At 45.7% G+C, this 230686-nt stretch carries 206 protein-coding genes and 1 riboswitch (2 of these 207 only partly in view); of the genes, 59 read left to right on the forward strand and 147 right to left on the reverse strand.

Annotated elements, in window-relative coordinates:
- The 16 genes from MHH56_RS31130 to spoIIR form a co-directional block, all read right to left on the reverse strand.
- Nucleotides 1–165, reverse strand: partial view of an AtpZ/AtpI family protein gene (locus tag MHH56_RS31130; RefSeq protein ID WP_076266259.1) — the 5' portion only. Its footprint begins 69 nt before the window's first position; the window shows 165 of its 234 coding nt (coding positions 1–165); its start codon is at nt 163–165; its stop codon lies off the left edge, out of view.
- 190 nt (nt 166–355) lie between these two features.
- Nucleotides 356–1504 carry a UDP-N-acetylglucosamine 2-epimerase (non-hydrolyzing) gene (gene wecB / locus MHH56_RS31135; RefSeq protein WP_054025466.1) on the reverse strand — a complete coding sequence of 383 codons (1149 nt, stop codon included), beginning with the start codon at nt 1502–1504 and terminating at the stop codon, nt 356–358.
- A 38-nt stretch (nt 1505–1542) separates the two neighbouring features.
- Complete coding sequence (gene upp / locus MHH56_RS31140; RefSeq protein ID WP_076266260.1) at nt 1543–2172, reverse strand: uracil phosphoribosyltransferase; 630 nt, start codon at nt 2170–2172, stop codon at nt 1543–1545.
- 168 nt (nt 2173–2340) lie between these two features.
- A complete protein-coding gene (locus MHH56_RS31145) occupies nt 2341–3438 on the reverse strand; it encodes a hypothetical protein (protein ID WP_339205412.1) in 1098 nt (365 codons plus the stop codon).
- A gap of 516 nt (nt 3439–3954) precedes the next feature.
- Nucleotides 3955–4917 carry a dipeptide ABC transporter ATP-binding protein gene (locus MHH56_RS31150; protein ID WP_339205413.1) on the reverse strand — a complete coding sequence of 321 codons (963 nt, stop codon included), beginning with the start codon at nt 4915–4917 and terminating at the stop codon, nt 3955–3957.
- Entirely contained in the window at nt 4914–5912 is a 999-nt protein-coding gene (locus MHH56_RS31155; protein WP_339209780.1) for an ABC transporter ATP-binding protein, read from the reverse strand. The genes MHH56_RS31150 and MHH56_RS31155 overlap by 4 nt, the downstream gene beginning before the upstream one ends.
- Nucleotides 5913–5925: 13 nt before the next feature.
- The gene (locus MHH56_RS31160; RefSeq protein WP_339205414.1) at nt 5926–6849 is read right to left on the reverse strand and encodes an ABC transporter permease; all 924 of its coding nucleotides are present in this window, start codon (nt 6847–6849) and stop codon (nt 5926–5928) included.
- Entirely contained in the window at nt 6846–7781 is a 936-nt protein-coding gene (locus tag MHH56_RS31165) for an ABC transporter permease (RefSeq protein WP_076266265.1), read from the reverse strand. The genes MHH56_RS31160 and MHH56_RS31165 overlap by 4 nt, the downstream gene beginning before the upstream one ends.
- Before the next feature lie 134 nt (nt 7782–7915).
- Nucleotides 7916–9598 (reverse strand): peptide ABC transporter substrate-binding protein, encoded by a 1683-nt coding sequence (locus tag MHH56_RS31170; protein ID WP_076266266.1) that lies wholly within the window; start codon nt 9596–9598, stop codon nt 7916–7918.
- Nucleotides 9599–10319: 721 nt separating this feature from the next.
- Nucleotides 10320–11567 carry a serine hydroxymethyltransferase gene (gene glyA / locus MHH56_RS31175; RefSeq protein WP_339205415.1) on the reverse strand — a complete coding sequence of 416 codons (1248 nt, stop codon included), beginning with the start codon at nt 11565–11567 and terminating at the stop codon, nt 10320–10322.
- A gap of 98 nt (nt 11568–11665) precedes the next feature.
- Nucleotides 11666–12271, reverse strand: coding sequence for a TIGR01440 family protein (locus MHH56_RS31180; protein ID WP_339205416.1), 606 nt, complete (start codon nt 12269–12271; stop codon nt 11666–11668).
- A gap of 16 nt (nt 12272–12287) precedes the next feature.
- The gene (rpiB, locus tag MHH56_RS31185; RefSeq protein ID WP_076266268.1) at nt 12288–12746 is read right to left on the reverse strand and encodes a ribose 5-phosphate isomerase B; all 459 of its coding nucleotides are present in this window, start codon (nt 12744–12746) and stop codon (nt 12288–12290) included.
- Nucleotides 12747–12844: 98 nt separating this feature from the next.
- Nucleotides 12845–12925: riboswitch (ZMP/ZTP riboswitch) on the reverse strand.
- 83 nt (nt 12926–13008) lie between these two features.
- Nucleotides 13009–13587: a low molecular weight protein arginine phosphatase gene (locus MHH56_RS31190; protein ID WP_076266269.1), complete on the reverse strand. Its 579-nt coding sequence runs from the start codon at nt 13585–13587 to the stop codon at nt 13009–13011.
- A 142-nt stretch (nt 13588–13729) separates the two neighbouring features.
- Complete coding sequence (locus MHH56_RS31195) at nt 13730–14290, reverse strand: manganese efflux pump (protein WP_339205417.1); 561 nt, start codon at nt 14288–14290, stop codon at nt 13730–13732.
- A 123-nt stretch (nt 14291–14413) separates the two neighbouring features.
- Nucleotides 14414–15475, reverse strand: a complete 1062-nt coding sequence (locus MHH56_RS31200) for an L-threonylcarbamoyladenylate synthase (RefSeq protein WP_339205418.1) — start codon at nt 15473–15475, stop codon at nt 14414–14416.
- Nucleotides 15476–15599: 124 nt separating this feature from the next.
- The gene (gene spoIIR / locus MHH56_RS31205) at nt 15600–16367 is read right to left on the reverse strand and encodes a stage II sporulation protein R (protein WP_339205419.1); all 768 of its coding nucleotides are present in this window, start codon (nt 16365–16367) and stop codon (nt 15600–15602) included.
- 184 nt (nt 16368–16551) lie between these two features.
- On the opposite strand from spoIIR, the gene MHH56_RS31210 reads away from it, so the two are divergent.
- Nucleotides 16552–17424, forward strand: a complete 873-nt coding sequence (locus MHH56_RS31210; protein ID WP_339205420.1) for an RNA polymerase sigma-70 factor — start codon at nt 16552–16554, stop codon at nt 17422–17424.
- 167 nt (nt 17425–17591) lie between these two features.
- Nucleotides 17592–18029 carry a carboxymuconolactone decarboxylase family protein gene (locus MHH56_RS31215; RefSeq protein WP_339205421.1) on the forward strand — a complete coding sequence of 146 codons (438 nt, stop codon included), beginning with the start codon at nt 17592–17594 and terminating at the stop codon, nt 18027–18029.
- A gap of 753 nt (nt 18030–18782) precedes the next feature.
- Here MHH56_RS31215 and prmC read toward each other — a convergent pair.
- From prmC to ychF, 3 genes are all read right to left on the reverse strand, one after another.
- Nucleotides 18783–19733: a peptide chain release factor N(5)-glutamine methyltransferase gene (prmC, locus tag MHH56_RS31220; RefSeq protein ID WP_339205422.1), complete on the reverse strand. Its 951-nt coding sequence runs from the start codon at nt 19731–19733 to the stop codon at nt 18783–18785.
- A gap of 237 nt (nt 19734–19970) precedes the next feature.
- Nucleotides 19971–21041: a peptide chain release factor 1 gene (gene prfA, locus MHH56_RS31225; protein WP_076266276.1), complete on the reverse strand. Its 1071-nt coding sequence runs from the start codon at nt 21039–21041 to the stop codon at nt 19971–19973.
- Nucleotides 21042–21280: 239 nt separating this feature from the next.
- Nucleotides 21281–22381, reverse strand: a complete 1101-nt coding sequence (gene ychF / locus MHH56_RS31230; RefSeq protein WP_076266277.1) for a redox-regulated ATPase YchF — start codon at nt 22379–22381, stop codon at nt 21281–21283.
- Nucleotides 22382–22732: 351 nt separating this feature from the next.
- Here ychF and MHH56_RS31235 point away from each other — a divergent pair, with 351 nt between their 5' ends.
- Nucleotides 22733–22876, forward strand: coding sequence for a hypothetical protein (locus MHH56_RS31235; RefSeq protein ID WP_179089742.1), 144 nt, complete (start codon nt 22733–22735; stop codon nt 22874–22876).
- 93 nt (nt 22877–22969) lie between these two features.
- Here MHH56_RS31235 and MHH56_RS31240 read toward each other — a convergent pair whose 3' ends face one another.
- The 7 genes from MHH56_RS31240 to MHH56_RS31270 form a co-directional block, all read right to left on the reverse strand.
- Nucleotides 22970–25354, reverse strand: coding sequence for a YcdB/YcdC domain-containing protein (locus tag MHH56_RS31240; RefSeq protein WP_339205423.1), 2385 nt, complete (start codon nt 25352–25354; stop codon nt 22970–22972).
- A gap of 139 nt (nt 25355–25493) precedes the next feature.
- Nucleotides 25494–26756, reverse strand: a complete 1263-nt coding sequence (locus tag MHH56_RS31245; protein WP_339205424.1) for a phospholipid carrier-dependent glycosyltransferase — start codon at nt 26754–26756, stop codon at nt 25494–25496.
- Between the two features lie 32 nt (nt 26757–26788).
- Nucleotides 26789–27133 (reverse strand): EamA family transporter, encoded by a 345-nt coding sequence (locus tag MHH56_RS31250; RefSeq protein ID WP_339205425.1) that lies wholly within the window; start codon nt 27131–27133, stop codon nt 26789–26791.
- Entirely contained in the window at nt 27133–27477 is a 345-nt protein-coding gene (locus MHH56_RS31255; RefSeq protein WP_054025487.1) for a DUF2304 domain-containing protein, read from the reverse strand. The genes MHH56_RS31250 and MHH56_RS31255 overlap by 1 nt, the downstream gene beginning before the upstream one ends.
- Before the next feature lie 51 nt (nt 27478–27528).
- On the reverse strand, nt 27529–28311 hold the full coding sequence (locus MHH56_RS31260) for a glycosyltransferase family 2 protein (protein ID WP_339205426.1): 783 nt from the start codon (nt 28309–28311) through the stop codon (nt 27529–27531).
- A 284-nt stretch (nt 28312–28595) separates the two neighbouring features.
- Nucleotides 28596–28907, reverse strand: coding sequence for a thioredoxin (trxA, locus tag MHH56_RS31265; protein ID WP_054025488.1), 312 nt, complete (start codon nt 28905–28907; stop codon nt 28596–28598).
- 73 nt (nt 28908–28980) lie between these two features.
- Nucleotides 28981–29400: an Rrf2 family transcriptional regulator gene (locus tag MHH56_RS31270; RefSeq protein ID WP_076266281.1), complete on the reverse strand. Its 420-nt coding sequence runs from the start codon at nt 29398–29400 to the stop codon at nt 28981–28983.
- A gap of 303 nt (nt 29401–29703) precedes the next feature.
- Between MHH56_RS31270 and MHH56_RS31275 the strand changes: the two genes are divergently transcribed.
- Nucleotides 29704–29913, forward strand: a complete 210-nt coding sequence (locus tag MHH56_RS31275; RefSeq protein WP_076266282.1) for a hypothetical protein — start codon at nt 29704–29706, stop codon at nt 29911–29913.
- A gap of 66 nt (nt 29914–29979) precedes the next feature.
- Here the strand turns inward: MHH56_RS31275 and MHH56_RS31280 are convergent, their stop codons facing one another.
- The 15 genes from MHH56_RS31280 to MHH56_RS31350 form a co-directional block, all read right to left on the reverse strand.
- Nucleotides 29980–30657 carry a protein kinase family protein gene (locus MHH56_RS31280; protein ID WP_076266283.1) on the reverse strand — a complete coding sequence of 226 codons (678 nt, stop codon included), beginning with the start codon at nt 30655–30657 and terminating at the stop codon, nt 29980–29982.
- Between the two features lie 129 nt (nt 30658–30786).
- On the reverse strand, nt 30787–31110 hold the full coding sequence (locus tag MHH56_RS31285; RefSeq protein ID WP_076266284.1) for a multidrug efflux SMR transporter: 324 nt from the start codon (nt 31108–31110) through the stop codon (nt 30787–30789).
- Nucleotide 31111: 1 nt separating this feature from the next.
- Entirely contained in the window at nt 31112–31549 is a 438-nt protein-coding gene (locus tag MHH56_RS31290; protein ID WP_339205427.1) for a multidrug efflux SMR transporter, read from the reverse strand.
- A complete protein-coding gene (locus MHH56_RS31295; RefSeq protein WP_339205428.1) occupies nt 31501–32106 on the reverse strand; it encodes a TetR/AcrR family transcriptional regulator in 606 nt (201 codons plus the stop codon). Before MHH56_RS31295 ends, MHH56_RS31290 begins: the two co-directional genes overlap by 49 nt.
- Before the next feature lie 156 nt (nt 32107–32262).
- Complete coding sequence (locus tag MHH56_RS31300) at nt 32263–32658, reverse strand: hypothetical protein (protein ID WP_339205429.1); 396 nt, start codon at nt 32656–32658, stop codon at nt 32263–32265.
- A gap of 41 nt (nt 32659–32699) precedes the next feature.
- A complete protein-coding gene (hisC, locus tag MHH56_RS31305) occupies nt 32700–33761 on the reverse strand; it encodes a histidinol-phosphate transaminase (RefSeq protein ID WP_339205430.1) in 1062 nt (353 codons plus the stop codon).
- Nucleotides 33762–33835: 74 nt separating this feature from the next.
- Nucleotides 33836–34288 (reverse strand): VanZ family protein, encoded by a 453-nt coding sequence (locus tag MHH56_RS31310; protein WP_339205431.1) that lies wholly within the window; start codon nt 34286–34288, stop codon nt 33836–33838.
- A 3-nt stretch (nt 34289–34291) separates the two neighbouring features.
- Complete coding sequence (locus tag MHH56_RS31315; RefSeq protein WP_339205432.1) at nt 34292–35005, reverse strand: metallophosphoesterase family protein; 714 nt, start codon at nt 35003–35005, stop codon at nt 34292–34294.
- On the reverse strand, nt 35002–35508 hold the full coding sequence (locus MHH56_RS31320; protein ID WP_076266291.1) for a GNAT family N-acetyltransferase: 507 nt from the start codon (nt 35506–35508) through the stop codon (nt 35002–35004). The genes MHH56_RS31315 and MHH56_RS31320 overlap by 4 nt, the downstream gene beginning before the upstream one ends.
- Nucleotides 35509–35660: 152 nt before the next feature.
- Nucleotides 35661–36263, reverse strand: coding sequence for a molybdenum cofactor guanylyltransferase (locus MHH56_RS31325; protein ID WP_339205433.1), 603 nt, complete (start codon nt 36261–36263; stop codon nt 35661–35663).
- Between the two features lie 77 nt (nt 36264–36340).
- Complete coding sequence (locus MHH56_RS31330) at nt 36341–38014, reverse strand: glutamine--tRNA ligase/YqeY domain fusion protein (RefSeq protein ID WP_339205434.1); 1674 nt, start codon at nt 38012–38014, stop codon at nt 36341–36343.
- 126 nt (nt 38015–38140) lie between these two features.
- Nucleotides 38141–39505, reverse strand: coding sequence for a sodium-dependent transporter (locus tag MHH56_RS31335; RefSeq protein WP_339205436.1), 1365 nt, complete (start codon nt 39503–39505; stop codon nt 38141–38143).
- A 1071-nt stretch (nt 39506–40576) separates the two neighbouring features.
- Nucleotides 40577–41122, reverse strand: a complete 546-nt coding sequence (locus MHH56_RS31340; protein WP_339205437.1) for a glutathione peroxidase — start codon at nt 41120–41122, stop codon at nt 40577–40579.
- A 263-nt stretch (nt 41123–41385) separates the two neighbouring features.
- On the reverse strand, nt 41386–42732 hold the full coding sequence (locus MHH56_RS31345; protein WP_339205438.1) for a DUF2252 family protein: 1347 nt from the start codon (nt 42730–42732) through the stop codon (nt 41386–41388).
- A gap of 19 nt (nt 42733–42751) precedes the next feature.
- Entirely contained in the window at nt 42752–43234 is a 483-nt protein-coding gene (locus MHH56_RS31350) for a cytochrome c biogenesis protein CcdC (RefSeq protein WP_339205439.1), read from the reverse strand.
- On the opposite strand from MHH56_RS31350, the gene MHH56_RS31355 reads away from it, so the two are divergent.
- Complete coding sequence (locus tag MHH56_RS31355; RefSeq protein ID WP_339205440.1) at nt 43222–43497, forward strand: hypothetical protein; 276 nt, start codon at nt 43222–43224, stop codon at nt 43495–43497. The two genes, MHH56_RS31350 and MHH56_RS31355, sit on opposite strands and share 13 nt — an antisense overlap.
- Nucleotides 43498–43501: 4 nt before the next feature.
- On the opposite strand, the gene MHH56_RS31360 is transcribed toward MHH56_RS31355, so the two are convergent.
- The 5 genes from MHH56_RS31360 to cls all read right to left on the reverse strand — a co-directional run bounded on the left by MHH56_RS31360 (nt 43502) and on the right by cls (nt 50627).
- Nucleotides 43502–44173 carry a DUF559 domain-containing protein gene (locus MHH56_RS31360; RefSeq protein WP_339205441.1) on the reverse strand — a complete coding sequence of 224 codons (672 nt, stop codon included), beginning with the start codon at nt 44171–44173 and terminating at the stop codon, nt 43502–43504.
- 1049 nt (nt 44174–45222) lie between these two features.
- Nucleotides 45223–46677: a catalase gene (locus MHH56_RS31365; RefSeq protein ID WP_339205442.1), complete on the reverse strand. Its 1455-nt coding sequence runs from the start codon at nt 46675–46677 to the stop codon at nt 45223–45225.
- Between the two features lie 169 nt (nt 46678–46846).
- Complete coding sequence (locus MHH56_RS31370) at nt 46847–47674, reverse strand: response regulator transcription factor (RefSeq protein ID WP_339205443.1); 828 nt, start codon at nt 47672–47674, stop codon at nt 46847–46849.
- On the reverse strand, nt 47650–48045 hold the full coding sequence (locus tag MHH56_RS31375; protein ID WP_076266298.1) for a transcriptional repressor: 396 nt from the start codon (nt 48043–48045) through the stop codon (nt 47650–47652). Before MHH56_RS31375 ends, MHH56_RS31370 begins: the two co-directional genes overlap by 25 nt.
- Nucleotides 48046–49178: 1133 nt before the next feature.
- A complete protein-coding gene (cls, locus tag MHH56_RS31380) occupies nt 49179–50627 on the reverse strand; it encodes a cardiolipin synthase (protein WP_339205444.1) in 1449 nt (482 codons plus the stop codon).
- A gap of 205 nt (nt 50628–50832) precedes the next feature.
- Between cls and dgt the strand changes: the two genes are divergently transcribed.
- Entirely contained in the window at nt 50833–52149 is a 1317-nt protein-coding gene (gene dgt, locus MHH56_RS31385; RefSeq protein ID WP_339205445.1) for a dGTP triphosphohydrolase, read from the forward strand.
- A 157-nt stretch (nt 52150–52306) separates the two neighbouring features.
- On the opposite strand, the gene MHH56_RS31390 is transcribed toward dgt, so the two are convergent.
- Nucleotides 52307–53278 carry a nucleoside hydrolase gene (locus MHH56_RS31390; RefSeq protein WP_339205446.1) on the reverse strand — a complete coding sequence of 324 codons (972 nt, stop codon included), beginning with the start codon at nt 53276–53278 and terminating at the stop codon, nt 52307–52309.
- A 73-nt stretch (nt 53279–53351) separates the two neighbouring features.
- On the opposite strand from MHH56_RS31390, the gene MHH56_RS31395 reads away from it, so the two are divergent.
- Nucleotides 53352–53507, forward strand: a complete 156-nt coding sequence (locus MHH56_RS31395) for a DUF1540 domain-containing protein (RefSeq protein WP_076266302.1) — start codon at nt 53352–53354, stop codon at nt 53505–53507.
- 93 nt (nt 53508–53600) lie between these two features.
- On the opposite strand, the gene MHH56_RS31400 is transcribed toward MHH56_RS31395, so the two are convergent.
- Entirely contained in the window at nt 53601–54497 is an 897-nt protein-coding gene (locus MHH56_RS31400) for a M15 family metallopeptidase (protein ID WP_339205447.1), read from the reverse strand.
- 340 nt (nt 54498–54837) lie between these two features.
- Here MHH56_RS31400 and MHH56_RS31405 point away from each other — a divergent pair, with 340 nt between their 5' ends.
- Nucleotides 54838–56700: an LTA synthase family protein gene (locus MHH56_RS31405; protein ID WP_339205448.1), complete on the forward strand. Its 1863-nt coding sequence runs from the start codon at nt 54838–54840 to the stop codon at nt 56698–56700.
- A gap of 75 nt (nt 56701–56775) precedes the next feature.
- Here MHH56_RS31405 and bcp read toward each other — a convergent pair whose 3' ends face one another.
- From bcp to MHH56_RS31430, 5 genes are all read right to left on the reverse strand, one after another.
- Entirely contained in the window at nt 56776–57246 is a 471-nt protein-coding gene (gene bcp / locus MHH56_RS31410; RefSeq protein ID WP_339205449.1) for a thioredoxin-dependent thiol peroxidase, read from the reverse strand.
- A gap of 14 nt (nt 57247–57260) precedes the next feature.
- Nucleotides 57261–57941: a VOC family protein gene (locus MHH56_RS31415; RefSeq protein WP_339205450.1), complete on the reverse strand. Its 681-nt coding sequence runs from the start codon at nt 57939–57941 to the stop codon at nt 57261–57263.
- A gap of 1 nt (nt 57942) precedes the next feature.
- The gene (locus MHH56_RS31420) at nt 57943–59001 is read right to left on the reverse strand and encodes an asparaginase domain-containing protein (protein ID WP_339205451.1); all 1059 of its coding nucleotides are present in this window, start codon (nt 58999–59001) and stop codon (nt 57943–57945) included.
- Between the two features lie 222 nt (nt 59002–59223).
- Complete coding sequence (locus tag MHH56_RS31425; protein WP_339205452.1) at nt 59224–60555, reverse strand: sugar ABC transporter substrate-binding protein; 1332 nt, start codon at nt 60553–60555, stop codon at nt 59224–59226.
- A gap of 135 nt (nt 60556–60690) precedes the next feature.
- Complete coding sequence (locus tag MHH56_RS31430; RefSeq protein ID WP_339205453.1) at nt 60691–62241, reverse strand: AraC family transcriptional regulator; 1551 nt, start codon at nt 62239–62241, stop codon at nt 60691–60693.
- 196 nt (nt 62242–62437) lie between these two features.
- Between MHH56_RS31430 and MHH56_RS31435 the strand changes: the two genes are divergently transcribed.
- Entirely contained in the window at nt 62438–63049 is a 612-nt protein-coding gene (locus MHH56_RS31435) for a PadR family transcriptional regulator (RefSeq protein WP_339205454.1), read from the forward strand.
- Nucleotides 63050–63120: 71 nt separating this feature from the next.
- Here MHH56_RS31435 and MHH56_RS31440 read toward each other — a convergent pair whose 3' ends face one another.
- Together MHH56_RS31440 and MHH56_RS31445 are read right to left on the reverse strand one after the other, a co-directional pair.
- Nucleotides 63121–66336: an MMPL family transporter gene (locus tag MHH56_RS31440; protein ID WP_339205455.1), complete on the reverse strand. Its 3216-nt coding sequence runs from the start codon at nt 66334–66336 to the stop codon at nt 63121–63123.
- Between the two features lie 27 nt (nt 66337–66363).
- Nucleotides 66364–66804 (reverse strand): MarR family transcriptional regulator, encoded by a 441-nt coding sequence (locus MHH56_RS31445; protein ID WP_076266311.1) that lies wholly within the window; start codon nt 66802–66804, stop codon nt 66364–66366.
- A 227-nt stretch (nt 66805–67031) separates the two neighbouring features.
- Here MHH56_RS31445 and MHH56_RS31450 point away from each other — a divergent pair, with 227 nt between their 5' ends.
- Both MHH56_RS31450 and MHH56_RS31455 read left to right on the forward strand, forming a co-directional pair.
- Entirely contained in the window at nt 67032–67595 is a 564-nt protein-coding gene (locus MHH56_RS31450) for an FAD-dependent oxidoreductase (RefSeq protein WP_339205456.1), read from the forward strand.
- 156 nt (nt 67596–67751) lie between these two features.
- Nucleotides 67752–70388 carry an EAL domain-containing protein gene (locus MHH56_RS31455; protein ID WP_339205457.1) on the forward strand — a complete coding sequence of 879 codons (2637 nt, stop codon included), beginning with the start codon at nt 67752–67754 and terminating at the stop codon, nt 70386–70388.
- Between the two features lie 109 nt (nt 70389–70497).
- Here the strand turns inward: MHH56_RS31455 and MHH56_RS31460 are convergent, their stop codons facing one another.
- Nucleotides 70498–71415 carry a hypothetical protein gene (locus tag MHH56_RS31460; RefSeq protein WP_339205458.1) on the reverse strand — a complete coding sequence of 306 codons (918 nt, stop codon included), beginning with the start codon at nt 71413–71415 and terminating at the stop codon, nt 70498–70500.
- A 285-nt stretch (nt 71416–71700) separates the two neighbouring features.
- On the opposite strand from MHH56_RS31460, the gene MHH56_RS31465 reads away from it, so the two are divergent.
- A complete protein-coding gene (locus MHH56_RS31465) occupies nt 71701–73446 on the forward strand; it encodes a methyl-accepting chemotaxis protein (protein WP_339205459.1) in 1746 nt (581 codons plus the stop codon).
- Nucleotides 73447–73526: 80 nt separating this feature from the next.
- Here the strand turns inward: MHH56_RS31465 and MHH56_RS31470 are convergent, their stop codons facing one another.
- The gene (locus tag MHH56_RS31470; protein WP_339205460.1) at nt 73527–75548 is read right to left on the reverse strand and encodes an ABC transporter ATP-binding protein; all 2022 of its coding nucleotides are present in this window, start codon (nt 75546–75548) and stop codon (nt 73527–73529) included.
- Nucleotides 75549–75570: 22 nt separating this feature from the next.
- Nucleotides 75571–77316, reverse strand: a complete 1746-nt coding sequence (locus tag MHH56_RS31475; RefSeq protein WP_076266316.1) for an ABC transporter transmembrane domain-containing protein — start codon at nt 77314–77316, stop codon at nt 75571–75573.
- A 528-nt stretch (nt 77317–77844) separates the two neighbouring features.
- Between MHH56_RS31475 and hmpA the strand changes: the two genes are divergently transcribed.
- Nucleotides 77845–79077 carry an NO-inducible flavohemoprotein gene (gene hmpA, locus MHH56_RS31480; RefSeq protein WP_339205461.1) on the forward strand — a complete coding sequence of 411 codons (1233 nt, stop codon included), beginning with the start codon at nt 77845–77847 and terminating at the stop codon, nt 79075–79077.
- 6 nt (nt 79078–79083) lie between these two features.
- Here the strand turns inward: hmpA and MHH56_RS31485 are convergent, their stop codons facing one another.
- Nucleotides 79084–79584, reverse strand: coding sequence for a Crp/Fnr family transcriptional regulator (locus tag MHH56_RS31485; protein WP_339205462.1), 501 nt, complete (start codon nt 79582–79584; stop codon nt 79084–79086).
- 196 nt (nt 79585–79780) lie between these two features.
- Between MHH56_RS31485 and MHH56_RS31490 the strand changes: the two genes are divergently transcribed.
- Complete coding sequence (locus tag MHH56_RS31490) at nt 79781–80263, forward strand: HPP family protein (protein WP_339205463.1); 483 nt, start codon at nt 79781–79783, stop codon at nt 80261–80263.
- Here MHH56_RS31490 and MHH56_RS31495 read toward each other — a convergent pair whose 3' ends face one another.
- The 4 genes from MHH56_RS31495 to MHH56_RS31510 form a co-directional block, all read right to left on the reverse strand.
- The gene (locus MHH56_RS31495; protein ID WP_339209781.1) at nt 80264–82561 is read right to left on the reverse strand and encodes a helicase C-terminal domain-containing protein; all 2298 of its coding nucleotides are present in this window, start codon (nt 82559–82561) and stop codon (nt 80264–80266) included.
- A gap of 219 nt (nt 82562–82780) precedes the next feature.
- Nucleotides 82781–83155 (reverse strand): hypothetical protein, encoded by a 375-nt coding sequence (locus MHH56_RS31500; protein ID WP_339205464.1) that lies wholly within the window; start codon nt 83153–83155, stop codon nt 82781–82783.
- Between the two features lie 69 nt (nt 83156–83224).
- Nucleotides 83225–84391, reverse strand: a complete 1167-nt coding sequence (locus tag MHH56_RS31505) for a protein phosphatase 2C domain-containing protein (protein ID WP_339205465.1) — start codon at nt 84389–84391, stop codon at nt 83225–83227.
- 1302 nt (nt 84392–85693) lie between these two features.
- Nucleotides 85694–88816, reverse strand: a complete 3123-nt coding sequence (locus MHH56_RS31510) for a beta-galactosidase (RefSeq protein ID WP_339205466.1) — start codon at nt 88814–88816, stop codon at nt 85694–85696.
- 133 nt (nt 88817–88949) lie between these two features.
- Between MHH56_RS31510 and MHH56_RS31515 the strand changes: the two genes are divergently transcribed.
- Nucleotides 88950–91283 (forward strand): helix-turn-helix domain-containing protein, encoded by a 2334-nt coding sequence (locus MHH56_RS31515; RefSeq protein ID WP_339205467.1) that lies wholly within the window; start codon nt 88950–88952, stop codon nt 91281–91283.
- Nucleotides 91284–91368: 85 nt separating this feature from the next.
- Here the strand turns inward: MHH56_RS31515 and MHH56_RS31520 are convergent, their stop codons facing one another.
- From MHH56_RS31520 to MHH56_RS31530, 3 genes are all read right to left on the reverse strand, one after another.
- Nucleotides 91369–92982 carry an extracellular solute-binding protein gene (locus MHH56_RS31520; protein WP_339205468.1) on the reverse strand — a complete coding sequence of 538 codons (1614 nt, stop codon included), beginning with the start codon at nt 92980–92982 and terminating at the stop codon, nt 91369–91371.
- Nucleotides 92983–93102: 120 nt separating this feature from the next.
- Complete coding sequence (locus tag MHH56_RS31525; protein ID WP_076266323.1) at nt 93103–94014, reverse strand: carbohydrate ABC transporter permease; 912 nt, start codon at nt 94012–94014, stop codon at nt 93103–93105.
- A 19-nt stretch (nt 94015–94033) separates the two neighbouring features.
- The gene (locus MHH56_RS31530) at nt 94034–94990 is read right to left on the reverse strand and encodes an ABC transporter permease subunit (RefSeq protein ID WP_076266324.1); all 957 of its coding nucleotides are present in this window, start codon (nt 94988–94990) and stop codon (nt 94034–94036) included.
- A 387-nt stretch (nt 94991–95377) separates the two neighbouring features.
- On the opposite strand from MHH56_RS31530, the gene MHH56_RS31535 reads away from it, so the two are divergent.
- Entirely contained in the window at nt 95378–98125 is a 2748-nt protein-coding gene (locus MHH56_RS31535) for an alpha-mannosidase (RefSeq protein ID WP_339205470.1), read from the forward strand.
- A 16-nt stretch (nt 98126–98141) separates the two neighbouring features.
- The gene (locus MHH56_RS31540; RefSeq protein WP_339205471.1) at nt 98142–99422 is read left to right on the forward strand and encodes a glycoside hydrolase family 125 protein; all 1281 of its coding nucleotides are present in this window, start codon (nt 98142–98144) and stop codon (nt 99420–99422) included.
- A gap of 122 nt (nt 99423–99544) precedes the next feature.
- On the opposite strand, the gene MHH56_RS31545 is transcribed toward MHH56_RS31540, so the two are convergent.
- From MHH56_RS31545 to MHH56_RS31555, 3 genes are all read right to left on the reverse strand, one after another.
- Entirely contained in the window at nt 99545–100864 is a 1320-nt protein-coding gene (locus tag MHH56_RS31545; protein ID WP_339205472.1) for an ABC transporter substrate-binding protein, read from the reverse strand.
- A gap of 146 nt (nt 100865–101010) precedes the next feature.
- The gene (locus tag MHH56_RS31550) at nt 101011–101844 is read right to left on the reverse strand and encodes a carbohydrate ABC transporter permease (protein ID WP_076266327.1); all 834 of its coding nucleotides are present in this window, start codon (nt 101842–101844) and stop codon (nt 101011–101013) included.
- Nucleotides 101844–102731 (reverse strand): sugar ABC transporter permease, encoded by an 888-nt coding sequence (locus MHH56_RS31555; RefSeq protein WP_076266328.1) that lies wholly within the window; start codon nt 102729–102731, stop codon nt 101844–101846. Before MHH56_RS31555 ends, MHH56_RS31550 begins: the two co-directional genes overlap by 1 nt.
- A gap of 187 nt (nt 102732–102918) precedes the next feature.
- Here MHH56_RS31555 and MHH56_RS31560 point away from each other — a divergent pair, with 187 nt between their 5' ends.
- Nucleotides 102919–104775, forward strand: coding sequence for a sensor histidine kinase (locus MHH56_RS31560; RefSeq protein ID WP_339205473.1), 1857 nt, complete (start codon nt 102919–102921; stop codon nt 104773–104775).
- Nucleotides 104772–106394 carry a response regulator gene (locus MHH56_RS31565; protein ID WP_339205474.1) on the forward strand — a complete coding sequence of 541 codons (1623 nt, stop codon included), beginning with the start codon at nt 104772–104774 and terminating at the stop codon, nt 106392–106394. Before MHH56_RS31560 ends, MHH56_RS31565 begins: the two co-directional genes overlap by 4 nt.
- Nucleotides 106395–106526: 132 nt before the next feature.
- Here MHH56_RS31565 and MHH56_RS31570 read toward each other — a convergent pair whose 3' ends face one another.
- On the reverse strand, nt 106527–106757 hold the full coding sequence (locus tag MHH56_RS31570; protein WP_053373644.1) for a cold-shock protein: 231 nt from the start codon (nt 106755–106757) through the stop codon (nt 106527–106529).
- Nucleotides 106758–106922: 165 nt separating this feature from the next.
- Nucleotides 106923–107585, reverse strand: coding sequence for a hypothetical protein (locus MHH56_RS31575; RefSeq protein ID WP_339205475.1), 663 nt, complete (start codon nt 107583–107585; stop codon nt 106923–106925).
- A gap of 241 nt (nt 107586–107826) precedes the next feature.
- Between MHH56_RS31575 and MHH56_RS31580 the strand changes: the two genes are divergently transcribed.
- On the forward strand, nt 107827–107958 hold the full coding sequence (locus MHH56_RS31580) for a DUF4023 domain-containing protein (RefSeq protein ID WP_076266332.1): 132 nt from the start codon (nt 107827–107829) through the stop codon (nt 107956–107958).
- Between the two features lie 204 nt (nt 107959–108162).
- Here the strand turns inward: MHH56_RS31580 and MHH56_RS31585 are convergent, their stop codons facing one another.
- From MHH56_RS31585 to ggt, 5 genes are all read right to left on the reverse strand, one after another.
- A complete protein-coding gene (locus MHH56_RS31585; protein ID WP_339205476.1) occupies nt 108163–108489 on the reverse strand; it encodes a hypothetical protein in 327 nt (108 codons plus the stop codon).
- 46 nt (nt 108490–108535) lie between these two features.
- Nucleotides 108536–109234 carry a pirin family protein gene (locus MHH56_RS31590; RefSeq protein ID WP_339205478.1) on the reverse strand — a complete coding sequence of 233 codons (699 nt, stop codon included), beginning with the start codon at nt 109232–109234 and terminating at the stop codon, nt 108536–108538.
- A gap of 68 nt (nt 109235–109302) precedes the next feature.
- A complete protein-coding gene (locus tag MHH56_RS31595; protein ID WP_339205479.1) occupies nt 109303–110163 on the reverse strand; it encodes a fumarylacetoacetate hydrolase family protein in 861 nt (286 codons plus the stop codon).
- A gap of 19 nt (nt 110164–110182) precedes the next feature.
- Nucleotides 110183–111373: an amidase gene (locus MHH56_RS31600; RefSeq protein ID WP_339209782.1), complete on the reverse strand. Its 1191-nt coding sequence runs from the start codon at nt 111371–111373 to the stop codon at nt 110183–110185.
- A gap of 19 nt (nt 111374–111392) precedes the next feature.
- Nucleotides 111393–112973, reverse strand: coding sequence for a gamma-glutamyltransferase (gene ggt / locus MHH56_RS31605; protein ID WP_339205480.1), 1581 nt, complete (start codon nt 112971–112973; stop codon nt 111393–111395).
- A gap of 288 nt (nt 112974–113261) precedes the next feature.
- On the opposite strand from ggt, the gene MHH56_RS31610 reads away from it, so the two are divergent.
- Genes MHH56_RS31610 through MHH56_RS31620 form a run of 3 tightly spaced genes read left to right on the forward strand, consistent with a single transcriptional unit; the run spans nt 113262 to nt 114882 of the window.
- A complete protein-coding gene (locus tag MHH56_RS31610; protein WP_339209783.1) occupies nt 113262–113711 on the forward strand; it encodes an Lrp/AsnC family transcriptional regulator in 450 nt (149 codons plus the stop codon).
- A gap of 18 nt (nt 113712–113729) precedes the next feature.
- Nucleotides 113730–114350, forward strand: coding sequence for a chromate transporter (locus MHH56_RS31615; protein ID WP_339205481.1), 621 nt, complete (start codon nt 113730–113732; stop codon nt 114348–114350).
- On the forward strand, nt 114337–114882 hold the full coding sequence (locus MHH56_RS31620; protein WP_339205482.1) for a chromate transporter: 546 nt from the start codon (nt 114337–114339) through the stop codon (nt 114880–114882). The genes MHH56_RS31615 and MHH56_RS31620 overlap by 14 nt, the downstream gene beginning before the upstream one ends.
- Before the next feature lie 323 nt (nt 114883–115205).
- Here MHH56_RS31620 and MHH56_RS31625 read toward each other — a convergent pair whose 3' ends face one another.
- The 5 genes from MHH56_RS31625 to MHH56_RS31645 form a co-directional block, all read right to left on the reverse strand.
- Nucleotides 115206–116930, reverse strand: coding sequence for an ABC transporter ATP-binding protein (locus tag MHH56_RS31625; RefSeq protein WP_339205483.1), 1725 nt, complete (start codon nt 116928–116930; stop codon nt 115206–115208).
- Nucleotides 116927–117229 (reverse strand): hypothetical protein, encoded by a 303-nt coding sequence (locus MHH56_RS31630; RefSeq protein WP_339205484.1) that lies wholly within the window; start codon nt 117227–117229, stop codon nt 116927–116929. Before MHH56_RS31630 ends, MHH56_RS31625 begins: the two co-directional genes overlap by 4 nt.
- Before the next feature lie 91 nt (nt 117230–117320).
- On the reverse strand, nt 117321–118334 hold the full coding sequence (locus tag MHH56_RS31635; protein ID WP_339205486.1) for an iron ABC transporter permease: 1014 nt from the start codon (nt 118332–118334) through the stop codon (nt 117321–117323).
- Nucleotides 118331–119302 (reverse strand): iron ABC transporter permease, encoded by a 972-nt coding sequence (locus MHH56_RS31640; RefSeq protein WP_339205487.1) that lies wholly within the window; start codon nt 119300–119302, stop codon nt 118331–118333. Before MHH56_RS31640 ends, MHH56_RS31635 begins: the two co-directional genes overlap by 4 nt.
- A gap of 117 nt (nt 119303–119419) precedes the next feature.
- On the reverse strand, nt 119420–121390 hold the full coding sequence (locus MHH56_RS31645; protein ID WP_339205488.1) for an AraC family transcriptional regulator: 1971 nt from the start codon (nt 121388–121390) through the stop codon (nt 119420–119422).
- 301 nt (nt 121391–121691) lie between these two features.
- Here MHH56_RS31645 and MHH56_RS31650 point away from each other — a divergent pair, with 301 nt between their 5' ends.
- Nucleotides 121692–121862: a hypothetical protein gene (locus MHH56_RS31650; protein WP_339205489.1), complete on the forward strand. Its 171-nt coding sequence runs from the start codon at nt 121692–121694 to the stop codon at nt 121860–121862.
- A 63-nt stretch (nt 121863–121925) separates the two neighbouring features.
- On the opposite strand, the gene MHH56_RS31655 is transcribed toward MHH56_RS31650, so the two are convergent.
- The 5 genes from MHH56_RS31655 to MHH56_RS31675 all read right to left on the reverse strand — a co-directional run bounded on the left by MHH56_RS31655 (nt 121926) and on the right by MHH56_RS31675 (nt 126241).
- Nucleotides 121926–122747 carry an alpha/beta hydrolase-fold protein gene (locus tag MHH56_RS31655; protein WP_339205490.1) on the reverse strand — a complete coding sequence of 274 codons (822 nt, stop codon included), beginning with the start codon at nt 122745–122747 and terminating at the stop codon, nt 121926–121928.
- Nucleotides 122744–123760 carry an ABC transporter substrate-binding protein gene (locus MHH56_RS31660; protein WP_339205491.1) on the reverse strand — a complete coding sequence of 339 codons (1017 nt, stop codon included), beginning with the start codon at nt 123758–123760 and terminating at the stop codon, nt 122744–122746. The genes MHH56_RS31655 and MHH56_RS31660 overlap by 4 nt, the downstream gene beginning before the upstream one ends.
- Before the next feature lie 43 nt (nt 123761–123803).
- Nucleotides 123804–125009, reverse strand: coding sequence for an AraC family transcriptional regulator (locus MHH56_RS31665; RefSeq protein ID WP_339205492.1), 1206 nt, complete (start codon nt 125007–125009; stop codon nt 123804–123806).
- 191 nt (nt 125010–125200) lie between these two features.
- The gene (locus MHH56_RS31670) at nt 125201–126028 is read right to left on the reverse strand and encodes a VanW family protein (protein WP_339205493.1); all 828 of its coding nucleotides are present in this window, start codon (nt 126026–126028) and stop codon (nt 125201–125203) included.
- Nucleotides 126029–126058: 30 nt separating this feature from the next.
- Nucleotides 126059–126241 (reverse strand): hypothetical protein, encoded by a 183-nt coding sequence (locus MHH56_RS31675; protein WP_339205494.1) that lies wholly within the window; start codon nt 126239–126241, stop codon nt 126059–126061.
- Between the two features lie 293 nt (nt 126242–126534).
- Between MHH56_RS31675 and MHH56_RS31680 the strand changes: the two genes are divergently transcribed.
- Nucleotides 126535–127077: a DUF5673 domain-containing protein gene (locus MHH56_RS31680; RefSeq protein WP_339205495.1), complete on the forward strand. Its 543-nt coding sequence runs from the start codon at nt 126535–126537 to the stop codon at nt 127075–127077.
- A gap of 90 nt (nt 127078–127167) precedes the next feature.
- Here the strand turns inward: MHH56_RS31680 and MHH56_RS31685 are convergent, their stop codons facing one another.
- Genes MHH56_RS31685 through MHH56_RS31695 form a run of 3 tightly spaced genes read right to left on the reverse strand, consistent with a single transcriptional unit; the run spans nt 127168 to nt 129129 of the window.
- Entirely contained in the window at nt 127168–127992 is an 825-nt protein-coding gene (locus MHH56_RS31685) for a sugar phosphate isomerase/epimerase (RefSeq protein WP_339205496.1), read from the reverse strand.
- Nucleotides 127993–128011: 19 nt separating this feature from the next.
- Nucleotides 128012–128836, reverse strand: coding sequence for a membrane protein insertase YidC (gene yidC, locus MHH56_RS31690; protein ID WP_076266344.1), 825 nt, complete (start codon nt 128834–128836; stop codon nt 128012–128014).
- Nucleotides 128806–129129: a hypothetical protein gene (locus MHH56_RS31695; RefSeq protein ID WP_076266345.1), complete on the reverse strand. Its 324-nt coding sequence runs from the start codon at nt 129127–129129 to the stop codon at nt 128806–128808. The genes yidC and MHH56_RS31695 overlap by 31 nt, the downstream gene beginning before the upstream one ends.
- Before the next feature lie 364 nt (nt 129130–129493).
- Between MHH56_RS31695 and MHH56_RS31700 the strand changes: the two genes are divergently transcribed.
- Both MHH56_RS31700 and MHH56_RS31705 read left to right on the forward strand, forming a co-directional pair.
- Nucleotides 129494–130999, forward strand: a complete 1506-nt coding sequence (locus MHH56_RS31700) for an ABC transporter substrate-binding protein/permease (protein WP_339205497.1) — start codon at nt 129494–129496, stop codon at nt 130997–130999.
- Nucleotides 130992–131714 carry an amino acid ABC transporter ATP-binding protein gene (locus MHH56_RS31705; RefSeq protein ID WP_339205498.1) on the forward strand — a complete coding sequence of 241 codons (723 nt, stop codon included), beginning with the start codon at nt 130992–130994 and terminating at the stop codon, nt 131712–131714. The genes MHH56_RS31700 and MHH56_RS31705 overlap by 8 nt, the downstream gene beginning before the upstream one ends.
- 88 nt (nt 131715–131802) lie before the next feature.
- Here MHH56_RS31705 and MHH56_RS31710 read toward each other — a convergent pair whose 3' ends face one another.
- From MHH56_RS31710 to MHH56_RS31735, 6 genes are all read right to left on the reverse strand, one after another.
- Nucleotides 131803–132906, reverse strand: coding sequence for a glycoside hydrolase family 88 protein (locus MHH56_RS31710; protein ID WP_339205499.1), 1104 nt, complete (start codon nt 132904–132906; stop codon nt 131803–131805).
- A 53-nt stretch (nt 132907–132959) separates the two neighbouring features.
- Entirely contained in the window at nt 132960–133835 is an 876-nt protein-coding gene (locus MHH56_RS31715) for a carbohydrate ABC transporter permease (protein ID WP_076266349.1), read from the reverse strand.
- A gap of 63 nt (nt 133836–133898) precedes the next feature.
- Entirely contained in the window at nt 133899–134861 is a 963-nt protein-coding gene (locus tag MHH56_RS31720) for a sugar ABC transporter permease (RefSeq protein WP_339205500.1), read from the reverse strand.
- A 71-nt stretch (nt 134862–134932) separates the two neighbouring features.
- Nucleotides 134933–136492, reverse strand: coding sequence for an extracellular solute-binding protein (locus tag MHH56_RS31725; RefSeq protein ID WP_339205501.1), 1560 nt, complete (start codon nt 136490–136492; stop codon nt 134933–134935).
- A 240-nt stretch (nt 136493–136732) separates the two neighbouring features.
- Nucleotides 136733–136918: a hypothetical protein gene (locus tag MHH56_RS31730; protein WP_076266352.1), complete on the reverse strand. Its 186-nt coding sequence runs from the start codon at nt 136916–136918 to the stop codon at nt 136733–136735.
- A 299-nt stretch (nt 136919–137217) separates the two neighbouring features.
- Nucleotides 137218–138738: an extracellular solute-binding protein gene (locus tag MHH56_RS31735; protein ID WP_339205502.1), complete on the reverse strand. Its 1521-nt coding sequence runs from the start codon at nt 138736–138738 to the stop codon at nt 137218–137220.
- A gap of 145 nt (nt 138739–138883) precedes the next feature.
- Here MHH56_RS31735 and MHH56_RS31740 point away from each other — a divergent pair, with 145 nt between their 5' ends.
- The 5 genes from MHH56_RS31740 to MHH56_RS31760 all read left to right on the forward strand — a co-directional run bounded on the left by MHH56_RS31740 (nt 138884) and on the right by MHH56_RS31760 (nt 145824).
- Complete coding sequence (locus MHH56_RS31740) at nt 138884–141187, forward strand: AraC family transcriptional regulator (RefSeq protein WP_339205503.1); 2304 nt, start codon at nt 138884–138886, stop codon at nt 141185–141187.
- Nucleotides 141188–141252: 65 nt separating this feature from the next.
- The gene (locus MHH56_RS31745; RefSeq protein WP_339205504.1) at nt 141253–141771 is read left to right on the forward strand and encodes a DinB family protein; all 519 of its coding nucleotides are present in this window, start codon (nt 141253–141255) and stop codon (nt 141769–141771) included.
- A 121-nt stretch (nt 141772–141892) separates the two neighbouring features.
- Complete coding sequence (locus tag MHH56_RS31750) at nt 141893–142315, forward strand: DUF1284 domain-containing protein (RefSeq protein WP_339205505.1); 423 nt, start codon at nt 141893–141895, stop codon at nt 142313–142315.
- Between the two features lie 205 nt (nt 142316–142520).
- A complete protein-coding gene (locus MHH56_RS31755) occupies nt 142521–144233 on the forward strand; it encodes a sensor histidine kinase (RefSeq protein WP_339205506.1) in 1713 nt (570 codons plus the stop codon).
- On the forward strand, nt 144211–145824 hold the full coding sequence (locus tag MHH56_RS31760; RefSeq protein ID WP_339205507.1) for a response regulator: 1614 nt from the start codon (nt 144211–144213) through the stop codon (nt 145822–145824). Before MHH56_RS31755 ends, MHH56_RS31760 begins: the two co-directional genes overlap by 23 nt.
- 59 nt (nt 145825–145883) lie before the next feature.
- Here the strand turns inward: MHH56_RS31760 and MHH56_RS31765 are convergent, their stop codons facing one another.
- The 6 genes from MHH56_RS31765 to serS all read right to left on the reverse strand — a co-directional run bounded on the left by MHH56_RS31765 (nt 145884) and on the right by serS (nt 155881).
- Nucleotides 145884–147581, reverse strand: a complete 1698-nt coding sequence (locus MHH56_RS31765) for an extracellular solute-binding protein (protein WP_339205508.1) — start codon at nt 147579–147581, stop codon at nt 145884–145886.
- A gap of 106 nt (nt 147582–147687) precedes the next feature.
- A complete protein-coding gene (locus MHH56_RS31770; protein ID WP_339205509.1) occupies nt 147688–148566 on the reverse strand; it encodes a carbohydrate ABC transporter permease in 879 nt (292 codons plus the stop codon).
- An 18-nt stretch (nt 148567–148584) separates the two neighbouring features.
- The gene (locus MHH56_RS31775; protein WP_339209784.1) at nt 148585–149442 is read right to left on the reverse strand and encodes an ABC transporter permease subunit; all 858 of its coding nucleotides are present in this window, start codon (nt 149440–149442) and stop codon (nt 148585–148587) included.
- Between the two features lie 314 nt (nt 149443–149756).
- The gene (locus tag MHH56_RS31780; RefSeq protein WP_339205510.1) at nt 149757–154052 is read right to left on the reverse strand and encodes an endo-1,4-beta-xylanase; all 4296 of its coding nucleotides are present in this window, start codon (nt 154050–154052) and stop codon (nt 149757–149759) included.
- Between the two features lie 69 nt (nt 154053–154121).
- On the reverse strand, nt 154122–154460 hold the full coding sequence (locus MHH56_RS31785) for a hypothetical protein (protein WP_339205511.1): 339 nt from the start codon (nt 154458–154460) through the stop codon (nt 154122–154124).
- 137 nt (nt 154461–154597) lie between these two features.
- Nucleotides 154598–155881 (reverse strand): serine--tRNA ligase, encoded by a 1284-nt coding sequence (gene serS, locus MHH56_RS31790; RefSeq protein WP_339205512.1) that lies wholly within the window; start codon nt 155879–155881, stop codon nt 154598–154600.
- 381 nt (nt 155882–156262) lie between these two features.
- On the opposite strand from serS, the gene MHH56_RS31795 reads away from it, so the two are divergent.
- The 3 genes from MHH56_RS31795 (at nt 156263) to MHH56_RS31805 (ending at nt 157985) form a co-directional block, all read left to right on the forward strand.
- Entirely contained in the window at nt 156263–156721 is a 459-nt protein-coding gene (locus tag MHH56_RS31795; protein WP_339205513.1) for a hypothetical protein, read from the forward strand.
- 33 nt (nt 156722–156754) lie between these two features.
- Nucleotides 156755–157303 (forward strand): hypothetical protein, encoded by a 549-nt coding sequence (locus MHH56_RS31800; RefSeq protein WP_339205514.1) that lies wholly within the window; start codon nt 156755–156757, stop codon nt 157301–157303.
- A 109-nt stretch (nt 157304–157412) separates the two neighbouring features.
- Nucleotides 157413–157985, forward strand: coding sequence for a hypothetical protein (locus MHH56_RS31805; RefSeq protein ID WP_339205515.1), 573 nt, complete (start codon nt 157413–157415; stop codon nt 157983–157985).
- A gap of 77 nt (nt 157986–158062) precedes the next feature.
- Here MHH56_RS31805 and MHH56_RS31810 read toward each other — a convergent pair whose 3' ends face one another.
- Nucleotides 158063–158503 carry a hypothetical protein gene (locus MHH56_RS31810; protein WP_339205516.1) on the reverse strand — a complete coding sequence of 147 codons (441 nt, stop codon included), beginning with the start codon at nt 158501–158503 and terminating at the stop codon, nt 158063–158065.
- A gap of 401 nt (nt 158504–158904) precedes the next feature.
- Here MHH56_RS31810 and MHH56_RS31815 point away from each other — a divergent pair, with 401 nt between their 5' ends.
- Nucleotides 158905–159225: a heavy metal-binding domain-containing protein gene (locus MHH56_RS31815; RefSeq protein WP_339205517.1), complete on the forward strand. Its 321-nt coding sequence runs from the start codon at nt 158905–158907 to the stop codon at nt 159223–159225.
- 14 nt (nt 159226–159239) lie between these two features.
- The gene (locus MHH56_RS31820) at nt 159240–159467 is read left to right on the forward strand and encodes a hypothetical protein (RefSeq protein ID WP_339205518.1); all 228 of its coding nucleotides are present in this window, start codon (nt 159240–159242) and stop codon (nt 159465–159467) included.
- Nucleotides 159468–159553: 86 nt separating this feature from the next.
- Here the strand turns inward: MHH56_RS31820 and MHH56_RS31825 are convergent, their stop codons facing one another.
- From MHH56_RS31825 to MHH56_RS31900, 16 genes are all read right to left on the reverse strand, one after another.
- On the reverse strand, nt 159554–161794 hold the full coding sequence (locus tag MHH56_RS31825; protein WP_339205519.1) for an FAD-dependent oxidoreductase: 2241 nt from the start codon (nt 161792–161794) through the stop codon (nt 159554–159556).
- 29 nt (nt 161795–161823) lie between these two features.
- Nucleotides 161824–162651 (reverse strand): carbohydrate ABC transporter permease, encoded by an 828-nt coding sequence (locus MHH56_RS31830; protein WP_076266365.1) that lies wholly within the window; start codon nt 162649–162651, stop codon nt 161824–161826.
- 15 nt (nt 162652–162666) lie between these two features.
- The gene (locus MHH56_RS31835; RefSeq protein ID WP_339205520.1) at nt 162667–163551 is read right to left on the reverse strand and encodes a sugar ABC transporter permease; all 885 of its coding nucleotides are present in this window, start codon (nt 163549–163551) and stop codon (nt 162667–162669) included.
- 79 nt (nt 163552–163630) lie between these two features.
- Nucleotides 163631–164947, reverse strand: a complete 1317-nt coding sequence (locus MHH56_RS31840) for an extracellular solute-binding protein (RefSeq protein ID WP_339205521.1) — start codon at nt 164945–164947, stop codon at nt 163631–163633.
- A gap of 105 nt (nt 164948–165052) precedes the next feature.
- Nucleotides 165053–165814: a response regulator gene (locus MHH56_RS31845; protein ID WP_076266368.1), complete on the reverse strand. Its 762-nt coding sequence runs from the start codon at nt 165812–165814 to the stop codon at nt 165053–165055.
- A complete protein-coding gene (locus MHH56_RS31850) occupies nt 165792–167597 on the reverse strand; it encodes a histidine kinase (RefSeq protein ID WP_339205522.1) in 1806 nt (601 codons plus the stop codon). The genes MHH56_RS31845 and MHH56_RS31850 overlap by 23 nt, the downstream gene beginning before the upstream one ends.
- 284 nt (nt 167598–167881) lie before the next feature.
- Nucleotides 167882–168286, reverse strand: coding sequence for a GNAT family N-acetyltransferase (locus MHH56_RS31855; protein ID WP_339205523.1), 405 nt, complete (start codon nt 168284–168286; stop codon nt 167882–167884).
- 18 nt (nt 168287–168304) lie between these two features.
- Entirely contained in the window at nt 168305–168961 is a 657-nt protein-coding gene (locus MHH56_RS31860) for a hypothetical protein (protein ID WP_339205524.1), read from the reverse strand.
- The gene (locus MHH56_RS31865) at nt 168958–169635 is read right to left on the reverse strand and encodes a hypothetical protein (RefSeq protein WP_339205525.1); all 678 of its coding nucleotides are present in this window, start codon (nt 169633–169635) and stop codon (nt 168958–168960) included. The genes MHH56_RS31860 and MHH56_RS31865 overlap by 4 nt, the downstream gene beginning before the upstream one ends.
- Nucleotides 169636–169662: 27 nt before the next feature.
- On the reverse strand, nt 169663–169836 hold the full coding sequence (locus tag MHH56_RS31870) for a hypothetical protein (RefSeq protein ID WP_339205526.1): 174 nt from the start codon (nt 169834–169836) through the stop codon (nt 169663–169665).
- Nucleotides 169837–169863: 27 nt separating this feature from the next.
- On the reverse strand, nt 169864–170322 hold the full coding sequence (locus MHH56_RS31875; protein ID WP_339205527.1) for a hypothetical protein: 459 nt from the start codon (nt 170320–170322) through the stop codon (nt 169864–169866).
- A 345-nt stretch (nt 170323–170667) separates the two neighbouring features.
- Nucleotides 170668–171111 (reverse strand): NUDIX domain-containing protein, encoded by a 444-nt coding sequence (locus MHH56_RS31880; protein ID WP_339205528.1) that lies wholly within the window; start codon nt 171109–171111, stop codon nt 170668–170670.
- A 27-nt stretch (nt 171112–171138) separates the two neighbouring features.
- Complete coding sequence (locus tag MHH56_RS31885) at nt 171139–173142, reverse strand: translation factor GTPase family protein (RefSeq protein ID WP_339205529.1); 2004 nt, start codon at nt 173140–173142, stop codon at nt 171139–171141.
- Between the two features lie 130 nt (nt 173143–173272).
- The gene (locus MHH56_RS31890; RefSeq protein WP_339205530.1) at nt 173273–173806 is read right to left on the reverse strand and encodes a YceI family protein; all 534 of its coding nucleotides are present in this window, start codon (nt 173804–173806) and stop codon (nt 173273–173275) included.
- A 197-nt stretch (nt 173807–174003) separates the two neighbouring features.
- Nucleotides 174004–175407 carry an MATE family efflux transporter gene (locus tag MHH56_RS31895; RefSeq protein ID WP_339205531.1) on the reverse strand — a complete coding sequence of 468 codons (1404 nt, stop codon included), beginning with the start codon at nt 175405–175407 and terminating at the stop codon, nt 174004–174006.
- A 454-nt stretch (nt 175408–175861) separates the two neighbouring features.
- On the reverse strand, nt 175862–176080 hold the full coding sequence (locus MHH56_RS31900; protein ID WP_339205532.1) for a hypothetical protein: 219 nt from the start codon (nt 176078–176080) through the stop codon (nt 175862–175864).
- 284 nt (nt 176081–176364) lie between these two features.
- Between MHH56_RS31900 and MHH56_RS31905 the strand changes: the two genes are divergently transcribed.
- The 8 genes from MHH56_RS31905 to MHH56_RS31940 all read left to right on the forward strand — a co-directional run bounded on the left by MHH56_RS31905 (nt 176365) and on the right by MHH56_RS31940 (nt 185671).
- Entirely contained in the window at nt 176365–177126 is a 762-nt protein-coding gene (locus MHH56_RS31905) for a hypothetical protein (protein ID WP_339205533.1), read from the forward strand.
- Nucleotides 177127–177264: 138 nt separating this feature from the next.
- On the forward strand, nt 177265–177768 hold the full coding sequence (locus MHH56_RS31910; protein WP_339205534.1) for a hypothetical protein: 504 nt from the start codon (nt 177265–177267) through the stop codon (nt 177766–177768).
- A gap of 210 nt (nt 177769–177978) precedes the next feature.
- Nucleotides 177979–178464 (forward strand): hypothetical protein, encoded by a 486-nt coding sequence (locus MHH56_RS31915; protein WP_339205535.1) that lies wholly within the window; start codon nt 177979–177981, stop codon nt 178462–178464.
- A gap of 167 nt (nt 178465–178631) precedes the next feature.
- Complete coding sequence (locus MHH56_RS31920; protein WP_339205536.1) at nt 178632–180899, forward strand: PAS domain S-box protein; 2268 nt, start codon at nt 178632–178634, stop codon at nt 180897–180899.
- Nucleotides 180900–181044: 145 nt separating this feature from the next.
- Nucleotides 181045–182640, forward strand: coding sequence for a histidine kinase N-terminal 7TM domain-containing protein (locus MHH56_RS31925; protein ID WP_339205537.1), 1596 nt, complete (start codon nt 181045–181047; stop codon nt 182638–182640).
- A gap of 36 nt (nt 182641–182676) precedes the next feature.
- Nucleotides 182677–184044 (forward strand): TrkH family potassium uptake protein, encoded by a 1368-nt coding sequence (locus tag MHH56_RS31930; protein WP_339205538.1) that lies wholly within the window; start codon nt 182677–182679, stop codon nt 184042–184044.
- 87 nt (nt 184045–184131) lie between these two features.
- Nucleotides 184132–184839 carry a futalosine hydrolase gene (locus MHH56_RS31935; protein ID WP_339205539.1) on the forward strand — a complete coding sequence of 236 codons (708 nt, stop codon included), beginning with the start codon at nt 184132–184134 and terminating at the stop codon, nt 184837–184839.
- Between the two features lies 1 nt (nt 184840).
- A complete protein-coding gene (locus tag MHH56_RS31940) occupies nt 184841–185671 on the forward strand; it encodes a 1,4-dihydroxy-6-naphthoate synthase (RefSeq protein ID WP_339205540.1) in 831 nt (276 codons plus the stop codon).
- A gap of 332 nt (nt 185672–186003) precedes the next feature.
- Here the strand turns inward: MHH56_RS31940 and MHH56_RS31945 are convergent, their stop codons facing one another.
- The 4 genes from MHH56_RS31945 to MHH56_RS31960 form a co-directional block, all read right to left on the reverse strand.
- Complete coding sequence (locus tag MHH56_RS31945; RefSeq protein WP_339205541.1) at nt 186004–186384, reverse strand: metalloregulator ArsR/SmtB family transcription factor; 381 nt, start codon at nt 186382–186384, stop codon at nt 186004–186006.
- Between the two features lies 1 nt (nt 186385).
- The gene (locus MHH56_RS31950; RefSeq protein ID WP_339205542.1) at nt 186386–186814 is read right to left on the reverse strand and encodes an SRPBCC domain-containing protein; all 429 of its coding nucleotides are present in this window, start codon (nt 186812–186814) and stop codon (nt 186386–186388) included.
- 355 nt (nt 186815–187169) lie between these two features.
- A complete protein-coding gene (locus tag MHH56_RS31955) occupies nt 187170–188351 on the reverse strand; it encodes an amidohydrolase family protein (protein ID WP_339205543.1) in 1182 nt (393 codons plus the stop codon).
- A 98-nt stretch (nt 188352–188449) separates the two neighbouring features.
- Nucleotides 188450–189697 carry an amidohydrolase family protein gene (locus MHH56_RS31960; protein ID WP_339205544.1) on the reverse strand — a complete coding sequence of 416 codons (1248 nt, stop codon included), beginning with the start codon at nt 189695–189697 and terminating at the stop codon, nt 188450–188452.
- 244 nt (nt 189698–189941) lie between these two features.
- On the opposite strand from MHH56_RS31960, the gene MHH56_RS31965 reads away from it, so the two are divergent.
- Entirely contained in the window at nt 189942–191612 is a 1671-nt protein-coding gene (locus MHH56_RS31965) for a PucR family transcriptional regulator ligand-binding domain-containing protein (RefSeq protein ID WP_339205545.1), read from the forward strand.
- 64 nt (nt 191613–191676) lie between these two features.
- Here the strand turns inward: MHH56_RS31965 and hxlB are convergent, their stop codons facing one another.
- The 3 genes from hxlB to MHH56_RS31980 form a co-directional block, all read right to left on the reverse strand.
- A complete protein-coding gene (gene hxlB / locus MHH56_RS31970; RefSeq protein ID WP_339205546.1) occupies nt 191677–192234 on the reverse strand; it encodes a 6-phospho-3-hexuloisomerase in 558 nt (185 codons plus the stop codon).
- 8 nt (nt 192235–192242) lie between these two features.
- The gene (gene hxlA, locus MHH56_RS31975; RefSeq protein WP_076266387.1) at nt 192243–192875 is read right to left on the reverse strand and encodes a 3-hexulose-6-phosphate synthase; all 633 of its coding nucleotides are present in this window, start codon (nt 192873–192875) and stop codon (nt 192243–192245) included.
- A 131-nt stretch (nt 192876–193006) separates the two neighbouring features.
- Nucleotides 193007–193342, reverse strand: coding sequence for a helix-turn-helix domain-containing protein (locus tag MHH56_RS31980; RefSeq protein ID WP_339205547.1), 336 nt, complete (start codon nt 193340–193342; stop codon nt 193007–193009).
- 276 nt (nt 193343–193618) lie between these two features.
- Between MHH56_RS31980 and MHH56_RS31985 the strand changes: the two genes are divergently transcribed.
- The 4 genes from MHH56_RS31985 (at nt 193619) to MHH56_RS32000 (ending at nt 198414) form a co-directional block, all read left to right on the forward strand.
- Nucleotides 193619–194338 (forward strand): 3-ketoacyl-ACP reductase, encoded by a 720-nt coding sequence (locus MHH56_RS31985; protein ID WP_339205548.1) that lies wholly within the window; start codon nt 193619–193621, stop codon nt 194336–194338.
- 101 nt (nt 194339–194439) lie between these two features.
- Nucleotides 194440–195447, forward strand: coding sequence for an LLM class flavin-dependent oxidoreductase (locus MHH56_RS31990; RefSeq protein ID WP_339205549.1), 1008 nt, complete (start codon nt 194440–194442; stop codon nt 195445–195447).
- A gap of 165 nt (nt 195448–195612) precedes the next feature.
- Nucleotides 195613–197766: a YhgE/Pip domain-containing protein gene (locus MHH56_RS31995; protein WP_339205550.1), complete on the forward strand. Its 2154-nt coding sequence runs from the start codon at nt 195613–195615 to the stop codon at nt 197764–197766.
- Between the two features lie 81 nt (nt 197767–197847).
- Nucleotides 197848–198414 carry a carbonic anhydrase gene (locus MHH56_RS32000; protein WP_339205551.1) on the forward strand — a complete coding sequence of 189 codons (567 nt, stop codon included), beginning with the start codon at nt 197848–197850 and terminating at the stop codon, nt 198412–198414.
- A gap of 70 nt (nt 198415–198484) precedes the next feature.
- Here the strand turns inward: MHH56_RS32000 and MHH56_RS32005 are convergent, their stop codons facing one another.
- The 4 genes from MHH56_RS32005 to MHH56_RS32020 all read right to left on the reverse strand — a co-directional run bounded on the left by MHH56_RS32005 (nt 198485) and on the right by MHH56_RS32020 (nt 201910).
- Nucleotides 198485–198967 (reverse strand): GyrI-like domain-containing protein, encoded by a 483-nt coding sequence (locus tag MHH56_RS32005; protein ID WP_339205552.1) that lies wholly within the window; start codon nt 198965–198967, stop codon nt 198485–198487.
- A 66-nt stretch (nt 198968–199033) separates the two neighbouring features.
- Nucleotides 199034–199972 carry a YafY family protein gene (locus MHH56_RS32010; RefSeq protein WP_339205553.1) on the reverse strand — a complete coding sequence of 313 codons (939 nt, stop codon included), beginning with the start codon at nt 199970–199972 and terminating at the stop codon, nt 199034–199036.
- Nucleotides 199973–200001: 29 nt separating this feature from the next.
- Entirely contained in the window at nt 200002–200811 is an 810-nt protein-coding gene (locus tag MHH56_RS32015) for a GNAT family N-acetyltransferase (protein WP_339205555.1), read from the reverse strand.
- A 193-nt stretch (nt 200812–201004) separates the two neighbouring features.
- Nucleotides 201005–201910 carry an NAD(P)/FAD-dependent oxidoreductase gene (locus MHH56_RS32020; protein WP_339205557.1) on the reverse strand — a complete coding sequence of 302 codons (906 nt, stop codon included), beginning with the start codon at nt 201908–201910 and terminating at the stop codon, nt 201005–201007.
- Nucleotides 201911–202136: 226 nt separating this feature from the next.
- On the opposite strand from MHH56_RS32020, the gene MHH56_RS32025 reads away from it, so the two are divergent.
- A complete protein-coding gene (locus MHH56_RS32025) occupies nt 202137–203105 on the forward strand; it encodes an MraY family glycosyltransferase (protein ID WP_339209785.1) in 969 nt (322 codons plus the stop codon).
- 202 nt (nt 203106–203307) lie between these two features.
- Nucleotides 203308–203823, forward strand: a complete 516-nt coding sequence (locus MHH56_RS32030; protein WP_339205559.1) for a DUF4309 domain-containing protein — start codon at nt 203308–203310, stop codon at nt 203821–203823.
- A 90-nt stretch (nt 203824–203913) separates the two neighbouring features.
- Here MHH56_RS32030 and MHH56_RS32035 read toward each other — a convergent pair whose 3' ends face one another.
- From MHH56_RS32035 to MHH56_RS32045, 3 genes are all read right to left on the reverse strand, one after another.
- Complete coding sequence (locus MHH56_RS32035) at nt 203914–204294, reverse strand: VOC family protein (protein ID WP_076266632.1); 381 nt, start codon at nt 204292–204294, stop codon at nt 203914–203916.
- 151 nt (nt 204295–204445) lie between these two features.
- Nucleotides 204446–205687 carry a hypothetical protein gene (locus MHH56_RS32040; RefSeq protein ID WP_339205561.1) on the reverse strand — a complete coding sequence of 414 codons (1242 nt, stop codon included), beginning with the start codon at nt 205685–205687 and terminating at the stop codon, nt 204446–204448.
- Between the two features lie 133 nt (nt 205688–205820).
- Entirely contained in the window at nt 205821–205973 is a 153-nt protein-coding gene (locus MHH56_RS32045) for a hypothetical protein (protein ID WP_339205563.1), read from the reverse strand.
- A gap of 16 nt (nt 205974–205989) precedes the next feature.
- Between MHH56_RS32045 and MHH56_RS32050 the strand changes: the two genes are divergently transcribed.
- Nucleotides 205990–208017 (forward strand): acyltransferase family protein, encoded by a 2028-nt coding sequence (locus tag MHH56_RS32050; protein ID WP_339205565.1) that lies wholly within the window; start codon nt 205990–205992, stop codon nt 208015–208017.
- A gap of 58 nt (nt 208018–208075) precedes the next feature.
- Here MHH56_RS32050 and MHH56_RS32055 read toward each other — a convergent pair whose 3' ends face one another.
- The 4 genes from MHH56_RS32055 to MHH56_RS32070 form a co-directional block, all read right to left on the reverse strand.
- Nucleotides 208076–209959, reverse strand: coding sequence for an ABC transporter permease (locus MHH56_RS32055; protein ID WP_339205566.1), 1884 nt, complete (start codon nt 209957–209959; stop codon nt 208076–208078).
- Entirely contained in the window at nt 209931–210698 is a 768-nt protein-coding gene (locus MHH56_RS32060) for an ABC transporter ATP-binding protein (protein WP_339205567.1), read from the reverse strand. The genes MHH56_RS32055 and MHH56_RS32060 overlap by 29 nt, the downstream gene beginning before the upstream one ends.
- Before the next feature lie 93 nt (nt 210699–210791).
- Entirely contained in the window at nt 210792–211802 is a 1011-nt protein-coding gene (locus tag MHH56_RS32065) for a sensor histidine kinase (protein WP_339205568.1), read from the reverse strand.
- Complete coding sequence (locus MHH56_RS32070) at nt 211799–212506, reverse strand: response regulator transcription factor (RefSeq protein ID WP_339205570.1); 708 nt, start codon at nt 212504–212506, stop codon at nt 211799–211801. The genes MHH56_RS32065 and MHH56_RS32070 overlap by 4 nt, the downstream gene beginning before the upstream one ends.
- Nucleotides 212507–212692: 186 nt before the next feature.
- On the opposite strand from MHH56_RS32070, the gene MHH56_RS32075 reads away from it, so the two are divergent.
- The 3 genes from MHH56_RS32075 (at nt 212693) to MHH56_RS32085 (ending at nt 215259) form a co-directional block, all read left to right on the forward strand.
- Complete coding sequence (locus MHH56_RS32075) at nt 212693–213232, forward strand: sigma-70 family RNA polymerase sigma factor (RefSeq protein WP_339205572.1); 540 nt, start codon at nt 212693–212695, stop codon at nt 213230–213232.
- Nucleotides 213233–213243: 11 nt separating this feature from the next.
- On the forward strand, nt 213244–214254 hold the full coding sequence (locus MHH56_RS32080) for a DUF4179 domain-containing protein (protein WP_339205574.1): 1011 nt from the start codon (nt 213244–213246) through the stop codon (nt 214252–214254).
- Nucleotides 214255–214500: 246 nt separating this feature from the next.
- Entirely contained in the window at nt 214501–215259 is a 759-nt protein-coding gene (locus MHH56_RS32085) for an alpha/beta hydrolase (protein ID WP_339205575.1), read from the forward strand.
- Between the two features lie 29 nt (nt 215260–215288).
- On the opposite strand, the gene MHH56_RS32090 is transcribed toward MHH56_RS32085, so the two are convergent.
- The 9 genes from MHH56_RS32090 to bglX all read right to left on the reverse strand — a co-directional run bounded on the left by MHH56_RS32090 (nt 215289) and on the right by bglX (nt 225548).
- Entirely contained in the window at nt 215289–215414 is a 126-nt protein-coding gene (locus MHH56_RS32090; RefSeq protein ID WP_339205577.1) for a hypothetical protein, read from the reverse strand.
- Between the two features lie 5 nt (nt 215415–215419).
- The gene (locus MHH56_RS32095; protein WP_339205579.1) at nt 215420–216034 is read right to left on the reverse strand and encodes a flavin reductase family protein; all 615 of its coding nucleotides are present in this window, start codon (nt 216032–216034) and stop codon (nt 215420–215422) included.
- Nucleotides 216035–216072: 38 nt separating this feature from the next.
- The gene (locus MHH56_RS32100; protein ID WP_339209786.1) at nt 216073–216684 is read right to left on the reverse strand and encodes an alpha/beta hydrolase; all 612 of its coding nucleotides are present in this window, start codon (nt 216682–216684) and stop codon (nt 216073–216075) included.
- Nucleotides 216684–217631, reverse strand: coding sequence for a ring-cleaving dioxygenase (locus tag MHH56_RS32105; RefSeq protein WP_339205581.1), 948 nt, complete (start codon nt 217629–217631; stop codon nt 216684–216686). Before MHH56_RS32105 ends, MHH56_RS32100 begins: the two co-directional genes overlap by 1 nt.
- Nucleotides 217632–217692: 61 nt before the next feature.
- The gene (locus MHH56_RS32110) at nt 217693–218109 is read right to left on the reverse strand and encodes a DoxX family protein (protein ID WP_076266412.1); all 417 of its coding nucleotides are present in this window, start codon (nt 218107–218109) and stop codon (nt 217693–217695) included.
- 178 nt (nt 218110–218287) lie between these two features.
- Nucleotides 218288–218734, reverse strand: coding sequence for a MarR family transcriptional regulator (locus MHH56_RS32115; RefSeq protein ID WP_339205582.1), 447 nt, complete (start codon nt 218732–218734; stop codon nt 218288–218290).
- A gap of 187 nt (nt 218735–218921) precedes the next feature.
- A complete protein-coding gene (locus MHH56_RS32120; RefSeq protein ID WP_339205584.1) occupies nt 218922–219905 on the reverse strand; it encodes a LacI family DNA-binding transcriptional regulator in 984 nt (327 codons plus the stop codon).
- A 78-nt stretch (nt 219906–219983) separates the two neighbouring features.
- On the reverse strand, nt 219984–223343 hold the full coding sequence (locus MHH56_RS32125) for a cellobiose phosphorylase (protein WP_339205585.1): 3360 nt from the start codon (nt 223341–223343) through the stop codon (nt 219984–219986).
- Nucleotides 223344–223391: 48 nt separating this feature from the next.
- The gene (bglX, locus tag MHH56_RS32130) at nt 223392–225548 is read right to left on the reverse strand and encodes a beta-glucosidase BglX (RefSeq protein WP_339205586.1); all 2157 of its coding nucleotides are present in this window, start codon (nt 225546–225548) and stop codon (nt 223392–223394) included.
- A 543-nt stretch (nt 225549–226091) separates the two neighbouring features.
- On the opposite strand from bglX, the gene MHH56_RS32135 reads away from it, so the two are divergent.
- From MHH56_RS32135 to MHH56_RS32145, 3 genes are all read left to right on the forward strand, one after another.
- Nucleotides 226092–227339 (forward strand): sugar ABC transporter substrate-binding protein, encoded by a 1248-nt coding sequence (locus MHH56_RS32135; RefSeq protein ID WP_076266417.1) that lies wholly within the window; start codon nt 226092–226094, stop codon nt 227337–227339.
- A gap of 97 nt (nt 227340–227436) precedes the next feature.
- A complete protein-coding gene (locus MHH56_RS32140) occupies nt 227437–228324 on the forward strand; it encodes a sugar ABC transporter permease (protein WP_339205588.1) in 888 nt (295 codons plus the stop codon).
- Nucleotides 228325–228344: 20 nt separating this feature from the next.
- Nucleotides 228345–229193, forward strand: coding sequence for a carbohydrate ABC transporter permease (locus MHH56_RS32145; protein WP_076266419.1), 849 nt, complete (start codon nt 228345–228347; stop codon nt 229191–229193).
- A gap of 92 nt (nt 229194–229285) precedes the next feature.
- Here the strand turns inward: MHH56_RS32145 and MHH56_RS32150 are convergent, their stop codons facing one another.
- Both MHH56_RS32150 and MHH56_RS32155 read right to left on the reverse strand, forming a co-directional pair.
- Nucleotides 229286–230380, reverse strand: coding sequence for an MBL fold metallo-hydrolase (locus tag MHH56_RS32150; RefSeq protein ID WP_339205590.1), 1095 nt, complete (start codon nt 230378–230380; stop codon nt 229286–229288).
- Between the two features lie 111 nt (nt 230381–230491).
- Nucleotides 230492–230686: the 3' portion of a GlsB/YeaQ/YmgE family stress response membrane protein gene (locus tag MHH56_RS32155; protein WP_076266420.1), read on the reverse strand. Its footprint extends 57 nt past the window's final position; only the last 195 of its 252 coding nucleotides appear in the window; its start codon lies beyond the right edge, outside the window; it ends in the stop codon at nt 230492–230494.

Consider the following 230686-nt stretch of genomic DNA (forward strand, 5'->3'; position numbering starts at 1 on the left):
GACCAGTATGCCACCGAGCGTCCATCCCTTCGCGTCCCCAAAACGGTTCCCGAGAGAAGAGCCGATCCAATAGCCTAAAAAGATACATACAGCGACTTGCAATCCGAGTGCGCCGACTAGTCCGGCTGCGAGCAGTGGATTGTCCCTTCTGTCCTTTTTATTCATGGTTCATACCCCTGTCAATCCTCATTTATTTTATCCAAGCCACAACACGTTTGTCAATTGAAATCACTGCAAACTTTTGGTGAATTGATCGACCAAAACCCTTGATACATAAGGTGTTGTGCGTCCCGGAAACCGTACAGTACTACTGTATGCTGTACATTCGCCTCTCAGCTCATCACTCCTGTGTAATCTATGAACGTTCTGTGAACGAAACAGGACGATCCTTTAGTCTGCCAAAATGATGCAAGATCGCATCTACAATACGCTCGGAAGCGGTGCCATCCCCATAAGGGTTAGCAGCTTGACTCATGCGAGAATAAAGCTGAGAATCGGTTAGCAGTGCATGAGCTCTGCTGTACACCAGCTCCTCATTTGTACCTACCAACTCTAGCGTTCCTGCTTCGATGCCCTCTGGACGCTCTGTCGTATCGCGAAGCACGAGAGTCGGCACGCCAAACGATGGAGCCTCTTCTTGCAAACCGCCGGAATCCGTCATGATCATAAAGGCATGCGGATAGAAGTTATGGAACTCGAATACATCCAGCGGATCAATCAAGCGAATACGCGGATGATCGCCCAAAATTTCATTCGCAGGCTCTCTGACCGCAGGATTCGGGTGGACCGCATACACGACTACCACATCTTCGTGCTCGTCGGCGATTCGTTTCACCGCTCTGAAAATATTGCGATGCGGTTCTCCTAACGCTTCACGACGATGTGCTGTCATGAGAATCATCCGTTTCCCTTTAGCCCAGTCGATGACCGGATGCGAGAAAGACTCATCCACCGTATATTGGAATACATCAGTAGCGGTGTTCCCAGTCACATAAATGGCAGCATCCGACTTGTTCTCTTTGCGTAAATTGTTGGCCGACCATTCTGTCGGAGCAAAATGCACATCTGAGAGCACGCCGGCAAGCTGCCGATTCATTTCTTCCGGATACGGAGAAAGCTTATTCCAAGTACGAAGCCCCGCCTCAACGTGGCCAACTTTTATTTGCTTAAGAAACGCTGCATAACTTGCAAGAAACGTTGTCTGTGTATCGCCATGAACAAGCACGATATCAGGCTTCGCTTGCGTTAGAACAGGATCAAGCCCTTCTAGCACGCGAACAGTCGTCTCCGTTAACGTTTGACGATCCTTCATCACATTCAAATCGTAATTTGGATGAATTTCAAAAAAATCGAGTACCTGATCAAGCATCTGGCGATGCTGCGCAGTTACACAAACGATCGATTCGATTTCATCCTCTCGCTTCTGGAGCTCGAGTACGAGCGGCGCCATCTTGACTGCCTCCGGACGTGTTCCAAAAATAGTCATTACCTTCAGTTTAGACAAAAGATTCCACTCCTATTATCATTTCATACGACACTGTGCTAATTTGTTCCGAACATGCGGTCTCCAGCATCGCCTAGACCAGGGATGATGTAGCCTCTTTCATCCAGACGCTCATCGAGTGCGGCGATATAAATATCGACATCAGGATGCGCTTCTTGAACAGCCTTCACGCCCTCCGGAGCAGCAATAAGACACATTAATTTAATTTGATCGCAATTATGATTTTTCAGTGAATTGATCGCTGCGATAGCAGAGCCGCCCGTAGCAAGCATCGGATCGATAACAATAAGCAGACGATTCGGTGCATCTGTAGGCAAATTAATGTAATACTCTTTAGGCTGGAGCGTTTCATGATCTCTCGCTAGACCGATATGCCCTACCTTTGCCGATGGAATCAGCTTCAATATACCGTCAACCATCCCAAGACCAGCGCGCAAAATAGGCACAAGCCCAAGCATTCTTCCGGATACAACCTTCGAATCCGTCTCGGCTACAGGCGTCTGCACCTTAATCGTATCAAGCGGTATTTCTCTCGTAATTTCGTAAGACATCAATGTTGCAACTTCATCAACCAATTCCCGAAAATCTTTTGTATTCGTTTCTTTATTCCGAATAAAAGTCAGCTTATGCTGAATTAACGGATGGTCGCAAATAATTACTTTGCTCATGGAGCGGTATTCCTCCCGTTTGTTGTTGTTATTGTATAGTAGTCTTCACACAATCCCGTATATTATAGCATTGTAAACAAGCCCTTGCATCTTGAGTTTTGTGTTTTCGCAAATAAAGGCCAGTGATTCTAAAATTAGGAGTCACAGGCCGCTGTAAGTATATTCCTTTTAACTGCTGCAGCCTCCGCCGCCGCAGGATGATCCACCGCCGTCTCCACCGCTTCCGCAGGAGGAATCCCCGCCTGATCCGCTATCACCGCCGTCACTTCCACACGAATGGTCATCTCTTCCATCGTCGGATGAGCCGCTGCAAGCATAAGTGGTATCGCCGCTTCCATTCGCTTTACGTTCCTCTTCATTTTGAGCTTGATCCATCTGCTGGGCAAAATCATTCGGGTGCGATATTGAATTATAAATGAGAAGGCCTGATAATAGGCCGGTTGCTCCTAAAACAGGATCATACCCATAGCTGCTCGCGGAGCTAGGCTCTTTCCCGTAAGGCGCTTTGCCCTTTCCAGCAGCCAAAAGCTGAGATTTGGCTCTGTCTATCATGTAGTTAGCTGTCGCTTTCAAATCAGAGTGTCTCTCTGTCGTACTCACGTTAAACCATTGCTTGCGCAGCTCTTCTGTACTCCAGCTATCAAGCTCCTCCAGCCTCTGTTCCGACATTTGCGTTCGGTAAAAGGCTCCCCATATTCTGCCGCTAACCGGCGCCTGTCCAAACAGCTCGCCATAAGCCCAGTCGAACATCGCTCTTTCTCCCGGGAGCGGCTGCGCACCCGGCGCATGAGGCGCATGATGAATCATTGCACCGGAGAATTTCATGCAAAACTGTTCATACTCCCTCGTGAACATAAGCATTTCATGCCATACCGCATCAACCTGCTTGCTATACATAGGAACACTGCGCATGATGCCGCACATAAGAAAATATCGCTTCAGCTCAAACCAGGTCCAATTCCATTCTTTATCTGATATTTTTGGGAATTCCTTTAATACCCTGTCCTTCACTCGGCTCTCAAAATCGATACCTAGCGCGGACTCCAAGCGTTCCGCCGCAGTTCTCGCAGGGTGCCCATACGGCACGCCAAGTGCAGTCGGCAGCTCGGCATTTGGCCAAGGTGTAAACGCATTGGTACGGCCAGCATATTCTCTGCCTCTGCCGCCTGATTTAGCCTTGCTGTTTGAACTATTCGATTTTGATAGTGCACTTAATACAACAATAACCAAAACTACAATAATCAATATCGTTACCACTTGATCCATCCTAACCCTCCACGTCGGTTCGTCTTACCCATATATTAACACATCTCCTAATCGCACGGGTCATCAGGATAATGAAGGTCACACATAAAATCGAGGCTCTCTTCTGAATAGAAGCCTTTAAACAGCGCTGTACTGCCCTGTATGCCTACTTCATGATACGGAAGGGTTTCCCTCAGTTAACCCCCCAATGTCCAGTACAACCGCTCTACGATCCTGCATCTTGCACTTACACACGGCGAAGCCGCTCTCCTCAAACTTATATAGTGGGCCTTGAAGTCATTTTGTAAACTTCTATCCACAATCAGTATAAAAATAATAAATTATTTATTGAAAAAACGTTTAAATGATAAACTATCCACATTTTTGATATGAGTTATCCACATTTGTCCACATGTTATCAACATTTTTGTGCACAACCTACTAAAAGCAAAAAAAGATGAAGCAGGAATCATCCTTGCTCCATCTTTTTTCAAAAACTTATTCACAACTAGCTTTATGCTAGATAATTGATAATGATTAAACTGACGCATAGTGACAAGCAGCAAAATGCCCTTTTCTCACTTCAAGTAGAGCTGGCTCATCCACCTTGCATTTGTTTGTCGCAATCGGACAACGCGTATGGAACTGGCAGCCTGTAGGCGGATTGATTGGGCTTGGCAAATCACCAGTCAGTACAATACGCTCACGGGTAGCTTCAATCTCCGGGTCTGGAATCGGAATAGCCGAAAGCAAAGCCCTTGTGTAAGGGTGAGCAGGATTCGCGTACAGCTCGCTGCTCTCTGCGAGCTCAACGATTTTACCAAGATACATAACCGCTACACGATCGCTTATATGCTTAACCATGGATAAATCATGCGCGATAAACAAGTAAGTCAAACCCATCTTGCGCTGTAGATCCATCATCAAGTTAACAACTTGCGCTTGGATAGATACGTCGAGCGCTGAGATCGGCTCATCTGCAATGATGAAGCGCGGATCAACAGCAAGCGCGCGTGCAATACCAATACGCTGTCTTTGACCGCCAGAAAATTCATGCGGATACCTTGTAGCATGGTCTGGATTAAGACCTACGACATCCAGCAGGTTCTCAACTCTGTGCTTGCGTTCTTTTTTGCTTGCAACAAGCTTGTGAATATCGAGCGCTTCTCCGATGATGTCCATAACCGTCATACGCGGGTTTAATGATGCGTAAGGATCTTGGAATATCATTTGCATATCACGGCGAAGCTCTTTTAGCTTAGGGCCCTTCAACTTATAAATATCTTGCCCGTCGAAGTTAACACCGCCGCTAGTTGGTTCATACAGCCGCATAATAGTACGACCAGCTGTTGATTTTCCGCAACCGGACTCACCAACTACGCCGACCGTTTCTCCTTTTTTGATGGAGAAAGATATATCATTAACAGCGTGGAGCGTCGCTCCTCCGCCTAAATTAAATGATTTACGCAAATTATTAATTTCAATTAATGGCGCACTCATACTGACACCTCCCGATTTGCATAAGGATGTGCTAGCCAGCATGCCGACTCATGATTCTCATTGCCATCCACTGGGAGCAATTCGGGATCATTGTCCACGCAAACCCGCATGGCTTCATCACAGCGAGCACAGAAGCTGCAGCCCGTCGGCGGCTTAATCAAATCCGGCGGCATACCGTAAATCGGTACCAACGGCTCTTCCTTCTTCTGGTCAAGACGAGGAAGGGAGCGCAGCAAACCTCTTGTATAAGGATGCTTAGGGTTTTTGAAAATCTCCCATTTCGTACCGGTTTCCACAACCTTGCCTGCATACATAACGATAACACGGTCACACATATCTGCTACAACGCCTAAATCATGCGTAATAAGAATAATAGAAGTGCCAAGCTTTTGCTGCAAGTCCTTCATGACTCGCATAATTTGCGCTTGAATTGTAACGTCTAGTGCCGTTGTTGGCTCATCCGCAATAAGAAGCGATGGGTTGCATGCAAGCGCGATAGCAATCATCGCCCGTTGACGCATGCCTCCAGAGAACTGATGCGGGTATTGATTAACTCGTGATGCAGGGTTCGGAATACCTACAAGATCAAGCATCTCAATCGCACGTGCTGTCGCTTTTGCACCGCTTATTCCTTGATGCTTGATTAGTCCCTCTGTAATTTGACGGCCAATCGTTAGCGTAGGGTTAAGAGAGGTCATTGGATCCTGAAAGATCATCCCCATCTCTTTACCACGAATGTCCTCCATTTGATTATTGGACATTTTCAAAATTTCTTGGCCTTTAAACATAATCGATCCTTTAGTATCGGCCGGAGGCGATGGAATCAAACGCATGAGCGATTGTGCAGTTACACTTTTGCCGCAACCGGACTCCCCAACGATGGCTACTGCCTCGCCTTTGTTGACGTGAAAATTCACACCGCGAACCGCTTTAACGATACCGCCTCGAACTTTGAAATTAACACGAAGGTCTTTTACTTCAAGTAATTTCTCCATCATTGACCACCTCCTACTTCTTCATTTTCGGATCAAGCGCATCTCTCAGACCATCGCCAAAAATATTAAAGCAAAGCATCGTAACGCTTATAACTGCTGCTGGGAAAATCATTCTCCACGGATACAGTGTCCATGCTTTAATTGCATCATTTATCATCGTACCCAAAGACGCAGCCGGGGATTGAACACCTAGTCCCAAGAAGCTGAGGAATGCCTCTGCGAAGATCGCACTTGGAACAGTAAGTGTCAACGTTACGATAATCGGACCCATTGCGTTAGGAATAAGATGTCTGAATAGAATACGTGGAGTGCTTGCGCCGAGCGCTTGAGCAGCCATAACGTATTCTTGATTTTTGAGCTGCATGATCTGGCCGCGCACAATCCAAGCCATACTGATCCAACCGGTTATACTAAGCGCAAGCACGATCGTGAACATGCTCGGCTCTAATATGACAATCAAAAGAATGATAATAAGCATGCTTGGAATGGAGTATAGAACTTCACAGAAACGGTTCAATATCTCATCGACACGACCGCCGAAGTAACCCATAATTCCACCGATAATTACACCAAGAACCAAGTCTGCGAGTGCAGCATATATACCAACCTGCAGAGATATCCCTGCCCCCATCCAAGTACGGGTGAAGAGATCCCGCCCAAGATCGTCTGTACCAAACCAATAGGTAGCGTTAGGATTCAGGTTCTTTTCCTTCAAGTGATTCGTTTGAAAATCCTGCTCTGATATGATCGGGCCAAAAATCGCCATAAGGGTGACGATAAGCAGCACAATTAAGCTGAACATCGCTATTTTGTTGGAACGCAGACGCAGCCAAGCATCTTTCCATGCCGAGATGCTCTCACGAACAACTACTTCCGTGTGCTTCTCATCTTTGTTCAGCTTCGCGAATTGATCCGGCGTAAAGGTCTTATCCTTCATCCTTTTCCGCCTCCTCTTGTTAGCTTGATACGCGGATCGACAAAGCCATAAGCAACGTCAGTCAAGAAACGCGCAACCATCAGGATAATTCCATAAAATAAAGTAAGCCCCATTATGAGCGTATAGTCGCGGTTAGTAATACTTTGTACAAAATATTTCCCAATTCCACCTATACCAAAAATTTGTTCGACAACGACAGAACCGGTAATAATGTTAGCGGTCATCGGTCCGATATAAGTTACTACTGGCAAAATAGCATTGCGTAGAGCATGACGAACCAAAATAATGCGGCCGCTGAGACCTTTAGCACGAGCGGTCTTAATGTAATCAGCGGATAGTACTTCTAGCATCGTTGAGCGCGTCAGACGCGCGATAAATGCAGCTGGAAGAAACGAAAGCGCAAGAACAGGCATAATAAAATCTGTAGGATCGTTAAGTCCCGATACATTGAGCCAACGCAGCTTGCTGCCTAGGACGAACTGTAAAATTGATGCTGCCAAAAAGTTGGGAATCGATACCCCAAGCACTGCAATAACAATCGTGAAGCTATCCAAAAATTTACGATGATTAAGAGCTGCAACGATGCCCAGAATCAAACCTAATGCTAGCGACACAATAACAGCAAAAAGGCCGATTTGCGCAGAGTAAATAAAGCTTTCTTTAATAATGCGAGTAACGGACATATATTGCTGCTTCATTGACATCCCTAAGTCGCCATGAAGCAAATTGTTCAAATACATCAAGTATTGTTTCCATACCGGCTGATCAAGGCCGTACATTTGCAAGAGGTGCTCCCTTATTTTCTCAGGAATAGCCTTCTCCCTAATGAAGGGATCGCCCGGGATAATTTTCATAAGAAAGAACGTAGCGGACGCAAGAACAAACAACGAGACAAACATGGACAGAAACTTCTTGGATACATATTTTATCAACGCAATGGACACCTCCTTACAGAATATAAACAAGAAGTAATGCTAAAAAGTGATAAAGCCTGAATCTGTCAACAAGAAAGGGATATATGCGGACACCCCGCATATATCCCTAGCTTCAGGTGCTGGAAGGACGACTATTTCGCTTCGTAGAAACCTCTAGTGTAGTCGATGTCCCCTTTGTAGTCCAAGAAGATGTTCTTGAATCCAGGTTTAAGCATGTAAACGTTGCTGTAGTAGTAAATTGGCATGATCGGCATGTATTCCATAAGAATTTTTTCTGCCTCAGTCATAGCCGCAATACGTTCAGCTTGATCTCCGCTTGCATTCGCTTTTTTGATCAAAGCGTCGTATTCAGGTGAAGCAAAACCAGTATTATTTTGACCGCCGCCAGTTACGAACATATCCAAGTAAGTCATTGGATCGTTGTAGTCAGCTCCCCAACCTGCGCGAGCGATTTGATAGTTCATTGCAGTACGGTTTTTCAATAGAACAGCAAACTCTTGGTTCTCGATACCAACTTCGATACCAAGGTTTTGACGCCACATTTCAACGATTGCTTCAGCAATTTTCTTGTGGCCGTCGCTTGTGTTGAACGTCAATGTTACTTTAGGGAACTTAGCAAGCTTAAGCTCAGCTAGACCTTCAGCAAGCAATGTTTTTGCTTCGTCAACATTTTCAGTGAAGAAATCATCTTTTACTTCGTTACGGTAATCTTCTTTCAAACCGATGATGCCTGGTGGTACAAAACCAAACGAAGGAACTTCGCCGGCCATTGTTACGCTCTCAACGATTGCTTGACGATCAATCGCCATTGCAAGTGCTTTACGTACTTTTACGTTGTTGAAAGGAACTTCTTCTGTGTTGAATTGGTAGTAGTACGAGCTTGCGATACCTTTAGTAACGATCTCGTCTTTTTTAGATTCTTTTAGAACCGGAATTTGCTCAGCTGGGATTTCACCAGTTGGTTTACCCGTGTAATCAAGTTTGCCTGTCTCGTAGTTAGCAAGCTCAGTTGCAGATTCAGCGATCATTGTGAAGTCAACGCCTGCAAATTTCACTTGTGCTTTATCGTAGTAGTTTTCGTTAGGAACAAGCTTAATGGAAGTATTGTGCTGCCATTCGCTCATTTTGAAAGGACCGTTACCGATGATTGTTTTAGCATCAGCAGCCCAAGCCTCGTTGTCCTTCACAGAAGGATGAACAGGGTTGTAAACATAGAATGATGTAAGGCTCAAGAAGTATGGTGTAGGTGAAACGAGTTTAACTTCAAGCGTTTGAGCATCAAGAGCTTTGATACCCACAGCGTCTGTGTTTGTCGTTTTGCCTTCGTTATAATCTTGTGCGCCAACGATGTAGTAGAATTGGTACGCGTAAGTTGAACCTACAGCTGGATCAAGCGCGCGCTTCCAAGAGAATTCGTAGTCATTTGCAGTAACAGGGTCGCCGTTACTCCATTTTGCGTCTTTGCGGATTTTAAATGTGTAGGTTTTGCCGTCTTCTGATTTTACCCAGCTTTCAGCTGTTGCAGGAATGGATTCACCATTCTCGTTTTTACGAGTAAGACCCTCGTAGATACCAGTTGCAAGTGTACCTGATACGTTGTCTTCCATAAGTGCCGGGTCAAGTGTCGAAGGCTCAGAGTGAATGTTCATTCTGAAAACTTTCGCTTCGGATGCTCCTCCATTTGTAGCGCCGTTTGTTGCGCCGTTCGTAGCACCGTTGTTGCCTGTTTCTTCTTTAGGCGTACAACCAACAGCGACAATAGCAAGAATGAGTAAAGCAGCAATAAATGATAAAGCAGACTTTCTTGTTCTCATTGTAATCCTCCCGTTTTTTTTCTGCTCAGTTCAACATGGCAAAATCGTCCAACTTACTCGCTTTGTACACAAACGTTTGCATCTTCTTCTAGCTTGTCCAATGCAAATATACGTATCCTCTTGAGCAATGCTAAACATTTTCCCCATTTAAACAATGAGTTTAAATATAATAATAAATTTCACTATACAACCATGTTAATTATTTATCAAGAATATGTAAGCTGTAAATTTTTGTTTATAATTACTTTTATACACTGTTCTTTAACACATTAACGCGTTTATTCAATTAATTATTCTGTTGCGTTAATGCTGTACAGCGTTTATTCAGTTAATTATTTTAATAATATTTCACTTTAATATTTTTACAGTCATTTATTTACAAAAATAGCACTAATACTTAAAAATACAGATTAAATTGAAAATCCTTTATATTTCCATATTATTTTAAACTACATATATATTCCACAAATATATAATGTGTTTTTTTCGTATTTATACTATAACACAAATAATAACGACCATTATATTTAATTATTATTTTTCGGTCGTGCAAAATGAACGTTTTTTCATTTCAACATTGACGTTTGCTCATTTATTCCAAGCGGCTTTTAACTTTATTATTTTTTTTAGATATATTGTTTATGCACGGCATATAATCAAAAAAAGACCTATTCATGCATATGCACAAATAGGTCTTTTTTAATTAATAATATATTTATGATTAGTAAGTCATGCCAGGGTAAAGTGGGTATTGTGCCGTAAGATCACGAACCATGCCGCGCGCTTTGGAGAGCACCTCTTGATCTTGAGGGCTGTTAAGCACAAGTGCAATAACCTCAGCAATAACCTTCATTGCGTTCTCTTCCATGCCGCGAGCTGTCGCTGCAGGAGTACCAATACGAATACCGGATGTTACAAACGGGCTTGTTGGATCAAACGGAATGGCATTTTTGTTAACCGTAATGCCTACTTCATCAAGCACATGTTCTGCTACTTTTCCTGTAATGTTCAGGTTGCGCGTGTCGAGCAGCATCAAGTGATTGTCTGTTCCGCCAGATACGATATTAAAGCCTTTTGCAACAAGCTCTTCCGAAAGAACTTTAGCGTTCTTAACAACTTGTGTTGCGTATTGCTTGAATTCAGGTTGAAGCGCCTCGCCGAAAGCTACTGCTTTAGCAGCGATAATATGCATCAAAGGACCGCCTTGCGAGCCTGGGAAAACTGCTTTATCAATCGCAGCAGCCCAAGGTTGACGACAAAGGATCATACCACCGCGAGGTCCGCGAAGGGTTTTGTGCGTTGTAGTTGTTACAAAATGCGCATGAGGCACTGGGCTCGGGTGAAGGCCTGCAGCAACCAAACCAGCGATGTGAGCCATATCAACCATAAACAATGCGCCTACATCATTAGCAATTTTGCCAAGCTTCTCGAAATCGATTGTGCGCGGATACGCACTTGCGCCCGCAACGATCAAACGAGGACGGTGCTTGAAAGCAAGCTTGCGAACTTCTTCATAATCAATAGTGAAGGAATCTTCTTGTACACCATATGCAACAAAGTTATAAAGCAATCCAGATGCATTAACAGGGCTGCCGTGTGTCAAATGTCCGCCATGTGCTAGATTCATACCAAGCACAGTGTCGCCAGGCTGCAAAGCTGCAAGGTAAACAGCCATGTTCGCTTGTGCGCCGGAGTGTGGTTGCACGTTCGCATGCTCAGCGCCAAAAAGCTCTTTCGCACGGTTGCGGGCAATATCCTCTACGATGTCAACATGCTCACAACCGCCATAGAAACGTTTGCTTGGGTAACCTTCTGCATATTTGTTCGTCAAAACGCTTCCCATAGCTTCCAATACCGCTTCGCTAACGATGTTCTCGGATGCGATAAGCTCGATATTGTCACGTTGACGAGTAAGTTCTAGTCCTAGAGCTTTCAATACTTCTGGGTCTTGTTTGCGCAAATTTTCCATGATTAAATTCCTCCTCAAATTAGATAACCTTTATCAAGCAAAAACGTCTTCGGTGTCCTTTAGACGCTGAAAATCAAAAAATTATGGCTATAAATCAACTATTCGCAAGTTCCAGCAGATTGCTCCGCCGTTATATTCTCGCTGAGCTCGTATACTGCTCGGGAGCCGCCTATTAACTTTGGCCTTGTGATAGCCATCGTGACATGCGCTCCGCCAATTTCACGAATCGTCGGACGAACGGGAACAGCCACCCGCTTCAAATGCATACCGATAAACGTATCACCAATATCGATGCCCGCATGCGCCTGCACCGTTTCCACCAAACAAGGCTCCTTCAGCTGACGATAGGCATAGGCTGCCATGGAGCCGCCCGCTTTAGGCACTGGCACTGCACCTACAATATCAAGCCCCAATCGTTCTGCGGAAGGTTGATCAATGACAAGCGCGCGATTCAGATGCTCACAGCATTGATAAACGGGAATAAAGCCAACTTCGCTGCGAACCGCTTCAACGCCTGCGTAAATTTGTGCAGCCGTTTCAATGGTTCCCGAAGTGCCAATGCGATGACCAAGCACCTCACTAGTACTTACACCGATTACTAGCAGCTGACTCATACCAAGCTTGCCTGCCGCTGCCAGTTCCCTAACAATTTGCTCAACCTGTTCTGCAATGCTTCCTAGCTGTACGTTTTCGTCTACGTTCATTGCGAATGCCCCCTAATTAGGACTGGCTGCTGTACTGTTCTTCAATTTGTTTCACTTTACTAACACGACCGACATGACGTTCTCCATTTGAGAACGGCGTTTCAAGCCATATGCGAATAATTTCGAGTGCCACTCCAGGACCGATCACTCGTTCCCCAAGCGCCAAAACATTTGTATCATTATGCTCCCGAGTGGCTTTGGCTGAGAACATATCATTCACAAGCGCACAGCGGATGCCGCGTACTTTATTAGCCGCAATCGACATGCCGATACCTGTTCCACAAATGAGTATACCGCGCTCTGCTTTGCCGCTCGTAACAAGGTCGCATACGGGCAATGCATAGTCCGGATAATCGACGGATTGGTCACAGTTGCAACCAAGATCTTCAATTTCATGACCAAGCGATTGAAGAAACGGTACAACTTCATCCTTCAAACGATAACCTGCATGGTCAGCACCAATAGCAATTTTCAACGCAAAAGACCTCCTTAGAAATGAAACATCACAGTGCTAGTATACCTATTTTTGCCCAAAAAGACGAAAAAAGAGCAAGACATGCTTATTAGCATGCTGCTCTTTGCCCAGGCGACCGGCCGTATATTCCGATGCTCCACCGTGGTTACCCACTTCCGTCGCCAGTTACATCGGAAACCGTATATTGTCATTTTATTATATCTTATACAGCTATAAAAATCAATCGAATGGGAGCAAAAATGACTTCTGCAACCCTAAATACTTATCTTTTGGCAAGCTTGTCCAGCAGCTTGACGAGCGCGTCCTCTATTTCGTTAGCACTGCTGCTGTATATAGCAAGCGAGCCTCCGAAAGGATCAACGATGTCAAAGCTTGGTATGCGACGCTCCAGCTCAAGCAATCGTCTTCTCTCGCCAGTCGTCAGCTGTTGGCCAAGCGCCTGCTTCATATGAAGCTCTGTATAGAGCTGCTCCAGCTCCTCAATATCCGCGAGCACTTGCGCGTCTTGATTTGCATATTCCTTTAACGTATAGATTTTGTCGACCGCTTCGGGATGCCATTGCAGCAAACCACGCTTATGATTTACCGTCATTGTCAAAATAATATCAGCCCAACCAACCGCCTCGCTCGTCAGCGCCAGCGACGTGCTCTTATGCTCGATGTCCCGTTGCCTAAGCGTCTCCACCGCATGAGCTGACACGGGCAGTCCATCAATAGTAGATATGCCTGCGGAGCGAACGGCTACGGTGATCCCTCTCAGAGCAGCCATTCGGCGAAGCATAGCCTCTGCCATCGGTGAGCGGCATGTATTGCCTGTACATACAAATAAAATACGTTTCACACTGCCAACTCCTTTTTGCACGTTATTCCAAGCTGTTCAACGATTAAGCGAAAACACTTGCAGCGTTCCTTAGATGCTAAATCAGCTTTGACTTGAAATTTAAAATAAGACTGAAATATTGTTCTGCTTTCTTACTTATATTCTAAAAGATAAACAAGATGCCGAACACGAACAAAATTCCTCCGCCTATGGCCTCTCCATATTCGCCAAGCTGACCGCTGACTTTACGCCCCAGCATTAAACCGCATATCGACATCAGCCCGCCGAGCAGACCGATAAGTAAAACCGTCATCAACATGTTTGCAGCGAACATCCCAAGTGTAATGCCTACCGAGAACGAGTCGATACTGACGCTAAGCGACAGAACGAGCAAGCCCCATAAAGATTTATGGTCAAAAGATTGAACCGCCTCGCCGCGCAGCGAGCTATAAATCATATGTCCGCCGAGCAGCACTAGCAAAATGCCTGCCGCAGTCGTGGCTACATCCCCAAGCAAGGAGCCGACGTATTGACCTGTGAAAATACCTGCCAGCGGCATGATCATATGAAACAATGCAATTACAATGCCAAGCTTCAAAACATCTCGCAGCCTTATGCCTTTGAGCCCTATTCCGAGTCCCAGAGAAAATGCGTCTAGACTGAGTGCCACCGCAATAATAAGCAGCGTCAAAAACTGTCCAGCTTGTAATTGTGCTTCAATCACAGCCTATCTCCCCCATGTCCGCTTGTAGTCTTTACCAAACATATGCGGACATGAGGACAAACATACTAGTGCGGTTTCAAGCTAATTTTGCTTCAAAAATGATCGTTCCCCTTACAGTGCTTTCTATACACGAATAATTCGGTTTCCAGCCGCTTTGGCTAACCGATTCATCAGCGCAGCGCCGATGCCATGCTCCGTGCAGCCTTCTGCCCAAATACGCTGAGCGCCTGCCCCGTCAAAATCTCGCAATGCCGCATAAAGCTGATGGGCTGCTGTGCCAAGCTCCGCCTCGCTGCCTAATGAGAAAACATGATCTGCATCGTAGCAATTCAATCTCTCTTCGAAAGCAAGTACGCCAGTTACCTCGCCGCGCTTCTTTGCAGCTTCTACTTGATCTCCAATATACGCTGCGACAGCTTCAAATTGGCCTTGCACAAGCTCAAGCTCCCCTTGTGGCGCATAATGAGTATATTTCATGCCTGGCGATCGCGGAGCCGACTCCGGTTCTTCTATCGAGGCACTATCAATCAACGCATGGGGTGCCGCTTCTTGAAGCGCTTCGCGCGTAATGCCGCCTGGCCGTAAAATACGAATGCCATGCTCGCCAGCAAGCTCAATTACAGTAGATTCCAGGCCAACGCCTGTTGCACCGTCATCAACAAGACCATCGATCCGCCCATCCAGATCCTCCAGCACATGCTCAGCAAGTGTTGGGCTTGGCCTTCCAGAACGATTGGCACTTGGTGCAGCAATTGGACAATCTGCGATCTCAAGGAGCGCAAGCGCTGTTCTATGATCCGGTATTCGAATACCAACGGTAGACAGTCCTGCCGTTACGAGCGGCGATAACGCATCCTCACGAACGGGCAGTACAATGGTAAGTGGTCCTGGCCAAAACTGTTCCATCAACGATGAAGCCAGCTCAGAATACGGCAGCACCAGCTCATCTAACTGCTTGCGACCCGCAATATGCACAATGAGAGGGTTGTCCGATGGACGTCCCTTTGCGGTGAATATCCGCTCAACCGCCGCTGAGCTGCGAGCATCCGCGCCAAGCCCATAAACCGTCTCTGTAGGGAAAGCAATAATACCGCCTTCTCTTAATTGGCTGGCAGCTTCCGATAATTGTTCACGCAGCTGAGAATCATGAGCCTGCTTTACGCGCCATACATTTGTTTTAGTCATCTCTATCCTTCAATCCTTGCTCTTAATTGAAATTGTTCATTCATTCGTTATTATAGCATAAGCACCCGCAAACAAGCAGAAACGACAACTGCACCAATACATTCAAAGGTGCAGCTGTCGTTTCTTATGAAAACAATGATTTAATCCAATTGATAAAAGATTCGATCATTTCCCAAATAAAAAATTTTGCTTCCGGCGCTTCGCCTTGGGAAGGAGTATCTGCCGGAGCTGCTGCTAAGGAAGCTGTCTTAGCCGCTGCAGTTTCCGATTTCACTACTGACGCTTGCTCTGTCTCTGCTCCAGCTGATGCTGCTGATGCTTCACCGCTTACAGCGTCGATAAAACATAACGGAGGGAACAATACGCACCACCAATTTTGTCCGCCGCCTTCGCCAAGTGTAATACGAAGGGCTTCATAGTCGCCAGCGGGGTAAACTTGATTGCCGTACATTTTTGTCGGGAACGGTACCATTCCAAGCTCTGCGGACGAGCCATATTCAAAGCCGCGGCTCTTTAGCACTTCCGCTGTAATGCGTTCAATTTCAGGCATATTTGCGAGAATCGTCTGACGTGCTTCCTCAATCGTCTGAGGTCCTGTCACCCAGCTATTCATCGCTTTAACGATTTCATCCCGGACAAGACGTTTCACGACTTGATCAGCAGGATTATCGGAATTGGCTAAAATACGAAGGCGAATGGCTTCCTGCGGAATTTCTCCGCCTGCAACCGCAGCATCCATTTGCTGAGCTTCCCAGCTCATAATTAAAATGATAAGTGCAAAAATAATAAAACCATATGATTTGCGATAAACAAATTTATTAGCCTTACCCGAATTAGAATGAGCGGATTTAGAAATATTGGAATAGGAATGAATAGAATAATGGCTGGACATATAACACAAGCTCCTCTCGTCGCACCCGTCAGTGCGTCTGCTTGCGTTCCGGAACGTATCTATCCGTCATTATGTCCGTTATGCTTAATATATAAACCTATCAATCTATCTATTTTTTATCTTATCGCAGACGCTCTTCTAGCAAGTTATAATATTTTCAATAAATGAGAAGGATGGATGAAAAATGGATTTTCAAAAAACTTATGCAGCGTATCGGCCGTTGCTCCATTCCATTGCTTATCGGATGCTTGGCACATTCAGCGAGGCCGAGGATTTGGTCCAGGATGTGTTTGCAGACTACAGCCTTTTGGACCCTAGTGAAATTAAAAATGAGAAGTCCTATCTCGTTCGGATGCTCACTAACCGCTCGATCAATCTCAGCCAATCCGCGCGCAAAAGAAAAGAAGTATATGTTGGACAATGGCTGCCCGAACCAGACGTCAGCACCGTAAAACAAGACCCTGCTGAAATTTATGCGGAGCATGAAGAGATTTCCTACGCGCTGCTTGTCATGCTTGAGCAGCTTACAGCCGTTGAACGGGCAGTGTTTATTTTAAGAGAATCACTTCAATACGATTATGAGGATATTGCTTCCTGCTTACATAAAACGACAGCAAACTGTCGTAAAATATACAGCCGAGCCAAAGAGAAGCTTCAGGAAGATAGATCGATGCTACCCATAAACACGGATAAAGCCGAGACCCTCGCTGTTGCCTTCATGGAAGCAGCTTCCTCTGGAAATTTCGAGAAACTGATTTCTCTTTTATCCGAAGAAGCGATTCTTGTCTCCGATGGAGGAGGCAAGGTACGTGCAGCTATTTTCGCTATTATTAGCAGAGAAAGAGTCATCGCCTTTTTGAAGGGTGTTATTCCGAAGACCTTCTTGGGAGATAGCCATCAATTCGCTGACGTGAACGGACAAGCTGGTGTCATCGTTAACCAAGCCGGTATGCCAAGAAGTGTTATCAGCTTTCGGCTCGATGAGGAAGGGCAGAAGGTTGAGCGGATTTATGTCATGTTGAACCCAGATAAGCTGAAGCATGTTCGGATCGAATGACCATTTGAAAATTTACGAACCGCCAATCGCGAACACAGCATGACTAAAGTATGACTAAACAAAGACGACTAAATAAAAAAATTTTTAACCTTCTGTCACAACCGATAACTGTGTTTTGTCTTAGAGGATGAAAGCAAATAATTAGAACATAGAGGAGAATGAGGAACATGACAGAAAGAGTCCAAATAGCAAAAGAAATACCTGCTGCATATCAGGCAATGAGCGGATTGGAGAAATACCTAGGCACTACGAGCATCGACAAGCAGCTGCTAGAATTGATTAAAATTCGCGCATCGCAAATAAATGGCTGTGCATTCTGCATTAATATGCACACGAAGGACGCTAGAAGCTTGGGCGAGACTGAGCAGCGAATTTACGCATTAAGCGCTTGGCGCGATACGCCTTACTTTACGAAGGAGGAGCGAGCGGTACTCGCTTTGACGGAGGCTGTCACAGTCATTACGAAAGAGCATGTGCCCGATGCAGTATATGAAGAAGTTGCCCGGTATTTCGAGAGCAAACAAGTCGGCGAGATTATTATGGCTATTATTACGATCAACGGGTGGAACCGTCTTGCGATAAGCACCGGTATGATGCCGGAATAAGTGTGAGCGGATAAAATCGGTGAAAAAGCGCTAAGTGATGGGTTGCAGTGAAAATAAGCCTAGTATATAGGCTTATTTTTGCGTGTCACATAAAAAAATGCGCTAAATGATGTGTTCGAGCGAAAATAAGTCTAAAAAGTAGGCTTATTTTCGTCAAAGGAGCTGTTTTCTCGAAAATAGAGCTAGAATGTAGGCTAATTTTTACATGTCACATACAAAAACGCGCTAAATGATGTGTTCGAGCGAAAATAAGTCTAAAAAGTAGGCTTATTTTCGTCAAAGGAACTTTTTTCGCGAAAATAGAGCTAGAATGTAGGCTAATGTTTGCTCATGAGCTACAAAAAAGCACTAAATGATGCGTTCCAGTGAAAATAAGACTAAAATATAGGCTTATTTTCGTCAAAGGAGCTGTTTTCTCGAAAATAGAGCTAGAATGTAGGCTTATTTTTACATGTCACATACAAAAACGCGGTAAATGATGAGTTCGAGCGAAAATAAGTCTAGAATATAGGCTTATTTCCGTCAATGGAACCCTTTTCTCGAAAATAGAACTAGAATGTAGGCTTATGTTTGCTCATCACCCGCAATAAAGCGCTAAGTGACATGCTCCGGCGAAAATAAATCTAGGAAATAGATTTATTTTGCTGAGCCCAGTCAGGCTGCTGCTTGAAAATGGCTGCTTTAAATGAAACAGAGGCTTTCCCGAAGTAGATAAATCTACTTTTGGGGAAGCCTCTTTTGCTGCAAGCGAAGTTAACTCCTTGTTGCAATGACATGGCGCTCGATTCCAGCGTAGTCACTGATGATTCGAATGTCGTCCCATTGCGACATTTCGCGCATCATGTCGGCAACGATGCGAGGCTGGCCCATACCGAGCTCGAATGCGACGATGCGAGGCATTTGCGCGAGCAGCGGAAGCTGCTCCAGCATGCGCCGGTACGGGATCAACCCGTCCGGCCCGCCTTCTAGCGCGAGATGCGGCTCATAGTCGCGAACTTCGCGCTGCAGCTCTAACATATCCGCCGCCGGTATATACGGCGGATTGGATACTAGCACGTCGATGCGAAGCTCGCCGTGCTGCAGTTCACCCTGCTCATGCCCATGTACAAATGGCATGAGCAGGTCGCCCTGCACGAATGTCAACCGATCCGCCGCATCATGGCGGATCGCGTTCGTGCGGGCGACTGCCAGCGCGTCCGGCGATAGATCGGACGCGCATACGCGCCATGCGTGACGCTGCGAAGCTAGCGTCACGGCGATGGCGCCGCTGCCTGTGCCGACGTCGACAATGGTCGGCGGCTGCATATCCCCTGCAATCAGCGCAGGGGGCCAAATAAGATCAGCTGCCTCAAGCACAGCCTCGACGAGCAGCTCTGTTTCCGGACGCGGAATGAGCACGGCAGGCGAGACTGTAAATGGCTGCCCATAAAACCATTGCTCACCAATAATATATTGAACAGGCTCCCCAGCAGCCTTACGACGTATGAGGTCTTCCCATTCTGCTAACCGCTCTGCAGGAAATAACTCACTGCCATCACGCAGCAATGCCGCTCGATCCATATTCAGCAAATGCATGAGCAGAAGCTCTGCATTGTTGCGCGGTTCTTCCACCGCTTCCGATTGCAAAATCGCTGTCGCTTGCATGCAAGCTTGCCGCAATGTTAATGGCGCAACAAACCATTGCTCCTCCGAATGCTTGCTCATCCCTGTATCGCCCTTCCCACTTTAAAGTAACTTCCTTCTCCTTCATGCAGCAACTATAGCCTCTTTTGCCATTACCGCCTCACAGCTAGCAGTACATTCGACAATAATTCACTGCAATGTCCAATCTATTTATGCGCTCCACACGACCATTTGCCTTGCCTTCGCTTCCCCAAACCGAACAAAACGCCAGACCGCTGATTGCTTATTGTAAGCAACCAGCGACCCAGCGCAAATTTGTTAAGCCATTTCACGTTCCATAAGATCAGCTTGCTCTGCAATCGTCAGGGAGGAAATAACCTCTGTCAAATCGCCGTTCATCACTGAATCCAGCTTATGAAGCGTTAATCCGATACGGTGATCCGTTACACGGCTTTGCGGGAAATTGTATGTGCGAATACGTTCGCTGCGATCTCCCGTTCCAACCTTGCTCTTACGCTCGCCCGCATACTTTGCTTCTTCCTCTTGACGGCGAACATCAGAGATACGTGCACGAAGCACGGCAAGTGCCTTCGCTTTGTTCTCATTCTGTGATTTGCCATCTTGGCAAGTCGCCATAATGCCGGTTGGAACGTGCAATACACGTACCGCGGATTTCGTCGTATTAACGGATTGACCGCCCGCTCCACTGGAGCAGAACGTGTCCACGCGAATATCCTTGTCGAAAATTTCAATCTCCACATCTTCAACCTCAGGCATAACAGCTACCGTAGATGTTGATGTATGAATACGGCCGCCTGATTCCGTTACTGGAATCCGTTGTACGCGATGAGCGCCGCTTTCGAATTTCATCTTGCTGTACGCGCCCTTGCCCGTAATCATAAAAATTACCTCTTTAAATCCGCCAACGTCGTTCTCGCTGAAATCCATTAGCTCTACACGCCAGCCTTGTGCATCAGCAAACTTTGTATACATACGATATAACTCATATGCGAACAATGCTGCTTCGTCTCCGCCAGCCGCACCGCGAATTTCGACAATAACGTTCTTGTCATCATTAGGGTCCTTCGGCAATAGAACGATACGAATTTGCTCATCAAGCTCAGCTTGGCGTTTGCTCAATTCGTCGATTTCCATTTTAACCATTTCACGCATTTCGTCATCGAGTTTCTCAGCTTGCATCAGCTTAGCGTCGTCCAGCTGCTCGGTAACTTGTTTATATTCCGTAAAGGCATCATATGCCTCTTGTAAATCCGACTGCTCCTTGGAAAGCTCTCTAAGCCGCTTGGGATCACTGGATACATCTGGATCACACAATAGCTCACTCAGCTTCTCATACCGGTCTGCGAGTGCTTGTAAACGGTCAAACACGATCATTCACCTCTGTTTATTCCATTAGGATAATGTTCATTATACCATATCATCGAGTTTCTATCGACTGCTGGTTTCGATTTACAGCCAGCTAATCATGCCCATTTTTACGAACCGCTTCATTCTTCATATACCAGGCAACCGCCATTGGTTACTGAGCATCCAGCATGAATCTTGATTGCAACAAAACCCTGTAAGCGCAAAGCTGCACTTACAGGGCTCTATTATTCCCCTAATATTTACACGTTAAAACGGAAATGGATAACATCGCCGTCACGAACGACATATTCTTTGCCCTCAAGACGAACTTGCCCCTTCTCACGAGCCGCTACCATCGAACCCGCAGCTGCAAGATCTGTAAAGGAAACAACCTCAGCACGAATGAATCCACGTTCGAAATCGGTATGAATAACGCCAGCCGCCTGCGGCGCTTTTGTTCCACTGCGAATCGTCCATGCTCGAACCTCTTGTACACCGGCTGTGAAGTAAGTGTATAGGCCAAGAAGCTTGTAAGCTGCACTGATCAAACGGTTCAAGCCCGACTCCGACATGCCAAGCTCCTCAAGGAACATTTCTTTGTCTTCGCCTTCAAGCTCGGCAATCTCAGCTTCAACCTTCGCGCTGATTGGCACAACTTCAGCACCTTCAGCAGCTGCGAATTCGCGTACTTTCTGTACGTACTCATTGCCGTCTGAATTTGAAACCTCGTCTTCGCTCACATTAGCGGCATACAAAACCGTCTTCATTGTAAGCAAATGCAAATCACGGACAAGCAGCTTCTCATCATCGCTCAGCTCAAGGCTGCGAGCAGGCTTATCGTTGTACAACGCTTCCTTGATGCGTTCAAGCACTTCGATTTCTTGAGCAACTTTTTTGTCTCCGCCCTTAAGGTTTTTACGTGAGCGTTCAATCTTTTTATCAACAGAATCAATATCCGCCAAAATAAGCTCCAAATTAATCGTTTGAATATCGCTAATTGGATCTACCTTGCCAGATACATGCGTAATGTTATCATCTTGGAAGCAGCGAACCACATGAACAATGGCGTCTACCTCACGGATATGCGCCAAAAATTTATTGCCCAATCCTTCGCCTTTGCTTGCACCAGCAACCAAGCCGGCAATATCGACAAACTCAAACGCTGTAGGCACGATGCTCTTAGGAACAACGAGCTCAACCAGCTTGTCCAAACGCTCATCCGGTACTTCAACAACACCAACGTTAGGATCTATTGTACAAAAAGGATAATTGGCAGATTCTGCCCCTGCTTGCGTAATTGCGTTAAACAATGTTGATTTGCCGACGTTGGGCAAACCTACTATTCCTGCTTTCAATGCCATGCTATAAGACACCCCTATTTTCCCGAAAGTAAACAACTCCAGCTATTATACCCCAGCGTCACCTACTTTGAAAGTGCCATCCGTTAAGCCTAAACGGCATTTGATGGCTTCCTTGGCAAATGAAGACGGTTTTCTGATCGATAAAAGCATTGCAAGTTGTGAAAACCTATAAAACTCTGCATTTGAACAGCCGTTTGTTTTTAACCCGTTTTATACCCCTAAACGATATTGTATTTGTGCCTCGCCGCAAGATAGTCACTTCTGAGAATGATAAGCCGCGCTGCGGAAATACTATGTTGGCGCTGGCTTAAGCTGTGCACACAAGCACCTAAAATTTGAGGAGGCAAGCTTATGGAAAATCAGACTCATAAGGGTAATTACAAAGGAACGACGAATATGAAAGCCAAAAATCAAGATATGGCATTCGTAAATGATACCATTGAGGATACAAAATCTGTAACAAATTTCACCTCTAAAAAGAAGAAAACGGATTAAAGGATAACTTCCGAGCCCTTATCTATAAAAAACCTGGGTTCTGCAAGCGTATCATCCACTTGTAGAATCCAGGTTTCTTGTATTAAGAATACATTACATCCGAAGCGGCGCTTCTTGCAGCTCTGCGCGCGATTGAAGGTAACGGAAAAACGCTACCGATGCTTCGCCTCGCGTCACTTGTTTCTTAGGCAAAAACTTGCCATCTGATAAGCTCATAATTTTGAGACCTACAACAATGGCTGCCTGCCCCTTATTCTGGATCTGATCCGAGTCTTTAAACGAGGCTTTAAAAATATGATCATAATTCGCAAGCGCATTATAACCAAGTGCTCGCACGATCAGCTCCGCCATCTCATCACGTGATACTTTACCGCTAGGGTTAAAGGAGCCATCCCCAACATCTATTAAATTTTGTTCCAATGCACTTTCAACATAAACGAAATAGCTGGAATCCGCAGCTACATCATTAAATGAGGCTTTACCACCAAGCTGATTACTGAAGGACATCGAGAGCGGCGATACTCCGCTGCTGCGCGCTAGTACCAGCATTTTAATCAGCTCTCCGCGTGTAACCGCCTCATTAGGACGCACAAGACCATCTTTCACATCAAGCGCTTTGTATGCAACCATTAGTTCAAGCTGACGCTGTGCAAAGTGTCCATCAATATCCTTAGCCTTTGGCTTCTCGAGCTGTGTGACATCACCTGTTTCCCGATTTCGCCAGCCGCCCGTCACTGCATCGAGGAACACCGACTCATCCATAAGCTTAGGCACTAATTGGTAAACTAGTTCTGCTTCTGTCTTTCTATCCACTTCGTCGCCTCTTATTTCACCTGAAGCAATCATCAGCTTATATTTCTCAATTGGAATAGGCTGCCCGTTCCATGTGAAGCTTTGCACAAGCCGATACGTAAGCTGTGTTCGGTAATAATTCAGCCAGCTGTCAACTGCCTGCTCCTTCTTAATCAAGGCAGGAGCCTCAGCTGGATATTCAAAGTTCGACAAATTAGCATCGTAATTTACAACTTCCCCAGTGCTTGAATGTATCGACAAGTTAATGTTGTCATATTCAACCACTGCGCCATAGATTTTGTGTACAAAATTGAAATAGTATTGACTAGGTTGCCCTGCGACAATTCCCTCATATTGCTTCGGATCAGGTTTGACCAGATATAGCTCATCCGTTAGCCATGGCAGACGTTTCTTAATTGCCTCTACCGCTGCTGTAGTCGCTTGCTCTAGCGTCACCTTTGTCCCGCCTGATTGACTTTGTTCGTTATACATATACGTATTGAAATGGCGAACCTCTCCAGTGCGACCGTTAACGGAAGCTGAAGCTGAGCCCACTTCCTTGCCATCCTTTTTCACTGTCCAATTCAGCTGCCAATAGGCTTCGGTTTCACCTGTGCTCTCATTGCTATTTTCACTGTAGTTGGAACCGTTCAGCTCCACCCCTGCCGGCAGCGCAAAAGCAGCTTTTACCGCATCTATCGCTTGCTTCTCGGTAACTGCCCCCGCTTTCGGCTTTTCGCCTAAAGGTTTCTCGGATATAGGTGTTTCCGATATCGTTCCCGCTCTAAAATAACTGTCTCTCGACTGATCCTTTAGCTGGCCAGTCACCGCATCGATCGATATAGGCTGAAGCTCATAACTAAGCAAAGGTTTCCTTTTCCCCTGCATATTGTAAGGCACGATATAAGCTAACAGTGGAGCTGCTGCTGCTCGCAGCTTTTCATTTGCCTCTGCTGCCGACAGCTTTGCATCTACTTTTGGGAAAACAATTGTATCATCCCACTGCAAGGAAAATCTTCGGACATGCCCTTCACTATCCACTTCAAGCTCTATGTAGTTATCTACATAGGGTATGTCATTCACCAACCGATCATAACGAATGGAATGCACAACCTCACCCGTTAGCGGTGGACGCAGTTGAACACCATAGTCAGGATTGTATTGAATTTGTCCTTTATAATCAGCTGCAATTTTATCTATGAATTGGAGCGCAATCTGCTGTGCGGCATCACGTTCAACCTTAAGCGGATACGTTGGTTTGGCAGATGGGTTATCGGTATAAGAGTTGAACTCAAGAAGCTGACCTTTATCCGCATGAATACGAACGTAGATGCTTCCCAAATGTTTGCCGTTCACCTTCTTCACGAAATCCAGTCCCCAAGCATTGCGTTTGCCGCTAGCCATCACTTCCATATTAAGACTAGCTCCTTGGAGGACATACTCCTTCGGAATGCTTACATACTGCCTCGCTAGCGCTTCCGCTTTCTCCTTCGTTATTGCTACATCAACTGGAGCTGCAAATCCTTCTTTCATGATGTCTCCTTCCGACGATGGCACGGCTTTTGCTGCTGCATTCGTCACTGCTGGCTTGTTTGAGCTTTCAGCAAATGCCGTTGCTGGCAACATACTCATAAGCATCGCTGTGGATAGCACTACCGCAAGCCTCTTTCGATGATTGATCCTCACTGCTTCACCCTCCAATGCTTTTCCAATTTATTCATAAATTAGACGCGCCATACAATGTGGAAGTTGCACAATAAGCGAAAAAAGACTGCTCAAGGCACTTGTCCTTTAGGCAGTCTTTTACAATATGCAGTTAAAACTGCTACGCCGTTTTTCTACGTTCAATATATGCCCATATTTTTTGCAAAATATAAATACCGAGCCAAGAGAACAATATAATAAACAGGGGCATAACGGTAAAGTTATAACGATATTCCGGTACGAACACAAGTCTAATCATCGTCATGACGAAGATGACCACCGCCAGCATGGCTGCAGGATGTCTCCATCTCCATATAAGCGCAAGCAGCGGAATAATCGTGCTGTATATAATCAGTACATGCAAGTATGCTACCTTCGGATAAGCATGGTACAAAGGAGCATGTCCCGAGCCGAAGAACATATGCGTATAAGTATATTTAAGCTTTCCTACCGTATACCATTTTACATATTTCCAGGTTTGCTGCGTGAAGCCTGCTTTGATGCGCGCCCATGCAACCTCATCCTGTGTCAATCCCGTTGGATCAACGATCTTGTCTGTATAATCTTTATTCGGATAAGTACCCGCTTTGAATGGATTGGACTGTGAAGCAGTCAATACAAACTCATTTAATGAAACGACATTCCTTATCCACCAAGGGAGCATCGTAGCTGATAGGCAGAGCCCCGTAATAACACCCATTAATAGAACTTTTTTGAAAATAGCCCATTTGGATATGACCTCGGTCTGCACACCCGATTTCTTCTTGTACCATTTCTGAAGCAGAAATACTCCGTACAAAGGAACAAAAATCGGTAGAAATTCCGCCCTAACAAGTACTGTCAGGCCTAACAAGATACCCGCTAGCGCAGCATCGCGCTTTCGTTCGGTACGAAAGGCATATAACTGCAAAGACAGATAGGCCATTAAGAGAAATAATGCGAGCGTTTCTGTGAGAACTGCTCCATTTGCCCAAATAAAGGGATGATAAATTGCACTAATAAAAAACGCTACGATTGCCACCCATTTGTTTCTTGTTGCCTGCATCGCAATCATATAAATGATAATGAGTGTAGCCATGCTAATTAACACCTGTACCCAACGAATAAGCGGGAACGGCTCTACGCCGATTTGATCAGCCACTAAATACATACCCGTCATAAATAGTGGATAACCCGGTGTTACCCTTGCATTTGGAACCTCTTCCTTGTAGGCGTAAATGCCTTCATCAAGCAACCGGTGCACCATCTCATCGTAATACTTCGAATCATGTGAAATGTTATGTTTGACCGATGTAAGAAAATCAACCCTCAGCCACAAGGCAAGCATAAAAATAAGAACGATCGCTATCGTCCATGCTTTGTTTTTCCTAACCCATTCCACCACGTAAATTGATCCTCCCTAATGTTGAAAGCGGCTTATTTCCAAGCGAGTACGATTACACCCGCCAAAATAATAGCTGCGCCTATCCAGCGCTGCAGCGGTACCGATTCGTTAAATATAAATACAGCTGCAACCAGCGCTATTACATAAGCCAAGCTTTGCAGCGGATAGGCAAGGCTAAGCGGGAGCTTCTTAAGTACGTACAACCAAAGAACGGTAGCAATTCCGTACAAAACAAGTCCCGACCATATATGAGGCGACCACAATAACGATACCCATGTGTCGCCTTTCGCCGTATCCATTTTGTTCATTCCTGTTTTCCACAATAATTGGCCCGAAACAAGCAGCAAAATATTAAGAAACAATATGATATATGCCATTATGAATCCGACCTTTTGCGTTCATGTAGCTCGTGATGTAAAATTCCAAGCTCTTGTGTAAGACGAATAACTTTCTCCGACAATTTGGATACAATGACTGTAAGATGCAAAATAAGCATAATACAAAATAAAATTCCGACTAGAAAAAGCAGCGCCGGCGCATAAGCAATACCAATCGCGTGAGCCAACGTATCAATAATCTGAACGCGTACGGACAATATCAGCATTACTACACCAAACAACAGCCAGAGCATTGAATACTGCTCACGGAGCAATCTCCGGTTAATCAACATAATCAGCACGAACAAAAAAACCACACTTGTGATAATCCACAAGGCTTGCATGGTGTATCCTCCTTAAAGTTTGCAGAGCAAACTCTCATCGTAAACATTTTTCTAAGATTGAACCTCGACTGGCTTTGTTGCTTTCAAGCTGCGAATGAATAGCGACAATGTTACCTTAACCATATAATAAACCGAACGCATCGCATTTATTGATGACGTACCGCCTGTACGTGCTTCCATTACGACTGCTACCTCGCTTGTACGCAATCCGCTGCGATGAATGAGTACGATGGAATCCACTTCTGGATAGTCTGTCGCATAATCGCTTTGGAATACGGCAATCGCACGTTTATTTGCAGCGCGGAACCCTGAGGTTACGTCCAGCACGCGCTTGCGTGTCATTGCAGTAACAATAGTAGATAAAATCTTGATACCGACTCTGCGCGTTGCAGAAGACAAGAAGCCGGTTTGTTCAATGAAACGTGAGCCAATCGCCAAATCCGCTTTCCCGCTAAGCACGGGGTCCAAAATCAAATGAAGCTGCTCCGCCTTATGCTGGCCATCTCCGTCCACTTGAACGGCAACATCATAGTCATAACGGTGGGCATAACGATATCCCGTCTGCATAGCTCCGCCGATGCCCAAATTGGTCGGAAGTGTAATGACAGAAGCACCGTTCGCCTCAGCTACTTCACGTGTACGGTCTTTGGAGCCATCATTGATGACCAGAATATGAGCAGATGGGCAATGTGTCTTCACATCATGTATCACATGGCTTATGCTATGCTCTTCATTATAAGCCGGAATAATGATCAAAATTTTTGAAGATGTCATACCTTGCCGCAGGGACTCTCCGGTAACCGTTTTGTCCTTTTTCGTACTGACTGCGTTCACTACATCACCACTCCATAAATCAAAGTTAGGGCACGCTGCTGCGTACAATTATTTTTAATTCTACTAACTAAATTAGTATAAAGCAACAGATAAGGTTGGTATAATCGCTTATTATTTCCTTAACATTTGCTTAATTAGGTCGATTTTTACATTCACACTTAGTACCTTTTATACCAATATTATCTTACTGAAAATAAGAGTTTCCAGAAAAAAAATATCGCCTGACACCAGTTGCTCACTGATACCAGACGATATTAAGACGGTTATTTATTACAAAATGTTGCTTACATTTGGCCGGAAATTTTTGCTTTCAATGCATCTTTGGATTGTACGCCAACCATTTTGTCAACGGGTTGACCGTCTTTGAACAAAATCAATGTCGGGATACTCATAACGCCGAATTGTGAAGCAAGTTCTGGCTGCTCGTCAACGTTAATTTTAGCAATTACTGCTTGGCCTTCCAGCTCAGCGGAAAGCTCCTCAACGATTGGTAGCTGCATTTTGCAAGGTCCACACCAAGGTGCCCAGAAATCTACAAGGGAAACGCCGTTTTGAATGGACTCGTTAAAGTTTTCTTTCGTCAATGCTACTGCCATTTCAATCATCCTCTCCAAACAATGTGTATGATAAAGGGAATACCCGTCTCACCGTTAAATGAAACATCATTTGCTAACCGCATGCGTGAATTTGCTTCAACACATCCTGAATCGTAATCGCGCTAAAATGACTTTCCAGCTGCTTCTCCGCTGTACAAAATATGCCGAACATCACTTGATTCATATTCGACCCAACAACACAATCCATCTCTGGGTTGCCCGAGCACCAGCTCGGAATTAGCGAGCCTTGTGCCATCACGCGATAGATATCGGCAAGTGTTACCACATTCGGATCAATCGTCAGCCTATAGCCGCCTCCTGAGCCTTCACGGGTATCTACATATCCACTGCGGCGCAAACCACCCATTACCTTGCGAACACGAGCAGAATGTGTGCCGACATTCTCGGCGATCATATCGCTGCTAGCCATTCTTTCCGGTAAATAAGCCAAGTAAACGAGACTGTGTACGGCAATCGTAAATTCGCTGTTCACTGTTTAAGGGCCTCCCTGCTTTATACTGTAATTTTATCCGTTACAGTTAAGTTTGTCAATAGGTCAGGTCACCATCTCGCTTTCTTAGGATACGGCAGGAGCAATCACGTTATTCCCCAACAGATTTTGGATTAAAGGCAAATGTTTTTTTGAGTTTTCTGTCATGTTTGAAGGCTTATGCTGAATAAATATGAAAGGTGCATCCTTATTTGATTTGAACGTATAAGAAGACATTCAAATCCAATGGGCACATGGCTTCCTACACTAGTTTTACAATGTAAAACTTTAAGGGGGTGACGCATAATGGCGTTATTTTGGAATCGATGGGTAGTCATTCGTACGGAAGGGGGTTCTAGATCGGAGCTCATAGACCGATTGGAAGCTCATTTCAAAACTAATGGATTGAAAACCAAAATCACCATTGAGGGCAATTCCTTGAAACGGATTCATGTGCTTAAAAAGGATGCCGATCTCGCCAAGACGCTGCTGGACGCGTTTGACGAGGAGCATTAAGATGTGCGGCAAAGCTTTGCCAAGCAGCGGCACCCTTTCAGGGCAGCCGCTGTTTGTGCTGCTTCCCTAGGACGAGCGTCCCACTACGGATGAATTCCTCATAAAACGATAGCCCTTACGAACGCCGTTCAGCACCCATTCGGGAACCGGAATCGGTTTTTTGGATAGAAAAGGCATGTAAATACGATTGTAGGCTTTCTTCAAATCATCCCACATCGTGCACGGCTCTTCCTTCAAAAAATCTGAAATATCAAGCACGATACCCCTTCCATCCTTAATCATTACATTTTTTCCATGCACATCATGCGGGAACAAACCGCGGGATCTTGCATACTCCAATGCTTGATCAATATCTTCTATCGCCTTTTTTGGTATTGCTGCTCCATCAATGATGCACTGATATAAAGTTTTTCCCTTTAATCGCTTTAAAATCAAATAATAATGGCCTTTATATTCTCCGGCATGATAACAAGTTGAAAAGGCAGGATGCGTGCCAATTCGCCGGTAAACCTCGCATTCACTCTCCCAGCCGTCCCGGCCTGGCGCATAAACCTTCACAGCTATATCCGAATAATCCTGATGTGTAAATACGCCTGCGTAATTGCCCGCCCCAAGCAGTCTCCAACCGCGCGGCGTCTCCGCTACCCGGATTGGATTTGTGGGGTCAACGCTATCAAGCACAAGCTCCGAGAGCAATGACTGCTCCATAAGAGCAATAAACGTATTCAGCTGCTTCTCCTCCATAGTAAGTACTCCTCTTCTCCCTATCTACATACATGCTTTCCTTTCATTGTAAGACCAGTAGCTGCAAAAATAAAGACCGCACCAAAAAGCTTTACAGCCCTTTTGCGCGGTCTCGCTTCGAATTTGATCCTAATGGCCTCCACTTACTACTTTCAGCCCGATAACGCCTGAGATAATCATAGAGAGAAACAGCATCTTGCGCCAATTTCTCGACTCTCCAAAAATGACCATACCTAGCACTACGCTGCCTATCGAGCCGATTCCGGTCCATATCCCATATGCCGTACTAATTGGAATCGTCTGTAACGCTTTAGATAAGAAGAAAAAGCTCACGAAACCAGCGCCAATCGCCCCTACCGTCCCCTTCCAGCGTTTAAAGCCATCAGAGAGCTTCATGAAAGTAACGCCGGCGACCTCACCGAAGCCTGATATGATTAAAAAGACCCATGCCATTTTATGAACCCACCTTATCTTGTTCTATGTTGGTTACAGCCTTTGGTGCTTTGTCAGGAGCTGGCTTGTCATTTGACACAAGCTTAAGTCCAACTATGCCCCCTACAAGCAATGCGATAAAGAACAAACGCCAAAAATCAGCCGGCTCATTCAGTATAATGATACCTGCGAGAACAGTGCCTACTGTTCCAATTCCCGTAAACATTGCATAGGCAACGCCAATCTCTATCGTACGCATCGCGCGGGCAAACAGCATAAAGCTTATGACAAGCAGCACCACTGTTATTATGCTTGGAACAAGCACTGTAAAGCCCTCCGAATATTTGAGGCCAAACGTCCAGCCTACCTCAAGAAACCCCGCTAATAATAAAAAGACCCATTGCATTTTGTTCAATCCTCTCTCGCTGTCATCGTCCAAATCTGCCATAATGATTGCCACACCATTTGCTTCCTTTTCTCAAGCAGCTCTTTTCCATATATTTGATTCTCAACAAGGATGCCATCTACACATACATAAAAGGTAGCAATTAACCGTTCCGTCTCTTCCAGGTTAAACAACCCTTGTGACGCTCCCTTTTCCAGCACGCTAATAATTCCCTTGTTCAGTTCATACTCATAGCGCAATAAATCTTGATTGAGCTGTTCGCGCAAATGGCGCGGCGGTACAAGCATCGTTTTCTTCAAGAAAGCTTGACCCGTCGTTAAATGAGTGAGATCAGTAAAAAAAGTAAACAGTCGATGTACTTGCTCCTTAATCGGCGCCTGATCCATATCTTGAAGAAGCTCTATAAACTGATTATGCTCTTCAACAATCATTTCCTGAATGAGCTGCAAGAACAGTTGTTCTTTCGATTTATAATGTGCATATATGGACGGCGTCTTAATGCCCACTGCCTTAGCAATTTCTGACAAGGATGCCCCCTCATAGCCTGATTCTGCAAACATCGTCAGCGCCGCCAGCTTTATTCGTTCCGACGTTGTTAATTCAGCACTCATGTCATTCCCTCCGATCCGCCTTCGTTCCCCTGCCTAACGAACGTTAGTTTTTACAAATTTTAAAATGAAATAATCATTTAGTCAAGATGAAAATAACTATCATCAAATAAAGCCATGCATGCTCCCCTTCATTGGAGATCATACATGGCTTTATTGTTATTGCTTTGATGCTTGGCTATATTTCTTCCAAAGCGTAGATCCTCCATTAAAGATCATGCCGAGTGTAATGCCAAGCAGCGTAACGATAACGTTCAAAATAAGGCAGTAAACAAGCAGCAGTCCAAAATCGACCGTATTGTCCGAAAGAGGAAGCACTTGGCTTAGTATAAATGCGAGAAGCACGCTAAACGGGATCCAGAACAAAAATATGAAGATCGGAAAGTACCAATGCTGATTTCGAAAAAACTTTACGATCGGCAAAGCGAACGCAATAATCATAATCATGCAAATGATGTAGCTCTGCTCCACAATCCCGCTATAATAATAAGCTGTATATAGAAACACATTACTCACTGCAGCATAGATGGCACTTAAAACTAGTACCAACCGCATCGACCGCCGAAACAACAATTGCTCCTTCGTAACCTCTTCCATTACTCGCCTACGATTTCTTGGAGTGCCCGAATAAAGGCATCCATTTCTTCATCCGTTCCGATGCTCACCCGCAAATATTCATTAATCCGAGGTTGATCGAAATATCGGACCAGCACGCCCTTATCGCGCAACTGCACAAAGATGTCCTTAGCTGCTATCGTTTTATGCGAAATGAAGACGAAGTTTGCCTTCGAGTCTGTTGCAGCAAAGCCGAGCTCCTTCACCTGCTCCGTTACACGTTCTCGTGTAGCAATGACCTTCTCCGTCGTATCTCGGAAATAAGCGTCATCCTCAAGAGCAGCAATGGCGCCTGCCAAAGCAAGCCGATCCATCGTATAGGAATTAAATGAATTTTTGATTCGATTCAATCCATCAATCAACTCCTCGCTGCCAAAAGCAAAACCAACGCGAAGGCCAGCGAGCGAACGGGATTTCGAGAGTGTTTGAACGACAAGCAAATTCGGATAGTCGTGAATAAGCTCCACTGCTGATTGTCCGCCGAAGTCAATGTAAGCCTCGTCGATGATAACAACCTGATCAGGATTGCTTGCAAGCAATGTACGAATATCCTCGAGCGGAAGCAATTGAGCCGTTGGCGCATTCGGGTTCGGTATGATGATACCACCGTTGTCCGAATGGAAAGCTTCGACTTGAACGTTAAATTGCTCGTCCAATGCGATAAGCTCTGTTTGCAAGCCATATAACTTCGCATACACCTTATAGAAGCTGTAAGTAATATCAGGGAACAGTACCGTCTTAGCCGGATCAAAAAAAGCTGCGAAAGCAAAAGCTAAAATTTCATCAGAACCGTTGCCCGCAAACACTTGCTCTGCTCGCAATCCGTAATAGGAGGCAGCTGCTTTCACGAGCCCTTCGCAAGTAGGATCAGGATATAGCCGCAGATCAGCATTAGCTGCTCCTTTGATCGCATCAATTACCTTCGGAGATGGCGGGTACGGATTCTCATTCGTATTCAATTTGATATACGTCTTATCCTTAGGCTGCTCGCCTGGAACATACGGCACCAGTGAAGCAGTGAGCGGACTCCAAAATTTACTCAATGACAATTCTTCCTTTCGTAATCGATATTTCTATCGCTTCTTTTTAATTATTTTAACATTAAAGGATTTGTTAATTACAGAGTCCGACGAACGACAAGCCTAGTCATCAGCAGCCCAAGCAGCGCGCCAAACGTATTAAGAATAATATCGTCAATGTCGAAGCTGCCCACCCGCGTCAACATTTGAGTAAGCTCAACGGCTGTAATCAACATAATCGTGACCATTGTCAGTCTAAATACTTTCAAGTACTTCTTATTTAATAAGGGCAGAAATATGCCGATCGGTATGAACAAGACAATGTTTCCGAATAAGTTTTTGAACCAAATGTCAGGGTTGAAATGATCATAATGGATGATATATTTTTTTATCGTATAAAGAGGTACCAGATTATAGTTATACCCCTCGCCAAAATAACGGCCACGATGAAATAAAAGCCAGCACATGATCAAGGTGTAGAACAAAGCAATTACGGTAATCAACATATTCAGGAGAGAGCTTTTGAATATGGCTTTCGAATGCCCGCGCATCCCTTACAATCTCCAAGGGACAGAATACACGTTAAACTCTGCCGCTCCTGTAATCGCTAGTCCGTTAAGCTGGTGTCCTGTTGCACATCCTCCGTCAACGCCAATCTTCCCTGCGCCAAACCAAACATCTGGTTTTCCATGAATATCGATGGTTTTTGTATGGCCGAAAATAACCGTTTTGTTTACATTGGTCGGCCTCTCAAGGAATGGTTGTTTTATGTAAAGAAAATCTCTGGCAGGCTGCTCTTTCCAATTCAAGTAATTCGGATTAAGACCCGCATGTACATATATAAAGTGTTCATCCTCATGATAATAGGGCAGGTTGTCCAGAAAAGTCATATGATGCGCGTAACGCTCCTGAACAGCTATTTTGGCTTGATCGATAACATACTCAATCGGACCTTGCTTAATGCCAGCATAGCTCTCTGCGGTTTGCCTGCCGCCATGGCCGGTAAACTTAAGCAGTGCCTGCTCGCTTCGCTCCAGCATAACATCAACGAGCCTCTCGTCGTGATTGCCTTGAATGGCGATTGCTCCATCCTTTTGGACTAAGCCGATGACCTGCTCTACCACTTCTCTGCTTTGCGGTCCCCGATCAACGAAATCACCAAGCAGCATAAGCTGATCCTCGCCGGGACAATAATTCATACGTTCAAGCAAATCATTAAAAGGTGTATAACATCCATGAATATCACTAATCACAAGCGTTCGCTTCATATACGCCTCCCCGAGATCACCAGATCTCTTTCTACACCGTCCAGTACCGCTACCTTAGGCAAATGACCCCAAACCTCAAATCCAAACTTACGAAGCAGAGCGAGGCTCGGCTCATTATGTCCAAATACAAAACCAAGCAGCGTATTTATTCCCAAGCCCGGACTTGCCTCAATCGCTTTCTGAATCAGTACCGTTCCAAGACCAAGCTTACGGTATTCTTCCGCTATATAAATGCTTATCTCGGCAGTCGCATTGTAAGCCGGCCTGCCATAAAACGATTGGAAACTAAACCAAGCTGCGATTTCCCCTTCAATCGTTAATACCCATAGCGGCCTGAAATCAGGAGAATGGTCATCAAACCACGCTTTTTTGCTAGCTACAGTAGCTGGCTCAAGATCAGCCGTCACCATTCTGCTTGCAATTGTTGAATTATAAATATCAACAATACGCCCCAGATCACTTAGCTGCGCATCGATAATTTCATATTTGAGTTCTTTGGTCATACCTGCCACCTCTTACCCTTCTACTTCTAGATGGATGCTGCTTTAAATAGGCCTATTACAACTTTGACAAATTATATCACATCGCTGAATGTTTAAGCATCTATGCTGCATGGTAGATTCCGTCTAATTCCGCCTATAAAGGGCGAGCTTCTTCAGTCCCCTTGTCCCTGCCTATACTTGTTATAATCTTCAGGCGTGTTGAGATTCGTAAAAACAGATACACCATACTCCTCTGGCAGAGAAACCTCGATGGTCTGAAGCCTGCGCAGTAAACCCATGAGACGATAATCTTGATTCTCTAGCGCTTCTTCTATTTGAATGGCAATGCTAGCATGATAGAGTGCATGAAAAGGCTGGTCAGACGCATGGATTACGTCTACCCCTTTTTCCACATGAGTCATTAGCTCAGCAAGCAACCCTTCGGACAATTGCGGCATATCACACGCCATAACAAATACATAACCCTCTGCAATCATGGACAAGCCCGCGTGCATTCCCGATAACGGGCCGCATTTTGGATAATGATCCGTCACGAAGCTTACCGACTCTCCTAATTCTTCAAGGCTTTTACGATAAAACTCTTCACTCTGAGGCGTTCCTACTGAGACAACTACATGCTGCACAAGCTCTGTTAGCTGTTGTACGAGACGATATAGGAGCGGTTTGCCTTCAATAAGCAGCAGCGCTTTGTCATCTCCCATTCTCGTGCTTAAGCCTCCAGCTAGTATTAAGCCATAAATATCATACTTCGCCATCTTCTCATCCCCCTCTAAACAGAAAGAAAGCCTGCCGAGCACTCAGGCAAGGCAGGCTTGTATTATTTTTGACGGGTTTACGCCTTGGACGGATCGAACGAGCTCTTTAATGAAACGATTCGGTTGAAGGCAAGCTTCTCATTTGTTGTATCCTTCGGATCTACATTAAAGTAGCCGTGACGGAAAAATTGGAATTTATCGCCGCCCACAGCATCTTTCATATTAGGCTCAACAAAGCCTTGCAATACTTCAAGTGAATTCGGGTTGATGCATTCCATGAAAGGTTTGCCTTCATCTTCCGCTTCGCTCGTAATGAGCGGTTCAAACAAACGGAACTCAGCAGCTATCGCCTGAGAAGCTTCAATCCAATGAATGGTGCCTTTCACTTTACGTTCATTAAAGCCGGATCCGCTCTTCGTCTTCACGTCATAGGTACAGCGCAGCTCAATCACATTGCCCTCTGCATCCTTGATCGCCTCTTGGCATGTAATGAAGTAAGCATGTTTTAGACGCACTTCATTGCCAGGGAACAGACGGAAATATTTGTTCGGAGGATTTTCCATGAAATCATCCTGTTCAATGTATATCTCACGCGAAAACGGAATTTGACGGATTCCCATCTCTTCGTTTTCCGCATTATTTTCGGCATCAAGCAGCTCGGTTTGACCTTCTGGATAGTTTGTAATGACCACTTTAAGCGGACGCAATACAGCCATCGTACGAAGTGCCTTCAGCTTCAAGTCTTCTCTTATAAAATGCTCCAGGTTGCGCTCATCCACTAGGCTGTTGCTTTTCGATACACCGATCTCACGGCAGAAAGCACGCAGCGATTCCGGTGTATAGCCTTTGCGGCGCAAACCGCTGATCGTTGGCATACGCGGATCATCCCAGCCGTCTACTGCCCCTTCATCCACCAATTGCTTCAGCTTGCGCTTGCTCATAACGGTGTTCGTTACGTTCAGGCGGGCAAATTCATATTGATGCGGTGTGGAAGCCATCTCACATTCAGCTATCGTCCAATCATAGAGTGGACGGTGGTCCTCAAATTCCAGCGTACAGATCGAATGCGTGATGCCTTCAATGGCATCGCTTAGCGGGTGAGCATAGTCATACATCGGATAGATGCACCAAGCATCTCCTGTACGGTGATGATGCGTATGCGCAATGCGATACAGCACAGGATCACGCAATGTGATGTTCGGTGATGCCATATCAATTTTTGCGCGCAGCACCTTTTCGCCGTCCTTAAATTCGCCTGCGCGCATGCGTGCGAACAAATCAAGGTTTTCCTCTACTGTACGGTTCCGATACGGGCTTTCCTTGCCTGGCTCTGTCAACGTGCCGCGATACTCGCGCATTTGCTCAGCTGTCAGATCACATACATATGCTTTGCCCTTTTGAATAAGAAACACCGCACGATTGTAAAGCTCTTCAAAATAATCGGAAGCAAAGCGAAGGTCGTCCCATTCGAAGCCAAGCCAGCGAACATCCTCTTGGATGGACTCTACATACTCAGTATCTTCTTTTAACGGATTCGTATCGTCAAAACGCAAGTTTGTCTTGCCCTTGAATTCATCAGCCAGCTCAAAGTTCAAGCAAATCGACTTGGCATGTCCAATATGCAAATAGCCATTTGGCTCTGGCGGAAAACGAGTGACGATTTCTTTCACTTGGCCGCTCTTCAAATCTTCGACTACGATGCTTTTTATAAAATTCGAGGATGAGGACTTGTTATCTACTGCATTCTCCATCTGCGACCAACCTTTCCCACGGAAAATATTTATCCTCTTATAATACACAAATTCCCGTCAAATTATAATACTTAGTATGTATCAGCCACTTTCAGAGCATGCTCCCGAGCCTAGCAATCCAGAGCACTAGAACGAAATAATGCCGGAAGAATAAAGAAATACGAGCAATACCAGAATTGGCGCCACATAACGCAGCATGAATAACCATACTCGCAGCCACCATGCAGACAAGCCTGACTCCTTAGCTCCGCCTTTCCATACATACCCGACAAATATAGTAACGACTAGTCCGCCAAGCGGCAGAACGATGTTTGTGCATACAAAATCAACCCAGTCAAAAAACGACTTCCCGCCAAACGTAAGCCAAGGTATTTTGTCACCAAGCGATAACGCCGATGGCACCCCAATAACGAAGCAAAGAATGGATAACAAAATAACTGAAAAGCTTCGGCTCCAGCCAAATTTCTCGCGAACGAAAGCAACCGGCACCTCGAGCAGTGAGATGGTTGAAGTAAGCGAAGCAAAGGCGATCATTACGAAGAACAGCCCTCCAAACAGCCACCCTAACGGCATCGCTGAGAATGCTGCAGGCAAGGCTACGAATACGAGACCAGGGCCTTGCGAAGCCTCGAGTCCAAATGCGAAGGTAGTAGGGAAAATAATCAGTCCTGCAAGAAGTGCATAAACAATATTGCCTGTACCTACTGCTGCTGTTGCTAGAGAAAGCGACTGCCGTTTATCCACGTACGCCCCATAAGTAATAATGGTACCCATGCCAAGGGAAAGGGATAGGAAGGCATGGCCAAGCGCTACGAATGCAGACTCCGCTGTCAGCTTGCTAAAGTCAGGCTTTAGGAAAAAGGCTGCGCCTTCGCCGGCTCCATCCAGAAACATAACACGCACACAAAGTACAATGAGCAGTACAAGCAGCCCTGGAATAAAAATTTTATTAACCTTTTCAATACCTGCCGATACACCTCGAATAATGATCAGGCCCGTTAGAAGCAAGACGATGAATTGCCAGAATACCGGCATCCAGCTTCCATTAAGATCACTGAACTGCTGCGCAAAATCATTATTTTCAAACAGCTGCCCTGTAAAAGACAGCATCGCATAATGCAAAGTCCAGCCTGCGACTATCGCATAGAACGACAATATAACGAACGCTCCCAAAATGATAATAACGCCGAAGCCGCTCCACATCTTATGCGCGCCCAGCCGCGTGAACGAAGAGGACGCATTGCCGCGGCCGCCTCGACCTACTGATAGTTCCGCTAGCAGCACCGGCAGACCTACTAACAGCATGCATATAAAAAATAGAAGAAAAAAGGCCGCTCCTCCATATTTACCTGTAATATACGGGAACCTCCACATGTTGCCGAGTCCGACCGCACTGCCTATTGCCGCCAAAATAAATCCTGAGGACGTAAACCGCTCCCCTGTACCGCTCTCCTCGCTTTGTGAGGCTCCTTCTTGTTTTTGATCCTTCATAAGCCATTCCTCCTGTAGTAATCTAAGCTGTCTGCGACTTATCTATTGCTCCGATGGGTAGTATAACCTTTTTCAAAAAATATATCTGCAAGCGCACGTTCTGAGCCGTTATAGTTTCATTTGAAAATCACACAATCCAACAGGCTGGAATGTGTATTGACGATGGTTACTTTGTGCTTCGCCAATCATCAGAATGGTGTCACGAACGGCATCATAAATCAGCATATTTCACACTGCCTCATTGCCGCTCCGTTTTCACTTCTATTTATTCATTTGATTCTAGTTAACAGGACTGAATAACTTTTATTTTTGCATATATAAACCTTTTTAAACGTTGATTCATCCACGTACTTGTAATGCATAAATCCCTATATAATAAAGAAATATATTGAATTCGTAAAAAGTTTTATCTGAATATGATTGCATATTTACAACTTTAATTCGTGATCGAAAAATGCTCGAATATCGAATTTTAGATATTTAGGACCATCAAAAAATGGACAGAAACGATTAATCGTTTCTGTCCATTTTCAACTTCTATCTTATATTAATTTAATAGATGATAAGTACGATATTTTCAAATGAATTGCAGTGTAGTAAGGCACAGTATGAAGTGCATGATGAACCCAACAATTAACTCTTAAACTGAGGTTAGGCCAATCACATTTTGCTTAATAGACGCTGTGTGAACGTGTAGTCGCATCCGTTGTTCTCCCAATTAAAAACCCATCTATTGCTCGTTGTTCACTCTATCAAAACCTCAGCAATTACCCGTTGATTTTACGGCATTGCGTTAGCATATTGATCTAGCCTCGCACATCTCGTTGTCCGTAATGATCCTACTTTATTCTATATCACTTCTAAGAACCATCCGATTCACGCATATAGAAGTAAGCTTTGCATTCACTTCCAAAGGTCGAAGTATAGTCCTTCACATCGAAGAATGTTTGGTTATAAGGAAGCTATTCGTCATTAGACGCCAGTCTTACCTACAAAACGACTAAAACAACCATTAAATGGGCTTTTTTTCGCCCGGAAGCCGCATCTATTTCATTTTTAAGTGAGGGAGCACTATAGCAGCTGCTCGATATTAGCCTTCATATCGGAAGGTTCATCGGTCGATTCGAACCGTTTTACGACATTGCCTTCACGGTCAATTAGAAATTTAGTAAAGTTCCATTTGACTGAGTTGCCTTCGAGGTAATGAGGCAGCTTCTCCGAAAGGAAAGCATTGAGCATTTTACCGCTAGGGTTGCTTGTATCAAAACCTTGGAAAGGCGCATCTTCCGTTAGCTGCTTGAAAAGAGGATGAGCGGTCTCGTCCCGTACATCAGTTTTCTCAAAAAGAGGGAATGTCACTCCGTAGTTCAACTGGCAAAAGCTTTGAACATCAGAGTTTGCACCCGGCTCCTGCTCGCCAAATTGATTACTTGGAAAACCAAGAATCTCAAGGCCTTGGTCTTTATATTGTTCATATAGTTTTTGCAAATCCGCGTATTGTGGTGTAAAGCCGCATTTGCTTGCTGTGTTGACGACAATTAGCACCTTCCCTTTATATTGTTCCATGCTTTGTTGTTTACCATTAATGCTTTGCAGCTCATGTGAGTAAATGCTCATTGTTTATTGCCTCCTCTAAAATATGTGAGTTATAATAAATTAAATTGTACACAATTTAATTATTACATAGAATACCATGCAAAACAAATGAATGTCAAACCTAAAGCCTTTATAGGAAAAGCGAAGCATGGTTCTAAAACCGATAATCCAGTCTTTATATGTAATCCCCTACGCTGACCACCGTTTTTTTATAGCTGCTACGCAAAAAAAAAAAAGACTGCTCCTCTTGCGAGTTACCTCGCACCTCAGTGCAGTCATATTATTTATAATTGCGATTGCTTCTTTCTACTGCCCAGCCATTCCGTGAACAAAGCATAATCCTGCTCTACTTGATCCGCGTAGGACAGCGCCCAATTGGCAATTGACGTGCAAAAAGCATCCTCGTCATTGCCCATCGCCTTCACAATCTCAATCTCACTGTGATACGCGAGAATCCCTTGCGCTACATCGGCATCCGCCCGCGCATGCATTTTTGCAGTCAGCCTGCCCATGCTCGTCGTAACCGACAGCAAGTCTCCAGCCGTATCAAGCGCTTCTAGCTTAAGCCGCTTCTTATATGGTGATCGCTCACGCACATAAAACTGCCGCTCTCCAATAGATAGCCATCCAAGATACGGGTCTGCCTCATGGTGCATCGCTCTCTGAGTCATGGTGACGCGCTGTCCCTGATGCTCAAACATAGACCAAAATGTCTCATCATAAGGCATAAAATAAGCTGGAACTGGAACGCGCACTTCCTTTACCTCAAGCACGATATCGTCCTCGCCTTGTGCATCTTCGCCTGCTTCAATCAGTACATAGTATCTATCGAGCCCAATAGATGCTGTCCCCGAGCCATGCTTCACTGCAATATCCTTTACCTGAAAATGACGCAATTCTTCTGAGTCATCGGCTTTGACGGTATCTAAATACATCGGCCATGCTTGCAATAAAGCCTCACGTTCTTCGTCAGTCGGAGATACAATTTCATCTGTCGTTGCAAACTGCCTATGCTCCTGTACGAGCGCCGTAACCTTTTCAAGGAAGTGCTGATCCTTGCGTTTTTGCAGTTTTTTGAGCAGCTTCTTGACGGGACCTTCCGCACGCTCAATATCAATCACATAGGTGCCAGGGTCATCCTTGCCCTTTGCGAATCGACGCATCTGCTTGGAATAGGCCTGTAGATAAGCTTCAACCGCGCTAATCTGATTAGCATGGGTTTGTCCTTTAAGCCTGCCGACGAGCGCTATACTTACCGACATTCGCATCAAATCATACAAATACGAGCCCAGATAACCTTCGTCAAAATCATTCACATCATAGACGAGCGTACCTTGCTCATTGCGGAAAGCACCAAAGTTCTCAAAGTGCAGATCGCCCTGAGCCCAAGTGGGACGCCCCTCTGGCGTGTGATAAGGAAACCAAATTCGTGATGCGTCAAAATAAAACAAATAAGCGCTGCCGCGAAAAAAAGAAAATGGCGTTTCCGACATTTTAAGATACTTTTCTTCACGTTTGCCGCGCTCAAGCTTCATTATTTTTTGATCAAATTCTTGAAAAATCGCAGATAGTGTCCGTCTTCTAAGTTTGCTCTGGGTCAGCTTCACTCGTTCTGTCAGCTTCGAATCCATACATTCTCCCCCATTCAACTTACATTTCTACTTTTTGCAGTCTCATATAATCACTAATCATAGCCAAGCGCCATGGTAGAATCATGCCAAAAGCGAGCAAATAGAAAACCGCCCCGGTTTGCGGAATCGACATATATTGCTCTACGACACTATGTAGAGAAAGCCTGATTATGAACAGCGTCAGCATAATAAATACAAACGCCTTAGATCGTCTGACATAGATTTCCGACTTCACGCGTTCCAAGCGGGTCGTGACGATTAATGGGAAAGCAAAGATCAGCATGCCGGTCAAAAAAGCGGCTAACCCCCAAAACCATGGAATATGCGTCTGGGAAAAGGCAAACATGACGAAGCCTGTTGCCATGCCTAACGGCGGTATGATGATTTTGCGCAATGAGGTCGGCCGTTTACCAGCGCGCATACGCAGGATAATAAGTGTAAGACCGGCCAGAGCTGATATGACGATGGAACCAACTTGAATCACTTGCGTTGACAGCAGCACCGCTAATTACCCCCGTTTTCATGGTGTGGATGCCCTATTTTTATAATCGCGAAAATGCTCTTAATCCTTTACAAGGCAGCAATAAACTACTCTTTATTCCATCGTACTTCAAAACCATAAACATCGCAAACATACGCTATTTTTTTAAGCCTATGACCGTCTATGGAAGCTTTTCTTCTGATCTAAAAGTTCCTCATTTTCATTTAGCTTCATGGAAGCTGCGATGTAAGAAAGAAGCTGAAGCCGGTCGCAATAATGATTGAACCATTAATCCAGAAAATTAAGAAAGTCATGAGCGAGCTCATATCCTACGACTCGTTGTCGATCGCCACGATAAAGAGGGATAAGCCCTCCTTTTGAGCATAACTTTTTCAATAAATTTACTGCTGTTTTATGATCAATACCAAAATGGCGCTCCACATCCTTTGGCCTGATTAAATGAGCCTGTTGAACTGCAAGCCGTATAGTTTCTTTCTCTGCTAGTTGAATTCGTGTTATTGGTGCTCGCCTAGCCTGGTACCTGCTCATCACCATTTTAAGCATGGTCATACATATCTCAGGGTTTTTCTCAACATCATCATAAGCGTAAGAGATGACCGGATAGCCCATCGCATGCAAAAAGGTTTCGCGGTTTAGTTCATGGCAATATTTTTGTCGATCCATGTCTCTAACATGAGATGCAAATCCTTTGATCTCAATAATGAGCTTTACAGTACCCGAAAACCAAGCAAAATCTGCAAAATAGGATCTGCCGCGCCAATCCAACACTTCATACTCAGGATGCAGGTTTCGAAAATCTCCACACAAAGGCCACCAGACAATACACAAAAATTTGGATTCCGCATGTCCATGTCCTCTTTCCAGCCTTCCGCGACGTTCCCCTGGCCTTTTATCTAAATGGTATTGAATAAATGTGCGATGCGCCTCCTCATAAGTCACCTTCAATCATCCCCTCTGGAAAATAGAAAACGTCCCGTCACCACTCTAGAGTGAGTGGTAACGGGACGTTCTTCGTCTCTTGTCATTGATTATAAGGCATCTGGAATCATAAGAATAGTGTTGTTCTTGCATTCTTTTTAGCGTTATATCAACCTTATCCGTTGACTGAAAGTCCAACCTTATCCACCTCATATAAACGATCAGTTGGCATGAAACGCAACTAAAATGCTTCCTCAACTTGTCTCCTCAAAAGAAAAGTAACTTAGCTGGAATATGTACCGCTATTTCACCCTTTTTTACGGAAAATAATAATTTAACAGGAATTTCTCCTGTTAATTCAGTCCATTTCAGCGGAATTTGCTAATATCCAACAAATTAACGGGAGGCTTTCCTTCTAAATGACTAAAATCAGCCGAATTAGTAAAATTAGATGGAGATTTTCCTGTTAGTGTTAATTGATGTTGAGTGATTTGGTTAAAATGAACGTAACCTTCGCATAAGAAATGTAACTTACTTGCCTCCATAACTTGTCTCCTCAAAGAAAAGTAGCTTAACTGGAATTTCTACCGCTAATTCACACTTTTTTACGGAAAATACTAATTTAAGAGGAATTTCTCCTGTTAATACTGTCCATCTCAGCTTAATTTGCTAATATCCAACAAATTAACGGGAGATATTCCTTCTAAGTGAGCAAAATCAGCTGGATTAGCATAATTAGCCGGAGGTTTTCCTGCTATTGTTAGTTGATATTGAAAGAATTGGTTAGTTTGTTTCGTGGGTTCGTGGGTTCGTGGGTTCGTGGGTCGGTTCAATAGTTCGTAGATTGTTGAGTAGAGTACTGGGTGTTTAAAAGTTTCTTCATTTTTAGTTAAATCGCTCGTCTTGAATGGGTTAATCATTTAAGATTGACCGATTGTGGTTTCTCGTAGTTGGAGGTTGCTTTTAAGCTTACTCATGGCTTCAAGTGGATTTAAGAATATGTAGATGGGAAACCCAGAAACACGCATATTCAGCGTGCTTCTGTCATCATGTTCCCGTTTGCTTTTGAATTAACTCTGAGGTACAAACTTGCGGATATCGACGCCCAGCGCTTGCGAAAGCTTCATGCCTAGTTCGCGATCAGCTCGGAAGAAGTTGCAGATGGCGCGGAGTCTTATATCATCGTTTGTTTGCTCCAGCTCACCAGTCAAATTGGCGATTAGGTTTGCTCGTTGTTCTTCAGGCAATGAGCGATAGCGCTCGCCCGCTTGAGTGAAATCGTCAGTTTTGTCGATTTTTTGGCGGCCAGCCTGTCCCTGAAGAGGTACATAAGAATCCCCGTTAGTCTTTGCTTCCTTTGGACTCTCTGATGAGCTATTAGGTTCGTAATTCACTGGAGAAGGATTTGCATGCATTGTCATTGCACCATCTCGTTGATAGTTGCGAACAGGTGCATACGGGCAATTTACTGGAATGTGCAGGTAGTTCGCTCCAAGGCGGTAGCGCTGAGTATCCGGATAAGAGAACAATCGGCCTTGCAGCAATTTATCCTCCGATGGCTCGATTCCTGGTACAAGTGTGCTTGGCGAGAAAGCAGATTGCTCAACCTCAGCAAAATAGTTTACTGGGTTGCGGTTCAACGTCATCGTGCCTACCTTTTGCAACGGATACATATCCTCCGGCCACACCTTCGTTGGATCTAATGGATCAAACGCATACCGTTCCACATGATCGACAGGCATAAGCTGTACATGAAGCTCCCATTCTGGGAAGTTGCCAAGTTCAATTGCATCATGTAAATCACGTGTCGCATGGTTAAAGTCTTTGCCTTGCATCACGCTAGCTTCAGCTGCTGTAAAGTTTCGTACTCCTTGCAGCGACTTCCAATGATATTTAACATAGGTCGGTTTACCATCATCATTAATCCATTTGAAGGCATGAACGCCGAATCCGTCCATTTCACGATAAGTAGCAGGCGTTCCGTCATCGGAGAACAACCAGGTGAGCATATGCGTCGATTCTGGGGAGAGCGTCATGAAATCCCAGTAGCGCGCAGGCTCTTGGACATTCGTATTTGGCGCCGGCTTGAGGGAATGCACCATATCAGGAAATTTCATCGCATCTCGAATGAAAAATACCGGCAAATGGTTTCCAACAAGATCATAGTTACCTTCCTGCGTATAAAATTTTACCGCAAAGCCGCGTGGGTCGCGCGCCGTCTCCGGCGAGCCTGTTCCGTTAATAACCGTTGAAAAGCGTACAAATACAGGCGTCTCTACTCCCGGCTCCTGCATAAAAAGAGCCTTCGTATGATCCTTCATACTAACTTCCGTACGAAATACTCCATGTGCGCCTGCTCCCCTAGCATGCACGACACGCTCTGGAATACGCTCCCGATCAAAATGCGCAAGCTTCTCAAGCAAATGGTAATCCTCTATTAGTGTTGGTCCACGCTGCCCCGCTGTGCGCGAGTTTTGATTATCGCCAACCGGCGTGCCTTGATTCGTTGTCATATAGTTTTCCATGATAGCACCTCATCGATCATTTTATATATTTAGACTTGATCTAAATTCATAAAACAATCTTATCGAATCAACGGTCAACTGTCATGAAAGCCTAATGAATGAAAAATGAATATTTCATGAACCACAGCATGCTGGTGAAATTCATTACCTAAAATGATGCACTTACCCCTCAGTCACGAATATCCGCTATCCGGTAGCCTACACCACGCACGGTAACTATATATTTTGGCGCTACGGCGCTATCCTTTAGTTTTTTGCGCAAGCTCTTAATATGAGCATCCACCAAGTTGCTGCCTCCATAGAAATGCAGCCCCCAAACGGTATCGAGCAAAGATTCACGCGTTAGAACGGAACCGTCTGATGTCATGAAATGCAGAAGCAAATCATATTCCGTCTTCGTAAGCTCAATTCGCTGCCCCGCCCGATCAACGGTCATTTTTTTGAGATCAACTGCAATATCCTTAAACACACGAATGTCGCTATCCGCCTTCGCAGCTGCTGCTGGCTTATTCAGAAGCATACGGTTGATTTGTTTTATCGCTTGCTCAGGTTTAGCCGGCCAGACTAGCAGCTCAGATGCGCCAAGGGCAAAAGTTTCACGGCTATCATACGATTTTTGATCCATTAAAATGAGGACAGGAACCGCATGCAGCTCAGCCGCTTCTACCAGTTCTGCACCTGCTTGCAGCGTATGGCTCGCGGCAGCTTGAGCTACAGGAATCGCATCAAATACGAGCAGCTCTGGCTGCAAGCTTTGGAGCATGCTTTTATTGAAATCATGCAATGAAAACACATCAAAACATTCGGATGAAAGTGCGACAAGCAGGCTTTTGACCCTCTCTGGAAACGGACTAATAATCATGACCCGCTTCGTGATCGAGCAAAGCATCCCGTTTTGCAGCAGCTCTTCCTCTGAATAGCCAGCGGCTGCACTCTGGTCGAGCGGCATGCCCTCGTTCATATAATCGTTGTTCATTGTGGTTGTTTCGTCGCGCATTGATCACAAACCCCCTCTAATACAACTTGCACATGCTCGATTTTGTATTTCGTCTCCAAAGCGACCTTCTCCATCCACTCACTCGGCAAGTCGGTCAATACTTCATCCACGCGCCCGCATACAGTACACACGATATGCTGATGTTCATCCGTCCGAGCATCATAGCGGCTAACTGTTTCTCCAAGCTTCAATTCTCTAATGAGACCCACGTCTGTCAAATACCGCAATGAGTTGTACACGGTGCCGTAAGCGAAGTTGAAGCCTTTGCCCCGAAGCCGTTCAATGACATCGGCCGCCGTCGGGTGATCATGGGCTTGCTGCACAACTTCAAAGATGGCCTTGCGCTGTATCGTTAAGTTAATTTTATTCATAAAAAGATCATTCCTTTAACTACTGATTTTAGACTAAGTATAAATTGAAGGTCGAAAACGGTCAACCTCATGAGCTTTCCTTTATCCTCCTTATTCCAAAAGGCGGCTCAAAGCCACAACCAATACTAGACGAAACAATATGGAAGCTCATTAACTTTACACAGAAGCCACACGCTATCTACAAAAGCACCTCGCAAAAAGTTGAAACGAAACCCAGAAGTCTTATTTGCTTCAATTTCACACTCTTGCAAACGTAACGAACCCAGATAACCCTATTAGCCTCCAAAATCAATGATTCAACTCATTTTTGAGCGTATAGCGTTCTCTAAGTTCGTTAGAATTCAGATTATGCCTAAATCATTATAATAACGACTTTTGAGTTCGTTAGAGGCAAGCATGAACTCCACTCATCATTAACTTCGACTTCTACGCTCATTACAAAAATGGTGACGGACACAGAAGTTTCTGTTTGAGGTGTATGAAGTACAGGTTGAACGCTGGCGGGCATAATAGTCAATGTTTTGTCGCGTTTACAGCTCTTGCAACCATTTCTACACCCCCTACCATCATGCGCAACTTCACTCACCATGATCAACAGCTTATACTACTTTAAGATGCAAACCCTCCCCACCTCACTCGCAAAATCACACCTAAAAAAACAACACAAAATTTTTTGTCGAATTAAATAATCTGAATATTTACAAAATTCAAATAAAGGTGTATACTAAGCCTATCTTAAACGAGAGGGGATAGCCCATTGAAGTAGGTTAGCGATGCATGTCTCATAATCTCGGGAAGGAGCATTCAAGCACTGCCGGACATGCTGGGACAATAGCGAAGACGGATGTAGTCGATCATATGGATGAGAAGTACTTACAAGCAACAAGGATTTGAAACAAATCGAAAGGAAGTTGATCGAGGTCAATAAAATGAGGATCGAAGTCGATAGGTTTGTAACAAATTCGAAAGGACGAAGAAGAGGCAAACAGCGGATTGGAGCGTTAGAATAAATTGAATAGTTCTCTACCAAGCACGTGAAGGGCTTCTGGTTATCTTAGATAAGCAGAAGCCCTTCTTATGTGCGTCTATAGGCTCGGACTGATTTGCGTCTATTGGATTAGACTGATGTTTGTCTATAGGATTGGACTGAGAAGTCTGGAAATTGATTCTTTCAATCGATTGATGATTGGACGATTAGCATAAACTTGTTCCGTTAACTGCGTGCAATGTTTGACATCATCTTCAAAAATGCGTTGCAGCTTTGCCGATGTCTGCGTATCATAGATAAACGCATTCATCTCGAAATTAAGCTTAAAGCTGCGAATATCGACATTGGCTGTTCCAACGGACGCCACCTTGCCGTCGATGACAAGCGTTTTTGCATGAAGAAACCCTTTCTCGTACATATAACATTTCACTCCGCCTGCGAGAAGCTCTCCCAAATAAGAATGAGTTGCCCAGTATACAAAGAAATGATCCGGCTTGCTCGGCAGCATAATACGTACATCTACCCCAGACAGGGCAGCGATCTTCAGCGCGGTCATCAAGCTTTCATCCGGTACAAAATATGGCGTTTGTAAGCTGATTGTTTTCCGAGCTGAATAAATCATTTTGATATAACCATTTTTAATTTGCTGATATTGCGTATCCGGGCCACTCGCTACAAGCTGCATGCCAATTGTTCCCGTATCATCGCTCATAATTGGGAAATACAGCTCGTTAAGCTCAATTCGACCGGAAGCCGCTAAATTCCAATCCATCAGAAACTGCGCCTGCATCTGCAGCACGGCATTGCCGCGAACTCTAAGATGTGTATCCCGCCATTCGCCGAAATGCTCGTTTAATCCTAAATATTCGTCCCCGATGTTGAAGCCGCCAATATAACCGACTTGTCCGTCAACGATAACGAGCTTGCGATGATTGCGATAATTGATTTTTAAATTCAAATAAGGAATTCGCGATGGGAAAAACGCCGCTTCCCTGCCGCCTGCTGCAATCAACTCCGCAAAATAACGCTTCGGCAAGCTTGAGCTTCCTATATGATCGTACAAAAACTTGACTTCTACGCCCTCCGCCGCTTTCGCTGCCAGCGCCTTAACCAATCTTCTGCCAAGCTCATCGTCTCGGACGATATAATAAACGAGATGAATATGATGCTGGGCTGATTCTATATCCTTAAGCAGCGCATCAAACTTCTGATTGCCCTCCGTGTAGATCTCAACCGCATTATTGCTCGTATATACCGCATAGCTCGTTTTCAGACTCATATAGATCATGTCTTGATAACTTCGCATCGCCGGATCATTATATACAATTTCATCTTCTCGCAGCTGGCGCATTTGCCTCTCGACCGTATGCTCGATAATGCGCTGACTATCGCCCAGCAGCTTATACAGCTTTCTTTTACGTACCTTCTGCCCTAATATTAAATACAAAACAAAGCCGAAAACGGGGATGAAAAAAAGAATCATCAGCCATGCCCAAGTTGTACTTGCGCTGCGCCTCTCTAGAAAGATAACCGTAATCGCCAAAAAAATGTTTAGCAGCATAATAATTGCAGATGCATTTTGCATTATAACCATCCGTATTATAGCACCTCAGTTTTATGTTAAAGCTAATGCGATCATACTCCAAGCACGGTGTATGTTCAAGCCTCATTATATGCTACAATTCAAGCAACAAAGCATTTTTCCTAATTTAAGACGTAAAAAAACCTATCTACAACATGTACTAGATGAGCTAATATATTTCAATACTACCCGCATAAACGGCACTGGAGGACTTACGATGGACATACGCAAGCTTAGATTGGACGAGAAAGCGCTCGGTACTTTAAGCGAGGAGCGAGATGAGTATGAACGAGATTATGCGAGACTCATTCAATCTCCCGCCTTTCGCCGCCTGCAAGGTAAATCACAAGTATTTGGCGCAGGTACGGGCGATTACTATAGAACAAGGCTAACTCACTCTCTCGAAGTGTCGCAGATTGCACGCGAGGTTGCTCGCAAGTTAGGCAAACAATATGATTTCCTTGCACGCAAAGAGCATCCGGGGCTCATATTAGATCCCGCTGTCGTCGAGATTGCCGCGATCGCGCATGATTTGGGTCATCCCCCCTTTGGACACAAAGGGGAAGAAGTGCTCAACCATTTGCTCATGGAGGAGTATGGCATACCATACGAGGGCAATGCGCAAAATTTTCGAATATTGATGTTTTTAGAGAAAAGGGCAGGAAGCGGAAGCGGCCTTGATTTAACTGCAGCTGTCTTGCTTGCTATTAATAAATACCCTTTTAGTCTCAGTGAGCCTGGCCGTCTAAAAGGGCTATACAGCACAGAGTGGGGAGAGATTGAACAGCTTCGCCATTTATGGAAAATTCCAGAAGGTTGCTCAACATTGGAAGCACAGCTCATGGATTTATGTGATGACATCGCTTATTCCACACATGACATCGAAGACGGCATACGTGCAGGTAAAATCCAAATGAATCGCACTTTCTTTGAAGACAGCAGACTTATCGATCATGTTGTTCAGGAAATTGTCGAGGATAAAGGCAATACCGGAATCGGCTGGGGTGAGGTCGATATCCCTGCGATGGTGAAGCGTGTACTCGTCTCCTATTTCGAGCAGTGGCAGGAGCTGTATGCAAGCTGTGATCGCGAAGCCTCGCGTACAAGGCGGGAGATGAAAGCGCGCTGGGTCAGCTTGTTTGCAAGCAAAGTCGGCATTATAGACGATACATCGCGCAGCTGGAAAAAGGTCACGTTCGTCAACAATGGGCAACAGGATATCGAGTTACTCCGCACGATGGAGATTTTGAAGAAGCTTGCATGGGTAACACTCATTAAGGATTTCCGTGTTCAGCGCTTGCAGATGCGCAGTGAAATTATGATAAGACGGTTATGGGACAGCTTCAAGGTTCAAGAATCTGGTCGCCTTATCATTCCGCCAGACTGGATAGAAAATTACGAGATCCATAAGAACAAATGGAGCTGGCCGCGATTTGTTGCGGATTATATTTCGGGTATGACCGATGCTTACGCCGAGAAGGTATACGCCGAGCTTTATGCCAGCAAATCAGGTTCAATTTATGAAATGGATTAAACAAGCTAAAACGCCTTCGGCGTCCTTCTGACACTGAAGCAGCTTAGACCGTGAAATATAAGCTAAGTATGAGAAAATAATATACTTTCTTATATTTTAAAAAAAGCGCAGCCTTGGATGAGTGTAACTCATTCGAAGCTGCGCTTTTTGTTATGGTTTAGTCTTGCTTAACATTGTAGCTAACCGCACTTGCAGAAAGGTCCGTAATATAATCGAAGAATCGAACAGGATCAACATCATACACAAGGCTGACCGGGCGACCGCCCTCCACTTCCACCGTACGGCCTTGACTAGGTCCATCCTTAATCACGCCGCTGTGTACCGTCTTAATTTCCACGAGATCCGGGTTGCCGACAACAGCTGTCGTAAGCACATCCCACAAATAATATGTCGAGTTCGTCTCCATATAAACAAGTGGAGGACATGCAGCGTAACATTGACCGACAAAATCTAGTCCTTCATGCTTGCGAAGCGATGCCCAGCGGTTGCGTACATCCATCGTAAGAGGTACTTTGTTCGTGCTCTCAAGCGCAACAAGCAAAATCGGAATGCTGCTTGCCCATACGCGGTGCATAGATTCAGGGTCCCAGAAGGCATTCCATTCTGCGGTTCCGTCATGCTCAGGCTCTTGAACATTGCCCTTCTCATTAAACGTGCCGCCCATCCATACAAGCTTCTCAATCTTCGCTTCCACATCCGGAGCTTCATCCAGCGCTCTTGCTAGGTCAGTAAGCGGACCTGTAAACAGCAAAGTCACCTTCTCATCCGATTTGCGAAGCTGTTCAATCATATGTTGATGCGCTGGCAGCGCAGATACTTTCGTGTTAATCGTTCCTGATTCATTTAAAATAGGCAGCGCGTCCACAAAAAACGTATGCATACGCCATTCAGCAGGGAATGGGTTTACACCGCGTGAATTTGATCTAGCCACTTCAAGCGATTTATTTTTGACAGGGTCGCCAAAGCGGTCAATGATTTTGCTGCTGGCTTTGATGCCAGGCTCCAAATAGCCGTCGGCTGGAATAACGGATACCCCAAGCAGATCAACATCTTTCATTTGCAAAAGAAGAAAAAGCGATACCAGGTCGTCTACACCGGCGTCATGATTAAAATAAAGCTTAACTCCCATATCTATCCATCCTTCCTGAGTATAAAACGATATATCGTTTGTCCATCCTATATAGAGAGGAGGTGAATTGTCAATGGCTAAGGATGTACTGTGCGAAGTGAATTCATGCAAGTTCTGGGCAGCAGGTAATCACTGCGGCGCCTCTTCTATTTATGTGGTCAGCAATCGCGGCAAGCAAGCCAGCAACTCCGAAGAAACAGATTGCAAAACGTTTGAAGCAAAGATCTAACGAAGGGCATTACCAATAGCAAGCAGCGCAAGCGACTATCCTTTATGAACAATAAGGCTTATCCGAATATAGCTTGCGCTGCGCTATTGCTTCTTATTTTGTAACAGGAACCGCGTCAAAATACTCTTCCAGCACTTCTCCGCTCTTCGCCATCTCAGTAGCCACATCCACACCTACATACCGCAAATGCCATGGCTCATATTGATAGCCTGTAATCTTTTCTTTGCCTTCCAAGTAACGAATGATAAATCCGTACTCATGTGCATACTTCTCAAGCCACTGCGCTTCCTTTGTATCTGCAAAACAATCGGCAGCCGCACACTTGCCGTCACTACCCGACACATCGATCGCTAGTCCCGTTTCATGCTCGCTTGTACCAGGTAGAGCGCTATAGGTTCTTGCCTTTTCGAGTCCATCCCTCTTCACATAGCGATCAAAGAGCGTTGTTTGCGTCTTATGCGAGCGATAAGCGGATACACCGGCCAATTGGATGTTGTCTTCCTCAGCGGCTGCAAACAGCTTCTCAAGCGCTGTAGCTGCATCCTGTCTCATCAAGCGTTTTTCAATTTTCTCTGCAAATATAAACCGAACGTCAGGATAAACTAAATCCGTGGGATTGTATTCCTCCGGAAGCTTGTGCTGCTTATTCACAAGCACCGCGATATCCTCTGGTTTAGCAATAACGACCATTCCGTCTTCAGTCTGCTCTGCTTTTCCTGTGCCAGAGCCCTTGCCGCCATTACCGTTATTGCTTGAGTTAGGCTTATCCGTAGCTATGGGCTGTCCATCTGTTGGAGTTCCGCCGCTCGGCTTATCCGTAGGCTCAGAACCTATGCTGCCCGACACTTCCCCGCCGTTAGCGGAACCATCAGCGGAAGCTTGCTTTGGCGGAATCGTGGTTGTCTCATCCTTATTAAATAAAGAGTAACCAAACACCATTCCTGCGCATACAATAATAAACAGCAGCAGCCTTCTTCTTCTTTTTTTCATGATAAGCCTCCAACATAATTTTTTACATATATTTCATGTAATTATACTTGTAATCATGGTTTGTCTAATAGCATCTAGTTAATAGACTACTAAATCAGCAATAATGTTTCAATCTAATAGCTTGGAAATGTTGTAATGAATAGGAATAAACAAAAATCCTTATAAATTTGTTATTTACAATAAATTATGATTGGACATGGAGGAGCCTTTTGCCTTTTGACATTCGACTATAATTAGGAGCATAATGGATAAGAATTTACAGAACGAACGTATATTATGATTAGCGGCCTGGCTGCCTCTGTGAGATGGCCAGTTTTTGCTGTGAAAGGTAGGCGGTTATATGACATTTTTAACTCCAAAACGATTATTAAGCACTCGTCCCATCCTTTTCTTTTCATTTATCATGCTTCTCAAAAGCTATCTGGCTTGGATGGTCATTTTCGAGGATGGTTTTTCGTGGACTACTATTTTAAAAGAAATTCCGTTTGTCCTCATTGTTTATTGTCTCATAGAGTGGTTCGCTTCGAAACGTAAACTTATTTACTATTTAATAGCAAATCTAGTAATGACACTCATATTATTTGCCGTCATTATGTATTACAAGTATTACGGCGTTATTGTAACCTATCTCGCTCTAGAGCAGGTAAACCAAGTCACCGCGGTAAAAAATAGCGTATTTTCACTGATGGACCCTTACTACTTGCTCATCTTTATCGACATTATCATTATGGCTGTGCTGCTGTTCAGGCCTAAGAAAGCCGTGAATTGGAAGAAACAAAGCTCCGTCAAGGAAAGCAAACGCCTTGTCCTTGCCCTGTTCAGCATTTCAATTGCGCTTTGCTTGTTCAATATTTTGCCTAACCGCGCCAGCATGAATGAGATCGTCAAAGCGGAGCAAATGGGCATACTCAATTACGAGGCTTATATGATTTTCAAAAACAAAACGATTGACTTTGTTGATCCAAATCATATCACGCAAGAAAAAATCGATTCCGTCAAAAAGATTGAAACACCTGCAGCTCCGCAGCTGTGGAAAACAGCAGCAGGCAAAAACGTCATCATTATTCAAATGGAGTCATTTCAAAACTTCCTCGTCAATTTGAAGATTGACGGAAAAGAGATTACGCCTAACATTAATAAGCTGGTCAACGAAAACTATTACTTCAAGCATTTCTATCAGCAAGTCGGCCAAGGCAATACATCCGATGCGGAATTCGTCGTAAACACGTCTTTCTATATTCCGCCACGCGGCGCAGCAACGATGATTTATGCCGACAAAGAGCTTCCGAGCTTGCCGAAACTGCTGAAAGCAAACGGCTATGATACAACTACGTTCCATACGAATGTTGTTGAGTTCTGGAATCGCGGCGAGCTTTACAAAGCGCTTGGATTCGACCGTTACTACGATCAGAAGTTTTTTGGAGATGAAGATACCGTATTTTTTGGTGCTTCCGATGAGCAGCTTTACAAGAAAACAGCTGCTGAAATGTCACGCATGAGCGAGAATGGCAAACCATTTTATTCCCATGTTATTTCGATGACATCACATCACCCATTCACCATTCCTGCTGACAAATACAAAATGACGCTCCCTGAGCGTTATGAGAAAACTTTTGTTGGTGATTATATCCGTGCACAAAACTACGCTGACTTCGCCCTTGGCGAATTCATTGCAGATTTGAAGGAACGCGGCATTTGGGACAACAGCTTAATCTTGTTATACGGTGACCATCTCGGCCTTCCAGTGTACTCGCTGGATCGTGATGACAAAGCGCTTATGGCTGAAATTTATGGTCATGAATATAGCTACACCGATATGATCAACATTCCGCTCGTTGTTGCATCGACAGGCGTAACTGAAGGCAAAGTATTCGATCAGCTTGGCGGTCAAGTTGACGTATTGCCTACGATCGCGAACATGCTTGGCATTTCCTTGGATGATCATATCCACTTCGGCCAAGACTTGTTTAATCAGTCGTATAACGTATTGCCACAACGTTATTATCTCCCGACTGGCTCATTCTTAAGCAGCAAAGAGCTATTCATGTCAGGCAGCGGATATGAGGACGGCAAGCACTATTCCTTAGCCGGAGACGGCATTACGGAGCAGGCTGCGACAGAAGATGAGTATCAGCGTGCATTAGAGCTCCTCAACTTATCTGACAGCTATGTTAGCCAACTGCCTTCGTGGAAGACCAAATAATAATAAAACTAAAAGGCTCCCCTTGAAGCGAATATCACGCTTCGAGAGGAGCCTCTTTTTATGCAAATGAAAAAGCTAGCTGCTTTTTACCGCTTCAAGTACTTCCTTCACATGTCCATCTACGCTTACGCTGCGCCATTCCTTAACAAGCTTGCCCTGTTCATCAAGCAGGAAAGTCGAGCGCTCGATACCCATAAACTCCTCACCGTTCCAGCTCCGCAGCTTCCATACGCCGAACAGCTCCGAAACCGTATGCTCGGTGTCAGACAGCAATAGGAATGGCAGCTCATGCTTGTCTACGAATTGCTCATGGGAGGCAAGATCATCTGGGCTGATTCCGATTACCTCCGTGTTGTTCGTGCCGAACTCGCCATTAAAGTCACGAAAATCACATGATTCAGTCGTACAGCCAGGCGTCATGTCGCGCGGATAAAAATAAATAACGAGCTTCTTGCCTGAGTAATCCGCAAGCTCAACTTCTTTGCCATTGGATGCTTGCAGCTTAAAATTCGGGACCTGGTCCCCTACTTTTAAATGTTCTCCCATCGTTGAATGCTCCTCTACTTTTTATTTTCAATCAACAAGCCTTGCTCGCCTTCCACCAAGTACAGCTCACCCAGCCCGCGCACGGTCACAACAACTGGGAAGCTCTCTGCGGTTTTGTTCGTAAAATGCCAGCGTCTTCCTTTTCCAACCACTATAAATATACCATTATCATCGCCGATTGGATTGAAATTGTCATTGCGCGTCCTATAGGTCATGATGCCAAGCTCTGCAAATTGATCGACTGCTGTAGGAACGTCGCTGGTCGTTATGCCAATTTCACTGATACAAAGAATGTCTTGCTGCGGGTCAAAGGGACGGTCAACACCGTTATCCATCGTATGGCGAGCAATCAGCTCTAAAATATTACCCGACGGGTCTTCAAAATAAACAGAATGCGAGTTCCATGATTCACTATACGACACATCCTGACCTGCCTCCGTACCAATCGGAACAAGCGCTTCGATCCACTTTTTTGCTTCCTCAAGCTTATTCTCTGGAATCGTAAAGGCAAAGTGATAACAATACGCTTCAGCAGCTTGATCACCAGTCTCTTGAAAAGTCAGCTCGCTCCAGCCTGCCTGAACGGTAAAGCTGTCCTTCTCGGAGCGAATAACCGGCAATGCCAGCACATCCCTATAAAAAGGCAAAATGCTTGCTGCTTTTTCTGTCAAAAGCACCAGCTTTTCTATAATCATTTTACACCTCGTTATGTTCGTGATACAAAACACTTTCCGTTACGAAAGCTTTTGCCTGTGCTTTATCATCATATAGACCATATGCGAGCATGAGCTTCGTTATTGCAGCCTCAACCGATAGCTTCTCAATTACAATGGCACCCGCTTCAATAAGGCGCAGTGACGACGAATATAGGGCTGCCGAACGATCTCGGATCGGACATATGTATACATCGATGCCAAGCTTTTTACAGTTTGCAATAAACGCAGGAAGCGAGTACGGCCCTGCTTCTATTGCGCTTGCAGTACCCGAATGATGCAAATCATGGAGGATCGCCTTCGGCCGAATCGTTGTAAAATCATACAGCGAATAATTCAAGCCCGGATATGGCCGAATATAGACGATGCTGGAATCGAGCTTAAGGGTGTCCGGCTCCCATGCAAACGACGCTTTAGGCTTAGTACTCAGCGCTTCCGGTCTTGGATTTCTCTCATGCTCCAGCCAGTTGAACACTCGATCTGCCATCTTTCCGTACGGCACGCCGTAGGGGCTGCCGAATTGATCCGTAAAGGACATCGCTTGCGTAACTCTAGTTGCTAAGTAAACAAGTGCATCCCCTTTGTCATCCTCGTAAACGACAAATACGCCCGGCAGCTGTGCATCCACTACAAAATCGATTGCATTTGCAAAATTACGGCGCCCATTGCTTCTTTCATCGGCAACCGGGTAATTGCTGGCGGTCAGCACAATTGGAATTTTTGTATCTGTGAACAAATAACCGATCATCGCTGCGCTATAAGCCAGCGTATCCGAACCATGGGTGATGACTATCCCAGCATACGAGTCGGTATCTATCCCATGGACAGCCTCTGCAAGCGCAATCCAATCCTCGGTCGTCATGTTTTCACTTAACAAGTTAAGCGGCTGTATCGCATCAAGTCTAACATCATCGCGCTGCTCAGCACTGTTGATATAATCATCTATAAGCGAATAAGATCCCGCGTCATTAACATCGATGCCGTTTCCCTGCTTTTTGCTTCCAATGGTCCCGCCTGTAAAAACAACCAATAACTGCTTCACTAATGTTCCTCCTTATTGTCTTGCAATCGCTAGCCAGCGATAAAAAAAGATAACTTCTACTATCGTATATGCGGCTCTGCACTCTGGTCAAGGCACAAGCTCTATCCTTACATGTTGCCCTGTGCAACTCGCTTCATACGAGATCACATCGCCTATCCATCCAATTAAAAAAGGAGGTGCTGGGCATTTGAAACTAACATGCCTACAGCATCCTCCAGTCATTTAATCTCGCTCCTGTTTTCCTTGCTTCCGCCAAAAATCATCGAACTGCTTAAGCAATTCCTCCGTAGAAATGATATTCATCAAATGTTGTCGACCCAAATCCGTTCCCATTTGAAAAAATTGACTGTAATTTTTATAATAGCTCGGTTTTTTTACGCCCTGAAACCGATCGGGGTCATTTGCCATCAGCATATAAGGGGCATACGGTCCTGTAGAATACTTTTCCTCTTCAATCGTATTGTTATAGATGGATATAACGCCTGAGGCATCAGCAAAGGCACGATTGTTCTCAATCGATGACAAATAGGAAATGAATTTCCAAGCCTCATCCTTATGCTTAGACTGGGAAGCAATCCCCCAGCCGGCTGCACCAACGTTGTAATGAGAGATCCCATCAGGCCCTGTAGGCAAAGGGGCTGTTGCCCACTGGCTGCTCTCCAGCTTTTCCTTGATCATCTCTATCACGTCTGAGTCTTGGATAAGCAAAGCCGCATTGCCGTTCACAAATGCTTGAACCTGTTCATTAAAGCCCCAATCTATGGACGCAGGATCTGAGATCTCTGTATAAATCTTCTTGTAAAGCTCAACAGCCTCTGCTGCCCGCTTGCCTGAGAATATCGTCGAGCCATCCGTATTAAACATGGAATCGCTTATATCGACGTTCTCTCCGTTATAGTCCTGAACGATTGAAGACAACGTATTAACGGCACCACTGCCTCCTCGAAAGGAAAAGCCGTATATCCTCTCCATCGGCTTCGTCAATTGCTTGCCGACAAAGAAGAGCTGCTCCCATGTTTCTGGCACTTGCAGCGCCTTGGCATCGAACCAATCCTTGCGATAATAAAGCTGCACTTGATAAAGACTGCTCGGAATATAATAAGCAACATCGCCTGCATCTCTAGACATCAGCTTTGCATTATTGTTAAGCAGCATATAATTGCTCCATGATGAAATATAACTCTCCAAGCTGGTTATCAGACCACTTTCCGCAAGCTGATGTACCGTAACGTCCCGCACCTCAACAATATCAATCGCTTGGTTCTGCTCCAGCATCGTCAAGATCGTCTGATCAGCGGTCTCGTATTCTGACGAAACTCTCACAATCTCAATGGTTGGATTGTCGAGCTCAAATTGTGCAATCAATTTGTCTAATTCCACTGTCCGTAGCGGCGTCATTAGGCTCTCAACAATTTTTAAAGTCACCTTATTCGGAGCTGGTGTCTGTTCAAGCGGTTCCGGACTATTTGGATTAAGCGTACAACCGCTTATGAAAGATATCATGATAATTAACGAGAGCGGGTATAGTGCTTTGCCCATTTGATTGAGCTTCATAAATTCCCTCCCGATCATAAAGTAATGATGCATAACCATTACTTTATTTATCGGCTACATGCGCTTCAATCAATACAGCTGACCTCTTCTTTTTTTTTGCAGAATACCACAGATAAAATGGAACGAGCGCCTCATTTATTGCGCGCAACTCATCAAATGCCTCACTGTCTCATCGATGAGCCCATCGTGGACGGTCGGATTATAGTTCAGCCGGTCGTGATAGCCGATAAAGATACATCTTCTGCGTGCATCCTTTTCCCTCAATCGGCGCCAGCCCTCCTCCAGCTGATTGCAATAATCACGGGAAGCCTCCGCTGGTACGAGGAAGAGAACGCTGCTGCAGCCTAGTTCAGCGATCTCCCTTAGCGAGCTCGTATCAAGAAATCCGATCTGGTGTGCCGATTTCGGATAGGTCATTTGCAAATCGTCATAAAAAAGGTCCTTCATCTTGCGGCGGCGCGGGCCAAATATTCGAAAGCCCGTTTTTCCGGCATGAACAATTAAGATAGGCTCATCGCCTAGACTATTTTTGAGCTGCTCACGCGCGTTTTGCACCTTCATCTCATAATAGGACAACCAGCGCTCTGCTACGGTGGACAAGCCTAATGCATTACTTATCTCAAGCAGCCGCTCCTTCCAGGAATAAGCCTTCCAATCGAGCATTAGAACCGGAGCGATAGCCGAACATGCCGCGTACATTTCCTCATCCAGCATACCTGCCAATATGAGATCCGGCTCCGCTTCACGCAGCTGCTGGAGCACCCGTTCATGCTGATGAGTGCTCAAACGAATAAAGGACAAGCAAGTAGGCATTCCGATAGCTGATAGGTCGCCCGCGAACACAGATACAAGCGTGGCTACTCGTTTCTTCGCAAGCTGGGCATATTCCGTAGGAGCCAGTCCCATATGTTTCTTAAACAGCCGGCTAAAATAGTACTCGTCAGGATAGCCGACGGAATGGGCCACGTCGACGATGGAAGAGGACGTACCCGAGAGCATGCGCATAGAAGCATCGAGCCTCAGCTTGGTCATATATTTAAGCGGTGTAAGTCCTGTATAACTGCGAAAGGCTTGATAAAAACGGCTTGTACTCACCCCTGAGGATCTTGCGAGCTCCTCCATATCCATCGGTGTACTTAACTGCTCAATCATAAACTGCTTGGCTTGCTCGACGTAGCCAATTAAATCAGCTTCGGTCTCTCTCGGCTGCTGGACGGACTGAATGAGCGCAGCCACCATTGCATAAAGCTGTGATTGCAGCTGATAGTATAAAACCACATCATCAGTACCGCAGTCGCTTTGAAAGTCCTGAAGCCAGCTTCTCGCCTGCGGCAGCCTCAGCAGTTTTAATCCCATACTGTCTCGGTAAGGGAGCATCTCCGCGCCTGCTGCTGTCGAACCGCTTCGGAAGCGAATAAGTACGATTTCAGCTAGATGGTTGCCCTCATTAAGCAGCGTACATTCACAATGGGACGGAATGAGAAACAGCTCACCGCCAACGGCTTTTTTAGTCGTGTGCTGCCCCTTCTTCACAATGGAAACTTTTATTTTATGTTGAAGCACAAACGCAAAGCATTGCTCCTCTCGATTGTTCAACTGCATATGGTGCAGCGACGGGAGCTTAACTTCCTCCGTGCCAATATAGAACATTTCACCGTACTTTGTTTGATTCGGTTGCTGCGACATGCGCGCTCACATCCTTGATAAACAATATTATTTTATAAATTGTAAATAATAATAATTATCATTGTCAATGCTGTAAGTAGAGTAAGCTTATTCCAAATGACAGTTGATGAGCGATCCCTTACGTTTCACTTCACCCTCAAGCATTGAAAAACAAAAGCTTTCCTTATCATAAAGATCGAGGTGACTTAACTTGAAGATGTCTACTAACGATGTTTCCAAAGAGCATCATCAACATAGCAAGGAAGAGCCTAAAGTCAATCCGCGCAGCAGCAAGCGTTATTTTGGCCGCGGCGGCGTGAAGGCTGCACTTATGAAGCTGCTCATCGACCAGCCAATGCACGGCTACCAGATGATGAAGGCTCTAGAGGAGCAATCTGGCGGACTTTATGTACCCAGTGCCGGCTCCATTTATCCCACGCTTCAAATGCTTGTGGGATCCGGCTTCGTCTCCGTTCGCTTAGAGGATGGCGCCAAAAAAGTCTATAAAATTACCGAGCAAGGTCGTGCAGCATTACAGCTGCTTCCTGAGAAAACAAAGTACAATAAAGCGGAGGGCAGCAGCCCATCGCCAAAAGCCGAATCGTTCCGGAATGAGAAAATTCGGATTAAGCTTGGATTATCGATTGAATCCTTTAATCTGCTTAAGCTGGTAACACGCGCCGAACAAGAAGCATCCGCAAGCAAAGAGCAAGCAGAAGAGCTGCAGCGTCTGTTAACTGAGCAGCAGCAGCAAATCAGCGCCTTTCTCGATGGGTCCGTGAAAAATGCGAATGCAGCTATAGTTCCATACGAATTGGCCGGACGTTAAGTAACAAGAAAAGGGTTATCGCATAGGTCTTTGTCATGCACCAAAGACCCTGGATAACCCTGCTTTATTAACTAGTGAGTTGAATCATGCGAAACATGGTGACCCTTAAGCGTTTGACCGCTATGCAAACGATCCGTTTTCTCAGCATCCTGTTTGCGTCCCATAAACGGCCACCAGTTAGCAGGACCGAAAGTGCGTACCATAACTGGAATGAATAATGGAAGCATCAACAATGCATAGATGAACAGTCCACAAAGCACAATAGTTGCAATTTGCAGGAGTGACATCACTCCTGAAGGAAGCATCGCTGCGAATGTTCCGCCTAGAATAACGGCTGCAGACATAATAACCGTACCCATGTTTTTCATCGCTTCCAAAATGGCTTCCTGAGGCGACAGATGGCGGTATTCTTTAAAGCGATCCATCAAGAAAATACTATAATCAATTCCTAGTGCGACGAGCATGACGAACCCGAAAAATGGAACCGCCCAGCTAATTCCCGACTGCCCAAGCAGCCTTACGAATATGACTTCTGCAATCGCCATTGAGGAATAGAACGTAACGAGAAGCGATGCGATCATATAAAGCGGCATGACGATCGAGCGGAACAAAAGGATAAGGATAATTGAAATGCCGATGAGCATGAGAATAACCGTACGCGAATAATCCGACGCTGAAATATTGCTCAAATCGTTATTCATACTCGTTACACCGCCGACAGCTACCTGTGATCCGTTATAATCGGTGTTTTGAATCGCGCGGTGAACAGCTGCTTCCAGTCCGTCGATTTGCGCCATCGTTTCCTGTGCATACGGATTGCCTTTAAATATGACATCGAACTTCGCTGTTTGGCGATCCTCCGACATATACACATTAAGGGCAGCCTGAAATTCCTTGTTCGCAATGGCTTCCTCTGGAATATAAAAGCCCGTCATTTGCTTATTCGGCGATTCCGCTAGACTATTCAAATATCCGCCCGCGGATGTGAGTCCATCGGTTACCTTCGATAAGCCATCAACGCTTTGATCCAAACCGCCGGTCAATTCGCCCAGCTGATCGTTTAGCGATGCAAACCCTGCCTGCAGTTCCTTCTGTCCATCTGATAGTTCATTAAAGCCCTGCGTGACACCAGGCAGCTTCGATACAATTTGACCTTGGCCTGCGGCTGCCTGCTCAATTCCTTTTTGCAGTTCTCCAAGTCCTGCAGCAAGCTTGCCAAGACCCGAAGCTAGCGCCGTTTGCCCTTCACTTGCTTGCAAGAAACCGGCATTCGCTTGTGTCATTCCCGCTGAAATGCCTGTCAGCTGCTCATTAAGCTGAGACAACTGCCCGCTGATTCCTGCTGCTCCTTGCTGGAGATTTCCAAGAGCAAGCATGGTTTGTTTAAAAGTCTCATCGGTTTGCAGCTCTGGGTGACTTTCCTGAAGTGCAGTCAGACTTTGCTGTACGCCGGATAACCCGCTCGCAAGCTTCTCCTGTTCAGATGCAATCGCGCTATATGCACCTGTAAGCTTTCCAAGACCGCCGCCTAGCTGCTCGTAGCTGCTAAGCAATTTACGGCTCGCGCCTGCCAGCTGCTCCGCACTCGCCTGCGCCTGCTTCAAGCCCTCGCTAAGCTCTCCCGCACCTGCAGATCCATCCTGCAGCCCTTGCTGAATCTTCTTCAAACCTGCGCCAAGCTGTACAATCCCAGCCTTCAGCTCATTCGTACCATTAACGAGCTTACCGGCGCCGTCAACAGCTTCATTTAATTTCGGCTTATTCTCGCTTAACGCGCTGCTTGCCTCGGAGAGACCATCACCGATTTTGCCCAAGCCTTCGCCGCTTTGACCAAGCCCACTCTCAAGGGTGGTAACTTGATCTGCCACGAGAAATTGCTCCATTACATCACCTGTCGGACGAGTTGCACTGCGAACGGCCTTGATGCCTCCAGAATTCGCAAGCTCGCGGCTGATTTGCTCTAGTACAGCAAGCCCCTCAGGTGTGTCCATCGGTTTATCAGCTTTGACCACAACGGTAGTAGGCAGTGAATCACCAGGTCCAAAGCTATCCGCAATAATGTTGAACGCTTTAACAGAGTCATATTTATCGCCAATCTCATCCAGCGAGTTGAAAGAGATTGTGCCTTTATACGCTGTAAGGAAAGGTACGATAATTACTGCCAAAATAACGAGCGCCCACAAAGGGCGTTTTAGTGAAAACTTACCCACTGTACCCCAAAGCTTGCTCGGCTTATGCTCAAGCGAGCCTTTCGCCGGCCAAAACAATTTTGTACCCAGCACCGCCATAAAAAACGGCACGATCGTAAACAATGCGATAAGCAGTACCGCAACACCAACTGCAACGGCTACGGCAGAGCGGTAAAGCATAAACGTCGAGAATCCGATTGCTGAGAATCCCACCAACACAGCTAAGCCAGAAAATAATACGGTTCTTCCTGCAGTACGGTAAGTTTGAACAATCGCTTCTGTCTTGTTGCCGCTGCTATGCGTCAACTCTTCCTTGAAGCGGCTAATGAGCAGGATGCAATAGTCTGTGCCGATCCCAAATAATACGGCAACCAAGAAAATTTGCGTGAAGTTGGAAAGCGGAAAATCAAAATATTTGACTAAAAACGCAATAACGGATTGTGATATTAAATAAGTAAATCCAACGGCCACTAGCGGTACGAGTGGCGCAATCGCAGAACGGAATACAACAAACAAAATAATTAAAATAAATCCAAGCGTAATAAACTCGGTTTTCTTAAGCCCTTCCTGCGAGCTTTGTACAACATCCTCAGAAATAAGCCAGTTCCCTGTATAATAATGCTCCACTTTCACATCTGAAATCGTCTCATAGAGACCGTCTCTCAGCTCAGCAAGCTCACGGTCGCCAGCCTCGACATTAACGAGCGCAAGGATGGTGCTTCCATCCTTCGATACCATTTGCTCCTCAAGCTCTTTGGTATCAAAATGAGTCGTCACGGAGAGAACCCCGATAGCCTCGCCTTTGCTCTTCAGCTCATCGATTCCTCTCTTCACTTCCGCTAAATCGGCATCCTTCAGACCGCCGTCCTTATGGAATACAAGTACAGTTGGCATTCCGCTGCTGGCGCCTGCATTATCGCCTCCGCCAATCGATTTCTCCAGGTCCCTGGCGACTGACGAAGAATAACCATCAGGCACGTTGATTTGCCCTTTCGTACGAACAAGCTCTTCCATATTCGGCGCGCTGAGCATTAAGCCTACGGCAGCAGCAAGCCACAATATAAGGACAAACCATCTAAATTTCAAAACGGTTCTCATCTTTGTTCCCCCTCAAATATAATAAAACTATGGATTCATCATTTCTTTAGCAAGCTTCTCGAAGGTTTCGATAAAACAGTTCGCTTCCTGCTCTTCAAAACGATTAATGTATTTGGCCAGCAGCACTTGTATCTTATCCTCCATGAGGTCGCAAACCTGCTTGCCTTCCTCGGTTAGCGCTAAATAGATGACCCTGCGATCCTTCTCATCTGGAAATCTTTGAATCAAGTTTTTATCAAATAATCGCGTAATGATCGCGGTTATTGAGCTTTTGCCCACGCAAAAAATGTCCGCTAATTCGGATGATGTGCTCATTTCCTTCGAATGCAAATAACGTAGTGTCGCAAACTGGTCTACCGTTAGATCATCTGGCATTAACTCGCGGATCATCGCATTTAATCGACGGTTTACAAGAAAATTAGCCGCTTCGTAGCGATCGATGAGTTGTTTCAATGATGCTCGATCCACACTGGTGTCCCCCTTTATGTAGTTTCTAAATATCCACGAAATTAATTCTATTATGAAACAGTTCGATAATAGAACTATATCAAACGATTTTATTTAAAACAACGCCTTATTTTAGAATATATTGTGAACAGATGTGAACAAGAGAAGGACAAGCCATTTGCTTTTTTCAAGCTGCCGTTTATATACTAGTGAAGTAATCAAACCAACCATTATTGGAGGTATGTCGTATGTACGATATCGTTATTATTGGTGCTGGTCCGGCTGGAGCAAGTGCAGCCATTTTTACTGCAAAAGCAGGAAAAAAGACGCTCGTGTTTGAGAACAACAAAGGAATGACAAAACGCGCTTGGTTCGAGAACTACTACGGAATATCAGAAATTGGCGGCTCTGACCTTGTGGATACAGGCAAACGACAGGCTGAGAAATTCGGAGCAGAGTTCAAGGAGGAAACCGTACAAAATATCGTTGCCATCACTGACGGCCTGCGGGTGGAAACAGACGGCGGAAGCTATGAAGGAAGGCATGTACTTATTGCAACAGGCGTTTCGACTGAGCTGGCTGAGCATATCGGGATCTCTACAAAACCGGGTACCGAGCCTCGTATCAAAACCGTTATTGCGGTCGACGCGGCTGGTAAAACGAATATTGACAACATTTGGGCGGCAGGAACGGTTGCTGGCGTAAGCGTGCATGCTGTCGTTACTGCAGGGGATGGGGCAAAAGCTGCCATTAACATCATTAGCGAATTAAACGGCGAACGTTATGTGGATCACGATATTTTAAAGGTTTAACAGTATCTTCCTGAAACAAAAGCAGGATATTAGAAAAAATTGTCGAATAACAGGGAAAATAATCAAACTCTTTTTACGTTCCTAGCCTTGTCAGGGTGCTTCGGCACCCTTTTATTTGAACGTAAAAGGTTTTGTCACACTTCCAGGAGGCCGACGGTGAGCAACCCATTGTTTCAGCAGCACAACAAACAATTGACGATTGCTTTCGCATTTGCCTTATGTGCGCTTCTTGCGCTAATCGCCGAGTCGAACCATTTTCAATTTTTGTATGGCATTACCTTTTCATTAACGAGTCTATTTACACTTCTTGGCTTGCGATTATTCGGTTACTGGCCAGGACTCTTAATGAGCGCAGTTGTCCTATTCCTAGGCACTTTTTTATTAAAGCAGCCCCTCTTTCATTACATCATCCTTATTGAAGCTGCCTTTACGGGCTTGCTTCTTCGCAAATACAAGAATCAACTGTTTGGGATTGACGCCGTTTTCTGGGTTCTAGTCGGAATGCCCACTATCTATTGGTTCTACTCCTTTCATTCAACGCTCATAACGCAAGATTTGCTTCTTATTGCAGGAATTATTGCCATGAATGGCCTATTTAACGCACTGTTCGCTGAGATTATCTACCAGTACGTGCCACTGCGCAAATGGAGTGGGTTTGCCCGCTCGCAGCAAGGACCAAATTCCTTCAGCAAGGTACTGTTTCATTTCTCCATCGGTATCGTATTCCTTTCGTTTTTACTCAACATTTTCATTAACAGCTTGAGCTCAATTAAAGAAGTAAGTCTATATGCCGAGCGAATCTCCTCGATCGAAGTCAATCGCATTTCAGAATCATTGGATAAATGGCAGGCGGTTAGCACAGATCTAGATAAGCAAGATCAGATTGCTTTCCTTCAACTAGCCCTTGGCAAACATTTCGGGAATTCTATCATATCTGTGACGAACGCCGACCATAAAGTTATTGCATCCAGCGCGCCTGAGACTGTAGGTGAAATGCTTGATTTCTCCAAAGAAAGCAGCATTACTCCCATGAACAAAAAATCGTATTTAGTCATGCCTGACATAAAAAAATACTCTTGGCATTTCCAGACCTGGTATGATGGAAATTTGATATATAAAGATAAACTTCAGGCAACAGATTGGCTTGTTTACATTGACTTTCCCATTAAAAACCATCAAAAATATTTGTTTTCCAAATATTTTATTCATTTTGCTTATATGATCGGGCTTGCCTTCTTTGCCGTCATTCTAGCGTATCTCATTAATTGGTGGCTCTCTCGCAGTTTAACTCGGCTAGCGAGAGCAACAACGAACCTTCCGCTAAAGCTTCAGGAGATGAACACATTGGAATGGCCACGAAGCAGCATTGTAGAAATTCATTCGTTGATTGCTAATTTCAAACATATGTCAACCAATCTCATTCACATGTTTCAAGAATCGCAGCGAAGCAACGAGAGGCTGGAGGCTCAAACTTATTTATTGCAGCAATCGGAGGAAAGACTGCATCAGCTTGCCTATTACGACATGCTGACTGGTCTGCCGAATAGGCTGCAATTCACACTCCATTTTCAAGACATGATCACTATGAACGCTGCTATGAAAAAACCGATAGCCATCATGTTCGCTGACATCAATCGCTTTAAGCAAATTAATGATACGCTTGGACATGCTGTAGGAGATATTTTGCTCGGCAAGGCAGCAGAACGCTTCGGAGCAGCGGTGTTTGATGAATGCAACGTCTTCCGATTGGGTGGAGACGAGTTTGTATTTGTCGGACAGTATGAGAATGAAGATGAACTTGCTGCAAATGCCCAAGCCGTCGTAGATTCCTTCAATGAGCCTTTTATGATCGACGAAACGCTGCTTTATTTAACCGTTAGCGTCGGCGTTAGCGTGTACCCGCAGGATGGCGGCGATATGGATACCATTATCCGAAACGCCGATATTGCTATGTATAGCGCCAAAGAGCAAGGTGACGGCTGCTACCGGTTTTTCAAGCCAACGCTGGTGTCCGCGATGACAGAGAAGATGCAGATCGAGAACGGGCTTTATAATGCGCTGCAAAACAAACAGTTCTCGCTACATTATCAGCCAAAAATAAATGCTGCAACCGGCGAGCTATGCGGCATTGAAGCGCTCATTCGCTGGCGTCATCCCGAGCTTGGCATGATTCCGCCCGATAAGTTTATTCCACTTGCCGAGCAATCAGGTTTTATATTAGATATTGACAGCTGGGTCTTCCATGAGGCCTGCCGGCAAAATAAAGCTTGGCAGGATGAAGGATTGCAGTATATATGCGTCTCAGTGAACATTTCAGCAAGACATTTCTACCAAGGAAACTTATCTGAAATGATCGTCAAAGCGTTAAAGGACACCGGCCTTGATCCGCAATATGTAAGCCTTGAAATTACTGAAGGTGTATTTATGCGGAATATGGATCAAGTGATCGAGACCATTCTTTTCCTTCGGGGGCTTGGCATTCAAATATCAATCGATGACTTTGGCACGGGTTATTCATCCTTGAATCAGCTGCAGCGCCTGCCTATATCAGACGTAAAGCTGGATCGTTCCTTTATTCAAGGCATTACGAATGACGAGAAAAAATCATCGATCGTCAAAGCAATTATTGAGCTTGTACATAGCATGAATATGAAGGTTGTTGCAGAAGGCGTGGAGACGATTGCCGAATCGAATTTCTGTACGGAGCTGCAGTGTGATGAGCTGCAAGGTTATTTATTCAGTAAACCGCTGCCGCCACAGGAGCTGGCACTCCTTCTCGGTAAGAATGAATAAGCGAGACAACAGACATGAAGGAGCTGCCTCAAGGTCATAGACCGCGGAGCAGCTCCTTCATCTTTTTAAAGTCTACACGGACTTATTGAATATTTCGCCTACAAAACTGTTATGCAGTTGGAGCTGGAGTTGCTGCTGCGGAGGTATCCGTTGTGGATTCACTTTTCACTGCAGCATCACTCGGACGTTCGCCACGCGGTCCTTTTCCGCCGTGTCCACCCTTGCCATGACCTCCACGCGCTGGGATTTCTCCATTTACATGTTTTGTTGCATGATCGACAGCCTCAGCCAGCTTCGTATCATATTGCTCCTGCGTAATCGTTCCCGCTGCCAGCTCCTCCGCCAACTTCGCTTTTTGATCCTTTACTTGCACGTCAATGATCACTTGGATCGCAACACCCTTCTCCCCAGCGATTGCTGCCAAGGTCTTGCCTGATTCAAGCTCCGTCTTTAATACATCTGCCGTTATGCCTAGCGCTGCAGCTATGCCATCTACGTTTTTCTCAAAACCGCCTCCTCTTTCACCACCGCCGCCATGTTTGCCAAAACCTAATCCTTTGGAATCAAGCAGCTTCTCCGCCTGTGCAGCAGCATCCGGCTTTGCTTGCTGTTGTCCAGTTTTTGCAAGCTTGTCTGCTTCTACTTTTGCGTCAGGTTTCGGATTAGCTGCTTCGGCTGCCTCCAGCCATTCAACAAGCTTAGCCTTAAGATCAGCTCGCGTTTTCCCGCTCGCGACTGCAACCTCTGCCAGCGTTGACGTTTGCAGCTTAGTCTGAAGCGCCGCTTCATCGAGCCCTAAGTACGTTATTAACTGTTCCTGTATTTGTTGAAAGCCGCGTCCGAAACCGCCATGTCTGCCTTCATGATCCTTCTTAGCTGTGCTGCTATCTGCTTGTGCACCTTGCTCTTGCTTTGTGTCGCTGCTTGCTGCTGCCGCATTTACATATTGGCTAGCCCATAGGCCTCCGCCCCCTAAGGCAAGCGTTAGCGCAATAGCACCTGCTGTTATAGCTTTTGCTCTCTTCATTGAATATTCCACCTTTCGCTTTCAAATTTGTTGTTACAAGACCTAGCATAGACAATAAAACTTAAGCCTCCTTTAATCCCCGCTGAATGTTGGCTGAAGACATGCTGCAATTGAACACTTTTCTAACATAAAGCCCCGTATTTCTCTAATAAAAGTTTGTTATTGTAATAACAGATGTCATTCATTGAATTGTAAAAAAATGGACTGTATTGTTACTATTCATTTTTCGACATAATTCGACGATAACTTATCTTATCTTAACTTTTCATTATGGGGTGTGATTGCATGTTCCGAATTAAGGACAGAAGTTTAGTCGTTACCAGCTCCATCGTATTAGCCATTCTCCTCGTTATTGTCATTAGCGTCACCGAGTATTTATCCTACAGCTCGCAGAAAAAATCCTATTTAGATGAAATTGAACGGATTGGACAAACGCTTGGTTATCAAATCGAAGCTGGTCATGATCTGGTTACTTTTGGATACAACGAAGTATCCGCTGGGCGTGATACCAATAATGCTACGTTCAAGATGCTTAAGCTGCAGCTCGACGTCATGATTAAGAACGATATCGTCGCAAATGCATATGTGTATATGCCTGAGGTGATTGAACGCGACGGAAAGAAATTTATAAAGATGATGCAGAGCAATGAGTCTCTCTCCGCCGCAGGCCTTGGTCCTGGAGATGAGTATGAAATGAGTGACGAGTTCGCTGGTAAAATTGATGATGCCCTAAATGAGGGATCAGCTTTGACTGAAGTCGTTACAGATGAATATGGGCAGTGGATTTCTTATTTAGCCCGCGTAAAAGACCCAAGCGGCAAATTAATCGGCATATTTGGCATCGACGTTGATTTCAAACAAATTGATGATGCCTTAAATCTTATGTTTTGGAAAAGCATAGGGATTGCAGCGCTGCTAGCCTTTATTGCCATACTTATCATTGTTGTACTCGTAAGAATGACGTTGAAGCCGCTCAAACGACTTGCGGAAGTATCCTCATTAGCAGCGAAAGGCGACTTGACGCTTGCCGTTGCGGTCAAAGGAGGCAATGAAATAGCTCAAGTTTCTATCGCCTTTAATGAAATGATCGCAAGCCTTCGCCAGCTTACAGGCAGCATTCGAATAACATCCGATGAGGTGGCTGGCTCGGCTTTCAACATGCAGCAGAGTGCAGAGCAGACCTCCCGTGCGACTGAAGAAGTAACCGAGGCTATTCAAGAAGTTGCCTCCGGCTCTGAAACACAGCTGCAAAGCTTGCAAGAGTGCCAGCGCGCGATGACAGAAATGACGATCGGCATTCAAAGAATTGCAGAGTCGACTTCTTCTGTATCTGATCTGGCAGCGGACACTACGGCAATGGCTACGGAAGGCGAGACCGTTATTGATCAAACATTGCATCAAATGAATACTATCGAGTCCAATGTAGTCGAAACGGTAACGACCTTGCATGAGTTGAAGGAGCAGAGTGACAAAATTGGCGGCATCCTCGCCTTGATCGGCGATGTAGCCAATCAGACTAATCTGCTTGCGCTTAATGCATCTATTGAAGCGGCGCGTGCCGGCGAGCACGGCAAAGGTTTTGCTGTCGTTGCCCATGAAATCCGCAAGCTGGCTGAACGCTCCAAGGAATCCTCCGAGCAAATTGGAACTATACTGCATAGCATCGGAAGTTATGCTGCAACAGCCGTTTCGTCAATGGAGCAGTCTGTGGAAGCCGCTCGTTTCGGCTCTAACATCTCGGCGCAAGCCGGCGAGTCCTTCCGCTCTATCGTTACTTCCATTCGTGATGTTTCCAGTCAAGTACAAGAAGTATCCGCAGCGTCGGAGCAAATGTCAGCTGGCAGCGAGCAAATTGCAGCTTCGCTAGATGCGCTTGAGGGCATAACGGCTAATTCCGCAGGAAACTCGCAGCGTGTCGCTGCGGCGTCAGAAGAACAGCTTGCTTCCATGCAGGAGGTTGCAAGCTCCTCCGAGCAGCTGCGTAATTTAGCTTCTACCTTGAATGAGGCGATCAGCCGCTTCAAGACCTGATGTACTAACAAACGATAATATCTGCCCAAATAAAAAAGGCTAAGCGGGATGACTCTCGCTTAGCCTTTTTTTGCCGTTTTCTATGATGCAGATGCTGCGCCGAATTGCAGCTGATACATCGCGTAATATTTGCCGCGATGCTCCATAAGTTCATCATGGCTGCCTCGCTCCACAATGACGCCGCGATCAAGCACTAGAATTTGATCTGCACTGCGAATCGTCGACAGGCGGTGCGCGATGACGAACGTCGTGCGGCCCTTCTTCAGTACATCAAGCGCCTCTTGAATGATCGCTTCGGTCTCTGTATCGATGCTGGCTGTTGCCTCATCGAGAATAAGAATAGCGGGATCATAAGCAAGCGCCCTTGCAAAGGAAATCAGCTGCCTTTGACCAGCAGACAGTGTGCTTCCCTTCTCAATAACAGGTGCATCAATGCCGCCTTGGAACTGACTGAACATGTCGTAAGCGCCAACGTCACGCAGCGACTGTACAATTTTCTCGCGGCTAATCTCTGGATTATCAAGGCTAATGTTCGATGCGATCGTTCCGGTAAATAGGAATGGGTCCTGAAGAACGATACCCATATGCTGCCTTAGCAGCTGCTTCGGCATATCGCGTACATCAGTGCCATCTACGATGATCTTGCCCTCATTCGAATCGTAGAAACGGAACAACAGATTAAGAATCGAGCTTTTGCCTGAGCCGGTATGGCCTACTAGCGCAACCGTCTGGCCTTGTTGAGCGTGGAAGGAAATATTTTTCAGCACATATTCATCCTTCTTATAAGCAAAAGAAACATCCTCGAACTTAACATCGCCCTTATATCGGTCCATTTTGCCGGAAACGACATCGATTCCTTCCTCGTCCATCAGCTTAAATACTCGCTCTGCAGATACGCGTGCCGTCTCGAGATTGGATAGCTGGTTTACGATACCAACGATCGGCGCAAACATACGGTTCATATAATCAATGAATGCGTAAAGCACGCCGACCGATACCGCTCCGCGGAGTGAATCGCCCCAGAACATAATGAGTACAATGAGGAACAATGTATTCCGTATAACATTGACAAGATTATGCGATGTTACCGAGTTGAGGCTGAGCAGCTTGTTTTGATATTTATAATAATGCTCATTCATTTCCTCAAATTCCTTCGTCGTTTCCTTCTGACGGCGGAACGCCTGGATAATCGTCATCCCTTGTATCGATTCATTGATCATTCCGTTGATTTCACTCAGCTTTGATCTAATGATACGGTTATAACGAGCAGCGAATTTCCGGTAAACGATAATCCAAATGATGAGGATTGGCACAAGCGGCAAAGCCAGAAGCGCCAAGCGCACATCAAGCAAGAACAAGGCTCCATAAATAGCCACCATATAAATAACACCTGTAAAGAAATTCGCCAGTACTGCGACATACAGCTCGCGTATAGCTTCTGTATCATTTGTCACCCGCGAGACAACCTGCCCAGCTGATAAATTATCATAATAATTGACCGGCAGCCGCTGCGTGTGAGCAAAGATATCCGTACGCATCTTGCGCACGATACGATTCGCTGACGTTTGCAGCATTAGCCGCTGTCCGTAGGTGAAGACAGCTACGAGCAGCAAAAATCCGAAATACATAGCTGCTAGCCTCATTAACGCCGGAAACTCCGGCTTATAGAAGGAATACAGCTCTTGTGATGTAAGCTGTGTTACTGGATACGAGACCGTTTCGCCTGTTTCCTTGTTTGTCACCGCGAGGTTGTTCCCCTCTACGACACGTTTGCCTTGATCGGATGCCAGCGCATCCTCCAGCCAATAAAATTTGCGTCCAACCTGCAGCACGCGAACCTCCTTGCCCTTCTGTTCCGAAGCGGCAAAGTGATCCTCGCGCTTATACCATTTATCTTTATAAAGAACCGCATACTCTTGTTTTGCTTCGACTTCATGCCATTTCTTCTCGATGCCGAGAATATTCTGGTCAATCATCCGTTTTGCAATTAGCGGTCCTGCAAGCTCTGCGCATACAGCAAGCACGAGCAGAAGAAGCGCAAGCAGGATCGGTTTTTTATAAAGCATGGCGTATTGAAACAATCGTTTTCCTGTGTTGCCCATTGCTCTTCACGCCTCCAATTTATTACGTTTCAATAATAGCTTCAAGCTGCTGACGATCATACTGCTCGCGATACCAGCCGCCCATCTCCAGCAACTGCTCATGCGTGCCTTCTTGCACAATTCGTCCTTCGTCGAGCACGATAATCCAGTCCGCATGCTGTACTGCGGATAACCGGTGCGTCGTAATGAATGTCGTCTTGCCTGCTCTTTCTGTACGGATGCCCTCAATAATCTCGGATTCCGTCTTCCCGTCAACAGCTGACAAAGCATCGTCCATTAGCAATATTTCCGGATCGGCGATAAGGGCACGCGCAATACTTACGCGCTGCTTCTGTCCGCCGGACAATGCCACGCCTCGTTCGCCTACCATCGTCTCTAGTCCATCCGGCAAAAATTTAATATCTTTGGCGAATGAAGCCCGCTCGAGTGCTCGCTGCAAATCGGCGTCTGTGCCTTCTTTTAGGCCGTAGAAAATATTTTCGCGAATCGTCTTCGAGAACAAGATAGGCTGCTGCGGCACATATCCGACCCAGCCCAGCATGTCATCAATTTTCAAGCTGCCAAGCGGCTCTCCAGATATATGAATACTGCCGCGTCCTAGCGGATATTCGCGAAGCAGCTGCTTCAGCAATGTAGTCTTGCCGCTGCCTGTTCTACCTACGATACCAAGCGTCTGCCCCTGCGATAACGCAAAGGAGAGATCCACCAAGTTATCGACTTGGGAGGATGGGTAACGGAATGTCACATTTTTGAATTCAACGGACGTTGGTTCATCTACTTTCACCTGCGTTGCTGCATCAGCAACATCAGGCTTATAGCCAAGTGTTTCACTTACACGATCGAGCGAAGCATTACCGCGCTGCATAATGTTAATAAGCTCACCGATAGCAAACATCGGCCAGATCAGCATACCAAGAAACACGTTGAAGGATACGAGCTCCCCGAGCGTAATTTCATTATGGAATACAAGATATCCGCCATAACAAAGCCCGATCAAATAACTTGTTCCAACGAGTATTTTCATCGTCGGCTCGAATAACGCGTCGATGCGCGCAACAGCAATATTTTTGTTAAGTACTTCATTTGTTTTGGCGCTGAAACGCGCTTCGCTTGCTTCTTCCTGAACGAATGCTCTAATGACGCGAACACCAGATACCGATTCCAGCACCTGATCGTTCAAATCGCCAAATGCGTCTTGCGCGTCCATGAAACGTTCGTGAATTTTTTTACCATAATGCTTCATCGCAAGCGCCATAAGCGGCAGCGGCAGCAATGCGGCAAGCGTAAGCTTCACGCTTATCAAGCCTGCCATAACAATTAGAATCGTAATCATAAATAAGGTCGAATCGATTAGCGTCAAAATACCGAAGCCGGCTGTCTGCGCAACTGCTCCTAAATCATTGGTCGAGCGTGCCATAAGGTCGCCCGTCCGATTGCGTTCATAAAAGGTGGGGGTCATTCGTAAAAAATGTCCCATCAATCTCGACCGCAGCAGCTTCTCCAGCACGAATGCTCCGCCAAACAGCTTGTAATGCCATATGTACGTAATGACATAGCCTACTACCGTTAGTGCGATCCAGCCGTAAAGAACGCGATTAAAATCGGCTTGACCGAGTAAATCCTGATGTATGCCATCAATCGTATAGCCAATAAGCCAAGGCGGGATGACATCAATAATTCCTGTTAGAACTAGAAGTGTTATAGCAACCGTATAACGCTTCCAATGCAATTTAAAAAACCAACTTAATTTTTTGAGTACACTAAACATGCTTCTCTACCACACCTTCCGCTATCCATCCAAGCTTCGTTTACCTTCGATTTACTCCCGAGAACACAAAAAAAGCGTGTCGTCGTAACGACACGCTTCTTCCCCTCAAAAAAACGCGACTTAGAACATAGTCAAGTCTCGCGAGGTCATAGAAAAGGCGCATAATTACGATGACGTAATCATGCGCCTCTGATGATGGGGTTTACCCTTAATCAAAGTGAAACAACGCGCGGATGGATTACGTTATTCATGTTCAAATGATGGTTATTCTTCGCTGCAAATTGATTGTAATCGTAAGTGTTCATGTAACGTAACCCTCCTCTCGCTAAAATATATTAGTCACTTTACCATCCATAGAAATTACTGTCAATACCGATTGGTAAAAAACAAAATAAACTACTATCTGTAGAGAACCCTCTAAATGTCACAAATCGTTGCAAATTGCTGTGATCCTAATCACAGGGCTATGTGCATTCTAAGGTCTATACTATGCATATTAGATGCAAACAGACATTGGAGGGGTTATTCATGTTAAGTGCACAATGTATTCAAATTATTAAATCTACGGTTCCTGTATTAGAGGTTCACGGCGTGACGATTACGAAACGCTTCTATCAGCTTTTGTTCACCAATCATCCTGAGCTCCTGAACCTGTTCAATCATGCTAACCAAAAACAAGGCAGACAACAGGCCGCGCTTGCCAATGTCGTTTATGCAGCAGCGCTGCATATCGAGAACCTTGCAGCTATTATTCCGGTTGTGAAGCAAATTGGACATAAGCATCGCAGCTTAGGAGTGAAGCCAGAGCACTATCCGATTGTCGGCAAATACTTGCTGATGGCGATTAAAGATGTGCTTGGAGAAGCTGCTACGGATGAAATATTAAATGCATGGGCGGAGGCTTATGGCATAATTGCGGATGCTTTTATAAGCATTGAGCAAGAAATGTACGAGAATACTCATTCGCAGGCGGGCGGCTGGGAGGGCTTTCGTGCTTTCCGAGTGGCGCGGAAGGTGCAGGAGAGCCATGTAATCACTTCTTTCTATTTGGTTCCGGAAGATGGCGAATCCATTGCAAGCTTTGAACCCGGCCAATACGTAAGCGTCAAAATCAAAAAGGACGGCGTTGAACGCACGCAAATACGCCAATATAGCTTATCCGATGCACCTGGAATGCCTTATTACCGAATCACTGTAAAACGCGAGGATGCTTATCTAGACCGTTCCGCTGGCGAAGTATCGACCTACCTGCACCAGCATATTGTTGAGGGTGCCACTTTATGGCTATCCGCTCCTGCGGGAGACTTTATTCTGAATAGAGCGGATGAGCGTCCTGTCGTATTGCTAAGCGGAGGTGTTGGGCTCACGCCGATGCTCAGCATGTTAAATACACTAACCAAACACGATCCTAAGCGTCAGGTAACCTTTATACATGCCACTCAGAACGGTGATGTCCATGCCCAGAGGCAGCAAGTAAGCCTGCTTGCGAGCGAGCACCCTCAGATCTCTCTCTACTATTGCTACGAGAAACCGACGGAAAGAGACCTGAAAGAGCAGCTTTTCCATAAGGAAGGTTATATCGATCTGCCTTGGCTGCAATCCATTATTGCGGATACTGACGCTGCATTTTATTTCTGCGGTCCGACTCCATTCATGGCGGCAATTAATCGTTCTCTACAGCAAATGGGCGTTGCAGATTCGGACATTCACTATGAATTTTTTGGTCCCTCAGCCAGCCTGGAACTTGAAACGATAAGCTAGCTGCTCTTATCTCTGCTGCGCCCGCAGCAGACGATTGACCGTTTCACGGCGAAGGCCGATGAGCTGCCCGATCTCATCCTGTGTCAGCACATCGGTTATCGCAGTCGATCCAATATATGCTGCAAACCATTCCTGCAGCTTTCTCAGTTTATCGGCAGGCGTCACTTGTGTTAATTGATCGATTCGCTGCTGCATCATCCTCAGCTTACTTTGAAGGAGCAGTGCGATTTCAAGGCTTTTCTCCGGACTCTGCTTCAGCTCGTCGTACCATTGCTGCGGCGATACTAGATCTATCTCGCAAGCAACAAGCGCTATCGCTGTGCCGTGATAAGGCAAAGGACTAATTAACGAATGATGAGGTATGATCTCGTTCGGTACAATGATATTGACTAGAAACGGATGGCCATCTTCATGAACGCGAACAATTTTCAACAAACCGCTCCTTAAGTGAAACAACGACCCGCTTTCCCCTTGGTTGAACAACGTCTGTCCTTTATGCAGCTGCATGGTATTCTCCTTATCAGTAAGCTCAGCCGATATTATGGCTGGGCTTATTTTAATGTCTTACTACAACATAGTGTACGCTGTCATCCGAATTGACAAATATATACGATTGACGGTACAAGAACTGTGAGGGTAAAATGTAACATGCTGCGTAAAGTTAACCGTTGCAATCCACCTGGAAAGAAGGCGAGCTCACGGCATGCGTATTAGAACTTATGCAATCTGCTTATATATCATCTTGATTTACTGGGTCTCGTTACATATTCCGTATATGCATTCCTTGTTCTTCCCTACCTTGGGCGCTTTCAGCTTACTTTTCATTTCACGCCCGTTCGAGAAATCACAACTTCGCAAAATCGCACTTGGCGCTGTCTTTTCCTCATGTATCGGCTCCATACTTAATCATTGGAATCCTGGGGTACTATCGCTGCTTCTCACACTACTCATCGTTATTTTTTGCATCAATCGACTAAAATTGAACGCTCCTCCCATTTTGGCCGTTGCTCTTATTCCTTTTTTCACGCAGCCAACGCAATTGTGGGTCATTCCTTTATCCGTGTGCGGAGCGCTGCTTGGCTTGCTGGTCACCTTATCAGCTGCAGTATATATAGAGAAACGATTTGAATCATTGCCGTCACTTCTCAATCGAATAGTCAAAACGGAATCCGATTCCGTCAATTGATTATCCCTTCCACTCTTCAGGCAGAAGCCGTTGATACTGGGTCTGCAAATACCGATCGTCGATGAGCACGAGTGTGCCGCGATCGGTTTCCGAGCGGATGAGCCTTCCTCCAGCTTGCAGCACCTTGTTCATTCCCGGAAATACGTAAGCATAATCGTACCCATTCTTGCCCTGCTCGTTAAAATAATCCTTCAGCATATTGCGTTCTACACCAAGCTGCGGTAAACCTACCCCAACAACGATAACGCCGACCAATCTGTCTCCGACGAGGTCAACGCCTTCCGAGAACACGCCGCCCATCACCGCAAAACCGATCAAGGACCTCCCGCTCCCAGCCTGAAATGTACCTAAAAAACGATCCCGCTCTTCCTCTGCCATATCGGGCGTTTGCAGCAGTACCTCTGCATCCGAGGCCGCTCCTGTTGGAACAGACCATTCCTTCAGCTCCATATACGTCTCATAAACGGCATTCATGTAAGCGTAGGATGGGAAAAATACAAAATAGTTGCCCGGCCGCTCACTCATCAGCTCCATAATCAGCTTCGCTATCGGCAGCTTAGATTGATCGCGGTCATGGTACCTTGTAGAAAGCGGATTAATGACTACATCAAGCTGTTCCTTCGCAAAAGGAGACGGCACTGCGATCGTATAATCATTTTCTCCCGCTCCCAGCATGTCCATATAATACGAGACGGGAGAGAGCGTTGCAGAGAAATAGATATGCGAGCGATAACCCTTGCCCACCTGCTGCAGCAATTGAGAGGGATCAAGGCAAAACAGCTTAAGCCGAACATCGCTCTTCGAAAGCTCGATATAGACGACATAACGCTCATCAAATAACTTAGCTGTCCGCACAAAATTTTGCGCTGCAAAATAAGTATCCAGCAGCGTGCTGTCTCCGCTAACACCTATAGCTATCGCCTGTTCCGCAGCCGACGCGAATGCATCCACTAATGCGACCAGCTCCTCCGGCAGCTGCCGCTGAATCAAATGCGGCGCCCCATCGCTGCTTTTGCGCAGCGCGATGAAATAATCATTGATTGCCTTAGCGGTGCGATACCCCTCGTTATGTACGCCCTTCAGTTCACGCTGCAGCGCAAGAAACGGAGCTTTCGTCAGCTCCGCAGAGAACATCTCCCGCGCTCGATCCACAAGGTTATGCGCTTCATCCACCAGCAGCGCTGTCCGTTTCTTCATCTCCGCATACTGACGCTTAAATGAAATGCGCGGGTCAAAAATATAATTATAATCACAGACAACCGCATCCGATGCATACGCCAAATCCAGCGAAAATTCGAATGGGCAAACCTTATGCTTATGGGCATAGGCTTCGATAACAGGCCTCGTCATAATCGTTTCCTGCTCCAATATATCAAGCACGGCGCCATTAATCCGATCATAGTAGCCTTCCGCGTAAGGGCAATGCTCTTTCTCGCAGCGGACTTCCTCTTGGAAGCATATTTTATCCTTAGCTGTAATCGTCACAGCGTGCAGATGCAGCCCTTTCTCGCGCATAAATATAAGGGCGTCCTCGGCAGCCGCTCTTGTTGTCGTCCTTGCTGTCAAATAGTAAAAACGCTGCAGCATGCCTGCTCCTAACGCTTTAATCGTTGGATAGGTCGTCGATATGGTTTTCCCTATACCCGTCGGCGCTTTCGCAAACAAACGAACGCCTTCCTCAATTGATTTATAGACCGCTCCGGCAAGCTTGCGCTGCCCTGCTCGGTACGTCTCAAACGGAAAAGCAAGCCCCTTAATGCTCTCATTCCTTAGCTGCTCATGCTTGCGGAGCTGCTGCACATAGGGAGCATATCGCGCAGTAATCTCATAAACATATTGCTCCAGCTCTACGAAGCTGACTTCCCGCATGAACCGCCGCTCTTCCTCTGTCTTTGTCTGCACATAGGTAAGCTGTACACGCATTGCGGACTGTTCATGCTCCTTAGCATACATATAGGCATAAAATAGCGCCTGCGCCCAGTGGACAGGATAACCGTCCTCCGCTATACGATCCAAGTCTCCGCCAGTCGATTTGATTTCATCTACGGTCAATATCGGATCTGTCCCAAGCAGTCCATCACAGCGTCCGTCCACGACAAACAGCAGATCATCCAACTGGATATCCGCTTTGACATAGACTTCCTTCTGATCCTGCTCACCATAGGTTAGCTGTACTCTCTGATGCGCTTTAGTGCCCTCATGCATCGTATCGATGGCATTTAGCCTTACGTCGATGCTGCCGCTCAGAAATACGTATTCGACTAAGTTTCTCACCGATATCGTGACCGTATCGTTTATCAGCATATTTTCCTTCTACCGCTCCCATAAAGAACATTTGTTCCTCTATTGTAACATAAGCATCATCATCATCGCACAACAGTTATGTTTGTTATTCGCTTGGCGAAGCTACTTATCGCATGTAATAAATCGACAAATAGACGTCAATATTGTATGGAATACAACATAGACGTCTATTATGGAAGCCTTATTCTCCAGCTAATCTATTCGGATCAGTAGTTAGAGCTCTTCCGTCTCATCCTCAGGGTGATTGCCGACACCGTTCAATAGGTCAATGCCGTGGAATTCCTCACCGGGAGACGCAGGATCGATCGGACTGTCCTTCGCCATAACATCCGCATCGGGCACCGAAGCCAGCTCCTCAGAAATTTCCTCTGGCGTATCGACCTCGTCGTCCAGCCCCGCACGATTATCCAGCGAAGCAGGAATATGAGATTCAAGCACATGTGTATCGGGATGCTGCTTCTCCAACAGCTCCGATGCATGAGGCACAGCTGCGCCACTCGCATCCTCCGTAAACAAACCAAAATCAGGATCGATATCCTTTTCCGTTGCTAAGCTTTTAGCATGCCGCACATCATGTTCATTATCCATTATAAAGGCCTCCTTCTTCATATCACCTACCTTATACTACCCACTATCTGGGCGTTTCTAACCATAAGCCTACACACAAGCTAATATGGCTATCGTTGCGTTATCCTGGTAAGGCCTTTGTTCTGCAAGCACATGCTGCAAAATAAACGCTGCGGCAAGCGGAGGATATAAGCACGACGCCTCCTCCAGCAGCTTATCTGATAAGTCGTCATAGAGCCCGTCACTGCACAATATAACTAGATCGCCCATCAAAAGGTGCAGCGGCTCTTGATTGGCATCGATTTCTGTTATGCGAGGGATACCTAAATAACTTGTTAACAAATGGCGCTCCGGGTGCGTCTCGGCTTCCTCCTGTGTTAGATTGCCCGCCAAAACATACTCCCGTAACCGATTCGCATAAATATGATCCCTCGTTAGCGGCAGGAGCACTCCGCCTCGAAACAAATAAATACGGCTGTCGCCGGCAGATATCCAGTACAGCTCTCCTTGATGGATGACGGTCGCAATAAGCGTCGTTCCGACACTCCATTCCAGTTCATGACTTAGCGCCATCTCATATACAGCTTGATTGGCAAGATGCAGTGACTGCTCCAATGCCCGCGGGATAGACTCCTCTGCTGATTTGGCTATATATTCATTCAGCAGCGTTTGCACGGCAAGCTGCCCCGCCTCCTTCCCCATAGCGTAGCCGCCCATGCCATCCGCAAGCACAGCAAGCACACCGTGACGCTCAATAGCTTCTTCATCATCGAGTGACGAGAAGCCATAAGCATCCTGCTGCTCCTCACGCTCGCCAATATGCTGTGCATGACCGGTAATGACCTTCATCGTGATGACAGCATTACGGCTATTCGATATTAACTCAGCGGCAGCGTTTGCGGCTCCAACGATCTGCTCGATTGAAGGTGTTTTTAGAGGGACGGGTGGCGGCTCCCATGCAGGCGTTACGGCAACCCCTGGCCTTGACTCCGTCTCCGCTCCAGCGGCTTCAACCACTCCATGGCTGCGATTGCTTATGCGGCTGTTGCCAGCTGGCAGATCGAATACAATAATCAGGATTAGCAGGGCCCCAAACCCGATCATGCCAATTGCGATCGCTATCTCAATAATCTCTCCTTGCTCACTAGTCCACAGCTGTTCCAGCTGCTTATCCGGAATCGCCGCTACTCCGATATAGACGATTACAAGCAGCAATAAAACAATAGCCAAACCTTCAATGATCCCTCTTCTGTTCATTAGATCCCCGCCTCGCCTCAGCTTGTCACCCACCATCTACCATTTTATTTGCGTTAGCAGCGATTTATGCCGAAACCATAAGTAGCAAACGTGCATAATAAGCAACTTCTTAGACGGAAAGGAACCGATGCACAAAAAGATGGTGCTATTCAAAAAGGTAAGAAGCCATGGGACATGCCCTCATCCGCCTCTGCTCCTCACAACTAAAATAGATCTAAAATATAGGCTTATTTTCATCAAACGCTGCCATTAATCAAAAATAGAGCTAGAAAGTAGACTTATACTTCCTCATTATCAGCAAATCAGCATGATTTGGAGCCAATTCAGCCAAAATAGAGATAAAATATAGGCTTAGTTCCATCAAACGACCCCATTATTCAAATATAGAGCTAGAAAGTAGGCTTAAACTTCCACATCATCAGCAATCATCATGATTTAGAGCCGTTTTAGCGAAAATAGAGCTAAATTATAGTCCTATTTTCATCAAATAGCCCCATTGATCAAAGATAGAGCTAGAAAGTAGTCTTATGCTATCCCATCACCAGCAAATCAGCATGATTTAGAGCTGTTTCAGCCAAAATAGAGCTAAAATATAGTCCTATTTCCATCAAACAACCCCATTGATCAAAGATAGAGCTAGAAAGTAGTCTTATTTTCCCATCACCAGCAAATCAGCATATTTTAGAGCCGTTTCAGCGAAAATAGAGCTAAAACATATGCTTATTTTCAACAAACAAGCCCATTATTCAAAAATAGAGCTAGAAAGTAGTCTTATACTTCCTCATCAACAGCAATCAGCATGTTATAGAGCCATTTCAGCAAAAATAGAACTAAAATATAGTCTTATTTTCATCAAACGCCCCTATTGATTAAAAATAGAACTAGAAATTAGTCTTATACTTCCCCATCACCCGCAAATCAGCATGATTTTGAGCCGTTTCAGCCAAAATAGAACTAAAATTTAGGCTTATTTTCATCAAACAAGCCACTTAATAAAAATTAGGACTAGAAATTAGTCTTAAACGTCCGCATCACCCGCAAATCAGCATGATTTGGAGCCGTTTCAGCGAAAAAAGAGCTAAAATATAGGCTTATTTTCTTCAAAAACTGCCATGAATCAAAAATAGAGCTAGAAACTAGGCTTATGTTTGTTTAACTGAGCACAGTTAAAATTAGTGAAGCTGTTTTTTTGAAAACAACCACCTAAAATGAAACAGAGGCTGTTCCAAAAGTAGATTTACCTACCTTTGAAGCAGCCTCTCGATAAACTTTGCAGTTGTCTAAGCTAATAATCTTGCTACATCACTCAACGATAATATCGCGATAGGACGCCAGCACATTGCCTTCCAAATCCGTCGCAAATAGAACCGAGCGTTCACTCTCCAGCACGAAGCTGTAGCTCTTGTTGATTTTTGCATCACGCACAGTAACAGGACAATCCGTACCCGCTTCCGAGATAAAAGTATACAGGCTTCCTTGCTTAAATTGCAGCTTGCTGCCAAAGATCCCCGGGTGGTCTCCGCCTGCTTCCCATACGATGCCTGGCTTCAAATCCTCAGCCTCATGCAGCGCAGCCTCATAAAGTGCAATGAGTGTATCCGTACGCTCGTTAAGCTCCAACGGCAGCGGGCACCACATGACTTTGCCTAATCCGTGGGCTATGGTACGAACGGTTGAAATGCCATCCGAATAGCTTCCGCTGCTGTCCAAAGCAATTTCTTTGTTCAGCTCGCCAATCTTCTTGCCTGCGAAAGAAGCTTTGAAGGTACGCTCGCCAATTTGCAGCATTTCTTCCCGCGATATATTGCTTAAACGATACGGTCCCACAATCGATTCCGCCCGTGAGGTTGGCTTCCAATATTCGTCCAGCCCAATTGGACCTGTGAAGAGCAGTGTGCCTCCATGCGCTTCAACATGCCCAAGCAGCTCCGTCAGTGCAGCATCACTGAAATTGTGTGCGCTCGGAACGATAATGAGCTTCGGCTTGTCGCGCTGCAAGGTTTCCAAGTGAAACTCTCCAATGCCGCGATGCGGAAGCTTCATTTCGTAGCCCAGCACACGAGTTAAGTTTCCTGTCGCTTCGCAAGCAAAACGGCGGCTGGAGAAATCATTGGAGTAAGGAAACACTACCACAATCTCCTCTAGCTGGCGTTCCTCAAACATGCTCGAAATCCGCCCAATAAATTTGCCAAAATCATAGGATACATCCGCTTCCGGCTTTTGTGTCCCGTCAGCCCGCAGTGCACCGATATTCGACTCGCAAACGTTGTCCATGAAATAGTTTGTATTCCACAGCCACTGCACCGCACCTGCGCCGCCTGCGGCAAAAGCATATGCATATTTGCGCTCCAAGATGTTCCTCAGCTCTTCCTCTGAACGCTTCGCCCGGTTATCCGGCATTTCCACATACATAATGCCCGTTTCTTGAATCAAGGTCGGCTTGCTAGGATCTTTGCCATATACACTGTCCCATAGCAGCCTGTCATTCAGCCACCAAGTGTGTACGGTTGTGTAATCTACGCTTTCCGCATAAATTAGCGGAGAAGGACGCGGCCCCATGCCAAGCGCCTCGTCTTGGCCAACGGTCACGAGCTGACGCGGGGAAATGGCATGAATCGTTGCCGTAAGCTCCAAGGCCCAGCGGTTATGCATATCCATCGAAAACCGTGTATAGTCCAGCCAGCGCGTATTTTTCTTCAGCTTCTTCACGTCTTGAATATCAAACGCGATGTCCGTTTGCTCCGGCAAGGTGACCGCTTCAAAGTCCGGCAGCTCTGTGCTCGTCATATTCCACCGCGCCTGCAGCTTGCCAATCGATGCGTGCCGCTGCTTTAGCCAATTCACATAGGCTGCTTTTTCAAAAGGATCATGCATGGAGCGAGGCCCTGAGAAAATGCGCATATGATCAAATAATGAAGGCTCATTGATCAAATCCCACTGTACATTAGAAGTGTGTTTATGCCTGGATACGATCGCTGCAATAAACCGTTTTTGTGCTTGTACGCTTCTCGGATCGAGATACGGGTTTTTGCCTTCCCAAGCTTCGGGAGCAAAGGCGAAAAAGCTGAAGGTCATTTCAATCTCATGTTTAGCCGCTGTCAAAATAAAAGCATCTACAGCTCTGAGCAGCTCTTCCGATGCATGTCCATCCTCGAACATAAGATGCCGCCACGCCGTCCATAAACCGGTACGAATCAGGTTGATGCCCGCTTCCTTCATCGTCGCCATATCTTGATCCCAGATCGCAGCATTTGGCATAGACACGAATTTCCGGCCAACATCCGAGGTCATATACGTCATTCCTACAATAGGGAAGGGCTCGCCATTTTTCTCAAAATAATCCCGACCAACTGCAAGCGGCGTACCTCTCTCCAGCAAATCGCGGTCATACCCCCAGAAGCCCTGCCGCAGTACTCTTTTTTCTCCGCTTTCAGCTTCGGCTTCACATACGATCTCATACAAACCAGGCTCAATAGAGAACGGTACACTAAAACTCATATACTCGATTTCGCTTCCAACGCTCACGCTCAACCGATGCTCCCATACCGCCTTAGCCTCTCCTTGCTTATAAATAGAAATAGCCATCGACCAGTTCTCTTGCTTGCCGCTTTGCTTATAGCCGTATGCCGCTTTAATCTGCTGTGCTTGAAGCGTCAGATGCGGTCTCTCTGCTTCATAATAAACCGCGTAGCTCGGCTTAATCCAAAGCTCAGTCACACCCCTCGCACAAAATGCCGCCCATTCTGCAAGAGCATCCGCACCTGCGCCCGACCAGAAACGGTCAGTCAGCTGTTGATTCACAAACAACCAGCGTCCGCCTGCAAAATCGCCCTTGTTATGCTCGATCAGAACGACAGGAGCCGATACCTCCCGGCCGCCTGCAGACATTCCCTTCAGAAGCGGGCGAATGTGTGCATTCATCGGTCCCTGCGAGCCCGTAGCCTGATTCAGCTGATCCCGCTCATGCGTCACATGCAAAATAAGGCCAAACGTAGGTTCAATCGTGAACAAATGCTCCTTGCCCTGCAGCAAAGGCAGCTCCTGATTGTGGCACAATGCAGTTGACCGCGTATGATCGACAGCAAGTGCCTCATGAATAAATAGTTCCTGATGGTACGCTGTCATCTCCTGCTCGACGTCCCACTGCTCGCCATCCCGGCTCACCGGCTGTTTAAAAGGGGCTCCGCCTGCATGAATCAATCCCCCGCCCCGCTTTACAAAAGCGAGTATTTCCGGCCATGATGCTTTCGGAAAATACGATCCGTGCAAATGAACGAGGCAGTCTACCCCGTCTTCTTTAAGAGCTGCTGACAATCCTTCCGCATCGGTTACTTTAAACAGACTATTCAGCTTTTGAAGTGCCTCTGTATCTGGCGCACAGCCTTCTAACGGAAAAGTAGGGTCATAAAATAGTACTGCTTTCATGGTTCTCGCTCCTATCATTTCTCTATTGTTTATGGATCTTTACTTTCCATGATCCGCTATTTATTGCATAATGGAAGACTAAGCATCATGATTGAACATGGATTACAATTACGTACTGGAGGCGAACACAGTCGTGTCAAAGCTCACAAATAAGTCAACTTCGTTGTCACGAGCCAAAATAAATTGGAATCATTTGAAATCAAGCTTACTTCTGAAATACGCCTTGTCGTACATACTTATCTTCCTAATCCCTTTGACCGGAGTTACCATATTCGTTTATGAAAACGCAGTCACTGGTCTTCGCTCAGAGATAGAACAGTCCAATGTGAATCAATTGAATCAAGTGAAAATGACGATTGATGACCGGATGAGAGAGCTTCAGGAAATCGCCAGCAAAATAGCCTACGACGAGCAATTAACGCCTTATATGGTTCGTGATCCCTATTTCGGCTGGGAAGCTATTCGTCAACTTTCTACCTACAAAGCCAACAGCAGCATTTTGGAAGATTTATTCCTATATTTCCATGATGATTCTACTATTTACTCATCTCGCGGCCTTACCAATGTAGATGTTTTATTCAGCCAAACCTATCAGTTTAATCAAGTGAGTAAAGAGGGTTTACTTCATGACCTAAATGAAGCCAAAGGTCCGATTATGCGTCCTGCTGAGCAGGTCAACGTTAACTATCGCAAGGAATCTATGCTTACTCTGCTCGTTCCGATTATGCCAAATGATCCTTTTCCTTATGGAACCGTTGTCTATTTGATGGAAGAGTCCAAGCTGACCGGAGTCATGGATTCCATCCTCAACAACTTTTCCGGCAGCAGCTATATCTTTGATCAGGACGGCAAAATGCTGACGGCCAATAATCATGGAGCAAGCATGCCGCAGGGTGACTTAGCTATCCTCTCTGCTTTGCAGCCAGGCATTCACAGCCTGACACTGAACGGCGAGAAGCAGTCTGTTGTTGCTGTGCTATCGCAAGAGAATGGATGGACTTACGTCGCCGCAATGCCGAGCCATCAATTTTTCAGCCGTGTCGTTCACATTCAGACTCTAATTCTGCTTGTATTCAGTATCGTCGTACTGACGGGCATTGCCGCAGCTATGTTATTGGCCAAGCGTCAATACCATCCCATTAAAGATTTAATGGAGTTCGCCAAACAAAAGAGCAAAAGCACTGCATTAGATTCAGCAAAAATCAGCAACGAATGGGATTGGATCAAGCAGACCATTCATGATTATAATGCTCGAATAGATATACAGGTGCCTTATGTCCGCAATCAATGCTTGCTGCTTCTACTCAAGCATGGCAAGCCTGACGACCCAGAGATCGAGCAGCTAGTCTTGGATGCAGGACTTGAGCTTCCGCAGGGGCAAGGGTATTATTTCTCTGTTATTTTGGCTTGGAATGCTTCCAATACGGGCGAAAATTCCCGTCAGGAACGCCAGCAGATGCAGGAAATGCTCCATGAATTGGAGCTGCCGGATCTCCATTCGCGAGTTTATGGGATCGAGTTCTCCCCAGCAGAGCAATTTGCGTTCATGGTTAGCCTTGTACCATCAGAGTCCGTACCATTGCAGGAGCAGATTGAACAAATCGTTGAGTCCATAAAGCTCATGATTATGGAAAACTCGCAGCTGCTGCCATCGCTAGGAGTTGGTACGCCATACGAGAATCTGGCAGAGCTTAATCAATCCTTTATCGAAGCGGCTACCGCGCTGGAATTCCGATTGGCAGGCGGTAATGGCCATGTCACTTACTTTGAACACTTGGCAGAGCTCAGCTCGCCTGATACAGAGACCTTCTGGATCTCCAAAAAATCGCTGCTCAAGCTAGAGCAAAGCTTAAAGCAAGGAAACGCAATCGTAGCCAGACAAATGATTAGCAGCATCATCCTTGATATGAAAAACGAGTCATTATCGGTATCCTTACTGCGCTGCTTTTGCTATGACCTGCTGAATGCCTTACTGCGGGCAGCCTCTGAAATGGGCATGCACAGCGTTATTCAGCATATTTCTGCCTTGGCAACCTTCGATACACTCGAAGAAACCGAACAAAAGCTGAACAGGCTTGCCGAACAAATTTGCGACCAGGTGGAACGAAATACCGAGACCGAGCAGCATTCTTTAATGGACGATATCGTAGCGTACGTGGATCAGCAATATGCGGATTACACGCTCAGCCTGGAGCATATCGCCTTGAAATACGCGATCTCCACTTCCTATTTGAGCCGCAGCTTTAAAGAAAAAACTGGCCTCAACTTTTCACAATATATTTCGCGCTGCCGTATGGATGAGGTCATGCGCCTGCTGCTGAGCACCGATGCTCCACTTAAAGACATTATTGAGCAAGTCGGATACTTGGATACACCGAACTTTATTCGTAAATTTAAGAAAGAAACAGGCCTTACCCCTGGGCAATACCGTAAGCTTAATGCTCCCGAAGTCCACCATGTGGAGTAAATCCCATCATTGTCATCATGCTCATAATCAAAGCCAACTCTTAAGCACCGTTCCCGGTGCAAGAGCTGGCTTATTTACTTGGATGTTAGCTCGTTTTCCAGCGGTCGTATGCCGTCTGATAAATCTCCGCCATCCGTTCTCCACCCATTTTCTTGATCGTACCAACGTATTTATCCCAACCGCTAATCGAATCTTGACCTGTAATAAACTTAGCTTCCATTTGCATAACATACGTGCTTAGGTCAGAGCGAAGCTTTGTAACCTCAGCCGACTCTTCTGCAGTTAAGAACAAAGCTGGAAATGGAACTCTTGCACCGCGATCCAACAGCTTTTCCTTATTTTCCTTGGTTACCCACTCATCGAACTCTGTTTTCAAGCCCTTTGTAAGGTCATCACTAATCACCATAGGCGCAGCAATACCATAGTTAGGCGTAAGTGTTGAGCGGTATTCCTCACGATCGCCGCCGCCTGGAACAGGCAGCCATTCCTTCGTCATTGAAGCTTTGTCTGTGTATTTCCAGAGCGTACCTTCAGGTCCTTTGTCAAACAGCATTGCTCCATCATAGGAGTACAAATAATCGACCCAACGCATCGATGCTTCCGGCGCTTTGTTGCTGCTCGTAATGGCGAAGGCGCCTGTTGAATAACCTCTATTTTTTGCAATTGCAGGAGCTGCTACCATATCGCTCTTCACAGGGCTGAACAGCACGTCTTCTGTGTCTGGCTCGCCGCCGAGTGTAAAGTATGCATGCCACTCCGAGAACAATCCGACTTGATTGTTTTTAGCTTTTGCTTTCTTCTGATCATCCGTTTGAGAGAAGGACTCATGATCGAGCAGTTCCTCACTCCAAAGACGATTCATGTATTCCAGGTACGCCTTGTAAGGCTCTTCCATAGGCGTATAGTGAACAACATCCTTGTCATCTACATAAATTTCTTCCTCATATGCGCCAAACGCTCCTAGAATCCACGTCCGCAAATCTCTCATCTTCGAGGAGGAAGCGAGTGGAATTTCATCTTTTTGGCCATTGCCGTTCGGATCCTCTTCTTTGACCCGCTTCAAATAAGTGTACAATTCCTCCGTTGTTTCAGGAATTTTCTTAATATCAAGCGCTTTCAGAAAGTCGCCGTTATACCAAAGCGGATTGCGGTACCATGGCTGGTTTAAATCAAATCTTGGCAATGAGTAGATATGCCCGTCCGGTGCTGTGATGGATTTACGAATATCCGGGTAAGCCTCAAGCAGCTTCTTCACATTCGGTGCATATTCGTCAATAAGGTCTTCTAGTGGAATAAGAATGCCTTGTCCACCATAATTAAGCTCCTCAGCCTGAGTTAGCTTAGCGCCAAACAATACATTAGGATAATCGCCGCTTGCAAAAACTAGATTTTTTTTCGTATCAAAGCTGTCTCTAGGCGCATTCAAATACTCAAATTTAATGCCCGTCAATTTCTCCATTTCGTCCATTACCGGCATGTCATTCCAGTTCTGAATACCGATGTCCGGCGCCATTAGCGTCAAGGTAAGCTTCTCATTAACGATTGGAAAACCTTCCTTATTCACGTTTGCAGCTGCTCCTGCTCCCGCTCCAGTCGTATTTCCTTTTTCCTTGTCGCCGTTCGAGCCGCAGCCTGCAAGCAATGTAACCGTCATCACACCTGCAAGCAGCAAGGACGCTGCTTTACTTGATTTGTACATTTTTAAATCCTCCCTTTTTTTCTTCTATACTATTTAAATGATGCTATATAATAAGCGAAGGAATGATTTCCTTCGTCCATTATCTCACAAAGTCCTTCGGAAAAGCTCCGAACAAGGCAACTAACCCTTTACAGAGCCAATCATGACGCCTTGTACGAAGTAACGCTGCAAAAACGGATAAACGGCAATGATCGGAAGCGTCGATACAATAATGACTGCATATTTGACCAAAGAAGCCGCATCTGCCTTGGAATTCATCGCCATTGCTACTTCACCGCTAACCGCGGCACCTGTAGTCTCTGCTGTCATTTCCTGCAGCACAAGAATTTGACGCAAAATCATTTGAAGCGGATATTTCGCCTCGTCATTCAAATAAATCAATGCAGAGAAATAACTATTCCAATGACCTACTCCATAGAAGAGAGCCATAACCGCAATAATCGGTGAGGATAGCGGTAAAATAATACGGACAAATAGCTTCAAGTTCGTACAGCCATCCATATGTGCAGCCTCTTGCAGCTCCTTCGGAATCGTAGACTGGAAAAAGGTTCTCGCCACGATGATATTCCATACTGAAGCAGCGACTGGCAAAATAAGCGCACCCATGCTGTTAATGAGGCCTAGGTTTTTAATTAACAAGTAGCTTGGCACAAGGCCACCGCTGAAGAACATCGTAACTAGAATGATGCCCATGAACAGCTTGCGCCCGATGAAATCGGTTCTGCTCAGCGCATAGGCAGCAGGCAGGGTAACGACTAGATTGAGCAGCGTACCCACGACCGTGTAAATGATCGTATTGAGATATCCGTTCCAAACCTTCGCGTTATCGAATACCAGCTTGTACCCTTCCCACGTAATCCCCTTCGGAAACAGCCACATTTCGCCTGAATTGACGTATTTCGGATCACTTATCGAAGCGCTGACCATATAGAGCACCGGGTACAACACAACGATTAACGCTAGTAGCAAATAAATATAGTTCAAAATGAGAAACAGCTTATCGCCTTTTGATTCTTTTACTGCTGTAACCATACGTTTCTGCTCCTCCTTCCTACCAAAGACTGGTTTCGCTTGTGCGTTTCGCAATTTTGTTGACCATGATAAGCAAAAGCGCATTCACGACTGAATTGAACAAGCCCACGGCTGTAGAGAAGCTATACTGTGCATCTACTAGCCCGGTTCGGTAAACAAATGTAGAAATGACATCCGATGACCCCATATTTAATGGATTTTGCAGCAGCAAAATTTTCTCGAAGCCAACGCCCAAAATATTGCCCATGTTCAAAATCAATAAAATAGTGATGGTCGGTACAATCGTCGGCAAGTTGATGTGCAGCACTCGTTTGAAACGGCTTGCGCCATCGACGATAGCTGCCTCATGAAGCTGAGGGTCTACGCCAGACAATGCTGCAAGATAAATAATTGTCCCCCACCCTGCGCTTTGCCACACGCCTGATAAGACGTACACCGTCTTAAACCATTTTGGATCCGTAAGATAAGCAGCCGGCTCCAAGCCAACCAGCTCGATTAGCCTCACAAGCATTCCCGATGACGGCGACAAGAAAGTGATAATCATCCCGGCCATAACAACGACAGAAATAAAATGCGGTGCATAAGTAACCGTTTGCACAGTTTTCTTAAAGTAGCCGTTCTTAATTTCGTTAAATGCTAACGCTAGAATAATGGGCAGCGGAAAACCGATGGCCAGTTCATATAAGCTAATGCTGAACGTATTCCACAATAAGTCCCAAAAATAATAGGAGTTAAAAAATCTCTCAAAATGCTCGAAGCCTACCCACGGACTTCCCATAATGCCTTTTGTCGGAATGAAGTTCTTGAAAGCAATCTGGATACCGTACATCGGACCATAATGGAAGATAAGAAAGTACAGCATGACAGGAGTCATAAATAAGTAGAGCTCCCAGTTTTGCAGCATCTTTTTTGCGAGCGACTTGTTTCCGCTTGTCTTCTTGTTTAATGGAACAGCTTGCAATTCGTTTCCTTCCATCTCTCTCGAATCCTCCTCTCTCTATGTTGTTATTCGCAGCTTCACTCTACCGGCAACCGGCATTGTAATTGACTAGCGCTTACATTCCAAATTGTAGTCATTTTCACCATCAACGGTAAATATGTATGATCTGCATTGTCATTCGAAAACGCCGTAACCATAGGGTTTTACAGGCTTTTCGCAATGACAGTTGTCCTATTTTTGCTCATCAGAACGCTCTTAATGTGTTAGATATGCTGTCCGAAAATGGGGTGCAAGTGATACATATTGTGCTTTGCGGATAAATGTGTGAACCTTTCTTACGAATGCCTGCTTCTGAACAGCCGTTATCAATTAACCCTTATGAACACGCATACAATTCCAATCCAATTCAGGAGGCTTTTGACCGTGACAAACAAAACCGCCCATCTTATTTCGCACACGCACTGGGACCGCGAATGGTACATGCCTTACGAATACCACCATACGCTGCTTGCAGAGCTAATGAACGATTTGCTTCGCATCTTGGAAGAGGATGACAGCTTCCGCAGCTTTCATCTGGACGGACAGACGATCATTATTGAAGACTATCTGCAGATTCATCCTGAGAAAAGAGAAGTGCTCGAGAAATACATTCGAGAAGGCCGAATTATTATCGGCCCATGGTATGTGCTGCAGGATGAATTTCTGACAAGCTCCGAGGCGAATGTCCGCAACTTGTTAATTGGGCATCAAGACGCTGCTTATTATGGCGTTATTTCAAAGCTTGGATATTTCCCCGATTCCTTCGGCAATATGGGGCAGGCTCCACAAATGCTGAAGCAAGCAGATATTGATACCGCTGTGTTTGGACGGGGCGTTAAGCCGACCGGCTTCGATAATATGGTCGGCGAAACGACCGGCTCCAGCTATGAATCTCCATATTCAGAAATGCACTGGACCTCTCCGGACGGTTCGTCCGTGCTGGGACTGCTATTTGCCAACTGGTACAACAACGGGATGGAAGTGCCGACAGATCCAGAAGAAGCGAAAGCCTATTGGATCAAACGGCTTGGCGATGCCAGTAAATACGCTTCTACGCCAGAGCTTCTATTCATGAACGGCTGTGATCATCAACCTGTTCAAACCAACTTATCCGAGGGCATTCGCACGGCAAGCGAGCTTTTCCCGGACGTCAACTTTGTTCATTCCAGCTTTGAGCAATATATCGAAGCATTAAAGGGACAGCTGACTTCCCATTTGACGACAGTTGAGGGGGAGCTTCGCAGCCAGCACACAGACGGATGGAGCACGCTCGTCAATACGGCTTCCACTCGGGTTTATTTGAAGCAGCTCAATCAGCGGGGACAAACCTTACTGGAGAAAGGCGCTGAGCCTTTAGCTGCACTTGCACATCTTGTCGGCGGCCAAAGCTATCCGCATCAGCTATTAACCTATGCTTGGAAGACGCTTATGCAAAATCATCCTCATGACAGTATTTGCGGCTGCAGCGTAGACGAAGTGCATCAAGAAATGGTGACGCGATTCGATAAGAGCCGCCATACGGCCGAATCCATTATAGCGGAGAGCCTGAGTGCAATTGCGGGACAGATCGATACAAGCGGGGTTAAAGCATGGGGAGAATCCAGCGTGCCGGTTACTATTTTTAACATGACGGGTTGGGAGCGCAGCGGCACAGTAAGCGCGGAACTCATCGTTGCCAAAGCTTATTTCAAGGAAGGGCCTAACCCTGCTGCCATTGCTGAACGGCTTGAGAAGCTCCCGCTTCATTTGGAGAATGGGGCTCTGCTGGATGACGAGGGTTGTGCGATTGCTGCCAAAGTGGAGGATTTAGGCGTTCATTTCGGTTATGAGCTGCCGAAGGATAAATTCCGCCAGCCTTATATGGCTCGCAAAATAAAGTTAACGTTTGAAGCAAGCCGAGTTCCGGCACTTGGCTTCAAAACATATGCTTGGCATAAATCCGCTGCAGCCCCGGCTTTAGCGCCTAACAGATCACTAATCGCCAGCCCAAGCGGCATGGAAAATCAATATATTGCTGTAAGCTTTGAAGCAGACGGCTCATATAATTTAACGGATAAAGTAACCGGGAAGACATTTCAAGGACTTGGCATTTACGAGGATTGCGGCGACATTGGCAATGAATATGTATTCCGTCAGCCTGAGGGAGAACAGCCTCTTACAACCAAGGGTATTCCGGCAACGATAACCCTTGTTGAGAATGAAGCTTATCGGGTCACGTACGAGATTGTCCATGAATGGGCAATTCCAGCCAGAGCTGATGATACTTTCACCACTGAAAAACGAAAAATGGTACGTTTCCGCGATCGGCAGGCCCAACGAGTCGAGCATATGGTGCCGATGCGCATCGTCACTCGCGTTAGCCTAGAGCAGTCCGGCAGAGGGCTGCAGCTGGAGGCATCCTTCAATAATCAGGCCAAGGATCATCGCCTTCGCGTATTGTTCCCTACTGGGCTGAAGTCGGACAAGCATTTGGCTGACTCGATCTTCGAGGTCGCTTCCCGTGATACGACGCCAGCGGAGGAGTGGATAAATCCAAGCAATGCCCAGCATCAACATGCATTTGTTAGTGTGTCCGACGGCGAACACGGCTTAAGTGTCGCTAATAAAGGTCTTAACGAATACGAAGTGCTTCGTGATGGATCTAATACCATAGCGATTACGCTTCTCCGTTCTGTTTCTGAGCTGGGAGATTGGGGAGTATTCCCGACACCAGAGGCGCAGTGCCTTGGCGAGCATACCGTAGAGTTCTCCCTATTCCCGCATGCCGGCGATGCTATTTCTTCGGAGGCATTTGTGGAAGCTTACCAATTCCAAGCGCCTTGGTTCCACCTGCAAACCGGAAATCAACAAGGCTCGCTCCCGGCAACCTATGAGCCACTGAAGTGGGAAGGCAAAGGGTTCGCTTTGTCCGCCTTTAAAGTATCGCAGCAAAGCGGCGATGTCATTATTCGTTGGTACAACCTCGCGGGCGAGCCGCATGAGCTGGCGTTTGAAGCTAATTTTGGCGTAGATCATATTTATCAAAGCGATATTTTGGAACGCCGCCAAGAGGCCGCGAGCATTCAGAACAGCCCTGTACGCCAAACCATTGGAAAAGCAAAAATTATAACCTACTCATTACAATTGAACTAATCAGGAGGCTAACCTTATGAAATTACCAGATTCTATTATTAACGTATTGGCTGAGGCGGACCAGCGCCTTGCGCATCGTCCCAAGCTGCAAAAGCTGTTCAAAAATTGTTTTCCAAATACGCTGGAGACAACGATCAAGCTGATGGACGATGGCACAACCTTTGTCATTACAGGAGATATTCCGGCGATGTGGCTGCGGGATTCTACGGAGCAGGTTCGTCATTACATCCCTTATGCCAAGGAGGATGCTGAACTGCAGCGTATTATTAGCGGCGTAATTCGCCGTCAAATGTTCTACATTAATATAGATCCCTATACGAACGCATTTAATGAGACGGCAAGCGGCAAACATTATAATGCCGGCGATCAATCCGATATGACAGCTTGGATGTGGGAGCGCAAATATGAGCTGGATTCCTTGTGCTTCCCTACTCAGCTCGCCTATATGTACTGGCAGGAAACGGGCAAAAGCGATATTTTCGACGATGCCTGCTATCAAGCCTTAAACTCGATTGTCAATGTTATCAAAACGGAGCAGCGGCATGAAGAGAAGTCCCCTTACCGCTTCGTGCGTCCAGGCTTTAAAGAAACCGAAACGCTGCAAAATGACGGGTTAGGACTTCCGGTCAACTATACAGGCATGTCTTGGTCGGGCTTCCGTCCAAGCGATGATGCTTGCCTGTTCGGATACAACATTCCTTCCAACATGTTTGCCGTCGTTATTTTGGGCTATATTCGGGATATTGCGGATCAAGTGTATGGCGACAAAGAATTGGCTGCAAGAGCAGAGAAGCTGCGGCAGGAGATCGACTTCGGCATCAGAGCGTACGGCATCGTCAATCATCCGGTATTCGGCAAAATTTATGCTTATGAAACGGATGGGTATGGAAACTACTGTCTTATGGATGACGCGGGTACACCTGGACTGCTGTCTATTCCTTATTTCGGCTATGCGCCTGTGGACGATCCCATTTATCAGAACACACGCAGGTTTGCGCTGAGCCATGAAAATCCGTTTTACTTTGAAGGCAAATTTGCCAAAGGCATAGGCAGCCCTCATACGCCTGCCGGGCATGTATGGCATATGGCTTTGTCGATGCAAGCGTTGACTGCTGATAATAATGAAGAAATAAAAGAGCTGATCGATATGCTCGTGAATACGGATGCTGATACGGGCTTTATGCACGAGGGCTTCCATCCGGACGATCCTTCCGTATTCTCGCGAGAATGGTTCGCTTGGTCCAACAGCCTGTTCGCCATGTTGATTTGCGAGGCGATGGATAGAGACATCGTATAATTTCGTGTACGGGTAAGTTCTCTCATGAATAAGAGGCAGCCCCTTAGGTCAATAACCTAAGGAGCTGCCTCTTCTATTATAGAAGATACGGGAGCATCATTATCTTCTGATTGCTCAGGATATTATTTTTTCACAATATCCTGTACCGCTTTATCGAATTTTTCAAGCAATTGATCGCTAGTAATTTGCTTGCCGAGGTATTCTTGCATTGCTGCACCCCATTGCTGTGTAATGCCGTCTGGGAAACGATCCCAGTTCCAGCTTTTCACTTGCTCAGGATTAGCATTCGCGAAGGTTGCGAAGTCGCCGCCGATTTTGCCTACCGCTTCTGGGTTCGGCTCGATGGAGGACAATGCCGGTACAAATTTGAAATCGGTTGAAATGAATTTTTTGCCTGTTTCCGAAGTAACCATCCAGTTCAAGAAGGCTTTCGCTTCTTCCACTTGGTCGGATTTGCTGTTAACGATCCAGTTGTTCGGTACACCGGTAAATACGTTAGGCTTGCCTTGAAGAGGGACAGCCATCATGCCAAGGTTAAGCGCTGGATCAATTTCATCAATCATGCCTTGAATCCAGTTGCCGTGCTGAATCATGGCATATTTGCCTGCTGCGAACTCCGCTACCTGCGTATTGTAATCCGTTGTCAGCGCATTGTCTTGACCATTCGCAAACATAATGTCCACTAGGCGAATCCACTGCTTCATGATCGGATCATCTTTCAGCTTCACTTTGCCTGCTTTCACATCTTCGATAAATGCCGCAGGATCAGCTTGGTTAGCGAATGCGATATTTAGCGTATGAATGCCCATCGACCACCACTCCGAAGTAAGCGCGAATGGAATGATGCCAGCATCCTTCAGCTTTTTGGCTGCTGCTTCTAGATCCTCCAGCGTTTGCGGCAGGTCGGTGATGCCTGCTTTTGCAAATAGATCCTTATTGTAGGTGAAGCCATAAGCTTCAAGGTTCATCGGCATGCCAAGCAGCTTGCCGTCACGCGTAATTTGCGCTTTCGATGCTTCAACCAAATCCTTCGCCCAAGCCTCGCCAGTCAAGTCCGTCGCACGGTCCACGTAAGGATCGAAGCCTGCCCAGCCGCTTGAGTTGAAAATTTCCGGCTCCTCGCCGGCTGCCAGCTCTGCTTTCAGCAATGCGCTGTAGTCTTCCCCGCCGCCGTGTGTCTCAATTTCCACTTTTACGCCGGTTTCCTTCTCGTATTCAGCAGCCATTTTGGCAAGTGCATCAGCTATCTCTACCTTGAATTGAAACACTTTAATGGTAACGTCCTTCTTCGGCGCTGCCGTCGCTTCTGTTCCACTATTTTTTTCAGTTTCTTTTGGTGCATTTGTTGCTTTCCCGCTGTTACCGTTGTTGCTTCCACAGCCGCTTGCCAGAACGATGAGCATAATAGCAGCTAGCATAAGTAAGGAAACTTTTTTCATCATATGACCTCCCGCAAATTTTATATATCATTTCGTTTTTGTATCGCTTACATCGTCATTATAATTGTGCAACAACGTGGCACAACACCGAATATATTGTACTTCTAGGTGTAAAATGTTGATAACTTCCATAATAAAACTTTTTATCGTTAACCTTTAACTGAACCGGCTGTAATTCCTTCAATAATGTGCTTTTGCAAAAATAAAAAAAACAAAATAATCGGAATCGTACTCAGCGTGAGTGCAGCCATTGCGAGATCCCACTTGCGCAAATATTGGCCAAAAAACTTTTGCACGGCGAGCGGAATCGTAGTCAGCTTATCATTTATAACGAGCACTGGCAGCAAATAATCATTCCAAATCCACAGCACGTTCAAAATAATGACCGTTACCGTGATCGGCTTCAGCAGCGGAAACACGATACGCCAGAACACGCCATAAGGTGAGCAGCCATCCACAACCGCCGCTTCCTCTACCTCTAGCGGAACAGATTTAATGAACCCATGATACAGAAACATCGATAAGGAAATGCCGAAGCCCATATAGCATATAACGATACCATACAAATGTCCGCGCAATTCGAACATCGACGTAATGCGCATCAGCGGCAGCATAACCGATTGGAACGGAATGATCATGGCAGCAATAAGCACCGTCAGCAATATTTTATTAAAGGTCGTCGGACGCCTAACCAAGCGGTAAGCCATCATGGAGCTGACGATGACAAGCATAAGGACGCTAATCGAGGTCACCATAAACGAATTCAGAAACACCGTCGGAAAATCGATAGCAACCCATGCGCGCTTGAAGTTGTCCAGCCCCAGCTTCTCCGGCAGCGAAGCGGCGTTGAGCAAAATAAATTTGAGCTCCTTGAACGAGTTGATGATCAAAAAGTAGAACGGTGCCAAGAAAATGAGCGCAGCCGCGATACCTATAATTTCGAGCAATAAAATGAGAGGTGTATAGCGCTGTTTGTTTTCCATTACGCCTCCACCTCCTTCTTCTTCGTGAACCATACCTGCGTGACTGTAATTAAAGCTACGCCGAAGAAGAATATCATCGCTTTCGCTGTTCCAAGTCCATAACGGTTGTTAACCAGCCCCTCGCGGTAAACGTTTAGCGCGATCGACTCCGTTGCATTGCCAGGACCGCCAGCGGTGAGCGACAGGTTCAAATCGAACATTTTGAATGAGTTTGATGTCGTAAGGAACAAGCAGATCGTAATGGCTGGCATAATAAGCGGCACGGTGACTGAACGCAGCATTTGCCAAGCTCCTGCCCCGTCGATTTTGGCGGCCTCGATTAAATCCTTCGGCACACTGATCATAGCTGCGATATAAATAATCATCATATACCCTGCCGTCTGCCATACGAATACGATAACGATGCCCCAGAAGGCAGTATTCGGAGTACCTAGCCACTGAAGGTTAAAGAATCCGAAGCCCGTCGCTTCGCCGATAGCACGAAAGCCCCTTACGAATATAAAATACCAAATGTAGCCGAGCAGCAGTCCCCCGATTACGTTAGGCAAAAAAAATACGGTTCGCAAAATGTTACGGCTCTTCAGGTTTCGCGTAAGCAGCAGAGATAACAGAAATGCCAGCAGATTGGTGACGATAACCGCGGCAGCCGTAAACTTAGTCGTAAACCAGAATGCATTCCAAAAACGCTCATCGTCCGAGAAAATCTTAACTATATTTTTCATTCCTACCCATTTGGCGTTGCCGAGGTCCATCCCGTTCCACTCCGTAAAGGTGTAGTAAAAACCCATCACGAATGGCGCAAGCACAATCAATATAAAGGCAATGAGTCCCGGTCCAACAAATACCGTTTGCTGTATCCATTCGTTCCACTTGATTTTTTTGGACATCATTCTCGTCCCCTTTCTCTTCCCTATGTGTCAATGTATCTGTTGATATTCACAGTATAAAACCGAGTCCCCCATCAAACCACAGAGGATGATGATAAGGTAGGTGGACTATATTGACCATCCGCAGCAGGATCGGTTACTGTGTTTATGCAAGAGTGACTTAGACAGAAAGCGGGCGATTGTGATCATGAATACGATTAAGCCATTTAACACGATTCGCAAAAAGCTCATGCTTTTGCTGCTCGCAGCTACGATTTTGCCGATTGCAACCTCGATGATTATCTCTTATAATGCGACAACCAAATCGATTACAGAGGATGCGATTGCTCGCAACAATCGACTGCTGTCGCTCGGGAAAACCAACATTATGAACTACATGAACAACATCAATCAGAAGTCGCTCGCTGTCTACAACGCAATGAACGTTCCGCGCTCCTTGTACTATATTTTGGAGCACAGCATGGAGGATGAGGTATTCCCGAACGATATTACCGACGTCATTCGCAATCGCAACCTGCTGAAGGATCATTTGTACAACATGTATCAAAGCGTCAGTGAGTTTCATAAAGTAAGGCTTTATGCGGTCAACCAAAACGCAACGTATCTACTATGGAATGACGACATTAAGGTTGGGCGAAACAATGTCCCCATTCCACAAACCTTTAAGAAAGCTTATATAGAGCCTACGCATATGAGCCATAATTACGGACTCGTTGATCTCAAATCTTCGGCAAGCGAGGAAATGGTATTTACGCTCCATCGTCCGATCTTCCTCGCCCCAAGTGATGAGCTGCTTGCTGAATTGTCTATCGATGTAAGATTGAATGTATTAGAGGATTTAAATCGCCAGCTCTATGACGGCGGCGAGGAAAGCTTCTATATTGCGGATTCGAATGGTCAAATCGTGCTTTCTTCAGATAAAAACGAAATCGGTACGTCTGCTAAACAGAGCTGGCTGGGGACGATTTTGGGCTCCGGGCAAGACAGCGGCCATTTTGACTGGAAAGAGGAATCGTTCAAGGGCATGATTTTTTATGATCGAATTAAGACGCCTTACATGGACTGGTATTTAATTAAACAGACGCCCTACAAGCATCTCTTCAGCGCTGCCGATCGGATTGCCCGTATTAACACGGCAGTCGGAATCGCTTTTCTAGCCATTGTCGTATTAGCCACTTTGTTCATTTCAATTCGGTTTACGAAGCCACTGCTTCGCTTAATCGGTTACGTGAACAAGATTGAGACGGGCAATTTGAATGTATCGATCGACATACACAGCAATGATGAAATCGGCCTGCTCGCAAGGCGGTTCCGCTCAATGATGCAGACCATCAACAATCTCATTTTGACCGAATATCGGCTTGAGATTGCCAATAAAACCAATGAGCTGAAAGCGCTGCAAGCTCAGGTAAATCCACACTTTCTCTATAATGCGCTGCAATCGATCGGTACCGTTTCACTGCAGCACGGCGACACCAAAGCGTACTCACTCATTACGTCTCTTGGAAAAATGATGCGCTATCACATGAACGCCATGGATTCGGTCGTGGAGCTGCGCCGGGAGCTCGATTATGTTCAGGCCTATCTTGATCTGCAGAAACAGCGTTTTGACACAGCTCTCCATGTGCAGCTGCTAATTGATGAGCAGACAAGGCAAATACTCGTTCCAAAAATGATTCTGCAGCCGCTGCTCGAAAACTTTTTTAAGCATGGGTTTGTGCAATCATCGGAGGAGCCTTCGGAGCTTCTGATTACCAGCGTTTTGGATAAACAAGGGGGATGGCTTTCGATTACGGTTCAAGATAATGGCTGCGGCGTGTCCGAAGATCGGCTTCAAGAGGTGCGGCTTCAACTGGAGAAAATGCCTCCAATCGGCACCGGGCAAACGAATGATCAAGAAGAGGGCGGCATTGGCCTGCCTAACGTGCTTTCGCGTCTGCGCCTGCATTTTAACAAAACGGCTGCTATGGAGCTGCGTCACGTGAAGCCGCATGGCTTTTCCGTTACGATTCATATTCCGCTCGCAAAGGAGAATGAACGATGAAGGCATTAATCATTGACGATGAGAAGCATGTGAGGGAAGCGATACGGCTGCTCGTCCCTTGGGATGATTACGGCATCGATACACTGCTTGAGGCACAAGACGGTATCGCCGCTACTGCTTTAATTCGCACGGAACGGCCAGAAATTATTTTCACCGATATGATGATGCCTAATATGAATGGCTCGGAGCTGCTACAATGGGCGGCTGAGCATGCGCCCTCCAGCAAAATCATCGTCATTAGCGGCCATGACGACTTTAGCCTCGTTCGCCATGCGGTCAAATACGGCGGAATTGATTATATTTTGAAGCCCATTGATGCTGAGCAGCTCGTTAGTGCATTAGCGAAAGCAGTGAGCTGCTATACCGCGGAGGAGCAGGAGCGATGCCGCAAGACGAGGATGAATATCGAGCTTAATCAGCTTAAACCGATGTACTTGGAGCAATATTTTTCAGCAATGATCAATGAACCCGGCTCCTACTCTAATTTTGCTGATACGCTCAGACTGGAATTAGGGATTACGAAACCTATATCTCGTGCACGTGTAGCGCTGGTCAAGCTAGAGCTTGCTTCTCCGTTCATTAGAGAAAAATTTGCCTCAGGACTCGATTTGCTGCTGTTCTCCTTGACGAATATTTGCAATGAATTTCTAAAGGAAAAAGAAATCGGCTTCGCGCTTCGCCACCGCGGACAGGAACAGGAGCTATTGCTGCTGTTTTGGGGAGATGGAGAGTTGGCGCCTGCGCTAATCAAAGAAATGAACGATGCGATATTTGTGATATTGAAGACGCGGTTTCATTTTGGACTCGGGCATGCTGCAGCCTTTCCTTCATCAGCAGCCACCGCTTATCAACAAGCGAAGCATGCGCTTTTGCGCCGGAATTTGCTCGTTAACGATTCGTATTGCCATACTTTTGAAGCAGCTGTCCATCAGCACAAAAACACGCTTTTGCTCTTTAGCGAGCACGAAGAAAAAATAAAATTTGCTGTGCAAAGCGGCAACAAAGAACAAATCCGCCGCGCTTTAAAGCCTTGGTTCGATTCACTTGATCAAGCAGGATTCATCTCGCAAGAGCAGCTAATGAACTGGCGTCAGCAATTCGAATTCGCCAAGTCTATATGGGAATACAAAAGCGACAAAAACAAAAGTGGAAGCAAATCAGAATTAATTGAGGATCAGGCACTCTTATCCTTGGATGCCAATGGTTTTTTTGATTACGAGCAGTGGAAACAGGGCGTTTTTATAGAAACGTGTGATGTTTCCTTGCGTTTGGCTGAACATGACAAGGAACGCAGTGTCATTGAGGACATCGCTGCCTATATTGAACAGCATCCTCACGAGGAGATCACGCTGCAGGATATATCCGATCGCTTTTATTTAAGCAGAGAATACATTTCGCGCAAATTCAAGCAGGAGACGAATGGCAATTTATCCGATTTTATTGCGGAGGTAAGGATCAAGCGGGCAAAGGAGCTTTTAGCGAACGGGCAGTTAAAGATCGCTCAGGTTGCAGAGCTGGTAGGCTTTCAGGATGAGAAATATTTTAGCCGTGTCTTCAAGAAACGTACAAACTGCTCTCCCAACGACTATAGGAAACACCATTACAGCGGGGATAGTTAGCGGAAACCTACTTTCGCATAAGGGTTAAGTCAGCTCCATAAATTGATTCAAAGGCAAAAAAAAGCTGAGCTTCGTTCAATTGGCGTTAACCAACCGAGCAAAACTCAGCTTCTCTTTGTCTAAGAAAGACACCTACATAATCGGTGTACCCTTCTTCAACGTCTTCATGTCACTATTGGAGTTATTGAGCGCGGGCAGCATCTTCTCGCCACTGACCATTGGTTCATGGCAGATTAAACAAGTAGGAACGTGATCAAACGCAAAGTTATCGCGCATCCAACTGTTGCACCCTTCCGTCTCGCATGTCCATACCTTCGTGTTTTCTTCCGGAATTTCTTCAAGCGGTTTTTTACGATTGTACATATGGTCAGCCCCCTTCGCGATAAAAAAGGAAAAACTGCCTCGAACTTAGAGTAAGGGGCAGTTATCATTTATAAACAGCAGTGTATTGTGAATATTTGCTTCAAACTTGCAATTGATTTTATTGTACCATATTTCGTCCAATAAAGGCAAATATCAGCCTATATTTTAGCGCCTTTTTTTTGGAGAGTGGCAGTAATGCACAAACAGCTGCTCAATCGGTTTGAAATACAAATGCCCATCCTCCCAAGGTTGAAAATGAAGATCCATTCTAGAATCGCTCCAATTGGCAGGAGTCCCTGTCGTACTAAGCTTCCCTGGCAATATGGGTTCCTCGACGACGGCAGGAAATTCCTGATAACCAAACAGCAAATTCTCATGCATCGCAATGATTTCATACTTCGGCCCATGGAAAGCCCGCTCCTCTTGGAGCTGATAATGAAAATAAATATAGCTTGCTGCCATTTCCGGCTTTAAGTGCGCCACTCTTCCAACACGACGTTCAACTGCTTCTTTGCGAAGCCAATGATCACAGCTGGCTGGCTCGTTGAAATGGAAGACATCAATCATCGGAATCCATTTTCGCGCAGCTGACTGTCCAGGCCAATTCTCCAAAAAAACAGCCATCTCTGGAAGCAGCTCTTCAGGTTCAAGCACTCGTTCGATGCATTCACAATAAATGAATACATTTCGCTCCCATTGGAAGCAGCCAACCGTCATAATCTCCCCTTGCTCTATTAGATGCTGTACAGCATTTGACTGTTTCGCCGCTTCGATGGCTTCCATCTCGAAGCCTACTTTCATTTGCGCCCTCGCTATGACTCTAAACATGATTATTCTCGCTCCGCTCGTACGATCAATTGAAGTGCATTCGAATTTAAAGCCTCCCTGTATAGTTAAACGTGAATGACTGCATCAACATAGTAGTATATATCGGTATCATAAGGGAGCCCAATGCTGCAATCAATCGATTTTCTCAAAATAAATGACGCTAACGCCAGTTTTTTAAAATGTTGGATATTCTAATTAAGGAAGTTGGAAAGAATGCCAAAAAAACGAGGAGGAAATACAATTGGAAAGCACAAGTGAGTTTGTCCAAAAGGTACAGGCTACGCAGCGTAAAGCCGAACTCAACAAAAGAAGAAACGGCAACGGCAACCCTGCAGAGAGACTTGTAAATAAGCAGCACAGCACCAATAAATAAATGATTGAATAAGGCTTCGATCGGGTGCTGTCGCCGCAGGGTGGCAGCACCTTTCTTGTTTTGCAGAGAAGGTCATCTCTTTCAGCAGTTGGACAACTCCGACATGTATAGACACAAATAAAAAACCAGCCCTACATGTGAAACCATGTCTGACTGGCCTATGTGTACAGCGAATTGATAATTGCACATGATTGCCTCGCGCTTTTAAACCGAATACTCGTGAGGGTAATAGGCAATATGAGAATCCGCTACAATTGTGAGACTGTTCTCGTCAGCGTTATATTCCACTGGACCGTCTTTGACGTAATACCACGTTTTTAGCGTCGGCTGATCGTCAAACTCTTGGAAAACAAACACGTTCAGCTCAGCTTTATGTGCAAGCAGCTCTTCAATACTTTCGCTCCATGGCACAGAAACCGTGAATCGCCAGCCTTCCCCCTGTGGAACAAGCGTATAGGGCACTTCCAGCTTATTCGAATCAATAAACATCCGTCCACCCACCGCATGTTTAACAAGAAACGTTTGTTTCATTTTTATCCCTCCTAAAAGTTTGCGATAGCAAACTTACTTCGAAAGCCTAAGGCAAATCGATCAGCATAAAAAAGGCTGGAGCCGCAGCGGTGAGTGTAAGCTCCTCAGCTGCCTCAATTTGTGCCTCATCACCGGTAAAGAGCGTTTCGCCGTGAACCGACAGTTTACCTTCAATAATATATATAAATTGCTTCCGTCCCGGTTCAACAACGTATTCAAGCTGTTTTCCTTGCTCCAGCTTGCTCAGATAAATCGTCATATTCTGATTTATGGAGGCAGCCTGTTCCAAAACCTGATTTGAAACGACAGGAAGCAGTGCATTATGCAGCTTGTCTACATCGAATCGGCTCGCTTCATAGGATGGTTTCATACCTCGTTCCTGCGGCATGAACCACAGCTGGAGCAAACGCAGCTCTTGATCTTCAGATGCGTTAAATTCCGTGTGGATAACGCCCGTGCCAGCTGACATCCGTTGCACCTCGCCAAACGAGGAAACGACAGAGTTGCCCATGTTATCCTCATGTCTAATGCGACCATTCAATACGATAGATACGATTTCCATGTCGCTATGTGGATGCGCGCCAAAACCTTTTTCCGGAGCCAAATAATCGTCATTGCACACACGCATCACACTAAAGCCTGTTCGATTCGGATCATGATAAGCTCCGAAAGAGAAGCTTGGGTGGCTGCGCAGCCAGCCTAGATCCGCCGAATGCCGCGATGCCGCGGGGAATACATCGATCATCGTTTCTCCTCCAAACAAGTTTTTATTTACTTACTTATATATAGCAGTTTTTCATTCTCTGAGCAAGCTTAAAATTGAACAGTATTCAGCAGCGGCTCGAAACCATCGATATGGCAGCCTACTATATCTCCGCCGCGAATAACGACAGCACCTGGTGTTCCTGTCATCATAATGTCGCCCGGCAGCAGCGTCATCACTTTGGAGTGAAAAGCAACAGCTGCAAAAGGGCGAAACTTCATATTGAATACCTTATTGCGATGTGCGACCTCGCCATTAATTACGGTTTCCACATTCAGCTCTAGCAAATCAGGAATCTCATCCTTCGTAATAAACTCCGGCCCGAAGCTGAAAAAGGTATCGAAGCTTTTGGCCCTCGATAAAAACCTCTGATGTCTAGCATGAATATCAGCTGCCGTAACATCAATTGTCGTCGTATACCCGGCAATGACGTCGTATACTTCAGCTTCTGATATATTTTTGCAGGTTTTTCCGATAATAATGCCGAGTTCAGCTTCTGCTGTAATTTTCCCAACTCCTTCTGGAATTTGAATCGCATCAAGCGGGCCGATAATCGTCGTATCCGGCTTGATGAAGCTGACTGGCTCTTCATTTGGGTCCGCCAACGCTAATTCTGCCGCATCCTTTACGTAGTTCATGCCGATACCCCAAATTTTGCGAGGGTGACGGTATAGCGGAGCATACTGTACCTCCTCATAAGGAATCGCCGGCAATCGCTTCAACTTTTCTTTCCCTGCTCCTTCGTACCATTCTGTTAAAAGACCCAGCTCGCCCAAACGATTAAGCTCGAATAGCTCTGTACTCCAGCTGGCATTCTCCGCCTCATTAATCGTTTCTATAAGAACAAGGCCCTTTGCACTTGGTATCGCAGCGAGCTCCTTGCCATTCCTTTTTACTGTTGATATTTTCATTGCCAGCAGCTCCTTTTCTTTAACTTAATGGCTTTATTCGTGTCGAGACGTGATCAGCCACCCATTTTAACAGCCTCATATCCTGGCTTCTTCCCGCAATGAAGGAGAGGCCAATTGGACAGCCCAGCTCGCCTGCAATCGGAACCGTAACCTGCGGCAGCCCTGCCAGCCCTGCTAAACAGCTCATTTCGAGCGTTTGAGCACGACGCCGCTCAACCTCCGAGCCCGATAATCCGAGCAGCGGCGCTATCGCAGGCACGGTCGGCACAACGAGCACCGTATCCTCTCCAAGCCATTCATCCATAAGCGCCCGCGCTTCATCCCGAATGGTGAAAGCTGTACCACTATCCTCTTCCCGCAGCGTGCTCGCCCAAGCAAACCGCTCCGCTATGCCCGGTCCGAAGGCAGGCTGCTCGCGCAATATCCAGTCCCGATGCTCACGCCAAATCTCTAATCCTTGAATGATACGAAAAGCATTCACCCATTCTCGCAGCCCGTTTGGCGCAATGATGGCTTGTTCATGCCTTCGGGCTAGATCATGCAGCATTGGAAAATATTGCGACAAAGCTGTAGATGTGTGCTCATCCGTCAATGCCCATACATCCTTCGCAAACACCATTCGCGTGAATGTCTGCTTACTGCTCCCTTGTTCATCAAGCAGTACACTGCCCACTTGAAGCAGTGTCTGCGCATCTCGGGCCATCCAGCCTACCGTATCGAAGCTAGGCGCCAGCGGTATAAGCCCATTCGTATCCACTGCACCATGCGTAGGCCGTATTCCATAAATTCCACAATAGGCGGATGGCACTCGAATGGAGCCTCCCGTATCCGTACCTATAGCGAAATCTGCTAATCCTGCCGACACCGCAACAGCTGATCCGCTGGAGGAGCCTCCGGGTATGCGACCAAATGCTTTAGGATTCACCGGGGTTCCATAATGAGCATTTTCCCCGTTGATGCTGTACATCAATTCATCCGTAATGGTCGTTCCTTTTAATGTCGCTCCGTTTCTAAGCAGCCGATTTATGACCGAAGCGTGCTTATCCGCCTCGTCATGTGTTCGCAGCCAATCGGGATTGCCTGCACCAGAGATATGTCCAGCAATATCGAATACATCTTTTGCCGCATACGTTTTACCGCTTAAGACACCTTCAGCTAAAGGCTCTATCTCAAGCTGTTCCGTCGCATACGCATTCCAGCTTTGCTTCATCAAGATCCCCGCCTCCTCTTTACCATCCCATTGCTGCGCCATCGCAGCGCGGATCCGATCCGCCTTGCAGTAATCCTTGTTCATCTCGCATAATCGCATGAGCATGGCCCACAATGCCGTCGAAGTCCTTCACTTTCTTTACCGAGTGACCTGCCTGCGCCAGCGATGCTAGTACGTCTGCAGAAACACGTCCTTCTATTTTCAGCTCCTGCGTTGGCTCTCCCCACGTTCGGCCCCATACCCATCTAGGTTCATTGATCGCTTGCTGAGGATCCATGCCATAATCAATCATCCGGGTAAATATCGCCGTTTGCGTCTGCGGCTGGCCCTCGCCGCCTTGCGTGCCATACAGCACAGCAGGTTTGCCATCACGACATGCCATCGCTGGCATTAAGGTGTGAAATGTCCTTTTAGCTGGCTTCAGACTGTTCACATGATTCGGATCAAGCGAGAAAAACGAGCCGCGGTTTTGCAATAAAACACCCGTATTGCCCGCTACGATGCCCGATCCAAACTCGAAGTACAAGCTTTGAATGAAGGAGACGGAATTCCCTTCCTCATCCACAACTGCTGCATAGGCGGTATCGCTGCCCAGCACCTCTGATTTCTCGCATGAAGCATGATTTAACTCAATTGAAGCAGCAAGCGCTGCCGCATAGTTTTTATCCAATAGCCGCTCAAGCGGTATGTTTGTAAATACAGGGTCTGATAAATATTTGTTCCGGTCACGGAAGCTTAGCTTTAATGCCTCGACGCATAGATGATAATAATTATGGGAGCCATGTTCAATTTCACCGAGCTTAAACTGCTCTAGTATTTGAAGCGCCATAATAGCGGAGAAGCCTTGTGAATTGGGAGGCATCTGATGAAGCGTATACCCTCGGTAAGTGCCCTCAATCGGGAGCACCCAGTCGCCATGATGATCCGCAAAATCATCTGCAGCAAGCAGACCATTTTGTTTGCCCAAAAAACTCGTCATTTCCTTTGCGGTTTCGCCTTTATAAAATTCATCGCGCCCAAATTCAGCTAAACGGCGCAGCGTCTTCGCAAGCGCAGGCTGCTTAAATCGCTCGCCAACCTTAACCACCTGCCCGTTTGGCAAGTATATATCTGCTGTTTCGAGTGTTCTTGCAAGAACGATTTCATTATGAACCGTATTTTGATATTGATCATTCGACATGGGGAAGCCATTCGCGGCGTAATCAATAGCGGGTGCCAGCACCTGCGCCCAGTCCAATCTGCCATACTCTCGGTGAACCGCATCCCAGCCGTCTACCATGCCGGGCACCGTTACGATACTGCCAATGCCCCGATTCGGAATCGCCGCCAAGCCATCGTAAGCACTAATACTAGCTTTATAACCAGATCGGCCGCTGGCATTATAGCCGCGCACCTTCCCTTCACTATGATGATAGCCGAGCCAGAAGGAGTCTCCTCCAAGGCTTGTCATATGCGGATAAACGACGGCAAGACATGCGCTCACAGCGACAGCTGCATCATAAGCATTCCCACCTTGCGCAAGCATGCGAGCGCCAGCTGCAGTAGCTAAATAATGAGGGCTGACAACCATAGTTTTGGTTCCGATGACCGATTGATTCATATCTACCACCCCTAAAAATGGATATAACTCTAATCAAACTCGCAATTCACTTATTTATATGTTAGATAATATAACATTGTGTATTCTTTTAAAATACCACCTCAGAGAATGATAGGCAATAAAAATGTAACTTCATTTTATTAATTGTGTTGAAAACGAATGATGATGTGTATATATTTATACATATGGTAATTAAAAATAGGTATTACAAGACACCTTGCAAAATAGTGAAATAAAATAGGAGCTGATGAACAAGTGCAAGAAAAGCTTTTTGATGAACCAAAAATAATGGAAATTGATGATATTGATCGTAAAATCATTGCTGAGCTCAATATTAATGGAAGAATATCTTACACAGACTTAGCGAAGGAGATTGGATTGTCGCGAGTAGCTGTCCAATCCCGGATTAATGCGTTGATGGATGGCGGCGTAATCGAACGATTCACGGCCGTCATTAACCCTGAGCGAATCGGCATTAATGTATCGGCTTTTTTCAATGTAGAGGTAGAGCCTAAGCATCTGCACGCCGTTGCTGATCAGCTTTCGACTGAGCCGTTTGTCACCAGCCTCTACCATATGACTGGACCGAGTAAACTGCATATGCATGGTCTGTTTCGCAACAATCAGGAGATGGAGCATTTTCTCAAAGATAAGCTTTACACACTGCCCGGCATTATGAGCGTCGATTGTCAGGTGTTAATTAATCGTTACAAGAGTCGAATGGGAATGAGGCTGTAGATGATGGCTGGCAAAATAATGAATAACCGCTACATGCAGCTTTCATGGGCGATGATGAAGACAGGTATTCTTGGCTACGGGGGCGGCCCGTCCGTTATCCCGCTAATTCGATATGAGGCAGTTTCGAACTATAAATGGATTGAAGATGAGGAATTTGGCGAAATTCTTGCGCTTGCGAATGCATTGCCAGGTCCGATTGCAACAAAGATAGCCGCCTATTTAGGGTATCGCGAAAAAGGTACTCTCGGCGCTATCGTGTCTGTTCTCGCCCATATCATTCCTTCTGCTGTTGCGATGATTCTTCTATTAACGACGGTTCAATTCCTCAGCAGCGCAGCCTTCATACAAGGTATGATCGGTGCGGTAACGCCCGTCATCGCTGTTATGCTTGGCATGATGGCCTATGAATTCGGAGAACGTGCCGTCAAAGGACTTGGCAAATACGTCGGCTTTGGTTTTTTTGCATTAGCATTTGGACTGCTGCAAGGCATTCATATTCATCCTGCTATCGTCATTCTTTTATTTCTTGTTTACGGTGCTTTTCATCTAAAAACAGTTGCAGCCCTTCAGCGCAAAAAAAAGCAGAAGCAGCTCCGAAGCAGCCAGCAGAAGGAGGGCGTAACGCGTGGAATGGATTAATTTAATTATCGGATTTTTTATCGCTAATGTGCTTGGCTACGGGGGCGGACCAGCCTCCATTCCGCTTATGTACAGGGAGATTGTAACGAATCATCAGTGGACGACCCCAGTAGAATTCTCAAACATACTGGCGCTTGGCAATGCACTCCCAGGTCCGATTGCGACTAAAATTGCTGCCTTTGTCGGCTACGATGTCGGCGGCTGGATCGGCTTAATTGTCGCATTAGCTGCAACGATTGTTCCATCCGCTGTTGCGCTCATTCTACTTCTTAAGGTGCTGCAGAAGCATCGTCAATCGCCTGTAGTCAAAGGAATGACACTGCTTGTACAGCCTGTAGTTGCCATAATGATGCTGCTTCTTACATGGCAAATGGCTGAAAGCTCTATCGAATCGATTGGAATTGTGCAATCGCTCATTATTGCAGCGGTCGCCTTCTGGGCGATGCAGTTCCGCAAAATCCATCCTGCCATTGTCATCGTTATCGCATTCGCCTATGGCGGTCTTGTTATTCCTCATTTGAACGTATTATAAATAACTAATAGGGCGAATCCGAGCAGCAAATGTCTGCTTGGGTTCGCCCTATTTTTCATGAATATAACGATTGATCAAAAAAGTTTATAACATGGGTGAGTGCTGCAGGAATAACAATCAGTTTATTTTTTTCTATAATTGACAGCAGAAGATAAATCTAAGAAGAAGAAAGAAAACCCGCAAAAAGCCTTGTAAAATCAAAGTTTTTTGCGGGTTTTCATGTTTTTATCAAGCCCTGCTCCCTACCATTGACAAATGAACGGAGCGAACGCTCCAGGGAGGGACATGAATATGTCTATACAACTGTTAGCACCAAATTACGTTCAAGAGGCTTGCGCTGCATACAATCGTGCATAAATGCCGCCGCTTCGCAGCAGTTCCTCATGCGTGCCCAATTCGGCAATCTCTGTGCCCTCCAGCACAACGATCTGGTCGGCATGACGGATCGTCGATAGCCGATGGGCAATCACAAGTGTTGTGCGATTCTTGGATATGTCGTCAAGCGCCTGCTGGATCTCTTGCTCGGTCTTGGTATCAAGCGCCGATGTCGCTTCATCCAGAATGAGGATCGGTGCATCGCGTAGAATCGCCCGTGCTATCGAGAGCCGTTGTTTCTGCCCTCCGGAGAGACGCACACCGCGTTCACCAATGACCGTATTGTAGCCTTGCTCCATCTGTGCTATAAAATCATGCGCTTTAGCCGCTTTCGCTGCATTAATCACATCCTTCTGGGTCGCATCCTTCCAGCCATAAGCGATATTGTCATACACCGAGCCATCAAACAAGAAGGTATCCTGCAGCACCATTGAGATATTGTCTCGTAGGCTGGGGAGCGTCACATCGCGAATATCGATGCCATCTACTCGAATCAAACCGGCCTTCGGATCATAGAAACGGTTAACGAGACTGGCCAATGTCGATTTTCCTACGCCGGTTGTGCCTACAAGCGCCACGGTCTTCCCGGGTTCAATGGTGAGGTTCAGCCTCTCTAGTACAGGCGCACCATCTTGATAAGCGAATGAGACATCTTGAAAGGAGATTTGTCCTTGTACACGCGGCAAACGAACTGCGTTTCGCTTCTCCTGTATGTCTTCCTCTTCTTCCAGCACATCATATACCCGTTTAAGGCCAGCGGCGGCTCGCCCTCCCATTTCTACCAAGCCGGAAAAGGACTTTACCGGTTGATAAAACATACCCAGGTAGGCGATGAATCCGATGATATCAGCAATGCTTACCTCGCCTGTTGCCATCAATCTGCCGCCCAGTATCACAACAAACACGGTACCCAGCGCGGTCACAAATGCCAACAACGGTACTGAGGTTTCGTAGAACAGACTGGCGCGCAAATAGGCCTTCGTATTTTTTATAGCCAGACGAGAAACGTTGCCCCGCTCCTCCTCCTGACGATTGAAAATTTGAATTTCCTTCATGCCCGACAAGTTTTCCTGCACCTTGCCAGCAATTTCTCCCCGCGCCTTGGAATTCTCTCCCCACAATGGCGACAAGCGCTTGCTTTGCCATATCGTGATCGCAAGCAGCAACGGAATCGTAATTAGACTAATCAGTGCCAGCTTCACATTGATCGTCAAGAGCAGGATGCCTACTCCGATAAAAATCAGTACGTTGATTATAAATTCAGGAATGGCATGGGCAATGAAAATTTCCGCTTCCATCGCATCATTAACAACGCGCCCGGTTAAGTCACCCGTCCGGCTTCGATGGAAATAGCGCAAGCTCATCTGCTGATATTTGCTATACAATCTTGTTCTTAAATCCGCCACATAATGAAGTGCGGCATAATGATTCATATAACCTGCCAGTGATGTTCCAATGGCTTGCAGACAGGTGGCTCCAAGCAGCAACAGACCAATCGTCAGCGCTTCTGAGGCAAACTGACTGCTGCCTTCCATCGCCAATTGTGTCAACGAGCGGAGCGCCCAGGGCAAATAAAACCCTGCGATTGTAGCCATTAAGACAACGGCAAATCCAATGCCTAACTGTAACCAGTATTTCCGGGCGCCCAGCAGGACACGCCATGCGATTTTCATGTGGCAATCGCCTCCTTCTGTTCCTTAGCTTTTAGGAATGCTTGATCTGCTCCTTGATCCGCTCCTTGTTCTCTACGCTTATCGCGCAATAGCTCGTACGTCACATACACCGGTCGCCCCGTTCGTGGTTCCAGCATAATCTCGGCATCTGCTTGGCGACTTCCTTGATGGACAATGTGTGGATATGAGCACCATTCAGATAAATCGTGCCATGCTTTGTCTTGAGCAGCCGACCGACTGCATTTCGTACGGTTGTTTTGCTCATCCATTGGGACCAATAACCGAGGTAATCTGTCCACGCGGAATCTACAAATCCAGTTCTTTTACGATAAGTGTTTCATTATAAGCAATATTGATTTGTTGCGCTGTGATACATTCCATGCTGTCCTCCTAATTAGCCTTCGATAGTAAATAAAGAAAGTAAGGAACGCTGATGACCGTAATAACGATTCCCGTCGGCACATCTCCCCCAAGGCTAACCGTGCGCGTAATCGTGTCAGCCAGGACTACGACTAATCCCCCGGTCAGACTGGCAGCAGGAACGAGCAATTTGTGATCGGGCCCAACCAGTTTTCTTGCCATATGCGGTGCGATCAACCCAACGAAGAAGAAGCTTCCACCCACGGCCACACTGCCAGAGGATAAAGCAACAGCAGCGATCGACAACCCCAAAAACTGCCGCTTCACGGCAAGACCAAGCCCTTGTGCCATCTGATTGCCCAGATGGAGGGTATTCAGCATGCGAGCCTTATAGAAAATATAGCCGATTAAAATCAAGACCCATGGTGCTAGTATGGTAATATAGCCCCAATCATCGCCCCACAAGCTTCCCGCCAGCCAGTGCAGCATAAAGTTCATCTGCGAGTCATCCAGCTTGAGCGTCAGGAAGGTGGTCAGCGCCCCATACCCGCTTCCGAGCGCGACACCGGTTAAAATCAAACCGATAGGCGAGATGTCTCGCCCACGGCGATACGATAATAAAAAGATCAATCCTGCCGCCAACAGTCCGCCAACAAACGCCAGCAATGGCAAGGCAATAAAGGCGCTCTTTCCTGTCGATGCAATAAATACGACAAAGAACAGGACAAACAAACCCGATCCCGAACTAATCCCAAGTGTCCCTGGACTAGCCATGTCATTGCGCAGCAGACTCTGCATTACGACCCCAGCCGCTCCCATCCCCAGACCCACCAAAATCGACAGTAAGATTCGTGGCAAGCGAAAATCAAACACAATTAAATTTTGCTTGTCGGTACCGTTTCCGAGGAGAACGTTCAGCACTTCTAGCGGTGAGAGATTCATTTTGCCAGAATTGATGCTAATGACCGCAAACATAAGGATGAGCATCATAATCACTACATTGACGAGGATGCCCCGCTGCACCGTATAACGCTGCTTAATCATTCAAGTTCCCTCCTTTGCCTGCGAGCCAGGAAGAGAAAGTACGGCACACCAATAATAGAAAATATAATGCCAATCGGTGTTTCAAACGGCTTATTAATCAATCGGCCAACCAGATCGGCCGATACGGTCAGCAACGCACCATATAGCGCAGCAGCAGGAATAATATACCGATAGTCGACACCGACCATGTATCGCACAATATGCGGAGTAATCAGACCAACAAAACCGACCGGTCCAACCATGACAACTGCCAATCCAGTCAGCACGAGCACAATAATCGTCGATAGACCCTTGACCAGTCCGCTGCGAATACCGAGTCCACTTGCCACATCATCCCCCAAACTGAGCAGTGTAACGGATGGAGACAGCGCCAGCGCCAGCAATACGCCACCAACAAATAGCGGTGAGATAATTAGCAATTCCCCCCACTTAGTCCCCACTGTACTGCCTGCCGTCCAGAACGCTAATGCTCGACCAAGGTTATAATTAATCGCTAAATACTGACTGAGTGCACCAAACAGCATAGATATGGAAAGTCCTGCCAGAACTAACCGCTGAGGCGTCATCCCGCGCTTGCCCAGTGACGCGAAGAAGTAAGTCATCCCGGTCGCAAGCGCTGCACCCAGACAAGCAAACAGCATCATCAGCCCATACGAATAACCCGGCAGAAAGGCCAGGCAAAGCGCAATCGCGAATGCTGCCCCAGAGCTGATTCCCATCAGTCCGGAGTCGGCCAGCGGATTGCGTGTCGTCCCCTGCATAATAGCCCCGCATACCGCAAGGCTGCATCCGACGATCAGATCGGCTGCGGTACGGGGAAGTCGTAGGGTTTGAATAATTTGATGCTCAGTGAGAGTTGGATCAAATCGGAAAATAGCCTCCCATGCAGTCGCTAACCTCATGTCGGCGGCACCGAAGCTAATCGATGCCGCCGACATGAGAACCGTTAATCCAAGCCCTACCAACATGTAAATGGTGAAGTTTATCGCCCCACGGCGTTTTTGTTCAGGCTTGTTTTTCATCATGTGTTCCTTTCCTCACCTAATGACAATCTAGTTCGAAACATTGCTCTTATATTAAAAACCTTATTTAGCTAATTTCAGCAATTGATTTACAATATGATCAATCAATGCACTGGAAGTCATTATATCCGTGGACCAAGATAGCGATGTACCCACCGTTACGATATGATTCTGTTGCAAAGCAGGCAGTGATTTCCAAACCGCATTATCAGTAGGAACTTTCGTATCTCCTATGGCGATCACATAATCTCCTACATAAGCGGCCAAGACCTCCATAGAGATATCTCCCCAATATTTATTTGTGTCAATAATATCAGTTTGAACTTTTGACGGTGCCTGCATTTGAAGTTGATTATAAACAAGCTCGCCAACCGCATGCTTGGCTCCAGCGATGTAGTTACTTTTATCACTGAATTCCCCCATCGTAATCGTCACGTCTGAAAGACCTGCATTCTGAAGGGCTAGCTTCGCTTCTTCAATTTTTCCGGCATAAGCATTCAAAACAGTCTTAGCCTCTTGCTGCTTGTTCAAAACATCGCCAATAAAATGTATCCGCTCTTCTGTAGTCATATCACCATAAGGGACATAAATTGTCGGGGCAATTTTCGATAAATCATCATAGTTTTCATCGCCCCATGCTAAAATGATCAGATCCGGCTCAAGAGTCATGACATCTTCCGGCTCCATAGCTATTTTAATGGAGTCTGTAATCTGATTAGCAAAAACAGCCTCTGTCTCGCCCCTTGCCACTCTCGCCACACCTAGAGGAGTTACACCTAGGGCAATTACATCACCAACCAAATAATCAACTACAACACGCTGAGGGTTGCTAGGCACCTCAACATCACCCTTTACTGTTGATATCGTTCTGGTCTGAGAGACTGCTTCTGAAGCTTTCGTCTCCGAGACTTCCGATTGTGTCGTTTGTTGTGTCTGTGCAGGCGTAGGGTTCACCGTTCCTCCGTTATTTGCTGGCGTCCCCGATGTACATGCCGATAACAACAGCATTAAGCTCATCGCGGCCGCCAAAATCATTTCTTTACTTCTTACTTGTCCAAACATGGTTGATTCCCCTTCTCTATAAGACTTGACTAGATTCGCTAGTTCCATCTTATTGTAATGAAGATGAGAATCATTATCAATACCATCAACCTGCATGGATAGTGCGTTTATTTTCCGATAATCACTTGGCGTCATCTTGTAATATTTCTTAAACATCCGAAACAGGTTTTTCTCATCTGCAAAACCAGATCCTGTTGCGATCTCTTTAATGGTTGCTTCTGTATGCTTCAAGTCATAACACGCAGCTTCGATCCTTCTCTGAATGAGGTACTCCTGTAAGCTCAACCCTTCCTTCTTTTTGAACAGCCGCGTCAATTGCCCGCCACTGATCCCAAACATATCAGCAATCTCTTGAAACATAATCGGCTCCCTGTAATGTTTATCAAGATATATCTTGGCAGAACCGGCTGGATCTGGCTGGAGATACCGAATCTCACCACTCTCAAAATCTCTGTACACCCCATGAATCAATTGATATAGAAAAATTTTTGCCTGCAGCTGATCCATCGCCTTGCCACGGTTCCAGCCATTTATCATCTGTTGAAACCAATCGAGCAGCAAAATGGGATTACTTGGCGTATAACCAAACTGTTGAACAAATGGATTCACTTGCTCCAGTAATAGCTGCAAATGCTTATTGAAAAAAAGAGGCAATTCTGCTTTGTAAAACACCATAAAGGTCTTCACATTCTCCCCTTTAGGCGAAATACTGAGCAGGCTCCCCTTCCCGCCGTGAACTAATCCGAAGCGTTCCATTCCAAATGTGGTTTCATTCAGTTGAATTTGTGCTTCTCCTCCACATGCATAGATAAACATGCTGCTAGGCATTTTATACTGCTCCAACGGGTATTGGGGTGCTACATTCTGAAAGCGCACATCTATTAATGTAATGATCGAGCGTGTCCAAATGCGGGCCATCGTATCGATCATCTCCGGTGTAAATACCTGGCTTGCTTCTGCTTCTTCTTGCATCTATCCGCGCTCCCTTATTTTATTTTTTTCTAATTTACATACCGCCAATAATTGATTTTGATTATCAATATCATTTGTGTTAGGTAAGTATATCATCATTAATTGACATTGGGGAGCAGGCAACGGACGTTATGCTTTTCTTCATCCTTATTATCACAATTCCCATTTCATCCAGCGAACTGCATAAGTCATGTTTAGCACTACATAAATTATTAAATTTAGTGTATTATACCAAATATGACCAAAAGATAATTTAGCAATTGGACCGATTGGAGACTGCGCTTCAAGAAAGGATATATAAATGAAAAAAATATTTGAATTCGCCTATTACGGCGGACTGGCTGGATTTATTATTATGCGTATTTTTTTATACGACTACAAGGGCATTATGTTCGCTTTTGCTGGATTAGGTTTGATAGGGTTTATAGGCAAAAAAATCATTAAATCCAAACAAGCTTCGATCAGCAGTTAGGACTGCAAAAAAACCTCCAGCTACGCTTCAGTAGACTAGAGGTTTTCTTAAAAAACTAAATGATTATTCCTTAGGATTGCTCGATAACGCAAACCTCAATACTCTGCTTATCGCCGCTGGCAGCACACTGACATGACTCTCATCACAAAATTTTACCATTTCAGAATAAAAGCCTTTTGCCGCAAGGGGCAGCAGCCGCTCAGCAAGCTGTTCTGCATCCTTCACCATAGCCGGAAGCTCGTCTGCACCAATAGTCAGCATCAGCCTCGGTAGATTGCCCTCTTTTATGAAACTTTTCTCAAAAGCTTCGGCTTCCTCCAGCACAGCATGATGGTTCCACCAAATAGAAGGACTCCCCGCTGCATAGTTTTGAAATGCTTGAGGCCTTGTAAATAAGGCATGAAGGACTAGCAAACCCCCGAGCGAGTGCCCAAACAGGCTCTGTCTTGTCGTATTAATCGGATATTGTTGCTCAATTGCTGGGCGCAGCTCCGTCTCAACAAATTGGAGGAACGCGTCAGCGCCCCCATGCTCTGGCCACTCCTGCCCATTCGGGCGAGCAGGCAGGTTCTGAACCTCTGCTGGCATAGTGAAATCATAACATCGCCTGCTCATCTCAAAGGGTTCCCTTGAAGGGTAACCAATGCCCACTATAACTACAGGATCATAACCATGCGGCTTTCGTGTTTGAAGACGAGCTGCCTCCGCAAAGGTAGCGAATACAGCATCCCCATCGAGAGCATATATGACCGGATATCCCTCTGCTGGAGGCGGCTCGCTCGGAATGGCTATCATTATTCGATATTCCAACTGCTTATGATCTGAGTAAATGACTTGCTCAAAACGGCCTTCGACATAGTGGCTGCTCATGTTGTTATGACTCATGGTGCAAGCAGCGTTACAACATCATTAATGATTTTTCCATAAGCAATCAGTCCGCTTCCTGTCCAATAAGTATCGTCAACCTCATAGACATGGCCAGCTTTGGCGTATGGCGTGTTCTTCCAGATCGCGTTGTCGGTGAGCTCCTTCATATTTGCAGTTCCCGTACCTTTGTTGTTCATTGTAAAAATAAAATCGGCATCTATGTCCGGTATAATTTCAAGTGAAACATCCATACTGTTTTTCGTTTCTACCAGCTTGCTCTTTCCAAGACCCAATTCATGCGATAGAACGTATCCTCCAAAATAGTTGCCGCCAATCATATACATGCCTTTTCCATTAAAATTGATAAGTGCCGCCTTCTTGCCTTCCGCCACAGGCGCAAGCTTTGCCTTCGCTTCCTCTTTCTTCTTCTCATAATCCTTCAGCGCCTGTTCTGCCTCTGCTCCTTTGCCCAGCAAATCGCCAAGCTTTGTGACTGAGCTTACCAGATCACCTGCTGCATTTTTAAATACATATGTCGGCGCAATTTTGGAGTACTTCTCATAAACGCCATTTTCAGCATAGAAGGCTGTATGCAAAATAATTAAATCCGGCTCAAAGTCCATGACTACCTCTGGTGCGGGCGGAAGCCCGCCAACAAAGTTAACTTTAGGCACATCTGCCAGTTGATCCTGCAAATATAACTGCCCATTTTTCCCATCTGCCCATTGCGCCACCGGCTTAACGCCTAAGACAATCATGGAATCCTCCATATACGGAGCGAATACCTTAAGCGGCTTAGTCGGAATCGTGATTTCATGATCCAACTCATCCGTCACTACCCGAGTTGAAGCTGTTGTCTCCGCTTCTTCAGATGCTGCGGTTTCGTTCGGGACTGCTGTTTCTTGATTGGTCACTTCCGTTTCACCCTGCGAGCCGCATGCGGTTAGAAGGCTGATGCTCAGTATGAATACGAGCAGCACTAGTGCGCCCTTTTTGAACGATTTAATGATTGAATAGTCTCTGGCCTGCATAAAAATAATCTCCTCCTGTGATAACGTTTCTCATTTAAGAAGATTATATTTCATGCGCACGGGTGCTTCCATGGACTTTATCCGCATATGGGTTTGGACAATATCCTGTGAATAGAAGCAGCATCTCATCCAACATTCGGTTAACGGCAAAAGCAGAGTATTCACACCATGGATCCGAAGGAATTAGATAACTGCTGCCTTTCTCTACCGCTTTCAGCTTGCGCCATTCCGCTTGATGTTGAAGTGTTAGCCAATACGTGCGTGAAGCCCTCTCAGGACAGACCAATAACAGCAAGTGATCCGGATTAATCTCTTCAAGCTGCTTCAAGGATATTTCTTTATTGTAGAGCTTCTCTCCCTTATAAGCGGGATTCAGTCTCAAATCCTCATATAGCACATCATGAATTGCCCTGTTGCAGTACATATGAAGGCCATTGCCATTAATGCGAATTACGGCAAAAGCTTCTTTGCCAACTGCTTCTTTCATTTTCTGTTTAGCAAAAGCTGCTTTCCGATTATAGTCTTCTATCCATGCTTCGGCTTGACGGTCTCGCCCAATAAATAATGCTATTTGATGAAGCTGTTCTTGCCAGCTTGTCTGTTTTGCAGGCACAAATAACGTCGGGGCAATGCCAGCAAGCTTCTGCTTCTCCTCTTCCAGCAAAGCATCTCCTGCAACAATGGCATCCGGTCTGGCTGTTATTAACTTATTTAATTCTGTCCCGCTTTTCTCCTCGCCATAGCTCATATGCAGCTTAATCTCGTTTTGATAGACATTGTAGTAATATGGCGTCCACTTTGAATCAAGCGGAGCAGCCGCAGGTATCAAATTCAGCGCTAGCAATTGCCCCATGATAGCAGGCGAATAAGCCGCGATGCGCCGCCTAGGATTTTTTATAAAAGCAGAGGGAGAGACGCCAACCTCTTTCTTAAACTTCCGGCTAAAATAAAACTCATCGCTATAGCCTACCTTCAATGCAATTTCCCGCAGCCGCAAATCCGACTCGGTCAAGTATCTTTTGGCACGATTGATGCGAAGATTCGTTAAATAATCGATTGCGCTCTGACCGTATGTTTTTTTGAACAAGTCTACAAAATATTTTGGACTGATGTTTGCCAGTTTAGCCAGTTGGTCAACAGATAAAGGCTCATGGTAATGCTCCTCCATAAAGCTTCGGATATTCAACAAATCTACCCGCGGCGACCGAACGCGCTCCTCCTCTAGAAGACTGTTATCTGAGTCCATCATAATCCCCCTAAGCCTGCCCTAAAACAAATAGATTCATTATTTACGCAGGACGCTACTTAAATATTATTATTTTCAGTATACCAGTGGTGATAATCATTATCAATTAGCAATGCAAATAAGCCCTTTATGCGAAGGGCTTCATGTTTTTATAGTGAGTGTTAGTTCTTTGTACATCGATTTATTTTGCCAACTTATCCGTTACTGTTAATAGAATACGCTGCATCACCCAGTAGTGGTTCGTACATCATAATTGCATGATTCTCTGTAATAAACTCATCTTCTAATAACAATTTCTCTGTGTTATACACTTTTCTATATATTTTATTATGCCGGACATAACCGCCCCAAAACTCATGAGTGATCCAGTGTTCTTTTTCATATACTTCGTATGTTTTGATTCGAGGTATTTCAGCTCGCCATTCCCCAACTAAATGTGTATCCGTTAGACTCAAACACAGTTGATAGGTATGATTCGTTTCATTCTTAATCTGCAAATCCAAATAATTGTAGGAACAGGTTGCCCCGCTGCCAAAAGGCTGGTTTCGATTAGAATCCGGAAAAACATCGTAGCTGTGTCGGTACCTCTCCGTAATCGTCAGAGGAGAATGCAAGGTCATCCAATAAATTAAATTTGACAATTGGCATAACCCGCCGCCTATCCCTGTAGTCACCTTCCCATAGTGCAGAATCATGCCATCTACATAACCATCTCTTTTTGCAGGGTTCCCAATCAATCGCCAGTACGAGAAGGTTTCACCCGGTTTGATCACTAAGCCGTTTATTTTTTTCGAGGCAATTGCAAGGTTTGTAATTTTATTATGCTGCAGCCACATATCCACATCCCGCAGCTTACGAAGCAGTGGTGTGCGATGTTCAAAAACCTGATAAGGCAGAAGATCATGGTTGGGGCGATGTTTCGCAAACTTTTTCTCCCCAAAATACCAATCGAGATAACGCTTAAATCGATAATACTTTTTCCCAAAATAAATCCTTAACTGACTTCTCTTTATAGGTCGCAATGAGGTCCTAGCATCTACACCTACTTATAGTTAATCTTTTTTAGCTTTCTTTTTCATTTCAGTCCACTGAGTAAACACGAGCAAAAGGCAGCCAAAAAAGAGCAGCAGACGAAAATAAGATATTGCCTGAGTGTCTACCCACTGCTTGATCAAATCGTATCCGTAAAATAAACTTAAAGCTACTCCGATACCCATCCATATTTTATGGCTCACGATGTGCCTCCCTTGGCTCTGTAATAAAGTTTACTACTGTAGTCTGCGTTTAGCTAATGCACGCAAAACCTCTTTCGGAAATTACCAAACTATCTTTCGTTGCTTGCGCTCTTTTAAATCAAATATAATTTAAATGAAATAGGAATTTAGTCCCTTGGTACAAAAGTATTGTCATCTCTATAATCAATGGAAGAGTAACATTTCTTTTTTCACTGCTTTCAGTATCTCCTCTACCTTATCGGATATTTTCTTTTACACTAACAACTACAGCAAATATACGAGGAGCGACCGAATTGCATATCGATTTTTTGTTTACATTACTATTGAACATCCTCAGCTGCTTGATCCTCATTTGGTCCTTCTACAATGAGCATAAACAATTTCGGATATTTAAAAAATCCAAAAAAAATGTTCAAGTTTATAATCCATCTTTCCTTATTCCCGACAAAAAATTTACGCTCACGGTGCTATCATATGTAGCTATCGTTACGACCTTATGGATACTGCTTATCTTTGGTTTAACGGATATCGTTTATAAGCACTGGTTTGCGTATGTTTTTCCCATTATGCTCACCACTATATTCTCTGGCGGTAAAATCAATTATTCAATTGGTGAAGATGGCGTGTACCATGCAAAAACAGTCATCCCTTGGGAGGATGTTGTTTATTATCAATTGACGGAAACAGATCCTTTCCATACAAAATTTTCACTCGACATCCATACAAAACATCAGGTTTTTCGCGGAGTAGTTCATGCTGATTCCAAAAAAAAATTACTTGTGCTGCTTCGAAATGTTCCGACTTCAGGTAATGTAGATCAAATCCCAACTGAATAGGACGGGCTAAACCGTCTTTTCCAATATATAAAAACAAAAACAGCAGCCCTCGGGATTTCCCATGGTCTACTGTTTTTCACTTTTAAGCCCTTATACACGAGCACGAATTCCATCTATATAAGCCTTTGACTCCGCCATCTGATGCTCTTTCGCTTCTTCCATGATGATGTGTACATGCGGCTTATATTGATTCAAAAGCTTCATATACAGCTCATAATTCATCTGTCCGAGGCCAGCCGTTACGGTAGCCAGTTCGCCACTCCCGAGCAGCATGCGATCCTTCGCATGAGCCGCAATAATACGATCACCGAGCAGTTCGAACGCTTGCCCAATGACCTCATCCTGCCTCGCAAAATTAGAAGATGTCAGCAGATTGCCAGGATCAATAACGACACCGATATTGGAGGAAGGAACCTCCCCCAGCATCCGAGCCAGCTCAGGAGCAGTTCCAATTAAATGGTCGTTTGCCGCTTCTAGACCGACAAAGACGCCCCACTTCTCAGCTTCCTCTACTAACTCCTCTAATGTCGCCTTCATCACGGACCAATCTCGGTCAGTGTAGTCTCCGCCTTCATTCCGTCCCGTTTCCGCAGCTACCATTGGCGCTCCGAAATACTTCGCATAACGCAGCAGCTCCTTGAATCGATTCACATTGGCACGGCGCAGCTGCTCGTCTCGTTCAAATAAATGAACATAGCAGCCAAGCACCGAAATCGAAACGCCATGCTTATCGAACTGCTCGCCGATTGCATTCGCAAGGCCTGGGCTTAAGTTCCCAGGCTTGCTGAAATCAACATCGCTAATCGCCTTCCACAAAGCTAGCTGCACATGGCTGAAGCCGCTCTCCGCAACCTTAGGAGCGAGCTCCTTGTACGGCAAGCTTCCGAATAAATGAGCGAGTACACCGACTGACATCTGATCGTCTCCTTCAAATTTAGGCGCTGCCCTCGAGTGCGACATCCACCTTCGGCGCGTACACTTTTTTGGCTAAATAAGATTGTGCAATCATGAACAACCCACCTGTTACCCAGTAAAGTGAGATAGCAGCCGGTGCCGATAGAGCGAATACGCCCATCAGTATTGGAGATAGGTAACCCATGAAAGCCATCTGCTTCTGCTGTGCAGCATTCGCATTGGGCTGCGTCGTCTGCGAAACCTTGAATTGTACAAAATAAACGAGCGCTGCGATAATCGGCAGAACAATATCCGGCGAGCCTAGCTTAAACCAAAGAAACGAATGATCCGCCAGCTCTGGCGTAAGCTTGATCGCGGAATATAGACCCATCAAAATCGGCATCTGAATGAGCATTGGCAAACACCCGATAGCGAGCGGATTCACCTGATGCTTCTGGTAAAGCTGCATCGTTTCCTGCTGCAGCTTCTGCTTGGATGCTGCATCTGACTTGTTTTTGTATTTATCTTGGAGCTGCTTGAGCTCCGGCTGAAGGATAGCCATCTTTGTTTTCATCTGGTTCTGAGAGCGATACTGGCGCATCATGAGCGGCAGTAGAACAAGTCTGATCATAAGTGTAATGCCAATAATCGCAAAACCGTAATTTCCGCCAAACATATCAGCCAGATATTGAAGCACCGCTGATAATGGGTAAATGACATAGTGGTTAAAAATACCCGGTGTATTTCCATCAATCGTTCCACTAGCCGTACTACAACCGCTTACTAGAAGCAGACCTGCCAGCATCAAACCGGCCATTAATACACGTCCGTATTTTAAAGAAGTGAATACATTGTTCGTTTGCATAAAAATCCTCCTCGTTTGTTTGAAAATAGCTGAACAAACGAGTTGGAACAGTCTGCTATGTCATCATCTGGCGATTCTTTCCGCTTTACCTTGCGAACTAACCAATGATGCAGCGGAATTGAACGAATCAATACCTGCGGCAGCAAACTATACATTATACTTACAACCTGATTCCGTTCCCAGTACTCATAGGCACCAGAATGCAGATGCGAAGCGTAAGCATACGCTAATGAACAAAGTAAGCTGATTGAAATGAGATACGGTATGATGTCATGCAGTTCAAGCTCGAACAATGTACTCACCTCCCTTCATCTAAAAATAGTTTTCTTTCTATCTGGATATTATAACAGTAATTCTGATCAAATGACGACTGTCAAAATCTCGAATATGCAAACAAAAATGGCAGGCACTAATTTCTTCAATAAATGCAGTCTTTTCGCATAAATTATTCAGCATAAATATAAGTGGGTATTAATAAATATGCTGAAATTTTCACAAAAGCAAACCTTTGGTTATTTACAAAGGATAGTGAACACCATATAATTTCTAATGTTGCAGGCGCATACGGCTGAAACGGAGCTATTATATCAATATACACTCATCTCGTGATGACAGATAAGCCTGTTAAACCTATCAACTTAGAAGAAAGAGGACACCATGAATCGAAAAAAGCTCAAAGTCATTTATTTATCGCTTATCGTCTTTACGGTTCTGCTAATCGGACTTGGACAAGCCTTCCCTATGGGGAAAAGCAGCGCTTATTCCGTTAGTGCAGAGAGTGCATCAAGCACCACAGTTAATGGTCAAAAAAAGAAACTAATAATGGGCACATCCGCCGATTATCCACCTTACGAAAGCGTCGATGCCAAAAACAACGGCGAATTCGTTGGATTAGATATCGATATAGCCAAGTATATCACTAGTCAGCTCGGATACGAACTGGAAATCACACACATGGATTTCAATGGGCTTGTTGCTGCGCTTCAGACCGGCCGAGTCGACTTCGTCATGTCCGCAATGTCCGCCACGGATGAGCGCAGGCAAAATGTCGATTTCTCTGATACGTATTACGCTGCCCGCAATACGATTGTCTCAAAGAAGTCTGCACCGCTCGAAACAGAAGCTTCTTTATCGGGTAAACTAATCGCGACGCAGCTTGGCTCCACACAGGATCTTTACGCAGAAACGATTGAAGGAGCCACGCTTAAGAAACTTAATAAGATTCCAGATCTTATTCAAGAGCTGAACACCGGCCGCGTCGATGCGGCTATCGTAGAAGACGCTGTTGCTATTGAGATGACCAACCTTAACCCCGGTTTGGCGATGCATTTCCTGCCCGCTGAATCGGCAGAAAATGGTTATGCCATTGCATTTCCTAAGAAGTCCACTATTGTGAACGAGTTTAATGGTGTTCTTTCCGAAATGAAGGACGACGGCAAGCTCGATGAAATCGTACAGAAATGGTTTACTGCTGAGAAGGAACAATCCAATTCTCTGCTTAATTTGAACATCGACTTCAGTATACTGAAGGGATACACTCCTTACATTCTGAAGGGTGTATATGTCACGCTGCTCTTCACCTTTGTATCCGCATTATTCGGACTTGTGTGGGGTACAGTGCTTTCCCTATTCAAAATATCCGGCATTAAGCCGCTCGAGTGGTTCGCAACCGCTTATACATCTATATTCCGCGGTACGCCGCTGCTTGTACAGCTGACCATTATTTATTATGCAACGCCGCAGCTATTCAATTACGATATACCTGCATTAATGGCTGCTGGCCTTGCCTTCGGACTCAATTCAGCTGCCTATTTGTCTGAAACGATCCGCGGCGGCATAATGGCCGTGGACAAAGGACAGCGCGAGGCTGCCATTGCACTCGGCATTCCGTACCGGAAGATGATGCTTCGCATTATATTCCCGCAGGCGCTTCGTAATATTTTGCCGGCGCTCGTGAACGAATGTGTTGCTTTGCTTAAGGAATCGTCACTCGTATCTGTCATTGGGGTATCCGATTTGATGCGCCGTGCAGATGTAGTGCGCTCCACTGAGTTCCGCTCCATCGAAGTATTATTATTTATAGCTGCAATCTATTACGTGCTTGTGCTCGTCTTAACATCGTTTGCTCGAATGCTTGAAAGGAGGCTGCGCCGCAGTGATTAATGTAATCGACTTAACAAAAACCTTCGGCAAAAACCAAGTGCTAAAAGGAATTACAACAACCGTTGAAAAAGGAGAGGTCGTTGCTCTAATCGGACCATCCGGCTCAGGGAAATCCACCTTTCTACGTTGTTTAAATATGCTGGAGACACCGACTTCCGGCGTGATTACAATAGATGGAACAGCCATTACCGATCCCAAAACAAATATTGCCCGCGTGCGGCAGCGGATCGGCATGGTATTCCAGCATTTTCACCTATTCCCGCATATGACCGTGATCGACAATATTACGTTTGCTCCGATTCAGGTCAAAGGAGTATCGCAGCAGGAAGCCCGTAAGAAAGCGATGGAGCTGCTAGCTCGCGTAGGTCTCTCGGACAAAGCAGATAGTTATCCATCCCGCTTATCCGGCGGTCAGAAGCAGCGCGTTGCGATCGCAAGAAGCTTAGCGATGGAACCCGACATCCTGCTGTTCGATGAGCCAACCTCTGCGCTTGATCCTGAGATGGTCAAAGAGGTGCTTAATGTTATTCGCAGCCTTGCCGACAGCGGCATGACGATGCTTATTGTTACGCATGAAATGAAATTTGCCCGCGAAGCTGCGGATACGATTTATTTCCTAGATAACGGCAAGCTTGTTGAAAAAACGAAGCCCGAGCAGTTTTTCACTAAGCCGCAAAGCGAGAGAGCTGCACGTTTTCTGGAACAGGTGCTTTAAATTAGCTTATTAAGGATAACAGGTGCTAAGCGCACATTTAAACAAAGCTCTGCGGCTCATTCTGCCGCAGAGCTTTCTCTTTTATCCGCTACCCCATCCGATAAACAAGCGACTCCATCTCAACACATGCCATAATGAAAGCACCGACGCCGTGCAGATCGTTCTGGCTCGTTGGGCGCGTGACGTAGTTTTCATAATCGCCAGCTGAGGTGCCAATGCAAATATCCGGCAGGATGAAACGCCCCTGCTTGTCAGCCTGCACCACTCGAACAAGCCCTTCAAACCCGCGCCTTGCCGCATCCAAGCACTCATCTCCTACAAGGCCAAGCTTATAGGCTCTTGCTAGCGTATAAACGAACAAACAAGTACAAGAAGTTTCCAGCCAATTATCAGCCAAATGGCCTTTGTCCAAGACCTGATACCAGAGCCCGCTCTCTCCATCCTGATACTTAATCAGCGACTGGGAGAAATCAGCCAGCACGGCTTCCATCTCAGCACGTCCCACTTCGCCTTCCGCTATTTCATCAAGAAACTGAGCCACTGCAAGACCGTACCAACCAAGTGACCGACCCCAAAACTCTGGCGAACAGCCGGTCTCAGGATCTGCCCAAGGCATCTGCTTGCTCTCATCCCAAGCGTGATAGAGCAGCCCCGTCTTCTCATCTCTCATATAGCGGCGCATCAGCTGCTCTTGATGCAGCACCAAATCGCGCAGCCCTATATCTCCGTAGGCATTCGCATATTTTAGCGCAAATACTCCGCCCATATACAAGCCGTCCAGCCACATATTGTATGCATATTTATCCTTGTGCCAAAAGCCGCCCTCCGAGGTGCGGTGCAGCGTGTCGAACAGGCCGCGCAGCTTATCGGCTGCGATTCGGTATTTACGCTCATCGCCTTGTTCATCTAAACGGAACAATAACAGCCCCACTTGGATAGCATCCAGCTCGTCACGGGCAAAATCAAAGTTGCCGCATTCATCCACCAGCTTGTCTACGTAGCGCTTAATATAAGCAGCGTAACGTTCATCCCCCTCCGCCTGCCACAGCATCTCCATCCCGCAAAGAAACACGCCTTGGTGATAATGCCAGCGGCCAGCAGGAGGAAGCTTTTCTGGCAAATAGGTGTCCATTAATGAGTCACAAGCGGCTCTCGCCCAATCGATAGGTGTCATTTTCACATCATTTCGCATCCAAACAGTACTCCTCTCCATTTTCCACTGTAACAGTTCAAGCTCAAACAACATCAACCTTTAATCGAGCCCAGCATCGCACCCTTGGCGAAATGCTTTTGCAAGAACGGATATACGATCAGAATAGGCAGCGTCGCTACAACGATGACAGCCATCTTCACCGTCTGATCCGGCGGCGGAACCGCCGCATCCAGGTCGGAGCTGTAGTCTAGGCCGCTAGCCAGCACGACGATTTGGCGGAGCAGCACTTGAATCGGCCATTTGGCGCTGTCATCCAAGTACAGAATCGCACTGAGATACGTATTCCAATACGTGACCGCGTAAAATAATGAAATGGTAGCGATCGCGGGCATCGATAGCGGGAGCACGATACGGAACAAGATGCCAAAGTCGTTGCAGCCGTCGATTTTGGCAGATTCCTCAAGCCCTTCGGGTATATTTTGAAAAAAGTTTTTCAAAATAATAAGGTTGAATGCGCTGATTGCCGACGGAATAATGAGCGCTGCATAGCTGTCGATCAGCCCCATCTCGCGCACAACGAGGAATGTCGGAATGAGTCCGCCGCTGAACAGCATCGTAAATACGACGAGAAACATAATTCCCTTGCGTCCGTCGAGATCTCTTCGCGACAAGCCATAGGCCATCAACGCTGTTGTGAACATGCTGAACAGGGTACCGACGATCGTAACGCCGGTCGATACCGTCATGGCACGAAAAATCGTATTGGTCGAGAATATGAATTTATAGGCATCAAAGCTCCAAATCGTTGGCACGAGGATGAACTTCTTCATCGCCATCTCAGCGCTTGTGGTGAATGATCCGGCAACAACATGCAGAAACGGAAGCACCGTAACGAGCGCGATAATGGCAAGGAGCGTGAAGTTCACAATGGAAAATAGCCGCCCGCTAAACGTTTTATCCTCTACCATGCTGAATCCTCCTTAAGTTTTTGTAGTGAAGCTTCTGGCGACTTAATCTTCGAGCGCCTTATCCTAATAGATGCCTTCCTCGCCCATCTTCTTCGCGAGCCTATTTGCCGTTATTACAAGCACAAGCCCGATAAAGGATTTGAAGAAGCCAATCGCCGTGCTGTAGCTGAATTTCCCCTGTCTAAGTCCAGCCGTATAGACATAGGTATCGATAATCTCAGCAACCTCGCGATTCATCGAGTTCAGCAGCAGGTAAACATGCTCGAAGCCAAGCTCAAGCACATCGCCGATCTTTAGAATGAGCAAAATAATAATAACGCTGCGAATGGCAGGCAGCGTAATATGCCATACCTGTCTAAGCCGACCCGCTCCATCCATACGTGCTGCCTCATAGAGGCCAGGATCGACGGAGGCGATGGCCGCCAAATATATGATCGTTCCCCAACCCGCTTCCCGCCAGATCACCTGAATGATATAGGTTGGTCTGAACCACTCGGGGCTGAGCAGGAAATTGACTTTTTCGAATCCAAAGTACTCAAGCAGCTCGTTCACGATACCGCCGTCCGACGTTAGCATGACGAAGCTGATCGACACAATAATGACCCAAGACATAAAATGCGGCAAATACACAAGCGTTTGAAACGTCCGTTTGAAAAAAGAGAATCGAACCTCGTTCAGCATAAGCGCCAGCAGAATCGGGATCGGAAAATAAAACAATAAATTCATGCCAAACAGCAGCAGCGTATTCGTCAAAATGTTCAAAAAATCAGGCTCCGTGAACAAACGTTCAAAATGCTTGAAGCCAACCCACTCACTCCCGCCAATACCCTTGAACGGCTTATAGTCTTGAAAGGCAATGGCAAGCCCAAACATCGGAATATATTTAAAAATAATAAAGAAAAGCACGCCCGGCAGCAGCATGACATAGAGCCATTTGTTTTTCCAAAGCCGCTTCTTAAGCTCGCTCGTTCTAGGCTGAGGTACCCTTACCAGTTGAACCGCGTTTTCCTGATGAGCTTCTTGCATATGGGTTCTTCCTTTCCACGGGAGGTTATAGAGGCTGCTCGAGCATGCGAGCAGCCTCTATGGGCTATTCTTTATTTTTTGTAAGCAGCATTGTATTCCTCGATAATCTGAGCCCCACCGCGCTTCTTCCAATCCTCAACCGCTTTGTCGAATCCAGCCTTATCAATCGATCCATAAATATATTTGTAAGTGGCATCCTTTATAATTTCCTGAAGCTCCGTGCCTTTCTCGGTATACGTTTTCGAATCAAGCGGCGCAGTAGGATCGGCAATGGCGATTTTCTCGTTCTCGATAATGAGCTGCTCCGCATGAATTCTCGCCGGAAGCTCGTGGAAACCATCGTACATACCGTTTGTTTCCGGCTCACCAATAACGCTGTCCTTAAAGCCTTTGACCTCGCGCTCCGTCAGCTCTTTATCTGCCGATGCTTTTGCCTTGCCATCCACTACCGTATAATGAGTGCCTTCAATGCCCCAGAACATCATGTTCGCCACTTCCGGCGTCATCAGCTGATCGAAGTAAGCCAAAATTTTCTTCAGCTCGGCTTCGTCTTTAATCGCAGATTTCGGGAATAAGGCTACGTTGTTGTAGCCCGGAATGGACCACGATGCCAGCTTCCCGTCTGGTCCAGCGATCATGCTGTGTGTATCAACGACTGCGGTCGGCACGTTTTTAACAAGGTCCTTCACTAGTGAGTCGACATCCTGCATGGAGCCGATGTATACGCCTGCCTTGCCGCTCGTGAACATATTGACTTGATCTGTTTTGCTTGTCGCTGCAAAGTCTACGTTCATCGCTTTGGCGTCGCGAATTTTTTTGATAAAATCCATCGTGGCTGCATATTCAGGCGTCGTAAACTCTGGAACAAGCTGGCCGTCCCGCTCACCCCAGTTGTTCGGCGTGCCGAACCATGCGGAGGCCGTTTTGAACGCACCATATACGAGATCATTCCGGTCAGCTAAACCAATCGTGTCCGGCTTGTTGTTGCCATCCGGGTCGCCTGTCGTAAATTTCTCCATCATCGCAAACAGCTCATCCACGTTTGCCGGTGCGGCGAGGCCAAGCTTATCTGCCCAGTCCTTGCGATAAATAATGCCTTGTCGAGCAAGCGGTCTGCCGATGTATAACGAATATAGCTTGCCATCCACTTTTGTATTGTTCAAAATCTCTTCCTTCAGCTTGCTCAGGTTAGGAAACTCGCTGAAATAAGGTCCAATTTCCCAAAACTGACCGTCCCTGATCGCTTCCTTCATTTGAACGAAGGTCGCTTGGTTCTTCAAATAAGTAACCTGCGGCAGCGAGCCCGTCGCAAAGGATGCGTTCAGCTTCTCCTCATACGTGTCTGCCGGAAAAAATTGATACGTTAGTTTTGTGTTCGTCAGCTTCTCCAGCTCGTTTTTGATTGTATCTGGCGGTGTCTCTGCGATGTTAAGAGGCAGCATGATCGTAATTTCAGTCGGCTTCTCCGGCTCTGCCGGTTTGTCTGTCTCTTCCGTCTTTGCTGCGCTGTCATTGGTTGCTGCTGGCGGCGTATTATTTTTTCCATTATTGCTGCCGCTAGAACAAGCTGCGAGCAATAAACTAAATGTCAAAACTACGCCCATCAGAATCGAAAACGATTTTTTCTTCATACAGCGTTGACCTCCATATATCGTTTTGGTTGCTACCTCTTCAAGCTACCACCTGGAAGAAGAGTGCCGAAACAATCATTTGTTCATATGGCATATCGTTTTAGAGGCATCTGAGCTAATGATTATCACCGCTTCTGATGACACTTTTGACTAAATACCGCAACACAAAAAGGGTGAAGATCGCTCTTCACCCTCAAATCATGTATTTTATATGAAATGGCACTTATTTCATGGCGCCCTTTACTTCCAAGCAGAAACCTTGATCTTCTTATATTTGTTCACGAATCTTCTCTCCAGCTTCTTAAAAAAACCTTGGGTCTTTTTCTCTTCTTGTATGTTGCGCAGACCTCGTATAAGCAGCTGGTATCTCCATTCGTTATCATATCCGAGTTTATGTACTTCTTGGAAAAAATCAGGTTTCATCATACGTCACACTCCATGTCGTCTTATTCACTTTCTGCCAACACTTAAGCAGATTCTTATTATATACTGCTGTTCTATGCAATTTCTAAACAAATTACGGGATTTTTCGACAATTATATATCTTTTTTAATATAAAATCGTTATTTGTACCTAGTTCTTTATACTCATATAAATTCTCTGCTATTTTTTCTCGCAAAAAAAATAGCAGCCACGCAGGGATTAAATAGCCTGCTTAGCTGCTCTATGAATAATGATATTGCCTACTGCTCTTTTAATATGCTGTCACTTGGAATTTACTCCGATCATTGCTTCTTGAAATACGCATCCGTATACTCGCTAATCATTAAGCTGCCGCCGCTGCGCTTCCAGCGTTCCACCTCCTGATAAAATCCTTCCATACTAATCTGTCCGAGAATATATTTGTATGTCGCGTCGGAGATGATTTTGTACAGCTCCATGCTCTTCTCATCGTACGTCTTCGATTCAAGGCCAATGACCTTGTCCGTCACGAGAAACTTATCGTTATCTGCGCTGAGACGCTCCGCCATCTCCCACATCGTTTCTTTCTCTGCTACCTTCCGTACATTCGGATTGCTTAGATCGGCAATCATAAGCGGATAAAGCGCGTTGACCTCGGTTACACGCAGCTGTGACGTCTCTTCAGGCAGTAGGACCTCTTCACCCTCCATAAGATAGTGCTTGCCTTCTATCCCGTACCGCATAAGATTGGCAACATCCTTATCCATCGTACGGTCAAAGAACGCAAGCTGCTCCAGCAGCTCCTCTTCCGTCCGAATCGCCTTTTTGGAAAATAAATAAAGCCCGTTATAATTCGGAATCGACCAGACACGATACCCATCCGGTCCTTGAATGCGATTCACCAAGGTGAAGCGCGCAGCAGGATTGATCTGCTTCGCTTCATCCGAGAGCCTCTGCACGTCGGTCATGCTGCCGATATATACGCCTGCTGCACCTCGTATAATGTTAGCCCGCTGCATCTCCTTGCTCGTTACCGCAAAATCCGCGTTTATGAGCTGCTCATCATACAGCTTCTTCATGAAATTCATCGTATCCATATAGGCTGCCGTTTCGAACTCAGGAACTATCTTCTTATCGACGATACCCCAGTTGTTCGGCGTGCCGAAATAAGAGCTCAGCGTCTTAAAGGCGCCAAATACCAAATCATTACGGTCAGCCAGTCCGACGGTATCCTTTTTTCCATTACGGTCCGGGTCACCGAGCGTAAACTGCCGAATGACCTCATACAGCTCCTCAATCGTTCCTGGCTTGTCCAGCTTGAGATTATCCAGCCAGTCTTCCCTTATAATAACGCCTTGTCTAGACGATGGCCGCTCCGTGTAAAGCCCGTATATGCCGCCATCAATTGCGGATTGCCCCAAAATGCCGCTATTCAAATGCCTTAAATTCGGGAACCGCTCCAAATAAGGGCCGATCTCCCAGAAAGAGCCCGAGCGAATGGCATTTTTCACAAAAATATAATCGGTATGCTTCACGAAAGTCGCCTTCTTCAGCGAATTTGTGGAGAGAGCTGTGTTCATTTTATCTGTGTAGATGCCATCCGGTACCCAGTTAATATCAAGCTTCACATTTGTTAAATCCTCGATGAGCGCAATGATCTCTTCACTTGGCGGATGGGGAAAGTGCAGCGGTGCCATAATGGAGATCGTCGTTTTTGTGTTTGCGTCTTTTCGCTCATTTGGAGCAGAAGTAGCGGTGCATGAAGCGCAAATGAAAAGGATAAGCAGCACGATAAAAAAGCGACAGCCTGCGCGTACTCCTATGTTCCGTGAATGGATTACCACCTTAATCCCCCTTGTCTTATCAGCCTTTTCTCTTCATAATCTAAGGAAATGATTATTTGCGCGATAGATGATTATTGCTCAAAATGTATGCGTTTACTAAAATAAAGCTAATGCTCGCTCATTACTAGACAAGGTGTTGATAGCTGTGCGATCTTTAACCTTTTTAAGCAAGATGACGATCTTCGGCTTTCTGCTCAGCACGCTTCCCGTCATTTTTATCGGCGCATTCTCGTATGCGACCTCTTCCAGTGAAATTCAGAAAAATGTAAACCGTGGGAAAATGCAGCTTATCATGCAAATCAACTCCAATGTAGAGCAGAAATTGACGACTGTCAACCACACGCTGAATCAGGTTATTAACTCGACCGTGCTCAAAAAAGCGATGAATCAGCCGCTAACCGTCAACGATTTTGTGATGTATGATGACCTGCGGAACGAGATCCGCCATATGCAATCCTTTGACACCAAGCTTGAGGATGTCATCCTGATCAATGAGCGCCATAACTGGATGATCAAAAATTCCGGGCTATATTCGTTTGAACAATATGCTTATTTCGATGAGCTGTCCAGCCTTATGCATATGCCTGAAGGAACCTCATGGGTGCTTAACCCATCCAGCTGGTTTTATAGTGAGGAAGCCGCGGAAAGTGCTGCTTGCAGCTACAGCATCAGCCTCGTGAAGAAGCTGCCGACGAATGGGCTTGAAAAATACGGCTTGGCGCTCGCCAACATTCCGACCTGCAGCTTGCAGGAGCTACTTAAGAGCGATGAGGACCCTTTTTCGACCATTATGATTTTGGATGATCAATACCGTATTCTGATCCATCCCGACCAAGCATTGATCGGCAAGCCTGTGCTCGAGAGCGGACTGCATATGGGTCAGCTCACTGAGCCCTCTGGACAGTTTACACAATCGATTGAACAGAAAGATTATTCCGTCACCTATTACCGTTCCGATCTAAACGGCTGGATCTATCTCTCTGCCACGTCCATTGCCGGCATGACGAAGGAATCAAATAAAATTGGCACGTATACACTTTATGTATGTCTATTTATGCTCACGCTATCCATGCTGCTCGCTTGGATAGGCTCTCGGCATATGTATTCGCCAATTCAATTGCTGCTGAATCAAATCGGCGAGCGCCTGACTGACATTCAGAAGCGGAAAACAAATGAATTTCAAGCGATTGGGGAACGCGTCACCCATTTATTCCAGTCCAAAACCGAGCTTGAAAAAGAGGTTAGGCAGCATATTCATCAAGTGCGCACCTTCTTCTTCATGAAAGCCTTCCAAGGCAACATCAAGTCAAGTGAAATCCCGGAGAAGCTGGCTCAATTCGGCTATGACTCTCAACTAAAAGAGTGGAAAACGATGGCTGCGATTACGCTGCAAATTGATTTTCCTGATAACAGCCGTTACTCCAAAAGTGATTTGGAGCTGCTCCTATTCGCTGTCCATAACATCATCGAGGAGCTTATTCCCTTCGAGCAGCGACTTGCCCCGATCATTATGGATCAAACGATTGTGACGATTATCGGCAGCGCAGAAGTGGGCAAGGACGCTTTCCACAATGCCAAATATGCGTTAACAGAGCATCTGCAGCAGCAGATCGCAAGCTACCTAAACGTGCAGGTCAGCATTGGCATGAGCTTGCCGTTCGACTCCTTCTCATCGCTGTCGACAGCGTATAGAGAAGGCCTTGAGGCACTGAAGCAGCGCATGAAATTAGGCGAAGGCATCATTATTCAGTATGAGAATGTGAATGCCGGCAAACATTATTTGAATCTCAACTACCCAGGGCATATCGAGAATGAGCTTATCGATGCAATTAAGCTGGCCGAGAAGGATAAATCGAAGGAGCTGCTGCGAGCTTTTTTACAAGCGGTATTTGTCGTGGAGCTATCGCCGCAGGAATATCAAATTCCACTTGCCCGGCTGCTCAATAATCTGTTGATCGTTATGCAGGAATCAGGCGTAAGCCTAAACCAAATCCATCCGTTAAAGGGTTCCCTGCTGGAGGAGCTGCTTGGGCTGCATACCTCTGCCGAGATCGATGATTGGTTCTGGAGCAGCGTTGTTTATCCGATGATCAACATATTCAAGGATCGTCAGGAGGCGCAGTACCACAACATTTCGGAGAAGATCATTGACCTCGTGCAGCATCTGTACGACACCGATCTTACGCTTGAAGAATGTGCATCACGGCTCCACTATAATGCCAATTATTTAAGCAGCGTTTTCCGCAAGGAGACGAATTATTCGTTTAGCGAGTATTTGTCGATGTACCGTTTCAAAATGGCAAAACAATGGCTCGCCGACAGCGAGCTGCCAATTAAAGACATCGCTGCAAAGCTGTGTTACAATAATCCGCAAAACTTCATCCGTTCCTTCCGCAAACAAGAGGGAATTACTCCAGGGCAATACCGCTATAAAAAACGCAGTGGATAGCCGATAAAAATAATGAAAGCTTTTGGAAAATAAATGCTCTTCAATATGAATGGGAGGCTTTACGCATGACACAACGACCGTCACGGGATGAATACTTTGATTATTATGAACAGTATATCGGCCTAGTAGGCGAAGGATCTGTTACGGAATGGCTTACAAAACAGCTCGCAAGCACAACTGAATTGCTTTCCGATATTCCCGAGGAGCAGGCTAATTACCGCTATGCGGAAGGAAAATGGACGCTTAAGGAAGTCATCGGTCACATCTCGGATAATGAGCGCGTCATGAGCTACCGTTTGCTTCGAATCGCACGGGGTGACAAGACACCTCTTTCCGGCTATGATCAGGACGAATTTATGAACGGCGCCACCTTTCAAGAATGGTCTTTATCACAAATTATCGAGGATTACATCTCGGTTCGCCGGGCTACTCTCGCTTTGTTGCGCGGTTTGTCGGATGAAGCATGGCTTCGCATTGGCGTAGCTAATGGCGGCAATATCTCCGCTAGAGCTCTCGCTTACATTATTGCTGGACATGAGACTCATCATTTGAACATTATTCAAGAAAAATATTTAGAAAAATAAATCATTTACTCTAATTCGCTCATTAACCTAATGAATAGCTAGATAAATCCTATATGTAAACCTTTTATTATGATAAAATGGTTAACATATAGGATTTTTTTGCATGAGGAGCGGTACTTCTATGACAATTCGATTACGAGGACACCATCTGCTTTGTCTACTAGGCTACCGAGGTATGGGTTATTCGGATGATTTCTGCGTCAATATGACTGCTATTTACGAATTGCTGCTCGCAAAGCCTGAAACTGAAATTGAAATTATTTTAGGCCCAGACGATGTTTGCAAAGCATATCCGCCGGACAAAGCCTATCATTGCGAGGGAACCGTCTACAGCTTGGATGCAGCGATACTCGCAAAGCTTGGGCTCCAAGCAGCTGAGCGAGGAAGCTGGCAGTCCATATGTGATCGCGTAGCTGAAACGATGGTGCCTGAGGACATCAGTCATCTATGCACGACTTGTCCTTGGGAGAAATATGGCGTCTGTGCGGAGGGTGTTGGCCTCGTTAAACAAGGCAAGCCATTACCTAAATTAGGCGGTAAGTAGACCGATAGAGAAAACATCGATACAGCTAAATAGAACTAATTGAATTATTTATTCCCTACAGGCTGCGCTGAAACTGGCGCAGCCTTTTATCGAGTGCGCAAAACAAGCTGCTTAATGCCTATTTTTTGTGCAATTGCCACTATGCTTATTAAAATATAGTAAAATAGAAGATGCTGCTATTCATATTTTCGGAGGAATATTAACCATGAATGCTAGTCTTTCTATATTTCAAAAGCTGATGCTAGGGTTACTGCTCATGTTCTTCTTAATCATCATTATTTTCTGGATTATATATCGACTTAATGTAACGGATATCCAAGAAGAGCTAAAGAAAAATAAAATTGGTGAAGTCAAATTCATGACCTCTCAGCTCTCCACCCAGTTCGAGCAAGTCCTTATGAATACAACGACCATGTCTGAAGACCATTCGGTCAGGGGATATCCCTATGTCCTGCAATTCGGGGATGCCTATTCCAAGTACGAGGCCAAATTAGCTATCATTGACAAGCTCGCTCTCAACAGTGCCTCTACATCCTGGAACAACACGATCACTCTCTACTACCCAGATTTGAAGGAAACCGTGTCTTCCGACAGTACATTATCCTTCTCAACCTATAATCCGCCCTCCCAACGGCTGAATAAGTGGGTCGTGCACTGGGAGAAGGATGGTTCAGGCTATTATTCTAATTTGACCCGCAGCCATATCGGTCCATTGCTTATTGAAACGAGAGTGTCTTTGGATAATCTGCTTAAAATGATGAAGCAGTACTCTTCCGGAACCCCTTTGCTTTATGATTCTTTTAACAAAACGATTATCCAAACTGGCAATTCCCCTCTACTAGAGGATACGACAGGCCGAATTATTCCGTTAATTGAGGGCAAGAGCGGCTTTTTATCGGTCGACGACAACGGAACTGAATACCTGCTCAACTATATGAAATCTGACTTGCTTGATTTGTACTTTATAGATTACCACCCTATGCGTCAGTTCATTGAACCTATTTCTCAAAATAATATTCTTTTTATATTTTCCATCATTGTGCTGCTGCTTATTTCACTGATTTATAGCCTCGTGCTGCGCAGGCAAGTGCAGACACCTGTTATTGTACTAAGGAAGGCTATTGACAAATTTGATCGCGGTGATTTTTCTAGTCGTGTAATCGATCTTCATGCAACCGAGTTCAGAATGCTTGGCAACTCCTTTAATCGTATGGCCGAGAATACGCAGCGACTCATTGAGCAGGTGCTCGTTGCAGAGCTGGAAGTTACCGAAGCAAGGCTTAAGCAATACCAAGCTCAAATCAATCCCCATTTTTTGTATAACTGCTTGAATTATATTCAGAGTAAAGCCAGCATCGAGGACTATGAATCCGTAACTGCGATGACGCTTCATCTCGGTGCTTATTGCAGATACGTACAAAAAATTGAAAATATCGATTCTACCATTAACGAGGAGCTTGTCTTCGTTGAGCACTATTTGTCCATTTTACAGTTGCGCAAAAGGTCGATGACCTTCTCTATTGATATCCCACCAACCATGTGTATGTATCGCTTGCCTAGAATGATCCTTCAACCGCTTGTCGAGAATTGCATTCAGCATGGCATAGAACCCTCTCTGCATCCCGGACATATCAATATTAGTGCGGAGGAGGATGAGCAGTCCTTGCGTATATTGATTCAAGATAGCGGCGTCGGAATAGCGGAGGATAGACTCTCTATCGTTAATCAACATATCGAGGAACGCATATTTTCTGAGAATAAGGTAGGTACAGGCATGAGAAATGTACACCAGCGTCTCAAGCTATATTTTGGAAAAAGATCTGGGCTGACTATTCAATCAAAATTATCCGAAGGAACTTGTTATATCATTACAATTCAAAAGCAGGAGGACAACCATGCTGCAAGTATTATTAGTTGATGACGAATCCTATGTCGTCGATGATCTAGAAATTGCCTTCCCCTGGACCAAATATGGGGTTGAAAAGGTGTTTACTGCTTATTCAGGCATGCAGGCGCTTCAAATTATTGAAAGAAATTCTATTGACATTCTCATTACAGATATTGCCATGCCAGGAATGACCGGGCTAGAGCTCATTACACGGGTTAAAGAATTCAACAAGACGATTAAATGCATTCTGCTTACTGGTTATGCGGAATTCGAATATGCTCAAGAAGCGATAAAGCAAGGGGTCGTAGACTACTTAATTAAGCCGCTTGATCATAATAAGCTCGACCTCTGCCTTGAAGAAACGATCAATACCATGAAAAAGGAGATGGAGCAGACAGCGTCCTACGAGCAAGCATTGTTCACGTTCCGGGAACATCTTCCTGTTATGAAGGACAAGCTTCTTAACGAGCTGCTGCAAGGTAAGAGTTACTCTGAGGAGGCTCTTGTAAACAAGCTTTCCGGTTACTCGCTGACCTATAGGAAAGACGACGATGTCTTTCTTCTTGTCATTCGTCTGGAGGAGCATTTCAACCGCTATGGACAAAACAGCCTACTGCTTTTCGAATATGCAGTGACAAACATCGCTTGCGAGCTGCTCGAGGATTCTTTCGAGACTTGGCATTGCCGAGATGCTTATGATTATTTAATATTCACGCTCAAAGCAAAGCAAACAGACGGTTTTCAGAACTCTGAAAGCCTATTAAAGGAACTTACCAGCCGTTCACTCCAATTGCATCGTAATGTGAATGAATACTTGGGGGGCGGTATTTCGGTCATCCTTACCTATCCGGGGAAATTCAGCAGTGATCTTCGCCATATGTATGAGAATGCAGTCACAGCAATTAGAAAGCAGGTCGGAAACGGTACAGGCTATTTTCTAGCACTTGCCGAGCAGCCGCCACAGGTATCCTTCATTCGATCCATGAACGTATTATATGATCCACCTACGTTCATCCATCTCCTGGAAACCAGCCAATGGGACGGATTTGAAGACAGATTGGATCAAGTTGAGGAAGCATTCAGCGCTTTAACCGAGCAAACGGAAGAGCATCTGGATGCGATAAGAACGGTGCTCATGTCCTCCTTCCATTACATAGCTCATAGAAACAATGTTCTCCTGTCAGATGTAGCGGGAAATGAGCTTGTGTATAGACAAACGTTCCGCTCACTTTCCCAGCTTATTGAATGGGCAAAACAGCTTGTCTTAACACTAAAGGAGAAGCTGGAGAAAGACGTTTCTAGTCAACAACAAGCTATTATTCGAGAGATCCAAGTATTTATTTCATCTCATCTGTCATCCGTCAGCCTGCAATCGATAGCCGATCATGTTGCCCTTCATCCCGTTTACGTATCCAAGCTGTTTAAGCAGCTAAGCGGCAGCAGCCTGAGCGAGTATATTCTCAGTGTGAAAATGGAGCATGCCGTTGCTTTACTCCGAAATTCAACCGATCGGGTGTACGAAATTTCGGATAAGCTCGGTTATTCTAATTCACAATACTTCATTAAGGTATTCAAGGAGCATTATGGTATGACTCCACAGGATTTTCGGGATAAAACCTAGCTACATGAAATAACAGCAAGAAGGGCAGCTCATGAATGAGCCGCCCTTCTTGCTGTTATTTATTTGGACTTAATCCCATCGTACCATTTGTTAACTTCTTCCGCAATTTTCGTTCCGCCTGATGAATTGTATCTTTCAACAAAAGCATCAAACTCATCAACCGAAGCTTTATTGTAAATAATTTTGTTCAGTACTTCCTTCTCCAGCTTGCTTAGCATATCGCCTTTGGATAGCTGTGTCTCTGTAGGAGTACCAGTAAACATACTAGGCATAGTAGCATCCTTCTGATCAATAACAATCTTCGCCGCTTGTATTTGCTCTGGAATAGAGGTTGTAAGCGTCTCTTCATACGGCGTTGACGGCTTTTCACCGTTCGCCAGCTTCGCTAAGCCGTTGATACGAAGGAAAGGAATGATAGCGCCATCGAAAGTTAGTGTATACCGAATGGCATCTACCCAGCCTCCAGGGATTTTATCGCTGTCCTGCTCGCGGTAAATCTCGCCGTTTGGACCAATATCATAGTCATACCCTTTTGCGAAGCCTTTCGAGAATGGACCATCCCCAGACGGGTTTGCCCAGTTGTCAAACAGGTAGTTCTGGTAAACAAAGAATGCATCTTTATTTTTCATGTTTTTATTAATAAGAACCGCACCTGTGCTGATTGGAGTGCCATGACGGCCAACCTTGCCATCAGGACCAGCAGGCAGAGGATATGGCTTATACTCAGAGGTAGGGACATTGGTTTTCAGGTCAGGAATTGGCCAGCCTGTCATCCAATAAGGGCCAACAATGATACCTGATTTGCCAGCTGTGAAAGCTTCTGAGGCTTTTACTTCATCATACAGTCCCGACTCTTGGGAAATATAGCCCTTCTTCATCCAATCTTGCAGCTTGGCGAGTGCAGGCTTCATCTCTGGCTGAATAGAACCATAGGCAAGCTTGCCATCAGCTCCTACGTTCCATTGATTCGGCATGGTGCCGAACATTCCAAACACCCATCCTGTCTCGGACATCCAGGTATTCAAATTGTTTTTAAAGCCAACGGATAAAGCAGTCGTATCCTTCTTGCCATTGCCGTCTGGATCTTGGTTAGTAAAGGCGTCCATGACCACTTCAAGCTCATCGATCGTTTTAGGAGCCTGCAAGTTTAATTTTTTCAGCCAATCTTCACGAATGTACATAACCGGATCATTGTTGTACGCATTTTCCAAAATCGGAATTCCCATTCGTTTGCCATCACGGATGTACGGATTCCAAACCGTTGGATCCTGTGCCATCGCTTCTTTATAAGTATCGGAGGCATACTTATCGAACAGTTCTCCTGCATCCGTAAACTGGCCGCTCGAAATCAAATCGGAAATGAGTGTTGGATCACCCCGGAATGAAATAATATCCGGCATTTCCTGTCCAGAGGTAAGCATCAGTCTAAGCTTCGTTTGGTAAGCATTGTTTTGATCGCTAACCGTCCATAGGTACTTAATATCAATACCCAACGTGTCCTTTGCCCACTTTGTATGAACATTGTTATCAATGTTTTCACCATTTTTGAATTTCAAGTTAGTTGTAATAGGGAAGACCGTCGTAATGGAAACAGGCTCCACATATTTGCCGTCCTCGAACTTCGCTGAATAAAAGGAATCATCCCCGGCCTTTTCTTCTGTTTGACCGTCTTTATTACTGCCGCAAGCTGTAAGCGATGCCATCAGCATAGCCCCTGTCATGACCATGACAACCGGCTTTTTCCATTTAGTTAGCATTTCTTTATTCCCCCCAATTGAATTTATTTGATGTGCTTTGACCATTCCAACCAAATCATAGATAGATCCTACTGTGCAGCAACACCCCTCTCATTAAACAAATCCATTATTCCTTCACGGCGCCAAGTACAATTCCTTTGACGAAAAATCTTTGAAGGAAAGGATACACAAGGAGAATGGGTGCCATGCCGATAAAGATTTGCGCAGCCTTTACGGTTCTTTGCGAAATATTTTCCAAATCCTCAGGTCGCACCGTCACTTTGCTGAAGTCTTGCTGTACGATAATAGTCTGCAGGAAAGTCGCAAGTGGATAGTTTTTATGATCCGTCATGAAAATTAGACCATCAAACCAGGAATTCCAATGTCCAACCATTGAGAATAATGATAGTGTAGCAATTGCAGGCATCGATACTGGCAAATAAATACTGAATAATGTTCTCAGATGGCCGGCTCCATCGATGAATGCGGCTTCCTCCAAATCCTTAGGCACCCCGCGAAAAAAATTAAGCAGGAGTATCATATTCCATACCGATACGGCTCCAGGAATGATAAGCACCCAAAGCGTATTCATCATGTTTAGCTTTTGAATAAGAATGTAGAAGGGAATCAAGCCACCGCTGAACAGCATCGTGAAGACGAAAAACCAAGTATATATACTTCTGCGTTTGAAATGGTGCGCTTCTTTAGATAGTGGATACGCCGCGAGCGTAACGAGTACCATACTGATTAGCGTGCCTAATGTAGTACGCTGAACAGCTACCCATAAAGAGCGAATAAAATTCTCATTCTCCAATGTCTTGCTATAGGCTTCAACCGTGAACTGAACGGGCAGCAATCCGACCAAATTAGCGTTCGCAGCCGCTTTCCCACTGAATGAAACAGCTAAAATGTGAATTAATGGAATAATACAAGCAATGGATAATATCGCTAGAAACGTATAGTTGATCACTGTGAATAATTTGTAGGTGTTCGATTTATGATACATTCTGTCGGTTCATCCTTTCTAGAAAATACGGTAATTGGCCAGTTTGTAAGCCAAGCGGTAAGCTGCGACGATAAGCACGAAGCCTACGACCGATTTGAAAAGCCCTATTGCTGTGGAGAATCCGAACTTGCCGTCTATAATACCGATACGGTAGACAAACGTATCAATAATATCCCCTTTGTCGAAAACCAGTGCATTATACAGATTGAATATTTGGTCAAAGCCCGCATTCAATATATTACCTAAAGATAGTGTTCCAACCACGATTGTAATTGGGATAAGTGCTGGGATGGTAATGAACAAGGTTTGATGCCATCTGTTCGCTCCATCTACTTCCGCCGCCTCGTACAATGACGGATTAATTCCTGCAAGTGAAGCAAGGAATACGATCGTTCCAAATCCAAACTCCTTCCAGACATCGCTTACAACAACGATAAATCGGAACCAATTTCCATCACCGAGAAAGAATATCGGTTTTAAACCGAACACCGCACCTAGAAACTGGTTGACGAGTCCTTCACTGGACAGCATGTCCAGCAAGATTCCCCCTAAGATGACCCAAGAAAGGAAATGCGGCAAGTAAACGAGCGTTTGTACCGTCCGTTTGAAAGCCGCCTTTCTCACTTCATTGAGCAAGAGAGCGAAGGTAAACGGAGCGATGAGTCCTGAAACCATCTTCATTCCGGCTATAATAACGGTATTCCAAATGACTTGTACGTACTCTGGCGTACTGAAAAGGTAACGAAAGTGCTCCAAGCCAATCCAATTGGATTGGGAAAATCCTAGCCAAGGCTTGAAATCTTGGAAAGCAATTACGAGTCCGAACATTGGAATGTAAGCAAAGATTAAAGTAAGGATAACCGCTGGCAGCAGCATCGCATCCAGCACCAACGCCCTTTGCCATTTGGAGCGGCGATCCGTACGTTGAGACAGCTGTGGAGCGGTCTCTGCAAGGGCATCTGCTGGTGTTATTGATTTCTTCATTTGTGTGCTTCCCTTCTGTTTGAATGACATAAATCCTATCTGTCCTATCGTCTGTTCTCATTATAAGTGGCGCCTAGAGACGCTACTATGATAAATCATAAGCATCGATAACAAATTGTTAATATCCGAGCTTGCGCTGATTGAATACAAATAAAACGCCAAGCCCCCTTCTATAGAAGAGAGCTTGGCGCCATTAAAACCATTCATTATTTGCTTGTATTCGGGATCAAGAGCATATTATATAAAGCTTGAACTGACTCTGCTCGAGTAGTATGCTCACTAGGATCAAAACGATAATTACCCTTGCCCTTCATCATTCCATGCGAAGAAACAATAGAAACAGCGTTCTTCGCCCATGCCGAGATGTTAGCCTTGTCTACGTATAATAGCTCGACGTTAGACTCCTCTGGTTTCGTTTTTGCTTGGTATGCATAAGCATTAGCAAGCATAACCGCCATTTCTTCACGTGTAATGTTTGCAAGGGGTGCAAACCGATCCACTGACACACCCTTAACAATCCCTGCTTTAAAAGCAGCATTAACAGCCGACGAGAACCATGTTCCTTCCGCAGCATCTATGAAACTGGAGACCCCTTGCTCTTTAAGTCCAAGCATGCGTACCAATAGAACGGTAAACTCCGCTCGCGTAATAGATTTGTCTGGAGCAAAGAGAGCAGCGGTTTGGCCATTCACAATTTGTTTTGCAGACAGCACCTTCAACGGCTCATATACCCAGTGGCTTGAATTAACGTCATTGAAGCTCTTATCATATTCAAGCAGCGCGTACTTACTGAAATGCGCAAGCTCAACAGAGATATGATTCGTTTTTTCATCATTCTTCCCGCCTACATATTCCCATTTATTGGTCTGCTCATTCAGCATGTAAATGCCGAAGAGCGACTTCTTCATATTGGCTTCCGCTGAATAGGAGAAGGATAAGGTGACAGCTCCATCAAATGTGCCCGCCTTAATCACACGACCATCACCCGTTATTAAAGACAGTTCGAAGGACCAGCTTTCTCCGCCAATAAACTTCGCAGATAACCCTTGCTCTCCTTGTAGCTGCTGACTGCCTGCAGCCTCTTTAGCAGGCTCCATACGAAGCGACAGCTCAGCTCCATTCCGAAATTCAGGCTTCAACTGATCAATGAGGGGCTGGAGCACTTTTGAATCAATCGTTAGTGCAGTAGACCCTTTGACTAGCTCCAGCTCTCTACCTTTTAATAGACCAGCTAATTGAAGTGGCAGCCGTACTTGATGCTTACCTTCTTGTACGCTGATGCTTACCCGATTAGGCGACCCGTTCTGAAAATTCTCCTGAGTAATGGTCATCACAGGATCAGCAGTGCTGCCAGATTGCCCTGAGCTTCCAGGTTTGTCACCGCCATTATCGATGCCGCTGTTCTTTTCTGACTCGGCAAAGGTCAAAATGCCGAATTGGGAAGTATTTCTCCATGAATCGTTTGTTGGATCGTTCCATTTGGCGGTGCTGTGCACTCCTCCGCCCTGATCGTCATTCACCTGAATGTCCAGACCTATTACACTATCTTTATTCGGACGAAGCTCAGGCAGCGCGATCTTCACTTCCATGCGGTAGCCTTTCTCTGTTCTTACAACTGCGCTCTCCAGACGAGAAGGAGAAGCATTTCCAGCAAAGGTAGCTGCATTATCAATATTTATCCGATATTGTGCATCATCATATTGATAAGTCGATGTTCGTTGATGATTTTCATCGATAAAAATTTCGATTGAATCCTGCAGCCATGGCTGCGGATCGTCTGATTTAAGCAGAGGATCGGTTACGTCGATTAACAGAAGCAGACTGTCATCCGTCCACATTGAACGAGCTTGAGCCGTTGCTTTGCTGTTATTATTAGTTAGATCCACAGCGAATGGCTTTGTCTTTTCCCAATCGCTTTCCATTTGTCCATCAATACGTGCAGTGCCTTTTATCGACTGTGCGCTTTTTGGCATACTTGCAAGCTGAATGACGCCATACTTGCTTGTGTCCAGATCTTGACTTAATGTGCTGTCATTCCAATAAACCGGCAATATCTCGCTTGTCGATGCATCCTGAATACGAATATCGAATCCGATTTCTTCCGTTCCTTGCGCTAAGCCTTTCCAAGGAATAATGGCTTCTAGCTTATAACCAGCTGCTGTTTCTTTTATTTTATAGCTGCTATCGCCATTTTCAGCGCCTGACCGATTAAAAGTAAGATGACGATCATCTGACTCGTAAACCGCCGACTTTCCATTATTCTCATCCACAAACAACTCTATCTTGTCCGCTGCGTCACGGGTAGCATCTTTAACCTCTACTTGAACATAAAGATTGGTCATATCCCATAAGGTACGGAACGTTGCAGCCTCGTTGCTGTTGCGTTTAAGCCGCGTCTGTACAGCTTTTTTCCATACGGAATCTGTAGAATTCTGATCACCCGCCGTTGGCGTTGCCATGAGTGATACCGCCCGGTTTGTAATAATCGGAAGTGACAGTGGATCTACAATTCCCCAGTAGACTAGCTTAGCTTGGAGATTCGCATCGAATAGCATAGCCTGATTGTTGTAGGATTTCTCGTCTTGCAATCCCCAAATCGTTACAGAGGAAATCTTGTCCTTATAGGTTTTGTATAAGTCAAACAATTCCTTATATCTATGTGCTTGCTTTGCAGCTATGTCAGCAGGCATAGGCGTACCCATGCTTACTCCGCTATCAACATCCAGCTCGGTAACCTGAATATCTAGCCCTAGCGAAGAAAACAGCTTAATTGTCTTTTCAACTTCCTCAATTGGCGGCGTAACCAACCCATAGTGGGATTGCAAGCCTACCCCGTCGATCAGACCTTTATCTTTGAGACGCTTTAGCAATTGATAGATATGTTCTCTTTTTTCTGGAACCTCTGTAAAGTAATCATTGTAATACAGCTTGGCATCAGGGTCCGCAGCACGAGCAAATTCGAATGCCTTCTCGATGTAATCAGGACCTATGAGATTATACCAGGGCGAAATTCTAACACCGTCCGCATCTCCCCCATTGTCAGCGATAGCTTCGTTTACAACATCCCATGCGTATATTTTCCCTTTGTAGCGATCCATTACCGTCTCTATATAAGACTGAAGGCGCTGCAGAAGCAAGTTGCGGCTGGCAGGCTGTCCATTGCTATCCGTAAACATCCACTCGGCCGCATCAATATGCCATAGAAGAGCATGTCCGCGCAGCCCCATTCCATTGTCCTGAGCATATTTCACGTAATAATCGGCTGCATCGAAGGTATACTGATTCTCAGCTGGGGAAATAAACTTTGGTTTCATTTCATACGTTGCCGTTATGCTGTTAAAATGCTTTTTGAGAAGCTCCCCATAAGCTCCTTCCATTTGCCAGGTATAGACGGCAGCACCAATTGGAAAGTCATCCTTAAAATAATCCTTTAAGGACACGATATCGTTTTGAATCGATAGCGCCGTAACAGGGACTACGGTTACTTCATCTACATAAAAAGATAGCATATCTGGAGTATTCTCCGTAATGTAAGGCGTTTCAATGAATAGTTTTAGCTCCGAAGGAGAATCGCTGTAATTAAGCTGTCCCTTAAGCTCATACCATTGCTGCCACTCCGACTTCTTAATCGTAATGGAATCTAGTGCATTCCAGCTCTCCGATCCGGACTTCTTATAGGCTGTCATTTGCAATTTGATGTCAGAGGCTGGCTCTTCCTTTAATCGAACATAGGCTTTTAATTCATATTCCTTGTTCTTTTGAAGGTGATTTTTGAGCTCAAGTGCTGGCCCATGAAACGTACGGCTCCGCCCTTCTACCAGCATACTGTTGCTGCCGCTATAGGCTTCAGCTGCGGAAACGGTCAGCGCCTCATGTCCGATTCGCGGCAACCACCCCTGAAGCGTTCCATCTTCAAAATCGATAAGCAGTCGATCATCGCCCACCGGGCCCTCTGAGTCAGGCACAAGCTCTATGGAAACATCATCAAAATAAAAGGCAGTACCCGCCGTGGCTTCTGCATAAAGATCATATTCGCCCTTCTTGCTCCCTGTCGTATAATTCCTTTTTATTAAGGTCCATTGCGATGCTGCATTCTGATCCGCCGTGCCTATTTGCTCCCAGTTGTCTTCCCCGTCAATGCTGCTCTTCATTGTAAGTTTAATATCAGCTGGCGTTGTACCGGGGGATAGCTTGACCCAAGCACTAATGGAGTAGGTGCGGTTAGGAGCCAACAATTCTGTTAAAACGTAATTGGGTCCCTCCCAATCCTCACTCCTCCCAGAAATATACAGGCTATGAGAGCCGCCATGATACTCATCTCCTGAGACCGTTAGCGACTCGTTTCCTTTACGCGCCCAGCCCTGCGTTGTTCCATTCTCAAAATCTGAAGTGAGAATGGTTGTGCTACTCTCGTTAGCAAACACCTGCTGAGAGGGAGGAAGAATGATAGTGATAAGCATGACAAAAGCGATAAATAATGCGAACGGTTTAGTAAATTTCATATAAATCCTCCTTAATGTGATGATCATAGCGCTGCAACTAGCTCTTTGTTCCATTCTTTTGTTGTGCGATTATATAAACCAAAGGTGGCACCGAATTCCCAGTAGGCCTAAGGCATGCTTGGTCGCTCTGCATCCAAGCGTACGGTCTCCGTCCAAACCACTCGGGAAGCCATGTCTGCCGTGCGATAGACGCCAAACTCCCCTAGTTCCATATTCTTCAGCCATCCACTCCGCACCTTGATGCGTTGGCTTCCTCAATGACCATATCCCACGCCCCTTCAACCGGGGCATCCAAAGCGCACCCCTCTCTTCTTCAATGCTTTTCCCCCCTAGTAAATAAATCCCGCTCTTCACTTCATGTACTACAACCGGATAGTTGAAGTATAGCTCCAAGGTAAGCGTTTCCATATAACAAATACATCACTCACATAACAAATTATTAGCTTTGTCCCTAATCGAGTAACCTTTTTTCATTTTCAAAGTAAATAGAACAAAAAAATGCGATAAGGAAATGCTGCTGAGCATCTCCTTACCGCATTTTCAATTTATTCATTAATAGCTATTTGCTCCAGCCCTCTCATATAAGGCTGCAGCGCTGCTGGAATTCGGATCGAGCCGTCTGCCAGCTGATGATTTTCGAGCAGTGGAATGAGAATACGCGGGCTAGCCACTGCTGTGTTGTTGAGCGTATGGCAATATTTTAACGAGCCATCCTCTGCACGGTACCGTATATTCGAGCGGCGTGCTTGAAAATCATGCAGGTTCGACGACGAATGCGTCTCCCCGTAGGCCTGCCTGCTTGGCATCCATGTCTCAATATCGTATTGCTTATACGTTTTTTGCGACATATCGCCAGTACATACTGCCATGACTCTATAGGGCAGCTCAAGGCATTGAAGCAGTTCCTCGGCATTAGCCGTTATTTCCTGCAGCAGCGACTCCGACAACGCCGGATCAGCCTCGCACAAAATAACCTGCTCGACCTTGGCAAACTGATGTACACGGTATAGACCATGAACATCTCTGCCAGCCGAGCCGACCTCGCTGCGGAAGCATACCGATGCAGCAGCCAGCTTGATTGGCTCTCCTACCTCTATAATTTCGTCCGCGTAATAGGTAACCATAGGTACCTCCGAGGTGCCTACCAGCCATTTATCCTCGCCTGCAATCCGGTAGGTCTGATCCTCACCAAGCGGGAAAAAGCCAGTATGCTTCATCGCTTCGGTGCGGACCATTAATGGTACTTCCAGCAGTGTGAAGCCTTTTCTCAGCAGCAAATCGACAGCCAGCTGCTGCACGGCACGATGGAGCAAAACGCCTGCCCCCTTCAAGTAATAATTACGGCTGCCTGCTGCCTTCACACCTCGCTGCACATCAATCATTTGGTGCAGATCACCCAGCGCCATATGATCCTTTGGTTCAAAAGGAAAACTCGGGGCTTCGCCAACACGCTTTTGCTCTATATTGTCTGCGTCCGATCGTCCATCTGGCGTGTCTGGCGATACGATATTAGGTACCAACGCCATGAGCTCAGCTGCATGCTGCTCTACTATCGCAAGCTCTGCTTCCACTGCGCCCAGCTTCTCATTTGTTTCCTTGACCTTATGCTTCGTTTCTTCCACTTCAGCTTGAGCATTCTGCCTCACTAGTGTGCCGATAAGATTCGAGAGCTTGTTGCGAATTTCCCGTAAAGCTTCCGATTCCTGCATTAGCTGACGTTTCTTCTCGTCCCAGAGCATCAGCTCTGCAATAGAAATCTGAATCCCCTTCTGATTCGCAATCGTCTGTACCTGCTCTTGATTTTGCCTAACCCATTTCATGTCCAACATGCTAACCGCGCTCCTTTTCATTAGAAAAACACAAAAAACGCCCTCCATCCCAATGGGACGAGGAGCGTTTTTTACTCGCGGTGCCACCCAAATTGATTAAACAGACGCACTGTCTAATCCTCTTTGTTCCGCGATAACGGGCGGACCCGGTAAACTTAGGGGGAAGGTGCTTCCCTCCCCTTGACGAGAACGCCTCCGAGTTGGATTCTCTTCACTGGCGTGATCCGATAATTAATTTTGTAGTAATATAACACATTATATAAGGCCAACACAAGTGTCATTGTGGAAATATAATTCCAATTCGGCTTTTTAGTGTGACTCATATGCAACTTTTTCCACTTATTAACAGTCAGTAGGTTATATGAAGGGGAGGTGCATTTGTTGAGATATGGTCTTCTACTTACATTCTTACTTATCATGTTTGGGCTGGCAAGCTGCGAAAGCTCCGGAGCGAACAACAGCTTAACCACTCATACAGAACAGACGAACAAAGATCACCTGACGGAATCGTTGTCGAAATCAAGCGATACATTAATCATTACCAAAAGAGTTGGCATGGAAAACCAATACGACGATCATAAGGAAATAAACGATGAGAAGTCTGTTTCTACTGTGAGGAACATTTTAAACAAAGGCGAATGGGAAGAAGTTAAATTCCTAATGACAAGACCAGCCGATTATAAAGTTCATTTCCAACCTACCGATGGGTCAGAAGCAAAAGCGGTACTATATGAGGTTTGGTTTACGAACGACATTGCTGAGATTTATATAAGCGGCATTCATTCTTATAATAAAACGTCGAAAGAGGATGCAGAAACGCTGGGTACTATTTTAAAATAACGGATGGATTAGAAAGAAATGAGGCATAGCGTAATGAAAATAATCCGTTCTCTTCTCCTTATAATCGTATTCATATCCCTATCTCTAACGATAGCACCGTCCAAAAGCTTCGCATGGTCTTGTGCCGAGAGCGATGCACCCAAGCAATTGTTTAAAAAACATGATTTTGTATATATCGCTAAAGCTATGGAAACCTCCTATGAGGAATCAGCCGGTATGAATCCCAAAAGCAGGACAACCTTTGAGGTGAAATCAACATTAAAAGGCACCTCCAGCGATAAAGTAACCATTGTCACGACGGCTGGCAGCGAATTTACTGAAGGCACAGATTATCTTGTATATGCTTATCAAACAACAAAGAAAAATTACTTATACAAGTATGAAGCAGGCGAAATAGCGACTGATACTTGGTGCGGAGGAACAAAAGCAATATCGCTTGCAAGTTACGATCTTGAAGCGATAGATGAATATAAGAAGATGACTAACATGGTTTATTTTATTATTATTCCCATCGTTGCTGCCGCTGTTATCGTCACCGTATTCCTTCTATTGAAACGCAAAGGGAAACTAGGACGACGCTGATGCATTATTTGGGGGATTTATGATTGAGATTAGGACAACTCGTTTAAAATAACATGGAGACATAACTGATGGGCCGGATTATACAAGCCCTTCATGAAGGAGGCTTCTCATGCTGAATGAGATGACAACAATACCGCGTAAGAATAAAAGGCGGAAAGGTTTTGCGGCTTTCGCCGCTTTTGGCATAACGATGACTTTATTAGCTGGCTGCAGTCAAACAGGAACGAGTGAAATGGGTGCTCAGCCTAATCCAGATTCCGCTGCAATCGCTCCCGCTAATCAAACCGAAGAAACAAATGCTGCTTCAGAGAAGGATAACCCCTTCGCCGCTGCTGGCATTACGGATCCTAAAGCTTTTATCAAAATGTTTGAAGCGGTTAAGACAGCTGTTGCCGCAGGTGATAAAGAAGCCGTTGCAGACCTAGTGCTGCTGCCGCTTCGAGTAAACGGAAAAACATCGATGGAGATTACATCCAAAGCAGAGTTTATAGAGAAATATGATGCCATTATGACCAAACCCGTGAAGGATGCGCTAGCCGCGCAGAAGGTGGATGATTTGTTCGTTCGCGATCTAGGTGTGATGGTCGGAGACGGTGAGCTTTGGTTTGGCGCATCGGCCGAGGAGCCTCAAGCATACGGCATTATTGCCGTTAATCTAGAGGTTGATAGTACGACGAAATAAATGAAAATGAACGGAATGCACAAAAAAAACAGTCCACCTTCTTATCCTATGGTGGGCTGTTTTATATGCATTCTAACCTATTTCTTCGTCAGAGCTTTTAACTCCTCGATCGCCATCGTGATGTGTTCCTCTCCCAATGTCGTTTCCGCTCCGTAAAAAAACAATACATTGGCTACATGGTGGGAACGATAAGACGCCAAATCCGCCGCTGCCCAGCTATTAGCAAAATCCTCTAAGCCTTTTTCAGCCTCTTTGCTTGATGAATAAATATAAATACTAATACTTTGACTCGTATTATAGTTGAATTGCTCCGGCTTTATATCGTTATAGGCTCTAGAAAATACAGCACCCGGGTTTATATCGGTTTTTGCGGTTAACGAGATGCCATGTCTTTCAAATACACTCTTTATTTGATCCAATGTTATCGTTTCTTCGTTTCTTTCGCTCGAACCGCCGCCATAAGCACAGCCTGTAACGGCTAAACAAATCATACAAACGATCATAATCATTTTCCTCATAACATCGCCCCTTTGACTGCTATGACGTGTAAATAAGGTAATAAGTTACAGGAGCTCATCCCAGCCAAGCCCTAATTCGGTAACGGTAATGATCCTCTTTTCTAATCACGCAAATGGATTGAATACACTTTATAATCGCCATTATCCGATGCAAATTTTAAAATTTTCCCGTTATCAGGCATTCCCCTTCTTCTTTATTCAAATCGGTTTTCCCATGCCTAACAACATAAATCATAGTACTAGCCTCCTCATTTTATATATATTTCCATTGGATATTATTGGAATGAGTGATACTATAATTTTAGTTGATATGACTTCTATATCGCAAGAAGGATGCAATAATGATTTTGTTAAGATAAGCATGTTATGTTCAGTACATAATTAGAATGGGAGGAACCAAAATGTTAGTTGTCACTACAGAAAATATTCCTGGCTATCATATTGATAAAGTAATAGGCCACACATTTGGTGTCGTAGTAAGAAGCCGGGGCCTTGGAGGAAATATTACAGCCTCTGTGCGAAGCATATTCGGTGGAGAAATTAAAGAATATACAGAAATGATTGAAGATGCCCGTAAGGTCGCTATAGACCGTATGATTCAAAATGCACATGCCATGGGAGCAAATGCAATCGTGATGATGCGATTTGACTCTGGTGAAATCGGACAAACGATGTCTGAGATCGTCGCTTATGGTACTGCAGTTGTGGCTGAGAAAAATTAGCGATGCCCTATTTCATGAGCATTTACTTCGCCCTTCAATTGTTGGTTATTATTATCGCTATTATTAGTACGTTTATATATCGCCGTAGGCGGCTAAAGCAACGCACGCTTCAGCCTCCAGCTGGTTTCCAGAAAACGAATGAAATATTTATTGATCCGACAACGGGCGTTCAGCAGCAAGTATGGTTTAACCCTAGTACTGGAGAAAGATTTTATGAAAGAACGGATAAAAATAAAAAATAAGCTAATTCACGGTGGCTAAAGCTGCCATGAATTAGCTTATTTTTTAAAAATTCAATTAAAGTCCTGCTAAGCGCACCACAGCACGACTACTCATAAGCCCGTATTTCAACAACTTCTGCATAAGGGCATCCATTTGTAGCTTCAATTACAACGCGGATCTTATTGGTGCGGATAGGCTCCAACTGATGCGTCCGTTTACGTTTTCTATTATCCGTCTCACGCAGCAATACCTTCCACTGCTCATCGACAAAAGCCTCAATTCGATAATCCTTCACCAGCTCAGGAATAACTTCAAATGGCGTTCTATGATGGTGCAGGTTGATTAGATCCTCATTCACATCATCATTGAAGGTAATATGAATATTGGATATGAAAACAGAGGAATCCCACTCAAGAGAAAGCCACTCTGGCTTATTGCTCTCCATTCGATTAGAAACCCATGTATGAGGACCGCCATAAGGTCTTGTGTAGCCATCAATAGCAGATACTGCTTCGTATGCTGTAGTCTCAGGGAATGCCTTGAAGCAGAAAGGTGTTCTGTGAAGCCCTTTCATTTGCCAAGCCATGGTCTGCTGCGTATCGAAGAAACTGGAGAAATCAGCGGATAAATCAATCTTATTCTCGAAGCACAACACACCGTAAAGCGGCGTTTCAGACGTGTACAATTGCAGCTCCGGGTTCGACTGAATCACAACGAATAAATTGATCGCTTCCACCGCCTTATAATCAAGCGCAAAATCAACCCACTGCTTCGTTCCCTGCGTTACTTTCACGGTATGCTTGGAGATAAGTCCCATTGGAATATAGTTTTCTTTTTTTCCGGTAGAATGTATTTCAATCGTCATTTCTGTATTCGCCAAAGCATCAACAAGCAGAGACAGCTTGTTTAGCTCCGATGTGACCGGGAATGTTATTCCAACCGGATTCAGTAAAGAATAAACCTTAGACGCATCATCTATATGCACGTTTCTCATCATACTCGAAGCAGCTGCTTTGGCGCTTCTCCCCAGATCGCCAGCATCCTCATTGCGAATACCAATAATGGAAGCATCTTGTCTAATGAGTGTTTGCTGCAGCTCTGCAAGATGAGACTGACTTAGCTCTCTTGGTGTAATTCCCTTCATAGCAGAGAGGGCAGCTCCCGTCCCAGCCGCTTCTCCCATTACCGCACAGGTAGCCATCACTCTAGTCGTGCCAAAAGCAACATGTGTCGCACTAACATTTCTGCCGGCGAACAATAAATTATTAACGTTGCTGGAATACAGCGAACGGAACGGAATATGGTACGTACCATCTGCATGGAAGTGTTTGGAGCCGCTCTCTTCCGCATACATTCCCTTTGGCGGATGCAAATCGATGGACCAGCCGCCGAACGCTACTCGATCCTCAAATTGCTCCTGCGCCACGATATCATTCTGATTGAGGATATAGTCGCCAACAAATCTCCTGTATTCCCGTTTGCCTGGAAGAGATCCTACCCATTCCAGAGTCATATTATCCGCTTCAAACTTTCCTGAGTTTTTAATATAATCCCAGATTCCATAAATAACGGACCACAACTCATCCCGTATTCTCTCGTTCTCATGAACGGTATCCAGCTCCCCGCCCCATTCAATCCACCAGTAGTGGCAGCCCGAATCTCCGCTTCGCATTACCCGGCGTACCGGTATGGAGGTTTGGGAAATATCCTTGGCAAAGCTTGGCGGGATATATTTGACTAGCTGGCCTGCATCCTTTGTATAAAATAAAATCGTGCTTCCGAGCGTGATGTCATCCGCAACTTCAGGAGCCCAATCCTCCTTAAATTCATGATGCGCTTCCCGTCCAATTCGAAACTTTGCTCCTGCTAGAAAACCGACCAGACCGTCTCCGGTGCAATCTAAAAACATTTTGCTCTCGAAGCGAATTTTGCGTTCAGATCCCATCATCCAGCCTGTCACGGAATGGATCTGACGATCCACCTCTGAGCCTGTTGCCTCAACCTCATGTACATCCGTGTTGAGGAATAGCTCGATGTTTTTCTCCGCTTTAACGGCCTCTAATACGATCAGATCCCAAAGATAAGGATTGCCGTCAGGATTGCGATACTGATTTTCTACAAACAATTCACCCATAATACCCGTTTCTCTGGCATAACGATTCACGCCATGCCCTGTAGCGCCGCATACCCAAACGCGCACCTCGCTGCTGGAGTTGCCGCCCAAGACAGGTCGGTTCTGTACCAAGGATACTCTCTGTCCCAGTCTTGCCACAGCAATGGCAGCGCAAACGCCGGCGAGCCCGCCACCAATGACGGTTACTTCTGTCTTTATAATTTCAGATCTCATATCATAACGCTCCTTTTCTTTGTGAGTGATCAGCCCTTAACGGCAGAGCCGGATATGCCCTGGATAATATATTTTTGACCGATGATAAAAATTAGGATCATAGGGACAATCGCAGCGGTTGCCGCAGCCATCATGCCGTTGTAATCGACGTTATTTTCCAAAATAAAATTTTGCAAGCCAAGCGGAATCGTATATAAATTGGGGCTGGATAAAAATACGAGCGCGTTCTCAAAGTCATTCCAGTGCCACGAGAAGTCGATAATCGTAAAGGTAGCTAGTGCCGGCTTCGCTAAAGGCAGAACAAGCTTAAAGAAAATTCGAAAATGGCCGGCACCGTCTATAAAAGCAGATTCCGTAATTTCCTTCGGAATGCTCATAAAAAATTGCCTTAGCATAAACACGCCAAAAATCGAGAACAAGCCCGGCAATATAAGCGCCCAATGCGTATTGTATATATGCATCCAGTTAAACATGATGAACTTCGGAACAAAAATAACCTGTGGCGGTATCATCATCATAGACAAGTAGACGAGAAACATGGCATTCCTGCCTCTAAACTCGATTCTCGCAAAACCGTAAGCAGCGAATGCGGACAGAAACACTGCGCCGACTGTGCTAATAATGGAGATTTTAAGTGAATTCAAATAATAGGTGATAAAGTTATAGTCACCTGTCCAAATTCGTTCATGGCTTCTCCAATCAAGCTTAGAGGGCAGCCATCTTGTAAATACTTCGCTTGGACTCTGCAGGGACGTGCTGACCATCCATAGAAACGGAAGTATCATGAACACGCCGCAAATGAGCATGAGTACAGTTAACGGCATCTTGGTTTTGACAGAGCTGACTAGATTGTTCATTGAAAACTCCCCTTTCTAATAGTGGACCCAGCGCTTCTGGCTAATCCATTGAATGACGGTTATCCCCATAATAATAGCGAATAAGAACCATGATATCGCTGAAGCATAACCCATTTCATAATAGCTGAAGGCTGTTTTGTAAATGTATAGCGACAAGATCGTCGTGCTTCCGCTCGGACCGCCCTGTGTAATCGCTTGAATGATGGAGAAGGATTTCATCGTCATGATTAAACCAGTAATGAGCAGCATAAAGGTAGTCGGACTAACAAGCGGCCATACAATTCGCCACGTGACAGTCCGGCTCTTTGCACCGTCTATCTTCGCTGCTTCCAGCAGCTCAGGCGATACTTCTTGAAGCGCAGCAAGGTAAATAATCATGTTGTAGCCTAACAAGAACCATATCTGTATGATGTCAATCGCATACATTGCAGTCTCGGTATCAGCGAACCAGCCTGGCGGCGATACAATGCCAATCCAGCGAAGTATTTCATTGATGGGCCCTTGAGAGGGTTGAAACAAGAGCATCCAAACGAATGCAACAGCTACACCGCTAGAAATATAGGGAAGAAAAAACATCCCCCGCAGCAGCCCTTTCAGATATACATTCTTATTCAGAACGAGAGCGACGACAAAGGATAGTCCAAGCGATACTGGAACAGAAAGAAGGAATATCGCCGTATTCTTAATCGCATTATAAAACTGATCATCCTGGAACATTCGCTTTATATTGTCCATTCCCGTGAACGAGACATTTGGATTGGAAAATTGATAATCGGTAAAAATCAGTCCAAAGGAAAATAACGCAGGTACGACAAAAAACAATAGTACGCCCAACATATTCGGAAGAATAAACACATAACCCAACCAGCTTTGCTTGCGCATCCAGCTCGTTTTACTCATAACAACCCGCCTTTCTTCGTTCACCCGTAAAAAAAAGTAAGAAGGACAAGGCTGCTCCTTCTTACTTTCTTTACGCAGCTTATTTCTTGATGAATTCGTTGTGCCGCTCTGCCATATTTTTCAACGTCGTGTCGATATCTTGCTTATTGAGGAAATACTTCTCATATTCTTCTTTGCGCGCATCGATCACTTGCTGAGGCACGTTAAGCTGGAATGAATCGAATTTGCCGAATACCACTTTGTTTAGAGAATCCCGATCATAATTTTCTTCATACCCTTTTAGGAGCAAATCGATCGCTTCCGTGCTGTCTACACTTTTGGATGACGGAATACGTCCGCCCGGAGCCATTGGCAGCATTCCGCCATCAGCGTACCATTTCACAAATTCCCAAGCCGCTTCTTGATTTTTGGATTTCGCGTTAACCGAAATCACGTCGCCCAATCCGCCTGGATATTTGAAGTTGGTTTGATCCTTGGAGATACGCGGAATTGGTGCAAAAGCAATTTTGAAATCATGCGGGAAATCGACTAGATTGTTCGCATTACGGAATATAAATTCACCAGCTGTCAGCATCGCTGTCTCGCCTTTTAGGAACATCGTATCCACCGGCATCTTGCTGGTCAGCTGCTCGCCATATTCCGGAGTTGATTTATCCTTGAACATCATGTTGTGCAAAATTTCAAAACCCTGTTTCCAATAAGCATTATCGAAGTTCGATGTGCCGTCTGCTTTCACATACCCGTCTCCACCGATCGTGCCATCGAATTGCGTAGTAAATGCAGCATCATGCTGGAGCAAGCCCCATACATTAGGTTGTTTCAATTTTAGTGCATATTCCTGTAAATCGGACCACGTCCAATCTAGCGGAGGAATAGGCAGACCTGCCGCATCAAGCATATCTTTGTTCAACCAGATGAACGCCATGTTTTTCTTTGTAGGCATGCCGTAATACTTGTCATTAATCATCCATTGCTTAGCTTCAGGACCCATTTGCTCATCAATGTTGTAATCCGTCTTTGCGCTCATATCTACGGCTACACCTGCATCTATTCTCTTTTGAAGGCGAGAGAGGGTGTAGTTTATATAAATATCTGCATCTTGCCCAGCAAGCAAAGCAGTATCCAGCTTTAAGTTGCCCGCATCATCATTAACGAACCGAACATATTCCACTTGTACATTTGGATTCTCGGCATTCCATGCGTCAACAACCGCTTGAGGTCCCGCTTCAGGAGGTACGCCGCCCCATAGCGTAAGCTTAATCTTTTTGGTTGTTGTGGCGCCGTTGTTTGTTGGTGTCCCCGAAACATTATTTTTGTTGTTCCCACCGCATCCAGCGATCAGAACCACGACAAGAATAAGAGAAAGAGCACTGATCAACATTCTGTTTCTTTTCATTTCTTTGCCCCCTACAAACTTGATTAATTGCTTAGTTAAATCTTATCACCGGGCATTTCGCGGGGTAAGGAACGATATTTGGCGATTCATGATACATTCTTTGGATCATTTATTTTGCTCTTTGCGATATTCACTTGGCGTCATGCCACACCATCGTTTAAATATTTTAATAAAATAGTTGTCATTCTCGAATCCTACTTGCCTTGCAATCTCACCTATCGATTGGCTTGTTTCCTCAAGCAGCATCTTTGCTGCCTCGATTCGGCGGTTCTGTACATAGTGAATAAAGGTTTGGCTCGTTTTTTTCTTAAACAAATCACTCACATAGCTTGCATCCATAGAGATGAGCTCAGCTGCACGTTTTAATGTGATTTCCTCAGCGTAATGCTCCTCAATATGGCGAATAATTTTATTCATCTCTGGATGATCCGTAGGTTCAGATGTATTCTTCTTCGGAAACCACTTGGCTGCTTTTCTTAATTGCTCTCGCTGTTCTAGTTCAAGGGTTACCTTCTCAAGTGCCTGCTTCAACCCGCTCACATCCATTGAAAGCTTAAGTAAATAGCTGGACGCTCCGAACTCCAGCGACTGCCTTGCATACTCGAACTCATTCATACAGGTAAGCATAACGAATCGGCAATCAAGCCCTTCTTTCCTGACAGATTTCAGCAGCTCTACTCCATCCATCATGGGCATATCAATATCCGAAATGACCACGTCCGGCTGTAATTCTCGAATCGCCTGCAACGCTTCCTCGCCGTCATTAGCAGTCGCTATAATTTCAAAAGGAAGATTAGCTTTGCTCATCAGCTTGCTGAGACTCGCTCTTGCATGCTGTTCATCATCAACGATCAATACGGTCCACATCGCTGTCAGCCTCCTTTAAATAGGGTTTCGATAATAATAGAGGGAGATGCATCATTACCTTTGTTCCCTCTTCTGATGAGGCAAGGGACAAGCCTGTACTCTGATTTTTGAAAAGAAGCTCCAAGCTTTCTCGAATATTTTGAATACCGATGCTTTTCCGCTTACGGAACACCTTCTTCTCTTTGGCACGTTCTACCCCTACTCCATTGTCCGCCACTTCAAGATACAAAAGATCATGTCTCGCCTCTGCTTTGATTTCAATTCGGCCGTCACTCCGTCTCCCTCCAAACCCATGTATAATGGCGTTTTCTACCAAAGGCTGAAGACAGAATTTCGGAACCAGTGCAAAGTTTAGCTCGTCACTTAGCTCATAGCTGACTGTAATATGCCCACCGAAGCGAGCGCTTTGTATGCGCATATAGGAATCGATAAGCGCAATCTCATCTTTCAGCAATATAAGGTCGACCTCTACATTCAATGTCGTCTCTAATATTTTTCCAAGCGAAACACAAATTTCATAAATGTCATCCTCATCCTTCTCAAGCGCTATGCTTTTAATAACATTAAGCGTATTCAAAAGAAAATGCGGGTTCATTTGAGATAAGAGAACCTGAAAGCGGACGATCTGCCTCTGACGTTCCTCTAATTGAAGCCGTTCCATTAAGCCATTTATATCGTCAATCATGGTATTGAAGCTTCGCGTGAGTGCAAGAATTTCACCTCGCCCTTGTTCTGGCAGCTTTACTTTGAGGTTAGTCTTGACCGATATCTCCATCTTTCGCTGCAGCGTTTTTAGCGGAACAGTAATCGTTGAAGAAATAAAATAGGTCATCATGACAAACACAAGCGTAATCAACCCGAAGATGGCGAAAAAGCGTTTTTTCAACGTTTCCACTTCTTCAAACAGCAAGGACAAGGGTACTTTCTTCACAATAAATCCATTTAACTGGGCAATACGGCTGAACGTATACAATACCTTCTCATCTTGGCTAACAATGGAAGCGGATGCCGATGGCTCTTTTACTTCGAGCATCGCTGATAAAATGGCAGGATCAATCGCTTCATCGGCATCGGACTGCACCATTGATTTTCCTGTATGATCCAATAAATAATAAATGCCTTCGCGCTGCCTATCTCTCATCACCTTGTTGAACCATTGCTCATAATCGATGCTGATACGGGCATAGGCGTACTCTTTGAGATTCTCATCGCGGAGCATCTGATAGAGACTAAGCATATTTTGATTGGGTTTAATAACCGGACTCACATAATTGGTATCGCTTGCATTCCAAATGGAGCTTTCCCCTTCATTGGAGGAAAGCATCTTTACCCATGCTTCATTCGTAATCGAGGAGTAATTCAGTGGCTCACGAGGAGCAAAGGAGGTATAGGCATAGCCTTGTTTATCTACCAGCGTATAATACACCGTTGCACCAGTCAGGAAGAAGCTGTTCTCAATGCTTGCGAACTTATTCTCCACCAGTTCCTTCCGCGTTAGCGGATCTTTCAGCTCCGGATTTTTCATAACCGAGCGGATGGTGTCATCCTGTTCTAATAGCAGACCTGTCTTCATAACAAGCCCGAGCACATCTAGGAAAGACTTCTCGATATCGAGAAGCTGATCCTCGTTTTTGGCGGAGGCTTCCTCCTGCAGAACTCTTTCCGTTTCACTGAAATTATAAATAACTAATAAAACGAATGGAGCTAGCACTAGCAGCAAAAAAGCCATCAATATTCTGTTTTTGAACGTTTCTGGAGTTAAGCCTCTAATCCATTTGTTCACGCGATATGCCCCCCAAGTGCTCTCATCTGTTTAAAAATTGATTCGACATACCTCTCAAGATAACGCGAATAGTCCGTAGGAGCAAGCTTGAAAATAAAGCTAATAACTCTCCTTCATCATGACAGAAGCGAATGGTTTGGCCTAACTTGCGATGTTTGCGCCCAGTGAAAAAAAAAGAGCCCTTATGGGCTCCCTCAAATGGCGTGTTGTCTCATACCGTAAAATATCGTCATGAAAGCACCTTCGTGCTCCGCTTAACTCTGTATTTATAGAGTATCCGTTTGTTAGCGAGGCCTTCTATTCATAAAACGTTCCGTGTTTTTCATAAAGCCATACTTTTCGTATAGTCCATGACCATCGAGCGTACCAAGCAGACCCATCATTCCTTCAAACTGCTCGGTTATCACTTCTACTAATTTCTTCCCTAGCCCGGTGCCTCTATATTCCTCATCGACAAAAACGTCGCATAGGTAATACATAGTCGCAAAGTCCGTCACTACACGAGCAAAACCAATCTGCTTGTCCCCATCATAAACGCCAAAGCAGACCGAGTTATTTATAGATTTTTCTATTACTTCCAATGATCTTTTATTCGCCCAGTAGCTCCTAGCTAAAAAGCTGCATATGGTGTCGATATTAAGCATTGATTTATCATCGCTTATTACAAACCGGTCATACAATAGCTCCATATTAACACCCAACCTCCCTTATCCTTTTAGAAAATCAGAAGCCTTATTTTCGTGAAGCCAACTGATCATAAAATCAAACAACTCTACAGAATACGTGTGTTCTTGGGGTCTTGAGGGCATTGTCTCAACAATTTGTTGTACATTATTTTCAATCGATACGGATTCAATGAAACTGACCAAACCCGGAATAAATGAATTTAAGGCTTCAAAATAGTGCCTTTGCGGTTCAATAAATGTTAAATTCATTTCAAACCCGCTGCGCCCCCTAGTTGCATCACCCTCTTTGCGTTTACGCAGCTCAGCCTCATTTATGTTCAATAGGTAATACTTATCTGGAAAGCCAAGCTTACGGGCAAGCAATTGCTTACGGAAATAATCCGTTAGGAACTCAAGCGACTGTCCGCCAAAGAGAGTAAACCCAAAAGCCCAGTTGTACCAGAAAGGCTGAAATAGATCGATATCAATAACAACGAAACGATGCGCCTTACTCTTCTCCTGTGCTATTCTAAAGCGATCAAGCTGACGCTCAAAAAACCATTCAGGATACTCGATTTCTGGGCGTTTCCACAACGTATTCACTTCGGGAATATGATAACCACCGTATTTTAATGCTAACGCGCTTGAGGTGGTCGTCTTGCCAACTGCACTTGCACCTTCCATATGTATAATTGTCATGAAAGCACCTTCACATTCCGCTTAACTCTGCGTTTATAGAAAATCCATGAGATAAATAGCGATTCCTCTGCTTTATGGCTTGCAACCTTATCTATGAAGTAAAAATCTTGGGGATCTACCTCTATTTTTGTAATAGGCAGCACCGGCGATTCACTAATCCACTCCTCAAAAGACACGACAGAATGACTAACCATTTTGAACGTATCCTGTGGTAAAATGTACACCATTCCGCTCGTCCAAGGTGCTTTATTCTTAGTCTCGCTAGTGATAGAGAAGAAATAATAGTTCTGACATGCCTTCACTTTTAAACAAGCATTTCGAAAGTTGCCAACCACTTTACTCCGATCAAATACCGCATAAAACAACGGCCAAATGCCATCTTTTGTGCCAAATATGGCTTCTACATATTTACCGTTAAAAAGCGTCTGCTTTCTTAACTCGAATTGTTCAATATTTTTATGATTTGACCCGTGCATTATGACTGGTTTCGTCATTGCAATATACTGAACAAAACGGAATTTGGGAAATGTGCTGGCGTACATTATTTCAGATTTATTGCGGACAGCATCGGAATACAATCTTTCATATTCATTGACCTCGTCCTCTGAGAACTTAAATACAGGAGAGCGATAAAATAGAAATCCCAGCAGCACTGATACTACCTTGCTTACCATACAATTCCCTCTATTCGGACTGAGCCATTATTTTTTCACACTTCTTATGAAGGTATTGCCCACAACAAGCGTAACGGCGATGACAACAATAATTACTAGAGTATCTTCAGTATCATGCACACGATGGGTTAAATCGAACAGATACCCCAATTCGAAAAACAGGATAACTACCCATATCGCAAAATAATGTTTTGTGCTCATCGTATCAGCCTCTTTTCTCAAAACAAGTTATTTAGTAAAATCATTCTCGCTTTGCTTCCAATTATTTTTCACAAACAAAAAAGCGATAAGCAACAAAAATAGACCGCCGATATAAAACAGCACTGTCTTTAAATGAAATGCTTTGCCTTCATATTCGCTCCCATACGCTGCCTTAATGAAAGAACCATCGTCCTGCTTAATCGCAATGGCCTCCTTTAACGATATACCCTTAATTTCGTAGTATTCCGTTCCTTTCGGATAAACGTTTGAGAAATTGCCAGAGTACGTTCCTTCTTTGTCTGAATAGGAAGTAACCTTACCGATTTTAGCGCCAATCTGTGCGGATTCCACCTGAGTATCTGAAATAATGTAAGACTTGCCGTCGTTCACAACGAAACGATACGCCCAATCCGCATGAGCAGTCCCTAACGCAATAAATGAACTTACCGCGAAAAAAACGCTAATTAAAAACATAAACTTCCTCATTTGGTTTCACCTGCCTATATTGTATCTTATTATGATGAAAAGATAGAGAGAGAGTTGCATGAGAATCATAATAAACAAATAAAGGGGCTGTCTCAGAAGTAGGATTGCCTACGCTTGAAACAGACCCTGCTTTGTTTTTATCGCTTACGAACCTAATCACTCTTATTTAAACCATTTGTAAGGAATTAAAATTGCAACGAACTCCAGAATCGTTATTTTGCGAAAAATAGATCATAACGCCTTACATGGCATGCTATAACGTCAATTAGGTTCGTTAAAATTAAACAAACGTAGTTTTTTGCATAATAAGCATAGTACAGTTCGTTAGAGCAATGATCTTGGGCTTTATGTTGTGAATATCTGAGAGGCAGCTTCTTCCGCATAATTTAATATAAGTATACGTTGACCATGCCCCTCTATTTGATTCACAACTTGTTTAGCCGTTTCGAAATTAAAGGTGACGCGCCCTGTGGTCTCAAATCCTTCCGGCATCGGAACGAAGCGATGAACCTTCGCGACAACAAATACGGTATACGTATCTGTTTCCGTCCAATACCAGCAGGCAACAGGTATTCTCTCCGGCATCAGCAGCAGTCCGGCTTCCTCCACCGTCTCCCGATCTAGCGCCTCGTCGATGCTCTCGCCCGGTTCAATTCTTCCGCCAACTGTCGTTAGCGTCTGCTCGTTGCGATCCCACACCATCATGATAGAGCCATCCTCGAGTAAAGGAATACTATGTATGCCAGCGATTCTTTTATCCGTCGGAAGCTCATTCACTCTCTTCAACATAAAATCCTCTCCTTCTACTTCTTGCGGCTATGAGCTGGAAAGCGCATTTCGAACAGCTAATATATATTTTGACTGATCCAGCGGATTGACGCCTCGTCTTACCCGTTCCGCCTTTACATCAGGCGGACATTCGCGATATCCGGCGAAGAAGGTTGCTAGCGCACCTCTGCCCTTGGTAAGCGATCCAAATCTCGCAGGAAACTCGAGCGACGTAGCAACAGGAATGATCCCTTCAATTTCCATTCTCTCCTGCCTGACGACTGGCGTATCAAACTCACCTCGCATTAGAATGAGCTCGTTCATCAGCTTGCCGCCCGTCTCTTCTGGGGCAGAGAGGCGGAAGGACAGCATTGGCTCCAGCAGCTTTACTCCAATACGCGACAAGCCATCCATAATGCCCATCGGTGTTGCGACTGCAAAATCTAGCGGATGCGTATGCCATACATGATGTTCACCCTCAACGAGAGTAACCTTTATATCCGTTACCTCCCAGCCAAAGAGCCCCTGCTGAAGCGCTTCGGGCACGCTTCTTGCCACCTCGTTCTGATAGCGGTCAAGCAGCCGCTCTGATCGGACAACGGAGCTAAACGTTATCCCGCTCCCGCGCTCACCAGGCTCAATATGAAACCGTAGAATTGCCCAGCATGGCTTCGGCATCGTATAGGCAATGAAACCCTCGCCTGATTGAGCAGGCGTCTCTTTATAGATAACCGATGGCTGATCGAATTCAGCCTTTAAGCCGTACCGATTGTTCAGCACATGCGTGAGCACCTCAATCTGAATCGGCCCCATGACTTTCAGGTGCAGCTCGCGCTGCTCCTGCAGCCACTGCAAATCGAGCAGCGGATCTTCATCCGCAAGCTCATGCAGCGCCGCAACGACAGCCGGATATTCGGCTTCGTTGCTCCAGCGCACCTGTACCGTCAGCAGCGGAACAGCCATCCGCGTCTCACCGGGCACAAACTCGGCGCTGCCTATAATGTCGCCAATGCGCGCCTGAGTCCAGCCGCAAACCGCTGCAATATCGCCTGCCGCGAGCAGCCCTACATCCTCGGCCTTTTGCCCATCGATTTTGCGAATCTGCGTAATTTTCTCTTCGATCTGCTGCGTCTCATTATAGACGGAATCACGATTGCGAATCACCCCGCTGTACAGGCGGACATAGGCGATTCTGCCCATCGCTGCATCGCGCTCAATACGGAAGACGACGCCCGACACCGGACCGTCTGAGACAATTTGGGGCGGCGGCAGCAGTGTAATCATCGCTTGCATGAGAGGCTCGATGCCTATCCCACGATTCGATGCGCCAAAAAGAATTGGAAATAATTCACCACGCTGCGTAAGCGCAGGCAGCAGTTGATTCAGTTCTGCTTTGGGCAGTGTGCCGCTGTCCAAATATTGAAGAAGCAACGATTCATCTTGCTCTGCCACGGCTTCCTCCAGCAGTTGCAAATAACGCTGCGCTTCCTCTGTCTCACTCCCTGATATTCCCGAAACGAGTAGGCTAACTGCACCGCTGAAACTATCCTCGATACCAAGTGGAGCCTGAACTGGCGCTGCTTGATTGGATAACAAACGCTTAATTTGCTGGATCGTTCCTATTGGATCTGCACCGATTCGGTCCAGCTTGTTCACGTAAATAAGCGTTGGAATGTTTCGTTCTCGCAGTGCATGCCATATGACTTCTGTCTGTGCCTGCACACCCTCCACTGCCGACAGAATAAGCACCGCTCCATCCATGACGCGCAGTGATCGTTCGACCTCAGAGAGAAAATCGACGTGCCCCGGTGTATCGACCAGGTTGATCGTTACCCCTTGCCAAGTAAAACGGGTTGCAGCTGCACGTACTGATATGCCTCTTGAGCGTTCCACTTCTAGAAAATCCGTCTGTGACGTGCCTGCATCCACGCTGCCAAGCGAACGAATGCGACCGCTATGGAATAAAATCTGCTCTGTTGTGGTCGTCTTCCCCGCATCAACGTGAGCAAATATTCCGATGTTCCTTATATGTGTTGAAGCATTTGGCTCCATATTGCATATCCCCTTACTCTCACTAGCTGTTCCTTTACTTATCCTACCGCTGAAAGCGTTTTACAGCAACAAAAAACGACCCACCGGGCAAATGCCCGATGAGCCGTTAATAAATATGCTTCTTAATCCATTAGCCTTGATGAATCGCTTCAATATCGATTGAAATCTTCACTTCGTCGCCAATGAGCACGCCGCCCGTTTCAAGAGCAGCATTATACGTTAAGCCGTAGTCGCTGCGTTTCAGGCTGCCCGTCGCGCTAAAGCCTACTTTATCGTTGCCCCAAGGATCTTTGCCTGCGCCTTCGAAGCTGACTGCAAATTTCTCGGAACGTGTCACGCCATGAAGGCTCACATCGCCAACAACGGAATATTCGCCGTCGTCTGTTTTTGTGATTGCTGTTGCAGTAAATATAAGCTTCGGAAACTGCTCGATATCAAAAAAATCATTGTTGCGCAAATGTGCGTCACGATCCTTGTTGCGTGTGTCCACGCTATCAAGATCAATCATAAGCTGGATATCAGCTGAAGTCAGGTCATGCGCATCAGCGGAAATATTGGCTTCAAACGCATGAAAAGTACCTTTTACTTTTGCGATCATCATATGCTTTACCGAGAAATCGATGCTGCTGTGCGTGGAATCAACCGTCCATTGTGATTTTGCCATTTTAAAATTCCTCCAATAAAAATATTAACTTACTTTTTAAAACTTACTAACTTATATTATGTATATTTATATCTTATTGCGTAATCCTATTTATGTCAATTGCATTTACAAAAAAAAAGACACCAGTGAAGTGGTTAAACTTCTCTGGTGTCCATTATTCCTTATGATTTGAGCAAGCAGCATTGCCTCAGCTCATCTTAACCCTGCAAAACTGCGGATTTCTCCTTATTATCACGCTTAACGAGCCCATATTTCTCCCATTTTCTACTCTTCCAGCGGAAAAACATAATAACGGCTCGCAGCCATTCATCTGCTGCAATCGCCAGCCAAATACCAGCGAGGCCCAGATCAAGCTGGAATACGAAGAAGTAGCCAAGCGGCAAGCTCATTGCGACCATAGAACCCATTCCGATATACAGAGGGTACTTTGCATCGCCTGATGCACGCAGTGAGTTGATAAGCACGATATTAATCGTACGGCCAGTCTCCAGCACGATGCTCAGCAGGAGCACATTTATGCCCAGCCGAACAATTTCCTCATCGTCCGTAAACATTCGCATGAGCGGCTCGCGGAACAAAATAACGAGCAATACGGCAAGCAAGGTTACGGCACTTGCCCAGCGCACGCTTTTCCATACTTGACGGTAGGCAATCGTTTGCTCGCCTGCACCAACCATCCTGCCTACGATGATCGCAGTACCCATGCCAATTGCGAAGGCAAACAGATACGTAAACATCGAAATGTTATTCGCATAGTTTTTCGCCGCCAAGGAGGCCGCGCCAAGATACGTAGCATAATACAAAAATACGATTTGGCATGCCTGATACATCACTTGCTCCAATGCAGACGGAATGCCGATTCTCAGTATTTTAAGAATATACTCCTTGGACAATGCAATATAATACTTGATTTCAATCCGTACTGACATAATCCGGTACAGCATCCAGAAGAAGACGATGAGCGCTAAACCACGGCTAATGACCGATGACAGCGCCGCACCTTGAACTCCCATCTCCGGAAATCCGAATTTCCCGAAAATAAGCAAATAGTTTCCGATAATATGAACGATATTCATGCCAAGCGATACGAACATCGCTTCCTTTGTAAAACCGTGTACACGAATAATGGCAGATATCGAGTTGATGATAGCTTGAAGGAAAATCATGCCGCCTACAATGGCTAAATAGCTTTTCGCATGTTCAAGTATTTCACCTTGCAAATTTAACGTTTGCAGCAAATGTCCGCCGAACAACACGAACATGAGGCTTATAAAAATCCCGACTACTAGATTGAGCGAGATTGCGAGCGCTGATATTTTGGCAGCTTCTACATACTTGCGAGAACCGATATATTGCGCAACGACTATGGATGCCCCGTTGCCGATTACCTCTAATAGTAAGATTGCTATATGCAAATATTGATTTGATGCACCAACGCCGGATACCGCATTATCCGAAATTGCACTCAGCATCAGCGTATCTGCAATACCCATCAGCATAAACAAAAAGATTTCTAAAAATATGGGCCATGTCAGAAAAAATAAGCTTAAGCCCTTCTGATCCTTTTGCCCTGTTCCATTACCAGCCTCTGCTGTTGTCATGCTGTCACCTGCTTCTATTATAAAAAGTAAAACACAAGGTATCGTAGCATATAAAATAGCTTATTGCACGTTAGAATCGTGCCTTTACATAAATATTTTTTTTGTATTTCTTCTACTAAAACAATCTTCCTATGATGCCGAGTCGCTGCCTTTTTAGAAGCAGAAGATTCACAGTTAGAAAGAAAAATCAACTATTAAACATGTTATAATTAGTGTCTCAATTTATTCAACGATACAGTAACAAATAAGGAGTGTACCTCATGAATTCAATATTGTTTATTGCAGCGTGGGCTATAGTTGGCATTTCTATTGGCGGTTTAATCGTGGTTTTTAAAAATAGATCTAAGAAATAAGTATAATCCAGCCTTCTTTACAATAAAAAAAGACTGTGCTTGGGTCGCCATAGCAACCTAAGAACAGTCTTTCTCTTTATAATATAAAATGATAGATATCATTATTGCTCTTCAGACTCTTCCTCAGCTGCTTCTTCTTCAGCTGACTCTTCTTCTGCTTCCTCAGAGGATTCTTCCTCCGTAGCTGCAGCAGCTTCTTCCACTTCTTCTTCCAGTTCAGCCTCAACAGCTTCTACTACTTCTTCAGCTGGAGCCTCTTCCGAAATCAGTTCAGCGGTTTCTTCCACGCCTTCTTGAACTACTTCTTCTTCTTGGCTCATGTTTATTCACCTCCTACTTCTTATTACCTTAATTGTAGCGCTTTCATAGAACTAAACAAGAGGTGTAAAATGTCGTTTCATAGGAACTATTTCCGCATTTTGTATTGTTCGATTCCATTTGCGCTTCTTCGACTTTTTTTCCCCGCCAGAGGTCTAGTACTTCGTTCCGACTTACGGCGGTTTTGCATAGCAGATGAACTAGATAAGATGTATAACGACTAGTAAAATCGCTTCTATAATATAACTGTATATGGTGCTATCATTACTTTCAGGGGGCTCATTCCATGCATTATTTATTCATTTATTTTGAACTCGGCACGTTAATGCTCTTTGTCGTTTTTTCATTAATAGTTGCTGCCAAAGCATCAAAACTGGCTTATAGCCAAAACGAGCAGCAGCTTAATTACAAAACACGCAAGCTGTTATTTTGGTCTGTTTGCTTAAGCTTCCTTACGTTGGGAATTGCTGCAGCAGATTTAATACTGGCTTCGATGACGCATCCTCAGTTTTGGACACATCGGCTGCTCATTCACACGCCGTTTGCTATCATCCCAGTGCTGCTCATTTGGCTTGGTTCTTACCCAAAAATGCGCAGGCTCATACGGCGAACGAACGCCCGGACTGATAATGCTAATGATGTAGCACGGCGCCGCCAAGCATCCGATCCCGTACTTATTGTTCCCTTTCAGTTAGCACCGCTTTGCTCATTTGCCATGCTTTATTTTGCTTTTATTCCGCCTCATTCATTCCGCTGGTCTTTCGTGACAATGACGACCACCTTCTTTTTGTTTATTGCTTGCATCGTCTGGATGCTTCAAACTCACCGCAACCAGCTTGCAGCGGAGGCACCACCTGTTTACCGCCCTTGGCTGCGCAAATTGCGACATACTGGCGTTCTACTCGTTATTTTAGCCATACTGGGCATTCCCTTTATGATGGCCTTTGAGGGCAATCGCCTGTCTGAGCGGCTAAGCATTATCCCCGACGGAATAGATGAAGCTTTTTCTCTGCATCCCTCGGAGCGACAAATTGTAATCCAGCACTGACTACCCCTATGCAGAGGAGGAGTGAGTACTAGACTTTAGTCCAGCTAACCATTTTACCTACAGCAGGAGGACAGTTAATTTCAATGTATGCTATGCTGAATTCAGCTAATAAAACGTTGATTGGGGTGCAATAAAACAATGAAGCTAAAAACCATTAGCGGGTTTGTCCTCCTGCTGCTCGGAGCTGTATTATTTCTAAACCAAGGCGAAGAATTTGGCCCAGGCAAAATATTTGCTTACTTCTGGCCATCGTTATTCGTCATACCCGTTGGGCTTTTCTTCCACTGGCTGTACTTCTCCATGATTGGCAGACGTGGATCAGGCCTATTAATTCCGGGAGGCATTTTGTTCACTGCAGGTGTCGTTTGTCAGATCGCTATGTTATTCAACAATTGGGGGTACATGTGGCCGGGCTTTATCCTCGCCGTTGCCATTGGCTTGTTTGAATTTTATTGGTTCGGCAATCGGAACAAATGGCTGCTTATTCCCATTAACATTTTGACTGTGTTGTCTATTCTTTTCTTCGCCGTCTTCTCCATTGGCTCCCTCTACAGCAAGTTTTTACTCAGCCAGCCGATCATTGCGATCATCCTTATTCTCTGCGGCGCTGTTATCCTGCTGACGAAGAAGAAAGACATCTAACAACTCCCTCCTATGGTATGGTATAATCACATGCATCGCGAACCTAAGCACATGCTTACGAAGTGGTTTGCTTCGCAAACCTAAGATTATGCTTACGAAGTGGTTTGCTTCGCAAACCTAAGATTATGCTTACGAAGTGGTTTGCTTCGCAAACCTAAGATTATGCTTACGAAGTGGTTTGCTTCGCAAACCTTTAGGAGGAAATAAAAGATGTTGTCTTTTGAACAAAAGCTTGCAATAATTGAAGGCTTTCCTGAATTAGAACGGAAGGATGTTTCTCTTGGCCGCACTAACTTCCATTACGAAGAAAGCGCACATGAGAAAAAGTCGGTCGTGCACCATCTGCATCCGAACGGAAACGGTTATGTTTTCGCTGGCTTAGTTAAAGGTGTAGCAACCGATGACAAAGGCCTAGTCAACATTCGCGATTTCAACGAGGAAGAGCTTCGCTCGCTTATTGAGAAATCGATTCGTTCTCTATCTATCGCACCGCCAGAGAAACCGGAATCAAAGAAAAAGAAAAAGCAAAAAGCACCGCAAGAAGAGCGCTGGATCGGACCGGACAATGCTGTGCTGACCCTGCTGTTCGAAGAAGATCTTTGGTATCTATATGCCGACTTGAATCTGGAATCCGCTTTCGAGACTTACGAGGAAGCTGAGCAGTACTTAGAAGAAGAGCAATTTTCACGCGCCTAGCCGATACATGGCAACGAATGTTTGTTCATAGGTACCAAAATCCGTATTGCTTCATAAAAGGAGAAACGATTGCTGTTTCTCCTTTTTTCTGTGCGTCTAAACAGGATTTTTGTCATTCCGTGTCTAATTGTAAGTAGGAGCATCTTAGACCGTGGGAGGAATTATTTTTGTCGATTAAAGCTAAGCTATCCTTCTCCATATCCATAATAGTAGCTGTCATACTGACACTAAGCACCTTGCTCTATTACTACACAACAAAAACTGAAGCTGAGGCTAATCTAGAAGTTCAGTTTACTAATATTGCAAAGCAAATAAGCAGTACGGTCGAGGCGTCAGAGAACGCCCGCCAGTACATGGAGGACACGCTTGGCGACAAGCTGCGCATTGCCTCTCTAGCGGCAAAGTCACAGCTGGATCCCGAAATTAAAAATGTAACAAATGAGCAGCTCGTAAAGCTTAGCGCTCAGCTTGGCGTCGATCATATTACATTATGGCAGCGCTTTGGAAACGATGTTGTCGCGAAACGTTCCTCAGACCCCAATGAAATTAATATGAGCTCAAAAACCTGGGATTATTGGTATGTTGCCTTTTTACAGCTTTTCGACAAACATGAAGTAAACATTGTGCAAGGTCAGAAGCTCAAAAACTTCTGGTCAGGCCCGTTTAATTTCTCAACGTCGGATCCGTCCGAAATTCGCAAATGGGGCTATTACTATGACGGTTCAACAAACTATATCATCAATCCATACGTCAACGCTCAGGTGCTGCTTGATTTCGACTATACCATTGGGACAGATGCAATCGTTAACAAGATCATTGCCGATCAATCCGATATTCTAGAAGTTACCGGATTCGACCTTGAGTTTTACGGCAAGGACAAAATTATTAAATACAAACAAGGCATTCCCGTTTACAACCTCGACGTTCGAGCCATCCCGTTTGGCGACTATAACTATCAGGATCAATCAAACGATTTTTTAAATATTCAACAAGTCAATAAAACCGGTAAGAGCGTTACCGTCAAAAGAAACATCAATGGCGTTCCCGTTATCAAAAACTTTATCCCGATTAAGACGAACAAAAACTATGTGTTTAGCGTCGTTTTTGATCAGAAAGCGATTCAAAAGCCCGTTAATCAGCTGTTGGTTATGCAATTTGTCATTTCACTTGGACTCGTGCTTATTACGATGATTGCGAGCTATTTCATAGCCGGCTTCATGCTGCGCGGTCTCAATCAAGTTATACGTAAAGTAAATGCGATTGCTGCAGGCGATTTTGGGGAAGTCATAACGATTCGCAGCGAGGATGAATTAGGCTTGCTTGCCTCTCGTGTCGATACGATGGGCAATAATCTAAACCATTATACAACTCAGCTTAAAGCTGCTGCGGAAGAGCTGCAAAGCACGAAGCAGTATTTGGAATCATTCGTCAATCATACATCGGACGCCATTCATGTCACTGATTTGGAAGGCCATGTCATACAGGTCAATATCGCTTTTGAAAAAATGTACGGCTGGAGCCAAGAAGAAGCGCTTGGCATCACGCTTGATAACGTTCCGCGAGACTACTTAAGCTCACACAAAGAGCTTGAGGCTACTGTACTGCGAGGCGGCTCTGTAACGGATTATGAAACTGTGCGCTACAGTAAATCCGGCAAACTCATCGATCTCAGCATTACGATTTCACCTATTCGCGACGAGCTGGGCACCATTATTGCGATTGCCACTATATCTCGGAATATTACTTCGCGCAAACAAACAGAAGAGATCATTAGGCGGTCTGAGAAGCTATCGGTCGTTGGTCAAATTGCTGCGGGCGTGGCGCATGAGGTTCGCAATCCGCTTACGACACTGCGTGGCTTTGTACAGCTGCACAAGCAGACCGGCTCGTTATCGCCAGCTCATCTTGAGATTATGCTTGGCGAGCTCGATCAGATTAATATGATCGTGAGCGAGTTTCTCGTATTCGCTAAGCCGCAGGCCACGATCTATCAGCCTGTGAATATCATCCGCCTCGTTGGCGATATTATGATGCTGCTCGATTCAGAGGCAAAGATGAGCAATGTGCAGCTTGCCCTGCTTGCGGAAGCCGAGCTTCCTGAGGTGATTGGCGAGGCTAATCAGCTGAAGCAGGTTTTCGTAAATATTATGAAAAACGGCATTGAATCGATGACCAGCGGCGGCGTGCTCTCCGTGAAGGTGGCGTGTGATGCAAATCGAGTAATCATCCTGCAATTTATCGATCAAGGCTGCGGAATTGCCGAGAGTGATTTGCTTCGCCTAGGAGAGCCTTTCTTTACGAATAAAACGAGCGGAAATGGTCTCGGCCTTATGGTAAGCCAACAGATTATCGCTGCGCATAAGGGTACCATTGTGTTCCACAGCGAGCTCGGCTCAGGCACCTGCGTTGAAATATCATTGCCAACGGACAGCTAGGATAACGACCTTGCTGTCCGGTTTTATATTATTTTGTAGAAAATTAAGCTACTATGGTAAAATGTGTCCGTAGCCTATTACCCATCCATAGTTTTATTTAATAAGTACGTATTATCATTCCGCTACATTGGGAGTCGCTTATGTCATGACTATGAATTCCCCTATGTCACAGTACATTATTATTGTCATTATTTCAGGCGTTCTTAGCGTGCTGCTTGCCATATATGCTTATTACAACAAGAATAAATTTTCAGGCATGAGCGTGTTTATGTGGATGACCGTTCTATCAGCCGTATACACCTTTGCTTTCGCATTTGAGCTTGCCAGCGATTCGCTTCAAGAAATCCGCTTTTGGTTAAACATTGAATATATAGGCATGCCCTTTATCGCTCCTTGCAGCCTCCTGCTCATCATGCACTATGTTGGGCTAAATAAATTCGATACGTTCAAAAAATCATGGGTCTTATTCGTTATTCCTGCCATAACGCTGCTCATGGTCACTACCAACGAATATCATAATCTCTTTTATAAAAACTTATATTTGCGGCCTCATGTTGCTACAACAGTGGTGGATGTAGTGCCTGGTATCTGGTATTACGTACATGGCGGATACACTTTTGGATCTATGCTCGCCAGCTTGTTTATATTGGCGCGTCATTGGCAGAAGACAAAATCCATTTATCGCAAGCAAATGCTCACACTGGCAGTAGGCATTTCGCTCCCTATGTTAGGGGCGCTTATGTATGTCCTTGGTCAAACTCCGCTTGGGATGGACCCTGTTCCGATTCTTATGTGTGTGACATCCATATTGTATGTCACATCCATATTCTCGACTGCGCTGCTGACCGTTGCGCCTATCGCGCGGGAACATATCTTTGAGAGTATGCGCGACGGCGTTCTCGTTCTTAATTTAGAAAATCAAATCATGGACTTTAATGGCGCAGCCACAACGATTATTCCTGCGCTTACTCCTTTAGCGATTGGCCAGAAGCTGGATCACATTTGGAAGCGCGGAGCCGAATCAGGCGCCTTTTCCTTCGGAATGGACGAAACCGGAGAGTACGAGCAGGAGTTCAAATGGATTCGAGGCGGGGAAACGTTCTACTACCGGATAAGAGCCTCCAACCTATTAAAGCCAAATGGCCAGCTTGCTGGCAGAACCATCGTGATGATCGATGTGACGGAATACACGCTGCTTCAGAATAAGCTGCGCCATCTCGCGGAAATTGATGGGCTTACTTCTATTTATAATCGAACCTTCTTTATGGAAAAAAGCAGACAGCTTCTTTCCTCTGCCCATCAAACGAAGCAGCCGCTTTCGTTTATTTTGTTTGATATCGATTATTTCAAACAAATCAACGACCGTTATGGGCATAGCTTAGGCGATTTTGCATTACAGCATGTCGTAATGATTTGCCAACAAACGCTCCCTGCTGATGCCTTATTCGGACGTTATGGCGGAGAAGAGTTCGCTATAAGCTTGCCGAATACATCACTTATACAAGCTGGTCAAATCGCTGAGCAGCTCCGTGCAGCCATTGCCGGAAATCCGCTCTACAGCGCGGCTAGAGCGATATCCATAACCGCTAGTTTCGGGGTCGCTGAGGCAATATCCGCCGATGTTCCGCTTGAAGCGCTATTAAGTGAAGCAGACGTGGCACTCTACCAATCCAAGCATAGCGGAAGAAACGCTGTGCACTTATCCAATCAGGACCATGTACATGCAAATCAACAAAAATAACCATACTAGCATGAAAGAGATAGGTGGGATGACTTCATGTTTAAATTTGCCGCCTTGCGCGACATATTGCGTTTTCGGCCAAGTCCTCCGCAAGTGATGACCTTCGGCTTTATATTTCTTATATTGATTGGCGCCGAGCTCTTATCGCAGCCTATATCTTATTCGAATGACGTTTCACTTTCTTATCTGGACGCTTTGTTTATGTCCACCAGCGCAATTTGCGTAACAGGACTTACTGTATTAAATCCCGGCACTCATTTTTCCACATTCGGTCAGGTTGTCATCATCGCATTAGCCCAAATCGGCGGATTAGGTTTTATGACGATGGCAACCTTATTTGCTTTGCTGTTTCGCAAGCGCATTTCGTTTCGGGAGCGGCTCGTGCTGCAAGAATCCATGAACTATGGTTCGACAGAAGGCATCGTACGCATGATTCGTAAAGTTCTACTCTACGCTCTAGTCATCGAGTTAACCGGAGCGGTACTGCTTAGCAGCTATTTCATGCTGGAAATGCCGGTCGGGAAGTCGATTTATTTTGGCATTTTCCATAGTATTTCTTTTTTCAACAATGCTGGCTTTGATTTGTTTTCCCAATTTCCCGAACGGGCAAGCAGTCTCATCCATTACGTGGAGGACCCGTTTGTAAATATCGTATCGATGCTGCTGATCTTTTTTGGCGGAATCGGGTTTATCGTCATATCAGAGCTCGTGAACTATCCAAAAAACAGAAAGCTCAGCTTACATAGCAAGGTTGTCTTATCAGTTACCGGCCTTCTCACCGTAGTTGGCGCGATTGTTATTTTTGCCTTGGAGTTTTCCAATTCCAGTACGCTTCACCCGCTATCCGCAATTGGAAAAGTTTTTGGCGCCTTGTTCCAATCGGTTACAGCTCGTTCAGCTGGTTTAAGTACGGTTGATCCCAGCATGCTGCGAGAGGTTACACAGTTTTTCATCATCCTGCTTATGTTTATCGGCGCGGGCCCCGGCTCAACGGGCGGCGGTATTCGTGTAACGACCTTCGCTATTCTCATTGGAGCAATCGTAGCGATGATGAGGGGAAAAGAAGATGTCGTCTTGTTCCGTTATCGCATTTCCAAAACCCAAATTCATCAAGCTATTATGTTCACCATGATTGCGTTCTCGATTATTTGCGGGGCGACCATGCTCCTCTCCATCACGGAGACAGGGTCTTTTCTTGCCATATTGTTTGAAGCGACCTCAGCCTACTGTACGGTGGGCATGTCAGCAGGACTAACGAGCCACTTGAGCGAAATCGGAAAAATTATTATTATTTTGCTTATGTTTATCGGACGGCTAGGGCCTGTCACGTTGGCCTTTGCGCTTAACACACGTACCAAAAAAGAGCTCTACCGCTACCCTGAAGGTAAGATCACGATTGGGTAAGCTCGCATTTGCATCAATAATCTAGTGAATGATACGATAGCTAAAGGCTAGTCGTTCCGGAAGGCTACTAAAGGAGTTAACGTCATCATGATTAAAAATTCACATAACGATTCGATACTGGAATCTCGTGAGGAATGGCGCCATAGCAGTAAACGAGTGCTGATCGTGACTGCGGTTGATGCCGAGCGCGATGCGGTTCTTCGTGGGCTAGATGGGTTAAACCGTGTCGACGTCATAACAGCTGGAGTAGGCGCAGCGTCGGCGGCAGCACGCACAGCGGCGTACTTAACTGCTGCAGTTGAATCCTACGATTTGGTCATAAGCGCTGGTATTGGCGGCGGTTTTGTCGGAAAAGCAGAGATAGGCTCATTAGTCATTGCCGATCTCATTGTAGCTGCTGACCTAGGGGCCGAGACGCAGGATGGTTTCCTTAGCTTGGACGAGCTGGGGTTCGGATCAGCACGTATTGCTGTAAGCACGACTTGGAATGATCGTTTGTATGCTGCTATTCAATCAGCGGGCTTAACGGTTTGCAGCGGCGCTATTCTTACCGTTACAACAGCAACAGGTACGGCTGAGACCACTGCTGCGCTAAGCAAACGAATCAGCGGCGCGTCTGCGGAAGGAATGGAAGGCCATGGCGTTGCAGTAGCTGCGTCCGCACTTGGTATTCCAGTTACTGAAATTCGCGCGATATCCAATGCGGTTGGACCGCGGGATCGCTCCGCGTGGCGCATTGGAGAAGCATTAGCCTCATTAGAAGCAGCTAGTAAAGCCATACGGGAGGTTTTTTAAAATGAATATCGCTTATTCACCCTGTCCAAATGATACTTTCGTTTTCCATGCTTGGGCGCACGGGCTTATTCCAGGTGCACCTGAGCTGGACGTTACCTATGCCGATATCGATATTACGAACAATTGGGCTGCAAAAGGCAAAGGGCCCGAAGTCATGAAAATATCTTACGCTGCACTCCCTTGGGTGTTGGAAGATTACAAGCTTCTACCTTGTGGAGGCGCACTGGGCAGAGGCTGCGGACCGCTCGTATTAACTGCCGGGGAAATAAAAAGTGCTGCTGATCTAGCAGGCAAACGAGTAGCTGTACCAAGTGAGCGCTCAACCGCTTATCTTTTATTCCGATTATGGGCGGCTCAGCATATTCCGAACGGGGATCTCGAAATTGTCGTCATGCCCTTCCACGAAATCATGCCTGCTGTTCGCGATGGCCAAATCGATGCGGGTCTCGTTATTCATGAAGCCCGCTTTACTTATCCCACATATGGGCTCAGCATGCTGACTGATCTGGGCAGCTGGTGGGAATCAGACACAGGCTTGCCTATTCCGCTTGGGGCCATCATCGCTAAGCGCTCATTGGACACAGATGCGATTACCAATTGGGTTCGCGAATCCGTTGAATATGCATGGGCTAATCCCGAGGAATCTCGCCCCTATATTATGATGCATGCGCAGGAGCTCTCACCAGACGTTGCGCAGGCGCACATCGATTTATACGTCAATGAGTTTACTGGAAATCTTGGTGAAGACGGGTATGCCGCGATAACTGCACTGCTTGGCCGTGCTGCTGAAGAGGGGCTCGTCCCAAGCTTCGACTTGTCACTGCTGCGCTAGTGAAACGCTATTTAGAAACTAGCTCATATATTTTCGTAGCAGACCTGCTTTTATCTACACTGCACTTATCTGCAATGTAGTGACTTATCAGACCTCTGCTTGTGAGCAGCGCTTTTTTGCAGCAAAATAAACAACCAAACCCCCAATTCCGACGAATTGGGGGTTTTCTATTATGATGGCTTCAACAGAGCAAAAGCGCTGCCTTACTTTTCACTACCTTGTTTTCACACGCAAACCGATCTGTTTAGTCCACACATCAAAAAAGAGGCTGCACCTAAAGTAGAAAAATCTACGATAGGAGCATCCTCTTCTTTTACAGCCACACTCTGACCTTACTTGCTGGAATCCTTTTCTATAACCGTAAGCGGGCCAAACGGGTCCGCAGATGAATCTTCATCTGCTTCGACAAAGCGCTTAAGCGCAAACAGTTTATTTTCCCAATAACGCTCATAATAGGCCAGCCATCGCTTCAGCTCAAGGAGAGGCTCAGGGTCAAGCCGGTAACGTGTTTCCCGTCCAACCTTCCTATCCTTCACAAGTCCAGCATCCGCCAAAACACGCAAATGCTTCGAAACCGCCGTACGGCTCATCGTGAAATGACCGCTTATAACTGTAACCGGCAGTTCCTCATCCCCAAGCAAATGCAGCAGCTTACGACGCGTTGGGTCAGCAATAGCCTGAAACACATCATGCTTTGGTGCGGGCTCAGACATATTAGGCCTCTACATAAGTGCTAAGTTTCTGAACAAGACCAACCCAGCCGCCTGACATGCGATCACGAACCTCTGCATGCGACTGTCCGAACTCAGTAACTTTGTTCGCATCCCAGCCAGAGTGAACAAGGGTGAATTCCGTTTTACCTTGCAAATCAGACAGTTCGAAGCTGAGCGACCAATCCTTGCCCCATTCAAAGGTAAGGCGCGTCGGCGGTTCAAGCACGGTTACTTTGCAAGGGGAATTTCCGAAAGGCCCCGCTTCCAAATGAAATTCATAACCGAGCTCCGCTTGAAAATTGTTCGGCATAAACCATGCGGCAATACCTTCAGATGTCGCAACTGCATCCCATACTTTTTGAATCGGCGCATTAAGTATCAGCGTTTGTCTAATATCAGACAGCGTACTTTGTGTATTATTGTTTTCCAACTCATGACCTCCATTTAATGTATCTTGGCAGTTTATAGACAATAATATGAAACCATTTGGTTTCGTAACGAGATTATATAACACCTTTTGGTTGCACGTCAAATAGGTAAACCAAGCCAATCGCTAGTTTACCCATTTAACTCTTCCCTTATTTCATTTCGTAGTGTAGAACCTGACTCAATTCATGGAGCGAGCCAAACGACTGCTTACTTTAAACTAAACACGCATGTCGAACGTCCGATCCGAATTTGCTACTTGCCCTATCGAAGCTTTTGGCGCTACTGCACTGTCATACAGAAAAATAATGAACACCATTTGAACGAGCGGCAGTACTGAGTTGTTTCACTTTTTGTGCTTATGCCTTCGTCATCGCTTCCGCCCATTTGCCGCCTACCAGCTTCCCGTTAGAGAAAGCCGCGGTGCGAGCCGGAGCATATGCCAGCGCATGCTTCGCATTCAGCGCAGCCACCAGCATAAAGCTGGCAGGATCGCCTGCCTTGGGCGCAAGTGTCCCCGCTGCAATAAGCGGATAGGTTTGCAGCAGCTCGTCATCAAGTATCCAGCCGAATTTTTCTGCCAGCTTCGCACCTCTTGCAAGCAAATCCCCGTTGCCGAAAGGGCTCCAAGCATCGAGAATATTATCCGAGCCGACGTGTACGCGAACCCCTTCTGCTACAAGCTGATCTACGCGAGGCATTGGTCTATCGAGTGGAACGCTCGTAATGATCGCTACGTCATTTGCCTTAAGCTGCTGAGCGAGTTCTTTGGACTCTCCTTCGCTCACTTGCCCTAAACAATACGCATGGCTGACTGCCGTTCTTCCTCCTTTATCCGCTTGTGCCGTCAGTTCAGCAAAGCGGCTTATCGTATATAGGCCTAAGTGGCCGGGATCATGCAAGTGAAGGTCAACGCCAGCATTAAACTCCGCACTAAGCTCAAACATGGCTTCAAGACTACGATCGACTTTGCGATCAAGCCCCGCCGGATCAACACCGCCGACATATTCGGATCCAGCACGCATAGCTTCCTTCATTACCTGCAAGGAATCGGATCGAAGCAGTCCCTGCTGCGGGAAAGCTACGATCTCCATTTCCATAACTCCACGGTACTCTTCCCGCACCGTTAGCACATCCTCCAAATGCGAGATGCCGAGCTCTGGATCAACATCTACATGCGTCCGAATTTTGGTGGTGCCATGGCTGAGGAGCAAATCGATAAGACGACGCGCACGCTCGGCTGCCGTAGTCGGCAGTGAAGCCAGCATGGACTTCTCAAACGCCAATTGTCCGGGCAATGTGATAAAAGGCTGCAGCGGCTTCCACGGCTCACCCAAAAAATGTTTGTCCAAATGGATATGCATATCGGTCGTCGCCGGCAAATACTGCAATCCCTCAGCATCCCTTACGCTACCCGTGTTCACGCCAGCAGAATCATTATTGCTTGGCGTTATTTTTGAAATCGTACCCTTCTGCAAGTCTAGTGTCATATCAAATAAACGATCATTAATAAGAACTCGATTTAGTTGTGTGATGTTCATCTTTCCCATCCTCTGCCATTTTATTGGATTAATATGTGCCTAGTTAGGCTGTTATCATACAAGCATCTTGTAATTATACTGACATTCTATATCAACGCTTAGGCTTGTAAAAAACCTTGCAAGCTGCTCGTGACACGGGTCTCTGCCACCTTAATACCACGTTTCCATACCATTCTGTGCTCCGGCTTACCGAGCAGAATGTCCCGTTCGGACGGCTCTGCAAATAACACCATATCAGCCTCTGAGCCCAGCTGAAGTCCATAGCTTCTGATCCCAAGCGCTCTTGCAGCTCCCTCTGTCAGCATCTTAATCAATTGGCGAGCATCGCCTTCACCGCCCATATGTGCGGTTACAGCAAGCAGCCATGCGATCTCCAGCGGATCGGCTTTGCCAAACGGAGTAAACGGGTTGCGTATATTGTTAACGCCGACAACAACGTTCACCCCCTTCTCAAGCAGCATACCTACTGGCGTTAGCCCGCGTCGCTGCTTCTCCTGATCTCCTCTGCCGCCAATAAACAAGTCAGTGGCCGGCAATGTCATGATATGAAGATCGGCTTCCTTAATCAGATCAGCAACAACTTCCGCTTGCCTGCGTTCCAGAGAACCGAGCGAGGTTACATGCCCTGCGGAGACAAGGCCTTGCATCCCTGCTGCAATCGTTCTGTCAGCAATTTTAACAATTGCAAGCTGTTCGGGGTTATCAGAGAAATCAGCGTGAAAATCGATCGGCTTGCCGTATTTCTCCGCAAGTTCAAATACATACTGCAGATGCGCTTCAAGGTCATCATCCTGATACGTAATGCCGCCTACCACATCGCCTCCGGAACGCATGGCCTCATCCATGAGTTCAGCCGTACCTGGACTTTTGAATATGCCCTCTTGAGGAAACACTACAATTTGTATATCAAGGGCGTGTTTCACCTTCTCCTTCAGCTCAAGCACAGCCTCAAAGGCTGTCAGACCAAGGATAGGATCAACCTCCACATGGCAGCGCATATGCGTGACACCGCTGCGAATCGCTTCACGAATAACAGCAAGCGAACGCAACTCCATATCTGCCGGGGTGAAGTCATGCTTCATATCCGCGGTCATGCGAATCGCCTCAGATAAAGAGGCTGCCTCCTGAGTCATTCGCGAGAGCAGATAAGACTTCTCCAAATGAATATGCGGCTCTACAAAACCCGGCAGCAGCATCCCGCCAGCAGCGAGCTCTATGAGCTGTGCTTCGGGTACAAATTCGCTCCCGCTTGGCGCTAGATACTCGACCTTTCCCTGCCGCACTCCAATATCCATGAGCCTTGTTTCATTCTGTAAACGAACTTGTGTAAGGAGTAAATCCAGCAATGTCCTCACCTCCGATTATCATGTGGACGATGAAACAAACCTTACGGAGAGGCTCACCCGTCAGTTGTTATTTGGCATGTAAACCCTTGAAAAGAGCATACCTGCTTGCCCACGAACTGTCATTGTACGTTCAATACAAATCTTATTTATATTTTTAGATGAAACGTCTAACATATTCTTTACAGCATTCTTGAATACTGCTAGCTTTTATATCAGGAACTAAACCGGAGAGGGATGAATAAGAATGCTGCTCGAACAATTGCTGTTACACCCAATATTTTCTGGATCAACGGTCATTGCAGGCCACAGCGGCTTATCCCGTGTCGTTGAAACCGTTAATATTATGGATGCCCCCGACATCATTCATTTCTTAAAGCCTGGCGAGCTGCTGCTTACAAACGGCTACTTTATGAAGGAAAATCCTGAAGCTCTACTCGATCTTATATTGAAGATGAATCAATTGAAATGCTCTGGCCTAGCGGTAAAGACGAGACGTTTTGCCCTCGACATTCCCCAAGAGATCAAGGATGCGGCCGATCGTATCCCGTTTCCGATTATCGAAATCTCTTCGGTTGAGCATTCGCTCGGAGAAATCTTGCAGCGCTCGACCAGCGTTATTTTAGATAATAAAAATGATGAGCTGCAGCATTCGCTAACCGTCCACAAACAATTTGCTTCAATGATCATGAAAGGAAACGGTATTCCCGAAATTGTAACTGCCCTTACGCAGCTGCTTCACTCGCCTGTTGTGCTGCTTAGCAGCAAGCTGCAGGTTACGTCTCACTCGCATCACTTCAAGCTGCCTAAGTTTCTGCCTCTCGTATCAGCAGTCGAAACCGTTCTAAGCAGCCAGCCCTCTCTTCAAACTGCAGCACACCACTGCTTGCTTGATCCCGCTTTACACGAATACCGCCATGTAGCGATCTATCCGATATTCACCTATAGGCATGAGGGTTATTTGATTACCTTTCAGCCCAAACAAGCCTCATCAAACCAACATGACTTAACGCTAGAACAGGCCTCTAACGTCATAGGCATGGAGATGTCGAAGCTGCAGGCGGTAAAGGAGCGTTCACGTCGGTACAAAAATGAATTTTTCTCCGATTTAATCGATGGTTTTATCGGTTCTGAGCAAGAGGCTTTGCATCGCGGCAAAAAATACGGTCTCAAGCAAAAAGGGAAATATCTGCTTTTAGCTGCAAAGAAGGATGAGCAGACAAACCCTAGAGAGAGCCAAACAACTAATGCTGCGGCTCTGTTCGACGAGCGCCTGATCTCTGAGCGGGATGTGCAATATGAGCTGATTAAGCGCCATTTTTCCTTGCTGGGTGAAGTGTTCGTCATGTTTACCAAAAATGATTTGTTCGGGATGCTCTTGTTCATTCAAGAGTCCAAGTGGGAGGAGGGTACGTTCCTCAAGCATTTATCCGCTATGACATCTCAGCTGTTTGAGCAATCCCAGCTTAGCATCTCGCTTGGCGTCGGCAATCCGGTAACTAACGTACTTGATATCGGACTGTCGTATAATGAGGCAGTCAAAGCGCTGCAAATCGGTTACCAGATGAAAAAAACGAGGTTTGTTCAGTCTTATCAATCCAAGGATATCAGCTATCTCTTCCGTATGATTCCCGATGATGAGCTGAAGCAATTTTACGAGGAAACCTTTCAATGCTTCTCTACTATTGAAGAAACCGAGCAAAAGGAACTGATGCGGACGCTGAATATGTATTACGATACACAATGCCAGCTCGTCGAAACGTCTAAACGGCTTTTTGTGCACCGGAATACGGTTATTTATCGATTGGACAAATGCGAGAAGCTGATGGGCATTAAGCTCAAAGATCCCACTGAAAGCCTTCGCTTCCGTATCGCCTTCGCTATCGAGCCGTTATTACGAATAGATCCTAGTCGTTAGAAATAAAAAAAGGGACGATCCCTGGCCGCATTGCGCCCTAGAGAAAGTCCCTTCTAAACTACAGCTATTCTAAATTCGCATGATTGCCATACATCGCTTGTCCGCTTAACGCCTGCTTCTCCATCAATCGCAAAATAATAGCGTCGCATACAATCAGCAGCATTTGCTCAAATAATGAGCCCATCGGCTGAATCGTAGCCGTTTCATTCGCTGCCTGATCCTTCGGAGCGCCAGGCAGCTTGACGACGATGTCAGCCAAATTGCCGATCGTCGATGCTGGCGAGAGGGTTAATGCGCCTACCGCGGCTTCCAAGCTTCGCGCTTTCTCCGCCATCGGCACCAGCGATTTTGTCTCGCCAGAGCCGGAGCCAATTAGAAGCAAATCACCTTTGCTCAAGCTGCGCGTAACCGTCTCACCAACGACATACACATCCAAGCCGAGATGCATAAGTCTCATCGCGAACGCCCGCATCATCAGTCCCGAGCGGCCTGCTCCTGCCACGAATACGCGTCTTGCCGAGCCAACAGCTTCAGAGAGCAGCTCCAATTGCTCCTCTGACAGCTGACCCGAGGCTTGATTCAACTCCTGCATGATAGCAGCTAGATTATTCTCTTTTGGCATCCTTCGAATTAACCTTGCTTAATCAATTGCTGCATTTCGGCAGCTGCTGCTTTAATATCGGCTTGTCCCGTAATGCCGCCGCCTACGATGACAAGATCAGGACCAGCAGCGATAACTTCCGGCAAGGTGTTCAGCTTAATGCCGCCTGCCACAGCTACCTTTGCATTTTTCACCACTGCTTTAATAGTGCGCAAGTCCTCGAAGGAGTTTTGACCAGCCGCTTGCAGATCGTAGCCCGTATGAACACAAATATAATCAACGCCGAGTGCATCGACTTCAGCCGCACGCTCCGCCAAGTTTTTAACGGCAATCATATCAACCAATATTTGTTTTCCTTGTTTCTTCGCTTCATCGACGGCACCCTTGATGCTCGCATCCTCTGCAACACCAAGAATCGTTACGATATCCGCACCAGCTTCAGAAGCTTTCATCACTTCGTAGCCGCCTGCGTCCATGATTTTCAAATCCGCAAGTACGGTCAGGTTAGGAAAAGCTTCCTTAAGCGCTTTGACCGCATGCAAGCCTTCATTGATTACGATCGGCGTTCCAATTTCCACGACATCAACAAAAGATTCAACCTGCTTCACAACTTCAATAGCCCCTTGAATATCAACAAGATCCAGTGCTAATTGCAATTTCATCTATATTCACTCCTCATAGGTTCTGTTTGTTTCACTCACAAGGCCTATTCTAGAGAGTTACGGATAAAAAAAAAAGTACGCACTTTTATGTAACGTAGTACCCATTAGGGAACTATGAGCAGCCATTTCTATCATTTTTCGTGCAGCTCAGCTGTTCTTTCTTGGTGCTGCTCGCCCCATTTCGACATGACGTTCAGCAGCTCCTTTACCGTTAAACCGTACTCTGTTAAAGAGTACTCTACCTTAGGCGGCACCTGCACATACACCTTGCGATCAATGATCGCATCTTCCTCTAATTCTCGCAGCTGCTGCGTAAGCATTTTTTGGGTAATGGCCGGCATCTCCCGCTTCAGCTCGCCGAATCGATGCGTTCCTGAAGTCAAATGACAAAGAATAACTGGCTTCCATTTCCCGCCTATGACTTTCAAGGTCAATTCTACAGTTTCTTTAAAATGCTGATCTCCCAATGTGAGCGGCTCCTTTCGTCAAAACATTATACAAATCTACATATGCAATCTCTACGCTGCCTGTCTAATTCACCAGAAAATCGCATGATAACTGGCATTATGAGAAAGCGCCATCATCATTCTGTCCTATTTTCAAATATAAAGTTGGTACTTGCAATCCTTAGAATATAGCTCAATAATAAGACACAACGTAGTAAATTCCTTGTTATGAGGATATCATATCTATGCCGCTTCATACGAATCAAGCAATCTACAATGAATAGAGGAGAGATAACCATGGAATTAAAAAATAGATCAGCTATCATTACCGGCGCAGGAAAAGGCATCGGCAAAGCGATTGCTGTTGCTTTAGCTGCAGAGGGTGTCAACCTTGGCATCATTGCTCGTACAAGCGCCGACTTGGAAGCATTAAAAGACTCCCTTTCAAGCACTTACGGGGTTAAGGTTTTCATTGCAACTGCTGATATCGCTGTTAAATCGGATGTCGATCAAGCGATTGCATCACTCAAAGAGAGCTTAGGCTCCATCGATATTCTAATTAACAATGCAGGAATCGGTACGTTCGGCACACTGCTTGAAATGGATCACGAGCAGTGGGAGCGCATCATCCAAACGAATGTGCTCGGAACCTACTATGTAACTCGCGCTGCACTTCCAACTATGCTGGAGCAAAGCGGCGGAAGCATCATCAATATCGCTTCTACGGCTGGCGAACGCGGTTTTGCAACCGGCTCCGCTTACTGTGCTTCCAAGTTTGCTGTCATGGGCATGACTGAGGCGCTTATGCAAGAGGTCCGCAAATCCAACATTCGTGTAACAGCCCTAACACCAAGTACAGTCAATACAGAGCTTGCTTCAAATGCTGGCCTGAAAATTGGTGACGAGGATCGCATGATGCAAGCTGAGGATATGGCTGCGCTGGTTCTTGCAACGTTGAAGCTGCCTGATCGCGTATTTATTAAAGCCGCAGGAATCTGGACAACAAACCCACAGTAATAGACTTAAGCATAATGCCCCACGCCCTTGCTGGCGCTGGGGTTTTAAACTATCCGTACAGCAGCATCCCGCTGTGCGCTACATGGGAGGTAAATTCAACGATGTCTATACACAATATTCCCTTTTCGATATTAGATCTTGCACCAATCGTAACCGGCAGCTCGCCCGCTCATTCATTCCGAAACACACTTGAGCTAGCCCAGCACGCTGATAAATGGGGCTACAATCGATTCTGGCTCGCCGAGCATCATAATATGCCTGGCATCGCAAGCTCTGCCACTTCAGTTGTTATCGGCTACGTAGCTGCTGGAACAGAAAAAATCCGCGTGGGCTCTGGCGGCATTATGCTTCCGAATCACGCACCGCTCGTCATTGCCGAACAGTTCGGTACGCTCGAATCCATGTATCCAGGCCGTATCGACCTTGGGCTTGGAAGAGCGCCAGGCTCTGATCAAGTGGCTGCCCGCGCGCTGCGCCGCGGACTTGGCAGCAACGGCGAGGATTTCCCAGAGCAGCTGAACGAGCTGCGCCATTACTTCCATCCGAGCGCTGAATCACGCGGCGTATTGCCAAGGGCTGTTCCCGGCGAGGGTCTAGATGTTCCGATCTGGCTGCTTGGCTCCAGCGGCTTTAGTGCACAGCTTGCTGGTCACCATGGCCTCCCGTTTGCTTTTGCTAGCCATTTTGCGCCGGATTTCCTGCTGCCCGCATTGAAGCTGTATCGCGACAACTTCCGTCCATCGGAGGTGCTGGATAAGCCATATGCGATGGTTGGCTTGAACGTCATTATCGCTGATTCCGATGAAGCCGCTAAATTCCTAGCTACCTCTCAGGAGCAAGCCTTCCTGAACCTGATAAGAGGACGCATGGGACAGCTGAACCCGCCAGTTGACAGCATGGATGGCCTATGGAACGAGCAGGAGAAAATGATCGTTCAAAAGCAGCTCAGCTTCACCATTGCCGGCACCAAAGCAACGGTTAAAGACAAGCTGAGCGCCATGATTGAACAGACTGGCGCTGACGAGTTAATTGTCGTTAGCCAAGTTTATGATCATGCAGCGCGTCTTCGCTCCTATGAGCTGCTCGCTGAAATTTTTAACGAAAGCTGAGCAATATAATAATCAAACCAAGAGCAGTATCCGAGGCGTAAAACGCTTTGGATGCTGCTTTTTCTATGCTCACCTGTACTCCCATGGATACCAGCGACAATTCTGTGGTGTAGTTTTTGGACTATTCAGCAATACTAAGTAAATCATTGTTGAAGGTGGGAGAACATGGGGCCTATATTCGCTATTTACGCCAAAGATCTTCGCAGTATTTTCCGGAACAGCGCAGCTGCCATCGTCATCGTCGGACTCGCTTTTTTGCCGTCTTTATATGCTTGGTTCAACATTGAAGCGTCTTGGGACCCATACGGCCAGACCAGTTCACTTGCCATAGCCGTCGTGAACAACGATGAAGGCGCTGTGCTGCATGGGACGCCCATCAAAGTTGGAGACGAAATTATAGCCTCCTTGAAGGAAAATAAAAAAATTGGCTGGGTGTTCGTAGAGGGCAACAAGGCCATTGAAGGCGTTAAGCATGGCGACTATTATGCCAGCATCACCATTCCGCCCGATTTTTCTGCCAAAATGGCTACAGTGCTATCGAACAATCTTCAACAAGCAGAGCTCGATTACGCGGTAAATGAGAAGATCAATGCCGTATCGCCAAAAATCGCCCAGAAGGGTGCGAGCGGCATCATTGAGCAGGTCCGCGCAAGCTTCGTCAAAACCGCTAACGAAACGATTTTTCGTATATTCAATCAAATAGGCATTGAGCTCGAGGAGAACAAACCAGCGATTGAGCAGGTTCGCAGTACTGTATTCAAGCTGGAATCATTGTTCCCTCAGATTAATGACGCCGTCGCACTAGCGGTTACTGATATTGAAAAATCGAAAAAAATTGTTGCAACCGTTCAAACGGAGCTGCCAAAAGCTGCCCAGCTCGCCAAGGATGGCGAAGCTTTCTCCAAGCAGCTTGGTACTTTTTTTGACCAAAGCAAATCGGCCCTCGACACGGCCGGCCCGCTTATTAAGCAGGATTTACAGCTGCTGCTGCAAACGGCCAATTCGGTGGAGGAGCTTGTCGGCATATTACAAGATACGAATATAGATCCTGAAGTGGTAAAAAAGAGCTTGGAGCTGGCAGAGCAGCGCCTCACAAGTTCCATCATCGTTATTGATGGGATGCTGAATCTGCTCGATCGCTTGAATGATTTGGCACCAAGTAAAGTAATCGTGTCGACCATTGATCGACTAAAACAGGTAAACACAAGGTTTCAGCAGCAGCTTACGATTGTTAAGCAAATCCGGTCGGCAGTCGAAAAAGGCGAGAAGCCAGCGCAAACGCTAATCGATCGTCTCGGCACCTTATCCAAGGAAACCTCTTCGTTCTTAACAGACGTGCTGGGCCGTTATGACAGTGAAATTTTGCCGCATATCAAACAAGCAGCGGACAAAGCGAAAAAATCTGCTGCAACAGCAGAGTCCATATTAGCGGAAGCAAACAAGGTCATTCCAAGTGCTGCATCCATCGTAAGCGACGCTGCTAAGGGACTAGAGCTTGGCGGCAAGGAAATGGCCAACATTCAAAAAAACTTACCCGCAGCTGAACAAAAGATCAAAGGACTCGCACAGCGGATTCGTGACTTGGAAAAGGAAGGCAATTTAAATGAGCTTGTTGATTTGCTCAAAAATGACGCCGAACGCGAGGGTGCTTTTTTCGCTGAGCCGGTTATATTGAAGGAGAACCGCCTATATCCGATACCGAATTACGGTTCAGCCATGTCCCCATTTTTCACAACGCTATCGCTATGGGTTGGTGCGCTGCTGCTCGTTTCACTGCTTAGTGTGGACGTTCATTCCACATCAGAAACCGCATACCGCAGCTATCACGTCTATTTTGGGCGTTACCTGACCTTCCTTACGATTGCGATTGTACAGTCGCTGCTTGTTACGATCGGCGATATATGGCTGCTTAAGGCGTATGTCGCCGACAAAATCTGGTTTGTGCTGTTTGGCGTTATTTTGAGCGCGGTGTTCATGCTGATTGTGTACACGCTTGTATCCGTATTTGGCAATGTCGGCAAGGCGATGGCTATTGTTTTGCTCGTGCTTCAGCTTGCTGGATCTGGAGGCACGTTCCCAATTCAAGTTACACCGCCGTTTTTTCAAGCAATTCACCCCTTCCTGCCTTTCACCTACGCGATCAGCATGATGCGCGAAGCGGTGGGCGGTATCTTATGGGATATCGTTGCCAGAGATTTAATTGCTCTTGCCCTTTTTGCTGGTGCTGCACTGCTGATTGGCCTAGCACTGAAGAAATGGATTAACCGCTATTCTACCAAAATGCTGGAAAAAGCAAAGCAGAGCGGATTAATTCATTAGCAAAACATTTGACTAGCCCCCTTTTTCTATGAATAATAAAATAAACAATAGAAAAACGATCTTGGGTTAGGAGGCAATTATATGTCCATGGTTCCACAAATATTGGAGTTTAATAAAAAATTTGTTGAGGAAAAACAATATGAAGCCTATTTGACTGACAAATTTCCCGATAAGAAGATTGCAGTTCTTACTTGTATGGACACTAGACTTGTAGAGCTTCTGCCAAAAGCATTAAATTTAAAAAATGGCGATGCCAAATTTATTAAAAATGCCGGCGCCATTCTGACTCAGCCGTTCGGAAGCGCGATGCGCAGCATCCTCATCGCCGTGTACGAGCTTGGGGCTCGCGAGGTTCTCGTCATTGGCCATCATGGCTGCGGTATGACCAACCTCAATACAGAAGGCATGGTCAGCAAATTCCAAGATCACGGCATCGATCCGCTTGCCATTGAAACGCTCGAAAATTCAGGAATACGCATGGATAAATTTTTGCGGGGCTTCGCAAGTTCCGAAGAAGGCGTCATGCACAGCGTCAAATTGATCCGTAAGCATCCTCTCTTCCCAAAAGACATTCCGGTTCACGGCTTTATACTCGACCCCGAAACGGGCGCTCTGGAGCTTCTCGTTCAGGATTATCAAGCAGAGTAATTGACCATAAGCAAAGAATAGAAAAAACGGTTGTCCTCTGAGCTGAGTCAGCCAATAGGACAACCGTTTTTTATTTTATCGCAATATAGATGTCGACTTCCGCATTCGCAGGGTCAAATGTCCGGCCGTCATACAGCTCGTAATCGCCGCCATAAGTGCGCTCAATAGACGAATGCTTGAAAAACGCCCAAATCTCGCCCCATGCTTGCGCTACAACCTCATAAACGGGACCCTTCTTCGTTTTAAAAACCATAAATTTAGCCTCTGGAACCGTCGCTTGCTCTAGTCCATCCGGCAGCTCGGCTTGTGCATCTGCCCGCTCATGGCCGATAAGCACCGTATAGGCTCCACTAGCATCACTTTCATAATCCGTATACAGCGCATAGATAAGATGACCGTTATTCACCTGTGCTCGTTCTGAAATACCGCTGCTGAAATACGAATCCCATAGACCCGATAAAAGTCCGTTTGCTCCCGTTTCCTGAGCATTCGTCGTGCGCGCTGTTACCCCTATAAGCGTAACTGCTGGTTTTACTGCAATGGTATCATTCATCTACTGTTTCCCCCATTTCCTTGGTATGATCTTATTTTACCGTAGGAAACTGGACAGCTGTCTGTCTTAGTTCTTATAACGGTTAACAATATTTTGAGCTCGCAATATGATTTGCTCCACGAGAGCCTGAGGCTGCTCAACCTTAACCTGATCGCCGTAGCTTAGCAGCATCCCATAAAACCAGTCATCTATCGTATGCTTGCCTTCCACACGCAAGCTTCCATCCGCTAATACAGTCACTTGATCCGGATGGAAAGCATCTCCTACACGGTGGCGCACCTGCGGCTGGAAAATAAGCGTTACGATGGTATCGGCATTTTTCGACCATTCTACATCCCATGAGTAACTGTCCAGCGAAGGTGTCTCGCGGCGTTCAAATCGCTCCAGCAATAGATTCAGCTTCTGTATGCGCGATAAACGGAATACGCGGAACTGCTCACGAAGCGTGCAATAAGCCTGCAAATACCATATGTTTCCCTTCAAAATAAGCGCATACGGCTCAATCACTCGCTCCGTTTCCGTGCCATTCATGTTAATGTAGCTGAGCTCCGCCTTCCGTGTCTCTTCAATCGCCTTCTTGAACAAGTTTACCTTGTCGCGCGCTGCTGGCCCCTGCCCCCAAGGGTTCAAATCAAAAACCAAGCTATCTCCAAGGTGATCGTTCTGAAGCTTATCCGATTTGTGCAGCAATGCTCTTACCTTCTCATGCAAACCAGCATAGGTCGCATCATCCAATGCGGTGCCTATGCCTTTGACGGCTGCTATAAGCGACGAAATTTCTGCTAATGTTAAATAGTGACGAGACAGCGTATATTGCTCCATAATCTCGAACCCGCCCGTTGTCCCTTGATGAGCCAACACCGGAATGCCGGACTGGCTTAACGTATCCATGTCGCGGTAAATTGTTTTTGTTGATACTTCAAAACGATCCGCCAGCTCCTTGGCGCTTATTCGTCCCCGGTTAAGCAGCAGTACCGTCATCGCGAGTAAACGATCAATCTTCAAATCAGTTCCTACTTTCTAAGCTTTTGCATCTACATAAATCTAATTTCAGCAATCGGCCCACTCTGGACAAAACCTATATTTTGATAGACTTTGTTAGCAGCAGGGTTTTTATTATCCGCATACAGCATCGGCTCCCTGTTCTCTTCCTCCAAAATTTCGCAAATTCCCGCTACAACCGCACTGGCATAGCCGTTTCTCCGAAGGACAGACGGCGTATAAACCGCATTGATCCGTCCGTGCCGCGGAGATCGATGAGCGATGTTGGCCATAGCCACTGGAAGTTCATCAACAGACCAGAAATATAAATTGCCTCTCATGACCATTCCCTCTGCAGCGGGCATCTGACTGGCAGGTATAACCGAAGCCCCATACGCGTCCTCAGAGAAGCCAGCCAAAAACTCAGCGACAAGCTCTACATGCTGGCGTGTTGCTTGAATCATTTTCCCTTTTACCTTCATGGGCTTAATCACCTTTGGGCATGAATAAGCAGTCATCAACATATAAGCGCGATATTGCAGCTGGTTCGCCTCCGCATACATTTTCGCGAACGGTTCTGCTGTAGATGGAGCTCCGCATATACCCGGCAAATCCGTACCTTCGTAATAAGCGATAAGCTCCTGCATAAGTATGTCTCTGCGCTCTTCTGTCAAATCCTCCGATAGCCATAACCAAGCGTTATGACCAGGCGAACCTGCAAAGAGCAGCCGTCCGTCAGACGTCTTCAAGCTCGTTGCGCCTTCCAATGCCGTAATTAAATGAATCAGATTGTATTGCAGCTCATCTCGCATAAATGGAAATTGATTTAAAACATGATCGTCCGCATGCAGTTTTTCTAACATAGGATCCCTCCTTTTCTCGCTGATAATTAACACTCTCTATACTTTTAGAGCCGTCTAATTAATTCAGTCCAACACCAATACCCATAATGAGTAGGGATGTAACAACGATGTCTATTAACTAATCCTTATTTTAGCAAAAAATCCTTAATCGGTATAACGATATTGCTGCGATTATACACGCTCGCTTCAGCTGCTAAAATCCAAAATCCTGATGCGACAAATCGGTATTGACCCCAATGGCAGCTTTGCTGCCTTCTCCGGCTGCGACAACAAGCTGTGCAGGTACAATAATAGAAGAATCGCCTGCTGCATATATGCCCCTTATGCTCGTTCTGCCGTAATCGTCCGTAACGAAGCCGCCTGCCTGTGTCATCGCACAGCCGAGCGCTTCTCCGAAGTGCGCTGCTTGACCCCATGATGGTGTAACAAAGCCGCCTGTGCGCTCAATCTCGGTGTTATTCGCAAATACGATACGATGAAGGCGGCCATTCTCGCCATGGAGAGCTTTAATTTTTTGCTGCGTCACTTGAATCCCTCTTTGCCCTAGTTGACCGATCTGCTGCGAGCTAAGGCTGTTCATTCCATTCGTACAAACGACTACATTACGACTCCAGTTAAACACCGTTTTCGCCAAATTGAAAATATTCGAGCCCTCCGAAATGACGACGAGCGGTTGATCACGCAGCTCCCAGCCATCGCAGTATGGGCAGCTGAACAAGCTTCTTCCATAAAAATCTCGTATGCCGGGGATAGCAGGCAAAGATTCCTTCAGACCTGCTGCCAAAATAAGCGTGCGAGCGTGATAAATAACGCCGTTGCTTGTCATCAGATGGAAGCCCATCTCGCTTCGCTGCACCTCCGTCACTTTGTCAGGCTTAATGGTAACCGAAGGATACCTAGCAATATCTGCATGGGCTAATCGACGAAGCTCGCGCGGCTCAATGCCATCTCGCGTAATGAAGCCATGCGACTCATGGGTTACCGCGTTTCTAGGCTTATTGTGATCAAATACAATAACAACTCTTCGCGACCTGCCCAGCACGAGCGCTGCATTTAAACCAGCAGGCCCGCCGCCGATGATGGCACAATCCAGCTTCATATCTATCGCTCCCTTATCAGTCGAACTATTAACAAGCCGATACGTTTAAACAAATTATCGCTTATCTTTATTCAATCTGGGCAGGAAGGATGCATCTTGATTGTGTAATGAAGGGTGTGCTGCAGGCAGCTTCTAAAGATTAATATCTTCTCACTTATGTAATCTCCAATCGACAATTTTCTTCACGAATTGTATAATTCTGTTGTTCCTTCATTAACTAACGGTGGTGACTATTATTTTATATGCAATCTCTTTGTTAGTTTCCTTTGCTATTGTTTATTTCTTAATTCCTCCGTTTGCAAAGCTGGCTTTCCGTCTTGATTTTGTGGACAAGCCCCGCAAGGATGTTGAGCGAAAACTTCATAGGGAACCGATCCCTCTTACTGCTAGTTATGTTATTTTCATCGGATTTTTCTTTACTTATTTGCTCGTCACAAGAGATTTCTCCCTACAAACTGGCGCCATATTTTTGGGCGGCGTACTGCTTCTCTTCATCGGCACGGTTGATGATTGGTACAAGACGAAAGGCAAAGACTTTCCGTCGCTTCCTAAATTTATCGTCCAAATATCAGCAGCGGTGCTCGTTTATGCTTCAGGCATCGCATTTACCGGCTTTTACAATCCGCTGTCAGGCGAATATGTGCTGCTTCCCGTTATTTTGCAGTTTACGCTTACGATTTTGTGGATCTTTGGCGTAACGACGGTCATTAACTTCTCCGATGGCATGGACGGGCTCGCTGGCGGGCTTTCGGCGATTTCTGCCGTAACGCTGTTCGTTGTAGCACTGGCCAAAGGACAATCCAATTCCGCCATCATGGCTATTATTTTAGTAGGCGTCACGATTGCGTACCTGCGATATAACAAACCTCCTGCAAAAGTCTTTATGGGCGATGCTGGAGCTACCTTCCTTGGGTTTATTTTGGCGGTCATTGCACTAGACGGCGCGTTTAAGCAAGCTACCGTAATGTCGTTGTTTATCCCAATTCTGGCGCTCGGCGTACCGATCTTCGATAATATATTCGTTGTCGTGAAGCGCATGCTGCAAGGCAAAGCGATCTATCAGGCAGATGCCAGCCAAGCGCATTATCGCTTGCTGCGGGCCGGCCTCAATCATAAGCAGGTCGTCATGTTCCTATGCTTGGTCAGCACATGCTTATGTTTATCATCTATCATTTTGCTGCTTGTTCAGATATAAGAAAAAGGGATGCTCTCAAGCGAATTTATTCGCTTAAGAGCATCCCTTTTATTTGTTTGACTATATTCAATCTTATTATTGCCGAACAAGTATGGGCATAAAGCCATTTATCTACTAGAAAGCACTCTTTTTTTGACAATGAAACATTACATTTACTCGGCCCGTTTATAGTTATATCGAGTGAACTATTGGAGGCGTTTCTATGATAAGTAGGATAAGCAAAACCACTGGAATATGCCTTTTACTATCGATGCTCCTCCTCTCTGCTTGTGCGAAAGCCGAGGAACCTGCAACACCTCAAATAGAAACGGGTAAAGGGAATGCATGTCGATTCACCCTCGACAATGAGCTTCTGGAAACAGCCGAAAAAGGGCAGCTTAAGGGCTTGAAAGTAAATTTAAACCACTCTCGGAGCGAACTAGAGCAAGCCTATGGACAGCCTGACGAGGTTGGATTTGAAAATGCTGATTACTTAAAATATGATAACTGCTACTTCTATATTTGGGACGAAAATAAGATAGGTGTAATCGATATAAAAATAAACGAATCCGTAGAAGAGGTTAAAAAGGTTTTGGGAGAACCAGATTCCGAAGGCAATTCTGATGGCGGGTATGATGAATATGGCATTAGTTATACAACAGGAGATTATTCTTTATATTTTATGTACGAAGACGCGGCATCAACTGAAGGGATTGTCCGAATAAAGAGTATAAATTAACTTGTCATTGCAAGAACAGCGGCAGTCTCGAAAGACTGCCGCTGTTTTATAGAGCATTCGTTTCCAAATACAATGAAATTGGAGGGAATATTACTTTTTCTCCATTACAGCAAAGTAGTTTGCTTCATCATCTGCAAAGTTGAATACTCTTCCAGAAGGCATCGTTACAATGTCACCGACAGTGACACTTTTATTTGACAGGTCGCCATGCAACTGTTCGAAGTTTTCCGTAAAAAACATTAAAGATGGTGTACCAAGATTTAATCCTGGTGACATTTTTGCAACGAATTCCTTATTATGTAAAATAATCGTTGTTTCTGAATCCTTTGTAGGAGCAATTTCAATATATCGAAAACCTTGGCCGTTATTTTCTTCAGAAATGACTTGAAAGCCTACTTTTTCTGTCCAAAACTCCACTGCCTTATCTTGGTTATCTACATACAGCATGATTTGACCGACTTTACTAATCATTGATTGTTCCACTCCCTTGATTAAGTAATTATCATAATTGAACTGGGCGTTCCTCAGCCAGCTTGTCTCCATCACCTCCTTATATTATAGCATGTAGAATAGGTTATCAATTGAGCATATTATGATCTTTGCGGCATACGTTATGATGCACTCAATAGAATGCAATCACCTCAGACCAGTCCCATTGTCCATAATAAGAATCTGCTTGGTCGATACCTTTTACCCATTCCACTGCATGGTGTCCATCTATGTCCGCCATGATTACATCTGCTGTAGTATGATCATCCCTCACCCAAAAAAGCTTCGAATGAAGAACTACCGGGTTATAAGCGCCATGCTTTCGGTAGGGCTTAGTCAAATGTTTTTGCACGCCATTATTCAGATCCACCCTCACTAAGTAAGGAAATGCTGCAAGGCGTTGATCGCCATCCGGCTTAGATTCCGCTGCTCTCGACACAATAATATGCTGCAAATCCTGCCAAACAAATGCTTGATCAACGAAATGCTTAGGCGTGTACGCAGCCCCCTTCTCTGAGGTTACTTCCAGCACCTTTAGCTGTTTATTGCTGGTGGCCTCGCGCCCGATCCCTGCAATGTAAGCGAGCCGGCTGCCGCTCTTTGCCCATGAGAACCACTGGGGATTATTCACCATCTCATCAAGTGTACGAAATACAACGCCGTCAGTTGAAATCACACAAAGGATGTTGCTATCGGCCGATAACGACGCGGTTGGCTTAGCAAGAAATGCGATCCATCGACCATCAGCGGACCATTTGAACTCGCTCGTGCCGACCGCAAAAAAATCGTCAGATGGTGCTGGCAGCACATGAACGGTTGTATAGGTGCGAGGATCATCCATTGTACGAAGTGGTATTTGATAAAGATGGATCGGCGTCCATCCATCCGGGAGCAGCTCTGACTGTGAAGAAGCAAAAAAACCTTTACCATACGGCAGCCATGAGAAATTATCTATGGCAGCAGCGGAACCAAGCGGTTTGTCCGGCGAGCTCGCATCAACGTATTGCAGTTGATCCTTTATCTGATATGCCAGCAGCTTATTCTTCGGTGCCCATTGAAAATTTTTGCCGACATTTGCAGCGACGAGCTTGCTCCTGCCTGTTGGCAAATGCAGCACCCATAGCTCTTGCTCTGCATCTCCCTGCGTATATGCAAGCCATTCTCCATCGAATGACCACTTGGGATTGCGCACAAGAGGTCCACTTGCAAGCTTCTTCTCCACTTGACCTGTCTTTAGCCAAAGCTCGCCATTTCGCACAAAAGCAGCCCTTAGAAGTTGTTCTTGTTCCCCATTCGGTGCCGCTGCAATATCTGCTCCACTCGTCATAAATAACAACGCAAAAAACGAAGCGATCCAAAATTTTACGATTCTCATCTAGGGAACCTCCCAAAAAAATACTTGTGGTTACGGTTCCCTTTACTGGTGGAAACATGCATTTATTCGTTCTGTAACTTTTCGTTTTTTTTGTTTCCAGTTTGATACCGATTTGTAACTGTTCTGTTACGAATTATTTTAGCTGCCGCCATATAATTGATTTACAACGATTCATCATCCAGAGGGGCTGAACACCATTTTTACCATCGGTATTATTCGTAATCATCGCTTTTTCCACCGTCTTATTCTCATCGACCTTGCTGCAATTCTCCCCATTCAAATTCATGTAGGAGGATTCCGCCATGCCTAAACCAATCGGCAACAGTAGTCGCTATATGCCGGGACTGGATGGCTTGCGCGCCATTGCCGTTCTTGCCGTCATCGCTTATCACTTGAACTTGCAATGGGTACCGGGCGGACTGCTCGGGGTTACTATGTTTTTTGTCCTCTCTGGATATTTAATCACGGACATTTTGCTGAAACAGCTTCATCCTTCCAAGAAATTAGATCTCAAAACGTTTTTTATTCGCCGAGCTAGGCGATTGCTGCCTGCGATGTTTCTCATGATAGCTGTCGTTTCATTATGGCTGTTGATTAGTGATACAGGCCGGTTATTGTCTCTAAAAGGCGATATCGGGTCAGCGCTTCTTTATATAAGCAACTGGTACCTTATTTTCCATGAGGTTTCCTACTTCGAGAGCTTCGGCCCCGCTTCACCGTTCGGCCATTTATGGTCGCTTGCAGTGGAAGAACAATTTTATTTATTGTGGCCCCTCGTGCTGTTAGCCGTTATCCGCTTCTCTCCAAAACGGGGCAAACTTGCGCTGTGGACACTGGCGGCAGCTGCGGTATCAGCCGGTGCGATGATACTGCTTTACCAGCCGGGTGTTGATCCAAGCCGTGTTTACTATGGGACGGACACCAGAGCCTTTGCCCTTCTCATTGGTGCAGCGCTTGCTATCGTTTGGCCGAGTTGGAAGCTGTCATCGACCTTGTCTGCACGCAGTCGCATGTTTATGGATGCTGTAGGCACATTCGGCTTCGTCATCATTTTGGTTATGATTAATCAGACCAATGAGTATGATTCTTTTCTATATCGTGGAGGCATGGTGCTGTTCTCCCTTGCTACTGCGGTTGTCGTGGCTGCACTCGCCCATCCCGCAAGTAAATTCGCAAATGTAATCGGAAGTAAAGTGCTTGCATGGATCGGCGTCCGTTCCTACGGCATTTATTTATACCATTATCCAATTATCGTGTTAACGACTCCAACGGCCGAGAGCGGGGAGCTGCATCCTTTAAGAGCAATTATTCAAGTAATCCTAACGTTCGTACTTGCTGAGCTTTCTTGGCGGTTTATAGAGGAGCCTATAAGGCATGGTGCGCTTGGAAAAATATATTCCCTGTTTAAACAGCAAATAACGGAGCGGATTGGATTAAAAAAAGCTAGCAGTTATCTCGCCGTGCTTGTCATTGTATTCTCGAGCGTATCCTGCACAAGTAGTGTGAATTTGCAGTCAGCCAGCGGCGATAGCACGAACAATGAAACATCTGTAGTTGCGCCCGACAAGACTGGACAACATGAGGCTGTGATCGAGCCGAAGCCAGCTGAACCAGAAAAACAAACGCCTCCGCAAGCGACGGAACAACCTGGTCAATCTAATACGGCTCCGGGTACAGGAACGGATAAAACCGAACCGTCTATCACCGATCCCGAGCAGCCGAAAGTTGATACCATTGTGAACGGTACCGATGGCAGTAAGCCAAAACCTGTACCCACTGTTAATGACAAACCAACCAGCAATCCCGTACAGGGAAACAAAGATCAGAAGCCTGTACCAGACAAACCGACTGTCACCCCTATCGATCAAAACAGCGTGACAGCAATCGGTGATTCCGTCCTATTGGATGCTGAACCATTCCTAGAGAAGCTGGTTCCGGGTATCGTGGTTGATGGAAAAATAGGAAGACAGTTTGGGCAGGCATTAGATGTGATCGAGGGCTTGAAAAAAAATGACCAGCTTGGAAATACGGTTGTCATTCAGCTCGGAACGAACGGTGCCTTTACGACAAAACAGATGAATGAGCTTCTTGACACGTTAGGCACAGAACGTCAAATCATATTCATCAATACGCGTGTCCCGCGCAAATGGCAGGATTCCGTAAATAAAATGCTCGCAGCCACAGCGAAAAAGACGGAGAACGTGACCATTGTAGACTGGTATACAGCAAGCAAAGGGAAAAAGGACTTTTTTGCCGCTGATGGCGTGCATTTGAAAAAGCATGGAGCACAGTTTTATGCAGACCTGCTCATTAAAGCATTAGACAAATAAAGAAGAGTGCTTTGAAGGTGTAATCGCCTCCGAAGCACTCTTTCTTTATGATGCTCAATTAGGCAAGCGCCATCTTTACCTGCCTAATATAGAAGAAACGAACGATGAAGAAGTAAATGACTTGAACGATAAAAAATAGGCCAAGCACGAGTATGGATTCCTTGAGCAGCGAGTATTTAAACATGTTGGATAGTGTCATGAGGGCAACAGCCCCATGTACTAATGCCACCACGATTGGTGCAAAGAATAGCAATATAATTTGTCGATTCAGTATTTTTGCAAGCTCTTTGTCGCTTAGGCCCATTTTCGAAACCGCTTTGAACTTCTGCCTATCATCATCCAAATCGCTGTACAGGCGGAAATAAAGAAAACTGCCTGCGGAGACAAAAAACACGATTCCGATAAACAAACCAATGAACAGTATCGGGCCAAAGCGCTCGCTTAACACGGAATTTTGAAATTCAAGCGCGTAAAACTCATATTTATCGCTATAGGGAATAAGATTCGTAAGCTTACCGCCTGCCTTTATGGCTTCTTTCTGCCGCAGTGGTCCATGCCATGCATAATAATGGCTCTCTTGTACTGGAGGCTGGAGTTTTGCAAATTGTTCATCCGATACAATGAAATAGCCGCTGAAACCATGTACCGCTGGCGATACAACAGCTCGATTGGCTTCAATCACAACACTAGGCTGCAGCGTAAATGGCTCGTTAAGCATTGCTTTACCCGCTCGTGACAACCCAAAGTCGACAACCGCTGCTTTGCCGCCTGAAAGCTTAATCTTATCTATTTTCATTAATTCGGCCAAATGGTTATAGTCGGATTGCTTAACCACTACAATCATTTTATCGCTATTGGAGGCCTTGTAATAACCAAGCTTAAGCATTTCTTTTTCATTTGCGATGTTCGATTCTTTCAGTGTGCGATCAATCTGCTCCATATGCTCTTGCTCGATGCTATCTCCATCCGTCGTTGTCCGGTAGGTGAATAGATAAGGATTACCCTTAACATGATCTCCGCCGATGATGGATTGAAATCCATAAAGCGAGCCTATCGCACAAAACGAGACAGTGGAGATAATAGCGACCAGAAAGAACGAACGCGCATTGTCCTTCAAGCGGTAGGCGAGATCGGAAAAAAGCAGCATATTCGTTTTGAGCCAAAAAATCGATTCCATACTCTTTAGCTTCCGAATGATATAAACGCTAAGCTGTGTAAACAGCAAGTAGGTGCCGATGCAAACCATGATCGTAACCGGAATGAGCAGAAAAATAGCCTCGGTGCCATCGGCTCGCAAACTAAGAAAGTAGCTTGCTCCAATCAGGATTGGTACTAGCATGGAAAGAAGGAAGGATGACTTTGGCTCACTTTTCGCTTGCTTGTTTGCCTTTAATAGCGTAACCAGCTGCCCGCTGCGCAGTACGGTAGAAATAAAAAAAGAGATGAGAATAAATAGAATCAAAAATGAAACCAGAGTGAGGATAATAGCCTTATAAGGAATATAAAAGGATAGCTTTTCATTGATGGTAAGAACATTTTCCCCTGCAAGCAAAATCGCCTTTGCAAACACAAGCCCCAAACCAATGCCGCCGATAATGGCAAATAGGCCAATAATCATATTTTCCAAAAAAATCATCAGACGGAGCTGGACAGTGGTCATGCCCTGCATGATCATCAGCCCAAATTCTCTTTTGCGCGATTGTAGAAATGCACTCATGGAGTACAGAACAAAAAAGAAGGAAAATACATAAATAATCCACTTGGATACAGAAAGCGCAAACGTAGCGCTGGAATGAATATTTTCCCCGCTAAGGACAGGGTGATATGCAAAGATAGAAAAAGTAAAGAAAACCATCACCGTAAATAGACTGCTGAGGAAATAACCTGCATAAAGCCGTTTGTTACGAGTGACGTTACGGAATGCGAACTGGCGAAACGTCATTATGATATCCTCCTAACAGCGAAAGCGTATCAATAATTTTTTGGAAGAAGGTTTGACGATTGTCACCCCGATGGATTTCCGTATAGAACCTGCCGTCCTTAATGAAAACAACGCGATTGCAATAACTAGCAGCCACCGCATCATGCGTGACTAGCATCATTGTTGCTTTCTGCTCGCGGTTAATTTTCTCCAGCAGCTCCATAACATCCTTCGCTGCTTTGGAGTCAAGATTTCCTGTCGGCTCATCTGCCAGCAGCAGCTTGGGGGAATGAATCATAGCCCTTGCTATCGCTGCTCGCTGTGCCTGCCCCCCAGATATTTCATACATGCGTTTATCCATAATCTCTGTTATGCCTAGCTTCTCTGCTATGGCTTTTACTTTTTTCTTCATTTCGCTAACCTTGTTGCCATCCAGAGTCAGCGGCAGCACAATATTCTCCTCAACCGTCAAGGTGTGAAGCAGATTGAAATCCTGAAAAACAAATCCAAGCTCACGGCGGCGAAATATAGCTAACTCATTTTTGTCCAGCTTGCTGGTCGTTTTGCCGTGAAATGATATGTCTCCCGTTGTCGGCTCGTCAATCGTTGCAATTAAGTTCAGCAGCGTTGTTTTCCCGCTTCCAGAGGGGCCCATAATCCCAACAAAATCACCATCATCAATCGTTAAATTAATGTCGGTCAAAGCCCGATAGGACATTTTACCTTCATATATTTTACTAACCTGTCTTACATGCAGCATACTTAGATCTCCTTTCAAGAGGAAAACAGTTAATGTGTGATCAGTATACTGTGGACGGTCAGCCGCTAACTATCGATTAGACTTTCACTTTTATTACACGCTTGTAAGCTTCTGATAGGCGGCAAAAATAATACGTACCTCCGTACCCTGATCGACCACTGACGTTAGCTCCATTCCATGCCCAAGACGATCAGCAGCCTCCTTCGTCAGATAGAGCCCCATACCCGTTGATTCGCGCATGCCGCGTCCGTTTTCCCCGGTAAAAAAGGGATCAAATACCCGCTTCATATCCGCAGCAGGAATGCCTACCCCACGATCGATAACCTCAATAACAGCTTCGCTCCCGCGCAAATAGCAGGAAATCACGACCTTCTTCCCTTCTGTCTCTTTGCTCGCAGAATATTTAATCGCATTGATGACGAGCTGGGAGAGCATAAAAAACAGCCATTTCTCATCCGTTTCGACCGTTAATTCAGGCGTACTGATGTGAACCTCGGGATAAATCTGATTGCGAATAAAAAGTCGTTTGTTGTCATGGACAACGGCGCTGATGATTTGTGACAGAACAACGGGCTTCACGTGGAAATCCTGTTCGAAGGCGCGGAGCCTAGACATATAAAGGACCGTATGCAATCCCGAGCGCATTCTCTCCAGCTCCTCACGAATGCTGGCAAACTCTGGCTCATCGATATTTTGAACAGTGAGCTCGATGACCGAAAGAGGTGTTTTCATTTGGTGAACCCATTGGTCCATGAAAACGAGATGCTCCTCCTGCTGCTTCTTTACCGTGTATAATTGCTGCTGATAATGACGGTACTGGGCATGCAACAGTTTCTGGAGCGCCTCCGAGATGGGCGACTGCCCGATTTTCTGAAATGAAGCATCTAGCGATTCGAGAGGCTGACTAAGGCGGAGGTAATAATGTCGCCGACTAAGAAAGTGGTACACAAGGTATCCGCCTAGGATGAAGAAAGCAAGAAAAACAACGTAAAGTGCTGTCTCCAAATTGTGATAGCCATCGAGCCAATAAATCGAAAAAATGATACCCAATTGCAAAAGCTGAACAACAATGAGCAGAGCGTGTTCTCTTATAAACAGTTTCACTTGTCACTTTCCTTCATCCATGTGACGTTCAGCCGATAGCCTGTACCTCTCACCGTCAGCAAAGCATCTTCGATGCCAAGCTCCTGAAATTTTCTTCTAACGCGGGTAATGTTCACATTCAGCGTATTTTCATCGACGTAAGCCTGATCATCCCACAGCTTCTCAAGCAGAGCCTCGCGGCTGGCAACCCGTGGATATCGCTCAATGAGGCTTTCTACAATGTCGGATTCTTTTTTCGTGAGCGCAATGATTGCAGCTTCAAGCTTCAGCTCCAACCTTTCGGGATAAAGCATGAGCCCTTCGATTTCGAGAACGCGTTCCTCGTATCTGGAGGAATACTCCCCATAGGCACGTCGAAGATGGCTGTGGATTTTGGCCAGCACAATTCCAGAGTGAAACGGCTTCGTGATATAATCATCGCCCCCATTTTCAAGAGCCATGATCTGATCCATTTCACCGTCGCGAGCGGATATAAACAACACCGGGCAGATCGATGCGCTGCGGATTTGCCTGCACCAGTAATAGCCGTCATAACTAGGCAAATTCACATCAAGAAGAACCATGTCCGGCTTGGCTTGATGGAACTCATCCATTACATGCTGAAAATCGTTTACACGTATCCCTTCATAGCCATATTTCGTTATAGTAGACAGCAGAAGCTCCGCGATTTTCGGATCATCTTCTACAATCATTATTTTGTGCATCTCACTCTCTCCTTGTATGGACCAGTAATGTCAAAATAAGAATATTGCAACACTATCTATTATGCTTGATCTATTGTCGATATGGAAACGGGAAGCTAGCTCTTTTTTTCTCATGTGATAGATTAATGGAATTCTATTCGTATTACCTAGTAGGCGCCAATAATTGTTGCAAGGAGGGGTGAACGGTTGAAACTGACAGAGGACAATGTTGTACAACACATAATAAATAAAAACGAGAAAGCCATTTCTTTTATTATCCATCAATATGGAGGACTGCTTGCTGCGATAATTAAACGCCATTTAAATGGCCAGCAGCAGGATTACGAGGAATGTCTGGATGATGTGCTGCTTTCGGTATGGAACCATATTTTGCACTTCGATCCAGAGAAAAATGGCTTTAAACAATGGCTTGCAGCGATTGCCAAATATAAAGCAATTGATTACCAAAGAAAACAAATCAAGCTTCACAATCACCAATTTTCGGTTTCCGAAATAGATGATCGCATGTTCAAAACAAGCGAAGCAGCAGGCACAAGCCAAGTAGATGAGCTGTTTGACCAACTATCAGCGCGTGAGCGGGATATTTTCGAAAAATATTACTTAGAGGGAACACCTTCCCATGAAATCGCGGAGCACTATAATGCCAAGGAATCTTGGGTACACAACAAGCTTTCCAGAGGACGCAAGAAATTGAAAAGCTATCTGCTCAAAAATAATCAAGGATAAGGAGTGAGACTATGTCGATTTATAAAGAGCTAAATGATCTTAATCTGGATGTAAGCCAGTATGAAGAACAGGAGCTCACGAGCCTCCAAAAAAAAAGCTGGGACCGCCGTGTACGGAGCAAGATCAGAAAACATAAAACCAATAATAAAAAGAAATATGCGGGTGTTGCGGCGGCCATAATTTTGGCAGTAGGTATTTCAATCAGCACGGGGACTGTGACTTTTGCCAATGTTCCATTCGTCGGAGGGTTGATGGAGCGATTGATGGCAACTAATGCAGATGAGAACGCGGACTACTCTCCGTTCAAAACCGAAATTGGTGCCACTGCTGAAAATAAGTACGGGAAATGGACCTTAGATGAAGCGTTGATTGATAACGGACGTTTACTTATTAGCTCCACTTTTGAGCCTGCAGAGGGGGTCAAATTTAATTACAAAATGCATCCGATGCCGACCGTACTCATGAATGGACAGAATCTCACTTCAGGAACCGCTGGACAATCCATTAAAGTTCACGATTCCATGTATACGGTCTATAATGAGCTGCGAATTTCAGAGCTTCCGATCGGTGAAACCATTGCTTTCCAAATTAGATACGATAATCTAGACTGGAGCATCGACTCGAAAGTGAAGCTGATTGAGAATCCGTGGTCCTTTGACATTAAGGTTCCGACGAATCAATTGGCTGCAACAAGTGAAACGATTGCATTTAATAAGGATATATCACTTGGTAACGGACAATCCATTCATCTAAAAAACATGGTCGTATCACCTATTTCAACGATTTTATATTATGACTGGACCGAGCAGTCCAACCACATTGCATTTAAAATTATCAGTGAATCCGGGGTGGAGCTATTGCCAAACACTGCGGAAATATCTGCAGAGGGTTCTTATAACCGCTACGTTCCGATTGATTTGAAAGCTGAGAAATACTATTTGGTTCCTTTCGAGAGTTCAGAGAACCCTCATGCTGAGAATCCAGGAGAGGTGCCGGAGCAATCGATACCGATTAATCCATAGCATAGCAGCACCGCATACCGCCAATTCGGCTCACGAGCGTGAAATTCTCAGAAATAGGGCTAGAAACTAGCCCTATTTCTCTTTAAACAGCCAATTCAGCACAATTAGATATAGAAACTAGTCTTATACCTGCAATACACCTTGCCAATTCTCCCAAAAAAAGAGATATTCATAGAATAGCTCTTTAAGCTTAACGTTTAAAAAGCTGCCGTGGATTTGAGATGAAATTTAGGAGGCGGCACGATCATGCCCTACATTCCATTCAAGGATTTGAACGTTTTTTATGAAAAAATGGGAAACGGTGAACCTGTCATTTTTTTGCACAGCGGCTACTCTCGGGGACTTCTAGCCTTCGCCAGCCAATTGCTTGATTTTCAGAGCAAATATACTTGTTATTATCCGGATTTCAGAGGTCATGGACGAACAAAGTGCAGCAGTCTCGAATGGAATACGCCTCAGCTTGTAGAGGACACGATCGGTTTTATGGATGCGCTTGGCATTTCTAGAGCACATTTGATCGGGTACAGCTTGGGGGCGAATGTTGGATTGTATGGCGCTGTTCATTATCCCGAAAGAGTTGCTACTTTAACTACGATAGGAACTAGCGGTTATGCAGATCCAACGGGTGTAGAGCAATTCGAGCCAGAGTGGCTTTTGGAACATAAGCAGCAACTGACTATCAATCAAATGATTGAAAGGCATGCAGAAGCTCATCGAGGGAATTGGCAGGAGCATATGCGGCAGTCTGCGAACGATTGGCGTCTCTATCCTCAGCTTACGAGCGAGCAGCTAAGCAGCATTCGTTGTCCATCCTTGCTTATTACTGGGGAAAATGATCCATTTGTAGGTGAAGCGAAGATAAAACAATTGAGTTCCCTGATTAAAGGATCTCGATATCTCGTCGTTCAGGGAGGCAGTCACAGGCCTCATATGCTTAGAGAAAACCCGGTTTTGGTTAATGACGCCATACTAGATTTTATTGGCTCATACCCGATTTCCGAATGAGATTATCTAATCAAAATTGAAGCTTACGATTAAGCAAAAAAGCTGCCGAGTATAACAATCGGCAGCTTTTGCTGTGTTAGCGGGGCGATTGGTTTGCATAGCAGCCACGGACGTTTTCTTGTCCGCAGCTGCCGCTGCATTTTTCTACCGCACATTACGTTTATGTTGGCCGTACAATAGTGAATTGCTCGCCTAGCTTCGCATAATCGTTTCCAGCAAGCCGGCTCACCGGCTTCAATGCCTCGGCGTTAATTCGCCCGTTCTCGTACAAAGCCTCATCCACATGGAAACGTACAACTCTGCCAATTAATAAATCGCAGGCTGGCGAATCCTCTGTGCCGCCAAGCGATAACGATTGGTCGAGTACACATTCCATACGAATTCTCGCTTCAGCTACACCCGGCACACGCACAAGGTCGCTAACGATAGCCGTTAAGCCTGCAAGCGCAACTTCACTCTCTTCCGAAGGCAAAGCTGCTGCCGTTATATTAATCGCTTCGATATAGCTCTCATCAGAAATATGTACAACAAATTCGCCTTGGGCGATGGCATTTCGGGAGGTATCCTTCTGGATACCTCCCGGCTTGCGCTGTACAGATACCGCAACCATAGGCGGATTAGCGGTAACGATATTGAAGAAGCTGAACGGAGCTGCATTCAGCACGCCTTCGCTTGAGAGCGTAGTGACAAAAGCAATGGGTCTTGGCACAATGCTGCCAATCAACAGCTTATAATTGTCCTGCACACTTTGACTCGTTGGATCAATCGATAACATGATGGGCTCCCCTTTATAAACGAAATGCTTGCTTTATATTAACCTGTGAAGGTTTCGTTAAACCAAGCCGCTGCCGCAGCTACCTCTGAACTCGTTAGCTGATGCCCAAATGTCTCCCAATGTACCATAACCGGCGCCCCAGCTGCTTGCAGCATACGATCCAGCTCCTCTGTCTCCTGCGGCGTGCAAAGCGGATCATTCGAACCCGCGCCAATGAAACAAGGTACGCCAGCTAGATCAGGCAGATTAACATCCCGAATCGGCACCATCGGGTGATGCAAGATCGCTCCGCGAAGCGTACCTTGATAGTGGAACAATAGGCTGCCTGCGATATTCGCTCCATTGGAATAACCGATCGCCACGATATTATTGCGGTCGAATCCATATTCGACTGCGGCTTGATCTAGAAATTCATTAAGCTCCTGCGTGCGGAATTTAAGGTCCTCTAGATCAAATACGCCTTCAGCAAGCCGTCTGAAATAACGCGGCATACCATTCTCGAGCACATTTCCTCTGACACTCAGCACGGACGAAGCAGTCGAGACCAGCTCTGCAAGCGGGAGCAAATCCCGCTCGGTACCACCCGTTCCATGCAAGAGCAGCAGTACTGGTGCAGTTGCATCTGTTCCTTGTTTGAATATATGTTTCATCATTTGTCCTCCTCCAATACTCTTACTTCAAATGGTGACAATAATTGCTCAATTTGCGTACGATGCTCCTCATACCATTCCGGCAGCATCAGCTTTTCACCGAGATGCTCCGGCTCTTCATCACGAGCAAAGCCCGGTGGATCTGTAGCAATCTCGAATAAAATGCCGCCGGCTTCACGGAAATAGATCGCGTTAAAATATTGGCGATCCACGATCGGAGTAGGCTGGAAGCCATGGCTCTCAACGTGGCTTCTCCATAGCGCGTGCTCCGCGTCGTCTTTTGCCCGCCAAGCGATATGATGGACGGTGCCAGCTCCTCCATGTCCGTGCTCCATATCCTCTACATTGATGTCAATTAGATTGCCCAGATCACCTGTTGCTTTAAAACGAGCATAACCTTCATCTTCCCCGACTTTCTCCAGTCCCATCACGTTAACAAGGAGCTCCGCGGTTTTAGCCGAAGCCGTCGTATATAATACGGCACCGCCAAAGCCCTTAATCGCTTGCTGCGCCGGAACGCCGCCAAACGACCATTTACTGTCCTCTCCTTGTTCCCTAGCTACGATCTCAAGCTTTAAGCCATCAGGATCTTCGAATTGCAAATACTGCTCTCCAAATCTTGATGTTTGAGCAAAATCCACATTAAGCTTAGCTAGACGCTCTTTCCAAAAACCGAATGCACCTGCGGGAACTACATAAGTGGTTATACCCACCTGGCCCCCGCCTATTTTGCCTTTGCGTGAATTCTCCCAAGGAAAAAACGTAATAATAGTGCCTGGACTTCCGATCTCATTGCCAAAATATAAATGATAAACCTCTGGCGCATCAAAGTTAATCGTCTTCTTAATCAACCTTAGACCTAATACGCCTGAATAAAAATCTGCCGTCGTCTGAGCGTTTCTAACAAAAGCAGTTATATGGTGAATACCAGCTGTTTGATTTGTCATGGTAATGACACTCCTTATTTTATAGGAATATGAAAAGCAACGTAACTAACTCCACTTCTGATTAGCCAATAAGCGCATCAATGGAATATTCACCAGCACCTGTTAATGCGATGCCTATAGCAATGGCTACGAGAACAAGATTATATTCATAACCGTTTGCGGTTGCCCATATTCCGTTAGGACCATGTACTTTCACAATAGCACCAAGCATAGTAAGCACGATCAATACCGCAGCAAGAGGTGTAAGAAGACCAGCGACGAATAATAGGCCGCCGATCAGTTCCATCAATCCAGCGGCAACAGCCATAGCAACCCCTGGCTTAATGCCAATCGACTCCATCCAGCCGCCTGTTCCCTTTGGCCCATAACCGCCAAACCAGCCAAACAGCTTTTGTGCACCATGCCCCACGAACAACAGACCTACAACGACACGAACAACCAATAATCCCAATGCAATACTCAATGTAAACTCCTCCATTTTGTTTATAATGTTTAAACTACTGCTTGCACCACAGCTCTTTTTGCCACAATTTAAAGAATCTCTAACTTAAGATATATGATGTGCATAAATGATCGCTGCTACCCTATAACAGCCATCATTGATATGCAACAAACGCTTGCGCGCGTGATTTTACCTTTACAGCTAGTTAAACCCGCTACTTGTAGTGCTCCTGAGCAAACTTTCCTAGCTTCTTGAGCAGCTTGCTTGCCAATTGCTTCTCTTCTGTTGTCAGCCCATTTACCGCTTGCTTGATCGCGTCTTCGTGAGCAGGAAATACATCCTCTACGAACTGTTTGCCATCATCGGTTAGTTCTGCATAAATGAGGCGCCTATCCGTAGTCGAAGCTCTCCGGCGTACCATTTGCTTCTTCTCCAGCTTATCCACGACATAAGTAATGTTGCCGCTGCTCATAAGCACTTTCTCACCGATTTGCTGCAATGGCTGCGGTCCGCGGTGGTAGAGTAATTCAAGCACTCCAAATTCCGTGCGGTTCAAGCCGTTTTTACGAATATCACGATCCGCATGGGCATTCACCCATTGGCTCGCTCTAGACAGCGCAATGAAGAGATCTAATGAATCATTTTGTTTTTCATTTGCCATGATGATCACTCCCCTCTGCGCCGTTTTATCTTTAATTAATTTATCTTGATTTAAAGATAATACATTTTGAAACAGTTGTCAACGCTTATGTCGAATCTTTTTGATTAGGCCATAACAGACATGCTTCTCAAAAAATAAAACGGCTTGAGATTTCACCTCAAACCGTTCCGCCGTCGATGGCTTCCATTTAGCTTTCTTTGGCCGACCTGACCGAATTCCCTTTAATAAGAGAAACATAAATCCGTTCATGTTCCACTTCGTCGCCGCTGATCAGCTTGATCAGCTGTTCGGCAGCAAGAGCCCCCCATTTGCGCTTGGAATAATCAATCGTAGACAAGCGCGGCTGAGTGTAAGAAGCCAGCTCCATATTATCAAACCCAACGATATGAATATGTTCACCGATCCGAATATCAGGATGATGCGCCGCCAAATAATTGAACATACCGATAGCCATCTCATCGTTGAAGCAAAACACTGCCGCAGCCGTGCCGCTGTTCTCAGCTATGATTGACGCTGCAGCCTGCTCCCCAGCCGATTTATTGAAATCTCCTTCAATTACAGTCAGCTTAACGCCAGCGGATCGTTCCACCGCTTGCGTAACAGCTTGCAGCCTCTGCCTTGAATCATAAGAGCCGCTAGGGCCAGTCACTACATAAAGCGTCCGATGGCCTTGCTCGATCAAATATTCGGCTGCCAACCTCGCCCCTGCTTTGTTATCGAGCAGCACTTGATTGATGTTCGAATGCTGCAGTTCACGATCCAGCACGACAAGCTTATGTCCGCGCTCCGCGTAGCTCAGCAGCTCAGTGCTGCCAAACGTCTCGTCCAGTATAATCGCTCCATCAATCATTCGCTCGGGCAGCATCCGATGAGATTGCTTACCGCTGCACACGATCAGATCATAGCCCTTTTCCGATAAAATCTCCTTTGTTCCTTGCAAGAGATCGCCGTAGAATGCGCCGCTGAAGTCGGTAAGAAAGACACCGATAATTTTTGTTTCTCTCGTCTTGAGCGACCTTGCAGCAGCGTTCGGGATGTAGTTCAATTCCTTGGCAACAGCCAAAATTCTTGCTGTCGTCTCATCCGTCACCTTGGGGCTGCCGTTAAGCGCGTAAGATACCGTCGAGATCGAGACCCCCGCTTGTTTAGCGATATCCTTAATACTAACCACAGCATTCGCTCCTATCTTTCATTGTTCCTTCACTATATCACAAAGACTGGCGGTTCTTGGAGACCGCCAGTCTGCTTCTTACATAAATATTTCGATTCGGTTGGATTCCGATTGAAGATTAGCTTTCAATTGTTCTTCGGAAATTTGTACTCCACCTACACGATAACGGTTAGCTGAAGGCTTCCCTTCCGCTTCCTTACCGTTAATGATGACCTTCGTTACCTGTCCTGCATCGCTAAGGCGATAAACAAAAGTAATCGGCAAGCCGTTCCACATGAAATCGAATTGCATGCCATCCAGCTTAGCTGGCAGAATCGGATCGATAACCAGATTGCCTTCTGATTGTCGGATACCGAGGGCATTCGAAATCAATTGGTTCATATAGATTCCGGGACCGCTCGAATAAATTCTCCAGCCGCCCTTAACAGGTACAGTTCCTTCACGAAGCTCACCGAAACGCTCCTGCGCTTCATATCGGTTGTTGAACTTGCCGTCGGAGCTGCTGAAGTAAGAGTTGCTTTGACGCAGCTCTGCATTAGGTACAACATCACGCAATCCAACCGGATTAATCATGAGTAGACCTTGCCATACTTCATCCGTCTTGCCCAGCTTCGCCATAGCTTCTACATAACGAATATGAGCATGAACATATTGGAGGCCGACTTCCCGGCCGAAATTAGATGCCTGCTCTGCCCGCTTAAAGTTAGTGCTTACGCCGCCTGCATATTGTGCAGGACGGTTCATCAGCCGTACGCCATCTGGGCAATACAGCTGCTCTTTAATAACACGGTAATGCTCAGCTGCTTGCTCCTCTGTAAGCAATTCGCTAATCATACTGCGTGTCATTGGAAGCAAGCGGTATTGAATGCCTGTAGTTGTGTCAGTCGGGTGAAGCATCAGCTTCGCATCGCCCGGCTCCTCCATGTATACAAAGCCAGGAATGACATCCTGTTGCAGCATATACTGATTAAAGTCCGCTTGAATAGCTGATGCAAGCTCCTTAAGCTCGGCTGCCTGCATCGCATCAACTTCCTCCAGCACGCGGCCAAACTGTGCGATAACCTGATACGTAAGCGCCACTGTCCAGCTGCTGATCATATATTGCTTAAGCTGTGCATTAGCCGGCTGCAGCGTATCATCCCAATCTCCGTCGCCATAGGAAGACAAATGCGTGTCGTGCAGGAAGTGGCTCTTCATATAGGCAATTTCCTTCATCGCATGGTCAAGCAGCGTCGCAGATTCTGTCGTGAATTCGCCTTTGTGACGGACCGTATAAGGAACACGCTCCTGCAAAATGCTATAGTCCTTTGTTGCTGACAAGTAGTCGCCAAGCACCTTCAGCGGCCAAACAATAATATCGCCATGGCTTTCTTCTTGTTGAATGTGGAAATACTTGTCGAACATGAACCATTGCGGCCAATTTCCGTCATCCTCGTATTGATGGGAATAAACGGTCTTCAAGATTTCAGCAACCTGCTCGTATTTGTTCATAGCCATGAAGTACTCCGTCGGTCCTTGGCAAACGTCGCGCGTTCCCCATGCTGCACCGCCGTATTGCTCCAAGCCATGAGGCACAGAGTAGTGAACGAGCATATTATGCGTATACCACCATGCCAATGCATTCACTTTATCCAGCTCAGCTGAAGCTGCTTCAGTACCCTCAGCGGATAAGCGGAAGCCATTCATCACTTGACGGAAAAACTCACGGTAGCGCTCGATTTCAAGCTCTGCCTTCCGCTCTGACTGCGGCAATGCCTCGCCACGCAAGAGACCTTGCATCGTAATTGTCCATTCCGCACTTTGGCCAAGCTGCATCACCACAAGCGATGCTGAGCCTGATGCCGTACCGCTAACAAGCAAGCTTTCATCTCCTGCAGTCATGTCTGCCCCGCTCACGAACATCCGATATTGCAGATTAGGGAAAATCGGAGCGCTGATAGAAGCTTGGTCAGCCTTGAAAGTAAACACGCCGTCCTCCAGCTCCATATGGAACGGAAGCTCGTATTCATTGTTATTCATGGATACTTGATTCGTAACTAAATAGCGGTAAGCCTGTCCTTTTTCCGAACGAAGGTGAAGGCGGACCTCAGGCGAATCAACCGTTGTATAATTTGTAATGATGATTGTGTCATCTGCTGTTTTGTAGAACCAACGAGCATAGTTAAAGCCGATCTCAAACATCGAAGGCATAGTAAGAAGGCGGTATGAACCTTCCAACTCGACATAAATGCGTTGTCCAGATGTCTTTAAATTATTGAGCGCATTGCGCGCATTCGTAAACAGCTTGTGGAAGCTGGTATTGCCTACTAGCAATTGTGAGTTGAAAATACCGTACATATAGGAAGTTGTCGTCATAACATCCTCTGTCATGCGGTCATTGCCGCCAGACATAAGAATATGACCGTGCGGACGCTCAACTAGCAGTTCCTTCTCCTTAAGCACAACATGCTCATGGCTCTCTGTAAAGAAAGACAGCAGCTTGCCGTCTTGCCATTCCTCCTGATGACGGTTAGGGAAATAAGCGTTAACTTCCTCCATCGTCATTGATGCCGTGCGTACTGGCGTTCCAATCGCATTTGCAACCTCAGACTTAGCTACAGGTGTTGCCGCCGCAGCGAAGCCGGTCTCATTCGAACGCTCAACTTCTTCCCAAGCCTTCTGAATTTCAGCGCTGAACTCTATTTCACTCACAGCTGATGGATGATCAGCCTTGAACATGCCGTAAAATACAAAGCGAGCTTTATCCTTCAACAAGACAGGCTCAGCTTGAAGCACCGCATAAGTGAATTCATATTGATATACCTCATTCGCTAGTTCAACCTTGCCAAGTGCTTCCGGCACGTCCGTTTCTTTATAGCTAAGACCAAAGAATTGGAATCCGTCCGTTGAGTAGCTGGCTGCTCCTGTTAGTGCACCGTGCTGCATGTAAGGAAATGATCCCTGCATCGGCTGATTCTGACGGAAGCAAAGAACATAACCCAGCTTCTCATCTTTAAAAGCTTTATGGTCAACGTACTGCGACATGTATGCTTCGTTCGACCGCACTGCGCCAATATCCGCGAGTCCAATATCTTGTCCATAAATGATGTCGATCTTCGCTTCTTTTCCTTGCGATTGTGCGGTTACATCCCAGAACCAGATGCCATGGTTCGTTAATGTGAAGACTACGCGATAGGCGATGCCATCAAATGCAGTCCCTTCCCATAGCAGACGACCATCCACCGCTGACATGCGGCTTGACGAATGAATCCCAAGCAAAGGCTCATAAGAAATTCCTTCTTCGGTATGCATGCGCAAGTAAAGATTGTTAAGCGAGCCATCTACATTGTTCGACACCACTTGATTCAGCATCGTTCCTTTATGGACAGCTTGCGCAAGGTCTCCGCTGCTTAAAAAATCAAACGTCAGCTCTCCTGCTTTTATTTGCAATTTATTCATCGCTTTCAACGCATTCACTATAGCTTCCATCTTCTTCTCACTGCCTTTCTATTTGCTTAGTTTGAATTTAAGCGTTTCTACATCACGGCTGTTTGGCCCAATGTACAGTTCAAAGTCACCAGGGTCGCTTGTGAAGGTTAGATCAGCATGATAATAACGCAGCTGTTTTTCCTCCAGCGTAAACGAGATTTCTTTGCTCTCTCCTGGCTGCAGCATCACCTTGCGGAATGCCTTTAGCTCTTGTAACGGACGGACAACATCCCCCGCCATGTCGCGTACATACAGCTGTACGGTTTCCTCACCAGCGCGAGCCCCAGTGTTCGTTACTGTGATGTTTACATGCAATGGCTTAGAAGCACTCATCGTATCCATCGCCATCTTCGCTCCGCTGTAGGTAAAGGTTGTATAACCAAGCCCATAACCAAACGGCAGCAGCGGCTCATTCGGAACATCCAAGTATTGAGATACGTATTTCACCTGCGCATCAGGTGCGCCCTGCGGCCTTCCCGTATTGAACCGGTTATAGTAAACCGGCACTTGGCCTACGGAATAAGGGAACGACATCGACAGCCGCCCTGTCGGTTCCGACTCGCCAAACAATAATTCCGCGATGGCAGCGCCGCCTTCGGTACCTGGGAACCACGCCTCTAATACAGCATCCGATTGATCAATTACACCGTGCAGATCAAGCGGTCTTCCGTTGAATAGGACAGTCACCATCGGCTTGCCTAGCTGTTTCAGCTGAGCGATTAGCTCAAGCTGTACCTGCGGCAATCTAATATTCGACCGGCTAGCCGCTTCCCCGCTCATATCCGAATGCTCACCTAAAGCAAGCACCACGATATCTGCATCTTTAGCTGCAGCATATGCCGCTTGCCACTGCGCATCCGTTGCGTCTTCAATACCGCAGCCTTCTGTCACAGACAACAATGATGCATCTACTTTGCTTGCGATGCCTGTTGCTAGTTGAACCGCCTCTTCCTTGGAGCCAAGCCAAGACCAAGGCCCAAGAATATCGCCGCTAGCCGCGAAAGGACCAATCAACGCAATTTTCTGCTCGCGACCAAGCGGAAGAACGCCATCATTTTTTACGAGGACACAGGATTTAAGAGCCAGCTCACGCGCAGCCTTGCGATGTGCTGCTGAGCCTACAATTTCCTGCTCACGCTCTTCATTCGCACCACGATACGGTTGATCGAACAAGCCCAGCTTCTGCTTCAGCTCCAGAATGCGAAGTACAGCTTCGTCGATCAAAGCAACATCGATTTCATTCTCCTCAACAAGCCGCTGCAAATGATCCGTGTAACAGGTCGTCATCATTTCAATATCGACGCCGGCTTTGATCGCCTTCATTGCCGCTTCTGACTCATCTGCTGCAACACCGTGCGGGATCAGCTCTTTTACTGCGCCCCAATCGGAGATCAGCACACCGTCAAACGCCCATTCGCCGCGAAGAAGATCACGCATCAGCCACTTGTTTCCTGAAGCTGGAATGCCATCCACTGTATTGAATGCCGTCATGACCATTTCGCAGCCTTCATCCAGCGCCGCTTTATATGCAGGCAAATAAAACTCGCGAAGCTGACGCTCGGACAAATCAACCGTGTTATAGTCGCGTCCACCTTCTGCAGCTCCATATGCGGCAAAGTGTTTCACGCATGCTGCCACGCGGTTAATATCATTTGCAAGGTCTTTTCCTTGGAAGCCTCTTACGAAGGCTCTGGCGAATTCACTGTTCAAATACGGGTCCTCGCCAGTCGATTCCATGACTCGGCCCCATCTTGGGTCCCTTACGAGATCGACCATCGGAGCGAACGTAACGTGTACACCTGCCGCAGCAGCTTCCTTAGCAGCGATCTCGGCACTTTGTTCCGCCAGTTCCATATCCCATGAGCAGCCGATTGCCAGCGGTACAGGAAAGATCGTTTTGTAGCCATGGACGATATCCGCCATCACTAGAAGCGGAATGCCTAAGCGGTTGTTCGCCAAATGCTGCTTCTGTATGTTAATGACTTCCCTCGCTCCTGTTAAGCCAAGCACGGAGCCTGTATTGCGAACCGTTTCTTCCGTTACGCCCATTTCAGCCATCGGTCCGGTAATCTGTCCATCCGCGCCTTCAAAGAATGGCGTCGCCAGCTGCAGCAGCTGCCCGATCTTCTCCTCGAGCGTCATGAGCTTTAGAAGAGCCGCAGGTTGCTTTTCCATATCCGTGTTCCTCCTCGTAATAGCCAATCAAATTTATCGTTCTTATCGTTAATGTTTACAGGTCCTTCTGTCTTTACCACGCTTATGTCTTATGGCCAATAATTATAACAATCGAAACGTTTCTATTTACTCCTAATTTGGATTATAAACAATTCAAAAAGAGCCGTCAATTGCTGTTTCATCTTTAATAGAAACGTTTATATCACTAATATGAGACTATTTTCCTGAATTAAAAAAACGCTTGAACCCGTCAAAACTTTGATCTATAATGATGTCGAAACGTTTCGAATCAATAAGCAGGTCTGGTTCTAAAGTTGTAAACGGTAATATATTTTGTTTATAGAAACGTTTCACCACATCAATTAGTATTTCTATATACTTGTGGCGAACGTTTTTGCTGCGGCAGGGAAAGCAACATTTACCTGCTTATCAACACCCAGCTTAGGCTTATATATACGGCAAACAACAGCCGCCTGCGTGCATAACTTGCACGGATTCACAGCATAGTACTGATAACAATCATTCACACGGGAGGAATAATTAATGTTTAAGAAATCAGTGGCAACTGCACTAGCTAGCTCTATGCTGCTTATCGGCGCCCTCACTGCTTGCGGAAGCAACAACAGCAATGAAGGAGCAGCAAATGATAAAGTAACCATCAACGTATGGGGTATGGGTGAAGAAGCCAAATCCTTGCCGAAGATTGCAGAGCAATTCATGGTTGAGAACCCTAACATTAAGGTCAATGTACAAGCACTTCCTTGGGATACGGCACATGACAAGCTGTTGACGGCTGTCGCTTCCAAAAAAGGTCCAGACGTGCTTCAAATGGGAACAACTTGGATTCCTGAGTTCGCATCCGCTAAAGCGCTTATGGATATCACTCCTTACGTAACTGAATATCCAGAACTTGCTGAAGCAAACTTCTACCCAGGATCGGTATCAACGACTAAATACGAAGATGCAACTGTAGGCGTGCCTTGGTACATCGACACTCGCGTGCTTTATTACCGTACAGATCTACTGAAAGAAGTAGGCTACGATAAAGCTCCACAAACATGGGATGAGCTTAAAGATGCTGCAACAAAGCTTAAAGCTCGCGGCAAAAACAAATACGGCATCAGCCTTGATGTTAAAGAACAATCGCTACTATTCATGTTCGCTCGTCAAAACGGCTCGAAACTTATCGAGAACAACAAACCACAATTCAACCAACCAGAATTCGTGGAAGCCGTTGAATATTTGGACAGCTTCTTCAAAGACGGCTCTGCACCGATTGATCTAGGTATGGATATTATCCCTGCATTTAAGGGTGAAGGTATCTCGCCGATGTTCATCAGCGGACCTTGGATGATTAAACTAATTAATGACCAAGCACCTGAGCTTGCAGGCAAATGGGCAACAGCTGTACTTCCTAAGAAAGAGAACAACCTTTCTTCTCTAGGCGGCTCTAACTTGTCTATTTTCCAACATACAACACACAAAGAAGAAGCCTTGAAATTCCTTGCTTACATGAGCAAGCCTGAGACACAGCTGAAATGGCTGGAGCTTACAAACTCGCTTCCTTCCACGAAAAAAGCATGGGAGAACGAAGCTTTGACGAAAGATCCTAATGTAAAAGTTATCGGTGAGCAGTTGAACAGCTCGGAGCCTATGCCGCTTATCAAGCCATGGGAAGAAATTGCTCAAAACGTGCTATCGACATTCGAGAGAATTTACCGCGGCAAGTCTGAAATTAAGAAGGAACTTGACAGCTTCAACGCCAAAGCTGAACAAATTTTGAATAAATAATGATCGCCATCGCCGGCAGCGGTTCTGGAACAGAGCCGCTGCCGGTTCCATTAGAAATGGATAAAGCCAGGCGCTCATAGCAAAGGAAGGGTCGTTTATGAAAGGCATCTCTCAGAGTAAGGCACCGTATTTCTTTATCGCTCCAACGCTTATTTTGCTTACCTTATTTTCGTTATTGCCGATCCTTGTAGCCTTAATAATAAGCTTTACGGACATGGACTTGGCAGGCCTTGCTGACTGGTCCAATATTTCATTCGTCGGATTCAAAAACTATGTAGACGTGCTGGCTGATCCTATTTTCGTAAAAGCCATACTTAATACGTTGTTCTACGTAATCATCGGTGTTCCACTTGTTATCTTATGTTCACTTGCTATTGCGATCATGATTAATTTCGGTGCAAACCGTGCATTTAAAGCTTTCCGAGTCATCTATTATATGCCATCAGTTACAAACGTTGTTGCCGTTGCTGTTGTATGGGGTTTCCTTTACAATCCGGCTTTCGGTCTGCTCAACTATATTCTTGATTCGATTAATCTGCCTACGGTTCCATGGCTTCAAGATCCAGTCATGGCTAAAATATCGCTTATTCTGATGGCGGTATGGAGAGGGATCGGCCTCAATATGATCATCTTCATCGCCGCGCTTCAAGGTATTCCGAAGTCTTATTACGAGGCGGCACAGCTCGACGGTGCCAGCACATGGAAACAACTGACTTACATCACGATTCCAATGCTGCGCTTCGCGATCTTCTTTGTATCGATCACTACCATGATCGGTTGGCTGCAATTTTTCGAAGAGCCATTCATTATGACCGACGGTGGTCCGCTCGACAGCACAACATCTGTGGCCCTGTTTATTTATCGGAACGGCTTCCAGCTTAGCAACTTCGGATACGCGGCAGCAGGATCATTTGTCCTGTTCATCGCAATCATTATTATTACGCTCGTACAATTCAGATTTCAAAATAAAGAAACGGATTTATAATCCAAACGGAGGTGTAATGGATGAGTTCGCAAGCAAAAGCGTCAAGCGCCTCAAAAGGCGAAAAAGCGCTCAAGTGGATACTAGGCATATGCCTCGCGGTCGGCGGGGTATTGGTCATCCTTCCTTTCGTATGGATGATCCTTTCTTCCTTCAAACCAGAGAGCGAGATTCAGAATATCCCGCCTACCTTACTGCCTGAGCGCTTCACGACGGAAAATTTCAAGAACTTATTTGAGAATATGAACTTTGGCGTTTATTTGAAAAATACGCTCATTATCGTTTTCTTCTCCTTTATTGGCTTATTCCTGAATGCGATGGCTGGTTTCGGCTTCGCGAAGTACAAATTCAAAGGCAGTAATAACTTGTTCTATATCGTACTTGCTACGATGATGATTCCTGGTCAGGTGACGATGATTCCGGTCTATCTGATCCTAAATGAAATGCATCTGACGAATACGATGATCGGTATCGTTCTGCCCGGACTTGTCGGCGCCTTCGGTATATTCCTGTTCCGTCAGTTCATGGCTACCATTCCAGATGAGCTGCTTGAAGCAACCCGTCTTGACGGTGCAAGTGAATTCCGGACGTTCATGCAAATCGTGCTTCCTATTTCGAAGCCCATACTTGCGGTACAAGGCATATTAGCCTTTATTGGCGGATGGAACAGCTTCCTTTGGCCGCTTATTATCGCGAATGATGAGAAGCTCTACACTCTCTCCGTTGGCCTGTCATTGCTCAAAGGGCAATACGGCGGCAACTATGCGCTCCAAATGGCTGGATCAACGTTTATGGTTGTGCCTATCATCATCATCTTTATCTTCTTCCAGAAGCATATTATCGAGAACTACGCGATCTCAGGCATCAAATAATAACAGCAGGGGCTGTCTCTAAAGGTATGTTTAGACCTTTGAAGACAGCCCCTGCTATATTTTATAAGCTTTTCCGCTATAACTTATTTAGGCTACCGCCACCACGCTGAGGATGGGTATTCAGCCGCTTGAAGCAGTACAGTCTCTCCGATTTTCGGAGTCGAAATACGTGTTTTCATCTTCTGAGCTGCCTTTACCGCTCGCTCCACAGGGTCAGTCCAATCATGCATGGCAAGTGTGAATGCACCCCAGTGTATCGGAATCATAATCTTTCCGCGTACGTCCAAGTGAGCCTGTACCGTTTCTTCCGGCATCATGTGGATAGCTGCCCAGCGCTCATCATATTGTCCACATTCCATTAATGTGAGATCGAAGGGTCCATATTTGTCGCCTATTTCTTTAAAGTGAGGACCATAGCCGCTATCTCCGCTGAAGAAGATGCGTGCCTCCCGGCCATGTATTACCCAGGAGCACCAAAGCGTTGCATCGCGATCCGTCAAACTTCTACCTGAGAAATGCCTTGCAGGCGTACAAGCCAGTTGAATCCCCTCATATGAAAACTCATCCCACCAATCATGCTCCTCTATAAGGGATGGATCTACTCCCCATCTTACCAAATGAGGCGCAACGCCAAGCGGCACAATAAAGCGTCTCACCTTATCCTTAAGCTTTACAATGGAGCCATAGTCCAAATGATCGTAATGATCATGTGAAATGAGTACCGCATCGATCATCGGAAGCTGCTCCATCTCAAATGGCAGCTTATCGCTGAATCTTTTACCGCCTATAAACGGAAACGGGGACGGCGCTTTGCCGAACATCGGATCAAGCAGCAGTGTTTTCCCGTCGATTGCAAGCAAAGCTGCAGAATGGCCAAACCAGGTCAGCTTAGGCTGATGCTGCCCGGCACCATATCCTTCACTCATCGACTCAATGACTAGCGCTTTGCTTGGCCTTGCCATCTTATTGCCTTTCATAAATTGAACGAGCAGCTTCAGCTTCTCGCTTGTTGTCGTATCCATGGCTGTAGGAATCGCATTTATAAATTTTTTACGCCCATATTGGTTCGAACGGCTTAACTGCTGCCGCCGCTCCTTTGATTGTGCTGCCCCAAAAGCAGGGTAATACTGGAGGACCAAATACACAACAACTATGACTACCGCAATGATACTAACGAATATGAGCATGCCTTTTAACCTCTCCCCTTGCCGTATCAATATCTACACGCAGAAAAACCGCTATTGAAGTATACGTTACTACTTCAACAACGGTTTTATCAAGTTTACGTAATGATTAGACTACGCGCGTCTTGTTCCTCGCAAGATTGCACTTAGCAGCAGCACAACTACAACAGCTCCAATGATAGCCGGGATGAGAGCAAATCCGCCCATCGTCGGTCCCCACGAGCCAAGAATCAGCGTACCTAACCAAGCTCCGATGAAGCCAGCTACGATGTTGCCGATAATTCCTCCCGGTACGTCGCGCCCAACAAG

It is taken from the genome of Paenibacillus sp. FSL K6-3182, from assembly GCF_037976325.1.
GTDB lineage: Bacteria > Bacillota > Bacilli > Paenibacillales > Paenibacillaceae > Pristimantibacillus.

What these genes read in the sequence shown, in the direction of transcription:
- upp (WP_076266260.1), bottom strand. Translation starts at nt 2,172, where the DNA reads ATGAGCAAAGTAATTATTTGCGACCATCCGTTAATTCAGCATAAGCTG.
- MHH56_RS31145 (WP_339205412.1), bottom strand. Translation starts at nt 3,438, where the DNA reads ATGGATCAAGTGGTAACGATATTGATTATTGTAGTTTTGGTTATTGTT.
- MHH56_RS31150 (WP_339205413.1), bottom strand. Translation starts at nt 4,917, where the DNA reads ATGAGTGCGCCATTAATTGAAATTAATAATTTGCGTAAATCATTTAAT.
- MHH56_RS31155 (WP_339209780.1), bottom strand. Translation starts at nt 5,912, where the DNA reads ATGGAGAAATTACTTGAAGTAAAAGACCTTCGTGTTAATTTCAAAGTT.
- MHH56_RS31160 (WP_339205414.1), bottom strand. Translation starts at nt 6,849, where the DNA reads ATGAAGGATAAGACCTTTACGCCGGATCAATTCGCGAAGCTGAACAAA.
- MHH56_RS31170 (WP_076266266.1), bottom strand. Translation starts at nt 9,598, where the DNA reads ATGAGAACAAGAAAGTCTGCTTTATCATTTATTGCTGCTTTACTCATT.
- glyA (WP_339205415.1), bottom strand. Translation starts at nt 11,567, where the DNA reads ATGGAAAATTTGCGCAAACAAGACCCAGAAGTATTGAAAGCTCTAGGA.
- MHH56_RS31180 (WP_339205416.1), bottom strand. Translation starts at nt 12,271, where the DNA reads ATGAACGTAGACGAAAACGTACAGCTAGGAAGCATTGCAGAACAGGTT.
- MHH56_RS31200 (WP_339205418.1), bottom strand. Translation starts at nt 15,475, where the DNA reads ATGACTAAAACAAATGTATGGCGCGTAAAGCAGGCTCATGATTCTCAG.
- spoIIR (WP_339205419.1), bottom strand. Translation starts at nt 16,367, where the DNA reads ATGTCCAGCCATTATTCTATTCATTCCTATTCCAATATTTCTAAATCC.
- MHH56_RS31210 (WP_339205420.1), top strand. Translation starts at nt 16,552, where the DNA reads ATGGATTTTCAAAAAACTTATGCAGCGTATCGGCCGTTGCTCCATTCC.
- MHH56_RS31215 (WP_339205421.1), top strand. Translation starts at nt 17,592, where the DNA reads ATGACAGAAAGAGTCCAAATAGCAAAAGAAATACCTGCTGCATATCAG.
- prmC (WP_339205422.1), bottom strand. Translation starts at nt 19,733, where the DNA reads ATGAGCAAGCATTCGGAGGAGCAATGGTTTGTTGCGCCATTAACATTG.
- ychF (WP_076266277.1), bottom strand. Translation starts at nt 22,381, where the DNA reads ATGGCATTGAAAGCAGGAATAGTAGGTTTGCCCAACGTCGGCAAATCA.
- MHH56_RS31235 (WP_179089742.1), top strand. Translation starts at nt 22,733, where the DNA reads ATGGAAAATCAGACTCATAAGGGTAATTACAAAGGAACGACGAATATG.
- MHH56_RS31250 (WP_339205425.1), bottom strand. Translation starts at nt 27,133, where the DNA reads ATGGCATATATCATATTGTTTCTTAATATTTTGCTGCTTGTTTCGGGC.
- MHH56_RS31255 (WP_054025487.1), bottom strand. Translation starts at nt 27,477, where the DNA reads ATGCAAGCCTTGTGGATTATCACAAGTGTGGTTTTTTTGTTCGTGCTG.
- trxA (WP_054025488.1), bottom strand. Translation starts at nt 28,907, where the DNA reads ATGGCAGTAGCATTGACGAAAGAAAACTTTAACGAGTCCATTCAAAAC.
- MHH56_RS31275 (WP_076266282.1), top strand. Translation starts at nt 29,704, where the DNA reads ATGGCGTTATTTTGGAATCGATGGGTAGTCATTCGTACGGAAGGGGGT.
- MHH56_RS31280 (WP_076266283.1), bottom strand. Translation starts at nt 30,657, where the DNA reads ATGGAGGAGAAGCAGCTGAATACGTTTATTGCTCTTATGGAGCAGTCA.
- MHH56_RS31285 (WP_076266284.1), bottom strand. Translation starts at nt 31,110, where the DNA reads ATGGCATGGGTCTTTTTAATCATATCAGGCTTCGGTGAGGTCGCCGGC.
- MHH56_RS31295 (WP_339205428.1), bottom strand. Translation starts at nt 32,106, where the DNA reads ATGAGTGCTGAATTAACAACGTCGGAACGAATAAAGCTGGCGGCGCTG.
- MHH56_RS31300 (WP_339205429.1), bottom strand. Translation starts at nt 32,658, where the DNA reads ATGCGGTTGGTACTAGTTTTAAGTGCCATCTATGCTGCAGTGAGTAAT.
- MHH56_RS31310 (WP_339205431.1), bottom strand. Translation starts at nt 34,288, where the DNA reads ATGCGCGGGCATTCGAAAGCCATATTCAAAAGCTCTCTCCTGAATATG.
- MHH56_RS31315 (WP_339205432.1), bottom strand. Translation starts at nt 35,005, where the DNA reads ATGAAGCGAACGCTTGTGATTAGTGATATTCATGGATGTTATACACCT.
- MHH56_RS31320 (WP_076266291.1), bottom strand. Translation starts at nt 35,508, where the DNA reads ATGACCAAAGAACTCAAATATGAAATTATCGATGCGCAGCTAAGTGAT.
- MHH56_RS31325 (WP_339205433.1), bottom strand. Translation starts at nt 36,263, where the DNA reads ATGGCGAAGTATGATATTTATGGCTTAATACTAGCTGGAGGCTTAAGC.
- MHH56_RS31330 (WP_339205434.1), bottom strand. Translation starts at nt 38,014, where the DNA reads ATGGAGAATGCAGTAGATAACAAGTCCTCATCCTCGAATTTTATAAAA.
- MHH56_RS31335 (WP_339205436.1), bottom strand. Translation starts at nt 39,505, where the DNA reads ATGAAGGATCAAAAACAAGAAGGAGCCTCACAAAGCGAGGAGAGCGGT.
- MHH56_RS31340 (WP_339205437.1), bottom strand. Translation starts at nt 41,122, where the DNA reads ATGAGCATTTACTCACATGAGCTGCAAAGCATTAATGGTAAACAACAA.
- MHH56_RS31345 (WP_339205438.1), bottom strand. Translation starts at nt 42,732, where the DNA reads ATGGATTCGAAGCTGACAGAACGAGTGAAGCTGACCCAGAGCAAACTT.
- MHH56_RS31365 (WP_339205442.1), bottom strand. Translation starts at nt 46,677, where the DNA reads ATGGAAAACTATATGACAACGAATCAAGGCACGCCGGTTGGCGATAAT.
- MHH56_RS31370 (WP_339205443.1), bottom strand. Translation starts at nt 47,674, where the DNA reads ATGCGCGACGAAACAACCACAATGAACAACGATTATATGAACGAGGGC.
- MHH56_RS31375 (WP_076266298.1), bottom strand. Translation starts at nt 48,045, where the DNA reads ATGAATAAAATTAACTTAACGATACAGCGCAAGGCCATCTTTGAAGTT.
- cls (WP_339205444.1), bottom strand. Translation starts at nt 50,627, where the DNA reads ATGGTTATAATGCAAAATGCATCTGCAATTATTATGCTGCTAAACATT.
- dgt (WP_339205445.1), top strand. Translation starts at nt 50,833, where the DNA reads ATGGACATACGCAAGCTTAGATTGGACGAGAAAGCGCTCGGTACTTTA.
- MHH56_RS31390 (WP_339205446.1), bottom strand. Translation starts at nt 53,278, where the DNA reads ATGGGAGTTAAGCTTTATTTTAATCATGACGCCGGTGTAGACGACCTG.
- MHH56_RS31395 (WP_076266302.1), top strand. Translation starts at nt 53,352, where the DNA reads ATGGCTAAGGATGTACTGTGCGAAGTGAATTCATGCAAGTTCTGGGCA.
- MHH56_RS31400 (WP_339205447.1), bottom strand. Translation starts at nt 54,497, where the DNA reads ATGAAAAAAAGAAGAAGAAGGCTGCTGCTGTTTATTATTGTATGCGCA.
- MHH56_RS31405 (WP_339205448.1), top strand. Translation starts at nt 54,838, where the DNA reads ATGACATTTTTAACTCCAAAACGATTATTAAGCACTCGTCCCATCCTT.
- bcp (WP_339205449.1), bottom strand. Translation starts at nt 57,246, where the DNA reads ATGGGAGAACATTTAAAAGTAGGGGACCAGGTCCCGAATTTTAAGCTG.
- MHH56_RS31415 (WP_339205450.1), bottom strand. Translation starts at nt 57,941, where the DNA reads ATGATTATAGAAAAGCTGGTGCTTTTGACAGAAAAAGCAGCAAGCATT.
- MHH56_RS31425 (WP_339205452.1), bottom strand. Translation starts at nt 60,555, where the DNA reads ATGAAGCTCAATCAAATGGGCAAAGCACTATACCCGCTCTCGTTAATT.
- MHH56_RS31430 (WP_339205453.1), bottom strand. Translation starts at nt 62,241, where the DNA reads ATGTCGCAGCAACCGAATCAAACAAAGTACGGTGAAATGTTCTATATT.
- MHH56_RS31435 (WP_339205454.1), top strand. Translation starts at nt 62,438, where the DNA reads ATGTCTACTAACGATGTTTCCAAAGAGCATCATCAACATAGCAAGGAA.
- MHH56_RS31440 (WP_339205455.1), bottom strand. Translation starts at nt 66,336, where the DNA reads ATGAGAACCGTTTTGAAATTTAGATGGTTTGTCCTTATATTGTGGCTT.
- MHH56_RS31450 (WP_339205456.1), top strand. Translation starts at nt 67,032, where the DNA reads ATGTACGATATCGTTATTATTGGTGCTGGTCCGGCTGGAGCAAGTGCA.
- MHH56_RS31460 (WP_339205458.1), bottom strand. Translation starts at nt 71,415, where the DNA reads ATGAAGAGAGCAAAAGCTATAACAGCAGGTGCTATTGCGCTAACGCTT.
- MHH56_RS31465 (WP_339205459.1), top strand. Translation starts at nt 71,701, where the DNA reads ATGTTCCGAATTAAGGACAGAAGTTTAGTCGTTACCAGCTCCATCGTA.
- MHH56_RS31470 (WP_339205460.1), bottom strand. Translation starts at nt 75,548, where the DNA reads ATGGGCAACACAGGAAAACGATTGTTTCAATACGCCATGCTTTATAAA.
- MHH56_RS31475 (WP_076266316.1), bottom strand. Translation starts at nt 77,316, where the DNA reads ATGTTTAGTGTACTCAAAAAATTAAGTTGGTTTTTTAAATTGCATTGG.
- hmpA (WP_339205461.1), top strand. Translation starts at nt 77,845, where the DNA reads ATGTTAAGTGCACAATGTATTCAAATTATTAAATCTACGGTTCCTGTA.
- MHH56_RS31485 (WP_339205462.1), bottom strand. Translation starts at nt 79,584, where the DNA reads ATGCAGCTGCATAAAGGACAGACGTTGTTCAACCAAGGGGAAAGCGGG.
- MHH56_RS31490 (WP_339205463.1), top strand. Translation starts at nt 79,781, where the DNA reads ATGCGTATTAGAACTTATGCAATCTGCTTATATATCATCTTGATTTAC.
- MHH56_RS31500 (WP_339205464.1), bottom strand. Translation starts at nt 83,155, where the DNA reads ATGGATAATGAACATGATGTGCGGCATGCTAAAAGCTTAGCAACGGAA.
- MHH56_RS31505 (WP_339205465.1), bottom strand. Translation starts at nt 84,391, where the DNA reads ATGAACAGAAGAGGGATCATTGAAGGTTTGGCTATTGTTTTATTGCTG.
- MHH56_RS31510 (WP_339205466.1), bottom strand. Translation starts at nt 88,816, where the DNA reads ATGAAAGCAGTACTATTTTATGACCCTACTTTTCCGTTAGAAGGCTGT.
- MHH56_RS31520 (WP_339205468.1), bottom strand. Translation starts at nt 92,982, where the DNA reads ATGTACAAATCAAGTAAAGCAGCGTCCTTGCTGCTTGCAGGTGTGATG.
- MHH56_RS31525 (WP_076266323.1), bottom strand. Translation starts at nt 94,014, where the DNA reads ATGGTTACAGCAGTAAAAGAATCAAAAGGCGATAAGCTGTTTCTCATT.
- MHH56_RS31530 (WP_076266324.1), bottom strand. Translation starts at nt 94,990, where the DNA reads ATGGAAGGAAACGAATTGCAAGCTGTTCCATTAAACAAGAAGACAAGC.
- MHH56_RS31540 (WP_339205471.1), top strand. Translation starts at nt 98,142, where the DNA reads ATGAAATTACCAGATTCTATTATTAACGTATTGGCTGAGGCGGACCAG.
- MHH56_RS31545 (WP_339205472.1), bottom strand. Translation starts at nt 100,864, where the DNA reads ATGATGAAAAAAGTTTCCTTACTTATGCTAGCTGCTATTATGCTCATC.
- MHH56_RS31550 (WP_076266327.1), bottom strand. Translation starts at nt 101,844, where the DNA reads ATGGAAAACAAACAGCGCTATACACCTCTCATTTTATTGCTCGAAATT.
- MHH56_RS31555 (WP_076266328.1), bottom strand. Translation starts at nt 102,731, where the DNA reads ATGTCCAAAAAAATCAAGTGGAACGAATGGATACAGCAAACGGTATTT.
- MHH56_RS31560 (WP_339205473.1), top strand. Translation starts at nt 102,919, where the DNA reads ATGAATACGATTAAGCCATTTAACACGATTCGCAAAAAGCTCATGCTT.
- MHH56_RS31565 (WP_339205474.1), top strand. Translation starts at nt 104,772, where the DNA reads ATGAAGGCATTAATCATTGACGATGAGAAGCATGTGAGGGAAGCGATA.
- MHH56_RS31570 (WP_053373644.1), bottom strand. Translation starts at nt 106,757, where the DNA reads ATGTACAATCGTAAAAAACCGCTTGAAGAAATTCCGGAAGAAAACACG.
- MHH56_RS31575 (WP_339205475.1), bottom strand. Translation starts at nt 107,585, where the DNA reads ATGTTTAGAGTCATAGCGAGGGCGCAAATGAAAGTAGGCTTCGAGATG.
- MHH56_RS31585 (WP_339205476.1), bottom strand. Translation starts at nt 108,489, where the DNA reads ATGAAACAAACGTTTCTTGTTAAACATGCGGTGGGTGGACGGATGTTT.
- MHH56_RS31590 (WP_339205478.1), bottom strand. Translation starts at nt 109,234, where the DNA reads ATGATCGATGTATTCCCCGCGGCATCGCGGCATTCGGCGGATCTAGGC.
- MHH56_RS31595 (WP_339205479.1), bottom strand. Translation starts at nt 110,163, where the DNA reads ATGAAAATATCAACAGTAAAAAGGAATGGCAAGGAGCTCGCTGCGATA.
- MHH56_RS31600 (WP_339209782.1), bottom strand. Translation starts at nt 111,373, where the DNA reads ATGAAGCAAAGCTGGAATGCGTATGCGACGGAACAGCTTGAGATAGAG.
- ggt (WP_339205480.1), bottom strand. Translation starts at nt 112,973, where the DNA reads ATGAATCAATCGGTCATCGGAACCAAAACTATGGTTGTCAGCCCTCAT.
- MHH56_RS31610 (WP_339209783.1), top strand. Translation starts at nt 113,262, where the DNA reads ATGGAAATTGATGATATTGATCGTAAAATCATTGCTGAGCTCAATATT.
- MHH56_RS31615 (WP_339205481.1), top strand. Translation starts at nt 113,730, where the DNA reads ATGAATAACCGCTACATGCAGCTTTCATGGGCGATGATGAAGACAGGT.
- MHH56_RS31625 (WP_339205483.1), bottom strand. Translation starts at nt 116,930, where the DNA reads ATGAAAATCGCATGGCGTGTCCTGCTGGGCGCCCGGAAATACTGGTTA.
- MHH56_RS31635 (WP_339205486.1), bottom strand. Translation starts at nt 118,334, where the DNA reads ATGATTAAGCAGCGTTATACGGTGCAGCGGGGCATCCTCGTCAATGTA.
- MHH56_RS31640 (WP_339205487.1), bottom strand. Translation starts at nt 119,302, where the DNA reads ATGTTGGTAGGGCTTGGATTAACGGTTCTCATGTCGGCGGCATCGATT.
- MHH56_RS31645 (WP_339205488.1), bottom strand. Translation starts at nt 121,390, where the DNA reads ATGCAAGAAGAAGCAGAAGCAAGCCAGGTATTTACACCGGAGATGATC.
- MHH56_RS31650 (WP_339205489.1), top strand. Translation starts at nt 121,692, where the DNA reads ATGAAAAAAATATTTGAATTCGCCTATTACGGCGGACTGGCTGGATTT.
- MHH56_RS31655 (WP_339205490.1), bottom strand. Translation starts at nt 122,747, where the DNA reads ATGAGTCATAACAACATGAGCAGCCACTATGTCGAAGGCCGTTTTGAG.
- MHH56_RS31660 (WP_339205491.1), bottom strand. Translation starts at nt 123,760, where the DNA reads ATGCAGGCCAGAGACTATTCAATCATTAAATCGTTCAAAAAGGGCGCA.
- MHH56_RS31665 (WP_339205492.1), bottom strand. Translation starts at nt 125,009, where the DNA reads ATGATGGACTCAGATAACAGTCTTCTAGAGGAGGAGCGCGTTCGGTCG.
- MHH56_RS31685 (WP_339205496.1), bottom strand. Translation starts at nt 127,992, where the DNA reads ATGTCAGTCGGTGTACTCGCTCATTTATTCGGAAGCTTGCCGTACAAG.
- yidC (WP_076266344.1), bottom strand. Translation starts at nt 128,836, where the DNA reads ATGCAAACGAACAATGTATTCACTTCTTTAAAATACGGACGTGTATTA.
- MHH56_RS31700 (WP_339205497.1), top strand. Translation starts at nt 129,494, where the DNA reads ATGAATCGAAAAAAGCTCAAAGTCATTTATTTATCGCTTATCGTCTTT.
- MHH56_RS31710 (WP_339205499.1), bottom strand. Translation starts at nt 132,906, where the DNA reads ATGCGAAATGATGTGAAAATGACACCTATCGATTGGGCGAGAGCCGCT.
- MHH56_RS31715 (WP_076266349.1), bottom strand. Translation starts at nt 133,835, where the DNA reads ATGGTAGAGGATAAAACGTTTAGCGGGCGGCTATTTTCCATTGTGAAC.
- MHH56_RS31720 (WP_339205500.1), bottom strand. Translation starts at nt 134,861, where the DNA reads ATGCAAGAAGCTCATCAGGAAAACGCGGTTCAACTGGTAAGGGTACCT.
- MHH56_RS31725 (WP_339205501.1), bottom strand. Translation starts at nt 136,492, where the DNA reads ATGAAGAAAAAATCGTTTTCGATTCTGATGGGCGTAGTTTTGACATTT.
- MHH56_RS31730 (WP_076266352.1), bottom strand. Translation starts at nt 136,918, where the DNA reads ATGATGAAACCTGATTTTTTCCAAGAAGTACATAAACTCGGATATGAT.
- MHH56_RS31745 (WP_339205504.1), top strand. Translation starts at nt 141,253, where the DNA reads ATGACACAACGACCGTCACGGGATGAATACTTTGATTATTATGAACAG.
- MHH56_RS31750 (WP_339205505.1), top strand. Translation starts at nt 141,893, where the DNA reads ATGACAATTCGATTACGAGGACACCATCTGCTTTGTCTACTAGGCTAC.
- MHH56_RS31755 (WP_339205506.1), top strand. Translation starts at nt 142,521, where the DNA reads ATGAATGCTAGTCTTTCTATATTTCAAAAGCTGATGCTAGGGTTACTG.
- MHH56_RS31760 (WP_339205507.1), top strand. Translation starts at nt 144,211, where the DNA reads ATGCTGCAAGTATTATTAGTTGATGACGAATCCTATGTCGTCGATGAT.
- MHH56_RS31765 (WP_339205508.1), bottom strand. Translation starts at nt 147,581, where the DNA reads ATGCTAACTAAATGGAAAAAGCCGGTTGTCATGGTCATGACAGGGGCT.
- MHH56_RS31770 (WP_339205509.1), bottom strand. Translation starts at nt 148,566, where the DNA reads ATGTATCATAAATCGAACACCTACAAATTATTCACAGTGATCAACTAT.
- MHH56_RS31775 (WP_339209784.1), bottom strand. Translation starts at nt 149,442, where the DNA reads ATGCTGCTGCCAGCGGTTATCCTTACTTTAATCTTTGCTTACATTCCA.
- MHH56_RS31780 (WP_339205510.1), bottom strand. Translation starts at nt 154,052, where the DNA reads ATGAAATTTACTAAACCGTTCGCATTATTTATCGCTTTTGTCATGCTT.
- MHH56_RS31785 (WP_339205511.1), bottom strand. Translation starts at nt 154,460, where the DNA reads ATGGAAACGCTTACCTTGGAGCTATACTTCAACTATCCGGTTGTAGTA.
- serS (WP_339205512.1), bottom strand. Translation starts at nt 155,881, where the DNA reads ATGTTGGACATGAAATGGGTTAGGCAAAATCAAGAGCAGGTACAGACG.
- MHH56_RS31800 (WP_339205514.1), top strand. Translation starts at nt 156,755, where the DNA reads ATGAAAATAATCCGTTCTCTTCTCCTTATAATCGTATTCATATCCCTA.
- MHH56_RS31805 (WP_339205515.1), top strand. Translation starts at nt 157,413, where the DNA reads ATGCTGAATGAGATGACAACAATACCGCGTAAGAATAAAAGGCGGAAA.
- MHH56_RS31810 (WP_339205516.1), bottom strand. Translation starts at nt 158,503, where the DNA reads ATGAGGAAAATGATTATGATCGTTTGTATGATTTGTTTAGCCGTTACA.
- MHH56_RS31815 (WP_339205517.1), top strand. Translation starts at nt 158,905, where the DNA reads ATGTTAGTTGTCACTACAGAAAATATTCCTGGCTATCATATTGATAAA.
- MHH56_RS31820 (WP_339205518.1), top strand. Translation starts at nt 159,240, where the DNA reads ATGAGCATTTACTTCGCCCTTCAATTGTTGGTTATTATTATCGCTATT.
- MHH56_RS31825 (WP_339205519.1), bottom strand. Translation starts at nt 161,794, where the DNA reads ATGAGATCTGAAATTATAAAGACAGAAGTAACCGTCATTGGTGGCGGG.
- MHH56_RS31830 (WP_076266365.1), bottom strand. Translation starts at nt 162,651, where the DNA reads ATGAACAATCTAGTCAGCTCTGTCAAAACCAAGATGCCGTTAACTGTA.
- MHH56_RS31835 (WP_339205520.1), bottom strand. Translation starts at nt 163,551, where the DNA reads ATGAGTAAAACGAGCTGGATGCGCAAGCAAAGCTGGTTGGGTTATGTG.
- MHH56_RS31840 (WP_339205521.1), bottom strand. Translation starts at nt 164,947, where the DNA reads ATGAAAAGAAACAGAATGTTGATCAGTGCTCTTTCTCTTATTCTTGTC.
- MHH56_RS31845 (WP_076266368.1), bottom strand. Translation starts at nt 165,814, where the DNA reads ATGTGGACCGTATTGATCGTTGATGATGAACAGCATGCAAGAGCGAGT.
- MHH56_RS31855 (WP_339205523.1), bottom strand. Translation starts at nt 168,286, where the DNA reads ATGGAGCTATTGTATGACCGGTTTGTAATAAGCGATGATAAATCAATG.
- MHH56_RS31860 (WP_339205524.1), bottom strand. Translation starts at nt 168,961, where the DNA reads ATGACAATTATACATATGGAAGGTGCAAGTGCAGTTGGCAAGACGACC.
- MHH56_RS31865 (WP_339205525.1), bottom strand. Translation starts at nt 169,635, where the DNA reads ATGGTAAGCAAGGTAGTATCAGTGCTGCTGGGATTTCTATTTTATCGC.
- MHH56_RS31870 (WP_339205526.1), bottom strand. Translation starts at nt 169,836, where the DNA reads ATGAGCACAAAACATTATTTTGCGATATGGGTAGTTATCCTGTTTTTC.
- MHH56_RS31875 (WP_339205527.1), bottom strand. Translation starts at nt 170,322, where the DNA reads ATGAGGAAGTTTATGTTTTTAATTAGCGTTTTTTTCGCGGTAAGTTCA.
- MHH56_RS31880 (WP_339205528.1), bottom strand. Translation starts at nt 171,111, where the DNA reads ATGTTGAAGAGAGTGAATGAGCTTCCGACGGATAAAAGAATCGCTGGC.
- MHH56_RS31885 (WP_339205529.1), bottom strand. Translation starts at nt 173,142, where the DNA reads ATGGAGCCAAATGCTTCAACACATATAAGGAACATCGGAATATTTGCT.
- MHH56_RS31890 (WP_339205530.1), bottom strand. Translation starts at nt 173,806, where the DNA reads ATGGCAAAATCACAATGGACGGTTGATTCCACGCACAGCAGCATCGAT.
- MHH56_RS31895 (WP_339205531.1), bottom strand. Translation starts at nt 175,407, where the DNA reads ATGACAACAGCAGAGGCTGGTAATGGAACAGGGCAAAAGGATCAGAAG.
- MHH56_RS31900 (WP_339205532.1), bottom strand. Translation starts at nt 176,080, where the DNA reads ATGAGCCAAGAAGAAGAAGTAGTTCAAGAAGGCGTGGAAGAAACCGCT.
- MHH56_RS31905 (WP_339205533.1), top strand. Translation starts at nt 176,365, where the DNA reads ATGCATTATTTATTCATTTATTTTGAACTCGGCACGTTAATGCTCTTT.
- MHH56_RS31910 (WP_339205534.1), top strand. Translation starts at nt 177,265, where the DNA reads ATGAAGCTAAAAACCATTAGCGGGTTTGTCCTCCTGCTGCTCGGAGCT.
- MHH56_RS31915 (WP_339205535.1), top strand. Translation starts at nt 177,979, where the DNA reads ATGTTGTCTTTTGAACAAAAGCTTGCAATAATTGAAGGCTTTCCTGAA.
- MHH56_RS31925 (WP_339205537.1), top strand. Translation starts at nt 181,045, where the DNA reads ATGACTATGAATTCCCCTATGTCACAGTACATTATTATTGTCATTATT.
- MHH56_RS31930 (WP_339205538.1), top strand. Translation starts at nt 182,677, where the DNA reads ATGTTTAAATTTGCCGCCTTGCGCGACATATTGCGTTTTCGGCCAAGT.
- MHH56_RS31935 (WP_339205539.1), top strand. Translation starts at nt 184,132, where the DNA reads ATGATTAAAAATTCACATAACGATTCGATACTGGAATCTCGTGAGGAA.
- MHH56_RS31940 (WP_339205540.1), top strand. Translation starts at nt 184,841, where the DNA reads ATGAATATCGCTTATTCACCCTGTCCAAATGATACTTTCGTTTTCCAT.
- MHH56_RS31945 (WP_339205541.1), bottom strand. Translation starts at nt 186,384, where the DNA reads ATGTCTGAGCCCGCACCAAAGCATGATGTGTTTCAGGCTATTGCTGAC.
- MHH56_RS31955 (WP_339205543.1), bottom strand. Translation starts at nt 188,351, where the DNA reads ATGAACATCACACAACTAAATCGAGTTCTTATTAATGATCGTTTATTT.
- MHH56_RS31965 (WP_339205545.1), top strand. Translation starts at nt 189,942, where the DNA reads ATGCTGCTCGAACAATTGCTGTTACACCCAATATTTTCTGGATCAACG.
- hxlB (WP_339205546.1), bottom strand. Translation starts at nt 192,234, where the DNA reads ATGCCAAAAGAGAATAATCTAGCTGCTATCATGCAGGAGTTGAATCAA.
- hxlA (WP_076266387.1), bottom strand. Translation starts at nt 192,875, where the DNA reads ATGAAATTGCAATTAGCACTGGATCTTGTTGATATTCAAGGGGCTATT.
- MHH56_RS31985 (WP_339205548.1), top strand. Translation starts at nt 193,619, where the DNA reads ATGGAATTAAAAAATAGATCAGCTATCATTACCGGCGCAGGAAAAGGC.
- MHH56_RS31990 (WP_339205549.1), top strand. Translation starts at nt 194,440, where the DNA reads ATGTCTATACACAATATTCCCTTTTCGATATTAGATCTTGCACCAATC.
- MHH56_RS31995 (WP_339205550.1), top strand. Translation starts at nt 195,613, where the DNA reads ATGGGGCCTATATTCGCTATTTACGCCAAAGATCTTCGCAGTATTTTC.
- MHH56_RS32000 (WP_339205551.1), top strand. Translation starts at nt 197,848, where the DNA reads ATGTCCATGGTTCCACAAATATTGGAGTTTAATAAAAAATTTGTTGAG.
- MHH56_RS32005 (WP_339205552.1), bottom strand. Translation starts at nt 198,967, where the DNA reads ATGAATGATACCATTGCAGTAAAACCAGCAGTTACGCTTATAGGGGTA.
- MHH56_RS32015 (WP_339205555.1), bottom strand. Translation starts at nt 200,811, where the DNA reads ATGTTAGAAAAACTGCATGCGGACGATCATGTTTTAAATCAATTTCCA.
- MHH56_RS32020 (WP_339205557.1), bottom strand. Translation starts at nt 201,910, where the DNA reads ATGAAGCTGGATTGTGCCATCATCGGCGGCGGGCCTGCTGGTTTAAAT.
- MHH56_RS32030 (WP_339205559.1), top strand. Translation starts at nt 203,308, where the DNA reads ATGATAAGTAGGATAAGCAAAACCACTGGAATATGCCTTTTACTATCG.
- MHH56_RS32035 (WP_076266632.1), bottom strand. Translation starts at nt 204,294, where the DNA reads ATGATTAGTAAAGTCGGTCAAATCATGCTGTATGTAGATAACCAAGAT.
- MHH56_RS32040 (WP_339205561.1), bottom strand. Translation starts at nt 205,687, where the DNA reads ATGAGAATCGTAAAATTTTGGATCGCTTCGTTTTTTGCGTTGTTATTT.
- MHH56_RS32045 (WP_339205563.1), bottom strand. Translation starts at nt 205,973, where the DNA reads ATGAATTTGAATGGGGAGAATTGCAGCAAGGTCGATGAGAATAAGACG.
- MHH56_RS32050 (WP_339205565.1), top strand. Translation starts at nt 205,990, where the DNA reads ATGCCTAAACCAATCGGCAACAGTAGTCGCTATATGCCGGGACTGGAT.
- MHH56_RS32055 (WP_339205566.1), bottom strand. Translation starts at nt 209,959, where the DNA reads ATGACGTTTCGCCAGTTCGCATTCCGTAACGTCACTCGTAACAAACGG.
- MHH56_RS32060 (WP_339205567.1), bottom strand. Translation starts at nt 210,698, where the DNA reads ATGCTGCATGTAAGACAGGTTAGTAAAATATATGAAGGTAAAATGTCC.
- MHH56_RS32070 (WP_339205570.1), bottom strand. Translation starts at nt 212,506, where the DNA reads ATGCACAAAATAATGATTGTAGAAGATGATCCGAAAATCGCGGAGCTT.
- MHH56_RS32080 (WP_339205574.1), top strand. Translation starts at nt 213,244, where the DNA reads ATGTCGATTTATAAAGAGCTAAATGATCTTAATCTGGATGTAAGCCAG.
- MHH56_RS32085 (WP_339205575.1), top strand. Translation starts at nt 214,501, where the DNA reads ATGCCCTACATTCCATTCAAGGATTTGAACGTTTTTTATGAAAAAATG.
- MHH56_RS32090 (WP_339205577.1), bottom strand. Translation starts at nt 215,414, where the DNA reads ATGTGCGGTAGAAAAATGCAGCGGCAGCTGCGGACAAGAAAACGTCCG.
- MHH56_RS32095 (WP_339205579.1), bottom strand. Translation starts at nt 216,034, where the DNA reads ATGTTATCGATTGATCCAACGAGTCAAAGTGTGCAGGACAATTATAAG.
- MHH56_RS32100 (WP_339209786.1), bottom strand. Translation starts at nt 216,684, where the DNA reads ATGAAACATATATTCAAACAAGGAACAGATGCAACTGCACCAGTACTG.
- MHH56_RS32105 (WP_339205581.1), bottom strand. Translation starts at nt 217,631, where the DNA reads ATGACAAATCAAACAGCTGGTATTCACCATATAACTGCTTTTGTTAGA.
- MHH56_RS32110 (WP_076266412.1), bottom strand. Translation starts at nt 218,109, where the DNA reads ATGGAGGAGTTTACATTGAGTATTGCATTGGGATTATTGGTTGTTCGT.
- MHH56_RS32115 (WP_339205582.1), bottom strand. Translation starts at nt 218,734, where the DNA reads ATGGCAAATGAAAAACAAAATGATTCATTAGATCTCTTCATTGCGCTG.
- MHH56_RS32125 (WP_339205585.1), bottom strand. Translation starts at nt 223,343, where the DNA reads ATGAATAAATTGCAAATAAAAGCAGGAGAGCTGACGTTTGATTTTTTA.
- bglX (WP_339205586.1), bottom strand. Translation starts at nt 225,548, where the DNA reads ATGGAAAAGCAACCTGCGGCTCTTCTAAAGCTCATGACGCTCGAGGAG.
- MHH56_RS32135 (WP_076266417.1), top strand. Translation starts at nt 226,092, where the DNA reads ATGTTTAAGAAATCAGTGGCAACTGCACTAGCTAGCTCTATGCTGCTT.
- MHH56_RS32140 (WP_339205588.1), top strand. Translation starts at nt 227,437, where the DNA reads ATGAAAGGCATCTCTCAGAGTAAGGCACCGTATTTCTTTATCGCTCCA.
- MHH56_RS32145 (WP_076266419.1), top strand. Translation starts at nt 228,345, where the DNA reads ATGAGTTCGCAAGCAAAAGCGTCAAGCGCCTCAAAAGGCGAAAAAGCG.
- MHH56_RS32150 (WP_339205590.1), bottom strand. Translation starts at nt 230,380, where the DNA reads ATGCTCATATTCGTTAGTATCATTGCGGTAGTCATAGTTGTTGTGTAT.